193 protein-coding genes and 3 pseudogenes (2 of these 196 running past the window's edge) are annotated in these 230,686 nt (G+C 59.9%); 107 read left to right on the top strand and 89 right to left on the bottom strand.

Translation table 11 applies throughout. From position 1 onward, the window contains the following. The 4 genes from JWU58_RS23025 to JWU58_RS23010 form a co-directional block, all read left to right on the top strand. A protein-coding gene (locus JWU58_RS23025) for a flavodoxin (RefSeq protein WP_122881965.1) crosses the window boundary here: on the top strand, positions 1–212 show its end. 244 nt of this gene lie to the left of the window's left edge; 212 of the gene's 456 nt are visible here — the last part of the coding sequence; its start codon lies beyond the left edge, outside the window; the stop codon is at positions 210–212. Positions 213–387: 175 nt separating this feature from the next. Continuing rightward, positions 388–1,170 (top strand): class II aldolase/adducin family protein, encoded by a 783-nt coding sequence (locus JWU58_RS23020; RefSeq protein WP_024011642.1) that lies wholly within the window; start codon positions 388–390, stop codon positions 1,168–1,170. After that, a complete protein-coding gene (locus tag JWU58_RS23015) occupies positions 1,170–2,072 on the top strand; it encodes an alpha/beta fold hydrolase (RefSeq protein ID WP_206421044.1) in 903 nt (300 codons plus the stop codon). The genes JWU58_RS23020 and JWU58_RS23015 overlap by 1 nt, the downstream gene beginning before the upstream one ends. Before the next feature lie 152 nt (positions 2,073–2,224). Next, entirely contained in the window at positions 2,225–3,136 is a 912-nt protein-coding gene (locus JWU58_RS23010) for an SDR family oxidoreductase (protein WP_136491965.1), read from the top strand. 43 nt (positions 3,137–3,179) lie between these two features. Here the strand turns inward: JWU58_RS23010 and JWU58_RS23005 are convergent, their stop codons facing one another. Then, the gene (locus tag JWU58_RS23005; RefSeq protein WP_206421043.1) at positions 3,180–3,440 is read right to left on the bottom strand and encodes a hypothetical protein; all 261 of its coding nucleotides are present in this window, start codon (positions 3,438–3,440) and stop codon (positions 3,180–3,182) included. Continuing rightward, positions 3,440–3,628 (bottom strand): hypothetical protein, encoded by a 189-nt coding sequence (locus tag JWU58_RS23000; protein WP_136491966.1) that lies wholly within the window; start codon positions 3,626–3,628, stop codon positions 3,440–3,442. The genes JWU58_RS23005 and JWU58_RS23000 overlap by 1 nt, the downstream gene beginning before the upstream one ends. A gap of 710 nt (positions 3,629–4,338) precedes the next feature. On the opposite strand from JWU58_RS23000, the gene JWU58_RS22995 reads away from it, so the two are divergent. From JWU58_RS22995 to JWU58_RS22980, 4 genes are all read left to right on the top strand, one after another. Further along, positions 4,339–6,132 (top strand): DUF1302 domain-containing protein, encoded by a 1,794-nt coding sequence (locus JWU58_RS22995; protein WP_038860649.1) that lies wholly within the window; start codon positions 4,339–4,341, stop codon positions 6,130–6,132. 23 nt (positions 6,133–6,155) lie between these two features. Next, the gene (locus JWU58_RS22990; protein WP_039759308.1) at positions 6,156–7,523 is read left to right on the top strand and encodes a DUF1329 domain-containing protein; all 1,368 of its coding nucleotides are present in this window, start codon (positions 6,156–6,158) and stop codon (positions 7,521–7,523) included. A gap of 138 nt (positions 7,524–7,661) precedes the next feature. After that, positions 7,662–10,217 (top strand): LuxR C-terminal-related transcriptional regulator, encoded by a 2,556-nt coding sequence (locus JWU58_RS22985; RefSeq protein WP_206421042.1) that lies wholly within the window; start codon positions 7,662–7,664, stop codon positions 10,215–10,217. A 151-nt stretch (positions 10,218–10,368) separates the two neighbouring features. Further along, positions 10,369–13,833 (top strand): dermonecrotic toxin domain-containing protein, encoded by a 3,465-nt coding sequence (locus tag JWU58_RS22980; protein WP_206421041.1) that lies wholly within the window; start codon positions 10,369–10,371, stop codon positions 13,831–13,833. A 27-nt stretch (positions 13,834–13,860) separates the two neighbouring features. Here the strand turns inward: JWU58_RS22980 and JWU58_RS22975 are convergent, their stop codons facing one another. Beyond that, positions 13,861–14,640: an IclR family transcriptional regulator gene (locus JWU58_RS22975; protein ID WP_024011648.1), complete on the bottom strand. Its 780-nt coding sequence runs from the start codon at positions 14,638–14,640 to the stop codon at positions 13,861–13,863. Between the two features lie 163 nt (positions 14,641–14,803). On the opposite strand from JWU58_RS22975, the gene hmgA reads away from it, so the two are divergent. From hmgA to maiA, 3 genes are read left to right on the top strand one after another with little or no spacing between them, the layout of a single operon-like run. Next, positions 14,804–16,108 (top strand): homogentisate 1,2-dioxygenase, encoded by a 1,305-nt coding sequence (gene hmgA / locus JWU58_RS22970; protein ID WP_071174423.1) that lies wholly within the window; start codon positions 14,804–14,806, stop codon positions 16,106–16,108. A gap of 3 nt (positions 16,109–16,111) precedes the next feature. Beyond that, a complete protein-coding gene (gene fahA, locus JWU58_RS22965) occupies positions 16,112–17,416 on the top strand; it encodes a fumarylacetoacetase (RefSeq protein ID WP_123443451.1) in 1,305 nt (434 codons plus the stop codon). Positions 17,417–17,428: 12 nt separating this feature from the next. Further along, the gene (gene maiA / locus JWU58_RS22960) at positions 17,429–18,067 is read left to right on the top strand and encodes a maleylacetoacetate isomerase (protein WP_123443452.1); all 639 of its coding nucleotides are present in this window, start codon (positions 17,429–17,431) and stop codon (positions 18,065–18,067) included. Between the two features lie 152 nt (positions 18,068–18,219). On the opposite strand, the gene JWU58_RS22955 is transcribed toward maiA, so the two are convergent. Continuing rightward, positions 18,220–19,023, bottom strand: coding sequence for a transglutaminase family protein (locus JWU58_RS22955; protein ID WP_206421040.1), 804 nt, complete (start codon positions 19,021–19,023; stop codon positions 18,220–18,222). 184 nt (positions 19,024–19,207) lie between these two features. Here JWU58_RS22955 and JWU58_RS22950 point away from each other — a divergent pair, with 184 nt between their 5' ends. Continuing rightward, positions 19,208–20,227: a Glu/Leu/Phe/Val dehydrogenase family protein gene (locus JWU58_RS22950; RefSeq protein WP_016771635.1), complete on the top strand. Its 1,020-nt coding sequence runs from the start codon at positions 19,208–19,210 to the stop codon at positions 20,225–20,227. Between the two features lie 169 nt (positions 20,228–20,396). On the opposite strand, the pseudogene JWU58_RS22945 reads toward JWU58_RS22950, so the two are convergent. Next, a pseudogene (locus JWU58_RS22945) lies at positions 20,397–20,651 on the bottom strand (YebG family protein); the annotation flags it as partial. Positions 20,652–20,987: 336 nt separating this feature from the next. Here JWU58_RS22945 and JWU58_RS22940 point away from each other — a divergent pair. Further along, a complete protein-coding gene (locus tag JWU58_RS22940) occupies positions 20,988–21,488 on the top strand; it encodes a phosphate-starvation-inducible protein PsiE (RefSeq protein WP_016771633.1) in 501 nt (166 codons plus the stop codon). On the opposite strand, the gene JWU58_RS22935 is transcribed toward JWU58_RS22940, so the two are convergent. Then, positions 21,485–21,802: a DUF3509 domain-containing protein gene (locus JWU58_RS22935; protein ID WP_016771632.1), complete on the bottom strand. Its 318-nt coding sequence runs from the start codon at positions 21,800–21,802 to the stop codon at positions 21,485–21,487. The genes JWU58_RS22940 and JWU58_RS22935 overlap by 4 nt on opposite strands. Positions 21,803–22,065: 263 nt before the next feature. Then, positions 22,066–23,442 (bottom strand): L-serine ammonia-lyase, encoded by a 1,377-nt coding sequence (locus JWU58_RS22930; protein ID WP_122601868.1) that lies wholly within the window; start codon positions 23,440–23,442, stop codon positions 22,066–22,068. 135 nt (positions 23,443–23,577) lie between these two features. Between JWU58_RS22930 and JWU58_RS22925 the strand changes: the two genes are divergently transcribed. After that, entirely contained in the window at positions 23,578–24,525 is a 948-nt protein-coding gene (locus tag JWU58_RS22925; RefSeq protein WP_123443455.1) for a LysR substrate-binding domain-containing protein, read from the top strand. A 200-nt stretch (positions 24,526–24,725) separates the two neighbouring features. Then, on the top strand, positions 24,726–25,133 hold the full coding sequence (locus JWU58_RS22920; protein WP_016771629.1) for an HPF/RaiA family ribosome-associated protein: 408 nt from the start codon (positions 24,726–24,728) through the stop codon (positions 25,131–25,133). 89 nt (positions 25,134–25,222) lie between these two features. Here the strand turns inward: JWU58_RS22920 and fecA are convergent, their stop codons facing one another. The 3 genes from fecA to JWU58_RS22905 form a co-directional block, all read right to left on the bottom strand. Beyond that, a complete protein-coding gene (gene fecA, locus JWU58_RS22915; protein WP_206421038.1) occupies positions 25,223–27,556 on the bottom strand; it encodes a TonB-dependent Fe(3+) dicitrate receptor FecA in 2,334 nt (777 codons plus the stop codon). Between the two features lie 88 nt (positions 27,557–27,644). After that, positions 27,645–28,577, bottom strand: a complete 933-nt coding sequence (locus tag JWU58_RS22910; RefSeq protein WP_206421037.1) for a DUF4880 domain-containing protein — start codon at positions 28,575–28,577, stop codon at positions 27,645–27,647. Beyond that, on the bottom strand, positions 28,574–29,062 hold the full coding sequence (locus JWU58_RS22905) for a sigma-70 family RNA polymerase sigma factor (protein WP_206421036.1): 489 nt from the start codon (positions 29,060–29,062) through the stop codon (positions 28,574–28,576). Before JWU58_RS22905 ends, JWU58_RS22910 begins: the two co-directional genes overlap by 4 nt. Positions 29,063–29,250: 188 nt before the next feature. Between JWU58_RS22905 and JWU58_RS22900 the strand changes: the two genes are divergently transcribed. The 6 genes from JWU58_RS22900 (at position 29,251) to JWU58_RS22875 (ending at position 35,658) form a co-directional block, all read left to right on the top strand. Continuing rightward, the gene (locus tag JWU58_RS22900) at positions 29,251–29,556 is read left to right on the top strand and encodes a DUF3649 domain-containing protein (protein WP_041479671.1); all 306 of its coding nucleotides are present in this window, start codon (positions 29,251–29,253) and stop codon (positions 29,554–29,556) included. Further along, complete coding sequence (locus JWU58_RS22895; protein ID WP_206421035.1) at positions 29,553–31,136, top strand: PepSY-associated TM helix domain-containing protein; 1,584 nt, start codon at positions 29,553–29,555, stop codon at positions 31,134–31,136. Before JWU58_RS22900 ends, JWU58_RS22895 begins: the two co-directional genes overlap by 4 nt. Then, entirely contained in the window at positions 31,136–31,462 is a 327-nt protein-coding gene (locus tag JWU58_RS22890) for a DUF3325 domain-containing protein (RefSeq protein WP_206421034.1), read from the top strand. Before JWU58_RS22895 ends, JWU58_RS22890 begins: the two co-directional genes overlap by 1 nt. 1 nt (position 31,463) lies before the next feature. Next, positions 31,464–32,030: an RNA polymerase sigma factor gene (locus JWU58_RS22885; protein ID WP_016771621.1), complete on the top strand. Its 567-nt coding sequence runs from the start codon at positions 31,464–31,466 to the stop codon at positions 32,028–32,030. Further along, entirely contained in the window at positions 32,027–33,016 is a 990-nt protein-coding gene (locus tag JWU58_RS22880) for a FecR family protein (protein WP_206421033.1), read from the top strand. The genes JWU58_RS22885 and JWU58_RS22880 overlap by 4 nt, the downstream gene beginning before the upstream one ends. A gap of 212 nt (positions 33,017–33,228) precedes the next feature. Then, on the top strand, positions 33,229–35,658 hold the full coding sequence (locus JWU58_RS22875; protein WP_206421032.1) for a TonB-dependent siderophore receptor: 2,430 nt from the start codon (positions 33,229–33,231) through the stop codon (positions 35,656–35,658). Positions 35,659–35,751: 93 nt separating this feature from the next. Here JWU58_RS22875 and JWU58_RS22870 read toward each other — a convergent pair whose 3' ends face one another. Beyond that, positions 35,752–36,627 (bottom strand): helix-turn-helix domain-containing protein, encoded by an 876-nt coding sequence (locus JWU58_RS22870; RefSeq protein ID WP_123443462.1) that lies wholly within the window; start codon positions 36,625–36,627, stop codon positions 35,752–35,754. A 140-nt stretch (positions 36,628–36,767) separates the two neighbouring features. Between JWU58_RS22870 and JWU58_RS22865 the strand changes: the two genes are divergently transcribed. Continuing rightward, positions 36,768–37,670 (top strand): DMT family transporter, encoded by a 903-nt coding sequence (locus tag JWU58_RS22865; RefSeq protein WP_206421031.1) that lies wholly within the window; start codon positions 36,768–36,770, stop codon positions 37,668–37,670. 18 nt (positions 37,671–37,688) lie between these two features. On the opposite strand, the gene JWU58_RS22860 is transcribed toward JWU58_RS22865, so the two are convergent. The 4 genes from JWU58_RS22860 to JWU58_RS22845 form a co-directional block, all read right to left on the bottom strand. Continuing rightward, positions 37,689–38,198: a DUF2165 domain-containing protein gene (locus JWU58_RS22860; RefSeq protein ID WP_130901471.1), complete on the bottom strand. Its 510-nt coding sequence runs from the start codon at positions 38,196–38,198 to the stop codon at positions 37,689–37,691. Between the two features lie 140 nt (positions 38,199–38,338). Further along, a complete protein-coding gene (locus tag JWU58_RS22855; protein WP_122610794.1) occupies positions 38,339–39,313 on the bottom strand; it encodes a 2-hydroxyacid dehydrogenase in 975 nt (324 codons plus the stop codon). A 705-nt stretch (positions 39,314–40,018) separates the two neighbouring features. Further along, positions 40,019–40,393, bottom strand: coding sequence for a DUF6124 family protein (locus tag JWU58_RS22850; RefSeq protein ID WP_123443464.1), 375 nt, complete (start codon positions 40,391–40,393; stop codon positions 40,019–40,021). Between the two features lie 413 nt (positions 40,394–40,806). Next, on the bottom strand, positions 40,807–41,775 hold the full coding sequence (locus JWU58_RS22845) for a LysR family transcriptional regulator (RefSeq protein WP_024011667.1): 969 nt from the start codon (positions 41,773–41,775) through the stop codon (positions 40,807–40,809). Positions 41,776–42,050: 275 nt separating this feature from the next. Between JWU58_RS22845 and JWU58_RS22840 the strand changes: the two genes are divergently transcribed. The 5 genes from JWU58_RS22840 (at position 42,051) to JWU58_RS22820 (ending at position 47,924) form a co-directional block, all read left to right on the top strand. Further along, positions 42,051–43,550: an efflux transporter outer membrane subunit gene (locus JWU58_RS22840; protein WP_206421030.1), complete on the top strand. Its 1,500-nt coding sequence runs from the start codon at positions 42,051–42,053 to the stop codon at positions 43,548–43,550. Positions 43,551–43,689: 139 nt separating this feature from the next. Next, positions 43,690–45,882 (top strand): FUSC family protein, encoded by a 2,193-nt coding sequence (locus tag JWU58_RS22835; protein ID WP_206421029.1) that lies wholly within the window; start codon positions 43,690–43,692, stop codon positions 45,880–45,882. Continuing rightward, complete coding sequence (locus tag JWU58_RS22830) at positions 45,872–46,072, top strand: DUF1656 domain-containing protein (RefSeq protein WP_206421028.1); 201 nt, start codon at positions 45,872–45,874, stop codon at positions 46,070–46,072. Before JWU58_RS22835 ends, JWU58_RS22830 begins: the two co-directional genes overlap by 11 nt. A 10-nt stretch (positions 46,073–46,082) precedes the next feature. After that, positions 46,083–46,940, top strand: coding sequence for an efflux RND transporter periplasmic adaptor subunit (locus tag JWU58_RS22825; RefSeq protein ID WP_016771610.1), 858 nt, complete (start codon positions 46,083–46,085; stop codon positions 46,938–46,940). A 246-nt stretch (positions 46,941–47,186) separates the two neighbouring features. Continuing rightward, positions 47,187–47,924 carry a hypothetical protein gene (locus JWU58_RS22820; RefSeq protein ID WP_206421027.1) on the top strand — a complete coding sequence of 246 codons (738 nt, stop codon included), beginning with the start codon at positions 47,187–47,189 and terminating at the stop codon, positions 47,922–47,924. Positions 47,925–47,986: 62 nt separating this feature from the next. Here the strand turns inward: JWU58_RS22820 and JWU58_RS22815 are convergent, their stop codons facing one another. From JWU58_RS22815 to yaaA, 15 genes are all read right to left on the bottom strand, one after another. Next, a complete protein-coding gene (locus JWU58_RS22815) occupies positions 47,987–48,811 on the bottom strand; it encodes an SDR family oxidoreductase (protein ID WP_206421026.1) in 825 nt (274 codons plus the stop codon). Between the two features lie 36 nt (positions 48,812–48,847). Next, on the bottom strand, positions 48,848–49,312 hold the full coding sequence (locus JWU58_RS22810; protein WP_206421025.1) for a multidrug transporter: 465 nt from the start codon (positions 49,310–49,312) through the stop codon (positions 48,848–48,850). Positions 49,313–49,575: 263 nt separating this feature from the next. Then, positions 49,576–51,027 (bottom strand): mannose-1-phosphate guanylyltransferase/mannose-6-phosphate isomerase, encoded by a 1,452-nt coding sequence (locus JWU58_RS22805; protein WP_024011673.1) that lies wholly within the window; start codon positions 51,025–51,027, stop codon positions 49,576–49,578. A gap of 102 nt (positions 51,028–51,129) precedes the next feature. Then, the gene (locus JWU58_RS22800; RefSeq protein ID WP_016771605.1) at positions 51,130–51,786 is read right to left on the bottom strand and encodes an alginate O-acetyltransferase AlgF; all 657 of its coding nucleotides are present in this window, start codon (positions 51,784–51,786) and stop codon (positions 51,130–51,132) included. A 14-nt stretch (positions 51,787–51,800) separates the two neighbouring features. After that, positions 51,801–52,973, bottom strand: a complete 1,173-nt coding sequence (locus JWU58_RS22795; protein ID WP_016771604.1) for an alginate O-acetyltransferase — start codon at positions 52,971–52,973, stop codon at positions 51,801–51,803. A 10-nt stretch (positions 52,974–52,983) separates the two neighbouring features. Further along, complete coding sequence (locus JWU58_RS22790; protein ID WP_024011674.1) at positions 52,984–54,549, bottom strand: MBOAT family O-acyltransferase; 1,566 nt, start codon at positions 54,547–54,549, stop codon at positions 52,984–52,986. A gap of 214 nt (positions 54,550–54,763) precedes the next feature. Next, complete coding sequence (locus JWU58_RS22785; protein ID WP_016771602.1) at positions 54,764–55,888, bottom strand: mannuronate-specific alginate lyase; 1,125 nt, start codon at positions 55,886–55,888, stop codon at positions 54,764–54,766. A gap of 8 nt (positions 55,889–55,896) precedes the next feature. Then, positions 55,897–57,363 (bottom strand): alginate O-acetyltransferase, encoded by a 1,467-nt coding sequence (locus tag JWU58_RS22780; protein ID WP_122751910.1) that lies wholly within the window; start codon positions 57,361–57,363, stop codon positions 55,897–55,899. An 11-nt stretch (positions 57,364–57,374) separates the two neighbouring features. Further along, the gene (gene algG, locus JWU58_RS22775; protein WP_206421024.1) at positions 57,375–58,946 is read right to left on the bottom strand and encodes a mannuronan 5-epimerase AlgG; all 1,572 of its coding nucleotides are present in this window, start codon (positions 58,944–58,946) and stop codon (positions 57,375–57,377) included. A gap of 26 nt (positions 58,947–58,972) precedes the next feature. Then, the gene (locus JWU58_RS22770) at positions 58,973–60,454 is read right to left on the bottom strand and encodes an alginate export family protein (protein ID WP_076565962.1); all 1,482 of its coding nucleotides are present in this window, start codon (positions 60,452–60,454) and stop codon (positions 58,973–58,975) included. Continuing rightward, positions 60,451–61,974: an alginate biosynthesis TPR repeat lipoprotein AlgK gene (gene algK / locus JWU58_RS22765; RefSeq protein ID WP_206421023.1), complete on the bottom strand. Its 1,524-nt coding sequence runs from the start codon at positions 61,972–61,974 to the stop codon at positions 60,451–60,453. Before algK ends, JWU58_RS22770 begins: the two co-directional genes overlap by 4 nt. 9 nt (positions 61,975–61,983) lie before the next feature. Further along, a complete protein-coding gene (locus tag JWU58_RS22760) occupies positions 61,984–63,153 on the bottom strand; it encodes an alginate biosynthesis protein Alg44 (RefSeq protein WP_024011680.1) in 1,170 nt (389 codons plus the stop codon). 35 nt (positions 63,154–63,188) lie between these two features. Further along, a complete protein-coding gene (gene alg8, locus JWU58_RS22755) occupies positions 63,189–64,670 on the bottom strand; it encodes a mannuronan synthase (protein WP_161806094.1) in 1,482 nt (493 codons plus the stop codon). 99 nt (positions 64,671–64,769) lie between these two features. After that, complete coding sequence (locus tag JWU58_RS22750) at positions 64,770–66,086, bottom strand: nucleotide sugar dehydrogenase (protein WP_016771595.1); 1,317 nt, start codon at positions 66,084–66,086, stop codon at positions 64,770–64,772. Positions 66,087–66,894: 808 nt separating this feature from the next. Then, positions 66,895–67,674, bottom strand: coding sequence for a peroxide stress protein YaaA (gene yaaA / locus JWU58_RS22745; RefSeq protein WP_076565964.1), 780 nt, complete (start codon positions 67,672–67,674; stop codon positions 66,895–66,897). A 364-nt stretch (positions 67,675–68,038) separates the two neighbouring features. Here yaaA and JWU58_RS22740 point away from each other — a divergent pair, with 364 nt between their 5' ends. The 6 genes from JWU58_RS22740 (at position 68,039) to JWU58_RS22715 (ending at position 73,248) form a co-directional block, all read left to right on the top strand. Next, positions 68,039–69,115, top strand: coding sequence for a polysaccharide deacetylase family protein (locus JWU58_RS22740; RefSeq protein WP_370593496.1), 1,077 nt, complete (start codon positions 68,039–68,041; stop codon positions 69,113–69,115). A 338-nt stretch (positions 69,116–69,453) separates the two neighbouring features. Further along, positions 69,454–70,848, top strand: a complete 1,395-nt coding sequence (locus tag JWU58_RS22735; protein ID WP_024011685.1) for a PhoH family protein — start codon at positions 69,454–69,456, stop codon at positions 70,846–70,848. A gap of 175 nt (positions 70,849–71,023) precedes the next feature. Continuing rightward, on the top strand, positions 71,024–71,497 hold the full coding sequence (gene moaC, locus JWU58_RS22730) for a cyclic pyranopterin monophosphate synthase MoaC (protein WP_008080206.1): 474 nt from the start codon (positions 71,024–71,026) through the stop codon (positions 71,495–71,497). Then, positions 71,494–71,736, top strand: a complete 243-nt coding sequence (locus JWU58_RS22725) for a MoaD/ThiS family protein (RefSeq protein ID WP_206421021.1) — start codon at positions 71,494–71,496, stop codon at positions 71,734–71,736. The genes moaC and JWU58_RS22725 overlap by 4 nt, the downstream gene beginning before the upstream one ends. Before the next feature lie 2 nt (positions 71,737–71,738). After that, a complete protein-coding gene (moaE, locus tag JWU58_RS22720) occupies positions 71,739–72,191 on the top strand; it encodes a molybdopterin synthase catalytic subunit MoaE (protein ID WP_206421020.1) in 453 nt (150 codons plus the stop codon). Positions 72,192–72,471: 280 nt separating this feature from the next. After that, positions 72,472–73,248, top strand: a complete 777-nt coding sequence (locus tag JWU58_RS22715) for an ABC transporter substrate-binding protein (RefSeq protein WP_206421019.1) — start codon at positions 72,472–72,474, stop codon at positions 73,246–73,248. A 101-nt stretch (positions 73,249–73,349) separates the two neighbouring features. On the opposite strand, the gene JWU58_RS22710 is transcribed toward JWU58_RS22715, so the two are convergent. From JWU58_RS22710 to JWU58_RS22690, 5 genes are all read right to left on the bottom strand, one after another. After that, positions 73,350–73,976 carry a helix-turn-helix transcriptional regulator gene (locus JWU58_RS22710; RefSeq protein ID WP_122610760.1) on the bottom strand — a complete coding sequence of 209 codons (627 nt, stop codon included), beginning with the start codon at positions 73,974–73,976 and terminating at the stop codon, positions 73,350–73,352. A gap of 84 nt (positions 73,977–74,060) precedes the next feature. Continuing rightward, the gene (locus tag JWU58_RS22705; RefSeq protein WP_123443477.1) at positions 74,061–75,188 is read right to left on the bottom strand and encodes an NAD(P)/FAD-dependent oxidoreductase; all 1,128 of its coding nucleotides are present in this window, start codon (positions 75,186–75,188) and stop codon (positions 74,061–74,063) included. Positions 75,189–75,338: 150 nt separating this feature from the next. After that, positions 75,339–76,283: an ornithine cyclodeaminase family protein gene (locus tag JWU58_RS22700; protein WP_206421018.1), complete on the bottom strand. Its 945-nt coding sequence runs from the start codon at positions 76,281–76,283 to the stop codon at positions 75,339–75,341. A gap of 117 nt (positions 76,284–76,400) precedes the next feature. Further along, a complete protein-coding gene (rhlB, locus tag JWU58_RS22695; protein ID WP_016771585.1) occupies positions 76,401–77,879 on the bottom strand; it encodes an ATP-dependent RNA helicase RhlB in 1,479 nt (492 codons plus the stop codon). A gap of 96 nt (positions 77,880–77,975) precedes the next feature. After that, positions 77,976–78,632, bottom strand: coding sequence for an alpha/beta hydrolase (locus tag JWU58_RS22690; protein ID WP_071174461.1), 657 nt, complete (start codon positions 78,630–78,632; stop codon positions 77,976–77,978). 468 nt (positions 78,633–79,100) lie between these two features. On the opposite strand from JWU58_RS22690, the gene JWU58_RS22685 reads away from it, so the two are divergent. The 4 genes from JWU58_RS22685 to JWU58_RS22670 all read left to right on the top strand — a co-directional run bounded on the left by JWU58_RS22685 (position 79,101) and on the right by JWU58_RS22670 (position 83,263). After that, positions 79,101–80,132, top strand: a complete 1,032-nt coding sequence (locus JWU58_RS22685) for an amino acid ABC transporter substrate-binding protein (RefSeq protein WP_016771583.1) — start codon at positions 79,101–79,103, stop codon at positions 80,130–80,132. 66 nt (positions 80,133–80,198) lie between these two features. Next, positions 80,199–81,380 carry an amino acid ABC transporter permease gene (locus JWU58_RS22680; RefSeq protein ID WP_071174462.1) on the top strand — a complete coding sequence of 394 codons (1,182 nt, stop codon included), beginning with the start codon at positions 80,199–80,201 and terminating at the stop codon, positions 81,378–81,380. 10 nt (positions 81,381–81,390) lie between these two features. Then, entirely contained in the window at positions 81,391–82,485 is a 1,095-nt protein-coding gene (locus JWU58_RS22675; protein WP_024011693.1) for an amino acid ABC transporter permease, read from the top strand. A gap of 13 nt (positions 82,486–82,498) precedes the next feature. Then, the gene (locus JWU58_RS22670) at positions 82,499–83,263 is read left to right on the top strand and encodes an amino acid ABC transporter ATP-binding protein (protein ID WP_016771581.1); all 765 of its coding nucleotides are present in this window, start codon (positions 82,499–82,501) and stop codon (positions 83,261–83,263) included. 51 nt (positions 83,264–83,314) lie between these two features. Here JWU58_RS22670 and JWU58_RS22665 read toward each other — a convergent pair whose 3' ends face one another. Next, positions 83,315–83,803: a type II toxin-antitoxin system MqsA family antitoxin gene (locus JWU58_RS22665; protein ID WP_123443479.1), complete on the bottom strand. Its 489-nt coding sequence runs from the start codon at positions 83,801–83,803 to the stop codon at positions 83,315–83,317. Continuing rightward, positions 83,800–84,111 carry a type II toxin-antitoxin system MqsR family toxin gene (locus JWU58_RS22660; protein ID WP_206421017.1) on the bottom strand — a complete coding sequence of 104 codons (312 nt, stop codon included), beginning with the start codon at positions 84,109–84,111 and terminating at the stop codon, positions 83,800–83,802. Before JWU58_RS22660 ends, JWU58_RS22665 begins: the two co-directional genes overlap by 4 nt. Before the next feature lie 166 nt (positions 84,112–84,277). Here JWU58_RS22660 and JWU58_RS22655 point away from each other — a divergent pair, with 166 nt between their 5' ends. The 5 genes from JWU58_RS22655 (at position 84,278) to JWU58_RS22635 (ending at position 88,254) form a co-directional block, all read left to right on the top strand. After that, on the top strand, positions 84,278–84,937 hold the full coding sequence (locus tag JWU58_RS22655; RefSeq protein ID WP_016771578.1) for a FadR/GntR family transcriptional regulator: 660 nt from the start codon (positions 84,278–84,280) through the stop codon (positions 84,935–84,937). Then, a complete protein-coding gene (locus tag JWU58_RS22650) occupies positions 84,927–86,231 on the top strand; it encodes a CynX/NimT family MFS transporter (RefSeq protein WP_206421016.1) in 1,305 nt (434 codons plus the stop codon). The genes JWU58_RS22655 and JWU58_RS22650 overlap by 11 nt, the downstream gene beginning before the upstream one ends. 189 nt (positions 86,232–86,420) lie before the next feature. After that, positions 86,421–86,891: a nuclear transport factor 2 family protein gene (locus tag JWU58_RS22645; RefSeq protein WP_071174467.1), complete on the top strand. Its 471-nt coding sequence runs from the start codon at positions 86,421–86,423 to the stop codon at positions 86,889–86,891. Positions 86,892–86,931: 40 nt separating this feature from the next. Then, a complete protein-coding gene (locus JWU58_RS22640) occupies positions 86,932–87,234 on the top strand; it encodes a GIY-YIG nuclease family protein (protein WP_206421015.1) in 303 nt (100 codons plus the stop codon). Between the two features lie 84 nt (positions 87,235–87,318). Continuing rightward, positions 87,319–88,254, top strand: coding sequence for a glutathione S-transferase family protein (locus JWU58_RS22635; protein WP_206421014.1), 936 nt, complete (start codon positions 87,319–87,321; stop codon positions 88,252–88,254). 117 nt (positions 88,255–88,371) lie between these two features. Here JWU58_RS22635 and JWU58_RS22630 read toward each other — a convergent pair whose 3' ends face one another. Both JWU58_RS22630 and yejK read right to left on the bottom strand, forming a co-directional pair. Continuing rightward, positions 88,372–88,722, bottom strand: coding sequence for a glutaredoxin family protein (locus JWU58_RS22630; protein WP_122610751.1), 351 nt, complete (start codon positions 88,720–88,722; stop codon positions 88,372–88,374). Continuing rightward, positions 88,722–89,726, bottom strand: a complete 1,005-nt coding sequence (yejK, locus tag JWU58_RS22625; RefSeq protein WP_016771572.1) for a nucleoid-associated protein YejK — start codon at positions 89,724–89,726, stop codon at positions 88,722–88,724. Before yejK ends, JWU58_RS22630 begins: the two co-directional genes overlap by 1 nt. A gap of 395 nt (positions 89,727–90,121) precedes the next feature. Between yejK and JWU58_RS22620 the strand changes: the two genes are divergently transcribed. Next, positions 90,122–90,403: an HU family DNA-binding protein gene (locus JWU58_RS22620; protein WP_003221909.1), complete on the top strand. Its 282-nt coding sequence runs from the start codon at positions 90,122–90,124 to the stop codon at positions 90,401–90,403. Positions 90,404–90,537: 134 nt separating this feature from the next. On the opposite strand, the gene rlmF is transcribed toward JWU58_RS22620, so the two are convergent. The 5 genes from rlmF to JWU58_RS22595 form a co-directional block, all read right to left on the bottom strand. Then, on the bottom strand, positions 90,538–91,557 hold the full coding sequence (gene rlmF, locus JWU58_RS22615) for a 23S rRNA (adenine(1618)-N(6))-methyltransferase RlmF (RefSeq protein ID WP_016771571.1): 1,020 nt from the start codon (positions 91,555–91,557) through the stop codon (positions 90,538–90,540). Positions 91,558–91,790: 233 nt separating this feature from the next. Continuing rightward, a complete protein-coding gene (locus JWU58_RS22610) occupies positions 91,791–94,637 on the bottom strand; it encodes a valine--tRNA ligase (RefSeq protein ID WP_016771570.1) in 2,847 nt (948 codons plus the stop codon). Between the two features lie 128 nt (positions 94,638–94,765). Then, positions 94,766–95,164 carry a DNA polymerase III subunit chi gene (locus tag JWU58_RS22605; protein ID WP_110647046.1) on the bottom strand — a complete coding sequence of 133 codons (399 nt, stop codon included), beginning with the start codon at positions 95,162–95,164 and terminating at the stop codon, positions 94,766–94,768. Positions 95,165–95,172: 8 nt separating this feature from the next. Continuing rightward, positions 95,173–95,601 (bottom strand): DNA polymerase III subunit chi, encoded by a 429-nt coding sequence (locus JWU58_RS22600; RefSeq protein WP_016771568.1) that lies wholly within the window; start codon positions 95,599–95,601, stop codon positions 95,173–95,175. A gap of 57 nt (positions 95,602–95,658) precedes the next feature. Beyond that, the gene (locus JWU58_RS22595) at positions 95,659–97,149 is read right to left on the bottom strand and encodes a leucyl aminopeptidase (RefSeq protein ID WP_123443486.1); all 1,491 of its coding nucleotides are present in this window, start codon (positions 97,147–97,149) and stop codon (positions 95,659–95,661) included. A 296-nt stretch (positions 97,150–97,445) separates the two neighbouring features. On the opposite strand from JWU58_RS22595, the gene lptF (JWU58_RS22590) reads away from it, so the two are divergent. The 8 genes from lptF (JWU58_RS22590) to pdxJ all read left to right on the top strand — a co-directional run bounded on the left by lptF (JWU58_RS22590) (position 97,446) and on the right by pdxJ (position 105,848). Beyond that, positions 97,446–98,567: an LPS export ABC transporter permease LptF gene (gene lptF, locus JWU58_RS22590; RefSeq protein ID WP_016771566.1), complete on the top strand. Its 1,122-nt coding sequence runs from the start codon at positions 97,446–97,448 to the stop codon at positions 98,565–98,567. Continuing rightward, positions 98,560–99,621 (top strand): LPS export ABC transporter permease LptG, encoded by a 1,062-nt coding sequence (lptG, locus tag JWU58_RS22585; protein WP_016771565.1) that lies wholly within the window; start codon positions 98,560–98,562, stop codon positions 99,619–99,621. The genes lptF (JWU58_RS22590) and lptG overlap by 8 nt, the downstream gene beginning before the upstream one ends. A gap of 173 nt (positions 99,622–99,794) precedes the next feature. Continuing rightward, complete coding sequence (gene lepA, locus JWU58_RS22580) at positions 99,795–101,591, top strand: translation elongation factor 4 (protein ID WP_016771564.1); 1,797 nt, start codon at positions 99,795–99,797, stop codon at positions 101,589–101,591. 9 nt (positions 101,592–101,600) lie between these two features. Next, positions 101,601–102,455, top strand: a complete 855-nt coding sequence (gene lepB / locus JWU58_RS22575; protein WP_122508283.1) for a signal peptidase I — start codon at positions 101,601–101,603, stop codon at positions 102,453–102,455. 169 nt (positions 102,456–102,624) lie between these two features. Beyond that, on the top strand, positions 102,625–103,314 hold the full coding sequence (gene rnc / locus JWU58_RS22570; protein ID WP_024011703.1) for a ribonuclease III: 690 nt from the start codon (positions 102,625–102,627) through the stop codon (positions 103,312–103,314). Continuing rightward, a complete protein-coding gene (era, locus tag JWU58_RS22565; protein ID WP_016771562.1) occupies positions 103,307–104,209 on the top strand; it encodes a GTPase Era in 903 nt (300 codons plus the stop codon). Before rnc ends, era begins: the two co-directional genes overlap by 8 nt. A 166-nt stretch (positions 104,210–104,375) precedes the next feature. Next, the gene (gene recO / locus JWU58_RS22560; protein WP_016771561.1) at positions 104,376–105,065 is read left to right on the top strand and encodes a DNA repair protein RecO; all 690 of its coding nucleotides are present in this window, start codon (positions 104,376–104,378) and stop codon (positions 105,063–105,065) included. 39 nt (positions 105,066–105,104) lie between these two features. Continuing rightward, entirely contained in the window at positions 105,105–105,848 is a 744-nt protein-coding gene (gene pdxJ, locus JWU58_RS22555; RefSeq protein WP_206421013.1) for a pyridoxine 5'-phosphate synthase, read from the top strand. 127 nt (positions 105,849–105,975) lie between these two features. Here the strand turns inward: pdxJ and mltF are convergent, their stop codons facing one another. Then, positions 105,976–107,436 (bottom strand): membrane-bound lytic murein transglycosylase MltF, encoded by a 1,461-nt coding sequence (mltF, locus tag JWU58_RS22550; protein WP_024011704.1) that lies wholly within the window; start codon positions 107,434–107,436, stop codon positions 105,976–105,978. A 285-nt stretch (positions 107,437–107,721) separates the two neighbouring features. On the opposite strand from mltF, the gene purL reads away from it, so the two are divergent. The 3 genes from purL (at position 107,722) to JWU58_RS22535 (ending at position 113,396) form a co-directional block, all read left to right on the top strand. Further along, positions 107,722–111,618 (top strand): phosphoribosylformylglycinamidine synthase, encoded by a 3,897-nt coding sequence (purL, locus tag JWU58_RS22545; RefSeq protein ID WP_024011705.1) that lies wholly within the window; start codon positions 107,722–107,724, stop codon positions 111,616–111,618. A 5-nt stretch (positions 111,619–111,623) separates the two neighbouring features. After that, on the top strand, positions 111,624–111,935 hold the full coding sequence (locus JWU58_RS22540; protein WP_016771558.1) for a YqfO family protein: 312 nt from the start codon (positions 111,624–111,626) through the stop codon (positions 111,933–111,935). Between the two features lie 1,107 nt (positions 111,936–113,042). Beyond that, the gene (locus JWU58_RS22535) at positions 113,043–113,396 is read left to right on the top strand and encodes a DUF6124 family protein (RefSeq protein WP_016771557.1); all 354 of its coding nucleotides are present in this window, start codon (positions 113,043–113,045) and stop codon (positions 113,394–113,396) included. Between the two features lie 62 nt (positions 113,397–113,458). Here JWU58_RS22535 and JWU58_RS22530 read toward each other — a convergent pair whose 3' ends face one another. The 8 genes from JWU58_RS22530 to JWU58_RS22495 form a co-directional block, all read right to left on the bottom strand. Further along, on the bottom strand, positions 113,459–119,176 hold the full coding sequence (locus JWU58_RS22530) for a membrane-targeted effector domain-containing toxin (RefSeq protein WP_206421012.1): 5,718 nt from the start codon (positions 119,174–119,176) through the stop codon (positions 113,459–113,461). 129 nt (positions 119,177–119,305) lie between these two features. After that, positions 119,306–121,021 (bottom strand): N-acetylglucosamine-specific PTS transporter subunit IIBC, encoded by a 1,716-nt coding sequence (gene nagE / locus JWU58_RS22525; protein WP_206421011.1) that lies wholly within the window; start codon positions 121,019–121,021, stop codon positions 119,306–119,308. A 23-nt stretch (positions 121,022–121,044) separates the two neighbouring features. Continuing rightward, positions 121,045–123,558 carry a phosphoenolpyruvate--protein phosphotransferase gene (gene ptsP, locus JWU58_RS22520; RefSeq protein WP_206421010.1) on the bottom strand — a complete coding sequence of 838 codons (2,514 nt, stop codon included), beginning with the start codon at positions 123,556–123,558 and terminating at the stop codon, positions 121,045–121,047. A gap of 34 nt (positions 123,559–123,592) precedes the next feature. Next, complete coding sequence (locus JWU58_RS22515; protein WP_110600223.1) at positions 123,593–124,615, bottom strand: SIS domain-containing protein; 1,023 nt, start codon at positions 124,613–124,615, stop codon at positions 123,593–123,595. Next, a complete protein-coding gene (gene nagA, locus JWU58_RS22510; RefSeq protein ID WP_122610741.1) occupies positions 124,596–125,702 on the bottom strand; it encodes an N-acetylglucosamine-6-phosphate deacetylase in 1,107 nt (368 codons plus the stop codon). The genes JWU58_RS22515 and nagA overlap by 20 nt, the downstream gene beginning before the upstream one ends. A gap of 40 nt (positions 125,703–125,742) precedes the next feature. Then, the gene (locus JWU58_RS22505) at positions 125,743–126,474 is read right to left on the bottom strand and encodes a GntR family transcriptional regulator (RefSeq protein WP_016771550.1); all 732 of its coding nucleotides are present in this window, start codon (positions 126,472–126,474) and stop codon (positions 125,743–125,745) included. Between the two features lie 281 nt (positions 126,475–126,755). Continuing rightward, positions 126,756–127,271 (bottom strand): L,D-transpeptidase family protein, encoded by a 516-nt coding sequence (locus JWU58_RS22500; protein WP_024011712.1) that lies wholly within the window; start codon positions 127,269–127,271, stop codon positions 126,756–126,758. Positions 127,272–127,347: 76 nt separating this feature from the next. Further along, on the bottom strand, positions 127,348–127,899 hold the full coding sequence (locus JWU58_RS22495; protein WP_016771548.1) for an NUDIX hydrolase: 552 nt from the start codon (positions 127,897–127,899) through the stop codon (positions 127,348–127,350). Between the two features lie 147 nt (positions 127,900–128,046). On the opposite strand from JWU58_RS22495, the gene JWU58_RS22490 reads away from it, so the two are divergent. The 5 genes from JWU58_RS22490 to purT all read left to right on the top strand — a co-directional run bounded on the left by JWU58_RS22490 (position 128,047) and on the right by purT (position 131,326). Further along, on the top strand, positions 128,047–128,646 hold the full coding sequence (locus tag JWU58_RS22490; RefSeq protein WP_016771547.1) for a CoA pyrophosphatase: 600 nt from the start codon (positions 128,047–128,049) through the stop codon (positions 128,644–128,646). A gap of 39 nt (positions 128,647–128,685) precedes the next feature. Beyond that, positions 128,686–129,210 (top strand): gamma carbonic anhydrase family protein, encoded by a 525-nt coding sequence (locus tag JWU58_RS22485; protein WP_130888428.1) that lies wholly within the window; start codon positions 128,686–128,688, stop codon positions 129,208–129,210. Then, complete coding sequence (locus JWU58_RS22480; RefSeq protein ID WP_039759143.1) at positions 129,207–129,422, top strand: DUF1289 domain-containing protein; 216 nt, start codon at positions 129,207–129,209, stop codon at positions 129,420–129,422. The genes JWU58_RS22485 and JWU58_RS22480 overlap by 4 nt, the downstream gene beginning before the upstream one ends. Positions 129,423–129,576: 154 nt before the next feature. Continuing rightward, positions 129,577–130,044: a VUT family protein gene (locus JWU58_RS22475; protein WP_016771544.1), complete on the top strand. Its 468-nt coding sequence runs from the start codon at positions 129,577–129,579 to the stop codon at positions 130,042–130,044. Positions 130,045–130,144: 100 nt separating this feature from the next. Next, complete coding sequence (gene purT / locus JWU58_RS22470; protein ID WP_024011715.1) at positions 130,145–131,326, top strand: formate-dependent phosphoribosylglycinamide formyltransferase; 1,182 nt, start codon at positions 130,145–130,147, stop codon at positions 131,324–131,326. Between the two features lie 118 nt (positions 131,327–131,444). Here purT and JWU58_RS22465 read toward each other — a convergent pair whose 3' ends face one another. The 3 genes from JWU58_RS22465 to JWU58_RS22455 all read right to left on the bottom strand — a co-directional run bounded on the left by JWU58_RS22465 (position 131,445) and on the right by JWU58_RS22455 (position 135,060). Continuing rightward, positions 131,445–132,761, bottom strand: a complete 1,317-nt coding sequence (locus JWU58_RS22465) for an MFS transporter (protein WP_016771542.1) — start codon at positions 132,759–132,761, stop codon at positions 131,445–131,447. Between the two features lie 232 nt (positions 132,762–132,993). After that, positions 132,994–134,235, bottom strand: coding sequence for a CNNM domain-containing protein (locus tag JWU58_RS22460; RefSeq protein WP_016771540.1), 1,242 nt, complete (start codon positions 134,233–134,235; stop codon positions 132,994–132,996). 12 nt (positions 134,236–134,247) lie between these two features. After that, on the bottom strand, positions 134,248–135,060 hold the full coding sequence (locus JWU58_RS22455; RefSeq protein WP_016771539.1) for a cytochrome C assembly family protein: 813 nt from the start codon (positions 135,058–135,060) through the stop codon (positions 134,248–134,250). Positions 135,061–135,270: 210 nt separating this feature from the next. On the opposite strand from JWU58_RS22455, the gene ffh reads away from it, so the two are divergent. From ffh to rplS, 5 genes are all read left to right on the top strand, one after another. After that, the gene (ffh, locus tag JWU58_RS22450) at positions 135,271–136,647 is read left to right on the top strand and encodes a signal recognition particle protein (protein WP_007967791.1); all 1,377 of its coding nucleotides are present in this window, start codon (positions 135,271–135,273) and stop codon (positions 136,645–136,647) included. A gap of 249 nt (positions 136,648–136,896) precedes the next feature. Beyond that, the gene (gene rpsP, locus JWU58_RS22445; protein ID WP_003185073.1) at positions 136,897–137,148 is read left to right on the top strand and encodes a 30S ribosomal protein S16; all 252 of its coding nucleotides are present in this window, start codon (positions 136,897–136,899) and stop codon (positions 137,146–137,148) included. Positions 137,149–137,153: 5 nt separating this feature from the next. Then, positions 137,154–137,690, top strand: coding sequence for a ribosome maturation factor RimM (gene rimM / locus JWU58_RS22440; protein WP_206421009.1), 537 nt, complete (start codon positions 137,154–137,156; stop codon positions 137,688–137,690). A 2-nt stretch (positions 137,691–137,692) separates the two neighbouring features. Beyond that, positions 137,693–138,445, top strand: a complete 753-nt coding sequence (gene trmD / locus JWU58_RS22435) for a tRNA (guanosine(37)-N1)-methyltransferase TrmD (RefSeq protein WP_038860625.1) — start codon at positions 137,693–137,695, stop codon at positions 138,443–138,445. A 45-nt stretch (positions 138,446–138,490) separates the two neighbouring features. Continuing rightward, positions 138,491–138,841 carry a 50S ribosomal protein L19 gene (gene rplS, locus JWU58_RS22430; protein ID WP_003175895.1) on the top strand — a complete coding sequence of 117 codons (351 nt, stop codon included), beginning with the start codon at positions 138,491–138,493 and terminating at the stop codon, positions 138,839–138,841. 164 nt (positions 138,842–139,005) lie between these two features. Here the strand turns inward: rplS and JWU58_RS22425 are convergent, their stop codons facing one another. Further along, positions 139,006–140,814 carry a cation:proton antiporter gene (locus JWU58_RS22425; RefSeq protein WP_206421008.1) on the bottom strand — a complete coding sequence of 603 codons (1,809 nt, stop codon included), beginning with the start codon at positions 140,812–140,814 and terminating at the stop codon, positions 139,006–139,008. 108 nt (positions 140,815–140,922) lie between these two features. Between JWU58_RS22425 and xerD the strand changes: the two genes are divergently transcribed. From xerD to JWU58_RS22390, 7 genes are all read left to right on the top strand, one after another. After that, positions 140,923–141,819, top strand: a complete 897-nt coding sequence (xerD, locus tag JWU58_RS22420) for a site-specific tyrosine recombinase XerD (protein WP_024011721.1) — start codon at positions 140,923–140,925, stop codon at positions 141,817–141,819. Positions 141,820–142,185: 366 nt separating this feature from the next. Next, the gene (gene dsbC / locus JWU58_RS22415) at positions 142,186–142,917 is read left to right on the top strand and encodes a bifunctional protein-disulfide isomerase/oxidoreductase DsbC (RefSeq protein ID WP_206421007.1); all 732 of its coding nucleotides are present in this window, start codon (positions 142,186–142,188) and stop codon (positions 142,915–142,917) included. Between the two features lie 131 nt (positions 142,918–143,048). Further along, entirely contained in the window at positions 143,049–144,353 is a 1,305-nt protein-coding gene (locus tag JWU58_RS22410) for a homoserine dehydrogenase (protein WP_024011722.1), read from the top strand. Between the two features lie 107 nt (positions 144,354–144,460). Then, the gene (gene thrC, locus JWU58_RS22405) at positions 144,461–145,870 is read left to right on the top strand and encodes a threonine synthase (protein WP_024011723.1); all 1,410 of its coding nucleotides are present in this window, start codon (positions 144,461–144,463) and stop codon (positions 145,868–145,870) included. 120 nt (positions 145,871–145,990) lie between these two features. After that, entirely contained in the window at positions 145,991–147,364 is a 1,374-nt protein-coding gene (locus JWU58_RS22400; RefSeq protein ID WP_206421006.1) for a transporter substrate-binding domain-containing protein, read from the top strand. Positions 147,365–147,481: 117 nt separating this feature from the next. Continuing rightward, positions 147,482–147,889, top strand: a complete 408-nt coding sequence (locus JWU58_RS22395; RefSeq protein ID WP_122699920.1) for a response regulator — start codon at positions 147,482–147,484, stop codon at positions 147,887–147,889. A gap of 162 nt (positions 147,890–148,051) precedes the next feature. After that, positions 148,052–148,333 (top strand): DUF3509 domain-containing protein, encoded by a 282-nt coding sequence (locus JWU58_RS22390; protein ID WP_016771530.1) that lies wholly within the window; start codon positions 148,052–148,054, stop codon positions 148,331–148,333. A 221-nt stretch (positions 148,334–148,554) separates the two neighbouring features. Here JWU58_RS22390 and JWU58_RS22385 read toward each other — a convergent pair whose 3' ends face one another. Then, positions 148,555–149,754 carry a CaiB/BaiF CoA transferase family protein gene (locus tag JWU58_RS22385; protein WP_122699921.1) on the bottom strand — a complete coding sequence of 400 codons (1,200 nt, stop codon included), beginning with the start codon at positions 149,752–149,754 and terminating at the stop codon, positions 148,555–148,557. Between the two features lie 146 nt (positions 149,755–149,900). On the opposite strand from JWU58_RS22385, the gene JWU58_RS22380 reads away from it, so the two are divergent. The 3 genes from JWU58_RS22380 to JWU58_RS22370 all read left to right on the top strand — a co-directional run bounded on the left by JWU58_RS22380 (position 149,901) and on the right by JWU58_RS22370 (position 153,569). Continuing rightward, complete coding sequence (locus JWU58_RS22380) at positions 149,901–150,443, top strand: YaeQ family protein (protein WP_007908961.1); 543 nt, start codon at positions 149,901–149,903, stop codon at positions 150,441–150,443. 54 nt (positions 150,444–150,497) lie between these two features. Continuing rightward, positions 150,498–152,207, top strand: a complete 1,710-nt coding sequence (gene recJ / locus JWU58_RS22375; protein WP_206421005.1) for a single-stranded-DNA-specific exonuclease RecJ — start codon at positions 150,498–150,500, stop codon at positions 152,205–152,207. Between the two features lie 255 nt (positions 152,208–152,462). Further along, positions 152,463–153,569: an NADH:flavin oxidoreductase/NADH oxidase gene (locus JWU58_RS22370; RefSeq protein ID WP_206421004.1), complete on the top strand. Its 1,107-nt coding sequence runs from the start codon at positions 152,463–152,465 to the stop codon at positions 153,567–153,569. Between the two features lie 199 nt (positions 153,570–153,768). Here JWU58_RS22370 and JWU58_RS22365 read toward each other — a convergent pair whose 3' ends face one another. Continuing rightward, positions 153,769–155,397, bottom strand: a complete 1,629-nt coding sequence (locus tag JWU58_RS22365) for a glucan biosynthesis protein D (protein ID WP_071174494.1) — start codon at positions 155,395–155,397, stop codon at positions 153,769–153,771. A 403-nt stretch (positions 155,398–155,800) separates the two neighbouring features. Between JWU58_RS22365 and JWU58_RS22360 the strand changes: the two genes are divergently transcribed. Both JWU58_RS22360 and JWU58_RS22355 read left to right on the top strand, forming a co-directional pair. Continuing rightward, on the top strand, positions 155,801–155,986 hold the full coding sequence (locus JWU58_RS22360) for a hypothetical protein (protein WP_016771524.1): 186 nt from the start codon (positions 155,801–155,803) through the stop codon (positions 155,984–155,986). 177 nt (positions 155,987–156,163) lie between these two features. Further along, complete coding sequence (locus tag JWU58_RS22355; protein WP_206421003.1) at positions 156,164–156,895, top strand: tellurite resistance TerB family protein; 732 nt, start codon at positions 156,164–156,166, stop codon at positions 156,893–156,895. A 292-nt stretch (positions 156,896–157,187) separates the two neighbouring features. Here JWU58_RS22355 and JWU58_RS22350 read toward each other — a convergent pair whose 3' ends face one another. The 11 genes and pseudogenes from JWU58_RS22350 to JWU58_RS22300 all read right to left on the bottom strand — a co-directional run bounded on the left by JWU58_RS22350 (position 157,188) and on the right by JWU58_RS22300 (position 172,699). Further along, complete coding sequence (locus JWU58_RS22350) at positions 157,188–157,619, bottom strand: hypothetical protein (RefSeq protein WP_130899437.1); 432 nt, start codon at positions 157,617–157,619, stop codon at positions 157,188–157,190. 683 nt (positions 157,620–158,302) lie between these two features. After that, positions 158,303–158,923, bottom strand: a complete 621-nt coding sequence (locus JWU58_RS22345; protein ID WP_206421002.1) for a hypothetical protein — start codon at positions 158,921–158,923, stop codon at positions 158,303–158,305. Positions 158,924–159,066: 143 nt separating this feature from the next. Further along, entirely contained in the window at positions 159,067–159,498 is a 432-nt protein-coding gene (locus JWU58_RS22340) for a HEAT repeat domain-containing protein (protein WP_130899435.1), read from the bottom strand. Further along, positions 159,495–162,145, bottom strand: a pseudogene (locus JWU58_RS22335) (RHS repeat-associated core domain-containing protein); the annotation flags it as partial. The gene JWU58_RS22340 and the pseudogene JWU58_RS22335, both read right to left, overlap by 4 nt. Before the next feature lie 65 nt (positions 162,146–162,210). Then, on the bottom strand, positions 162,211–162,555 hold the full coding sequence (locus tag JWU58_RS22330; protein WP_167351290.1) for a hypothetical protein: 345 nt from the start codon (positions 162,553–162,555) through the stop codon (positions 162,211–162,213). After that, positions 162,552–163,628 (bottom strand): annotated as a pseudogene (locus JWU58_RS27360) (RHS repeat-associated core domain-containing protein); the annotation flags it as partial. The gene JWU58_RS22330 and the pseudogene JWU58_RS27360, both read right to left, overlap by 4 nt. A gap of 151 nt (positions 163,629–163,779) precedes the next feature. Next, positions 163,780–164,250, bottom strand: coding sequence for a hypothetical protein (locus JWU58_RS22320; protein WP_206421001.1), 471 nt, complete (start codon positions 164,248–164,250; stop codon positions 163,780–163,782). Then, on the bottom strand, positions 164,247–169,280 hold the full coding sequence (locus JWU58_RS22315; RefSeq protein WP_206421000.1) for an RHS repeat-associated core domain-containing protein: 5,034 nt from the start codon (positions 169,278–169,280) through the stop codon (positions 164,247–164,249). Before JWU58_RS22315 ends, JWU58_RS22320 begins: the two co-directional genes overlap by 4 nt. Further along, positions 169,277–170,017 (bottom strand): DUF4123 domain-containing protein, encoded by a 741-nt coding sequence (locus JWU58_RS22310; protein WP_206420999.1) that lies wholly within the window; start codon positions 170,015–170,017, stop codon positions 169,277–169,279. Before JWU58_RS22310 ends, JWU58_RS22315 begins: the two co-directional genes overlap by 4 nt. Beyond that, complete coding sequence (locus JWU58_RS22305) at positions 170,007–172,049, bottom strand: type VI secretion system Vgr family protein (protein WP_125918680.1); 2,043 nt, start codon at positions 172,047–172,049, stop codon at positions 170,007–170,009. The genes JWU58_RS22310 and JWU58_RS22305 overlap by 11 nt, the downstream gene beginning before the upstream one ends. 134 nt (positions 172,050–172,183) lie before the next feature. Further along, a complete protein-coding gene (locus tag JWU58_RS22300; RefSeq protein ID WP_007949952.1) occupies positions 172,184–172,699 on the bottom strand; it encodes an Hcp family type VI secretion system effector in 516 nt (171 codons plus the stop codon). A 438-nt stretch (positions 172,700–173,137) separates the two neighbouring features. Here JWU58_RS22300 and JWU58_RS22295 point away from each other — a divergent pair, with 438 nt between their 5' ends. The 13 genes from JWU58_RS22295 to JWU58_RS22235 all read left to right on the top strand — a co-directional run bounded on the left by JWU58_RS22295 (position 173,138) and on the right by JWU58_RS22235 (position 188,156). Beyond that, positions 173,138–174,760 (top strand): methyl-accepting chemotaxis protein, encoded by a 1,623-nt coding sequence (locus tag JWU58_RS22295; protein ID WP_076566055.1) that lies wholly within the window; start codon positions 173,138–173,140, stop codon positions 174,758–174,760. Further along, positions 174,760–175,296: a chemotaxis protein CheW gene (locus JWU58_RS22290; RefSeq protein ID WP_206420998.1), complete on the top strand. Its 537-nt coding sequence runs from the start codon at positions 174,760–174,762 to the stop codon at positions 175,294–175,296. The genes JWU58_RS22295 and JWU58_RS22290 overlap by 1 nt, the downstream gene beginning before the upstream one ends. Further along, positions 175,293–176,564, top strand: coding sequence for a CheR family methyltransferase (locus JWU58_RS22285; protein WP_206420997.1), 1,272 nt, complete (start codon positions 175,293–175,295; stop codon positions 176,562–176,564). Before JWU58_RS22290 ends, JWU58_RS22285 begins: the two co-directional genes overlap by 4 nt. After that, positions 176,561–177,244, top strand: a complete 684-nt coding sequence (locus tag JWU58_RS22280; RefSeq protein WP_110600173.1) for a chemotaxis protein CheW — start codon at positions 176,561–176,563, stop codon at positions 177,242–177,244. Before JWU58_RS22285 ends, JWU58_RS22280 begins: the two co-directional genes overlap by 4 nt. After that, positions 177,241–179,511, top strand: a complete 2,271-nt coding sequence (locus JWU58_RS22275; RefSeq protein ID WP_110600171.1) for a hybrid sensor histidine kinase/response regulator — start codon at positions 177,241–177,243, stop codon at positions 179,509–179,511. The genes JWU58_RS22280 and JWU58_RS22275 overlap by 4 nt, the downstream gene beginning before the upstream one ends. Further along, positions 179,508–180,518, top strand: a complete 1,011-nt coding sequence (cheB, locus tag JWU58_RS22270) for a chemotaxis response regulator protein-glutamate methylesterase (RefSeq protein WP_137215243.1) — start codon at positions 179,508–179,510, stop codon at positions 180,516–180,518. Before JWU58_RS22275 ends, cheB begins: the two co-directional genes overlap by 4 nt. Before the next feature lie 48 nt (positions 180,519–180,566). Beyond that, complete coding sequence (locus JWU58_RS22265; protein WP_041478162.1) at positions 180,567–181,568, top strand: response regulator; 1,002 nt, start codon at positions 180,567–180,569, stop codon at positions 181,566–181,568. A 235-nt stretch (positions 181,569–181,803) separates the two neighbouring features. Next, positions 181,804–182,899 (top strand): peptide chain release factor 2 gene (gene prfB / locus JWU58_RS22260; RefSeq protein ID WP_099758102.1). Its coding sequence is split into 2 segments (ribosomal slippage): positions 181,804–181,875 and positions 181,877–182,899, totalling 1,095 coding nucleotides; the frame shifts between segments, so codons are not numbered across the junction. 79 nt (positions 182,900–182,978) lie between these two features. Then, positions 182,979–184,481, top strand: a complete 1,503-nt coding sequence (gene lysS, locus JWU58_RS22255) for a lysine--tRNA ligase (RefSeq protein WP_122704887.1) — start codon at positions 182,979–182,981, stop codon at positions 184,479–184,481. A 105-nt stretch (positions 184,482–184,586) separates the two neighbouring features. Further along, on the top strand, positions 184,587–185,300 hold the full coding sequence (locus tag JWU58_RS22250) for a TetR/AcrR family transcriptional regulator (protein WP_016771505.1): 714 nt from the start codon (positions 184,587–184,589) through the stop codon (positions 185,298–185,300). Positions 185,301–185,521: 221 nt separating this feature from the next. Beyond that, positions 185,522–186,772, top strand: coding sequence for a flavohemoglobin expression-modulating QEGLA motif protein (locus JWU58_RS22245; RefSeq protein ID WP_166554750.1), 1,251 nt, complete (start codon positions 185,522–185,524; stop codon positions 186,770–186,772). Between the two features lie 152 nt (positions 186,773–186,924). Continuing rightward, positions 186,925–187,830, top strand: a complete 906-nt coding sequence (locus JWU58_RS22240; protein WP_122699370.1) for an alpha/beta hydrolase — start codon at positions 186,925–186,927, stop codon at positions 187,828–187,830. Continuing rightward, on the top strand, positions 187,827–188,156 hold the full coding sequence (locus tag JWU58_RS22235; RefSeq protein WP_206420996.1) for a PA3694 family proteiin: 330 nt from the start codon (positions 187,827–187,829) through the stop codon (positions 188,154–188,156). Before JWU58_RS22240 ends, JWU58_RS22235 begins: the two co-directional genes overlap by 4 nt. Positions 188,157–188,329: 173 nt before the next feature. Here the strand turns inward: JWU58_RS22235 and lptF (JWU58_RS22230) are convergent, their stop codons facing one another. The 3 genes from lptF (JWU58_RS22230) to JWU58_RS22220 all read right to left on the bottom strand — a co-directional run bounded on the left by lptF (JWU58_RS22230) (position 188,330) and on the right by JWU58_RS22220 (position 190,301). Then, positions 188,330–189,118, bottom strand: coding sequence for a lipotoxin F family OmpA-related lipoprotein LptF (lptF, locus tag JWU58_RS22230; RefSeq protein ID WP_024011746.1), 789 nt, complete (start codon positions 189,116–189,118; stop codon positions 188,330–188,332). Between the two features lie 55 nt (positions 189,119–189,173). Beyond that, entirely contained in the window at positions 189,174–189,578 is a 405-nt protein-coding gene (locus JWU58_RS22225; protein ID WP_024011747.1) for a DUF4398 domain-containing protein, read from the bottom strand. Positions 189,579–189,956: 378 nt separating this feature from the next. Beyond that, on the bottom strand, positions 189,957–190,301 hold the full coding sequence (locus tag JWU58_RS22220) for a hypothetical protein (protein ID WP_016771500.1): 345 nt from the start codon (positions 190,299–190,301) through the stop codon (positions 189,957–189,959). 213 nt (positions 190,302–190,514) lie between these two features. Here JWU58_RS22220 and ppc point away from each other — a divergent pair, with 213 nt between their 5' ends. From ppc to JWU58_RS22185, 7 genes are all read left to right on the top strand, one after another. Then, positions 190,515–193,145 carry a phosphoenolpyruvate carboxylase gene (gene ppc, locus JWU58_RS22215; RefSeq protein ID WP_110645880.1) on the top strand — a complete coding sequence of 877 codons (2,631 nt, stop codon included), beginning with the start codon at positions 190,515–190,517 and terminating at the stop codon, positions 193,143–193,145. A 300-nt stretch (positions 193,146–193,445) separates the two neighbouring features. Next, positions 193,446–194,096: an adenylate kinase gene (adk, locus tag JWU58_RS22210; protein WP_123443066.1), complete on the top strand. Its 651-nt coding sequence runs from the start codon at positions 193,446–193,448 to the stop codon at positions 194,094–194,096. Positions 194,097–194,191: 95 nt separating this feature from the next. Then, a complete protein-coding gene (gene tsaB, locus JWU58_RS22205) occupies positions 194,192–194,866 on the top strand; it encodes a tRNA (adenosine(37)-N6)-threonylcarbamoyltransferase complex dimerization subunit type 1 TsaB (RefSeq protein WP_125918686.1) in 675 nt (224 codons plus the stop codon). A 258-nt stretch (positions 194,867–195,124) separates the two neighbouring features. Next, complete coding sequence (locus JWU58_RS22200) at positions 195,125–195,433, top strand: hypothetical protein (protein ID WP_016771497.1); 309 nt, start codon at positions 195,125–195,127, stop codon at positions 195,431–195,433. Continuing rightward, positions 195,433–196,293, top strand: coding sequence for a DUF72 domain-containing protein (locus tag JWU58_RS22195; protein WP_024011753.1), 861 nt, complete (start codon positions 195,433–195,435; stop codon positions 196,291–196,293). Before JWU58_RS22200 ends, JWU58_RS22195 begins: the two co-directional genes overlap by 1 nt. 30 nt (positions 196,294–196,323) lie before the next feature. Next, complete coding sequence (locus JWU58_RS22190; protein WP_123443064.1) at positions 196,324–197,160, top strand: isocitrate lyase/PEP mutase family protein; 837 nt, start codon at positions 196,324–196,326, stop codon at positions 197,158–197,160. 2 nt (positions 197,161–197,162) lie between these two features. Then, positions 197,163–197,855, top strand: a complete 693-nt coding sequence (locus JWU58_RS22185; protein ID WP_123443063.1) for an extensin-like domain-containing protein — start codon at positions 197,163–197,165, stop codon at positions 197,853–197,855. A 3-nt stretch (positions 197,856–197,858) separates the two neighbouring features. Here JWU58_RS22185 and JWU58_RS22180 read toward each other — a convergent pair whose 3' ends face one another. Beyond that, complete coding sequence (locus tag JWU58_RS22180) at positions 197,859–198,479, bottom strand: hypothetical protein (RefSeq protein ID WP_056783179.1); 621 nt, start codon at positions 198,477–198,479, stop codon at positions 197,859–197,861. Between the two features lie 92 nt (positions 198,480–198,571). Between JWU58_RS22180 and JWU58_RS22175 the strand changes: the two genes are divergently transcribed. Beyond that, positions 198,572–199,354, top strand: coding sequence for a class I SAM-dependent methyltransferase (locus JWU58_RS22175; protein WP_123443106.1), 783 nt, complete (start codon positions 198,572–198,574; stop codon positions 199,352–199,354). 90 nt (positions 199,355–199,444) lie between these two features. Here the strand turns inward: JWU58_RS22175 and JWU58_RS22170 are convergent, their stop codons facing one another. Beyond that, positions 199,445–200,098: a TetR/AcrR family transcriptional regulator gene (locus tag JWU58_RS22170; RefSeq protein WP_110600151.1), complete on the bottom strand. Its 654-nt coding sequence runs from the start codon at positions 200,096–200,098 to the stop codon at positions 199,445–199,447. A gap of 94 nt (positions 200,099–200,192) precedes the next feature. Here JWU58_RS22170 and JWU58_RS22165 point away from each other — a divergent pair, with 94 nt between their 5' ends. The 3 genes from JWU58_RS22165 to JWU58_RS22155 all read left to right on the top strand — a co-directional run bounded on the left by JWU58_RS22165 (position 200,193) and on the right by JWU58_RS22155 (position 206,325). After that, a complete protein-coding gene (locus JWU58_RS22165; protein ID WP_024011758.1) occupies positions 200,193–201,293 on the top strand; it encodes an efflux RND transporter periplasmic adaptor subunit in 1,101 nt (366 codons plus the stop codon). Between the two features lie 6 nt (positions 201,294–201,299). Further along, positions 201,300–204,368, top strand: coding sequence for an efflux RND transporter permease subunit (locus JWU58_RS22160; protein ID WP_206420995.1), 3,069 nt, complete (start codon positions 201,300–201,302; stop codon positions 204,366–204,368). A gap of 565 nt (positions 204,369–204,933) precedes the next feature. Then, positions 204,934–206,325, top strand: coding sequence for a Fic family protein (locus JWU58_RS22155; protein WP_206420994.1), 1,392 nt, complete (start codon positions 204,934–204,936; stop codon positions 206,323–206,325). Here JWU58_RS22155 and JWU58_RS22150 read toward each other — a convergent pair. The 3 genes from JWU58_RS22150 to plsB form a co-directional block, all read right to left on the bottom strand. Further along, positions 206,322–207,011 carry a DUF4197 domain-containing protein gene (locus tag JWU58_RS22150; RefSeq protein WP_130887773.1) on the bottom strand — a complete coding sequence of 230 codons (690 nt, stop codon included), beginning with the start codon at positions 207,009–207,011 and terminating at the stop codon, positions 206,322–206,324. The genes JWU58_RS22155 and JWU58_RS22150 overlap by 4 nt on opposite strands. 27 nt (positions 207,012–207,038) lie before the next feature. Continuing rightward, positions 207,039–207,437, bottom strand: coding sequence for a YbaY family lipoprotein (locus JWU58_RS22145; protein ID WP_024011761.1), 399 nt, complete (start codon positions 207,435–207,437; stop codon positions 207,039–207,041). 119 nt (positions 207,438–207,556) lie between these two features. Next, the gene (gene plsB / locus JWU58_RS22140) at positions 207,557–210,058 is read right to left on the bottom strand and encodes a glycerol-3-phosphate 1-O-acyltransferase PlsB (protein WP_024011762.1); all 2,502 of its coding nucleotides are present in this window, start codon (positions 210,056–210,058) and stop codon (positions 207,557–207,559) included. 236 nt (positions 210,059–210,294) lie between these two features. Between plsB and JWU58_RS22135 the strand changes: the two genes are divergently transcribed. Then, the gene (locus tag JWU58_RS22135; protein ID WP_206420993.1) at positions 210,295–210,504 is read left to right on the top strand and encodes a cold-shock protein; all 210 of its coding nucleotides are present in this window, start codon (positions 210,295–210,297) and stop codon (positions 210,502–210,504) included. A gap of 76 nt (positions 210,505–210,580) precedes the next feature. On the opposite strand, the gene JWU58_RS22130 is transcribed toward JWU58_RS22135, so the two are convergent. The 4 genes from JWU58_RS22130 to JWU58_RS22115 all read right to left on the bottom strand — a co-directional run bounded on the left by JWU58_RS22130 (position 210,581) and on the right by JWU58_RS22115 (position 215,828). After that, positions 210,581–210,958 carry a hypothetical protein gene (locus JWU58_RS22130; RefSeq protein ID WP_016771488.1) on the bottom strand — a complete coding sequence of 126 codons (378 nt, stop codon included), beginning with the start codon at positions 210,956–210,958 and terminating at the stop codon, positions 210,581–210,583. A gap of 75 nt (positions 210,959–211,033) precedes the next feature. Further along, the gene (locus tag JWU58_RS22125) at positions 211,034–211,843 is read right to left on the bottom strand and encodes a putative RNA methyltransferase (RefSeq protein ID WP_206420992.1); all 810 of its coding nucleotides are present in this window, start codon (positions 211,841–211,843) and stop codon (positions 211,034–211,036) included. Continuing rightward, complete coding sequence (dapE, locus tag JWU58_RS22120) at positions 211,843–212,994, bottom strand: succinyl-diaminopimelate desuccinylase (RefSeq protein WP_024011765.1); 1,152 nt, start codon at positions 212,992–212,994, stop codon at positions 211,843–211,845. The genes JWU58_RS22125 and dapE overlap by 1 nt, the downstream gene beginning before the upstream one ends. Before the next feature lie 242 nt (positions 212,995–213,236). Further along, positions 213,237–215,828, bottom strand: a complete 2,592-nt coding sequence (locus tag JWU58_RS22115; RefSeq protein ID WP_056783195.1) for a glycosyltransferase — start codon at positions 215,826–215,828, stop codon at positions 213,237–213,239. Positions 215,829–216,042: 214 nt separating this feature from the next. On the opposite strand from JWU58_RS22115, the gene tcdA reads away from it, so the two are divergent. Further along, positions 216,043–216,861 (top strand): tRNA cyclic N6-threonylcarbamoyladenosine(37) synthase TcdA, encoded by an 819-nt coding sequence (gene tcdA / locus JWU58_RS22110; RefSeq protein ID WP_102900544.1) that lies wholly within the window; start codon positions 216,043–216,045, stop codon positions 216,859–216,861. Positions 216,862–216,986: 125 nt separating this feature from the next. On the opposite strand, the gene JWU58_RS22105 is transcribed toward tcdA, so the two are convergent. The 4 genes from JWU58_RS22105 to JWU58_RS22090 all read right to left on the bottom strand — a co-directional run bounded on the left by JWU58_RS22105 (position 216,987) and on the right by JWU58_RS22090 (position 220,148). Then, positions 216,987–217,391: a SufE family protein gene (locus JWU58_RS22105; RefSeq protein WP_206420991.1), complete on the bottom strand. Its 405-nt coding sequence runs from the start codon at positions 217,389–217,391 to the stop codon at positions 216,987–216,989. Next, positions 217,388–218,593, bottom strand: coding sequence for an aminotransferase class V-fold PLP-dependent enzyme (locus tag JWU58_RS22100; RefSeq protein WP_122610705.1), 1,206 nt, complete (start codon positions 218,591–218,593; stop codon positions 217,388–217,390). Before JWU58_RS22100 ends, JWU58_RS22105 begins: the two co-directional genes overlap by 4 nt. Before the next feature lie 126 nt (positions 218,594–218,719). Continuing rightward, positions 218,720–219,754 (bottom strand): 2,3,4,5-tetrahydropyridine-2,6-dicarboxylate N-succinyltransferase, encoded by a 1,035-nt coding sequence (gene dapD / locus JWU58_RS22095; RefSeq protein WP_123443055.1) that lies wholly within the window; start codon positions 219,752–219,754, stop codon positions 218,720–218,722. Positions 219,755–219,785: 31 nt separating this feature from the next. Beyond that, a complete protein-coding gene (locus JWU58_RS22090) occupies positions 219,786–220,148 on the bottom strand; it encodes an ArsC family reductase (RefSeq protein ID WP_038860603.1) in 363 nt (120 codons plus the stop codon). A 292-nt stretch (positions 220,149–220,440) separates the two neighbouring features. On the opposite strand from JWU58_RS22090, the gene JWU58_RS22085 reads away from it, so the two are divergent. Next, positions 220,441–222,072: a Na+/H+ antiporter gene (locus tag JWU58_RS22085; protein ID WP_206420990.1), complete on the top strand. Its 1,632-nt coding sequence runs from the start codon at positions 220,441–220,443 to the stop codon at positions 222,070–222,072. A 45-nt stretch (positions 222,073–222,117) separates the two neighbouring features. Here JWU58_RS22085 and dapC read toward each other — a convergent pair whose 3' ends face one another. The 3 genes from dapC to map all read right to left on the bottom strand — a co-directional run bounded on the left by dapC (position 222,118) and on the right by map (position 227,065). Then, positions 222,118–223,317, bottom strand: a complete 1,200-nt coding sequence (dapC, locus tag JWU58_RS22080) for a succinyldiaminopimelate transaminase (protein ID WP_206420989.1) — start codon at positions 223,315–223,317, stop codon at positions 222,118–222,120. A gap of 222 nt (positions 223,318–223,539) precedes the next feature. Next, positions 223,540–226,242: a [protein-PII] uridylyltransferase gene (locus tag JWU58_RS22075; RefSeq protein ID WP_122505690.1), complete on the bottom strand. Its 2,703-nt coding sequence runs from the start codon at positions 226,240–226,242 to the stop codon at positions 223,540–223,542. A 40-nt stretch (positions 226,243–226,282) separates the two neighbouring features. After that, positions 226,283–227,065: a type I methionyl aminopeptidase gene (gene map, locus JWU58_RS22070; protein ID WP_206420988.1), complete on the bottom strand. Its 783-nt coding sequence runs from the start codon at positions 227,063–227,065 to the stop codon at positions 226,283–226,285. A 374-nt stretch (positions 227,066–227,439) separates the two neighbouring features. Between map and rpsB the strand changes: the two genes are divergently transcribed. From rpsB to frr, 4 genes are all read left to right on the top strand, one after another. Next, on the top strand, positions 227,440–228,177 hold the full coding sequence (gene rpsB / locus JWU58_RS22065) for a 30S ribosomal protein S2 (protein WP_003222119.1): 738 nt from the start codon (positions 227,440–227,442) through the stop codon (positions 228,175–228,177). Between the two features lie 191 nt (positions 228,178–228,368). Beyond that, positions 228,369–229,232, top strand: a complete 864-nt coding sequence (tsf, locus tag JWU58_RS22060) for a translation elongation factor Ts (protein ID WP_016771476.1) — start codon at positions 228,369–228,371, stop codon at positions 229,230–229,232. A gap of 208 nt (positions 229,233–229,440) precedes the next feature. Then, entirely contained in the window at positions 229,441–230,184 is a 744-nt protein-coding gene (gene pyrH, locus JWU58_RS22055) for a UMP kinase (protein WP_003222124.1), read from the top strand. Continuing rightward, positions 230,181–230,686 carry the 5' portion of a ribosome recycling factor gene (gene frr / locus JWU58_RS22050; RefSeq protein ID WP_007954771.1) on the top strand. The gene runs 52 nt beyond the window's last position, so 506 of the gene's 558 nt are visible here — the first part of the coding sequence; the start codon lies at positions 230,181–230,183; its stop codon lies off the right edge, out of view. The genes pyrH and frr overlap by 4 nt, the downstream gene beginning before the upstream one ends.

The raw sequence follows: 230,686 nt of genomic DNA, 5'->3' as shown, positions 1-230,686 counted from the left end.
TGCGCGGCCTGCCCGGCGCGGTGATCGCCCTCGGTGATGCCAGCTATGGCGACACCTTCTGCGGCGGTGGCGAGCAGATGCGGGAATTGTTTACCGAACTGGGCGTAAACGAGGTGCAGGAAATGCTGCGCATCGACGCCAGCGAAAGCGTCACGCCGGAAACCGATGCCGAGCCGTGGCTGGCGCAGTTGATTGAAGCGCTCAAGGGCTGATCGCGGGCAATAATCGCTGCACCTTCTAAGCGTTGTTGCATTGCAACGGATCCAGGCTGTTTGCCCGGCTGACTCGTTCAGTCATCAAGCTGGCTGCCAATGCAACTACGCGATGCCCTGCGCCTGACTAGACTGCTGACACGAGCAGAACAAGAAGAACGCAGAGGTGCATACAGTGAGCGTAGCCCCCGTCCAATCGTCGCCGAACGTCAAAGATCAGGTCAGCGCTGCCGAGTGGCAGACCCGCGTCGATCTTGCCGCCTGTTATCGCTTGGTCGCGCTGCACGGCTGGGACGATCTGATCTTCACGCATATCTCGGCCAAGGTGCCCGGCACCGAAGATTTCCTGATCAATCCGTTTGGCCTGATGTTCCACGAGATCACCGCTTCGAGCCTGGTGAAAGTCGATCAGGCCGGCAACAAACTCATGGACAGTCCGTACGAAATCAACCCCGCCGGCTACACCATTCACAGCGCCGTCCACGAAGTGCGCCACGATGTGGTTTGCGTGCTGCATACGCACACTGCGTCAGGCGTTGCAGTGTCGGCGCAAAGGCAGGGGGTGCTGCCGATCAGTCAACAGTCACTGTTTGTGTTGTCGAGCCTGGCCTATCACGCCTACGAGGGCGTGGCCCTGAATCATGAAGAAAAGGCGCGCCTGCAAGCCGACCTCGGCGACAACAGTTTCCTCATGCTGCACAACCACGGTCTGCTCACCTGCGGCGGCACGATCGCCGATACCTTTCTGATGATGTTCACCTTCCAGCGAGCCTGCGACATTCAGGTCATGGCGCAGACGGGAGGGGCCGAACTGATCGCTATCGAACCGCAGATTCTCGCCGGCGCAAAGGCAATGATTGCCGGCGTCACCAAGAGCGCTCAAGGCATGGGCGGGGCGCTGGCGTGGCCGGCGCTGCTGCGCAAACTCGATCTTCAAGACCCGGGGTATAAATTCTAATGCCGCTCGCCGAGATTCCTCTGAGTGTCTGGCGCAAGCGCAGCCGGACATTCGTTTTTCATGGCCAGTCGATCCGCTACTGGACAGTCGGGCAGGGTGAACCGTTGCTGTTGATTCACGGTTTCCCCACTGCCAGTTGGGATTGGCATTACCTGTGGCAGCCACTGGCGCAGCGTTATCAGGTGATCGCCTGCGACATGCTCGGTTTCGGCGATTCGGCAAAACCGCGCAATCACACCTACAGCCTGCTGGAACAGGCCGATCTGCAACAGGCACTGCTCGCCCATCTGCAGGTTGAACAAGCCGTGCACATCCTCGCTCACGACTACGGCGACAGCGTCGCTCAGGAACTGCTCGCGCGGCATTACGAAAAACGCATCGAAGTGGCCAGTTGCGTATTCCTTAATGGCGGTCTGTTTCCGGAAACCCATCGTCCGCTGCTGATGCAGAAACTGCTGCTCAGCCCGATTGGCTGGCTGCTCGGCCGCGCCTTCAGCCGTGAGGCGCTGGTCAAAGGTTTCCGGCAGATCTTCGGCGCGCAGACCCAGCCCACTGAAAGCGAGCTGGATGACTACTGGAGTCTGGTCGACAGCAACCATGGCCCGCGCATCCTGCATAAATTGATCACTTACATCCCCGAGCGCCGGGTGCAACGTGAGCGCTGGGTGACGGCCATGCAGCAGGGTGACGTTCCCTTGCGGGTGATCGATGGCGCATTTGACCCGATCTCCGGCGTGCACATGGTCGAGCGTTATCGCGAATTGATCCCTGATCCGGACACTGTGCTGCTGCCGGGCGTCGGCCACTATCCGCAAACCGAGGCGCCGGCGCTGGTGCTCAAGCACTATCTGGCGTTTCGCGATCGTCTGGTATTGCCTCCGCGCAAAGTGGCGTACTCCTGATTCTCGCCGAGAGCACGGGCTCTCGGCGTCCTGACACTCGATCATCCCTCAGCCTTATCGCGCACCATTCAGCCGCAGCCGTGTTCGTTGTGACCCAAAGCGCCGTGCCTGACACTCGGGGCAATATCCCTTGGCCTGCTGGAGTTGCCGCGATGAATGAACCTGTGCGTTTCGAAGATAAAGTCGTGATTGTCACCGGCGCCGGTGGCGGCCTCGGGCGTGCCCATGCGCTGCTGTTCGCCAGGCACGGCGCCAAAGTGCTGGTCAACGATCTCGGTGGCTCGACGCAGGGCGAGGGCGCCAATGCTTCGGCTGCCGACCGCGTAGTGGCGGAAATCCGTGAGGCCGGCGGTATTGCCGAAGCCAACCACGACTCGGTGACTGACGGCGACAAACTGGTACAGAACGCCCTCGATGCCTTCGGCCGCGTCGACGTCGTGGTGAACAACGCCGGGATCCTGCGCGACAAGTCATTTCACAAGATGGACGACGCCGACTGGGATCTGGTCTATCGCGTCCACGTCGAAGGCGCCTACAAGGTTACCCGTGCCGCCTGGCCGCATCTGCGCGAGCAAAACTACGGTCGCGTGATTTTCACTGCGTCGACTTCTGGCATTTACGGTAATTTCGGTCAGTCCAACTACGGCATGGCCAAACTCGGGCTTTACGGGTTGACCCGAACGCTGGCGATCGAAGGGCGCAAGAACAACATTCTGGTCAACGCCATCGCCCCGACCGGCGGCACGCGCATGACCGAGGGCCTGATCCCGCCGCAAGTATTCGAGCAATTGAAGCCGGAACTGGTCAGCCCGCTGGTGGTGTATCTGGCCAGCGAGCAATGCGAGGAAACGTCCGGCCTGTTCGAAGTCGGCGGCGGCTGGATGGGCAAGGTGCGCTGGGAACGCAGCCTCGGTGCCGGCTTCGATCCGCGCGAAGGGTTCTCGCCAGAGGATGTGGCGGCGCACTGGCAGCAGATTTGTGATTTCGAAGGCGCGGCGCATCCGAAGGACAATATTGAAGCATTGAAGGAAATGATGGCGAATTTGCAGAAGTATTCGATTTGAAATTAACGGAGCCACCAACCCTCGCGGCGGGTGGCTCCAGTTTTCAAATGTATCTTTTTTCTGTCATGAACTTGGGCGGCTTCCAGTTAGGTCCCTTGATAGCTAGGCCCTTTTCTCCCTCCAGTAAAATCCCGGCAGCGAAGAGCCGAGCGTACGATGCTTCCAGGGTCCCATACTCGTCGATCAGGTCTCGATTGTGGCGTCTGATCGTCATGTCCAGATGTGGTGTTGCCTGAAGTAACGCGAACACCGTGACTATGTCATCCAGAGGTTCATTTTTAACAATCATCTCAACGGTGCTCATTACCACATCTCCTTCAGCAATTTCTGGTAATCACGTTCTTCCTGCTCCATTGCTGCAGCCAGTGCTTCGGGCGTGTAGAGAAGCTCGTCAGGGTTGAAACTACGCCCACTGTGCTTCCCCTCTTCGGTCGCCCCGCATAAGGATTGAATGTGTAATGCATCCAGTTCTAAAGGTGGAGGCTTTGGCATATTCATGTCCTTTTGAATGTGCGTTTTCACTCGCTCGAAAAGTGCGCACGGGTGGCGATGACGTCCGTGTCACCAGCGAATGGTTGAGGTGTTTCAAGTTACCTCAGAGTGGCGGTAATCAAATCCGAGAAGCCCGTCAGTAACAGGGCGTTATGTCGAAAGGGTTTTCACGGGTTTTTATCGATGCAGAGGGTATTCATCCGAGCTTCGAAGAAATGTCTGACGCGCTGATCGGAAGCTTTGCCGAACCGCTATCCAGCCTTTTTAAACGCCCATAAAAAAGGCCGCTGCAAACGCAGCGGCCAAGGTAAGACGTTGGATCAAGGAGCTACAAATCAACGTCAGTGAACAGCGGGGCGGCAAACCGAAAACATCGATTTATCCAGAATCTGTAGCCAGTCGCTCGCGATTCAGCGTAGCGGGCTTCGCGCTTTGCGGCGTGTGCCGGGAAAGCGCGCTCAGAATAAGGTCTCAAGCCTGTAGGAAAAATACCGATTCCAGACATGCACTGTTACGGGGCGCGCAACAGTGGGGTGCCCATGAATGGCGCTGATGATGCGCCATCCAGCCAGCCCATGAACCGCTCAAGGCCCCGCGCTACAAGGCCATTCATCCTTTCGAGCGACAACGCAAATACCTCCTTGGTGCGCTTATCGACCGCAGCGACCGGCAGTAGGGTGGGGCCTTCTGTCACTCACCGGGGAAGACGCATGACAAAAACAACAATGCGCGCCATCTTCACACCGCAGGCGCTTGCCGCTGCGGTGGCTCTGGGTTGCGGCGCCCAGGCGCACGCGGTCGCCTTCAACATCGGCGAAATCGAAGGCACCTTCGACTCGTCACTTTCGGTCGGCGCGAGCTGGGGCCTGCGCGATGCCGACAGTTCGCTGGTCGGCACGGTCAATGGCGGCAGCGGACAATCGTCCACCGGTGATGACGGGCGCCTGAATTTCAAGAAGGGCGAAACCTTCTCGAAAATCTTCAAGGGTATCCACGACCTCGAACTGAAGTACGGCGATACCGGCGTGTTCGTGCGGGGCAAATACTGGTACGACTTCGAACTCAAGGACGAAGACCGCGAGTTCAAACAGATCAGCGACAGCGGCCGCAAGGAAGGCGCCAAGTCTTCCGGCGCGCAGATCCTCGATGCCTTCGTCTATCACAACTACGCCATCGCTGATTTGCCCGGCACCGTGCGGGCCGGCAAGCAGGTGGTGAGCTGGGGCGAAAGTACCTTCATCGGCAACTCGATCAACAGCATCAACCCGGTCGACGTCTCAGCATTCCGCCGTCCCGGTGCGGAGATCAAGGAAGGCCTGATTCCGGTGAACATGCTGTTTGGTTCGCAGAGTCTGACCGACAAACTTTCGGTCGAAGGCTTCTACCAACTGGAGTGGGACCAGACCGTTCTCGACAACTGCGGCACGTTCTTTGGCGTCGACGTCGCGGCGGACGGTTGCAACAACGGCTACACCGTCGGCAGTCCGGCGGTGGCGCCACTGGTGCCGCTGACCACCGCGTTCGGCCAAGGCATTCAGGTCACCCGCGAGGGCGTGGTGATCCCCCGTGGCGGTGATCGCGATGCGCGCGATTCCGGGCAATGGGGCACGGCGCTGCGCTGGCTCGGCGAAGACACCGAGTACGGCCTCTACTTCATGAATTACCACAGCCGTACGCCGACGGTCGGCACCACCACGGCGGGGCTGTCGACACTGGCGGCATTGCCAGGCATGGTCGGCATTGCCAACGGCCTCGCGCCTGGCAGCGGTGCGGGGCTGGCGCAAAGCGTGATGCTCGGGCGCGGTCAGTACTACCTCGAATACCCGGAAGACATTCGCCTGTACGGCGCGAGTTTCTCCACCACTCTGCCCACCGGCACCGCATGGACCGGTGAGGTCAGCTACCGGCCGAACGCGCCGGTGCAGGTCAACACCAACGACCTGACCCTGGCGCTGGTCAACCCGATTGCCGGCGGCACCGCATCGCCACTCGCTACTTCGCCGGGTGCGGACAACAAAGGCTACCGGCGCAAGGAAGTCACGCAGATCCAGAGCACCCTCACACACTTCTTCGATCAGGTGCTCGGCGCCGAACGTTTGACTGTGGTCGGCGAGGCGGCGGTGGTGCATGTCGGTGGTCTGGAGTCACGCAGTGAGCTGCGTTATGGCCGTGATTCGGTGTACGGCCAGTACGGATTCGGCGGTGATACCGACGGCTTCGTCACCTCGACTTCGTGGGGCTATCGCGCCCGGGCGATTCTCGATTACGCCAACGTCATCGGCGGGATCAACCTCAAGCCCAACCTGTCGTGGTCCCATGACGTCGCCGGTTACGGCCCCAACGGTCTGTTCAACGAAGGTGCGAAAGCCATCAGCTTCGGCGTCGATGCCGACTACCGCAACACCTACACCGCAAGCCTGAGTTACACCGACTTTTTCGGTGGCGACTACAACGTCCTCGAAGACCGTGACTTCGTGGCCCTGAGCTTCGGCGTGAACTTCTGATCTGCCCGAGAAGGATGACTGCAATGCGCAAAACGATTCTGCAATGTGGCGTGCTGGCTTTGAGTCTGCTGGCCGCCAACGTGATGGCGGCGGTGTCGCCGGATGAGGCGAACAAACTCGGCACCAGCCTGACCCCGCTCGGCGCCGAGAAGGCCGGCAATGCGGACGGTTCGATCCCGGCCTGGACCGGCGGCATCCCGAAAAACGCCGGTGCGGTGGACAGCAAGGGCTTCCTCGCCGACCCGTTTGCCAACGAAAAACCGTTGTTCACCATCACCGCCGCGAACGTCGAGCAGTACAAAAGCAAGCTCTCCGATGGCCAGGTGGCGATGTTCAAACGCTACCCGGAAACCTACAAGATCCCGGTCTACCCGACCCACCGCACCGTGGGGGCGCCAGCGGAAATCTACGAGTCGGCCAAGCGCAGCGCGCTCAACGTCAACGCGATCAACGATGGCAACGGCCTGGCCAATTTCACCGGCAATCGCTACTACGCCTTCCCGATTCCGAAGAACGGCGTCGAGGTGTTGTGGAACCACATCACCCGCTACCACGGTGGCAATCTGCGGCGGATCATCACCCAGGTCACGCCGCAGACCAACGGCAGCTACACGCCGATCCGCTTCGAAGAAGAGATCGCCGTGCCGCAATTGATGAAAGACATCGACCCGGAAAAAGCCGCCAACGTGCTGACCTTCTTCAAGCAATCGGTGACCGCCCCGGCGCGGCTGGCCGGTAACGTGCTGCTGGTGCACGAAACCCTCGATCAGGTGAAGGAACCGCGTCTGGCGTGGATCTATAACGCCGGTCAACGCCGGGTCCGGCGCGCACCGCAAGTGGCCTATGACGGTCCGGGTACAGCGGCCGATGGCCTGAGGACTTCCGACAACTTCGACATGTTCTCCGGCGCGCCGGATCGCTATGACTGGAAACTGGTCGGCAAGAAGGAAATGTACATTCCCTACAACAGCTACAAGCTCGACTCGCCGAAGCTCAAGTACGACGACATCGTCAAGGCCGGGCACATCAATCAGGACCTGACCCGTTACGAACTGCACCGCGTCTGGGAAGTGATCGGCACGGTGAAACCGAACGAGCGGCACATCTACGCCAAGCGCCACATGTACATCGACGAGGACAGCTGGCAAGTGGCACTGGCCGATCACTACGACGGTCGCGGGCAACTGTGGCGCGTCGCCGAAGGTCACGCGCAGTACTACTACGATCATCAGGCCCAGGCTTACACGCTGGAAGCGCTCTACGACATCATTGCCGGCCGCTACATTGCGTTGGGCATGAAGAACGAAGAAAAGCACAGCTTCGAATTCGGCTTTGAAGCCAAGGCCGCCGATTACACACCATCGGCTCTGCGCGCCGAGGGCGTACGCTAACGGCTCTGCTGTACCGCTGGACAAAAGGCGACCGCACGGTCGCCTTTTTTATGGACATCAATCAGCGTGCTGAATACTTGTCAACAAGGGCGCGGGAGAGGGCTAGGGTGAGCGCACAACGATAAGAAGGCTCACCCGATGACCGCCATGACCCCGTGCCTGGATCGACCCGGATTTTTGCCCAGGCTTTCTTCGCATCATCAACCTCGCAGCCGTTTGAGCGCACCTTTGCTGGCATCCAGCGCGCGGGTGAAGCTGTTGTGCGCGCCCGCGGGCAGTGGCAAAACCGCACTGCTCACCGAATGTCTTCTTCAGGCGCGTGCAGAGTGCGAGGCCATCTGGCTGCCGCTGGCGGGAGCGGCGCTCAGCACTGAAGAATTCTGCCTGCGTCTGACGCGGGCGCTCGGGCTGGTCGAAGGCCTTGACGATACGCAACTGATGGCGGAGCTGGCCCATTGGTCGAGGCCGACTTCGCTGTTCATCGATGATTACAGTCGTCTGCCGGATCCGGCTGTGGATGCGCTGCTGGATCGCTTGCTGGCGGTCAGCAGTCCGGCGCTCACCTGGTGGGTCAGCACTCGGCGCCGGCCGCAGTGCAACTGGCCGCGGCTGTTGCTCGATGACGAACTCTACGAATTCGAAAGCGCCAGCCTGGCGCTGACTCACGATGAAGTGGTATCGGTGCTGCACCATTTGCCGCCAGACCAGGCGGAGCGTGTCGCTGCCCGTATCATCCAGCGTACCGGCGGCTGGTGCGCGGGGGCGCGCATGGCGCTCCTGCAAAAGTGCGACTGGTCGCAAAACCTGCAGCCGCAGCAGCGTGTCGACACTCTGCTCGATTATCTGCAGCACGAACTGTTCAGCAACCTGACCCCGGAGCAGGACGAGGCATGGCGTGCGCTGGCTCATCTGCCACGGTTCAACGCGCCGTTATGCGAGCATTTGTTCGGCCCTGGCGAAGGCGCTCAGTTGCTGCGTGATCTGCAAGTGCTGGGCTGCTTCATCGAGCCTTGGCAAGCGTCCGCTGACTGGCTCCAGGTGTTCCGCCCGCTGTCGCGAATCATCCAGGAGTCACATTGGCCGTGCGCGCGTTCCTGGCACCGGCGCGCCTGTCAGTGGTTCAGCGCGACGCAGGATTGGCGAGCGGCGTTCGAACAAGCGTTGTTGGCCGAGGAATACGAAACTGCCGTCAGCCTGTTGCAGCATTTCAGCTTCGAAGACTTGTTCGAAGACCAGACGGTCGTCCTGCTGTTGCGTTTGCACGAGGAGCAAAGCCAGCAGCTGACCCTGATGACACCCCAGCTGATCGTGCTGGTCACGGGCGCCTTATTGTTTGCCGGCCGGTTCGAACAGGCCGGGCAATGCCTGGCTCATCTCGGCCGCTTCATGCCACAACCGACAGCGCAGCTGGAGCAGCAACTGCTGGCCCGCTGGCAGGCGCAACAGGGATGGCTGTTTCACCTGCAAGGGCAAATGGAGCCGGCACGCGCCTGCTTTCAGGAGGCGTTGTCCGCACTGGCTGACGATGCCTGGCAGGCCCGTGTGATGTGCCTGTCGGGACTGACCCAGCAGGCGTTGCTGTGCGGTGAGCTCGATCAGGCCCATGCCCTCAACCGCGAGGCGCTGTGCCTGGCGCGGGCTCACGGCTCGTTGCTGTTCGAAGGCTTGCTTGAGCTTGATCATGCGCAATGGCTCGAGCAGCGAGGCGCGCCTTTGCGTGCGGAAAGCCTGCTGGTGGAGATCGAGCACTTGCTGCGTCAGCGCAGCATGGTGCCCACGCCGCTGCTCGGCCGTATCGCCTTGCGACGCGGACGACTGGCGCTGTGCATGGGCCTTGAAGAGCAGGCTGCGCAGTTGTTCAGCCAGGGTCTTGAAGATTGCCTGCGCAGTGCAGACAAACGAGTCTTGTACGGCTACCTCGGGCAGGCGCAACTGGCCGGCAATCGCGGCGATTATGCCTGCGCTTTCGAGCGCCTGCGCGAGGCCGAAAGGGTCATGCAGCAGCGGCAGATTCCCGATACGGTCTATCGCGGTGTTGTGTTGCAGGTCAGCAGCCAGTTCTGGTTGCAGCAGGGCCGACCGCATCTTGTCCAAGAAGCGTTGAGCCGACTGTTACGGCATTACCGGGGACCTTCTGCGTTGCAGGCGCCACCCGCGACGTTCGAACTGATTATTCGCATCGAATACCTGCTGGCCTGCGCGAATGCGCAATCGATCCCTGACGAAACCGCTCTGCCCACCATTGAACGATTGCTGAAACGCGCTCAGGCCAAAGGCATGTTGGCGGCGGAAACGGAGTTGCTGCTGGCCTTCGCCCAGTTGGCCGAATTGCACGGTGACACGGTGGCGGCGCAGCAAGCTTTCCAGCGAGCCGCAATGCTGGCGGAGCGCTGCCGGTTGCAGCAAGCCATGCGCGAGTGGGAACTACGCCGAGGCAGCGTCGGCACGGCGTGTGGCAAGCAGATTCCTGTCTGGCTGAGCGATAACGCTGATCATGCCCCGGGCCTCAGTCGACGCGAGCGCGAAGTGCTGACATTGATTGCTCAGGGTGCTTCGAATCAGCAGGTTGCCGAACAACTGTTTATTTCATTGCATACAGTAAAAACCCATGCGCGACGTATTAACGGAAAGTTGGGTGTGGAGCGCAGAACTCAAGCGGTGGCAAAAGCAAAGTTGATGGGGATACTGATTTAGGTTGAGAAGTTTTGCAGTACAAAAGATTGCATGTGTTTGTTGGCATGTTTTGTAAATTGTTCGCCCTTCAAGTTGCCTGGAAAAGAAACTACCTTGCAACTATCTACAGCGGCTGTGTTCGCAGCTCTGGATAGTCAAGTAAGGAAAAGATGTGGTCAAGTTATATAAAAGTCTGATGCGTGGTTCTTTGGGTGAGCAAGTTACCTGGCCTGAAGAGTGGGAAAAGGCAATCCAGGCAAAGGAAGATCTATTCAAGATCGTCGACGCCATGCCGAGCGTGCTGGATATTCTTCGCAGCATGCTTGACAGTGAATTGAAGCGTTTGGGCAAGACAATCGATATTGACAATGTTTACATCAATACGGACTCGGCTTTTCCCGATAATGGAAGTCGTCCTTCTGGCACTCTTTGGGAAGTGACTGTTCATTGTCTTGATAATAATGTCAGCCCCGCTTACATAATGGGCGGTGATGGGGTTTATTCTCTACCGGACACCCGGAATGAGCAGTTCAAGGTCAGTGCTCTCAATGTCCTTATTGTCGAGGATCTGATTGCTGCGGTGACCACCGGGTTGCAAAAGACATTGCAAACCGAGATCGCAAAGTTCTGGGTGGCGCCAGCCAGGTCCATGCGACCGGACACGGCACCGTTGTCCAATAAGCAGGCTTTCATCGAAGCCTGCGCCGTGGTCACCAGTGCAGAGCTTTCGCTGTCGGTCATGGCCAACAATTTTGACGCCTGGTTGGGCGAGCGATTCGCTCATCTGCTTGAAGCAGATGGCGGTCGCGCAGCGTTTGAAGTCAGGCTGCAACCTGAACAGGATTACCTGCTGTCGCTTCAGCCTTGTTTCGTTCTGGACAACGCCGAGCGTGCGGATGCAGAAATGCCGCTGGTGAATGAGTCAACCTCTTATCTCCTGCATACGCCGGAAAACGGCTTTGAATTTTTTGAAAAAAATATCGATCTGCATAGCAAACTTCAGCAGCGACTGTCCCTGGGTGGAGACCAGATCAGGTATCTGAAAGCTGCGCAAAGTCCTCATGCATTTTGTGCCGAGGCTCACCTCAAAGGTCAGCTTGAAAGTGTTTCACTCTTGATCGGTGGCCAGGAACAACTGGCAAAACCGCTGACTTCCATGCTGCAGGACAATCAAGGCCTGCATGTGCTGCGTTACGGCATCGAAACCCGCTTCTATCTGCTTTGGGCTGCATTGAAACGCACCGATTGGCCGCTATGGCTGCATGCCGCTGGTAGCGATATGCAACAGCGCTATAGCGAGCTTGAAGAGTCGCGGGATCAATACGAGGCTGTCTACTCAAACACCTTCGATGCCTGTTTTTCATTCAAGGATTACGTAGTGCGCACATTCGCCGAATGGGCGGACAGGGTACTTGGTGAACAACTGGATCCGGAATCGATAAGTGTCCATAGCTCGTACAGTCTGCAAATTGCCGGGCGTACTATCGAACAGGAAGAAACCCGAACGCTGACGGAGTTTATTGTTTTCGGGCTGCACGACACCGGTTATAAAGCGGCTCTGACTATCATCGGCGCTCCCGCCGGAAGTCGGCTGACGGCAGTAGCGCTTGAACAGTGGCTGGAAAATCGTAACCTGCGACTGGAATTTACCGGCAGTCTTGCATACTCGCCCTCGGTGGCTTACCAGGAGGCTTATCGCAACTATCTCTGCAGTCAGATGGAGTTCGCGGCTTTTGTTGCTCGTCACTCCGGGAAACTGGATTCCACTGATGCCAATATCATCGCGCGGGCCATGGCCAATGATCCTGCGGTGACTATTCAGGGGTTGAAAATCAGACTGCAAGCGCCAGCGCTGAAAGACATTCTGATGATTTCGGCCAAAGAATACGTGCCGTCGCTGATGCTGGTCAAAACAGCTGGAGGACAATTCGAACTGCAGAAATTTCCCGATATCTACGCCGCGAACCGCTGGCTGGAGTCGGCATTGTCGGCGGATCGTGAATACGCCGCATTGATGATCCATCCCGACTACCTGCAAGAGGCGGGTGAGTTGCTTGGCAGCGCTGGCACTCAACTGAGCTATCGCTACACGATTGATAGCCGGCCGGTCGATTTTTATCTGAACGCCAAAGCACCGTTGGCGGACTACGCGAATGTCGCCTACCGAGCCGAAGTTGCCCTGCACAAAGCCATTGCACCGGCCGGTTATCGCGCGCTTGGCTTCGAGGGCCGCAAGCGCTATTCGCGTCTGAGCACCGAATTCAAGGCACTGTCCATGGTTGAGGCGCGAGACAATGGTTTTCCGACATTCGAGCAATTCACTTACGACTCGGTGAAAGCTCAGATCGAAGACATTTTGCGTTCGCGTGGCAGTTACGTTTCGGTCAATCCCGACCAGATCATTGTGCAAACCGAAGACTTTCGTAAGAGCGTTACCGACGTTTTGCTTGAAGGACTCGCTTTTGAAGCGGCGCATCCAGCCTACGAAACGAAATTCAGCCCGAAATACTATTTGGTCAACGGCCATCCCATCGTTGAAAAACTGGATATCCGCGACCTTTCCTCGCTGTCGAAAACATTCCGACCCGGCGACAGATATACCGCGATGCTGAAAGAGCAATATCAGAACAAGGCGCATCCTGATTACTCATTCAAACGCGCTGTACACGCCCGGAAAATCCGCTGTGAGATGTACCGCAATGCATTTGCCGACTATACCAACGGCAGATTAACCACTGAATCTTTCTCTGCTGTCCAACGGATTATCGACAATCTGAAAGAAGGTGGCGGCTATCCATCAATCGTCAATAGCGTCTCCGAAGGCGACATCGGGCTGTATAAATTCAACATCGGCACGCTGGGTCTGACGGCTGCCGGTGACCGTACAGTTGGCGGCGTTTATATTTTTCGACTGAAGTTATCGTCAGGTTTCTTCGACTTGCTCTATACGCCTGACGCGCCGGATCAAGTCAGCTTCCGGCCGATCGCTGATTTCATTCCTTCGATTCGTTTTCGCAAAGGCCCGTTCAGGACCTACTACAGCGAGCGGATACTGCTGATTGACCAGAAAGTGATCAATGATTACTTCGATAATCTGGTCGCAACGGTTGATACCCGACCGGTCATTCGCACGCAGCAGCGTTCGTTACTGCCCGATCTGTTCACTTTCCACGACGAGCGAGTGCGCCGTGTATTGAGTGACATCGACGAACGGACCACCAGTCTCAATGAAATAATTGCCGCCCTGGTTTATGAAAACCTGTTGAAGGCCGCAAACATCGTCAGCCTGGTGGTGCCACCCGTAGGCACTGTGGTGGTGGCTGTGCAGGTGATGAAAAGCATCTACGACGCGTCGCAGTCGCACCGACGGGGTGATTATTCCGCCGCCCTGGGGCATGTGCAGGATGTATTGAGCGGACTGCTGACATTGGGTCAGGCTGCAGCGGCGGGGGCGCCGGTTAAAGAACTTACCCGTGCGCAACGCTCGTTTCTAAGTCTGTTTGAAGACGCCCGCACGGTCGCGGAACTCGTAACGTATTACACCGGCCATGAAGACCCCGCCGATGAGCTGATCGGTTTCTTCAAGTCACTGATGCAAGAGGGTGACAGCGCATTGAGCAAGACCACGGTGCGTTGAGTCGTTTAGAGCGCACATAAGCATTACTTAACTTTCGTAACCCATGCGCCAACTCACGGCCCGCGTCGCAGCCAACAACCGCTGCGCCGCCGGGCCGTTTTCGTCGGCGTGGAACAGCGAGGTCGGGCCGACGATGGTCAGTACCGCAGCGATCTGCCCGACCGCGTTGAACACTGGCGCAGAAAGCGCATCCACACCCGGCATCAACAAACCATGCACGTGATGCAGACCGCGTTCGCGGATCTGTTCACACAACGCTGCATAGGCTGTTTCATCCTTGAGCGGATGCTCCGCGACAGCGATCTCCTGCTCGCGCAATTCATCGGTTTCCCGGTGTGGCAGGTAAGCGCTGAACACCAGCCCGGTGGACGAGCTGAGCAGCGGCAGCACCGAACCCAATTGCGTCACCACCGTCACCGCGCGCACCGCCGGTTCGATATGCACCACGGTTGCGCCCTGATTGCCCCACACCGCGAGAAAGCAGGTTTCGTTGAGTTCGTCGCGCAACTCGGACAGCGGCAGGGCGGCGACTTTCAGCACGTCCATGCTGTTGAGTGCGGCCAGGCCCACCCGCAGCGCTTCGCGACCGAGGCCGTAATGGTTGGTGGCGGCGTTCTGTTCGGCAAATCCCGAAGCAATCAACGCCTGCAGATAGCGATGCACCTTGCTCGCCGGCATCTGCACGTGTTCGGCCAGACGCGACAGCGAAGTCGACGGTGACAATTCGGCCAAAGCCTTGAGGATGTCGGTGCCGACCTCGGCGGAGCGGACTTTCTGTTTGCCGTTGCTGTCGCTGGTTTTTTCCATGGGGCTGGCGGTTCCGGTTCGAATGGGCGTCTTTATAGCTTGACGCTGGATAGCGAGCAAATTACGTTATGCGTAATCAGATTACGATAATAACAACCCCGGCGTGCCGAGACCTCTGAGCCAGAGCGATGGGCCATTGCCGACTCCCTGTTCAGGAGGCTCCATGAACCTCGATTCAACCGCGCAGGACCTGGTTTACCAGTCCGGCTTCGGCAACGAATTCAGCACCGAAGCGTTGCCCGGCGCGCTGCCCGTTGGCCAGAATTCCCCGCAAAAAGCCCCGTACGGCCTGTATACCGAATTGTTCTCCGGCACCGCGTTCACCATGCCGCGCAGCGAAGCGCGCCGCACCTGGATGTACCGGATTCAGCCATCGGCCAACCACCCGGCGTTCGTCAAACTGGAACGGCAACTGGCCGGCGGACCGTTGGGTGAAGTGACGCCCAATCGCCTGCGCTGGAATCCACTGGAGCTGCCGACCGAACCGACGGATTTCATCGATGGCCTGGTCAGCATGGCGGCCAACGCCGGCGCCGAGAAACCGTCCGGCATCAGCATTTATAACTACACCGCCAACCGTTCGATGGAGCGGGTGTTCTTCAACGCTGACGGTGAAATGCTGCTGGTGCCGCAACTCGGTCGCCTGCGTATCGCCACCGAACTGGGCGTACTCGAAGTGGCGCCGCTGGAAATCGTCGTGCTGCCGCGTGGCCTGAAATTTCGCGTCGAACTGCTCGATCCACAGGCACGCGGCTACCTCGCCGAGAACCATGGCGCGCCGCTGCGCCTGCCGGATCTGGGGCCGATCGGCAGCAACGGTCTGGCCAATCCCCGGGATTTCCTCACCCCGGTCGCTGCCTACGAAAACCTCCAGCACCCGACTACTTTGGTGCAGAAATTTCTTGGCCAGTTGTGGGCCACTGAACTCAATCACTCACCGCTCAATGTGGTCGCTTGGCACGGTAACAACGTGCCGTACAAATACGACCTGCGCCGTTTCAACACCATTGGCACGGTGAGCTTCGATCATCCCGATCCTTCGATCTTCACCGTGTTGACCTCGCCGACCAGCGTGCACGGTCTGGCGAACCTCGATTTCGTGATCTTCCCGCCGCGCTGGATGGTCGCCGAAAACACCTTCCGGCCACCGTGGTTCCACCGCAACCTGATGAACGAATTCATGGGCCTGATCCAGGGCGAATACGACGCCAAGGCTGAAGGCTTCGTGCCCGGCGGCGCTTCGTTGCACAGCTGCATGAGCGCCCATGGCCCGGACGGCGAGACCTGCACCAGGGCGATCAACGCCGAGCTTGCACCTGCAAAAATCGATAACACCATGGCCTTCATGTTCGAGACCAGCCAGGTGCTGCGCCCAAGCCGTTTCGCCCTCGACTGCCCTCAATTGCAATCCAGTTATGACGCTTGCTGGGCCTCGCTGCCCGCCACGTTCGATCCGACCCGGAGATAACCCATGACACAGAATTCCATCACCCGCAGTTGGGTCGCTTCGGCCAACGGTCACAGCGATTTTCCGTTGCAGAACCTGCCGCTGGGCGTGTTCAGCCTCAAGGGTTCTGCGCCGCGTGCAGGCGTGGCGATCGGCGAGCACATCTTCGATTTGCAGGTGGCGCTTGAGGCCGGTCTGTTCGACGGTGTCGCACGCAGTGCGGTGGAAGCCATGCAGGGCGGGCAGTTGAACGCGTTCTTCGAACTTGGCCGTGAGGCGCGGGTGGCCCTGCGCGAACGCCTGATCGAACTGTTCAGTGAAGGCAGCACGCTGCGTGGCAGCATCGAAGCGCAAGGCGCGAAAGTCTTGCCACTGGCTGCCGATTGCCAGATGCACCTGCCGGCGCGAATCAGCGATTACACCGACTTCTACGTCGGCATCGAGCACGCGCAGAACGTCGGCAAACTGTTCCGTCCGGATAACCCGCTGTTGCCGAACTACAAGCACGTGCCGATCGGTTACCACGGTCGCGCTTCCACGGTGCGAGCGTCCGGCACCGACGTGCGCCGGCCGAAGGGCCAGACGCTGCCGGCCGGGCAGACCGAACCGGTATTCGGCCCATGCGCACGTCTGGATTACGAACTGGAGCTGGGCATCTGGATCGGCCAGGGCAATGAGATGGGCGAGCCGATTGCCATCGGTGACGCTGCCGAGCACATCGCCGGTTTCTGCCTGCTCAACGACTGGTCGGCGCGGGATATCCAGGCTTGGGAATACCAGCCACTCGGCCCATTTCTGTCGAAAAGCTTCATCACCAGTGTTTCGCCCTGGGTGGTGACGGCCGAAGCACTGGAACCGTTCCGCATGGCACAGCCGGCGCGCCCTGAAGGTGATCCGCAGCCGCTGCCGTATCTGCTCGACAAGCGTGATCAGGATGGCGGCGCCTTCGACATCGAGCTGGAAGTGCTGTTGCGTACCGAAACCATGCGCGAGCAGAACCTGCCCGCCCATCGCCTGACCCTGAGCAACACCCGCTACATGTACTGGACCGTCGCGCAAATGGTCGCGCACCACAGCGTCAACGGCTGCCAGTTGCAGGCCGGCGATCTGTTCGGTTCGGGCACTTTGTCCGGGCCGGAAAACGGCCAGTTTGGCAGCCTGCTGGAGATCACTGAGGGCGGTAAGAAACCGATCGAACTGGCTTCCGGCGAAGTGCGCAAGTTCCTTGAGGACGGTGACGAAATCATCCTGCGCGCTCGCTGTGCCCGCGAAGGTTTTGCCTCGATCGGCTTCGGCGAATGTCGCGGCACCGTGATCGCTGCACGCTGACAGGAGCGGCTTATGGATCTCTATGGCTATTACCGTTCCACTTCATCGTACCGGGTGCGAATCGCACTGGCGTTGAAGGGCCTCGATTACCAGGCGCTGCCGGTCAACCTGATCGCACCGTCGGGTGGTGAACATCGGCAGCCGGCGTATCTGGCGCTCAATCCCCAGGGCCGGGTGCCAACCTTGCGCACCGATGACGGTGCGCTGCTGATTCAATCGCCGGCGATCATCGAGTATCTGGAAGAGCGTTATCCACAGGTGCCGTTGCTGCCGGATGATCTGCTGACGCGCGCGCAGGTGCGCGGTGTCGCGGCGGTGATCGGCTGCGATGTGCATCCACTGCACAACGTCAGCGTGCTCAATCGCCTGCGCCAGGCGGGGCAGAATGAGGCGCAAGTGGTGGAGTGGATCAGCCATTGGATCAGCCAAGGGCTGGCAACGGTGGAGCAGTTGATCGGCGACAGCGGTTTCTGTTTTGGCGAATGGCCGTGCGTGGCGGATGTGTATTTGATTCCGCAGTTGTATGCGGCAGAACGCTTCAATGTTTCGCTGGAGGCTTACCCGAAAATCCGCCGCGTTGCTGCGCTCGCTTTGGAACATCCAGCGTTCATCAAGGCCCATCCCGCCAACCAACCAGATACCCCTAAATGATCGTTCCCACGCTTTGCGTGGGAATGCATCTTGTGACGCTCTGCGTCACATTGGACGCAGAGCGTCCGGGGCGGCATTCCCACGCGGAGCGTGGGAACGATCAACACAGGTTTGTGTGGGCCTCAAGGATGGGGCAAACCTGCAAAAAGCGGTCAATGTACGACGGAGTTGGGCGGCAGATGGCCGAGGCGTTCGGTCAGGCGCAGGCGCTGGATCGGGTCTTCGCTGAGCAATAACGCATGCTCCAGATCGAAGCGTTCAGCGTTCGGGCAATCCAGCCGTTGATACAGACTGGCCCGGGCCATGTAATCAGAGGCCTTCGCATCACCCAGTTCGAGCACTCGTTCTGCGTCGATCAGCGCGGCGATGTGATCGTCGTGGGTCAGGTGCAATTGGCGCAGGTTGCGTGACAGACGCTGCAGCATCTGCACTGGCGTGGCCGTCAGCAGATGCTCGGCGCTGAGCTGCATGTTCGGCCCATATTGGCGTTGCAACAGTTCGCGACAGTCGTTGGGATACAAGCGTCGACCGCCGCAAGGGTCGAGCAAGTGGTCGGCGCCGGGTACCCGCAACAGGAAATGCCCGGGGAAGTTGACCCCGACCAAAGGAATCTCGAGGCCATGCGCCAGTTCCAGGGCGATCAACGCCAATGCCAACGGCTGACCGCGCTGGGTGTGCAACACGCGGTGCAGCAGCGCCGCCTGCGGGCGCAGCGGCAGGAAATCATCCTGTGCGAAACCGATATCGACCATGCGCCGCAACAGCGGTTGCGCCAGTTCGCTGACCGGCAGCATCGGCAGGCCATAGCTGACCCGTAGTTGCAGATCCTTGAAGGTGCGCAACCATGCCTCGGGCTCGAGGGTTTTGTCGTGCTCGGCACTTATCCACAGCGCAGCTTCCAGCAGCGCTGGCGGTGAACGATGCAGGCATTCGAAAAAGCGTTGGCGCGCACTCATCTGAATCTCCCTCCAATGCCTCGTTTTAGCCCCGTCCGGGTTGTTCGTCCAGTGCCGGGCGCGTTGAGCGCGAGTTATAGCGGCGCAACATTGTCCGCTCGGCGGCTCATGCCGGTGCGCGCCAGCAATTTTCAGGGGCAAGCCTATACTGGCGTTCTACAAGAAGTGATTCGGGAGCCTGTCGATGTTCGCTCTCATGCAAAGCACTCGCCTGGAATCGCTGCACTTGAGCGTGGACCCGGTCACCGGGTTGAAGGCGGTCATTGCCATTCATGACAGTCGCCTGGGGCCAGCCCTGGGCGGCTGCCGTTACCTTGCCTATCCCAACGACGAATCTGCGGTCGAGGACGCCATTCGCCTGGCGCAAAACATGAGCTACAAAGCGGCGCTGGCCGGCCTTGCGCAGGGCGGCGGGGTGGCGGTGATCGTGCGCCCGGCCCATGTCGAGAATCGCGCCGCGTTGTTCGAGGCTTTCGGCCGTTGCATCGAGCAGCTCGACGGTCGCTACATCACCGCCATCGACAGCGGCACTTCAGTGGCGGACATGGACTGCATTGCCCAGCAGACCCGGCATGTCACCAGCACCACCTCGGCAGGCGATCCGGCACCGCACGCGGCCATGGGCGTGTTCACCGGCATTCGCGCCACGGCGATGGCGCGTCTGGGCAGCGACAACCTCGAAGGTTTGCGCATCGCGATTCAGGGGCTTGGCAACGTCGGTTATGCACTGGCCGAGCAACTGCACGCGGCCGGCGCCGAGTTGCTGGTCAGTGACATCGACCACGGCAAGGTGCAACTGGCGATGGAGCAGCTCAATGCTCACCCGATCGCCAACGACGCATTGCTCAGCACGCCGTGCGACATTCTCGCGCCTTGTGGGTTGGGCGGTGTGCTCAACAGTCATTCGGTGTCGCAACTGCGCTGTTCCGCTGTCGCCGGTTCGGCGAACAATCAACTTTCCCATCTGGATGTGGCGGATCAACTGGAACGGCGCGGAATTCTTTATGCGCCGGATTATGTGATCAATGCCGGCGGGCTTATTTACGTTTCGCTTAAACATCGTGGCGAGGAGTTGCCGACGATTACGGCGCATCTGTCGAAGATCAGTTCGCGGCTGACCGAAGTCTTTGCCCATGCTCAGGCGGAAAAACGTTCGCCGGCGCGGGTGGCGGATGAGTTGGCGGAAAAGGTTTTGTATCGCTGAAAGCAAAAGATCGCAGCCTTCGGCAGCTCCTACACTCGGAATGCAGGAGTTGCCGAAGGCTCGGGCCGCGATCGGACGATCTTTCTGATTACTTCGGCGCTTTCGCTGCTTTGGCGGGCTTCGCCGGCGCCTCGTCAGGTTCTGCCGCTTCAGCTTTTTCGACAGGCTCGGCCGGCGCATTGATCAGCTCCGACAGCGCATCGGGCTGGCTTTTGAATGCCCGGGCAAACACATCGCGATTCCTCGCCATGTAGATCCCGGCTTCTTCTACTTGCTGTTCGGTCAGGGACGGAACGGCTTTTTGCAGCACATCGGCCAGATATTCGGCCAGTTCGAGCATTTTGTCATGACGATCAGCTTCGGCTTTATCCATGAACAAGCGCTCCAGATCTCGGCTGCTGCGGTATACCACTTCGACGGCCATTCACCACCTCACATGCCTTCACGTTAAGTTGTCTTGACGACTACTGTATCCATATACAGCGAAAAGGATAAGCGAATCCCTGCGCCATGGGTAGTGGCTTTTCAATGTAGACCGGATTTGGCGTTTGTCAGGGGACGGTGTGGCTGCTATTCGCGAGCAGGCTCGCTCCCACAGAAACTCTAGCGGTGCGACCAAACGCCACGGCGCGGGATTTGCAGCGGATCGCCATGATGCGTGGCCCTGAACCTGCATGAAAACCGTTGCAACAAGACGCGCGCGCAAAACCGTCACGTGCGATACGCATCATCCGCCCGAAACGGGCTAAGGAAACTCATCGTGAAAATAAACTGGGCCGAGAAATTGCGGCGTAACGTGCATCAACTGGCCGAGTCCCTGGGCAACCTGTTCGTCGAAACCTTCCACTATCTGGCGCTGTTCGCCATCGGTGCGGTGACGGCGTGGGCGGCGGTGATGGAGTTTCTCGGGATGCTCGAAGTCGGGCACATCAAGATCGATGACATTCTGTTGCTGTTCATCTATCTGGAACTGGGCGCGATGGTCGGGATTTATTTCAAGACCAACCACATGCCGGTGCGCTTCCTGATCTACGTGGCGATCACTGCACTGACGCGCCTGCTGATCTCCAACGTCTCGCACCACAACCCGCCGGACATGGGCATCATCTACCTGTGCGGCGGCATTCTGCTGCTGGCGTTTGCGATCCTGGTGGTGCGTTACGCTTCGTCGCAATTCCCCTCAGTGAAGATCGAGAACCCGCAGCGCAAGATCGGTACGGGTTCCAGCGAACATCCTGAAGTGGAGAAGGGCGAGCTCTAAAGGCCCGCCGCCTGGCCGGGCTGGCCTTTGACCCGTGGCGGTGGCGGGGTCAGCCCGGCGCCGCTGGTCATGGCTTCGAGAATCGACATGGCGCTGTGACCCTGTTCGATGGCGATGCCGAACTGGATGCTTTGTACCAGCCGTTTCAAACGCTCGGGATCGTTGCGCTGTTCGGCGCTGATCATGCGCTTGGCCACGATGCGGCCGGCGTTGGACAGGGTCAGCATGATGCTGCCGTCCAGGCCCTGAATGCTCAGATTGATCTGATAGTCCGGCGCGAAGGCATCGGTAATGATTTGAAATGGGTTGTCCATGATGCGTCACCGCCTGATTGAACGTGCAGTTGTTGACCGGCCATGATCTGATTTGGTTCGCAACACCAGACCACTGGCATCTCGTTCGCTGAGGTTTGCAATGTCCGTTTGCCTCAAGGGTGATGTAGCAAGGGGCATGCCGGAAAAATTGTCGAACAATAAACACGGCGAAAAAAACGGCGAGCCTCGGGGCTCGCCGTTTTTTGTGGCGCGTTTTCAGGGCAGGAATGAGCCGATGATCGCTGACAGTGCAGTCAGGCCGATCAACACTCCACCCAGTTCACCGCCAGCCCGCCCCGCGAGGTTTCCTTGTATTTGTCGTGCATGTCGGCGCCGGTGTCGCGCATGGTGCGGATCACCCGGTCGAGGGAAATGAAGTGATTGCCGTCGCCGCGCAGGGCCATTTGCGTGGCGTTGATCGCCTTCACCGCCGCGATGGCATTGCGCTCGATGCACGGCACTTGCACCAGGCCGCCGACCGGATCGCAGGTCAGACCGAGGTTGTGTTCCAGGCCGATTTCGGCAGCGTTCTCCAGTTGCTCCGGTGTCGCGCCGAGGACATCGGCCAGGCCGGCGGCAGCCATTGCGCAAGCCGAGCCGACTTCGCCCTGACAGCCGACCTCGGCACCGGAGATGGAGGCGTTTTTCTTGCACAAAATCCCGACAGCGGCTGCGCCGAGAAAGAACGCGACGACATCATCGTCAGACGCATCCGGATTGAATTTCATGTAGTAGTGCAGAACCGCCGGAATGATCCCGGCGGCGCCATTGGTCGGCGCGGTGACCATGCGCCCGCCGGCTGCGTTTTCTTCGTTGACGGCGAGGGCGAACAGGTTGACCCATTCCATCGCCGACAGGGTCGAGCTGATCACATTCGGTTTGCCGATTTCCAACAGGCTGCGATGCAGTTTCGCCGCGCGGCGCGGTACTTTCAGGCCGCCGGGCAGGATGCCTTCGTGGCGCAAACCTTGTTCGACGCACTCGCGCATCACTGACCAGATGTGCAGCAGGCCTTGGCGAATCTCGGCATCGCTGCGCCAGGCGCGCTCGTTGGCCATCATCAGTTCGGACACGCGCAGATTGTGCTTTTTGCACAAAGCGAGCAGTTCGGCGGCGCTGGAAAAATCGTACGGCAACACCACGTCGCTGATTGGCGCCACGCCAGATTCGGCTTCAGCCGCTTCGACGATGAAACCGCCGCCGACCGAGTAATAGGTTTGCGTGAACAGCTCGGCGCTTTCGCCAAAGGCGCTCAGCGACATGGCGTTGGGGTGGTAGGGCAGGCTCTCGTCGAGCAGCAGCAGATCGCTCTGCCAGTCAAACGCAATCGAGCGTTGACCGGCGAGGGACAGTTGTCCGGTTTCGCGCAGTTGCTGGATGCGTGGATCGATGGTCGAAGGATCGATGCTGTCCGGCCACTCGCCCATCAGGCCCATGACCGTTGCGCGGTCAGTGGCGTGGCCAACGCCGGTCGCAGACAGCGAGCCGTACAGACGGATTTCCACCCGTCGCACGTCATTGAGCAGATGCTGGTCGATCAGGGCCTGGGCAAACGTCGCCGCTGCACGCATCGGACCGACGGTATGGGAGCTGGACGGGCCGATGCCCACTTTGAATAGATCGAAAACACTGATAGCCATGCTAAACCCTTACAAGCAATGGAGTAGGAATCGCTGCCATTTTTTGTCGGACAAGCGCAATGTCGGCGATACTGCCTGCCTCGGTTCGAGGTGACCAACGAAACCTCCTAAGACAGCCTTTAGCAGGACTAAACAATGAGTCGTCAATTGCATGCCCAGACCTATGTCTGGCTGCAGGTGTTTGCCTGTGCCGCGCGGCACCTGTCGTTCACCCGTTGTGCCGAAGAGCTGCACATCACCCCGGGCGCGGTCAGCCAGCAGATTCGTCAATTGGAAGAGCGCCTGGGCTTTCGCCTGTTTCATCGGCGCGCGCGCGGCGTTGAGTTGAGTGCACAGGGGCAGCGGCTGGCGATTACCGTCAATGAAGCCTATGGCAGCATCGATGCGGAATTGCGCCGGCTGGACGCCGGGATGATCAGCGGGACTCTGCGGTTGCGCTCGATCCCGTCGTTTCTCGGCAAGTGGCTGACCCCGCGCCTGCCGCGCTTGCAGCAACGCTTTCCAGATATCCAGTTGCGCCTGGTGGCCGAGGACAGCAGCGTGCCACTGCATGAGGGCGATTTCGATCTGGCCATCGACCTCAACGATGGCAGCTACCCCGGATTGTTATCCACAGCCTTGCTCGACGAGCAGATATTTCCGGTGTGCGCGCCGAGCCTGCTGCGCGGGCGACCGCCGTTGCACGGGCCGGCGGATCTGATGCATTTCCCGTTGCTGCACGACATCACCGCCTGGCGTGGCAGTTACGAATACGCAGAATGGGAGTTCTACCTGAACGCGATCGGCTTCGAAGGCGCCGATGTGCGACGCGGCCACACGTTCAACCGCAATCACCTGACCATCGAAGCGGCGATCGCTGGCATGGGCGTGGCGATTGCCCGGCGCACGTTGCTCAACGATGAGCTGGAGCGCGGCACTTTGATCGTGCCGTTCGGCTTGTCAGTACCCAACCATAAACGCTATGTGCTGCTGTATGCACCGGGGGCGTTGAGCCATCCGGGCGTGCGCGCTGTGCACGACTGGCTGGTGGAGGAGGCAGGGATTTTTCGCAGTTTGCACCCGCTGAACGAGCAGCAGATGTGAGCAGATTTTTCTGCGGAGCGGGTCGACCCAACTCCCGACATTAACAGCGCCTCGCTCGGTTGTCCGGCTTTTTTTGCGAATGAATATTTTTCTTTTTTCAGGGGTTGAAATGTTCGCCGCTCGGGCCGATTGTTGTAACCAGGAGGTCAGGAAATTCACTTCAAGGCCTCCAGCGAGCTAGCTGAAATAAGGGATGAACTATGCAAATCCAAGTCAACAGCGATAACCATATTCAAAGCAGTAAGCGACTGGAGGAGTGGGTACGTACAACTATTGAGAGCACGCTCGACCGTTATGAAGAAGACCTGACCCGTGTCGAAGTCCACCTGAGCGACGAGAACGGCGAAAAACCAGGTCCCCATGACTTGCGCTGCCAACTGGAAGCGCGGCCAAAAGGCCACCAACCGATTTCCGTGACCCATAAAGCCGATTCGCTGGAACAGGCGATCGACGGTGCCGCCGAGAAACTGGAGCACAAACTGGATCATCTGTTCGGCAAACTGCGAGGTAAACCACGCGCCGCTGTAGTGCCATTTACCGGCAAGGCCAACGACAAGCTGTTGGCGGAAGAATTTGACGAGAATGAACAGGCAGCGATCAACAGTTGATGCGCTGATTTCACAAGTCACACAAGGAGAACGGGCCTGCTGATGCAGGCCCGTTTTTTTTCGCATGGGGGGAAGGCTTCAGAGTCTGTTCAGAATGCCACCGACGTCTGCACATAAACCGTCCGCGGCTCACCCACGTACTTGCCCTTGTTGTTGTCATCGAACGAGCGTGTGAAGTACTGCGTGTTGAAGATGTTCTTCACGCCCACCGCCACATTCAAATCCGACAGTTGCGGTCCGAAGTCATACCCGGCGCGGCTGCTGAACAGCATGTAGCCGGGGATCTTGCCGGTGCTGCCATCGGCGCTTTCTTTCGAAGTGTTGGCGTTGTCGGCGAACTGGTCGCTCTGGAAGCTGCTGTCCAGATTCAGCTTCCATGGCCCTTCGGTATAACCGACGCCAATCGTGCCTTTGTGCTTGGAGGAAAACGGCACGCGGTTGCCTTTGTTCGGCCCGTCCTCGCGGATGGTGGCGTCGACATAGGCATAACTGGCGTAGACATCGAAACCGGCCAGCGCCGGGCTCAAGTCGTCGAGCGCGTAATTGACGCTGGTCTCGATGCCCTGATGGCGGGTTTCGCCGCGAGCGATCACCGAGTCGTTGGTCTGGTTGCTTTCGTACTGGTTGTCGAAGTTGATCAGGAATGCGCCGATCTCCGCGCGCAGGGCACCGTTGTCATAGCGCGTGCCGAGTTCCCAGGTGCGGGCCTTTTCCGGTTTCACCTCGCCGCTGCTCACGCGGTTGGGCATCTGGCTGTATTGCACGCTGCCGAACGAGCCTTCGGTGTTGGCGTACAGGTTCCAGCTGTCGGTGAGGTGATAAAGCACGTTCAGCGCCGGCAGCGCGGTGTTGTAGTCGCCCTTGTATTTGACGTTGGTCAGGTTGTTGGTCTGTTGCGACTCGATCATCTCGTAGCGCACGCCCGGAGTGATGGTCCATTTGCCGATGTCGATGCGGTCATCGACGAAGAATGCGTTGGCCTCGGTACCACCGCGAGTGTCGCGGTCGTTGCGGCTGCTGGTGGTCGGGTATTCGTTGGCGCTGATCGGCGTGCGATAACGCAGTTCGTGGCCGGCCTCATTGATGTAGCGGTAGCCGACGCCGACTTCATGGCTGCTCGGACCGAGATCGAAGCCTTGGGCGAAACGGGTTTCCAGACCACGTACCCAATACTCGCGCGGCGACAACGAAAGGAATGTGCCCTGATCCAGATAACCGCTGCGCAGGGTTTTGGTGAAGAAGGTGTTGGCGGTGAATTCGCGGCGATCTTCCTGATAGCGATAGCCGAAGTTGAACATCGTCCGGCGGCCCCAGAACTGGTCTTTCGGCCGCGTCGACTGGTACGGATCGGCATCGTAATCGGCGACGGTGAGACCGCCGGGCATGTCGGCCTTGCCTTCGTAATACTGGGCCATGGCGTTGAAGCTGTTGGCCTCGTCGAGCTGATATTTGCCCTTGAGGATCAGGTCGTCGATCTCGGTATCGCTGTGTTCGCGCCAGTCACCGCCACGGGTGCCGGAGTACAACAGCGCACCACCGAGGCCGTTGGCGTTGGTGCCGCCGGCCAGCAGATTGGCGCTGGTCTTGAAACCGTCGTGGCTCGACGATGGGCTGGTTTCAGTCTGGAAACCACCCTTGACCGTCGGCTCGTCAGGAATCGCCCGGGTCACGAAGTTGACCACGCCGCCGACGTTCTGCGGGCCATAACGCACCGCGCCGCCGCCGCGCACCACGTCCACCGCATCCATGTTGCCCATGCTGATCGGCGCGAACGACAACTGCGGCTGACCATACGGCGCGAACGGTACCGGGATGCCGTCCATCAATACTGTCGAGCGCGCGGCCAGGCGTGGATTCAAACCACGAATGCCGAAGTTCAGCGCCATGTCGTGGCTGCCGGTGCCGTTGTTCTCCGGCGCGTTCACACCGGGGATGCGGTTGAGCACATCGCGGGCCTGGGTCGCGCCCTGGCGTTCGAATTCTTCGCGGCGGATCACATCACGCGCCCCGGGGTGTTCGAAGACATTGATCTGCGCCGCATCGCCGAGCCAGTCGCCGACTACGGTCGAGGTGCCCAGCTCCAGCGCCGCGTCAGCCAGCGGTTGCAGGCTGAAGGCATTGTCGCCTTCGGCGCGGGCTTGCAGGCCTGTGCCTTCGAGCAGGGCATCGAGGCCTTGTTGCGTCGTGTAATTGCCCTCCAGACCCCGGCTCTGCACACCGCTGGTGACTTGCGAGCCAAAGGAAATCAGCACGCCGGCTTCACGGCCAAACTGGTTCAGCGCGGTTTCCAGCGACGTCGGGGCGATGTGATAAACCTTGGTCTCGGCGCCCAGCGCAGCGGGCAGGGCGGTGAAACTCAGGCTGGCGCCGAGCAGAAGATTGCGCAGGCTGCGGGCCAGTGGGGTAAGGCGGGTGGGCTGCATGTGGATGATCCTGAGAAGGTGGAATCAAGGGGGCTTTCCTTCTCTGTCACGCCAGATCTGAAAAACGGCTCATGGTTTTGGCGTTTTTTTACACCCGCGCTTCGATGCTCACCCAATAACGGGTAAAGCGCTTCACTCTGACCGGCAGACTGATCTGCAACAGGTCGAGAATCCGCTCGCTGTCATCCAGTGGATACGTCCCGGAAATCAGCAAATCGGCAACCTGGCTGTCGCACCGCAGCTGCCCGCGCCGGTAGCGGCCAAGCTCTTCGAGGAAATCGCCGAGGCGCATATGGGCGGCGACCAGCATGCCGTCAGTCCACGCACCGCTGTTGGCGTCCAGTGGTTTGGCCGCGCTGACGGAGCTGGCAGTAAAACTCAACTGCCGCGCGACCGGCAGCAGCAGGGGCGCGCGCTGGTTGGCGACGAGTTCGACTCGTCCTTCGAACAGGGCGATCTGCGTGCGCTCAACAAACTGCCGCACATTGAGGCGCGCACCTTGGCTTTTCAGCACGCCGTGTGCCGTGCGTATCTCGAACGGATTTGCAGCGCTCAACAGCATTTCGCCTTCGAGCAGACGAATCGTACGCTGCGTGTCATCGACATCGACGGAACTTGCGGTATTGAGCTGTAACGAATCGGCACCGCCCAAGCCGATCTTGCGCCGCTGGCCGACCGGCGTGCGGTAATCGGCGAGCAGCGACGGCAACGGCGTGTGCTCGCGCATGCCCCAGGTCGCCGCTGAGCCGGCACCGAGAATCAGCAACATTTTCAGCGCCTGACGGCGGCTGCCGGACTTCGGTCCGTTCAACGCCGCGTGGGCCAACGGCGACGAAACGCCGCGCAAACGCTGATTGACTCGTTGCATGTGTTCCCACGCCCGGCGGTGTTCGCTGTGTGCATCCAGCCATTGTTGCCAGGCCTGTTGCTGGCGCGGGGTCAGCGTGCCCTGCTGCATTTCCAGCAGCCAGTGCACCGCCTGTTCGGCGACTTGCGCGGAGAAATCCGGCACCCGATTCACAGGGCGAAATAGCAGCGCATGGCCGCTTTGTTCAAATGGCGTTTGACCGTGGCCACTGAGATGCCCAGTTCTGCGGCGATCTGTGGATAAGTCAGACCATCGACCTGCGCGAGCAGAAAGGCGCGTTTGACCTGGCGCGGCAAGCCGTCGAGCAGTTCATCGAGTTCGACCAGTGTCTGCAGGATGATCGCTTTGTGCTCTTCCGACGGCGCGACCATTTCCGGCATTTGCGCCAGCGTCTCGAGGTAGGCGCGTTCCACATCCTGGCGCCGGTAATGATTGAACAGCACGCGCTTGGCCAAAGTGGTGAGAAAGGCGCGCGGTTCGATGATCGTCGGTGGTTCGCGGGCGGTCAGCACCTTGATGAACGTGTCCTGAGCCAGATCCGCCGCGCTGTCCGGGCAGCCGAGCTTGCGCCGCAACCAGCCGGTGAGCCAGCTGTGATGAGCGTGGTATAGCGATTCGACGGGATGGGCGGGCGGCAACGAAATCACTCCGGACGCAAAAACTTGCGTAGAGAACGTGCATTAGAGAACAAGAACGGTTCGCATTGTAGAGGCTGGCGACAGTGTCCGGCAATCAGATGCTTTTGCGTATGAGAATATTTATCATTAATATTGCTCGCCTGTAGATTCGGCTTGTCGGCCGAACGTTTCCGTTTCAGGGTCGAAACATGAAAGGCAAACTCGCCACCCTTCCCATGTCCTATCGTCTGGCCGTCACTTCGCGAGTGCTGGCGGCGATTTTCGGCGGCTATCTGGTGGCGGCGCTGGCCAGCGTCACCCTGACGTTGTGGCTGCCGCTGAACCGCGCCGAAGCGGTGGTCACTGGCATGACCGTGTCCTTTCTGGTCTATCTGGTCGCAGTGCTCTGGTGCTTTGCCTGCCGCAGCGCGTGGTCGGCGTGGGTCGGCCTGTTGGTGCCGAGCGTGATTCTCGCCACCGTTTCCGGTGCCGCGCGCGGTCTGGGGCTGGCATGAAAGAGGGCTTCCGGCAGGCGATGGCATGGCTGCACACCTGGGCCGGGCTGGTGTTCGGCTGGTTGCTGTTCGCGATTTTTCTCACCGGCACGCTCGCTTATTTCAAAGATGAAATCAGCCACTGGATGCAGCCGGAAATCGCTGCACATTCGCTTGATAGCGAAGCGAGCCTGGCGCTGGCGCAAGATTATCTGCAGCAACACGCCGCCGGTGCCTCGCGCTGGCTGATCGATTTGCCCGATGCCCGCGACCCCGGTCTGAAGGTGCGCTGGCAGCAGGCGCCGGGCAAACCCGGCGAGCGCGGCCGCTTCGAATCCCGAACTCTCGACGCTCAGACCGGGGCCGAGGTGCAGGGCCGCGAAAGCATGGGCGGCGAGTTCTTTTACCGTTTCCACTTCCAGTTGCAGATGCCTTACCCGTGGGGGCGCTGGCTGGCGACCATCGCCGCAATGGTGATGTTCGTTGCGTTGATCAGCGGCATCATCACCCACAAGAAAATCTTCAAGGACTTCTTCACCTTCCGCCCGCGCAAGGGCCAGCGTTCCTGGCTTGACGGGCATAACGCCGTGGGTGTGCTGGTGCTGCCGTTTCACGTGATGATCACTTACAGCAGCCTGGTGATTTTCATGTCGATGGTTATGCCGGCGAGCATCGTTGCCTCTTACGGCAGCGACGTGCGCAAGTTCTACGACGAAGTCTTTCCCGCCTCGAAGACGCCCGAGCGCGCCGATGTCGCCGCACCGCTGAACGCCATGGCGCCGCTACTGGCCAAGGCCGGCCAGCAGTGGTCGGGTGGCCATACCGCGCGCCTGTCGGTGAGCAACCCGGGCGATGCCAGCGCCACGGTGGTGCTGTCCCGCGCGGGCGATCGGGTGGTGCATGATTTCGGCCGGGCGGTGACGTTCAACGGCGTCACCGGGCAGCTTCTGAGCAGTACACCCGATCAACCCATGGCGATGGCGGTGGGTGGCGCGTTTTACGGTTTGCACATGGGCCATTTCGCCGGGCCGCTGTTGCGCTGGCTGTATTTCATTTGCGGATTGGCTGGCACGGCGATGATTGGCACCGGGCTGGTGATCTGGCTCGGTAAGCGGCAGCTCAAGCACGTAAAAAGCGCGGCGTTGCCCTTCGAATTGCGCCTGGTTGAGGTGCTGAATATCGCCAGCATGGCCGGCCTGGTATCGGCGGTGGCGGTGTTCTTTTTGGCTAATCGACTGGTGCCGGTGAGTCTGGCGGGGCGGGCCGATTGGGAAGTGAATGCTTTCTTCATAGCCTGGGGCCTGAGCGTGGTGCACGCCGTGTTGCGTCCGGGGCGCAAGGCGTGGATCGAACAGCTGACGCTCGGCGCCGCGCTGTTTATCGCGGTGCCGCTGATCAATGCGCTGACCACACCGTGGAATCTTGGCACCAGCCTGATGCAGCGCGACTGGGCACTGGCCGGATTTGATCTGACGTGTCTGGCGACCGGGCTTTTCCTCGGCTGGGCTGCGCGCAAGATGCAGCGTACGGGCGACTCCGTCAGCGTTCGCAAAGCAAGTCCTTCGCCTCGCTCGATCACAGTCGAACAGGGGGCCAACTGATGCTGCTGGCCCTGTTGCTTACTTACGCCGGCTTCACCGCGTTGTGCCTGTCGATGCCACGTCATCACGCCGAATTGCTCGGCGCCAAACCGTCGACGCGCCGCCGTCAGGGTCTGGCGCTGGCGGGATGGCTGTTGCTGGCGCTTTCGCTGTGGGCGGCGGTCGCGGCCAGTGGCTGGAGTTTCGGTCTGGTCGACTGGTTCGCGGTGCTGATGCTCAGCGCTTTGGCATTGGTGCTGTTGCTGCCGTATCGCCCGCGTCTGGCCATGGCCCTGGCCGGGTTGAGCCTGTTGGCCAGCCCGGCCGCCGCCTGGGCGCAGTGCTGAAGTGCTGATCGGTCTGCCGCCGGAATCGCGTGACGATGAAGCGCGTGGCGCGCGTGCGCATTTTCTCCAGGTGTTTCTGTCCCAGCGTGCGCAAATGGAAGCGCTGGTGAATCGGCGCGTCGGTTGTCGGGCGACGGCGGCTGATCTGGTCCAGGATCTGTTTTTGCGCTTCTGGCGGCGGCCGCTGGTGCAGGTCGAAGAGCTCAGCACTTATCTGCTGCGCTGCGCCGGCAACATCGCCATCGATCATTTGCGCAGTGAAGGCACGCGCACGCGGGTCAACGAAGGCTGGCAGCCGGACGAACCCGACAGCCATGGCAGCGAACCCCAGGCCGCCCTCGAAGCCGGCAACGATCTGCGCCATGTCGAAGCCGCGTTGCGCGCCTTGCCCGAACGCACGCGGCAGATCTTTCTGCTCAATCGCATTCACGGGCGCAAGTACGCTGAGATCGCCAAGGCCATGGGCCTGTCCCAAAGTGCCGTGGAAAAACATATGATGCGCGCCCTCGAGGCCTGCAAGGCCAGCCTGCGCGACCCCGCGCCACGCCTGCCAGGGAAAGCACCGTGAAGCCATCCGATCCGATCACACCGACACCGGCCCAGGAACAGGCCGCGCTGGCCTGGCTGAGCCTGTTGCATGACCGCCCGAGCACTGGCGATCAGCTGACCTTCAGCCAATGGCTGCGCGCCGATCCGGCCCATGCCCAAGCGTATGCGCAGGCGCAGGTGATCTGGGAACTCAGCGAAAGCCCCGCGCGCACGCTGGCCGATGAAGATGCGTTCGCGCTGCAAGGTTATCTGCAGGCGATGGATGCCCCGCGTCGTTCGCCGATTTTGCGTTGGTCGGGCGCGCTGGCGCTGGCCGCGTGTCTGCTGTTGATGATCAGCCTCGGCACGGGGTGGCAGGCGCAACGCTGGCTCGACGATCTGCGCGCCGATCATGTCTCCACGCCTGGCGAAGTTCGCACGGTGACACTGGCCGATCAGTCGCAAGTGACGCTGGATGCCGACAGCGCGATTGCTGTGGATTTCAGTCATGGCCAGCGCCGCGTGAAATTGATCAGAGGCGCTGCTTTCTTCAACGTCACTCACACCGGCGATCCGTTTGTGGTGGCGGCGGAGCAGGGCGAGGCGCGGGTGCTCGGCACGCAGTTCGAAGTGCGCCGGCAACTTCATGGCGCGCAAGTGACGGTGTTGTCCGGACGTGTCGCGGTGACGGCGGACGAGCACGGTCAACAACAGATTCTCACGGCCGGCCAGCAAGTTGCTTATGCCGACGGCACTGCGGAAAAACTGCATGCCGTGGACAGTGAAGCGCAACTGGCGTGGCGTCAGGGTTGGCTGACTTACTACAAGACCACGCTGGCCGATGTGGTAGAGGATCTGCGCCGCTATTACCCGGGGCGGATTGTGCTGCTCAACGATGAGCTGGCGGCGCGCAAGGTCAGCGGCAGCTTTCCGAGCAAGGACCCGCAGGCGGTGCTCAATTCGTTGCAGGGAGTGTTGGGGTTTGAGCAGCATCGGGTGTTGGGGCAGCTGATTATTCTGCGCTGAGGCTGCCGGCCTCTTCGCGAGCAGGCTCGCTCCCACAGGGTACGCATTCCAAAGGTGGGAGCGAGCCTGCTCGCGAAGGCGTCAGCCCAGGCAACAAATTCCCCGAAAAATATTTTCAAATTAAAGGTGAGGTAACCCCGAGCCCCATCCGTGTAGTGACTGAAACTGCGAGCCATTCGCATCCGTTGCGGTTCTACACAGGTCATTGAGCAATGAAGTCCAGGGCAAAATCCGGTTCGGTCAAACAGTGGTTGGGCATGTCAGCGCTGAGTTTTTCCGCGTTGGCATTGCTGCCGATGAGTATCGCGCTGGCGACAGAAGCGGTGAGCAATCAGGCGCAACAGCAATTCAATTTTGCCCTCGCCGCCAAACCGTTGCCGCAAGCCCTGAGCGACTTCAGCCGTGTGACCGGGCAAAGCGTGGTCTACACCGACGAAGCGCCGTACGGCCTCAATGCTCCGGCAGTCAACGGCCAGATGAGCGCCGAACAGGCCCTGCAACGCCTGCTCGGCAATTCCGGCCTGAGCTTCCGCCGCACCGACAGTCATACCCTGGCGCTTGAGCCGATGCCGACCGCAGGCGCGCTCAATCTCGGCGCCACCACCATCACGTCCACGCGCGACGAATCGATGAGTTATCAGCCACCGGAAACCAGTTCGGTGATGCGCTCATCGGCGTCGCTGCAAGAAATCCCACAGACGGTCAATGTCATCCCGGCGCAGGTCATTCGCGATCAGGCGCCGCGCAATCTCGACGACGCGCTGGCCAATGTCAGCGGCATCACCCAGGGCAACACCTTGGGCAGTACCCAGGACTCGGTGATGACTCGCGGCTTCGGCGACAACCGCAACGGCTCGATCATGCGCGACGGCATGCCGCTGGTGCAGGGCCGTGGCATGAACGCGACCGTGGATCGCGTCGAAGTGCTCAAGGGCCCGGCCTCGTTGCTCTATGGGATTCAGGATCCGGGTGGTGTGGTCAACCTGGTCAGCAAGAAGCCGGAACTGACCCAGTACAACGCCGTGACCGTGCGCGGTTCGAGCTATGGTGACGGCAAGAATGGCAGCGGCGGCGCCTTCGACAGCACCGGGGCGCTGGGCGATTCCGGCTTCGCCTATCGCATGGTCGTCGATCATGAAGACGAAGATTACTGGCGCAACTTCGGCACCCATCGCGAGACGCTGATCGCACCGTCGCTGGCCTGGTACGGCGAGCGCACCAAGCTGTTGTTCGCCTACGAGCACCGCGAATTTCTCACCCCCTTCGACCGTGGCACCTTGATCGATCCGCGCACCAATCATCCGCTGGATATCTCGCGCAAGCAGCGTCTCGATGAGCCGTTCAACGACATGGAAGGGCGCTCGGACCTCTACCATTTCGAAGCCGACCACGAACTCAACGACGACTGGAAAGCCCACTTCGGCTACAGCTGGAACCGTGAAACCTACGACGCCAGTCAGGTGCGCGTGACGGCGATCGACACCAACAAAGGCACACTGACGCGCAGCATGGACGGCACCCAGAATGCGATCAGCACCGATCGTTTCACCACCGCCAGCCTCGAAGGCAAAGTGAATGTGCTGGGCATGCAGCATGATCTGGTGTTCGGTGTTGATGATGAATACCGCAAGATCTACCGCGAGGATCTGATCCGGCAGAAAAGCCTGACCACGTTCAGCTATCTCAACCCGGTCTATGGCCGCGAAGTGATGGGCACTACGGTGAGTGCGCCCGACAGTGCGCAGACCGATAAGCTGCGCAGCGATTCGCTGTTCCTGCAGGATTCGATTCACCTCAACGAGCAGTGGATTCTCGTCGCTGGCGGACGTTTTCAGGAGTACGACCAGTACGCCGGCAAAGGCGTGCCGTTCAAGGCCAATACCGACAGCAATGGGCAGAAGTGGGTGCCGCGCGCAGGGCTGGTGTATCGCTACACCGACGCGCTGTCGTTCTACGGCAGCTACACCGAATCGTTCAAACCCAACTCGACCATCGCCCCGCTGAGCGGCAGCAGTACCGTGCTCGACGGCAGCATCGCGCCGGAGGAAGCCAAGTCGTGGGAGCTGGGTGCGCGGCTGGATATGCCCGGCAGCATCACCGGCAATATCGCGTTGTTCGACATCAAGAAACGCAACGTACTGGTGGCCAATTCCGAAGGCCCGACAACGATTTACAGTGCGGCAGGCGAGGTGCGTTCACGCGGGTTGGAAGTTGACCTGAGCGGGCAGCTCAGCGAGCACTGGAACCTGATCGGCAGCTATGCCTACACCGATGCCGAAGTCACCGAAGACCCGGAATACAAAGGCAAGCGCCTGCAAAACGTAGCGAAGAATTCCGGCTCGCTGTCGGCGGTGTATGACTTCGGCAATGTGTTTGGTGGTGATCAGTTGCGTGTCGGGGCGGGCGCGCGCTATGTCGGCGAGCGTGCCGGCAACGCGGTGAATGATTTTGACCTGCCGAGCTACACCGTGGCGGATGCGTTTGCCACTTACGACACGACGGTTGAGGGGCAGAAGGTCAAGTTTCAGTTGAACGTGAAGAACCTGTTTGATCGCACCTATTACACCTCGTCGGCGAGCCGCTTCTTTGTGTCGATGGGGGATTCGCGGCAGGTTTCCTTGTCGAGCACCCTGGAGTTTTGAGTCAACGTCAAAAGATCGCAGCCTTCGGCAGCTCCTACATTTGGAATGCGTTTCCCCTGTAGGAGCTGCCGAAGGCTGCGATCTTTTGACCTTCTAACGCAAAAACGCCTGCCGATACTCGCCCGGCGTCCCACCCAAAACCTGCCTGAACCGATTAGTGAAATGGCTGGCACTGGCAAACCCGCACGCCAGCGCAATTTCGCCCAGCGGCAACGCCGTGCCGCGCAACAATTCCCGCGCCCGGCTCAAGCGCCGCGCCAGCACATATTGATGCGGCGGCAGGCCGAAGCTCAGGCGAAACATCCGCGCAAAGTGATATTCCGACAGCGCGCACAGCCCGGCCAGTTGCCCGAGGCTGATGGCTTCGCTCAACTGATCGTCGATGAACTCCACCAGTTGTCGGCGCTGATGCGGTGCCAGTCCGCCCTTCAAGCGCAAGCCCGGTCGCGCACCGACCTGGCTGAGCAAGGTGTGGCTGATCAATTCATGGGCGAGGCTGCTGGTCAGCAAGCGCTCGGCCGGCTCTTGCCAGTTCAGATTCAGCAATTGCCGGAAGCGCTGCGCCTGCTGCGGATCTTCGAGAAAGGTCTGCTCGCGCAACTGCATCTCGCGCGGTTCGCGATCGAGCAACGTGACGCAACCGAGGGCGAATTGTTCGGCGCTGAAATACAGGTGCGCCAGACGGATATCGCCATTGATCACCCAGCCCGATTCATGATCGGCCGGCAGGATGCACAGCTTGTCCGGCCCGCCCTTGCGGCCCGGCTGGCCACGACGGAATGTGCCGGTGCCGCCGGCAACGTAGCACGAAAGCGTGTGATGACTTGGCGCTTCGTATTCCTGGGCATCGTGGTGGTTGGTCCACAAGGCCGCAGACATGCCGTCACCGAGCTCGGCGCTGTGCACAAGGCGTGCATTCGGCGAGCGGTTGAGGGCTTGAAAGACTTGCAGGGTATCGATAGCGGCCATGTTCGGTTCTCTCCAACGCCTTGCATCCTACTCCGTAGACGCCGCCCTGCCAGCCTGCCGCCAGACAAAAGCGCAAGATTGTGCAAGCGTCGCAGGCTGCCCGAGGCAGACACTCAAGGCCTGTTTAAGGAGTGTTGGCCATGAACCTGTCGTTGTACCTGCTGACCGTGCTGATCTGGGGCACCACCTGGATTGCCTTGAAATGGCAATTGGGCGTGGTCGAAATCCCGGTGTCGATTGTCTATCGCTTCGGCCTCGCCGCGTTGGTGCTGTTTGCGGTGTTGCTGCTCAGCCGACGCCTGCAACCGATGAACCGCGGTGGGCATTTGATTTGTGTGGCTCAAGGGTTATGTCTGTTCTGTGTGAACTTCATGTGCTTTCTGACGGCCAGCCAGTGGATTCCCAGCGGGCTGGTGGCGGTGGTGTTTTCTACGGCAACGTTGTGGAACGCCTTGAATGCGCGGGTGTTCTTCGGCCAGCGCATTGCGCGCAATGTGTTGCTGGGCGGTGCGTTGGGGCTGTCGGGTCTGGGGCTGTTGTTCTGGCCGGAACTGGCCGGGCATCAAGCCAGCCCGCAAACCCTGCTCGGCCTTGGATTGGCGTTATGCGGCACCTTGTGTTTTTCCGCCGGCAATATGCTCTCGAGTCTGCAACAGAAAGCGGGATTGCGACCGCTGACCACCAACGCCTGGGGCATGGCCTACGGCGCGGCGATGCTGACGGTGTGGTGTCTGATCAAGGGCATACCCTTCGACATGGATTGGTCGCCGCGTTACGTCGGGGCACTGTTGTATCTAGTGATTCCCGGCTCGGTGATCGGCTTCACCGCGTACCTGACGCTGGTCGGGCGCATGGGCCCGGAGCGGGCGGCTTACTGCACGGTGCTGTTCCCGGTGGTGGCCCTGAACGTGTCGGCGTTTGCCGAAGGTTATCAATGGACCGCACCGGCGCTGGTCGGGCTGGTGCTGGTGATGCTGGGCAACGTGCTGGTGTTTCGTAAACCGAAAGTGCTGTTGTCTGCGGGTCAAGGGAAGTTGGCTTGATAAAGCGAGCGCTGATACTCAGCGCTCAACTTTCAAAGTGATGTAGATCATCACCGGGAAGATGAAGTCGACAATATGCCTTGCCCAGTCCTTGGCATTCCATGATAGCGAAGTGTCCATGTCGAACCACTCGACACCTACAGTTTGTAGACAAACGTAATAAATGAAAATGGCGACCAACATGCCCATGATCGAAAACTTCTTGGCTTCATGGAATGCCGCTGGCGATGCATCGATGTGGCGATACAACTGGTAAGTACCGATCAGGCAAAGCACGGTATAGGTGACTTCCATGGTGATGATGAACCAGTAGATCCGGTGATGGATCATCGGCGAATCGATCGCGCGGTACATGATGTTTTCACTGGCGTTGGTGGTGTCCATGCTCAGGATATGTGCAACGTAAGTGTAGTTGGACTCGTAGTCGGTGAAGTTATGAATCATCACCAGCAAGCCAAAGAAACTTATATAAGCCATCAAGATGACTTTGCTGTAACGAATGAGTTTGTCGGTGGTCAGGGTGTTCACGGGATCAGCTCTCCATAGCAAATAATCAATGAGTTGATAATTTGCGAGAGCTTATATGGCAGTTACTGGGTCCGGCGTTTTTGTTCGGTTGCAAGTTATGTAAGGTGAAGGCCGGCGCAATGTTGCGCCGGCCTTTTTTTTCAGCCGCGCCAGACCTGCGGGTTGACCAGATCCTGCGGCCGTTCGCCGAGGAGGGCGCTGCGCAGGTTGGCCAGGGCGCGGTTGGCCATGGCTTCACGGGTCTCGGTGGTGGCCGAGCCGATGTGCGGCAGGGTCACGGCGTTTTTCAACTGGAACAGCGGCGATTCGGCCAGCGGTTCTTTTTCATAGACGTCCAGCCCGGCGCCACGGATGCGGTTGTTTTGCAGGGCTTCGATCAGTGCCGGTTCGTCGACCACCGGGCCGCGCGAGATGTTGACCAGGATCGCGCTCGGCTTCATCAGCGCCAGTTCGCGATGGCTGATCAGGTGGCGGGTCTTGTCGCTCAGTGGCACCACTAGGCAAACGAAATCGGCTTCGGCCAGCAGCTCATCGAGGCTGCGGAACTGTGCGCCGAGCTCCTGTTCCAGTTCGGTCTTGCGGCTGTTGCCGCTGTAGATGATCGGCATGTTGAAGCCGAAGCGTCCGCGCCGGGCGACGGCGGCGCCAATGTTGCCCATGCCGACGATGCCGAGGGTCTTGCCGTGCACATCAGTGCCGAACAGCGGGGCGCCGACGCTGGCCTGCCATTGCCCGGCCTTGGTCCAGGCGTCGAGTTCGGCGACGCGGCGGGCGCTGCTCATGATCAGGGCGAAAGCGAGGTCGGCGGTGCTTTCGGTGAGCACGTCGGGGGTGTTGGTGAGCATGATCCCGCGTTCGTTGAAGTAGTCGAGGTCGTAGTTGTCGTAGCCGACCGAGACGCTCGAAACCACTTCGAGTTTTGTCGCGGTTTCCAGTTGTGCGCGGCCGAGTTTGCGGCCGACGCCGATGAGGCCGTGGGCGTGGGGCAGGGCTTCGTTGAACTGGGCGTTGATGTCACCGGTCTTGGGGTTGGGGACGATGACGTCGAATTCTTCTTGCAGGCGTTCGATCATGGGCGGGGTGATGCGGCTGAAGGCCAGGACTGTTTTTTTCATTGGGCTTGGGCTCGTCGGGGCTTGATTGCAAGCACGCTAACATTTTCTCGCTCGGGTTGTCTTGGCGGCCTCTGGGCCGACCAGGTTCTTGGGGTTTTGGGTGAATATCCGTTGCTTCGGGTGTTGCTGATTACGGTTCCGCCCTTACGGCGGGTCACCTTTTTCAAACGCCAAAAAGGTAACCCAAAAGGCTTGCTCCTACGTTCGGCCCTCGCAGGCTCGGGTCCCTTCGCTCCGGGACTGATCCGGGCGCAGCGGCTACGGTTTGCTTCGCTGCACCTCCTTCCGCTGTGTCTGGCTGCGCCAGACGGTCGCTGCGCTCCCACGCCCGGATCAATCCCTCCGCTCAGCCTTCCGACGTCGCCGGTGGATCAAGATCAAGAGCACTCGAGCTTGCGCTCATTGTTGAGTGAGGCGGCTTCGCCGCGGGCAGCTGCGCTGCTTTGCCTTTACTTTTGTTTTTGCTTTTGTGGGAGCGAGCCTGCTCGCAATGGCGGCCTGACAGTCGACCTGTTTCTCGCTGATGTACTCGATTCAAACTGTGGGAGCTGGCTTGCCAGCGAAGGCGGCCTGACAGCCGACCTGTTTCTCGCTGATGTACTCGATTCAAACTGTGGGAGCGAGCCTGCTCGCGAAAGCGGTTTATCTGACACCTCGAATGTTGAATGTGCCGAAGCCCTCGCGGTCGGGCTCGCTCCCGGGAGGTCAGCTGCGTGAGGGGGGCTGATGGATTTCATAGTTATCCAGCACCCGGTTCACCGCCAGTTCCGCCAGCATGATCACCTGCTGGATGGCCAGTATGGTGTGCCGCTGTGGGCTGTCGACGTGGGCGGCGATGTCGCTGCTCATGATGCTCGCCGAGGCGAGGGATTCGCAGGCGTGGGCCAGCAGGCTTTCGTTGTCCTGGTCCGGGGCGACCTGGAACATGGTGCTGGGTTTGTGGCTTTGCTGCGCGGTGGTGGCCGGTTTGAGGTAGTGATCCAGCGCACGCTCGGCGGCGTCGTGGAGTTTCGTTGAGTCGGGGGATTCGTAGGGTGAGGTGCTTGCGGATTCGGGGGGATTGGGTGTGGGTTTGAACATGGCAAAGATCCTTTTGGATTAATGGAGCTGCCATTTTTCGTTTTCCAGGCGAAAGGGGTGGCAGCTGTACGCGGACTGGAAAAACCGGCAAAGGATCAAACCCGGCAGACCCGAAGGTCTCCCACGTACAGCCGCCATAACTGAATACCGGCGCTGAAAGAGCGCGGCATTATGTCATGCGCTGTGATCCTGCGGGTTTTCCAGACCCGGTCGCTGATTCGTCAGCAACCGCCAGATCCTAGCCAGCGCACGTCCGACGGACAACCTGCAAACCCTGTCGGAAAGTTCCTTGAAAACACCGCGATGTAGGAGTTGCCGCAGGCTGCGATCCGTTGATTTTTAAACAGCAAAATCAAAAGATCGCAGCCTCGTTGCACTCGTCAACTCCTACACGAAGTCAGCGGTGTTTAAAGTCAGGTGGCGACGCGCGCGCCAGCCAGACTCCCGCTCAACTCATACGCAACCAGTTCCGCCTGATGCGCCGCCAATATCTCCGGCAACGATCCGCGCAAATATTCCACCCAGGTTTTGATCTTCGCATCCAGGTACTGCCGCGACGGATAGATCGCGTAGAGGTTGAGTTCCTGCGAGCGGTAGTTGGGCATCACGCGCACCAGGGTGCCGTTGCGCAGGCCTTCGATGGCGGCGTAGACCGGTAGCACGCCGACGCCCATGCCGCTGGTGATGGCGGTTTTCATGGCGTCGGCGGAGTTCACCAGGAATGGCGAGCTGTTGATGGTGACCGTTTCCTGGCCGTCCGGGCCGTCGAAGGCCCATTTTTCCAAGGGGATCACCGGGCTGACCAGGCGCAGGCAGGCATGGTTTAGCAGGTCGCTGGGTTTTTGTGCGGCGCCGTTGGCTTTTACGTAGGCCGGCGAGGCGCAGACGATGCTGTAGGTGATGCCCAGGCGTTGCGAGACGAAGCCGGAATCGGGCAGTTCGCTGGCCAGCACGATGGACACGTCGTAGCCCTCGTCGAGCAGGTCCGGCACGCGGTTGGCCAGGGTCAGGTCGAAGGTCACGTCGGGGTGGGTCTTGCGGTAGCGGGCGATGGCGTCGATGACGAAGTGCTGGCCGATGCCGGTCATGGTGTGCACTTTCAGCTGGCCGGCGGGGCGTGCGTGGGCGTCGCTGGCTTCCGCTTCGGCTTCTTCGACGTAGGCGAGGATCTGTTCGCAGCGCAGCAGGTAGCGTTTGCCGGCCTCGGTCAGGGCGATGCGCCGGGTCGTGCGATTGAGCAGGCGGGTTTGCAGGTGGGCCTCGAGGTTGGAGACCGCGCGCGAGACGTTGGCGGTGGTGGTGTCCAGTTGCACGGCGGCGGCGGTGAAGCTGCCCGCTTCGGCAACACAACTGAAGGCGCGCATGTTTTGCAAAGTGTCCATGGGGTGCTCTCAAGGGAGATGGCAAATTGTGACACGAAGTTTCAGGGGCTGAGACCCCCGACCAAGGGATTATCTCGTTAACCGTAACAAAGATTCACAGAAATCCCAGCTTATCGCCGCAGAGGCAGCTCCATAGAATTGCGCCGATCCTGTGCCGGCGCTGCCGAAGGCTGCGGTCTTTTGATTTTGTTTTAAGGGAAGCAAGATCAAAAATCGCAGCCTGCGGCAGCTCCTGCACGGTCCTCGATCTATCCCTCTCTCAGGAATTCGCAGCTGTGCCGCGTCGCATCAACAGAGCGCTTTTGCCGCTCAGTGTTCTGGCTTTAACCCTGGCTCTCGGCGGCTGCATCTCTACCCAAGGCATTGCCCCTCACGGCGAGGCGCTCGCGGCCGATTCACTGGCCACCGACGCGGCCATTGCCGAGGCCGCCAAAGACGCCCACTGGCCCAGCGCCCAATGGTGGCAGGCGTTTGGTGACGCGCAACTTGATCGCTGGATCGACCTCGCCGTGCAAGGCAGCCCGAGCATGGCCATGGCCGCTGCGCGGGTGCGTCAGGCCAAGGCCATGGCCGGTGTTGCCGAAGCGGCCGAGGCGTTGCAGATCAATGGCGAGTCGACCCTCAAGCGCCACAACTGGCCGACCGATCAGTTCTACGGCCCCGGCGAACTGGCCAATACCACCACATGGGACAACAACGCCGCGCTCGGCTTCAGTTACGCCTTCGACCTCTGGGGCCGCGAGCGCAATGCCAGTGAACGCGCGGTGGATCTGGCCCATGTGAGTGTGGCCGAGGCGCGCCTGGCGCAACTGGAACTGCAGAACAACATCGTCCGCGCCTACATCGAGCTGTCGCTGCATTACGCCCAGCGCGAAATCGTTGCCGCAATGCTCAAACAGCAACAGCAGATTCTCGATCTGGCGCAGAAGCGTTTGAGCGGTGGCATCGGCACGCATTTCGAAGTCAGCCAAGCCGAAACGCCGTTGCCGGAAACCCATCGCCAACTCGATGCGCTGGACGAGGAAATTGCCCTGAGCCGCAACCAGATTGCTGCGCTGGCCGGTAAAGGCCCGGGCGCCGCTGCGCAACTGCAACGGCCGACGCTGTCCCTCGCGGCACCGTTGAAGTTGCCCTCGGCATTGCCCGCCGAACTGCTCGGCCAGCGTCCGGACGTGGTCGCCAGTCGCTGGCAAGTGGCGGCGCAGGCGCGCGGCATCGATGTCGCCCACGGCGGTTTCTACCCCAACGTCGATCTGGTCGGCAGCCTCGGCTACATGGCCACGGGTGGCGGCGCGCTGGAGTTTCTGACCGGCAAGAAACTCAACTACAACCTTGGCCCGGCGATCTCGTTGCCGATCTTCGACGGCGGTCGACTGCGTGGCGAATTGGGCGAAGCGGCGGCCGGTTATGACATCGCCGTGGCGCACTACAACCAGACCCTGATCAACGCGCTGAAGAACATTTCCGATCAGTTGATCCGCCGCGAGTCGATGGACAAGCAGCAGGACTTCGCCGCCGAATCCGTGGCTGCCGCGCAGAAGACTTACGACATCGCGATGATCGCCTACCAACGCGGCCTCACCGATTACCTCAATGTGCTGAATGCGCAGACCTTGCTGTTCAAACAGCAGCAAGTGCAGCAGCAGGTCCAGGCGGCGCGGTTGAGTGCGCATGCCGAGCTGGTGACTGCCTTGGGGGGTGGCCTCGGTGCGGGTGATGACGTACCGACAGCCGAGCAGACCCAAGCCCCGAAAACCCCGGCGCTGCTGCGTTGAACACAGCATCCATTGTGGGAGCGAGCCTGCTCGCGAAGAGGGCGTATCAGTCAATGAACATGTTGCCTGAGACTGCGTTTTCGCGAGCAGGCTCGCTCCCACAGGTTTCGAGTCCGCATTGCATGCGTGAGTATTTTCAATGACCTCCTTGCCCGCCCCTCTACGCTGGCTCCACTCCCTGGAATGGCGCCGCGGTTTCTTCGACTGGGCCCGCAGCGATGGCGTGACCTGGGTGTATATCTTCAAGGTGTTGCTCGCCGCGTTTCTCACCCTGTGGCTGGCGATGCGGCTGGAACTACCGCAACCGCGTACGGCGATGATCACGGTGTTTATCGTCATGCAGCCGCAGAGCGGTCAGGTGGTCGCCAAGAGTTTCTATCGCTTGCTCGGCACACTGGCCGGATCGGCGATGATGGTCACGCTGATCGCTTTGTTTGCGCAGAACACCGAATTGTTTCTCGGCTCGCTGGCGATCTGGGTCGGCATCTGCTCGGCCGGTGCCGCACGTTGCCGCAACTTTCGCGCGTATGGTTTTGTTCTCGCCGGTTACACCGCAGCGATGGTCGGTCTGCCGGCGCTGGCGCACCCGGACGGCGCCTTTATGGCGGCGGTGTGGCGGGTGCTGGAGATCTCGCTGGGGATTCTCTGTTCGACGCTGATCAGCGCGGCGATTCTGCCGCAGACCGCCAGCGCGGCGATGCGCAATGCCTTGTATCAGCGCTTCGGTGTGTTCGCCCTGTTCGTCACCGACGGCTTGCGCGGGCGGAGCAAAGCCGAGGCGTTCGAAGCCAGCAACGTGCGCTTCATTGCCGAAGCCGTCGGCCTGGAAGGGCTGCGCAGTGTGACCGTGTTCGAAGACCCGCACATGCGCCGGCGCAACGGTCGTCTGAGTCGTTTGAACAGCGAGTTCATGGGCATCACCACGCGCTTCAACGCCTTGCATCAGTTGCTTGAACGCCTGCGCGGCAATGGCGAAGAGCATGTCGTGGCGGCGATCAAACCGGGCTTGCAGGACCTCGCCGAAGTGCTCGACGGCTTCAGCGGTCGCGCCCTGACCAGCCCCGATGCGGCACGTTTGACGACCGCATTGGCCAGCTACAAGGAAGGGCTGCCGGCACGTGTCCGAACCCTGCGCGGGATCTTTCAGGACACCGGTCCGAGCGAAGCCGAACAACTGGATTTCCACACCGCCTACGAATTGCTCTACCGCTTCGTCGATGACCTGCACAGCTATGCACAGACCCACGCGTCCTTGGCCGAGCACCGCCACGAACGTGAGCGCTGGGACGAGCCGTTCACCCCGCAAACCAACTGGTGGGCGGCGGCCGCGTCGGGGATTCGTGCCTCGTTCATCCTGGTTGTGCTGGGCAGTTACTGGGTTGCCACCGCGTGGCCGAGCGGGGCGACCATGACTCTGATCGCCGCCGCCACCGTCGGCCTTTCCGCCGCCACACCGAACCCCAAACGCATGGCCTTTCAAATGGCCTGCGGCACGTTTCTCGGCGCACTGATCGGCTTCGTCGAGATGTTTTTCATCTTCCCGCTGATCGACGGTTTCCCCTTGCTCTGCGTGATGCTCGCGCCGGTGATCGTGCTCGGTTCGTTCCTCGCTTCACGACCGCAATACGCCGGTGTCGGCCTCGGGTTGTTGATCTTTTTCAGCACCGGTTCAGTGCCGGACAATCTCACGATTTACAACCCCTACACCTTCATCAACGACTACATCGCCATGGTCATGGGCATGCTCGTCTGTGCCGCAGCGGGGGCGATCATTCTGCCGCCGAACAGTCGCTGGCTGTGGCAGCGCCTGGAGCAGGACTTGCGTGGCCAAGTGGTCTACGCGATCAGCGGCAAACTCAAGGGTCTGGCCTCGCGTTTCGAGAGCCGCACCCGCGATCTGCTGCATCAGGCCTATGGCCTCGCGGCAGGGCAACCGAAAGTGCAAAAAAGCCTGCTGCGCTGGATGTTCGTGGTGCTCGAAGTCGGCCACGCGATCATCGAATTGCGCAAGGAACAGGCGATCCTGCCCGTGCATCCGGCGTATGCCGAATCGCAGCCGTGGCGTCAGGCAATCCGCGTGATGGGGCGTGCGTTGGTGCGGCTGTTCTTGCAGCCGAACGCGAGCAATCTCGAACGCGCACTGGTGGCGGTCGATCACGCGATCAGCCGCGTCGCCGCCACCGACGAGCCGTTCGCGCCGCACTTCGATACCTCGGCGTTGCGCCGGGTGAAAAGCTACCTGCACTTCATCCGCACCTCGCTGCTCGACCCGCAATCACCCCTCGCCGAATTCGCTTCTGCCAGGCCCGAAGGATTCGCCCATGCCTCGTGAAATCGCCTTCCACGGCGTGTACATGCCGACCATGACCCTGATGTTTTTCATTGCTGCGGGACTGGCCTGGGCAGTTGACCGCATCCTCTCGGGGTTCGACCTGTACCGTTTTTTCTGGCACCCGGCGCTGCTGCGTCTGAGCCTGTTTACCTGTCTGTTCGGCGCCATGGCGCTGACTGTTTACCGTTGAGAACATCTTGATGAAAAAGTTTTTCAGCCTGCTCGCGACCCTGCTGGTGTTGGCCCTGGCGCTGTGGATCGGCCGCACGTTGTGGGAGCACTACATGAACACGCCGTGGACCCGCGATGGTCGCGTGCGTGCCGACATCATCAACGTCGCCGCCGACGTCACCGGCGAAGTGGTCGAAGTGCCGGTGCGTGACAACCAGTTGGTGAAGAAGGGCGATCTGCTGATGCGCATCGACCCCGAGCACTATCGCATCGCGGTCAAGCAGGCGCAGTCGTTGGTCGCCTCGCGCAAGTCGACCTGGGAAATGCGCAAGGTCAACGCCCATCGCCGCGCCGACCTCGACAATCTGGTGATCTCCAAAGAGAACCGCGACGACGCCAGCAACATCGCTGACGCCGCGCTGGCCGATTACCAACACGCCCAGGCGCAATTGGAAGCCGCCGAACTCAACCTGAAACGCACCGAAGTGCGCGCGGCGGTCGACGGTTACGTGACCAACCTCAATGTGCATCGCGGCGACTACGCGCGCATTGGCGAGGCGAAGATGGCCGTGGTCGACATGAACTCGTTCTGGGTTTACGGATTTTTCGAAGAGACCAAACTGCCGCACGTCAAAGTGGGTGACAAAGCCGATATGCAGTTGATGAGCGGCGAGGTGCTCAAGGGCCATGTCGAAAGCATTTCCCGCGGCATCTACGACCGCGACAACCCGGAAAGCCGCGAGCTGATTGCCGATGTGAACCCGACGTTCAACTGGGTGCGGTTGGCTCAGCGGGTGCCGGTAAGGATTCACATTGATGAGGTGCCGGCGGGCGTGTTGCTGGCGGCGGGGATTACTTGCACGGTCATAGTTGACGGCCTGAACTAACAGTATGTCGCGAGAAAGTCAGGGTTCTCGCGATTTTTACTCCTCGGCTATGTTTTGTTTGTTTGGTTTTTTCTTTTTTGAAGATTTGGTTAATTGTAAGTTGCTGTTGTGCTTCGATTTCTTAACTCATTATTGTGTTAGTGTTTTCCTGTCGCCATGAATATGGCACGACCCCATTGATATAAGTTTTTGCCGATTGCATTCAGGCCTCGGCATATTTTTGCTTTTAGAAAGGAATGTTAAATTATGGAACTGATTAGTATCAGAATGGACGATTACATCAGTCATATAGTCAGCGGTGAACCGGTGACTTTAAGTTTTACAATGTTGACCGATGGTACGCCACCTCCCGTTGGCTCACGTTTACAGTTTCGGGCCCGCGACGGTGCGGCTTTCCTGCACGCTTCGATGCCTTCCAGCGGAGCACAGATGAGCTATTCAGAAGATTTGAAGATCAGTACTTTGACCATTACCGAAGATCAACTTGAAGGGTGGAATCCGCGGCGCACGCTGACGTTTACAACACCTGTAAACATGGACTCTTCAAAGATTTCCGAGATATTCGGCATAGTTTATTATCAGCCCAGTTATGAGGAAGGATACTTTCCTGTACTCGTCCAGCCAGATGGAAAGCAGGCGATTTCAACCCGTCAGGTATTTGCTGCAAAATGGCAGGACACTGTGACCGGCGGCTGGATCTACAGTTATGACGTTATGGTTAAAGCCTGTGATCAATCGATTGCCCAATGGAAGTTTTCAAGTGCGGGTTTACCGACGGGAACGAGCATTTATGCCAATCCGTGGCTTGATGTAGTGCATGATGCAAAAGAAGGGATTGTCGAATTGGCTACGCCACCGGGTGACCGGTATGTGTTAATCCCGGGCAAGGAAGTCGCAGTCTCCATCCAGTTGTTATACCCCGCGGCAAAGGGACAATCTCCAGCGTTTGAATCCCTGCCCAATCTGACGGCCGTTCCGCGTTGATGCTCCGCAGTTACTAGGTCGTGATGGTTTGAGCTCGCCGCTGGCGAGCTCAAACCTCTGGATCAGAATTTCAGGTGCAACCCGAAACGCTTCATCAACGTCGATTCCAGCAACCCTTTAGGCAGTAGCGCAGCCAACAACGGCAAGGCCCGGCTGCCGTTGCCGATGCGCACCAGCCGAGGCGGCTTGCTCTGCCGCACCGCTTTCAACAGCTCAGCAGCAAACTCAGCCGCTGGCGTCGGTTTATCTTGGGACGCCTTGGCCCGTGCACGAATGCCTTCACGCAATGGAAACCACGGCGATTGCTCGCTGATCAATTGCTCGGCTTCATGTCCCGCATTCTTCGCAAAGCTCGATTCGATGGCGCCGGGCTGGACCTCCATCACACGAATGCCAAACGGTGCCAGTTCCATGCGCAAGGCATCGCTCAATGCGTGCACCGCCGCTTTCGAAGCGCAGTAGGCGCCGGCAAATGGCGTGACCAGCACACCTGACACGCTGCCGATATTCACCACCAGCCCCTTGGCCCGACGCAGCAGCGGAAACAACGCGCGGGTGACGCCGACAATCGAAAACACATTGGTTTCGAACTGGCGCTGCATCGCCTGCACGCCGCCATCGAGCAGCGGCCCCATCGCGCCGTAACCGGCGTTGTTGATCAACACATCGAGGCCGCCGTGTTCCTGGTTCAGACGCTCGGCGAGTTGCTCAAGCGCGGCGCCATCATTGACGTCCAACTGAATCGCGGTGAAACCGGCGGCGCTGAGCGCAGCGACGTCTTCAGTCTTGCGCGCACTGGCCCAGACTTCGTAGCCGGCCGCTTTGAACGCGTCGGCCAAGGCGCGGCCGATGCCGCTGGAACAACCGGTAATCAACGCAACGGGCATGGCGCATTCCTTGTGCAAAAAAGTCGGGGGAGGGGATCAGTCGGCAAAACTACCCTGCAAATGCTCGGCGCGAAACTCCAGGGTTTGCGGGCGATAGCCGGGACGCAGTGGCGGCAAGGGCAAGCAATCTTCCCAGGTGGCGCCGGCCTGCAGTTCGCCGGGGCCGCGATAGCGCGGGGCGGTGTATTGATTGTCGGCCAGATTGACCGTATCGCCCGGCGCGTACGCGGCGATGCGCCAACGCAGTTCGGTCAGCGGCACATCGTTACCGTTGTTGATTTTCAATTGCAGTGGACGGTCGGACGGACATTGTTCGGGAGCATAGGCAATGCGCAGTTCCAGGCGCGCCAGTTGCTTGATCTCGCGTTTGTCCAGCCACACCACCCACATAGCTACGAAGCCGAGGCCGATGGCAGCGGCCACCGACACCGGCAAGGCCTTGGCCGGATAGCGCAGCAGCAGGATCAGCCAGGTGATGACCAGCAGGATGCCGATGAACATGTCGGATAACCTCGCAGAGACAGAGAGGCATCCTACCTAAGCGTGGGGGAGGTTGGCGATGGGCATCGGGACTTGCAGCGTCTGACCGGCTCTTCGCGAGCAGGCTCGCTTCCACAGATATGCATTTGAATTGTGGGAGCGAGCCTGCTCGCGAAGAGGCCATTGCAGGCGACACAGAATCAGGACAAAAAAAGCCCCCGCCCAGCCCGCTGCGGATAGGGAACGCAACGGGCTGGACGAGGGCTTCTCGTTTTAGTGATCGATTACTGCGCGATGGTCTTCACCGACACGCCGCGTTCGATCGGGGTGGAGCGGCCGTAGATATCTTCGAAACGTTCGATATCGTCTTCACCCAAGTACGAACCCGACTGCACTTCGATGATTTCCAGCGGGATCTTGCCCGGGTTGCGCAGGCGATGCACCGAGGCGATCGGGATGTAGGTCGACTGGTTTTCGGTGAGCAGGAACACGTTCTCGTCGCAGGTCACTTCGGCGGTGCCGCTGACCACGATCCAGTGTTCGGCGCGGTGGTGGTGCATCTGCAGCGACAGGCACGCGCCCGGCTTGACCGAGATGTGCTTGACCTGGAAACGCCCGCCCATGTCCACCGAGTCGTACGAGCCCCACGGGCGATAGACTTCGCAGTGGTTCTGGGTTTCGCTGCGGCCCTGGGCATTGAGGGTGTTGACCATCTGCTTGACGCCCTGGACCTTGTCCTTGTGGGCAATCATCATCGCGTCCTTGGTTTCGACCACGACGATGTTTTCCAGACCGATCACCGAGACCAGTTTGCCGTTGCCGTGGATCATGCAGTTCTTGCTGTCCTGGATGACCACGTCGCCTTTGCTGACGTTGCCGTTGGCGTCTTTCTCGTTGACTTCCCACAGCGACGACCAGCAGCCGACATCGCTCCAGCCGGCGGTCAGCGGCACCACGCAGGCGCGCTGGGTTTTTTCCATCACCGAGTAGTCGATGGAGTTGTCCGGGCAGCAGGCGAAGGTGGCTTCGTCGAAGGTGATGGTGTCGGCGTCTTGCTGGCTGCGCTCAAGGGTCAGCAGGCAGGTGTCGTAGATGTCCGGATCGTGCTTTTTCAGTTCTTCGAGGAAGCGGCTGGCGCGGAACAGGAACATGCCGCTGTTCCAGTAGTAACCGCCGGATTCGACGTACTCGGTGGCGCGCTTGACGTCCGGTTTTTCGACGAAGTGCGAGACGCGGCTGACGCCTTCGGGCAGCAGCGAATCAGCGGTGGATTTGATGTAGCCGTAGCCGGTTTCCGGTTTGGTCGCCGGTACGCCGAACAGGACCATCTCGCCGTTCTCGGCTGCGACAGTCGCCAGGGCCAGCGCACGTTGCAGCGCTTTCTGGTCTTCCAGCACGTGGTCGGCCGGCAGCACCAGCATCAGTTCGTCGCGGCCTTCATTGACCAGCATCATCGCGGTCAATGCTACGGCCGGCGACGTGTTGCGGCCGAACGGTTCCATCAGGATGCGCTGGCATTCCAGATTGCGCGCGGCCAGTTGCTCGTTGACGATGAAACGGTGCTCTTTGTTGCAGACCACGATTGGCGTGTCCATGCCTTCGAACACCAGACGCTCGAGGGTTTGCTGGAACAGTGTGTGTTCGCCGGTCAGGGCGAGGAATTGCTTGGGGAACTGCTTACGCGAAAGAGGCCACAGACGCGAACCGCTACCACCTGACAAGATCACCGGAATCATAATGTTTACTCCATAAAATGCAGTTGAGAGCTGCAAGCTGCAAGTGGTGAGTTAGAAGCACTTCACTTGCAGCTTGAAGCTAGTAGCTGATAGCTCGAGCGATTAGCGAGTCGACACCGGGCGTTTCACCCAGACTGGCGACAGGTTGCTGCCGTTGCCGGTGACGTACAGTACGGCTGCCTCACCACGCTCCAGAGCGACCGGTTTCACGTCGCCGACTTTCTTGTCGCCTTCGTACAGCGCCAGGCTGACTTTCACCGGGTTGATTTCACGTTCGCCACGACCCTTGGCTGCCACGTTCGGCACCACTTCGGTCTTGCCGTCGGCGGTCTTCAGGGTCAGCGGTTTGTCGCTGAGGTTCTGTACACGAACCAGGGATTTCTGCTTGTTCTTGAACGGCGGCTCTTCGATCAGTTGTGGCGCGCCGGAAGCGTTGTTGACCAGGGTGTAGTAGTGGTCACCAGCGAGTTTGACCGGCAGGGTCTGGCTACCAACCTTGGCGCTGTAATCGCCGCCCGGCATGAAGCTGAAGTCGCTGCTGGCCAGTGGCGCGATGTCGCTCAGGTTGGTGCTGCCGACAGTGGCGCTGACTTCAGCGTTGCTGGCGTTGTAGACACGCACGAAGGTCGAGCCTTTCGGAGCGGTCGGGCCGTACAGCGCGGCGTCGCCACCGGCGAAGGCTGGGACGGAAAGTACGCTGAGGCCAGCAACCAGTGCGAAGCTTTTAGCGAGACGACGAGGAGTAGTAGTGAAAGTCATGGTGTACCTCTCTTTCAGTTTTGCGCCCGATCGGGCGTCTCGGATTTAGTGTTGATGGCTACGTTTTGTTGGCGGGCGCCGGCTTGTTTGAGCTCTGCGACCCACTGCGGGTCGGCGTCGCCGATTTCGTTGTTCACAGGCAGATATCGTTCAGGAAACTCCCAGATCAGCACTTGTGGCGGGCTGTTCTTGAAGTCATCGCTTTTCAGGTAGCTGAGCATCGGCAGAATCGGGCCATGGCCGTCTTCGGCGTAGTTGACGACGTCGCTGTGCAGCGCTTGTTTGAGCGCACCGACGAAGTTCCAGTTGGGGTTGGCGCTGTAGCTGGTGCCGATCAGCGCGACCGGTACTTCGCTGTTGGCGAACAGGGCGTCGTCACCGGCAGGCTGCTCGGCGGCAACGGTGTTGCGTTTGAGCAGTGGCTCAGGCGCCGGCATCATGTTTTCGAACAGCGGATCGAGCGGCAGGAACAGACGCAGATCGCCCTTGTGCGTGACCTTCTCTGCTGGCGTGGTGACAAAGCGCTGTGGCTCGCCGCTCAGCGGGAATTTCTCGGCAATGGTTTTCGCCAACGTGTTGGCGGCGATCTCGGCGCCTTCCGGCGTCCAGTGGGTGTCGGTGCGCAGGAACACTTGCTGACCGTTCTGCTTGGCCTGTTGCAGCGGGCCGAGCAGGTCAGGGGCGAGGATCTTGTCGGCCGCGACACGGGCGTGGAAATCCTGATACAGGTTCTGGTGAATGCTCGAAGGCTTCACTTCATCCAGATGCTCCGGATACAGACGCACCTTGGCCGGCACGATCGCCATCACCAGTTTCACGCCTTTCTCTTTCAGGGTCTGGCGCACGCCTTCGACCAGCGCGTAGTTGCCTTGCAGGTTCTGCTGTTCGTTGACGATCGGGTTGAATTCCTCATCGCTGTACAACCACTGGTCGCGGCCGAGCACGACGCCCGGACGACCTTCGTTGAACAGTTTGAAATCCAGCGCGGCCCAGAGGTTGGTGCCCAGACGCTTGATCGGGAATTCATCGTCGTAGTGGGTTTCCACCGCCTTGGTCCAGCGGCCATTGAGCACCGTCGCGTCGGCGTTGGTGCTGAAGCCGAAGAAGCTGCGAATCGACCACAGACCGAGGACCAACAACGTCACCAGGAACAGGGCGATGTAGAAGATGCGTAATGAGCGGGTCATGTCAGATCCCTCAGAACTGGAAGTAAAGGAACGGCGAGAAGCTTTGCGCCGAGAGTTTGAGAATCGAGGCGATGAACAGCAGCAGGATCAGCCCGCGCATCACGTAGCGCGACCAATCGGCGGTCCAGTAAGCTGGTTGCACCTGGGCTTCGACGCCGACGGTGTAGCCAGGTTCGTGGATGCTCGCCGGATTTTCCCCAGGTGCTGCCTTGATCATTCCCGGCGTCGCCGTGGCAGGACCATCGGCCTCGACGTTGACTTCCGGTTTGGTCTTGGCTGGCGGCTGATTGGTGTACAGATCACGCAGGCCGAAGAACGCCAGGGTCACGTAAGCCACCACCAGAGTCGCCACTTGCAGACCGGTGAGGCTGGCCTGATTGAGTTCCGACAGCGACCAGTCACCGAAGCTGAACATCGCGCCGTACATGCGCCCGGCAACGTGCAGGTTCTCGGCACGGAAGATCACCCAGCCCATCACTACCAGCAGGAAAGTCAGTGCCCAGCGGATCGGGTTGAGGCTGCGCGGCGAAGTGTTCAGGCCGAGCATTTTTTCGATCGCCAGCCACATGCCGTGCCAGGCGCCCCAGATGATGTAAGTGATGTTCGCGCCGTGCCACAGACCACCGAGCAGCATGGTCAGGAACAGGTTGCGATAGGTCATCAGCGTGCCTTTACGGTTACCGCCGAGGGTGATGTACAGATAGTCACGCAGCCAGGTGGAGAGGCTGATGTGCCAGCGGCGCCAGAACTCGGTGATCGACTGGCTGATGTACGGCTGTTTGAAGTTTTCCATGAAGCGGAAACCCATCATCAAGCCCAGACCGATGGCCATGTCGCTGTAACCGGAGAAATCGAAATACAGCTGTGCGGTGTACGCCAGTGCGCCGAGCCAGGCGTCACCCGTGGTCGGGTTCTGCAGGGCGAAGCAATGGTCGGCGACCACGGCGAGGGTGTCGGCGATGAAGACCTTCTTGATGAAACCCTGCATGAACCGCGTGCAGCCCTCGGAGAACTTGTCGAGGGTGTGCGTGCGGTTGTTGAACTGATCGGCGAGGTCGCGGAAACGCAGGACCGGGCCGGCAATCAGGTGCGGGAAGATCGCCACGAATGCCGCGAAGTCGATCAGGTTGCGCGTGGCCGGAGTGTCGCCACGGTACACGTCGATGATGTAGCTGATCGATTCGAAGATGTAGAACGAAATACCGATCGGCAGCAGCACGTGGGTGAGGATGAACGGTTCGAGACCGAACGAAGTCATGATCTCGTTGATGCTGTCGACGCCGAAGTTGGCGTACTTGAAGTAGCCGAGGATGCACAGGTCGACGGCCACGCCGAGCAGCAGCCAGCGCTGCGCCGGTTTGGTTCGCACGCCGGCAGCACCGACCTTGAGGCCGATCCAGTAGTTCCACAGCGTGACCGCTGCGAACAGCGCGAGGAAGTCCACCCGCCACCAGGCGTAGAACACGTAGCTGGCGATCAGCAGCAGCAGGTTGCGATAGCGTTGCCCGCTCAGGTAGTACAAGCCGAGAAAGATCGGCAAGAACAGAAACAGGAACACGTTGGATGAAAATACCATCCCGATCTCTCCATGTTTGAACCAACAGTCAAGGGCCAAAGCCCCCCCAAACCCCCCACGTAAAACCGGAGGGTCAACTCAAAAATCTCAAACCTGACACCGGCACCCGTGGGAGCGAGCCTGCTCGCGAAAGCGTCGTGTCAGTCGACATCACATTCTGAATGTCAGACCGCATTCGCGAGCAGGCTCGCTCCCACAGGTTTTGCGTCTGGCCTTACGAACCCTTGTTGCCCTTTTCATGCGACGGGTCGTAGACCTTGGTCAGGTCGCCGCCAAGACGGAAGGTCTTGAACGGTTGCATGTCGCGCTTCTTCTCGATCACATCCGGCGCACAGGTGTAGAGCGTGCAGAAGGGTTCGAGCCAGGCGAATTTCATGTCCTCTTTCAGGTCGGTCATGTCCTGCTTTTTGCCGTTCTTTTCTTCGAACTCGTCAGGGTCCTTCACGCCGGCCAACACCCGATCACCGAGACGCTTGAGCGCGCCGTTGTTTTCCTGACGCAGATCGACACCGTTGACCTGAGCGAAACTGGCGATCATCGCCAGCGGCGGCAGGGCGTAGTTGTGATAGGCGAGGGCGCGTTGCTGGCGCTTGAGCTCGTTGGGCAGGAAGCCATCGGCATCGACTTGATTGACTCCGACCTTGTATTCCTTGACGGCCCAGTCGAACAGGTCGCGGCGGTTGGTGGCGACGGCGGTGGCCATCACCGACCAGGCGGCCCAGTACGAGTGGTTGTTGGTTTTTTCCAGCGGCAGGTTGTCCCAATCGCTGACCACCTGATCAGCCATTTTGCTGAACCAGGCTTCGATCAACTGCGCTTCCTGCTGATGCTGGGCCAGCGGATGCGAGTCGGAAAACTTCAGGCGAATGTACGACGAGGCCATGCTGCCCAGCGCCCATTTGCGCATCGACTTGCCGGTGTGGTTGAAGTCTTTGGACATCAACGCGTCAGCCTTGGCCCACGCGGTCAGCCAGTCGAGCGTGCATTCGAGCTGTTCCGGGCGACCGTCGCGCATGAACTGCATGACGCGCTTGGCGGTGCCGCGTTCCAGCGTGGTGATGTCTTTGGTGGTGTCGCGAAAGGCTTTTTCCGACTGCACGTTCAGCGTCGCGCGGGCCTTGTCCGAACCTTCGTATTTGCTGCGAAATTGCAGCGGACCGGTGTACGGCGCCGGCATCGCGTCGCAGCCATCGCTCTTGTCGCCGGTCTTGAATTTATCCACCGGGGCGAAGTAGCCCTGCGGTGGACGCAATGGCGCGGCAGCCTGAGTTGCCCCGGCGAACATCGCCAGGCTCAGAAGTGTCGGTGCCAACAGGTTTTTCAGTTTCGGATTTCGCATAGCAGACCTCATTGCCCGAGCTGCGCGGTCTGTTGACCGACGCCCGGGAATACGTTGCGTTTGCAGATTTTCGCTTCGACTTTTTGTGGCGCGGCGTCAGGTCCGGCTTCAGGACCCTGGACTTCGACCGCCAGCAGGTTTTGCGAGGCCCAGTCTTCGTCCGTGCGCAGCTCAAAGGCGAAACGACCGTCGGTGTCGGAGGTTTCCGGTTTCTCGATCTTGATGTCCTCGTGGCGACCGTTCATGTACCAGAGGGTGGCTTGCAGGGTTTTCACCGACGTGTCGGCGAAGCGGATGTCGACCTGATGGTTGGCGTTCTGCAGGTTCAGGTTCTTGCTGTTGACCAGCAGTTCTTGCTTGCTGCCCGGCTTCAGCGTGGCACTGGCGGACATCTGCGCGTCCTTGCCTTCGCAACCGTTGTCGAGCAGCGCCATCATCTGGCGATAGATGGTTTCCTGGTCGAGGCGATACAGCGGCGAGAATTCCCAGATGAGAATCTTCGGCGGGGTCTTCTGGAATTCCTCGCTGCCCAGGTATTGCAGCATCGAACCTTCGAAACCGCCGCCGGGGAAGGCCACGTTAAGGATGTCGGCGCCGATGGCTTCTTCAAGGAAACCGGCGAAGTTGTAGTTCTTGCCGCTGTGCGACGTACCGACCAGGGTGATCTGCGGATTGCCGGAATCGCCGAACAGATCGCCGTCACCGGCCTCGCCTTTCGGCTCGGTGGTGAACTGGTCCATGTACTGGATCGCGTAGCTGGTGCCGCACAGTTGCCCGGCCATGTTGTGCAGAGTGCCGGTCTTGCCCATGCGTCCAGAGCGCTTGGTCTCGAATTCACGCTTGGGAATGTCGGCGAAGGCCGGGATCTGCTTGACCTTTTCGGCGACGATTTTTGCCGTGCGCTGGGCACCGTAAGGTGTCCAGTGCTGGTCGCCACGGAAGTAGAAATCGTGGGCGGGCAGGGTGTCCGGCAGCGATTCGTTGGTCAGTGGCGACAGGTCCGGCACCACATAGCCCATCTTGGCGAAACGGCCGAGCATGGTCTTGTAGTTGCCCAGCGCTTTCTCGTAATCGAACGCGGCTTTTTCCTGCGGGTTGAGCTTGTTGCGGTTCACCAGGCCACGGGTCGGCTGGTAGACGATCACCAGCTCAACGCCTTTGCTCTTGAATGCATCGTGCAACTGTTGCAGGCGCTTGTAGCCGGCCGGCGTGGTGTTGAACTCGGTGCGCAGGTCTTCCTGGGTTCGGAACAGCCAGTCGCCCTGGGCCTGTACCAGGGTGGTGAAGTTCTGCTGATAACGCGTGGTGTAGTTCTTCGCGTCATGGGCCGCCGGGCACAGGTTGCAGCACGGTTCGGCGGTGAACTTCGGTGGCGTGACGCTTGCGCCGTCAGCGTCGGCGCGGGCGTTGCCGGCAGCGAGAATGCCGAGGGTCAGGGCCGAGAGGCTGAGCAGTTTGATCATGTGTGGGTGCATAAAAATTATCCTCAGTCCTGCAATTCGGTCTGGCGTTCGACAGGGTCGATCAGCACGGCTTTCTGCTGGCGCACCAACAGATCGAGAATTTCATCCTGGCGCTCGCCGAGGATGCCGTTGAAGCTGATCCCGCTGGACTTGGTCGGCGCCAGCATCGACACGCGATACAGCTCGACACTCAGCGGCGAGTCGATCGACAGCGGGCCGCTGCCGTTGGCTGCCAGCTCGCCGCCGACGACGATCAGCGAGACCTGCGCGTCGAACGGGTCGAGCTTGATGTCACGGTCGGTGTCGGTCAGGTCCTTGATGTGGCCGTAGATACCGGTCAGGCCGTTGGTCATGGCAACGTTTTCGTAGAGGCGGATGTTCACGCTGTTACGGATACGAATGCCGTGACGGGTATTGCTGATGACCTTGTTGCCCCACAGCAGGTTGTCGGCAGACTCGTAGAGCGTGATGCCGTCGGTGTGGTTCTTGTAGATCTCGTTGTAGGCAATGATGTTGTTGACGCTGTTACGGTCGATCACCAGGCCCGACAACTTGTTGTCGAAACTCTTGTTGTTGAAGATGAAGCTGTCGTTGACCTCACGGGAAATAATGATCCCGTGCTTCTTCTTCGTGCCGTGAACGGTGTTCTCGGCAATGATCAGACGGTGCGAGCGGTCATGCGGGTCGATGCCGTAGACGATGTTGTCTTTGTAGGTGTTGCCCTTGACCACAAAGTCGCTGGTTTCGTAGCAGTAGAAGCCGTACCACATGTCCGAGAACTCGGAGCCGACGATCCAGCCGGTCGGTTCCGGGCGCTTGAGGACCTTGGCCATGTTCGGCGTGTACTGGGAAATACTCACCCCGTACGACTTACTGTTGGCGTAACCGAAACTGGCCATCTTGCTGTTGACGATGTAGGTCTCGGTGCCGCCCCAGGAGAGCAGGAACGGACGGAATTCCTTCGGCGAACGGAAGGTCGCCGGGCCGTTTTCCTTCTCGCGCCAGCCGGTGACTTTGGTGTCACGCACGAACAGTTTGCCGTCATTGATCAGGAACGAACCGGCCTCTTGGGACAGGCGCAGTTCCTGGGTCTGACCGTCGATTTCGAGGATGCCTTTCTCGCCGACCACGATCGGCAATTTGGCCACGTACACGCCCGGAGCGGTCTCGCTGAAATACTGCTTGGGCAGTTTTTTCGCCAGATCCTTGAGGTTCATGTAGCCGTCGTCGATGAAGATCGCCTGCGGGATGCCGTGCTGACGCACCACCCATTCGGCCATCTTGTTATCGCCGCCGATGAAGTCCTTAAGAGCGTTTTCCTGCATCATCCGGCGCACGCTGATCTTGCCCGGCTTGCTGCGCACGATCTTCGCCGCAGCGGCTTCGGCGGTGAAGCCGGACAGGTCGGGCAGTGTCGGCTTGGCCAGTTTCAGTGCGTCGGTCGGCGCGCTGCTGACGGTGTAGGTCTTGGCCTGTTGCAGTTCTTTGGCCACGGTCGCAGGTTTCGCCGGTTCAACATTGGCGAAGGCGCCGGCGCTGGCCAGCAGCATCGCGCCGGCCAGCAGGCTGAGTGAGCCTGTTCTGGTGCTGATCATGTCGGGCACTCCCTTGGCGGTTTGCATCAGAAGCGCCAGATCACGTCAATGAATGCGCGGTGCATGTAGGAATCAACCTGGCTGCCATAGGCATCGCCCGGTTTGAACACACCGCCACGGAAACGCACCAGTGCCGAAGGCTCGTCGATCGACTGGCTCAACGCCGCCGGCAACAGGCCCTGCTTGAAGTACTTGGTGACGACCAGGTCCATTTCCTGACCCAGGTCCTTGTTGCCATCTTCAAGCGGCAAGGATGTGCTGGAGAGGATTGCGCCGGTGACGTCGTCGGTGTTGTTTTCCACCGCGTTGATGCCGTTGCTGCCGACCGGCTTGTTGCCGTCGACACGCCAGAACTTGTGGTAGATCAGGCTGGCGTCGTACTCGTCGTTGACCATCCACGAACCGAACAGGGTGGCGGTCTGCATGTTGTTCATTTCGCCACGGAACGCTTCGCCGAAACGGTGCACGCGCGAGCGGGTACCGGTGTAGTTGGAGCGGTTGCTCTCCAGACCGTTCTGTTCGTAATCGGCACTGGCGCGGGCGTAGGCACCGCCGACTTGCCACTGCGGATCGAGGCGCAGACGCACGCCGACGTCGGCTGCCCAGCCGCTGATGTCATCGCTGCGCTTGGCTTGTGTCGGGCGCGTGCCATCGGCGTTCAGCGCGTTGACCGTGTCGCGGTCGCCGCTCATGCCGGTGATGCTGCCCCAGTAGTTGACGGTGTTGGTGTTGCGCCAGTTGTAGGCGTCGCTGTCGGCAGTCAGGCCGATCCAGCTGATGTCGCCGTTCTCGGTCTTGTCCAGCGAGTCGCGCGGTACGCCCGGCTCGGCGTAATCGAGTTTGCCGTCATCGTGAGTGTGGTGGCCGCGAATGCCGACCCACTGCCCTGGCGTCCACTGGTAAGCGGCGTCGGCGTAGGCGTGCAGGCGATCCTTGTCTTTCGGTGCCAGCTCTTTCAAGTCGGTGCGGTATTCGCTGAAACGCTCGGCAACACCGGCATTGGCGCGCAGCAGTGTGGTATCGAAGGTCCAGTTCAGCGCTTCGATGTTGGTGTCGCGCCATTGGCCGTCGTCATTGCGCAGACGCTGACGACCGAACTTCAGAATCTCGCCAGGGTAGGGCGTGAAGCCGCTGTAGCCGACCCAGAATTCGCGCATCGCCAGGTAGTTTTTCTTGGTTTCGCGATCACCGCTGTCGGTGGCCTGTTCGCCGTCCGATTGTTGCAGGGTGTCGGTCTCGATGATGTCGGTCGAGGTCACCGCCTGACCCATCGCATAGGCGCTCCACGCGCCGCTTTCGCCGTAGATCCACGGACGCAGGTCGAGGCCCACGCCGTTGACATCGCCGCCGCCGGCAGTGCCGAGGTCACGGTCGTCTTCGGACTGGCCGGTGAGTTTCACTTCCAGACCGAAGTTCTTGGTTTCAGTCATCGCAGCCAGTGTCGGGCAAGACCAGAGCAGCGCGAAGGTGAGGCCAATACCGGCCTTCACGAATGGGTTCAGCTTCATAGTTTTTCCTCGCCGTCTTCTTCTTGCAGGGCGTGCAGTTGCAGCGTGTTCGAGTTCAGGGCGCCACGGCTGGCCTGTTCCTGTTGCAACAGGCGGCGGGCTTCGGGCAGGCGCTCGGGCGGCAGTTGCGCCTCGAGGGTCGCTGCCAGTTCATCGGCTTGCGGGGTGTTCTGGGCCTTGGCCAACTGGCTGAATACGTAGGCGTTCAGCGGGTCGGGCTTGGTGCCCTTGCCTTGCGAGAACAGCTGGGCGATGGCGAAGTCGGCACTGTTCTGGCCGTTGCGCGCAGCGGTCAGCAGGTGGTCGAGAGCCTTCTGCGGGTAGACCTTGCCCAGGTAGCCACGACGGTAGATCTGGCCGAGGTAGTAATCGGCAGCGACTTCGCGGCCGACGGCTTTCTGGAAATGTTCCTCGGCGACTTTCGCGTCAGCCGGGACCATTTTGCCTTCGTAGTAGACCTTGCCCAGCAGCAGTTCGGCGCGCGGCTGGTCGGCGGCGCGACCGTTGTCCAGGTACTTCATCATCTGGTCGACGTCGCCCAGTTCGGGGAAGTCGTAAAGCAGTTGGGCGAGGGTGACCCACGATGCCGGGTAGCCCGGAGCGATCGGCTCGAGCAGCGCCTGCGCGGTTTTTTCGTCAGTCTCGCCCAGGGTCGAATCGGCCAGCACGCGGGCCACGGAGTCGACACGCTGCGCGGTGACGGTGCCACGGCTGTAACCGGCCTGCATCTGCTTGATCAGCTCGGCCTGTTGCTCCGCCTGGCCACGTTTCTGGTAGACGGTGGCCAGTTCGACGTAGCAGATGTCGGTGGTATTGAGCGCGGCCTTGCAGATTTTTTCCACGTCATCCAGATGCTGGTCGTAGGTGCCTTGGGTGCGATACAGCAGCACCTGCGCCAGACCCGCTTCCGGGTAACCGGATTTGCGCCACTGATCGATCTGCTGCTGGGCGTTGATGTTCGGGAAGCTGTGCGGGTATTGCAGGTACAGCATCGCCAGCGGGATCAACGTGTTGCCTTCGCCATTGGCGGCGGCTTTTTTCAGCAGGGTTTCGGCTTCGTGGTGCTCGGCTTCGGTGGAGCCCGGCTTGGCCACCAGCAGACGACCGAGACGTGCCTGGGCACGCGGCGACACGCTGGCCGCTGCGCGGTAAGTCGCCTCGGCCTGTTTCATCTGCGCCGGGTCGCGGCTGTCGACCTGGATATCGGCCAGGCCGACTTGCGCCTCGCTGTAACCCAGATCGGCCAGTTGCTGGTAGTTCTGCGCAGCGGTGGCGGTGTCGCCACGCTTGAGCGCTTCGTTGGCCAGACGCTGATCGGGCAGCCCGGCGCAACCGGCTAGAGAAACTGCTAGTGCCAGCGAGCACACCATCAATCCCATGTGGGAGCGACGGTGCGGCGATCCGACCTGCTCGCGAAGCAGTCGACTCGGTACTTCAGACAAACCGCGCTGGCCCTTTCGCGAGCAGGCTCGCTCCCACAGGGTCGGCGGTGTGTTCAAGTTATGCGTAGTCACAGGCATGTCCTCGACTTAAAGACCGGCAGCCATGGCTTTGTCGATCAGCCAGTTCAGGTTCGGGCCACGGTCGCTGTTCACTTCCACCGGGCGGCCGGCCAGGCTGCTGTCGAGCGGCTCGTCAGGCTGGATCTGTACGCGGATGTCGGAGGACAGGTCGGCGCTCTTCAGGCTGGTGCTGCTGACGATCTTGCCGGTGCGGGTCTTGTCTTCGCCGGCGATCTGGAAGCTCACCGGAGTGCCTGGACGCACGTCACCGAACTGGCGATAGGAGAAGCGTGCTTCAACGTTGGCCTGGGTGTTGCGCGGCACCAGTTGGAAGATCACGTCGCCCTTGCTCGCGTACTGACCGTCAGCCACCAGTTGCTGGGCCACGGTGCAATCGCACGGCGAGGTCAGGGTGCCGGTCATTTGCTTGCCGAACAGTTCTTCAACCTTGGCCGGGGCCAGTTGGTCTTCGGCCAGATGGCCCTTGAGTACGTCGAGCATGCTGGTGCTGAAGGTCGCCAGCGGTGCGCCTTTGGCGGCAACGCCGTCGGACTTGACCAGGCTTTGTACGGTGCCGTCGCGCGGCATGGTGATGTTCATCCCCGGCACGCTGACCAGACCGGCCTGGGCGTGGCTGACGAAGTACATGCCGTACACCGACTTGAAGATGAAACCGGCAGCGACCAGGCCAACGGCGAAAATACCGGCGCTGAAGGTCACGGCTTTCAGGCGGCCGAACGGGGTCATGCCGGTGTCGTTGGTCTTGTTCTTGCGCGCCTTGGTGAAGTTGTCGCGCTGCAGCGTCGCCAGCACTTCGCCGATGCTGACGATGTCGCCGGCCAGGTGCGAAGTGATCAGGTGGCGCAGGGTGGAAATGTCCTGCGGCTCGAGGTTCTGGAACTGGCAGCCAGCGCGGCCGGTGGCGCGATCGAAGGAACGCACCTGCAGTTCAACGTCCATGGCCAGGCCGAGGTTGTCGATGACAAATTGCAGACGCGCCTTGTACACCTCGCCGATGGTCAGCGGCATCTGCCCGGCGTTGAACGCCAGACCGCCAGCCGACAGATCGAGGACCCGCGCTTCGAGCGGCGTCCGGTCAGGGCCGAAGAAACGCAGCTTGGCCGGGATTTTCACGCGAGCGTGCTGGCGCTGGGCTTCGGATTCATGCACTACGTTGACGTTGACGGCGGTATTCATAGGGGCGATTTCCTTGTTAATTCAATAGGAGCGGGTCAGACCATCATCAGCAGCACGGCGACAAAAATGCTGCCGGCGGAGAAGGTCATGGTCCGAGACGACCAGGTGTTGAACCAACGTTGAAAGCTGGCGAGATCACGGGTCAGGGATGTGGGCTGGCGAGTCCAGGATTGTTGGTCGAGGCGGAAGAACACGTAGATCTTCACCAGGGCGCCAACGATCTGGTTGTAATACAGAATCGCCGGGTAAGCAGGGCCGATGCGGTGACCGGAACACGACAGCAACAGCGTCAGGATCAGGCGGGTGATGCCGATCCACAGCAGGTACACGAGGATGAACGCGGTGCCGTACTTGAAGCTGGCGATCAGTGCGACGGTCAGGCCGAGCAGCGAGGTCCACATCGACACGCGCTGGTCGAACAGCACCACCGAGGTGAATACGCCGAGGCGGCGGATACCCAGACCCAGTGCACGGGAGTTCTGGCGCAGGTTGTTGCCGTACCAGCGGAACATCAGCTTGCGGCTGGCCTTGATGAAGCTCTTTTCCGGCGGATGCTCAACGGTGTTGATCGCGGCGTCCGGCACGTAGAAGGTGTCGTAACCCAGGCGCATCAGGCTGAACCAGCTCGACTTGTCGTCACCGGTCAGGAACTTGAAGCGTCCCAGACGCCAGTGTTGCAGCGAGTCGCTTTCAACGTCGGCGATGAATTCCGGATTGGTCACCACGGAGGCTTTGAATACCGACATCCGACCGGTCATGGTCAGTACGCGCTTGGACAGGGCCATCGAGCACATGTTGATGTGGCGCTGGGCGAAACGCAGCTTGTGCCATTCGCTCATGATGTAGCCGCCGCGCACTTCGCAGAACTCGTTGGTGGTCAGGCCGCCGACATTGCCGAACAGCTGGAACCACGGCACGGTCTTGCGCACGACGCCTTCGCCGAGCACGGTGTCGCCGTCGATCACGGCCACCACGGCACGGTCGTCCGGCAGGTGACGGGAGATCGCGCGGAAACCGAAGGCCAGACCATCGCGCTTGCCGGTCCCGGGAATACGCACGAAGTCGAGCTTGACCCGCTCCGGCGGATTCATCCGCGCCCACAACGCCTTGACCAGCAGCTCGTCGGACATTTCCACGATTGAGCAGACAATGGTGGTCGGCAGTTCGCAGTCGATGGCTTCGCGGATCACCGAGCTGTAGACCTGCGCGGTGGTCAGCGCGTCAATACGAAAGCTGGTGACCATCAGAAACACATGCGACGGATCGGCCGCTTTACCCAGCTTGCGTACTTTGCGACGCAAGTGCGGGTAAACGATGTAGAGAAAAATCATGCCGCGCACAAAGTGCGTTGCACCCATCGAGTAGCGCCAGATACCCACGGCGCCAATCAGGAAAATGAAGTCCTTCGACTCGGAGTCGAATGTGGACGTGGGCAGCATCAAGGCCAGGCCCATCAGCAGACTGAGATAAAAAAGCCAGCCGGCTGATTGCAGAAAAAAATGTTTGAGCTTGGTCATAACCGTCATCCGAAGGTAAGGGAAGCTGCAAGTTGCAAGCTTCAAGCTGCAAGCCAATCGCGTTGACTTGCAGCTCGACGCTTGTCGCTTGGGGCTGCGTTACCAGCAAATGCCTTCGGTGCGGCTACCGGCGCTGGTGGCCTTGGACATGAAGCCCACCAGGTCGATGACTTGCTTGCCCTGCGGCGCTTCCTGGGCCAGCGAACGGAATTTCTCGTCGCGGTTGCCGAGGATGATCACGTCGGAGTTATCGATCACCGAGTCGAAGTCGGAGTTGAGCAGGGACGATACGTGCGGAATCTTCGATTCGATGTAGTCCTTGTTCGCACCGTGGACACGGGCGTATTCGACGTTGCTGTCGTAGATGCTCAGGTCGTAACCCTTGCCGATCAGCATTTCCGCCAGTTCGACCAGCGGGCTTTCGCGCAGGTCGTCGGTGCCGGCCTTGAAGCTCAGACCGAGCAGGGCGACTTTGCGTTTTTCATGGCTTTCAACGATGTCGAAAGCGTTCTGCACTTGCGATTCGTTACTGCGCATCAGCGAGTTGAGCAGCGGCGCTTCGACGTCCAGGGAACCGGCGCGGTAGGTCAGGGCACGCACGTCTTTGGGCAGGCACGAACCGCCGAAGGCGAAGCCCGGGCGCATGTAGTACTGGGACAGGTTGAGGGTCTTGTCCTGGCAAACCACTTCCATCACTTCACGGCCATCGACGCCGACCGCTTTGGCGATGTTGCCGATCTCGTTGGCGAAGGTCACTTTGGTCGCGTGCCAAACGTTGCAGGTGTACTTGATCATCTCGGCAACGGCGATGTCCTTGCGGATGATCGGTGCGTCGAGTTCTTCGTACAGCGATTGCAGAACGTCGCCCGAGGCGGTATCGAACTCGCCGATAACGGTCATTGGTGGCTGATCGTAGTCAGCGATGGCGGTGGATTCGCGGAGGAATTCCGGGTTGACCGCAACGCCGAAATCGACGCCGGCTTTCTTGCCGGAGCAGTCTTCCAGAATCGGGATGACCACGTTGGCCACGGTGCCTGGCAACACGGTGCTGCGCACGACGATGGTGTGACGGGTGGTTTTTTCACGCAGGACAAAACCGATCTCGCGGCACACGGCCTCGATGTAGTTCAGTTCCAGGTCGCCGTTCTTCTTGCTTGGCGTGCCGACGCAGATCATCGACAGGTCGGTATCACGAATCGCCTCGGCGAAGTTGGTCGTGCCGCGCAGACGACCGGTCTGGATACCCTGCTGCAGCAGTTCGCCCAGGCCTGGTTCTACAATCGGCGATTTGCCGGCGTTAATCATGTCGATCTTGTCTTTGGCAACATCGACGCCAACTACGTCATGGCCCCGTGCAGACAGGCAACCGGCACATACTGCGCCAACGTAACCCAAACCAAATATGCTGATGCGCATCGCAATTACCTCTGTATATATCAGGCCTTAGAAGGCCGGAGTTAATGGTGTTCAGCGGTCACTAGTGCACTCGGAAGTGCGGCTTACAAGCGCCACAATGCCGTGTGCAGGCATACAAAGTTCCGAGTGTCTAATAAGTGCACTCAAGATGTGCGCAACTAGGCCTTGTTGTTATGACTTGCCCTGTTATGCAGCCGATCTTCCGTGCGGGAAGACTCTAGTGCAGTCGTGTAGCCTGCTCGACGTCCGGTAGGGAGCCGGTAAATCAAGCAGTTAGGTGCTCAGGCGAGCACGTTTATAGGGGCGCGGCCTTGGCCTTTGTAGGGGATATTAATGGTGCGTATCTCCTGTCCTTCGATTGTTTTGAGACTCTTAGTCACTCAGGCAAGTTGCTGTGACAACTTGGTTACATGGCTATCAGCTCTTCGTAAGTTATCTCGTACAAACTCGGCGAGAATCGTTACCGGTGGTATGAGCAATGCATTTGGACATAGTTCCAGCCCGCTCATCGTGCCAGCCGAAATTTTTTGAAATATTGATGAAGATGGCACTGGGTGCAAATTGATAGCACTAACGATTTCGCCCTTTAGTTATCGGGGCGAAACAGGGGGCGATAGTTTTGTGCCACTACGGGTAAAAAATTTAGGTGCCACTACTGAAAAAAAACTTCAGTGTCGAGTGAAACTAAAATTAGAAAATAGAGTGTGGTTTTATTGGCGCCATGAATTTGGCGATATGTCGCGAGGGGATTTTGACTTCGGGCGGACTGCACGACTCCTGACGAAAAGAGTCGTGCAAAGGGCATGCTTTATTCCGGGGCGTGGTCGCGCAAAAACACCAGATTGTCGGGTTTCGACTGCTCGGCGCTGTAGCGATAACCTTGTACATCGAATTGCTTGAGCTGAGCCGGGTCGTTGATGCGTTCCTGGATAACAAAACGGCTCATCAGACCGCGCGCTTTCTTCGCGTAGAAACTGATGATCTTGTACTGGCCGTTCTTCTGATCCTTGAACTCGGTGTTGATGATCCGCGCCTTCAACGCGCTGCGCTTGACCGCGGAAAAGTATTCGTTGGATGCAAGGTTGAGCAGTACGTCATCGCCTTGCTCGGCCAGCGCTTCGTTCAGCCACTCGCTGATGCGCGTGCCCCAGAACGCATACAGATCCTTGCCACGGCCGTTGGCCAGTTTGGTGCCCATTTCCAGGCGATAGGGTTGCATCAGGTCCAGCGGCCGCAGCAGGCCATATAGGCCGGAGAGCATGCGCAGGTGTTTTTGCGCGTAATCGAATTGCGCTTCGCTGAAGGACTGCGCGTCGAGGCCGGTGTACACATCGCCCTTGAAGGCGAGCAGCGCCTGTTTGGCGTTCTCTGGGGTGAAGGCGGGTGTCCAACTGCCGAAACGCGCGGCGTTGAGGCCACCGATCTTGTCGGACACGTGCATCAACTCGCTGATCTGCGCCGGACTCAGCTCGCGCAGCTGCTGGATCAGTTCCTGGGAATGGTCGAGGTACTGCGGCTGGGTAAAGCGCTGGGTCGCCGGCGGTGTTTCGTAGTCGAGGGTCTTGGCGGGGGAAATCACCATCAGCATGAAGTCGTCTCCTTTAATCGTGGGGGCGATTCTAGGGGGTTGTCCGGGTTGACTCCAGCTATCAAGCCCATAGGTGATCGACGGCTTAACTCAAACCCCTTGTGGGAGCGAGCCTGCTCGCGAAAGCGGATTTACATGATCGTTCCCACGCTCCGCGTGGGAATGCAGCCCGTGACGCTCTGCGTCACAGTCGGCGGACGCGGAGCGTCCGGGGAGGCGTTACCACGCAGAGCGTGGGAACGATCATCCGTGGCTGAGGGGGAACAGGACAGGATCAGCTATAGTGCCGCGCGGGTTTTGTTATGGAGACATCCCTTTGCGCATTGTTCTTTTATTCACCGCGTGGCTGCTGAGCTTCGCGGCCATGGCGGCGCCCGGTGATGCGGCGACGTTGGATCGCACGACCTGGCCGGAGCAGCTCAGCAATCCGACCCTGTTCGACGTCGCGTCGCGGGCGGAAATCCTCATGTTCGCTCGCGGCCTGCTCGGCACCGAGTCCATCGACGAGGCGGCACTGGCCCAGCGCCTGGGCCTGCGCACGGTCAACATCGATGCGGTCAATCAGCTGCGCCAGCGCCTCTGGCAGCGCTTGCTCGCCAACTACAACCACGCCCAGCAAAGCTGCGATCAGGACGCCTCGTTCTGCTTCCTCGTCGAAGACCTGCCGACGCTGCGCGAGCAGGCAGCCAAGTTCGTCGTCAGCGACGACAGCTATTACACCAAGTGGGCCGAGCCGAGCCGGATCTTCCATTTACAGTACCTCGACGAGCTGATGCGCAAGGCGGCGCTGTCGCCGCAAACCAGTAACGAATTCGATCGTTTCGGCGACTACGAGCGCAACGGCGACGACATGCACGACCGGCTGTTTCTGCTGACGTTCGACAGCGCCGCCAACGTGCAACCGGACAACACCGACTGGCTGACCGAATACCTGCGCAAGTCCAATCTGAGCGGGACATTCTTTGTCCTGGGCAAGGATATTCAGGCGCGACTCACCGGCCGTTCGGTCAGCAGTCTGCAGGCGAGTTTCTCCCGGCAGTGCGTGGGCGTGCAGGGCTGGGAGTTCCGCTCCCACAGCCATTGGCAGGACTGGCAGGATTCGGTGCGACGCAGCGCCGATCTGGTGAAGAACAAACTGCCGGAAAACTACGTGCCGCTATTCCGTCCGCCGGATGGCCAGCGCCGCAGTGACGCGCAGGGTTTTTTCAATAGCCAGGGCCTGCAAGTGGCGCTGTGGGACATCGATGCCCAGGACGGTGCCGGCAAGCTCAAGGGGCCGGCGAGCGCGCAGCGAGTGTTGACCCTGATGCTGCTGTGGCGGCACGGGGTGATCAATTTCAACATGAAACAGGATGCGGTGAAGACGTCGCTGCCGTGGCTGATCACACAGACTGCGCAGAGCGGCATTGGCTGGGAAGACTGTCAGGACGCGTTTCGTTGAGAAACGACAAAAAGCCCGGAAACATTGGGCTTGGGGTAATTTTCAGGAGGAATTCGATGCAGGCGGACTTCCGACTTTAGCGGGGTACGGGGAGTCCGCCAAGGGCTTTTCGTCACTCTGCAAAATAAACTTAAAAAAACCGTCAAAGTGCTTTTTTATGTCATCGGTTTTGGAGTATTACGAAGACAGACCGCCGAAACCTGCAACACAGGTGGCGTCTTCCCAGACTCCTATTGTGTGCAGTTCATCCAGGCCCTCGTGGATGAATTCGGCAGTCACCTCGAGGCGCAGCACTGTCACGGTATTGCGTCGAATGGCTCCCACAAAGGTGACCGAGTATGGATGATCACGGACGCAGCCCTTCCTCCAACCAGCCAATCCTGTATGTACTCGATACCAACGTATTGATTCACGATCCAAATGCCCTGCTGAATTTCGAAGAACACCACGTCGCCATCCCGATGACCGTGCTGGAAGAGCTGGACAAGCTCAAGAGCGGCCATCACAGCGTGGCCGCCGAATGCCGTCAGGCGATCCGCCTGATCGACAAGACCCTGGGCGATGCGTCCCCCGAGGACGTCGAACTCGGTGTGCCGATCCAGCGCGGCAAGGGCGGGCCGAAGGGCTTGCTGTCAATTCTGATGAGCAAGCAGGCCGAGTCGAACCTGATTCTGCCCGAGCACCTGAACGACAACAAAATCATCAACCAACTGATTGATCTGCACACCCGCGATCCGCAGAAACCGGTGGTGCTGGTCACCAAAGACATCAACATGCGCCTCAAGGCGCGCGCCTGTGGCATCGACGCCGAGGACTACAGCACCGACCAGTTGGTCGATGACGTGTCCCTGCTGCCCAACGGCTACCACAACATGACCGGCTCCTTCTGGGACCGCGTGAGCAAGGTCGAAACCCGTCAGGACCACGGCCGCACCTGGCATCAGGTGCAACTGATCGATAACCTGCCGGCCGTGCACATCAACGAGTTCATCATCGACGAGCAGGGCTTTGTCGGCTGGATCAAGGAAATCCAGGAAGACCGCCTGCTGATCCTCGACCTGCACCAGGAACCGCTGCTGCATCAGGAGGCCTGGGGCCTGAAGCCGCGCGACATCTATCAGAGTCTGGCCCTGTATGCGTTGCTTGACCCGGACATTCATCTGGTCAACCTGTCCGGCGCCGCCGGTTCCGGTAAAACCATTCTGGCGCTGGCCGCTGCGATCGAGCAGACCATGGTCAGCAAACGTTATCGCCGCATCATCGCCACCCGCAGCGTGCAGGGCCTGGACCAGGAAATCGGCTTCCTGCCCGGCACCGAAGCGGAGAAAATGGAGCCTTGGCTGGGCGCCATCACCGACAACCTCGAAGCCTTGCACATGGATGACGAAAACACCCATGGCAGCGTCGACTACATCCTCAGCAAAGTGCCGTTGCAGTTCAAATCGCTCAACTACATTCGCGGTCGCAGCTTCCAGCAAAGCCTGATCCTGATCGACGAATGCCAGAACCTCACGCCGCACCAGATGAAAACCATCATCACCCGTGCCGGCGCCGGTTCCAAAGTGGTGTGCCTGGGCAACCTGGCGCAGATCGACACCCCTTACCTGTCCGCGACCAGCTCCGGGCTGACCTACCTGACCGAACGCTTCAAGGATTTCCCCAACGGTGTGCACATCACCCTGCAAGGGGTGCCTCGCTCGATCCTGGCCGAATACGCCGAATCGCATCTCTAAGAGGAGCAGCTACAAGCTTCAAGCCGCAAGCTACAAGTGGTCCGAGTGAAATTCACTTGCCGCTTGAAGCTTGCGGCTCTCGGCTGTTTAAATGCGAGCTTTCCTGACGCCTGCCTACCGCGCTTTAACTTGCCGCTTGTAGCTTGCCGCTCGCAGCTGCCTCAAGGAGGCCCTCGTGCTGACTCATCTCGATTCCCAAGGTCGCGCCAACATGGTCGACGTCACTGAAAAAGCCGTGACGTTCCGTGAAGCGACGGCTCAAGCGCTGGTGCGCATGCTCCCTGAAACCCTGCAGATGATCGTCAGCGGCGGCCACCCCAAGGGCGATGTGTTCGCCGTGGCGCGCATTGCCGGGATTCAGGCGGCGAAGAAAACCAGCGATCTGATTCCCCTGTGCCATCCGCTGATGCTGACTGGCGTCAAAGTCGAACTCAGCGCCGAGGGTGAGGACAGCGTGCGTATCGTCGCCCGCTGCAAGTTGTCCGGGCAGACCGGTGTCGAGATGGAAGCGCTGACCGCCGCCAGCGTCGCCGCCCTGACCATTTACGACATGTGCAAAGCTGTCGACCGTGGCATGACCATCGAAAGCGTGCGGCTGCTGGAGAAAGTCGGCGGCAAGAGCGGCCACTTCCAGGCGGAGCAGCCATGAAACTGACCGTGAAATTTTTTGCCCGCTACCGTGAAGCGCTGGGCATGGATTCGGTTGCGGTTGAAGGCGATTTCGCCACCGTCGATGACGTTCGGGCACTGTTGGCAGAACGTGATGGCGCCGAAGTGCTGAGCGAGCAGAACCTGATGTGCGCACGCAACGAAGACCTCTGCCAGCTCGACGAGCCAGTTGTCGATGGTGATGAAGTGGCGTTTTTCCCCACCGTGACCGGAGGCTGAACATGGCGATTCGCGTGCAGGCCACGCCGTTCGATCCGGGCGCTGAAGTCAATGCGATGCACGCGGCCAATGTCGGTGTGGGCGCGGTGGTGAGCTTTGTCGGTTATGTGCGCGACTTCAACGACGGGCTCGACGTGGCCGGGATGTTCCTCGAACACTATCCGGGCATGACCGAAAAGGCCCTCGGCAAGATCGCTGTCGAAGCCGAGCAGCGCTGGCCGCTGTTGAAACTGGAAGTGCTGCATCGCATTGGCGCGCTGGAAACGGGCGAACCGATCGTCTTCGTCGGCGCCGCCAGCGCCCATCGCCAGGCCGCGTTCGATGCCTGCGCCTTCGTCATGGACTACCTGAAAACCCGCGCGCCGTTCTGGAAGAAAGAAAATACCAGCGATGGACCACGTTGGGTCGAAGGGCGGGACAGTGATCATGCCGCCGCCGATCGCTGGAAAAAGTAATTCCTGTAGTGCCCCTCAGTACGCCTTCGCGAGCAAGCTCGCTCCCACATTGGATCTGTGTCGTTCACAAATCCAATGTGGGAGCGAGCTTGCTCGCGAAGGGGCCATCTGTAACGGCAAAAACCTCGCAGACACTCTCTTCTCGCGGATTGACGGTTTGTACCTATAAGTCCAATATGGATTTCCAAGTACAAAAAAAGCTTCTGTCTTGCAGCTATCAGCTTGCCGCTTGTAGCTGCTCTTCTTCGCCAAACCAACAACAACCCGCGAGAGAACGAACATGAAGAAATTCCCCCTCATTACCGGCCTTGCCTTCAGCCTGCTGGCCTGTGCCAGCACCTTTGCCGCCGAGAAAACCTTGCGCATCGGCATCGAAGCGGCCTACCCGCCATTCGCGTCGAAAACCGATAAAGGTGAAATCGTCGGTTTCGACTACGACATCGGCAACGCCCTGTGTGCGCAGATGAAGGTCAAGTGCGTGTGGGTTGAAGGTGAGTTCGACGGGCTGATTCCTTCGCTGAAAGTGAAGAAGATCGACATGGCGCTGTCGTCGATGACCATCAATGAAGATCGCAAGAAGTCCGTGGATTTCAGCCACAAGTATTACTTCACTTCTTCGCGTCTGGTTATGAAGGAAGGCGCGACGGTGGATGATCAGTACGCCAGCCTCAAAGGCAAGAACGTCGGCGTGCAGCGCGCGACCACCACTGATCGTTATGCCACCGAGGTGTTCGAACCCAAGGGCATCAACGTCAAGCGCTACAGCAACAACGAAGAAATCTACATGGACCTGGCGGCGGGGCGCCTTGATGCGATTTTTGCCGACACCATTCCGCTTAACGACTTTCTGTCGATGCCGCGTGGCGAGGGTTACGCGTTTGTCGGGCCGGAGCTGAAGGATCCGAAGTACGTCGGCGAGGGCGCGGGGATTGCCGTACGCAAGGGCAACGGTGAACTGGTCAGCCAGTTGAACAGCGCCATCGACGGGATTCGCGCGAATGGCGAGTACCAGAAGATTTCCGAGAAGTATTTCAAGACCGATATCTACGGCGATTGATCAAGCGCTTTCGCGAGCAGGCTCGCTCCCACAGGGGTAACGCATTCCAAATGTGGGAGCGAGCCTGCTCGCGAAGAGGCCAGTGCTAGCGATGCAAATCCTCAGCCCTTCAATTCCTTCAAATGCTTGTACACCGTCGCCCGCCCCATGTTCAGCACATTGGCCACGTAGTTCGAGGCGCTCTTGCCCTTGAACGCGCCCTCGGCGTGCAGCGCCAGCACCAGCTCGCGTTTGTGATCGCGGGTCAGCAGGTTCAGGCTCAACTGCCGCTCGCGCAACCAGGCGTGGAGGAAGGTGTTGATGCGCTCCTGCCAGTCATCACGGAACAGCGAGTCCGGCTGCGGAATCAGTTTGCTCGGCGAGAGAAACAGGTCCAGCGCCGCCTTGGCGTTCTCGAACAGGGAAATATTCAGATTGATGCACAGCACCGCCAGCGGACGACCTTCGCTGTCACGCAGCACGGTGCTCAGGCTGCGAATTTTCTGACCGTCCCAGTTGAGCTTTTCGTACGGGCCGATGTTCCTGTCGCTGACATCCTCGCTGAGCATGTCTTCCAGCGACGAGTCGTCGCCGATTTCGCGCTTGGAAAGGTTGTTGGCGATGTAGTCGACCTTCTGCGTGCGCAGGTCGTGCAGCACCACCTCGGCATGGGGAAAGAACAGCGTGGCGATGGCGTCGGCGATGGCGCGGAAGTTATCCAGCGCCGGGTCGAATTCGGGGGCAGTCATGACAGTGAAACTCCAGGCAGCGTCAGCGCCCCTTGTGCCGGGGCGCTGCGAGTGTGCCGCAATCTTTTCGACGAGTCGATGCGATCAAGCCAGTCGGGCCGGGGAGAGCATGGCGCTGTCCAGACCGAATTTATGCAGGTGCTCGGGAAGCGGCTCGCCGCGCACCAGCGCCGCACTGGCTTGGCCCATCGCCGGCGACGTCTGGATGCCGTAACCGCCCTGCGCGGCGACCCAGAACAGCCCCGGAACTTGCGGATCGAAGCCGCTGAGCAGATCACCGTCGGCAACGAAACTGCGCAGGCCTGCCCACGTGCGGGTCGGGCGGCGGATGGTCAGCGTGGTGGCCTCTTCGATCTGATAAATGCCCATGGCGATGTCGAGTTCTTCCGGCTGCACATCGTGTGGTTCGACCGGATCGGCGTTGGCCGGCGAGCCGAGAAACATGCCGGCGTCGGGCTTCATGTAGAAGGATTCGTCGAGGCTGACCAGCATCGGCCAGTGATGAGTGTCCACGCCTTCCGGGCCGGCAAAGATAAATGCGGCGCGGCGTTTCGGTTGCAGACCCAGCGGCGGCGCGCCGGCCAGGGCAGCGATCTTGTCGGCCCAGGCACCGGCGGCGTTGATGAGCACCGGTGCGCTGAATGTCTCGCCGTTGGTCTGCACGATCCACAGGCCATCGGCATCGCGGCTCAAGCCGAGCACCTCGCAATCGGTGCGGACTTCGCCATGATTGCGCCGAATGCCGCGCAGGTAGCCTTGATGCAGCGCGTCGGTGTCGATGTCGCAGGCCGATGGATCGTAGATCGCGCCGTGGACTTTGTCCCGGCGCAGGATCGGCAGACGCGCGCAGGCTTCGTCGGCGCTGAGCAGTTGCATCTGCGGCACCGTGGCTTTGGCGCTGAGGTATTGGTTGTTCAGTTCGGCGGGATCACCGATGAAGTCGACGGTCATTTCGCCGCGCGGGGTCAGCAGTGGGTGCTCGCAGAAGCCGCTTGGAGGGCTGTCGAAAAACGCGCGGCTGGCCTGAGTCAGTGCGCGGACCTGTGCGGTGCCGTAGGCGGCGGTGTACAGCGCGGCGGAGCGGCCGGTGGAGTGATAGCCGGGATGGGTTTCACGCTCGAGCACGATCACTTTGCCGTGCGGCGCCAGCCAGAACCCTGTAGAAGCGCCGGCAATCCCGCCGCCGATGATGATGAAATCTGCGTGGCTCATGTAGGTCTCCAGTGGGTACGCAATATCAAGGCGTTCGCTAGTCCCTCGTGGGAGCGAGCCTGCTCGCGAAAGCGGTGTATCAGTCGACATCTTCGGTGAATGTCAGACCGCATTCGCGAGCAGGCTCGCTCCCACAGGGGATTTTTGGCGTTAGTGGGTTAAGTGATAAACCGCATTGGCGAGGGCGATGTCTTCCAGGCCCAAGCCGATTGAACGGAAGAACACGTGACGGACGTAATCCGGGCGCTGCACTTTTTCGCTGAGCAAGTCGGCGAGGTCGCCGACAATCGAATCCTTGCTCCAGCCATGCTGTTCGGCGGCAATCAGCATCTCACCTGCCGAACCCGGCGTGGTCAGACGATAGTCGCAGAACACCTGCATGTCGTTGAGGCTTTGCGGCGTTACTTCATGGGCGCGCGGGGCGTTGGTGCTGATCGAGGTGATCAGCGCCGGTTTGTGCAGTTGCGCCGGATCGATCACCGGCCCGGCAGACGAGGTGCAGAGCATGATCACGTCAGCATCGGAGATGGCGGTCTCGCGGCTGTCGGCAATCTTCAGTGACGGCGCGATGGACTTCAACACAGTCTGTGTTTCCGCATCTTCCAGCAGCGATGGCGAATACAGGCTGATGCTCTGCCAGTCGCGCAGCGCCTTGGCGTAATGCAGATGCGCCTGAGCGACCTTGCCGCTGCCGATGATTGCCAGTCGCTGGGCGTCCAACGGGGCGAGGGCGTCGACCGCCACTGCCGTGGTCGCGGCGGTGCGCGCGGTGGTCAGTTCGCCGGCATCACAGAGCAGCAGCGGTTGGCCGGTTTTCATCGACATCAACAATGTCCATGCCGTCACCAGCGCACCCTGCTCACGGACGATGTACGGCGAAGTCTTCACTCCGTACACGCCGTCCTCGGCCAGCACGCCCAGATAATTGATGAAGTCGCCGGCGCCCTGCGGGAACTCGACCAATTGCTGCGTCGGCTGCACGGCGTTACCGGCCGCCAGATCGCAGAACAGCTTGCGCAGGATTTGCGGCACATCGATACGCGCCAATAGCTCATGGGCCTGGGCTTGATCGATCACATAGGGCGTACTGGACATTTCGCGCTCCAAAACTAAACTTATTTTTCCATTATGGACTTTTAGTTCTGGCGAGCAACCATCGGGCATAAAAAAAGCGCAGTCCGTTTCCGGCTGCGCTTTCTCATATAGCGGGGCTTACTGCGGACGCTTGCGCTCAACCGCACGCAGCAGATGCGTCGGCGGGGTTTCGCAGCTGATCTTGCGACCAAGTTTTTCTTCGATCGACGGCAACTGGTAGGAGTCGTCCTCGCCGGCAAAGCTGATCGACACACCGTCAGCGCCTGCGCGACCGGTACGGCCAATGCGGTGCACGTAGTCGTCCGGCACTTCCGGCAAAGTGAAGTTGATCACGTGGCTGATACCGTCGATGTGGATGCCGCGACCGGCGACATCGGTGGCGACCAGCACGCGAATCTTGCCTTCACGGAAACCTTCCAGGGTTTTGATGCGCTTGTGCTGCGGCACATCACCGGAGAGTTGCGCGGCGTTGATGCCGTCACGCACCAGACGCTCTTCGATGCGGCGTACTTCGTCCTTGCGGTTGGCAAACACGATGACCCGCTCCCAACCGTTGTCGTTGACCAGGTTGTAGAGCAGCTTGTATTTGTCGGCAGCGGCCACGGCGTAGATGTGCTGCTCGACGTTCTCGTTGGCGACGTTGGTGATTTCGATTTCGACGATGGCCGGGTCGGTGGTCCATTGCTTGGCCAGATTCATCACGTCTTCGGTGAAGGTCGCGGAGAACAGCAGGGTCTGGCGCTCGGATTTCGGCGGGGTCTGGCGAATGATCTGCCGTACCTGTGGGATGAAACCCATGTCGAGCATGCGGTCGGCTTCGTCCAGCACCATCACTTCAACCATGTCCAGATGCACGTCGCCGCGCTGGTTGAAGTCGAGCAAGCGGCCCGGCGTGGCGACGAGGATGTCGCAATGACGTGCTTCGAGGTGCTTGAGCTGTTTGTCGAAGTCCATGCCGCCGACGAAGGTCATGACGTTGAGGCCGGTGTACTTGGTCAGGTCAGCGGCGTCCTTGGCGATCTGCACCACCAGCTCACGGGTCGGCGCGATGATCAGCGCGCGCGGTTCGCCCATGTAGCGCTCTTTCGGCGGCGGCGTCTGCAGCAACTGAGTGATGATCGAGATCAGGAATGCGGCGGTCTTGCCGGTGCCGGTCTGCGCGCGGCCAATGGCGTCTTTGCCGGCGAGGGTGAAACCCAGCACCTGCGCCTGGATCGGCGTGCAGTACGGAAAGCCCAGATCCTGGATGGCGTGCATCAGTTCCGGAGCAAGCTTGAAATCGTGAAAGCGGGTTTTGCCTTCCTGCGGCTCGACGACGAAGTCTTCGAGTTTCCATGGAATGACCGGTGCCTTGGGCTTCGGTTCGCGACGTGGCCTGGCCGGTTTCGGCGCTTCGCTGGGTGCAGGCTCTACGGCAATTGGCGCTGGCGCAGCGGGTATTTCTTCTGGCTTCGGTGCGGCTGCGGGAGCGGGGCGGTCGGCCTGCGGGGCATCGGTGCGATGACCGGGGGCGTGCGACGGCGCACTGGGAACTGGCGCGAGCTGCTCAGCCTCGCTTTTACCGAACATCTTCTTGAGTGCTTTGAGCACGGTCATCTCATCAGTTGGTTAAGGAATGTACGCCGGCCAGTGTAATGCAAGAATCGGGCGCGGCGTAGTAGGAGGGATCAATGGGCGGACATTGCTCGCAAATCAGCGCAGGCGTTCGCTCAGCCAGACGCCGACGTCGCGGATCTCTTCAGGTAACACTTCGTGCTCCATTGGGTATTCCTGCCATGTCACGGTGACACCATGCTTCACCAAATGCTCATAGGCAGTGCGCCCCATCGAGTTCTGCACCACGCCATCGAACTGCCCGTGCAGACACAGCACCGGAATACGCTGCTGACTGGCGGATAACTCCAGTTCTTCGCTGAATGTCGGTGCGTACGTCGACAACGCCAGCACCCCACCCAGCGGTCCCTGCCATTTAAGGAACGCGGTATGCAATACCACCGCGCCGCCTTGCGAAAACCCGGCAAGGAAAATCCGCGAGGCGTCTATTCCGCTGGCGCGCTGGTTTTCGATCAGCTCGATGATGCGCTCTGCCGACGCCTCCAGTTCGTCGCGATCGATCGCCCGGGCCGGGCTCATGGCCTTGATGTCATACCAGCTGGGCATGGCATATCCGCCATTTATCGTCACTGGACGGGTCGGTGCCTGCGGCAGCACAAAGCGCGTGCTCAACAGACTTTCCTGCAACGCCTCGGCTACCGGCAGGAAGTCGTAGCGGTCGGCGCCGAGGCCGTGCAGCCAGATCACGCAGGCGTCTGCGGGCTTAACAGGCTGAAGAATCAAGGGCTCGGTCATGTCTGCTCCAAAAATGTGCGGGCGCTCACAATGAGTGCGTGATTGAAGTGCGCGCCCGGTTGATCCGTTAACAAGATGTCGCAAGGTTACAAGTTTAGCTATTGACGTGTCGCACAATCACTTTCGCAAGCGGTGTGGTACGGCGTTTGCTATGGAGCTTTGCGTACGAAGCATCCGTTGCGCGGCGGTAACACTATCAGTGTCAGTCGCGCGATGGGATAGCAACGAATCCGGTGATGGATGTTCGCCAATGGCCGCTACGGGCTTAGCGAACGTGAAAGGGCTACAGCCCGTTCGGCCGATTGGTGAGAAGTGAGTGATCCATGATGTGGATTTTCTCCTACTAGACTCATAGCGAAGGTCTTACGTCGGTTGACCCCAAAAAAAGCCAACACGGGTCAACAACGCCTCAAAAGGGTGCGACAGGACTCAAGCTCCGACACAACAAGAGCAAAACTGGAGGTTTGAATGAAGATGTTGAAATCCACTCTGGCGGTCGTGACTGCTGCAGCAGTACTCGGCGTCAGCGGGTTCGCTCAGGCGGGTGCAACCCTGGATGCGGTACAGAAAAAAGGTTTCGTGCAGTGTGGCGTGAGCGACGGTCTGCCGGGCTTCTCGGTACCGGATGCGACCGGCAAGATCCTCGGCATCGATGCTGACGTCTGCCGCGCTGTGGCGGCAGCCGTTTTCGGCGACGCCAACAAGGTCAAGTTCAGCCAGTTGAACGCCAAGGAGCGCTTCACCGCGCTGCAATCCGGCGAGATCGACATCCTGTCGCGCAACACCACCATGACCAGTTCCCGTGACGCGGGCATGGGCCTGAAATTCCCGGGCTTCATCACCTACTACGACGGCATCGGCTTCCTGGTGAACAACAAGCTGGGCGTGAAAAGTGCCAAAGAGCTCGACGGCGCGACCATCTGCATCCAGGCCGGTACCACCACCGAACTGAACGTTTCCGACTACTTCCGTGGCAACGGTCTGAAATACACCCCGATCACCTTCGATACCTCCGATGAAAGCGCCAAGTCGCTGGAATCCGGTCGTTGCGACGTGCTGACCTCCGACAAGTCCCAGCTGTTCGCCCAGCGCAGCAAGCTGGCCTCGCCGAAGGACTACGTGGTGTTGCCGGAAACCATTTCCAAAGAACCACTGGGCCCGGTCGTACGTAACGGCGACGACGAGTGGCTGGCCATCGTGCGTTGGGTCGGCTATGCGCTGCTCAATGCCGAAGAAGCCGGCATCACTTCGAAGAACGTCGAAGCTGAAGCCAAGTCCACCAAGAACCCGGACGTGGCCCGTATGCTCGGCGCTGACGGCGAGTACGGCAAAGACCTGAAACTGCCGAAAGACTGGGTTGTGCAGATCGTCAAGCAAGTCGGCAACTACGGCGAAATCTTCGAGAAAAACCTCGGCAAGAGCACTCCGCTGGAAATCGACCGTGGCCTGAACGCCCTGTGGAACAACGGCGGCATTCAGTACGCACCACCAGTGCGCTAATGGTTCTATCGCCCGGCGGGCCAACCGCCGGGTGATGTTCTTGTTCCATTTCTTCCGGGGCACTTCATGCAAAATTCAATCGGCGCACCAAAGCAGAGGCTCAGCCTCAGCGATCCACGAGTGCGTGCGTGGCTATTCCAGATCATCACCGTTGTGGCGGTGGTCTCGCTTGGCTGGTACCTGTTCGACAATACGCAAACCAACCTTCAGCACCGGGGCATCACCTCCGGCTTCAGCTTTCTGGAGCGCAGTGCCGGATTCGGCATCGCTCAAACCCTGATCGACTACACCGAAGCGGACAGTTACGCGCGGGTGTTTGTCATCGGCCTGCTCAACACCCTGTTGGTGACCTTTATCGGCGTGATCCTGGCGACGATTCTCGGTTTCATCGTTGGCGTGGCGCGGCTGTCGCAGAACTGGATCATCGCCAAACTGGCGACGGTGTATGTGGAAGTATTCCGCAACATTCCGCCGCTGCTGCAGATCCTGTTCTGGTACTTCGCGGTGTTCCTGACCATGCCGGGGCCGCGCAACAGCCACAACTTCGGCGACACCTTCTTCGTCAGCAGCCGTGGCCTGAACATGCCGGCCGCACTCGCTGCCGACGGCTTCTGGGCGTTCGTGATCAGCATCGTCCTGGCCATTGTCGGCATCGTGCTGATGTGCCGCTGGGCCAACAAGCGTTTCGAAGAAACCGGCGTACCGTTCCACAAGTTCTGGACCGGCCTGGCAATTGCGCTGGTGATCCCGACCCTGTGCGCGCTGATCTTCGGCGCTCCGCTGCACTGGGAAATGCCCGAGCTCAAGGGCTTCAACTTCGTCGGCGGCTGGGTGTTGATCCCGGAACTGCTGGCATTGACCCTGGCGCTCACCGTGTACACCGCAGCGTTCATCGCCGAGATCGTGCGTTCCGGGATCAAGTCGGTCAGCCACGGCCAGACCGAAGCCGCGCGTTCCCTCGGCCTGCGCAACGGCCCGACCCTGCGCAAGGTGATCATCCCGCAAGCCCTGCGCGTGATCATTCCGCCGCTGACCAGCCAATACCTGAACCTGGCGAAGAACTCTTCGCTGGCCGCCGGTATCGGTTACCCGGAAATGGTTTCGCTGTTCGCCGGCACCGTGCTCAACCAGACCGGGCAGGCCATCGAAGTGATTGCCATCACCATGAGCGTGTACCTGGCGATCAGTATCAGCATTTCCCTGCTGATGAACTGGTACAACAAGCGCATTGCGCTGATCGAGCGGTAAGGAAAAGCGCATGAGTACTCATACTTTCAAACCCGACATGCCTCCACCGAACAGCAGCATCGGCGTGGTGGCGTGGATGCGCGCGAACATGTTCTCCAGCTGGCTCAACACCCTGCTGACGCTGTTTGCGTTCTACCTGATCTACCTGGTCGTGCCACCGATCCTCAGCTGGGCGATCGTCGATGCCAACTGGGTCGGCACCACTCGCGCCGACTGCACCAAGGAAGGCGCCTGCTGGGTGTTCATTCAGCAGCGTTTCGGCCAATTCATGTACGGCTACTACCCGACCGAGCTGCGCTGGCGCGTCGACCTGACCGTGTGGCTGGCGGTCATTGGCGCAGCACCGCTGTTCATCTCGCGCGTGCCGCGTAAAGCGGTGTACGGCCTGAGCTTCCTGGTGCTGTACCCGATCATCGCCTTCATCTTGTTGCACGGCGGTTTCGGTCTGACCACCGTGCCGACCAGCCAGTGGGGTGGCCTGATGCTGACCCTGGTGATCGCCACCGTCGGCATCGCCGGAGCATTGCCGCTGGGCATCGTGCTGGCGCTGGGACGGCGTTCCAATATGCCGGCGATTCGTGTGGTCTGCGTGACTTTCATCGAGTTCTGGCGCGGCGTGCCGTTGATCACGGTGTTGTTCATGTCCTCGGTGATGCTGCCGCTGTTCCTGCCCGAAGGCATGAACTTCGACAAGCTGCTGCGGGCGCTGATCGGCGTGATCCTGTTCCAGTCGGCGTACGTCGCCGAAGTGGTGCGCGGTGGTCTGCAAGCGATTCCCAAAGGGCAGTACGAAGCGGCTGCAGCGATGGGCCTCGGTTACTGGCGTTCGATGGGCCTGGTGATTCTGCCGCAAGCGCTGAAGCTGGTGATCCCGGGCATCGTCAACACGTTCATTGCGCTGTTCAAGGACACCAGCCTGGTGATCATCATCGGCCTCTTTGACCTGCTCAACAGCGTCAAGCAAGCCGCTGCCGACCCGAAATGGCTGGGCATGGCCACCGAAGGCTACGTGTTCGCCGCCCTGGTGTTCTGGATTTTCTGTTTTGGTATGTCGCGCTATTCCATGCATCTGGAACGCAAGCTCGACACTGGCCACAAGCGTTAGGAGTTCTCTGTAAATGAGCGAAGCAATCAAAAAGCCTGTGGGTCCGGAAGGCATCATCCAGATGCAGGGCGTGAACAAGTGGTACGGCCAGTTTCACGTACTCAAGGACATCAACCTCAACGTCAAACAGGGCGAGCGCATCGTCCTGTGCGGCCCGTCGGGTTCCGGTAAATCGACCACGATCCGTTGCCTCAATCGTCTGGAAGAACACCAGCAGGGGCGCATCGTCGTCGATGGCGTGGAACTGACCAATGACCTCAAGCAGATCGAAGCGATCCGTCGCGAAGTCGGCATGGTGTTCCAGCACTTCAACCTGTTCCCGCACCTGACCATCCTGCAGAACTGCACCCTGGCGCCGATGTGGGTGCGCAAAATGCCCAAGCGCAAGGCCGAAGAAATCGCCATGCATTACCTGGAGCGCGTACGCATTCCGGAGCAGGCGCACAAGTACCCGGGGCAACTGTCCGGTGGTCAGCAGCAGCGTGTGGCGATCGCCCGCGCCTTGTGCATGAAGCCGAAAATCATGCTGTTTGACGAGCCGACTTCAGCGCTCGATCCGGAAATGGTGAAAGAGGTTCTCGACACCATGATCGGTCTGGCCGAAGACGGTATGACCATGCTCTGCGTGACCCACGAAATGGGCTTCGCCCGCACCGTGGCCAACCGCGTTATCTTCATGGACAAGGGCGAAATCGTTGAACAGGCCGCGCCGAACGATTTCTTCGACAATCCGCAGAATGATCGGACCAAGTTGTTCTTGAGTCAGATTTTGCATTGATGGTTGATAAGTGAAACCAACCCGGCCATGTGCCGGGTTGTTTTTTCGGGGTCAGGAAACCGAAAGGGATTCATGTTCTTTGTGGACGATGTGCTCGAAACCTCTCAAATCTGCACCTTCGCCGAGAGTCTTTGCATCGGTTAGCAAATATGGGTAACGATCCAATAAACGCATCAGCAGTATGAGTGCCTTGGGCGGCAAGATTTCGCCGCGCTCGTAGCGAGAGAATGCGTTATGCCCACCCCCAGATAGCAGTTGCACCGTCTCTTTTTGCGTCAGATGCAATTTGCGGCGAATCCGCTTCATCTCGTCGCCGATCATTTTCCTGGCAGCGATGACCAACTCATCACCTGCGTTGCAATACCGCTCCGCACTATCGGTCTCGGCGTCCCATTCAATCTCACCGCAGTTCTGGCATTCCCAGCCAGAAAGATTATCGACACGACGCTCCATGCCTTTGACTTTGAGGGTTTCGCCACGCCCCTGAAAATGCCTCATTCCCTCACGTGCACCGCAGCTGACACATTGCTGGGTTTTCATGGGTTGTTCTCATTGAAGGAGATCACCGGTGGGCCGCCGCCGGGGCGGTATGTCACCTTGATGTAAATCTCCTGATCTCGTGAATTGATGTGATACACGTCTTGCCAGATTCGATGATCCTCATAAGTAGTCATCGATTTGTACAACATCCTGGTTTGTAGCTCGAAAACAATCTCCTGCATTTCGCTGACATTGAAGCCGAGCTTCTCAGCTGACCTTACTGAAGTTTTGGTGAAAGCGTTTTGACCCAGTCGCCTCACTTCAGACTTGATCACCGCCAAGTCGTAATGGGGTGTGTTCTTTTCCATAAGAAGCCAAAACCCTGTCCCTGAAATTACCCTTAAAGGGTAATTTTGACCAATCGGAAATGCCGCTTCATGTGTCTCCGATTGACCCTAGGTGGTTGCCGTCCTACATGGGTCTGACTAACATGTCGGAAAATTCATCCTATGATTGGATGAAAAGGTGAGGTTCATGTCCGACATTTCCCCTTTGATCAAGCGATCCCTGGTCGATCAGGCTTTGGATCAACTGCGTCAGCGCATCAACAGCGGTGCGTGGCAGGTCGGCGAGCGTCTGCCGACCGAGCCTGAGCTGTGCGCCGAGCTGGGCATCAGCCGCAACACGGTGCGTGAGGCGATGCGTGTTCTGGCGTTCTCGGGATTGATCGAAATTCGCCAGGGCGACGGCAGTTATCTTCGTGCGCTGGTCGACCCGCTCGACACACTTAAAGCGCTATCGCGTTGTTCGCTGGAGCAGGCCCGGGAGACCCGGCACATCCTTGAAGTCGAGGCCATCGGCCTGGCGGCGTTGCGTCGTACCGATGAGGATCTGGCGGCGCTGCGTGAAGCGCTCGGCACCAGCGGCAGCCATTACCACGGCGATCTCGACACCTATATCGCCTGCGATCTGGTGTTCCATCGCCGACTGGTCGACGCCGCGCACAACCCGACCCTCAGCGAGTTGTATCGCTACTTTTCCAGCATCGTCGGCGCGCAATTGCGCCAGACCCTGAATATCTCCCCGCGCCGTCAGGAAGTGTTCGATCTGCACATCGACTTGCTCGATGCGGTCGAGCAACGCGACCCGGAACGGGCCAAAGCCTTGTCGAGGCAGTTGATCAATGAACCTTGAAACCGAGAAGACCATGTCCCGCAGTGAGTTATCCACAGCATCGAAACGCACCCCCGAACTTGAAGAGCTGCTGATCGATGCCGAGGCCGACGACGAGCAGGTGCAGCAAAGCCATCCGTTGGTAAAACGTCCGTGGCTGTTGCTGCTCGGGCTGATTCTAGTGGCGCTGAACCTGCGCCCGGCGTTGTCGAGCATGGCGCCATTGCTCAGCGAGGTCTCCAGAAGCCTCGGGCTGTCTGCGGCGCAGGCGGGATTGCTGACCACGTTGCCGGTGCTGTGCTTGGGCTTGTTCGCACCGCTGGCGCCGATCCTTGCGCGGCGGTTTGGTGCTGAGCGCGTGGTGTTGGGGATTCTGCTGACACTGGCCGGCGGCATCATCCTGCGCAGCAATTTCGGCGAGATCGGGCTGTTCGCCGGCAGCGTGCTTGGCGGCGCCAGCATCGGCATCGTCGGCGTGCTGCTGCCAGGCATCGTCAAGCGCGACTTCGCCAAACACGCCGGGACCATGACCGGCGTCTACACCATGGCGCTGTGCCTGGGCGCGGCGATGGCGGCGGGTTCGACCGTGCCGCTGAGTGAGCACTTCGGCAACAGCTGGGCGATGGGCCTGGGGTTCTGGGTGATTCCGGCATTGGTGGCGGCGGTTTTCTGGCTGCCACAAGTCGGCTCCAAACATGGCGCACACAACGTCGCCTATCGCGTGCGCGGGTTGCTGCGTGATCCGCTGGCCTGGCAGGTGACCTTGTACATGGGCCTGCAATCGTCGCTGGCCTACATCGTGTTTGGCTGGTTGCCGTCGATCCTCATCGGGCGCGGGCTGACACCGACTCAGGCCGGATTGGTGCTGTCCGGTTCGGTGATCATTCAACTGGTCAGTTCGCTGGCCGCGCCGTGGCTGGCGACCCGTGGCAAGGATCAGCGTCTGGCGATCGTCGTGGTCATGGCGCTGACCCTGGCCGGCCTGTTCGGCTGCCTCTACGCACCTATCGAAGGTCTGTGGGGCTGGGCGATTCTGCTCGGGCTGGGGCAGGGCGGTACGTTCAGTCTGGCCCTGACCCTGATCGTGCTGCGCTCGCGCGATTCCCATGTCGCGGCGAACCTGTCGAGCATGTCCCAGGGTTTTGGCTACACCCTGGCGTCCATGGGGCCGTTTGCCGTGGGCGTGGTGCATGACTGGACCGGCGGCTGGAATGCGCTGGGCTGGATTTTCGGCATTATCGGCGCTGGTGCGATCCTGGCCGGGCTGGGTGCTGGGCGGGCGTTGTATGTGCAGGTGCAAAGCGAAAAGATCTGAATGCACTGGGTGCAAATGTGGGAGCGAGCCTGCTCCCGAAAGCGGTGTTTCAGTCAACATGGATGTTGAATGTTGAATTGCCTTCGCGAGCAGGCTCGCTCCCACAAGGGTTTTGCGTATTGCCGATAGTGTTTCTGCGCGCGGCAGATTATGGTGCTGGCAATCTGTACCTATTTTTTGGAGACTGCCTTGAGCGAAGCCCACAGCGCCCTGATCACCCGCTTCTACCAAGCCTTTCAGCGCCTTGACGCAGAAGCCATGGCCGCCTGCTACACCGATGACGTGGTCTTCAGTGATCCGGCCTTTGGTGAACTGCGCGGGCGCGATGCCGGCGACATGTGGCGCATGCTGACTACCCGCGCCAAGGATTTCTCCCTGACCTTCGACAACGTACGCGCCGACGAACGCAGCGGCGGAGCACACTGGGTCGCGACCTACCTGTTCAGCCAGACCGGCAACATCGTCATCAACGATATCCAGGCGCGATTCGTGTTCCGTGACGGCAAGATCTGCGAGCATCACGACCACTTCGATCTGTGGCGCTGGTCGCGCCAGGCGTTGGGTTTCAAAGGCCTGCTGCTGGGCTGGACGCCGCTCGTGCGCAACGCCGTCCGCGCCCAGGCGCGCAAGGGACTGAAGGCATTTCAGGCTGGGCGCTGATAAGATCGCCGCCTGTTTTCCTACACGTTCAGATCCCGAAGTGACCAGTCTTAGCGAACAATCCGTCGATGCTGCCGAACCAGTGACTAAATCCTGGTTCGTCTACCTCGTGCGTGCCGCCAATGGCTCGTTGTACTGCGGAATCAGCGACGACCCGGTGCGGCGTTTTGCCAAGCACCAGAGCGGCAAGGGCGCGCGGTTCTTTCTCTCCAGCCCGGCGATGGCGCTGGTCTACACCGAACTGTGCCGCGACAAAAGCGATGCTCTGCGCCAGGAACGGCTGATCAAGAAGCTGCGCAAAAGCGCCAAGGAATGCCTCGTCGCGTCTTATCAATCTGACTGATTGGTTTCCATCAGGCAGATCTGTAGGCCTGTCAGGTAATGCACGCTAAGCTGCGGATTCACTTTTCCAGCGGCGGAGCCGAGCATGCCCGAGTTGATTCTGCACCATTACCCGACCTCTCCATTCGCCGAGAAGGCCCGCCTGCTGCTGGGTTTCAAAGGCCTGTCCTGGCGTTCGGTGCATATTTCCCCGGTGATGCCAAAGCCGGATCTGACGGCATTGACCGGTGGCTACCGCAAGACTCCGGTGTTGCAGATCGGTGCTGACATCTATTGCGACACCGCACTGATCGCTCGACGCCTGGAACAGGAAAAAGCCCTGCCGGCGTTCTTCCCCGAGGGCCAGGAAATGACCAGCGCCAGTTTTGCGGCGTGGGCCGATTCGGTGGTGTTCCAGCACGCCGTGAGCCTGGTGTTCCAGCCGGAATCGGTGGCGGTGCGTTTCGGCAAATTGCCTCCGGAAGCGATCAAGGCATTCCTCGCCGACCGCGCCGGCTTGTTCAGCGGCGGCAGTGCCACGCGTTTGTCCGCCGAGCAGGCCAAACATCAGTGGCCGACGATCATGGCGCGTCTGGAGCAGCAGTTGCAGCGCGAGCAGGGCGACTTCCTCTTCGGCGAGCCATCGATTGCCGACTTCGCCCTGGCGCATCCGCTGTGGTTCCTCAAGGCGACGCACGTCACGGCGCCGCTGGTGGATGAATATCCGGCGGTGGCGGCGTGGCTGGGTCGAGTGTTGGGGTTCGGCCATGGCGCAGCGAGCGAGATGTCTTCCGCCGAGGCACTGGAGGTCGCGCGTAACGCGACGCCAGCGGCATTGCCGGATGAGCGGTTCGTTGATCCGAACGGCTTCAAGGCGGGCCAGCAAGTGGCAATTGCCGCTATCGATTACGGCGTTGATCCGGTGGTGGGCGAGCTGCTGTTTGCTGGCCGTGAAGAGCTGATCATTCGGCGTGAAGACGAACGTGGCGGCGTGGTGCATGTGCACTTTCCGCGCTTTGGGTTCCGTATCGAGGCGCGCTGATTTATCAAGTCAGCGGCAAAACCTGTGGGAGCGAGCCTGCTCGCGAAGACGATGGATCATTCAACATGTCGTTGGCTGATGCAGCGCTTTCGCGAGCAGGCTCGCTCCCACAATGGATTATTTGAGGGCAGCGAGGATTTCTTCCGGATCAAACCCGCGAATCAACGTACCGTTCACATCAATCAGCGGAATCCCGCGTCCACCCAATGCCTCATACGCCTTGCGCGCATCGGCATCCTTCTCGATGTCGAACTCCTTGAACGGTATGCCCTTGCTGTCGAGAAAGCGTTTGGTCTGTTTGCAGTAGCCGCACCAGTCGGTGGCATAGAGCACGACATTGGCTTGCGCCCGCGTCTGCTCAGAAACCATTTGCGCGGGGTTGAACACCCGCTCGATCTTGCCCCAGTTCTGATAGACCACGACCACCAGCAGTACCAGGGCGACTTTTTTCAGCACGTTGCCGAGCATCAGTTACGCCGCTTCAGCTGGTCGGTCAGCGAAGTCGGCAGGCCTTTGATGATCAAAGTGCCGTTCTCTTCGTCGTACTCGATCTTCGACCCCAGCAGATGCGCTTCGAAGCTGATCGACAGGCCTTCGGCGCGGCCGGTGAAGCGGCGGAATTGATTGAGGGTGCGCTTGTCTGCCGGAATCTCTGGCGAGAGGCCGTAGTCCTTGTTGCGAATGTGATCGTAGAAGGCCTTCGGGCGTTCTTCGTCGATCAGCTCCGACAGCTCCTCAAGGCCCATCGGTTCGCCGAGCTTGGCCTGGCTGCTGGCGTAGTCGACCAGAGTCTTGGTTTTCTCGCGGGCCGAGTCTTCCGGCAGGTCTTCGCTCTCGACAAAGTCGCTGAAGGCTTTGAGCAGGGTGCGGGTCTCGCCGGGGCCGTCGACGCCTTCCTGGCAGCCGATGAAGTCGCGGAAATATTCCGAGACCTTCTTGCCATTCTTGCCCTTGATGAACGAAATGTACTGTTTGGACTGCTTGTTGTTCTGCCACTCGGAAACGTTGATCCGCGCTGCCAGATGCAACTGGCCAAGGTCGAGATGGCGCGAAGGCGTCACGTCGAGCTCATCGGTCACCGCCACACCTTCGCTGTGGTGCAGCAGGGCGATCGCCAGATAGTCAGTCATACCTTGCTGATAGTGGGCGAACAGCACGTGGCCGCCCACCGACAGGTTGGATTCTTCCATCAGCTTCTGCAGATGCTCGACCGCCACTTTACTGAACGCGGTGAAGTCACGGCCGCCGTCCATGTACTCCTTCAGCCAGCCGCTGAACGGGAACGCGCCGGATTCCGGATGGAACAGGCCCCAGGCTTTGCCCTGTTTGGCGTTGTAGCTTTCGTTGAGGTCGGCGAGCATGTTTTCGATGGCGGCGGACTCGGCCAGTTCAGAGTCACGGGCGTGCAGAACTGCGGGCGTGCCGTCGGGTTTTTTGTCGATCAGGTGGACGATGCAATGACGGATCGGCATGGGCTTCTCGGCTGTTGGAAGGGAGGAGGGCAGGCTCCCCCGAAAAAGCGCTCAGTGTACCGCAACCACTGGTTTTGGCGCGGGTTGCAGGGCAAAACCGGGGCGCGCGCCCAGCCTTAAGCGGTTTTTTACCGATTTAGCGCAATAAAGCTGACCAAATGGGTAGCTAGAGGCGGATATTTCCTTGTCGCTGTGCTAGTTTTGCCCGGTCTTACGCGAAGTCACTGCGTTAAGCGTGCATTCAGCATTTGTCAGGTCGAACCAAACCCTGATTTCGGCATCTATAACCCGACTCGTCGTGGTTATCGCCGAGGGTGCCAGATCCAGAAGATCGGGCTCGATGGCTGACACTGCACTCTGCAATCCATATGAATTTGATAGGGAAGGAACACTACATGGCTCTTACTAAAGACCAACTGATCGCCGACATCGCTGAAGCTATCGACGCGCCGAAAACCACCGCGCGTAACGCTCTGGACCAACTGGGCCAAATCGTTGCCGATCAGCTGGAAAACGGCGGCGAAATCACCTTGCCAGGTATCGGCAAGCTGAAAGTGACCGAGCGTCCTGCCCGCACCGGCCGTAACCCTTCGACTGGCGCTGCCATCGAAATCCCTGCAAAGAAAGTGATCAAGCTGGTTGTGGCCAAAGGCCTGACCGACGCTGTGAACAAGTAAGACGCAGCGATAAAAAAAACCGTGCTTCGGAGTGATCCGGGGCACGGTTTTTTTGTGTCTGTGATTTGGCGACTGAATCGCAGGGCCAATGTGGGAGCGAGCAGGCTCGCTCCCACAGGTCGATCTACAGCGCCTTAGCGCACCCAGCGCTCACGCCGCCAGATCTGCTGCTCGGACTTGGTCTGGAAGGTCCAGGCGACAAAGCGGCTCTGCTTCTGCCCCTGCGACATCTCCACGACCTGGCTTTCCAGCACGCCGGCCTTCTTCAGTGCCGTCTCGATGGCCGGCAGGTTCGAGGCCTTCGACACCAGGGTGCTGAACCACAACACCTTGTGCTGGAAGTTCGCGCTCTCGGCAATCAACTGCGTCACGAAGCGCGCTTCACCGCCTTCACACCACAGCTCCGCCGATTGCCCGCCGAAGTTCAGCACCGGCAGCTTGCGTTTCGGGTCGGCCTTGCCCAAGGCGCGCCACTTGCGCTCGCTGCCCTTGGTCGCTTCTTCCATCGAGGCGTGGAACGGCGGGTTGCACATGGTCAGGTCAAAACGCTCGCCCGGCTCCAGCAAGCCGATAAGGATGTGCTTGCGGTTTTCCTGCTGGCGCAGCTGGATCACTTTGCTCAGATCATTGGACTGCACGATGGCTCGCGCCGCCGCCACGGCTGTCGGATCGATCTCCGAGCCGAGGAAGTGCCAGCGATATTCGCTGTTGCCGATCAGCGGATAAACGCAGTTGGCGCCCATGCCGATATCCAGCACATTGACGATCGCGCCGCGCGGGACCTTGCCGTCGTTCATGCTCGCCAGCAGGTCGGCGAGAAAGTGCACATAGTCGGCACGCCCCGGAACCGGAGGGCAGAGGTAGTCCGCCGGGATGTCCCAATGCTGAATGCCATAGAACGCCTTGAGCAGCGCCCGATTGAACACCCGCACCGCGTCGGGGCTGGCGAAGTCGATGCTTTCCTTGCCGTACGGGTTGGTGATCACGTACTTGGCCAGTTCCGGCGTGGTCTTGATCAGTGCCGGAAAGTCGTAACGACCCTGATGGCGATTGCGCGGATGCAGGCTGGCCTTCTCGCGCGGCTCGACGGCTTTGCTCGGGGACGCGGCGTCAGGCTTCTTGCGCGCAGGTTTGGGTGTGCGGGGGGCGGTCATGGGCGTGGTCAATTCGGGTATGGCTGAAAGTGGCGGGCATTGTCCCACATCTGAAGGCAACACCGTTCAAACTGTGGGAGCGAGCCTGCTCGCGAACGCGGTTTTACATCTGACAGATTTGTCGGCTGACACGCCGCTTTCGCGAGCAGGCTCGCTCCCACAGGGGATTCGAGATTTTGCAGGAATAAAAAAGGGAGGCCACCTGGGCCTCCCTTCTTCAGTGCGATTTGCCGTTACAGACTGGCAATCCGCGCGTGCTGCTCGGCCAGTTTGCCCAGGGCCTGCTCGGCCTCGGCCAGTTTGGCGCGTTCCTTCTCGATGACTTCGGCCGGGGCCTTGTCGACGAATCCTGCGTTGGAGAGCTTGCCGCCAACCCGCTGGACTTCGCCCTGCAGACGCAGGATTTCCTTGTCCAGACGCGCCAGTTCCGCGCCCTTGTCGATCAGACCGGCCATTGGTACCAGCACTTCCATCTCGCCCACCAGTGCGGTAGCGGACAGCGGTGCTTCTTCGCCAGCGGCGAGCACGGTGATCGATTCCAGACGCGCCAGCTTCTTCAGCAGCGCTTCGTTCTCGCTCAGGCGGCGCTGGTCTTCAGCGCTGACGTTCTTCAGGAAGATCGGCAGTGGCTTGCCCGGGCCGATGTTCATCTCGCCACGAATGTTGCGCGTGCCGAGCATCAGTTCCTTGAGCCATTCGATGTCGTTTTCCGCCGCCGGATCGATGCGTTCTTCGTTGGCCACCGGCCAAGGCTGCAGCATGATCGTTTTGCCCTGAATACCGGCCAGCGGCGCGATACGCTGCCAGATTTCTTCAGTGATGAACGGCATGAACGGATGCGCAAGACGCAGCGCCACTTCCAGCACGCGCACCAGCGTCCGGCGAGTACCGCGCTGACGTTCGACCGGCGCGTTCTCGTCCCACAGCACAGGCTTGGACAGTTCCAGATACCAGTCGCAGTACTGGTTCCAGATGAACTCGTACAACGCTTGCGCGGCGAGGTCGAAACGGAACTGATCCAGTTGGCGGGTCACTTCGGCTTCGGTGCGTTGCAGCTGCGAGATGATCCAGCGATCTGCCAGCGACAGCTCGTAGGCTTCGCCGTTCTGGCCGCAATCTTCGCCCTTGTCCAGAACGTAACGCGCGGCGTTCCAGATCTTGTTGCAGAAGTTGCGATAGCCTTCGACGCGACCCATGTCGAACTTGATGTCGCGACCGGTCGAGGCCAGCGAGCAGAAGGTGAAGCGCAGGGCGTCGGTGCCGTAGCTTTCGATGCCGTTGGCGAATTCTTCGCGGGTGGCTTTCTCGATCTTCTTCGCCAGTTTCGGTTGCATCAGGCCCGAGGTGCGCTTCTGCACCAGGGTTTCCAGGTCGATGCCGTCGATGATGTCCAGCGGGTCAAGGACGTTGCCCTTGGACTTGGACATCTTCTGGCCCTGGCCGTCGCGTACCAGACCGTGTACGTACACGGTCTTGAACGGAACCTGCGGCGTGCCGTCTTCGTTCTTCATCAGGTGCATGGTCATCATGATCATCCGGGCAACCCAGAAGAAAATGATGTCGAAACCGGTGACCAGCACGTCGGTGGAGTGGAATTTCTTCAGAAACTCGGTCTGCTCAGGCCAGCCCAGGGTCGAGAAGGTCCACAGGCCGGAACTGAACCAGGTGTCGAGTACGTCGTTGTCCTGTTGCAGCGCAACGTCCGGGCCGAGGTTGTGCTTGGCACGCACTTCGGCTTCGTCGCGACCGACGTAGACCTTGCCCGACTCGTCGTACCAGGCCGGAATCCGGTGGCCCCACCACAGCTGACGGCTGATGCACCAGTCCTGGATGTCGCGCATCCACGAGAAGTACATGTTTTCGTACTGCTTGGGCACGAACTGGATGCGACCGTCTTCAACGGCAGCAATCGCCGGCTCGGCCAGAGGCTTGGTCGATACGTACCACTGGTCGGTCAGCCACGGCTCGATGACCGTGCCGGAGCGATCGCCTTTCGGCGTTTTCAGGTTGTGATCGTTGACGCTCACCAGCAGACCGGCAGCGTCGAACGCGGCGACGATCTGCTTGCGCGCCTCGAAACGCTCCAGCCCGGCGAACTCCGCCGGAATCTTGCCGTCGATGCTCTCGTTCAGCGTGCCGTCAAGGTTGAACACCTGCGCGGCAGGCAGCACGTTGGCGTTCTTGTCGAAGATGTTCAGCAGCGGCAGGTTGTGGCGCTTGCCGACTTCGTAGTCGTTGAAATCGTGGGCCGGGGTGATTTTCACGCAGCCGGTGCCGAATTCAGGGTCGCAATAATCGTCGGCGATGATCGGGATGCGCCGGCCAACCAGTGGCAGCTCGACGAATTTGCCGATCAGGGCTTTGTAGCGCTCGTCGTTCGGATTAACCGCGACGGCGGAGTCGCCGAGCATGGTTTCCGGACGGGTGGTGGCGACGATCAGGAAGTCATTGCCCTCGGCGGTTTTCACACCATCGGCCAATGGGTATTTCAGGTTCCACAGGAAGCCTTTCTCTTCGTGGTTTTCCACTTCGAGGTCGGAAATCGCCGTGTGCAGTTTGGTGTCCCAGTTGACCAGACGCTTGCCGCGGTAGATCAGGCCGTCCTCATGCAGACGCACGAAGGCTTCCTTGACCGCTTCCGAGAGGCCGTCGTCCATGGTGAAGCGCTCGCGGCTCCAGTCGACGGACGAGCCGAGACGACGGATCTGCCGGCTGATGTTGCCACCGGACTGATCTTTCCACTCCCAGACTTTCTCGAGAAATTTTTCCCGGCCCAGATCGTGACGATTCTGGCCCTGGGCTTCGAGTTGGCGCTCAACCAGCATCTGCGTGGCGATACCGGCGTGGTCGGTGCCCGGCTGCCACAGGGTATCGCGACCCTGCATGCGGCGGAAACGGATCAACGCGTCCATGATCGCGTTGTTGAAACCGTGACCCATGTGCAGGCTGCCGGTGACGTTCGGCGGCGGGATCATGATGGTGTAGGACTCGCCCGCGCCTTGCGGGGCGAAGTAGTTCTCGGACTCCCAGGTCTTGTACCAGGAAGTTTCAATGGCGTGCGGCTGGTAGGTCTTATCCATGCGCGGCGGGACCCTATTGGCATTTATTCAGGAAAAGCCGGGAAGTATAGCCGTGGGGACAGCCACAAGCCACAAGCTGCAAGCTTCAAGAGGAGCACGGCGGATTTGCTTTGGCTTTGGCTTGCAGCTTAAAGCTTGCCGCTTGCAGCTGCGGCGAGCAGCCGCTCCATCCGCGCATCGAGGCGGCGTTTGATTTCGGTCTCGATGTGCGGGGCGAAGTCGTCGATCACGTCTTGCATGATCAATTGCGCGGCGGCGCGCAGTTCGCTGTCCAGGTGCAGCAAGGCGTCCGGGCCTTTATCGACCGGTGCGGCAGCCGGGGCAGCCGGCGGCGCTGGTGGCGGCTCGACGGCCGCCGGCTGGTTGCCGACGGAGTCGAACAGCATTGGAATCTGTTCCTGTTCGCTGTCATCGACCGTATCGGTCAACAGCGGCGGTTGCAGGTTGTCATCGCCGAGCAACTGGCGGATCGATTCGAGATCGTCCAGCAGGTGTGCGGACTTCTGTTGCGGTTTCGGAGTGTCCATTGGAGTGCTCAGAGTCGCTGTAAACGGTGGTCTTGCAGAGAATAGCCCTGTTCGCGGTAGAAACGGAAACTCTCCCGCGCCGCCGCTCGGATGGTCGGATCTTCCACCACCACTTCCGCCACGCGGGCGAATTTGCTGGCGAAGGCCGGGACTTTCAGGTCGAGATTGACCAGCAGATCCTGATGCTCACCGCAGTCTTGCCCGAGTCCCAGCACGATCAAACCGTCCGGTTCGCTGTCGGCCGGGCCGTGGGGCACGAAGCTTTCACCCTTGAATGCCCACAGACGCGCATCGAGATCGTCGCGCTGGGCCGCATCGCTGCAATGCAGGTAGATGCGGTGGCCCATGCGCCAGGCTTTCTCGGTGAGCTTGCAGGCGAAATCCAGGCGCGCTGAAGGATCGGCGCTGGGCAGGATATAGAAGTCGACTTTGGTCATTGCGGTTCCAGAGCGGCAAGTGGCGTCACCCGAGAGTGACGCCACCTTTCAGCGGTTTCAGGCCTTGGCGCGATCGAGCAGGTACTGGGTCAGCAGTGGAACCGGACGGCCGGTGGCGCCTTTGTCCTTGCCGCCGCTGGTCCATGCCGTGCCGGCGATGTCCAGGTGCGCCCAGTTGAGGTTCTTGGTGAAGCGCGACAGGAAGCAGGCGGCAGTGATGGTGCCTGCCTTCGGCCCGCCAATGTTGGCGATGTCGGCGAACGGGCTGTCCAGTTGCTCTTGATACTCATCGAACAGCGGCAGTTGCCAGGCGCGGTCGTCGGCAGCCTTGCCGGCGCTGAGCAGTTGGTCGATCAGCTCGTCGTTGTTGCCCAGCAGGCCGGACGTGTGCGCGCCCAAGGCAACTACGCAAGCACCGGTCAGGGTGGCGATGTCGATCACCGCTTGTGGCTTGAAGCGCTCGGCGTAGGTCAGTGCATCGCACAGCACCAGACGGCCTTCGGCGTCGGTGTTGAGGATTTCCACGGTCTGGCCGCTCATGGTGGTGACGATATCGCCCGGCCGCGAAGCATTGCCGCTCGGCATGTTTTCGGCGCAGGCGAGGATGCACACCAGATTGATCGGCAGTTTCAGCTCAAGCACTGCGCGCAAGGTCCCGAACACGGAGGCAGCGCCGCCCATGTCGTATTTCATCTCGTCCATGCCGGCGCCCGGCTTCAGGCTGATGCCGCCGGTGTCGAAGGTGATGCCTTTGCCGACCAGCGCGTATGGCTTCTCGGATTTCTTGCCGCCGTTGTATTGCATGACGATCAGGCGCGGCGGCTGGGCGCTGCCCTGGCCCACGGCGTAGAACGAGCCCATGCCGAGGGATTTGATCTTCTTCTCGTCGAGTACTTCGACTTTCAGATCCTTGAACTCTTTGCCCAGGTTCTTCGCCTGTTCGCCCATGAAGGTCGGGTGGCAGATGTTCGGTGGCAGGTTGCCCAGATCGCGGGTGAGGGCCATGCCGTTGGCGATGGCGGTGGCGTGGTTCACGGCACGCTGCACTTCGGCTTGCGCAGCCTTGATGGTCAGCAGGGTGATTTTCTTCAGGGCGCGCGGTTCGGCTTTCTGGCTCTTGAACTGGTCGAAGGTGTAGCCGCCGTCGACCAGGGTTTCTGCCAGCAGGCGAGTCTTGCCGTAGCTGTCGCGACCTTTGACGATGACTTCATCCAGCGCCAGCACGGCGTCACCGCCGCCCAAGCCTTTGAGGGTGTTGAGGATGCCGGCAACGATTTTGCGGAACGGACGGTCGCCCAGTTCTTCGTCCTTGCCCACACCGACCAGCAACACGCGCTCGGCTTTCAGGTTCGGCAGGCTGTGCAGCAGCAGGCTCTGACCGACCTTGCCGGCCAGGTCGCCACGCTTGAGCACGGCGCTGATCGCGCCACCGCTCGACTCGTCGACCAGTCTGGCGGCGACACCGAGTTTGCGGCCTTCGCCGACGGCAACCACCAGGGTGGCGGTTTTCAACGTTTCTGGGCTAACGCTTTTTACAACCAGTTCCATGTCCGGATCCCTGAATGAATGGTCAACACGCAGGCGTTCGACGTTGTCCGCAGTCGCCTGCTTATAGATAGAAGAGGCGCAGGCCAAAGCCTGCGACAAGGGCCGCAGTTTGAACCTCGCTCCCTGCGCCTGACAACCCTCAGCAAAGGATTACAGAGATGGATGAGTGTGCGCAGTGACAGGCGCACCCAATCACAGGATAATGCCGCATCTTTTTTCGACCGCTCTGCATGGCGGGCCGGTCGATGTGTTTGCTTGTTTGGCCGCCTTAGCCTGACAACCCTGGAGTGTCTGGTTTGATCGTCTTCCGTTATCTGTCCCGCGAAGTCCTGTTGACCCTCAGCGCCGTAAGTGCCGTGCTGCTGGTCATCATCATGAGCGGTCGCTTCATCAAATACCTGGCGCAGGCTGCGGCCGGTCAGCTCGATCCGGGCTCGCTGTTCCTGATCATGGGCTTTCGTCTGCCGGGTTTCCTGCAACTGATTCTGCCGCTGGGCCTGTTCCTCGGGATCCTGCTGGCCTACGGTCGCCTGTACCTCGAAAGCGAAATGACCGTGCTCTCGGCCACCGGCATGAGCCAGCAGAAGCTGTTTCGCATGACCCTTTTTCCGGCAACGCTGGTGGCACTGGTGGTGGCGTGGCTGAGCCTCGGCCTGGCTCCGCAGGGAGCCAACCAGTTTCAGTTGCTGCTGAACAAGCAGGACGCGCTGACCGAGTTCGATACCCTCGAACCGGGCCGCTTCCAGGCCTTGCGTGACGGTACTCGAGTGACTTACACCGAAACCCTGAGCGACGACCGCGTCAATCTCGGTAGCGTGTTCATTTCGCAGAAGAACCTCGGCGCCGATAAGAAGGATCGCGGGATTTCCGTGCTGGTGGCCGAGTCTGGCCGTCAGGAAATCCGCCCCGATGGCAATCGCTACCTGATCCTCGATAACGGTTACCGCTATGACGGCAGCCCCGGGCAGGCCGATTACCGCGCCATTCATTACGAAACCTACGGCGTGCTGCTGCCCAAGCCGGACGTCAGCGAAGAAGTCACCGATCGCGATGCAATGCCGACCTCGTCCCTGTGGGGCAGTGATGACATCCGTTCAAAAACCGAGCTGCAATGGCGCATGTCCCTGCCTCTGCTGGTATTCATCGTGACCCTGATGGCGGTGCCGCTGTCGCGGGTGAATCCGCGTCAGGGGCGTTTCCTCAAGCTGCTGCCGGCGATTCTTCTTTATATGGCTTACCTGACCATCCTGATTGCCGCTCGCGGCGCCCTTGAAAAAGGCAAGATTCCGCCAGCCCTCGGCCTGTGGTGGGTACACGCGATCTTCCTGGTGATCGGCCTCGGCCTGCTTTATTGGGAGCCGCTGCGCCTGAAGCTGGCCAGCCGTCGCAGTGCTGCGCTGGAGGTGGCCCGTGGTTAAACTCGACCGCTATATCGGCAGCAGCGTGTTCATGGCGATCATCGCCGTGCTGGCGATCATCCTCGGCCTGGCGACGCTGTTTGCCTTCATCGATGAAATGGGCGACGTCAGCGACACATACACCTTGGTCGACGTGCTCGGTTTTGTATTGCTCACCGCACCGCGCCGGCTCTATGAAATGCTGCCGATGGCCGCATTGATCGGGTGCCTGATCGGCCTCGGCAGTCTGGCCAGCAGCAGTGAGCTGACGGTCATGCGCGCTGCTGGCGTGTCGATCGGCCGTATCGTCTGGGCTGTCATGAAACCGATGCTGGTGCTGATGCTCGCCGGCGTGCTGATTGGCGAATACGTCGCCCCGGCCACCGAAAGCATGGCCCAGGCCAATCGCTCGCTGGCCCAGGGCAGCGGCGATGCGCAAAGCGCCAAACACGGTATGTGGCACCGTCAGGGTGAGGAATTCATCCACATCAACGCCGTTCAACCGAACGGTCTGTTGTACGGCGTGACGCGCTATCACTTCGACAAGGAACGCCATCTGCTCAGCTCCAGCTTCGCCAAAAAGGCTGAGTTTGACGGCAGCAAGTGGCAACTCACCGACGTTGCCACCACGCTGTTCCACGAGCGCAGCACCGAGGTCGTCAACGCCCCGAGCGAGGAGTGGGACGTGGCGTTGAGCCCGCAACTGCTCAGCACCGTAGTCATGGCGCCGGAATCGCTGTCGATCAGCGGTCTGTGGGGCTACATCCACTATTTGGCCGAGCAAGGCCTGAGCAACGGCCGTTACTGGCTGGCATTTTGGGTCAAGGTGTTGCAGCCGCTGGTGACCGCCGCGCTGGTGCTGATGGCGATCTCGTTCATCTTTGGCCCGCTGCGTTCGGTGACCCTTGGTCAGCGGGTCTTCACCGGTGTGCTGGTGGGCTTCACCTTCCGCATCGTCCAGGATCTGCTGGGGCCATCGAGTCTGGTGTTCGGTTTCTCGCCGCTGTTTGCGGTGCTGGTGCCGGCCGGCGTGTGTGCGCTGGCGGGCGTCTGGCTGCTCAGACGCGCGGGCTGATGAACAAGCTTTCATTCAGCGCTTGAACCCTGAAAACGCCTCGGTCGCCAGACCGGGGCGTTTTTGCATGCGATCCGGGTGACAGGCGAACGTGACGCTTGCGCCGTGTATCAGGTACAATTCCCGGCTATTTTTCGGCGGGCCAAGCCTGCAGCCTTTTTGAGTGTTGATCCGTGAGTGATTTGAGTCATATCCGCAATTTCTCCATCATCGCCCACATTGACCATGGCAAGTCGACGCTGGCTGACCGTTTCATCCAGATGTGCGGCGGCCTGGCCGAGCGTGAAATGGAAGCCCAGGTACTGGATTCCATGGATCTTGAGCGTGAACGCGGGATCACCATCAAGGCCCACAGCGTTACCCTCTATTACAAAGCCAAAGACGGCATCACCTACCAGCTGAACTTCATTGACACCCCGGGCCACGTCGACTTCACCTATGAAGTCAGCCGTTCCCTGGCCGCGTGCGAAGGTGCCTTGCTGGTGGTCGATGCGGGGCAGGGCGTCGAAGCCCAGTCCGTGGCCAACTGCTACACCGCCATCGAGCAGGGCCTGGAGGTCATGCCGGTCCTGAACAAGATCGACCTGCCACAGGCCGAGCCGGATCGCGTCAAGGACGAGATCGAGAAGATCATCGGCATCGACGCTACCGACGCCGTCACCTGCAGCGCCAAGACCGGCCTGGGTGTCGACGAAGTGCTCGAGCGTCTGGTGCACACCATCCCTGCGCCGACCGGCAATATCGAAGATCCGCTGCAAGCGTTGATCATCGACTCCTGGTTCGACAACTACCTGGGCGTTGTTTCCCTGGTACGCGTGCGCCACGGCCGTGTGAAGAAGGGCGACAAGATTCTGGTCAAGTCCACCGGCAAGGTGCACCTGGTCGACAGCGTCGGCGTGTTCAACCCTAAACACACCGCCACCGTTGATCTGAAGGCCGGCGAAGTGGGCTTCATCATCGCCAGCATCAAGGACATTCACGGTGCGCCGGTCGGTGACACCCTGACCCTGAGCTCCACGCCGGACGTTCCGGTGCTGCCGGGCTTCAAACGCATTCAGCCACAGGTTTACGCCGGTCTGTTCCCGGTCAGTTCCGACGACTTCGAGGATTTCCGCGAAGCGCTGCAGAAGCTGACCCTGAACGACTCGTCGCTGCAGTACACCCCGGAAAGCTCCGACGCCCTGGGCTTCGGCTTCCGTTGCGGCTTCCTCGGCATGCTGCACATGGAGATCATCCAGGAGCGCCTCGAGCGCGAGTACGACCTGGACCTGATCACCACCGCGCCGACGGTAATTTTCGAGCTGGTGCTGAAAACCGGTGAAACGATTTACGTCGACAACCCGTCGAAGCTTCCGGACGTGTCGGCGATCGAGGACATGCGCGAGCCAATCGTGCGCGCCAATATCCTCGTACCGCAGGAACACTTGGGTAACGTGATCACCCTGTGCATCGAGAAACGCGGTGTTCAGGTCGACATGCTGTTCCTCGGCAATCAGGTGCAAGTGACCTACGACCTGCCGATGAACGAAGTGGTCCTGGACTTCTTCGACCGTCTCAAATCCACCAGCCGCGGCTATGCTTCGCTGGACTACCATTTCGATCGTTACCAATCGGCTAATCTGGTGAAACTGGACGTGCTGATCAACGGCGACAAGGTCGATGCCCTGGCATTGATCGTGCACCGTGACAATTCGCACTTCAAAGGTCGCCAGTTGACCGAGAAGATGAAAGAACTGATTCCTCGTCAGATGTTCGACGTGGCGATTCAGGCTGCCATTGGTGGTCAGATCGTGGCCCGGACAACCGTCAAGGCGCTCAGAAAGAACGTATTGGCCAAATGCTACGGCGGTGACGTCAGTCGTAAGAAGAAACTGCTCGAGAAGCAGAAGGCCGGTAAGAAACGCATGAAACAGGTCGGCAACGTGGAAATTCCACAGGAAGCCTTCCTCGCCGTGCTCAGGTTGGAATAATCAGGTCCTATGTCGCTAAATTTCCCGCTGTTGCTGGTCATCGCCGTGTTCGTCTGCGGCCTGTTGGCGTTGCTTGATCTGCTGTTCCTGGCACCGCGTCGGCGTGCTGCCATTGCCTCTTATCAAGGCAGTGTCAGCCAGCCCGAGCCTGTGGTGGTCGAGAAGCTGAACAAAGAGCCGCTGCTGGTTGAATACGGCAAGTCGTTCTTTCCGGTGCTGTTCATCGTGCTGGTGCTGCGTTCGTTCCTGGTGGAGCCGTTCCAGATCCCGTCCGGCTCGATGAAACCGACCCTGGATGTCGGCGACTTCATTCTGGTGAACAAGTTTTCCTACGGCATCCGTCTGCCGGTGATCGACAAGAAGATCATCGAAGTCGGTGACCCGCAGCGCGGCGATGTGATGGTGTTCCGCTACCCGAGCGACCCGAACGTCAACTACATCAAGCGTGTGGTCGGCCTGCCCGGTGACACGGTGCGTTACACCGCCGACAAGCGTCTGTTGGTCAACGGCGAGTCGATTGCCGAGAAGATGGTCGGCGCCGAAGCGGGTTCGCTGGGCAGCGCGGAGCTCTATCAGGAAAAACTCGGCGCAGCCGAGCACCTGATCCGCAAGGAAATGAGCCGTTACCGCGCCACCCCGGACCGTTCGTGGACAGTGCCTGCCGGGCACTACTTCATGATGGGCGACAACCGCGACAATTCGAATGACAGCCGCTACTGGGATGATCCGAACATTCCCAAGGATCTGCTGGGTATGGTTCCCGACAAGAATATTGTCGGCAAGGCCTTCGCGGTCTGGATGAGCTGGCCAGAGCCGAAACTCAGCCACCTGCCGAATTTCTCGCGGGTTGGCCTGATCAAGTAATCAAACACGGCGCTGTTGACCACAGCGCCGAATGCATTTCTGGAGCCGGCACAATCGGCTTCGCAATCGCCAGGATTTATTTTTTGAACACAGCGTTAATTGTCCCAGGCCTGCGCCGTACCCCGGCGATGGCAGTGGAAACCAGCCACGAACTCAGCGTGGGTAAACCGTGAGCGTTTCTCTAAGCCGTCTCGAGCGCCAGCTCGGTTACACCTTCAAGGATCAGGAGCTGATGCTGCTGGCCCTCACGCACCGCAGTTTTGCCGGGCGCAACAACGAGCGTCTGGAGTTCCTCGGTGATGCCATCCTCAACTTCGTCGCTGGCGAGGCGCTGTTCGATCGCTTCCCGCTGGCCCGCGAAGGCCAGTTGTCGCGTTTGCGCGCACGGCTGGTAAAAGGTGAGACCCTGGCCGTACTCGCTCGCGGTTTCGACCTCGGTGATTATTTGCGTCTGGGTTCGGGTGAACTGAAGAGCGGTGGTTTCCGCCGTGAATCCATTCTGGCCGATGCCCTCGAAGCTCTGATCGGTGCGATCTACCTCGATGCCGGCATGGACGTCGCCCGCGAGCGCGTGCTGGCCTGGCTGGCCGGCGAATTCGAAGGGCTGACGCTGGTCGACACCAACAAGGATCCGAAAACCCGCTTGCAGGAACACCTGCAATCGCGCGGTTGCGAACTGCCACGCTACGAAGTGGTGGATATCCAGGGCGAACCGCACTGCCGAACCTTCTTCGTCGAATGCGAAGTGGTCTTACTGAATGAAAAAAGCCGAGGTCAGGGTGTGAGCCGTCGTATTGCCGAACAGGTAGCGGCCGCCGCAGCACTGATTGCCCTGGGCGTGGAGAATGGCAATGACTGATACAAACGCAACTCGCTGTGGCTACGTTGCCATCGTCGGCCGTCCCAACGTCGGCAAGTCGACGCTGCTCAACCACATCCTTGGGCAGAAGCTCGCGATCACTTCGCGCAAACCGCAGACCACTCGCCACAACATGCTCGGGATCAAGACCGAGGGCGACGTGCAGGCGATCTACGTCGACACCCCGGGCATGCACAAGGGTGGCGAAAAGGCCCTGAATCGTTACATGAACAAAACCGCTTCGGCGGCGTTGAAAGATGTCGACGTGGTGATCTTCGTCGTCGACCGTACCAAGTGGACCGACGAAGACCAGATGGTGCTCGAGCGTGTGCAATACGTGACCGGCCCGCTGATCGTCGCGCTGAACAAGACCGATCGCATCGAAGACAAAGCCGAGCTGATGCCACACCTGAGCTGGTTGCAGGAACAGCTGCCAAACGCGCAGATCATCCCGATTTCCGCGCAGCACGGGCACAACCTCGAAGCGCTGGAAAAGGTCATCGCCGATCACTTGCCGGAGAATGATCACTTCTTCCCGGAAGACCAGATCACCGACCGCAGCAGCCGTTTCCTTGCCGCCGAACTGGTGCGCGAGAAAATCATGCGCCAGATGGGCGCCGAGCTGCCGTACCAGATCACCGTCGAAATCGAAGAATTCAAGCAGCAGGGCAAGACCTTGCACATCCACGCGCTGATTCTCGTCGAGCGTGACGGCCAGAAGAAAATCATCATTGGCGACAAGGGCGAGCGCATCAAGCGCATCGGCACCGAAGCGCGCAAGGACATGGAGCTGCTGTTCGACTCCAAGATCATGCTCAACCTGTGGGTCAAGGTGAAGGGCGGCTGGTCCGATGACGAGCGCGCGCTGCGTTCGCTGGGTTATGGCGATCTGTAAGTAGCGATCTCGAAAACACCGCTACTCACTGTGGGAGCGAGCCTGCTCGCGAAGGGGATGTAACATTCAGCATTGATGTTGACTGTCACTCCGCTTTCGCGAGCAGGCTCGCTCCCACAGTGGTTTTGGGTTGTATGTAAAACCGCGTTTCTTCATCGAGAACTCAATGTCGCAAAACCCGCCTCCCGCCCAACCCGCCTACGTCCTGCATTCGCGCGCCTATCGCGAAACCAGCGCATTGGTCGATTTCCTCACGCCGCAAGGTCGGCTGCGGGCGGTGTTGCGCAGTGCGCGGGGCAAGGCCGGGACTCTGGCACGGCCGTTCGTGGCGCTGGAGGTCGAGTTCCGTGGCAAGGGTGAGTTGAAGAATGTCGGGCGCATGGAGAGCTCCGGCACCTCGGCATGGCTCAACGGCGAGGCGCTGTTCAGCGGTCTCTACCTCAACGAATTGTTGATCCGCCTGTTGCCTGCCGAGGATCCGCATCCTGCAGTATTTGATCATTACGCCGCGACCTTGCTGGCGCTGGCCGAAGGTCGACCGCTGGAGCCATTGTTGCGCTCCTTCGAATGGCGATTGCTGGATGATCTCGGCTACGGCTTCTCGATGAACACCGATATGCACGGTGAGCCTGTGGCACCTGACGGTCTCTATCGCCTGCAAGTCGATGCCGGTCTCGAAAGGGTGTATCTGCTGCAACCAGGCTTGTTCAACGGTACCGAACTGCTGGCCATGGCCGAAGCCGACTGGTCGGCGCCCGGTGCGCTGTCGGCGGCCAAGCGTCTGATGCGCCAGGCCCTGGCGGTGCATTTGGGCGGGCGTCCGCTTGTCAGTCGCGAGCTGTTTCGCAAGCCCTGATATGCTGTGCGCCGAACCTCTCAATTCAGGAGCGCATCCGTGACCAGCAGCAATCGCATTCTTCTCGGCGTGAACATCGACCACGTCGCCACCCTGCGTCAGGCCCGTGGCACGCGCTACCCGGATCCGGTCAAAGCGGCGCTGGATGCAGAAGAGGCGGGCGCTGATGGCATCACCGTGCACCTGCGCGAAGACCGCCGACACATCCAGGAGCGTGACGTGCTGCTGCTCAAAGATGTGCTGCAAACCCGCATGAACTTCGAAATGGGCGTCACCGAAGAAATGATGGCGTTCGCTGAGCGCATTCGCCCGGCGCACATCTGCCTGGTCCCGGAAACCCGTCAGGAGCTGACAACCGAAGGCGGTCTGGATGTAGCGGGGCAGGAGGAGCGCATCAGGGCTGCGGTCGAGCGCTTGTCGAAGATCGGCAGCGAAGTGTCGCTGTTTATCGATGCTGACGAGCGGCAGATTGCGGCTTCCAAGCGCGTCGGTGCGCCGGCAGTCGAGCTGCACACCGGTCGTTATGCCGATGCTGAAACCCCGACTGAAGTGGCCGAGGAATTGAAGCGTGTGGCGGATGGCGTTGCGTTTGGTCTGGCCCAAGGCTTGATCGTTAACGCCGGTCACGGCTTGCATTACCACAACGTTGAAGCCGTGGCTGCGATCAAAGGCATCAACGAGCTGAACATCGGCCACGCGCTGGTGGCGCATGCGTTGTTCGTTGGCTTCAAGTCTGCCGTATCGGAAATGAAAGCGCTGATTCTGGCTGCTGCCAAATCCTGAGCAGCTACACAAAACCCCTGTGGGAGCGAGCCTGCTCGCGAAAACGATGTATCAGTCAAAGATTATGTCGACTGACACGACGCTTTCGCGAGCAGGCTCGCTCCCACAGTTGGATTTGAGGTGTGGGTTAAAGCGGGGCAGGTTCTTGCGCCGGTTTCGACTTGTCGATCGCCGGCACATGCAGGTTGCCCTCGGCCACCTGATCGCCTTCAAGCTGCGGCTGGGTCACCCAGGTCAGGATGTCGTAGTAGCGACGGATGTTCGCTACGAAGTGCACTGGCTCGCCGCCACGGGCGTAACCGTAGCGGGTCTTGCTGTACCACTGCTTCTGCGAGAGGCGCGGCAGGATCTTTTTCACGTCCAGCCACTTGTCCGGATTCAAGCCTTCCTTCGCCGCCAGTTTGCGCGCGTCATCCAGATGGCCACTGCCGACGTTGTACGCCGCCAGGGCGAACCAAGTGCGATCCGGTTCCTGGATCGAATCGTCCAGCTGATCTTTCATATAAGCCAGGTACTTGGCGCCGCCCATGATGCTCTGCTTGGGATCGAGGCGGTTGGACACGCCCATCGCCTGCGCGGTGTTCTGGGTCAGCATCATCAAGCCGCGTACGCCGGTTTTCGAGGTCACAGTCGGCTGCCACAGAGATTCCTGATAACCGATGGCGGCCAGCAGGCGCCAGTCGACTTTCTCTTTCTTCGCGTAATTCTTGAAGTGCTGTTCGTATTTCGGCAGACGCTGCTGCAAGTGCTGGGCGAAGGTGGTGGCGCCCATGTAACCGAGGACATCGACGTGGCCGTAGTAGCGATCTTTCAGGCGCTGCAGGGTGCCGTTTTTCTGCACCTTGTCCAGATAGGCGTTGATTTCGTTGAGCAGGCTGTTGTCTTCGCCCGGGCCGACCGCCCAGCTCTGACTGCGCGCGTCGCCGAGGTCGAAGGCCACGCGGATGTTGGTGAAGTACACCTGATTCATCGCCACTTCGTTGGAGTCGACCAGTGTCAGGTCGATCTGGCCCTCATCGACCATGCGCAGCAGATCGACCACTTCAACCGCGTCGGATTCTTCGTATTCGATGCCGGGATATTTCTGTTTCAGCGCGGCCAGTTGTTCGGCGTGGGTGCTGCCCTTGAGCACGGTGATCTTCTTGCCGACCAGATCCGCCGGATCGGTGGGGCGCGACTGGCCGTTGCGGTAGATGATCTGCGGGGTGACTTCGAGGTAGGAGTGGGAGAACCGCACCTGCTTCTTGCGTTCATCGCTGCTGACCAGACCGGCGGCCGCGAGTACCGGGCCGTTCGGCTTGCCGACCTGGTTGAACAGGTCATCGAGGTTGTCGGCGGTCTCGATCTTCAATTCGACGCCCAAATCGTCGGCGAAGCGCTTCACCAGCTCGTATTCAAAGCCGGTTTCACCGCTGCGATCCTGAAAGTAGGTGGCGGGGCTGTTGCGGGTAACCACGCGCAGCACACCGTCCTCCTTTACGCGCTCGAGTGTGTTGGGTTTATCAACACAGCCACCGAGCACCAGGAAGAGTCCGGTTGCGATCAACCATTTGGCGTATCGCGGACGCAAAGCCGTTGGGAAAAACATCTGCGCAGTATACGCAAACGGCCACGGGCGCCATATCTCGACAGCGTAGGACTAGTCTGCTAGCGATCACAAAATCGAACGAAATCCCTTGAATACGGGCCTTCAGGGCATTTTGTTACAGTAAAAATAAGCCGCGCTGAAAGGCTTGATTTACCTGACCCCGAAGGCAGAAACACAGATTGCTACCCGAGTGCAACCGTGCGTAGCGTTTCGGGTGATGTTGAGGTCGGTTTAGGCTAGAATGCACGGCCTCAAAGCACACCCCTTCCCGAGGCTGTCCCGAAGATGTTGATCCTGCGCGGCGCTCCTGCCCTTTCTGCCTTTCGCCACAGCAAACTCCTTGAGCAACTGAGCCAGAAGGTTCCAGCTGTCAGTGGCCTGTATGCTGAATTCGCTCACTTCGCCGAAGTCACCGGCGTCCTGACCGGCGACGAACAGCAGGTGCTAGCGCGCCTTCTGAAGTACGGCCCAAGTGTTCCGGTTCAAGAGCCGACCGGTCGTCTGTTTCTGGTGTTGCCGCGTTTCGGCACCATCTCGCCGTGGTCGAGCAAGGCCAGCGACATCGCCCGCAACTGCGGCCTGAGCAAGATCCAGCGTCTGGAACGCGGTATCGCCTTCTATGTTGCAGGGCAGTTCAGCGAAGCCGAAGCCCAGCTGATTTCGGACGCGCTGCATGACCGCATGACCCAGATCGTGCTGGCCAACCTCGAGCAGGCCGCCGGTCTGTTCAGCCATGCCGAGCCGAAGCCGCTGACCGCCATCGACATCCTCGGTGGCGGCCGCGCCGCGCTGGAAAAGGCCAACACCGAGCTGGGCCTGGCCCTGGCCGAAGACGAGATCGACTATCTGGTCAACGCCTTCAATGGTCTGAAGCGCAACCCGCACGACATCGAACTGATGATGTTCGCCCAGGCCAACTCCGAGCACTGCCGCCACAAGATCTTCAACGCCAGTTGGGACATTGACGGCCAGAGCCAGGAAAAAAGCCTGTTCGGCATGATCAAGAACACCTATCAGATGCACAGCGAAGGCGTGTTGTCCGCTTACAAGGACAACGCTTCGGTGATCGTCGGCAACGTCGCCGGCCGCTTCTTCCCGAATCCTGAAACCCGCCAGTACGGCGCGGTGCAGGAGCCGGTGCACATTCTGATGAAGGTTGAAACCCACAACCACCCGACCGCGATTGCGCCGTTCCCGGGCGCATCCACCGGTTCCGGTGGCGAGATCCGTGACGAAGGTGCAACCGGTCGCGGCGCCAAGCCAAAGGCCGGCCTGACCGGTTTCACCGTATCGAACCTGCAGATCCCTGGCTTCGAACAGCCGTGGGAAGTGCCGTACGGCAAGCCTGAGCGCATCGTCACCGCGCTGGACATCATGATCGAAGGCCCGCTCGGCGGCGCTGCGTTCAACAACGAATTCGGTCGTCCGGCGCTGACCGGCTATTTCCGTACCTTCGAACAGTCGATCACCACTCCGCACGGTGACGAAGTGCGTGGTTACCACAAGCCGATCATGCTCGCTGGCGGCATGGGCAACATCCGCGAAGAACACGTCAAGAAAGGCGAGATCGTCGTCGGCTCCAAGCTGATCGTGCTCGGCGGCCCGGCGATGTTGATCGGTCTCGGTGGCGGCGCGGCTTCGTCGATGGCCACCGGCACCAGCTCGGCGGATCTGGATTTTGCTTCCGTGCAGCGTGAAAACCCTGAAATGGAGCGCCGCTGCCAGGAAGTCATCGACCGTTGCTGGCAACTGGGCGACAAGAACCCGATCAGCTTCATCCACGACGTCGGCGCGGGCGGTCTGTCCAACGCCTTCCCGGAACTGGTCAACGACGGCGACCGCGGTGGCCGTTTCGAACTGCGCAACATTCCAAACGACGAGCCGGGCATGGCCCCGCACGAAATCTGGTCGAACGAATCCCAGGAACGTTACGTGCTGGCAGTCGGCCCGGAAGACTTCGAGCGCTTCCAGGCGATCTGCGAACGCGAGCGTTGCCCGTTTGCCGTAGTCGGGGAAGCGACTGCCGAACCGCAACTGACCGTGACCGACAGCCACTTCGGCAACAACCCGGTGGACATGCCGCTGGAAGTGTTGCTGGGCAAGGCGCCGCGCATGCACCGTTCGGTGGTTCGCGAAGCCGAGCTGGGCGATGACTTCGATCCGTCGAACCTCGACATCAGCGAGTCCATCGAACGCGTTCTGCATCATCCGGCCGTGGCCAGCAAAAGCTTCCTGATCACCATCGGCGACCGCACCATTACCGGCCTCGTTGCCCGTGACCAGATGGTTGGCCCGTGGCAAGTGCCGGTGGCCGACGTTGCCGTCACCGCCACCAGTTTCGACGTCTACACCGGTGAAGCCATGGCGATGGGCGAGCGTACTCCGCTGGCTCTGCTGGACGCGCCGGCCTCGGGCCGCATGGCCATCGGCGAAACCATCACCAACATTGCTGCCTCGCGCATCAACAAGCTCTCCGACATCAAACTGTCGGCGAACTGGATGTCGGCGGCCGGCCACCCGGGCGAAGACGCGCGTCTGTATGACACCGTAAAAGCGGTCGGCATGGAGCTCTGCCCTGAGCTGGGCATCACCATTCCTGTGGGCAAGGACTCGATGTCCATGGCCACGCGCTGGAACGACAACGGCGAAGACAAGACCGTCACCTCGCCAATGTCGCTGATCGTCACCGGTTTCGCGCCAGTGGCTGACATCCGTCAGACCCTGACCCCGGAACTGCGCATGGACAAGGGTACCACTGACCTGATCCTGATCGACCTCGGTCGCGGGCAGAACCGCATGGGGGCATCGATCCTCGCGCAAGTCCACGGCAAACTCGGCAAGCATGCGCCGGACGTCGATGACGCCGAAGACCTGAAAGCCTTCTTCGCGGTGATCCAGGGCCTCAACGCCGACGGTCACCTGCTGGCTTACCACGACCGTTCCGATGGTGGTCTGCTGACCTCCGTGGTGGAAATGGCCTTCGCCGGCCACTGCGGTCTGAGCCTGAACCTGGACAGCGTTGCCGAATCCGCTTCGGAAATCGCCGCGATCCTGTTCAACGAAGAACTCGGTGCGGTGATCCAGGTTCGCCAGGACGCCACCCCGGACATCCTCGCGCAATTCAGCGCCGCCGGTCTGGGCGACTGCGTGTCGGTGATCGGTCAGCCGATCAACAATGGCCAGATCAACATCACCTTCAACGGTGACACCGTGTTCGAAGGCCAGCGTCGTCTGCTGCAACGTCAGTGGGCCGAGACCAGCTACCAGATCCAGCGTCTGCGCGACAACGCCGACTGCGCCGAGCAGGAATTCGACGCGCTGCTGGAAGAAGACAACCCGGGCCTGAGCGTCAAGCTCAGCTACGACGTCAATCAGGACATCGCCGCGCCTTACATCAAGAAAGGCATCCGCCCACAGGTTGCCGTGCTGCGTGAGCAGGGCGTCAACGGTCAGGTGGAAATGGCCGCCGCGTTCGACCGCGCCGGTTTCAGCGCGATCGACGTGCACATGAGCGATATCCTCGCCGGTCGTGTCGACCTCAACGAGTTCAAAGGCCTGGTGGCCTGCGGTGGTTTCTCCTACGGCGACGTGCTCGGCGCCGGTGAAGGCTGGGCCAAGTCGGCGCTGTTCAACAGCCGCGCCCGCGATGCGTTCCAAGGCTTCTTCGAACGTAACGACAGCTTCACGCTGGGCGTGTGCAACGGTTGCCAGATGATGTCCAACCTGCACGAGCTGATCCCGGGCAGCGAGTTCTGGCCGCACTTCGTGCGCAACCGCTCCGAGCAGTTCGAAGCGCGGGTGGCGATGGTGCAGATCCAGGAATCGAATTCGATCTTCCTGCAGGGCATGGCCGGTTCGCGCATGCCGATCGCCATCGCCCACGGTGAAGGGCATGCCGAGTTCGCCAGCGAAGAAGCACTGCTGGAAGCCGATCTGTCCGGTTGCGTGGCGATGCGTTTTGTCGACAACCACGGCAAAGTCACCGAAGCCTATCCGGCCAACCCGAACGGCTCGCCGCGCGGGATCACCGGCCTCACCAGCCGTGACGGCCGTGTGACGATCATGATGCCGCACCCGGAGCGTGTGTTCCGTGCGGTGCAGAACTCGTGGCGTTCGGAAGACTGGAACGAAGACGCGCCGTGGATGCGCATGTTCCGTAATGCTCGCGTGTGGGTTAACTGATCGTCGTGTACAAGTTGGCGTTTTTTGTTCCTGACAGTCATGTCGAGGTGGTCAAAGGGGCTGTGTTCGCTGCCGGTGGTGGGCGGATCGGTGACTATGACCACTGTGCGTGGCAGGTGCTTGGCCTGGGCCAGTTTCGACCGTTGGACGGCAGTCAGCCGTTTATCGGTCAGGCGGGGCAGGTCGAGCGGGTTGAGGAATGGAAGGTTGAGCTTGTCGTTGCGGATGAGTTGATTGTGGCTGTTGTGGCGGCGTTGAAGCTCAGTCATCCGTATGAGACGCCGGCTTATGAGGTGTGGCGGCTGGAGGATTTCTGATCTTCTTGGCTGCTTGAACGGGAAACCCGCAGATGAGTGATTGTCTGCGGGTTTTTTGTTGCCGCTGATTTTTGGGCGGGCGCATTTTCACTGTGGGAGCGAGCCTGCTCGCGAAGGCGCCCCTACAGGCGAGCATGCTGGCTGATTGGGTGAATATCCGTTGCTTCGGGTGCTGCGGCTGGCGGTTTCGCCCTTACGGCGACTCACTTTTTTACAAACGCCTAAAAAAAGTAAGCAAAAAAACGCTTGCTCCTACGTTCGGCCCTCGCAGGCTCGGGTTCCTTCGCTCCGGGACTGATCCGGGCGCAGCGGCTCCGGTTTGCTTCGCTGCACCTCCTTCCGCTGTGTCTGGCTGCGCCAGACGGTCGCTGCGCTCCCACGCCCGGATCAATCCCTCCACTCAGCCTTCCGACGTCGCCGGTGGATCAAGATCAAAAGCACTCGAGCTTGCGCTCATTGTTGAGTGGGGCGGCTTCGCCGCGGGCAGCTGCGCTGCTTTGCTGGTGCTTTTGTGGGAGCGAGCTTGCTCGCGAAGGCGGCCTGTCAGCCGACCTGTTTCGCACTGAATGCACCCGATCAACCTGTGGGAGCGAGCCTGCTCGCGAAGGCGGCCTATCAGCCGACCTGTTTTGCACTGAATGCACCCGATCAACCTGTGGGAGCGAGCCTGCTCGCGAAGGCGGCCTGTCAGCCGCCCCGTTTCTCACTGAATGCACCCGATCACAACTGTAGGAGTGAGCCCGCTCGCGATGAGGCCCATCCATGCTCTCGAGAACTTGAGATTGTTTAAATCCGGTACCCGATGACCTGAACCTTCCCACAAGGTTTTCAGGTTGTCCGTCGGACGTGCGATCTCTAGTCTTTTCCCGTCGCTGCGAATCAGCGATCGGGAGTGAGATCCCCGGATAGCTTGCAACTGGCGCCAGCACCACGATAATTGGCGCCAGCTCAATCTGCTGCCTGCTTTATGGCGGCTGTGTGCGGGCAGACTTCGGTCTGGCCGGTTGCCTGCTCCGGTGGATCTCACCTCGCACATAGCTGCCACCTATTCGCCGCGTGAGATCCGGCGATCGATGGCTGCCCATCAGCATCAGCAGGAGAAGCATTGTGGATAAAATCGTTCCCGATCCACCATACGAACCCACCCCCCTCGAACAAACCATCCGCGCCGACGACCTCGCGAAAAACCGCGAAGCGATCAAGCGCGCTCTGGATTTTTACCTGTGCCCACAGCCGAGCAAGGCGCGCCCGCCCGGCACCCTGTTTCTGATCCAGCCCGACGTCGACACCGAAACCCTGCTCGCCCACGCCTGTGAATCCCTCGCTTCAGCCAACACCCTGGCCAGTGATTTCGCCGATCAGTTGGGGCGACCGCAGCGCAATACGGCGCTGGCGATTCAGCAGATCATCATGCTCGCTGAGCTGGCGGTGAACCGTGCGCTGGATCGGGTTGATCCGTAGGCGTAAAAAATCACCGGGCCGTTAAGCCCGGTGGTTTTCCACGACGTGCAATCGCGTGGATGTCACGTCACCTGTGTCAGCTTGACGTCCGTTACAAGCATGTCGACCAAGGTTCGCAGGTATTTGAAGCTCTGATCTTTTTTCTCCCAGCGATCAATGAAGAACAGACCTTTGTCATTGATCTGAATCGGCGTCTCAACGATCTCGCCGGACCTGGATCTATGCACCACACTGGCTTTGCGGGTATCTGCATTTTCGATCAGGAATTGGCCCTGTCGAGTCAGTCTGCTGCGACTGACGGAAGGCGGCGCAGCTGGCTTTTTCGTGCCGGGGACGGCCACCTCCATCACAAAGTCGCTGCTCAAGGCCCTCACGTTGGTCTCGTGCTGGCCGCTGACAAATTCCCATGTACCGCGATGAATATCCTTGGCCAGCTCGGGGGCGGTGTCGCGCACGTGCAGGCTGACGGCTGAAAGTGTATCGGCCAGACCTGGCACGCCGAGGTTGTAATTGGTGTGCGCACTGCCGATGAGGGCCACCCATTTATGCGGGCCGTTGGCCAGTTGATCAGCCTCGATCACTTGGGTTGCAAAATAGCTGAACATCTCGTTTCGCGAGACTGCTTTGTCATGCAGGCCCTTGAGGTGGTAGGACGCTGTGCAATCGATCGCTCTGATGCGGATGTTGTATTTGGCTGCTGCCTGGTAGAGCTCCGTGTAGGTATCGCTCCCACCGTAAGCCATCATGTGCCCCCGGTCCTGACGATGCAGGTACGCCTTCAGCCTGTGCGGCATACGTTGGGTTCGCAAAAAAATGTCGAGATCGGCCTGGTGCAGATCGGTGAACAGGTGCTCGACATACAACGTGTCATAGCCTGCTTTCTTGAGCGCTTTCATGTGCTTTTTCAGCAGCGCTTTGCTCGCCACATCGGCATGGGCTTCGCCGATCAGCAGATTCAAGCGTCCGTCGGCCAGCTGCCGCAGAAAAGCCTCGAATGTGCAGTCGGAGGTGAGCACCGGCAGGATCGGCGCATCGGGAGGGACGTAGTCGGTGAAAGCGTCTCTGGCGGTTTTTTCCAGGCGCTTGCGCTGGGCGATGAAAGCCTCGTAGGCCGTTCTTTCACTGGAGATCGTCGGGGTGTAATTCGAGTCCATGGAGTAGGGCTTATGCAACATTTCAGCGATATCGTCGCGCAGCGGCAAAGCCACATCGAAATCGCTGAAGTGATCAACGGCGCTAGCTGCGGCGGGCGGCCTGGAGACGGGTAGAGGTGCCTTGTAGGTGCTCGGCATCTGTACCAGGAAATCACCTTGCGCAGTCGCATCGCCGGCGATAGCTCCGGGTGTATCCCTGCTTATGCGTGCGGGTTGGTACAGGTCGATGTCTTCAACACGTATGGCTACGGCCTCGTGCAGGTCGGCCAAGCCCGGCGTGTTGTCGAACGTGGTCATGCGCGACTGTTCGGTCAGGGCAATCCAGCGCTCTTCGCCGACGTCGGCCACATCACTGGCAAGCGCCTTGTGCGAATAGAAGTTTCTGATGGAGTTGTTGCGCGGGGTCAGCGGCGAGACCTCGGACATCACCATGATCCCTTCGAGTTTATAGCTGGCCGAGCCGTCTAGCGCATGGATGCTCATGCCTTTTTCCCGGGCCCTGCGCACCAGCGCCAGGTAAGAAAAAGCTGCGTCCGGCGCATACCCCATGGCTTTGTCGAGCGCCTTCAGGTGTTTGTTGATATGAAACCAGGAGCCGTTCCTGTTGAGCTTTTCCAGTTTGAGATGAAACACGTCACCCGGCAGGTATTCGAGAAAGAGATGCTTGTAGCCGTTCGCCACGAGGACGTCGAGATGCTCGATCAATAACTGTTTGCTGGCGATCGAACCAGGTTGTGCACCGATCACCAGGTTTTTTGCGGCGAATGCATCGCTGCCGATCAACTGTGCGAATGAGGTATTGGCGGCAACCGCCGGCACTTCGGCACGGGCGGGCAGCGGTGCGAGCCGGGCAAAATGGCGCGTGGCGTCTTTGGTGAGTTTTTCGACCTGTTCCAGATAGGCTGTGCGTACATCGCTCAACTGATCGACCACCCGGGCCATGATGGTCTGCCGCGGGATACCCATGTCGCTCAGTTGCAGCAATGCCTCGCGCGATTGCGGCACCAGCAACGTTTCGACGCGCTCGCGGTAGTCGATCGCGACTCCATAATCTTTGTGCGGACCGGGTGTATCGGGTACAGCTTCGTATTTCGGTGCCCCGCCGGACAGGCCGCTGCGCACCATCACCCCGTCGGAATTGCGTACGGTCAGAATGCCGGTCGAAAGCAGTCCGGAGCCATTCGGATCCGGGCGATAGAGCAAGTAACGGCCCAGCGCGTCCGGGTTGTTACTGGCGTAATACGACTGTCCTCTGAAAGCGACCGCCTGCATATCGTCCCAGACGGGTTCAGTGGCCATTTGATCGACCAATGCCAGAGCACTCTGTTGCTCATCGCCGGCAGTTGCGACAGCCTGACGCAACGGGCGCCGGACGGGCTTGAGTGACCGTAGCGCCGGACGCAGATCCGTCAGCACCGCGCCGGCACTGTTGAACAGATAACCGAGCAAGTGCCGGAACGCTTCGTTGTTGTTGCCCTGACGATAGGCATGCAGGGCGAGCATCGCGTCCTTGAAGGCCAGCAACAGGCCGGTGCTCAGGCTCAACAGCGGGAAGGGCGCGGTGGCGATGGCCGCGACCCACTCAACGCTCGTCCAGATCAGGCCAGCGATCATTTCGATACGACTGGTGGTGGTCGCGTGGACGTTGTCGATCCGCCGTTGCAGCTTCATGTCATAGAGCGCGGTCAGCAGGTCGCTGACGGCGTCAGCCGGTCGCATCGAGTCGTAGCGGGCGGGGCTGGGGGTGGTTTTGTTGAGGTCTTTGGGCAGCTTCTTGCGGATGTTGTCCAGGTGCGTGCGGACCCGGGTCTGGGCGCTGATACCCACGCGCGAGGTGAAGTACTCGACCATGCCCGATTGCAGCAGCAGATAATTGAACAGGCGCGCTTCACGAAAACGCACGCCGTCCGGCGCGTCCGGCGTATACAGCAGAACCGGATTACTGCCATGGCTGAACAGCCAGGTATCGATCACCCATTCGCCGTCGATCATCAACCGGTGGATCGGGTACTTCGTCCGCGTCTGCCCCGACGTTTGATCCATGCTGGTGATGCTTTGCTGGAGCCATTGCAGGTCGCTGCTGGCGATATGTCCTTGCAGCTGGCATTCCAGCGCGGCGCTTTGCATCTGGCGCTGAGTGATCGCCAGCGTCGCGTTGCGGCGGAACGCGTAGCCTTCGCTCTGGGAATTCTGCAGCTCCTTTTTGACTTTGTCGGTATAGCGTTGGCCGATCCACACCCCTGTGACCGAGCGCGCGACATTCTGCGCGGTCAGGCTGCTGATATCGATGCCTTGCGGACCTCTGAAGCGCGCCGAGCGTGAGAATTTCTGCTCGAGAAAACCCACGCCGTCGGCATAGCCGTCGCGATACAGCCGGGTATAGGTCAACGGCTTTGGTGTCCATGAGGGCACGATCGATTTTGGCGAGTAGGCCCAGACGGTGTCAGGATCGACGTCATTGGCCGCACGTTTGAGCAAGCGGTTCAGGCTGAGCTTCGCTTGCTCGTGCACGTAGGCGTCAAATGTCTGGAAACGCCCGCCCGACAGCGGATGTTGATTGAATGCGAGCAGTGCGCCCTCGGCGTCGTCGCTCAGCGTCGTCAGTTGTCGGCGATTGGCCGCAGTGGTCGAGCGATACCATACCGGGGTGCTGAAATCGTAATCATCGATGCGTGTGGCAAGCATGTGTTCAGCCATCGCTTTGAGGCAATCGAGATGGTTGCCGAGGTGATCGAAAGTCACCTTCTGGTGCTCCGCTGCTTCTGGTTTGAAGCTCAGCCCCGACAAGACTTTGCGCAGAGCAGGACGAAAGCGCATCGGTGCGCGGCTGACCAGGTAACCGGCCATGGTTTGGGCGGCGTCACTCTGCTTGGCCCACGACAACACATGGGCCTGACATTCGCGCTCACTGTCAAAGGCCTCGAACTGTCGATCGCGTGGGGCTTGTGGCGTGCATAGCAGAACGCGTTTGAGCGCACCGGTCTGATCGTTCTGACGCAGCACCCAAAGGTCTTGGAGTTGCGCACCGTGCAAGCACAGCGTGGCGGCGCGCAACTGTGAATCGCTGCCGCTGCGCAGGCGCTGGATCATTTGCAGGTCGCTGTCGAGCAGGTGCCCTTGCAGCGCTGCGGTATGGGCGAGCGCGACGATGCGCTGATCGAGCATTTGCTCAATGGCAGGTTTGATTGCGGAGCTTGCCTGCATCTGCGTTTGCAAACGTGCGAAGTCGACGCGCGGTTCCAGCTCCAGTGCCTGCTTGATCACCCAGGCGGGCGTCACGTCCGCATACTCGTCGGCTAGCGGCAGGTCGTTGTAAGTCAGGCGGGTGTGGCTGAGAAACTCCGAGCCTGGCAACTCATCGCCGGTGTGCGGGCCGCGCAGGGTCAGCTCAAGCAGGTTGCGCTTGTGCACATATACGCCGTATCCCGGTACCCGCCGGTCGGTGGTGATTTGCAGGTTGTCCGGTTGCAGATCGTCGATTTGCAGATCATCACTCAGACGCTCCAGCCATTGCTGGCGGGCCACGGCCATCAGACTGACCGCGGGGCCCATCAGGTCAAGCAGGTTTTGCCGGGCCTGATTGTAGTTGCCCAGGTGCAAGGCCAGTTCGGCCCGCTTGGCGGCGTCGGCGCTGCGGTACCAGTCCGGGGCGCTGTTGCGCAGGTGCCGTTCGAACAGCGTTTGTGCCTGAAGGGCCAGACGCGGAGTGAGATCCGGCAGCGCAGCGCCGATGGCGCGCTCCAGCTCGGCGATCAAGCGAGCGGGATCCTGCTGCGGGTTAGCGGCGAAACTCAGTGCATATTCGATATCCAGGGTGCGTTTTTCGATCAAGGCATCGTAGATGTGTTCGAACAGCGGTTGGCTGTCGATGGGCGTCAGCTGCAATGGCCAGATTCCTGCTGTACCGATCTCGTGGTAGCGGCTGGGCAGCAGCTGCATCAACTCGTCACGGCTGATGCTGTGCTTCATGGTCTCGAGCAGATGGGCGTCGAGATCAGCCAGGGAATTGAACAGCTCCAGGCCCCTGGCGGGCGTGAACAACACGACGAAACCCGCGCTCTGGTCGGTCAGCAGATCGCTGACTTTCGGGGTGTCGTTTTGCGTAACGACAAAGGCCCCGGCGAGCTCGACAGTGGTTTGCTGATAAGTGAACTGCAACGCATACATGGCCGGACGCAACAGCGGGCCCAGCGCCAGTTTCTTCATCAGCTCACCAGCCTGCGGGTGCAACAGGCGATCCTTGACGGCTTGTTGCGCCTCGTCCTCGAGCGCGGTGAAACCGGCGTCGTATTTAAGGAAGGTTTTCGCCGGTTTGCCGTCGATCTGGTCACGCAGATCCATGTTGATCAGTTGCGTGCTGAGGCGCACCTTCAGCGTGGCGATCAGTTGCTTGCCAGCCTCGCTTTGCAGGTCGCTGGTTGCCAGCGCCTGATAGAGCGCGCGACTGCGTTGCAGGTAGCCGTCGCGATAGGTTTTCAGCTGCTCTTCGAGGCGTTTGAGATGAGCCTGCTCGGTGCTCGGTTTGTGCTCGGGCAGCAGCGGGGTTTCGGTGTTGAAGAGCAGGCGGCCGATCTGGTTGAGATCGTTTTTGATCTCATCGGGTGTGGGTGCGTTGGGGGTGCTCATGGGCACGATTTCCATGCTGGGGATGAAGGGCCAGCATGGCGAGCGGGGCGTGGAGGAGGGTGGTATCCATGTATCGTGCGCGGGCCGGATTTTCCCCGCCCGCTCCAGCCCTCCCGCCACCGGCGCAGATCAAACCTGCGCGCTGACCTCCCCGCGACTCAGCAATGTCTCGATCGCCCCGCTCAAACTCGCGGCCTTGTCCCCCACCAGCAAATGCCAGACGCCGCCGTCCAACTGGCTGACACCCAAGCAGCCGAGCGCTTTGAGCTGCGCATCGGACAATGCCTTGGCATCGGCCAGTTGCAGGCGAATGCGGGTCATGGCGATGCAATCGAGTTGCAGCACATTGTCGCGACCGCCCAGTGCATCCAGCCATTGCTGCGCCTCGTTGCGGGTAAGCGCAACGTTCTTCGGCTCATCGGCAACCACTGCGGTTTCCACCAATGCTGTTCGGCCCAGCGCAGGCATGGCCAAGCGAATCTCATCGGCAATGCTGTCAGCAAGCGGCCCGACCACGACCTGCAAACTGCCGCCCTTGCCCGGGCGCACCACCGCCATCGCGCCCAACGCTTTCAGCTCAGCGTCCGAAGCCTTGTTGCGGTCGACCATCTCCAGGCGCAGTCGGGTCGTGCAGGCGCCGACGGTGAGCAGATTCTCTGCGCCGCCCAGGGCTTTGATATACGCACTGGCGCGTTCGGTTTCCGAGAGCACGGCTTTTTCGGCGCTGGCGACGTCTTCGCGCCCCGGTGTCTTCAGATTGAAGCGGCGGATACAGAAGTCGAAGACCAGGTAATAGATGACCGCATAAGCCAGCCCGACCGGCACCACCAGCCAGCCATTGGTCGACTTGCCCCAGCCGAGAATCATGTCGATGAAGCCACCGGAAAAGGTGAAGCCCAGATGAATGTTCAAGCCGTTGGTGATCGCCATCGACAGCCCGGTCAGCAGCGCGTGCAGGAGGAACAGCAACGGCGCGAGAAACATGAAGGCGAATTCGATCGGCTCGGTCACACCAGTGAGAAACGAGGTCAGCGCCATCGACAGGAAGATCCCGCCCATCACCTTGCGCCGCTCTGGCAAAGCGTTGCGGTACATCGCCAGGCACGCGGCGGGCAGGCCGAAGACCATCATCGGGAACATGCCGGTCATGAACTGGCCGCCCTTCGGATCGCCGGCAAAATACCGCGACAGATCGCCGGTCACCAAGGCGCCCGTGGTCGGGTCGGTGAAGTTGCCGAAGACGAACCACGCCATGTTGTTGAGGATGTGGTGCAGGCCGGTGACGATCAGCAGGCGGTTGAACACGCCGAACACGAAGGCGCCGATGCTGCCGCTTTCCATCATCAGCGCGCCGAACGCGTTGATGCCCTGCTGGATCGGCGGCCAGATATAGCCGAACAGCACGCCCAGACCCACCGCCGCGAACCCGGTGACAATCGGCACAAAACGCCGGCCACCGAAGAACGCCAGATACTCCGGCAACTTGATGTCCTTGAAGCGGTTGTACAGCGCACCGGCCATCAGGCCGCTGACGATCCCGGCGAGCATGCCCATGTTGATGGTCGAGTCGAGCACCTTGAGCGTGGAGATCATCACCAGATAACCGATCACCCCGGCGAGGCCGGCGGTGCCGTTGTTGTCTTTGGCGAAACCGACGGCGATGCCGATGGCAAAAATCATCGCCAGGTTGGCGAAGATCACTTGCCCGGCATCGTGAATGATCGCGATGTTCAACAGGTCCGTGTCGCCCAGGCGCAGCAGCAGGCCGGCAATCGGCAGGATCGCAATCGGCAGCATCAGCGCGCGGCCCAGGCGTTGCAGGCCTTCGATGAAGAGTTGGTACATGGCGTTTGTCCTTTTTGTTTTTGTTAGCGCAGAGGCCAATGTTGATGACAGGCGTGGCGAACGGCGGCGGCGCTGGACAGCTTGAGCAAGTCACGGCTCAGGCGCTGACATTCGGCTTCATGCAACTGGCGTACGCGGTCCTTGATTTCACCGATCTGCACCGGGCTCACCGACAGTTCGGTGACGCCGAGGCCGATCAGCACCGGCGTGGCCAGCGGGTCGGAGGCGAGGGCGCCGCAGACACCGACCCAGCGCTTGTGCACCGCCGCGCCTTCGCAGGTCATGGCGATCAGACGCAGCAACGCCGGATGCAGGGCATCGACCCGCGCCGCCAGCCCGGCGTGGTCGCGGTCCATGGCCAGGGTGTATTGCGACAGATCGTTGGTGCCGATCGAGAGAAAGTCGGCGTGTTCGGCCAGTTGTTCGGCTTGCAGCGCGGCGGCGGGGACTTCGATCATCACGCCGATCTCCGGGCGCTCGGTAATGCCCAGCTCAAGGCGCAAGGCATCGACGCGCTGGCGGATGTGCAGCAGTTCGTCGACCTCGGTGACCATCGGCAACAGAATCCGGCAACGCGACAACGGCTTGACCTGCAACAGCGCGCGCAGTTGCTGATCGAGAATTTCCGGCCGCGCCTGGGCCAGCCGAATGCCGCGCAGACCGAGCACCGGGTTGGCCTCGGCGGGCAGCGGCAGGTAGTCGAGTTGCTTGTCGCCGCCGACGTCGATGGTGCGGATGATCACCGACTTGTCGCCCATGGCATCGATCACCGCTTGATAGGCGCTGCGCTGTTCTTCGACGTCGGGTGCCGTCTGGCGATCGACGAAGAGAAACTCGGTGCGCAGCAGGCCGACGCCATCGGCACCATTGGCAAAAGCGTCTGCCGCTTCGTTGCTTGAGGCGACATTGGCGACCACTTCGATGTGCACGCCATTGCGCGTTTCAGCGGGCAAATGGGCTTTGGCCTGTTGGCTGTCGCGACGCTGCCGGCGCTCGATTTGTGCCTGTTGCACTTCGCTCAGGCGCTCGGCGTTTGGCGTCAATTCGAGGCGCCCGCCGTCAGCGTCGAGCACCACGGCCTGATCTTGCGGCTGCTCGAGCAATTGCGCGCCCAAAGCGACGAGGCACGGCAGACCTTTGCCGCGTGCCAGTATCGCTACGTGCGAGGTCGCGCCGCCCTCGGCCATGCACAACCCGGCGACACCTTGCGCGCTGAGTTGCAGCAGATCCGACGGCGTCAGTTCGTGGGCGGCAACGATGGCGCCGGCCGGAACCTGATATTGCCAGGCCTCGCCAAGCAGGGCGCGCAGCACGCGTTGCTTGAGGTCGCGCAAATCGTTGGCACGTTCGGCCAGCAGCGGACTGCCGGTGCCTTGGAGCATGTCGCACTGGGTGTCGATCGACTGACTCCAGGCGTGCGTCGCAGCGGTGCCTTGTGCGATGAATTGCTGCGCGGCGTCGAGCAGGGCCGGGTCTTCGAGCAGCGCCATGTGTGCAGCGAAGATCGCTTCTTCGTCGGCGTTCTTGTGCTTTTTCGCCTGGGCGAGGGTGGCGGCGATTTCGCTGCGCACCGCGTTCAATGCCGTTTCAAGCGTCTGCTGCTGTTGCACTGGATCGTGATGGCCCGTATCCGCCGGCAAGGTGATCGCGTTCAAGCGAAACAACGGCCCGGCGACCAGCCCTGGCGCGGCGCAAACACCATGCAACACCCCAGCCTCGGCCGGACGTTTCAGCGCGGCGGTGGTGGTCGGCGCTTGCCCGTGATGATCGTCCGGCAGCGCCGTGGCCAATGCGCTGAGCAGAGCTTGCAATGCGGCATCGGCGTCCGGCCCCTGACAACTGACCTGCACTTCATCCTGCTCACCAATGGCCAGCCCCATCAAACCGATCAGACTGTTGCACGGCGCCGATTTGCCGTTGAAGTGCAGCTGTGAGTGGCTGCTGAAACCCTGGGCGGTCTGGCGGATCAGCGCAGCGGGGCGCGCATGCAAGCCTCCGCGATGAGCGACCCGCACTTGGCCACGAACCTCAGGCCCAGCGCTTATATCGGTATTCGCCGCCAACACATTGCGCGCGATGATGTGCAGCAACGGCTCGCCGACTTTCACCGCTTTGAGGGTGATCGGCCGCACCTGAAAATCCGTGCTGTTGGTCAGGATCAACAGGCTGACCAGGCTTTTGCAGTGCTGACCGACCTTGTCCAGGTCATAGCGCAGCAGCGGCTGACCGAGGCTGACGCGATCGCTTTCCTTGACCAGCATGGCGAAACCTTCGCCGTTCAGCTCAACGGTATCGAGGCCCAGATGCAGGAGGATTTCCGCACCGTTGTCGGCGCGCACGGTCACCGCGTGGCTGCTGCGCGCAACGTGGATGACCACGCCGGCGCAGGGCGAATACAGCGTGTCGTTGAGCGGGTCGATGGCGATGCCGTCGCCCATCGCGCCACTGGCGAACACCGCGTCCGGGACGTTGGCGAGCGTCAGCACCGGGCCGCTGAGCGGGGCGCTGAGGGTCAGCTCTTTATTGTTGTCGGGCATGGCTGGGTCTCATCAGGTGTGCAGTCAGTCGGACTTAATGCGTGCGGGTCACTTTGCTCAAATGGCGCGGCTGATCCGGGTCCATGCCCCGCGCCACGGCCAAGCCTGCGGCCATCACGTAAAAGCTCTGGATCGCCAGAATCGGATCGAGGGCCGGGTGTTCGGCGCGAGTCAGGGTCAGGTCGCGTTCGCTGACGTCATCCGGCGCGGCGAGCAAGACCCGGGCGCCGCGCTGGCGCATTTCCGCTGCCAGACTCAGCAGGCCGGCCTGCTCGGCGCCGCGTGGGGCGAAAACCAGCAGCGGATAGTGTTCGTCGATCAGCGCCATCGGGCCGTGACGGACTTCGGCACTGCTGAACGCTTCGGCCTGAATCGCCGAGGTTTCCTTGAACTTCAGCGCGGCTTCCTGAGCAATCGCGAAACCGGCGCCACGGCCGATCACCATCAGGCGCTCGCAATCGCGCAGGGCTTCGATGGCCACGCTCCAGTCCTGTTTCGCCGCTTCGCGCAGGCCTGCTGGCAGCGCGTCGTGGGCTTGCAGCAATTCGCTGTCCTCTTTCCAGTGCGCGATCAAACGCGCGCTGGCGCTGAGGGTGGCGATAAAACTCTTGGTCGCGGCGACGCTGCTTTCCGTGCCGGCGAGCAGCGGCAGGCTGAATTCACACGCTGCCTCCAGTGGCGAGTCGGCAGCGTTAACCATCGACACGCTCAGCGCGCCACGCTTGCGCAACAGGCGCAGGCTGTTGACCAGATCCGGGCTCTGTCCCGACTGCGAAAACGCAAAGGCGACCTGACCGCTGACTTTCAGCGGCGCCTGCTGCATGGTCACCACCGACATCGGCAACGAGGCCACCGGCACGCCCAGTTGCTGCATGGTCAGGTAGGCGAAGTAGCTCGCCGCGTGGTCGGAGCTGCCACGGGCGACGGTCATCGCCACTTGCGGCGGCTGACGGCGCAGGCGCCCGGCGATCTCGATCATCGGCGCGTCGAGCTGTTGCAGTTGGGCTTGCACGGCCTCGAACGAGGACAGCGCCTCCTCAAGCATTTTTGAAGTCAATGTCTTCTCCTTCGACCATGACGGCGGTCAGTGTGAGTGAGCGATCGAGCCGCACGCTGTCGGCCCAGGCGCCGGGGGCAAGGCGCCCGCGTTCGGTAATGCCGAGGTAGTCGGCGGGAAATTGCGACAGACGCTGCGAGGCTTCGGCGATCGGCAGACCGATCTTGACCAGATTGCGCAGGGCCTGATCCATGGTCAGGGTGCTGCCGGCCAGCGTGCCGTCGGGCAGGCGCACGCCGCCCAGGCATTTGGTCACGGTGTGGCTGCCAAGCTTGTATTCACCGTCGGGCATGCCGGCGGCGGCGGTCGAATCGGTGACGCAATACAGGCACGGGATCGAACGCAGGGCCACGCGAATGGCGCCGGGGTGTACGTGCAGCAGATCGGGAATCAGCTCGGCGTATTTGGCGTGGGCCAGTGCTGCGCCGACGATGCCCGGCTCGCGGTGATGCAGCGGGCTCATGGCGTTGTAGAGGTGGGTGAAACTGCTGGCACCGGCAGCCAGCGCGGCGACGCCTTCCTCGTAGCTGCCGAGGGTGTGGCCGATCTGCATGCGGATGCCACGGCTGCTCAGCTCGCGAATCAACGCATCGTGGCCAGCGATTTCCGGGGCGATGGTGATGACGCGGATCGGCGCCAGCGCCAGATACTCTTCGACTTCGGCCATCAACGCGGTGTGGGCGAAGTTCGGTTGAGCGCCGAGTTTTCCCGGGTTGATGTAAGGGCCTTCAAGGTGTACGCCAAGCACTCGCGCGGCGCCTTTCGGACGCTGTTCGCAGAATTGTCCTACCTCTTTCAGGACATTTGAGATCTCCGCACTCGGCGCAGTCATTGTCGTGGCCAACAGCGAAGTGGTGCCGAAACGCACATGGGTTTTGCTGATGGTTTCGAAGGCTTCGGCGCCCTCCATGATGTCTTTGCCGCCGCCGCCATGCACATGCAGGTCGATGAAACCCGGCAGCAGATAGGGCAGATCGTTAGCCGCCGGATCGCAGGGCACGCCCTCGATCGACACGACCTTGCCGTGTTCGTGAATCAGCCGGCCGCGAACCCAGCCGCTGGCGGTGAGGATGTTGTCTTCGGACATTTTCGTTCTCGCTTGGGGCCGCTCTCAGCGACGCGGCTCGTTATCTACGAAGCTCTGCAACAAAGTCGTAGTAGTCGTTGCGGCAATAGGTGTCGGTGACTTCGATCGGCGTGTTGTCTTCCAGATAGCCGACCCGGGTCATCAGCAGCATGGCGGTGCCGGGGGCGATGCCGACCAGCGCGGCGAATTCGTCCGAGGCGTTGATTGCCTGGATGTGCTGAAGGGCGCGGACGATCGGTTTGCCGATGCCGTCGAGGTATTCGTAAAGCGAATCGCCCACCGCTTGCGGCCTGGGCATGATTGAGGCGGGCAGGGTGCTCATCTCGATCGCCATGACCGTGTCATCGGCTTTGCGCAGGCGCTTCATGCGCGCCACCTTGTCATTCGGCGACAGGCCGAGGCGGATCAGTTCTTCGTGGGTCGGCAGGGTGATTTCCCGCTCCAGCCATTTCGAACTCGGTACGAAACCTTTCAGGCGCAGCATTTCGCTGAAGCCGGACAGACGCGACAGCGGTTGTTCCAGCCGTGGGGTGATGAACGTGCCCGAGCCTTGCAGGCGGCGGATCAGGCCTTGCTCGAGCAAGACTTCCAGCGCCTTGCGTGCGGTGACTCGGGAGATGCCGAGCTGGTCGCTGAGGTTGCGCTCGGACGGCATCGCCTGTTCGGCCTTCCACTGCCCGGCATGAATCGCCGCTTCCAGATTGCGCGCCAGTTGCAAGTACAGCGGCGTCGGCTGGGAGTCATCGGGACGTAGGGTTTGAAGGTCGTTCATGTAGGTCGTTTCCGTCGCGAGTATAGGATTGTTGTGGCTCGCTTGTGCGACGGAAGCTAATACCACTTGAATACCATGTCAACGCGATGAACTGGCGTCTGGCCCAATGGATTGGCGGTTGTCAGGGGTCACTGTTTAAAGTGGTATTAGTGGTGGCCCATAAAAAGCAAAAGATCGCAGCCTGCGACAGCTTCTACAGTTGAGAGTGGTATCACCCCTGTAGGCGCCGTCGCAGGCTGCGATCTTTTGATTTATTTTTTTGCGGTGACCAGCGGTCGAGGTTACGGACGAATCTCGATCATCGTGCCGTCCGGTACCAGATTCCACACTTCACGCATGTCGACGTTGCGCATGGCGATGCAGCCGTCGGTCCAGTCGAGGGTGTGGAATAACTGCTCCGGATTGTCTGCTGAATCCGGGGTGCCGTGGATCATGATCATCCCGCCGGGCTCGACACCTTCACGGCGTGCGCGGGCGGCATCGCTGATGTTCGGGTAGGAGATGTGCATCGACAGGTTGAATTTGTCGCTGGTCTTGCGCCAGTCGATCCAATAGAAACCTTCGGGTGTGCGTTTGTCGCCCTCGATCAGTTTCGGGCCTTTCTTTGCACCCTTGCCCAAGGAGATGCGATAGGTCTTCAGCGGCTTGCCGTCGGCAATCAACTGCAGTTGGTGGGCCGATTTCAGTACCAGGACTTTTTCGATCAGCGGAGTGTTCGAGGGCGTCACGGTGGTCACGAATGACGCTTGCGAAACGCTGACGAACGACAGGCACAACAGGGCAAGCAACCAACGCATTGAAACGATTCCCCAAGAATGACGCAGACACATAGTGATAGATGCAGGTGTGGTTATCGGCAGGGTGCCGCGAAGCTCAAGTGATCGCCGGCTGCACCAGTGGCGGAATCGACTCCGAACGCACCGGGTAAACCTCGCTGCGCCGATCGGCAAAGAAACATTCCAGCGTGCGCCCGACCGTGCGGAAAGCCAGCTCGTCCCAGGGAATGTCGGCTTCTTCGAACAGCTGCACTTCAAGGCTTTCCGGCCCGGCCGCGTATTGCAGATCGGCCAGTTCGGCGCGGAAGAACACATGCACCTGGCTGATATGCGGCACGTCGATCAGCGTGTAGATGCTCAGGTTGCGCACCCGGGCGCAGGCTTCTTCGGCGGTTTCGCGGATGGCGGCCTGCTCGATGGTCTCGCCGTTTTCCATGAAGCCGGCAGGTAGCGTCCAGTAACCGAGACGCGGCTCGATGGCGCGGCGGCAGAGCAGCACTTTCGTCCCCCAGGTCGGCACGCAACCGGCGACGATATTGGGGTTCTGGTAGTGAATGGTCTGACAGCTGTCGCAGACAAATCGCAGCCGCGAGTCGCCTTCGGGAATGCGCTGGGTGACCGGGTTACCGCAGTGGCTGCAAAATTTCATGCTCGGGTTCCTGAATGCTGCGCCTATCTTGGCGTGCAGCGGGGCCGGTCGGCAAGTTGTCGTTTCGCGACACGACGGGTTTCGGGGGCTTGGGCGCTCGCTTTGATTGGTGCATGATGCGGAGCAAGGCACCGATCGAGAACACTCATGCTGGACGAGCTACTGCATAGGGTAAGCAACCACACACCGCGTACGCTGGAGACCGACGCACGTTTCCCCGAAGCCGCCGTGCTGGTGCCGATCACCCGCAGTGACGAACCGGAACTGGTCCTGACCCTGCGCGCCAGCGGGCTTTCGACCCATGGCGGCGAGGTCGCTTTCCCCGGAGGGCGCCGCGACCCGGAAGATCCGGACCTCATATTCACCGCGCTGCGCGAAGCCGAAGAAGAGATCGGCCTGCCGCCGGGCCTGGTCGAAGTCATCGGCCCGCTAAGCCCGCTGATTTCCCTGCACGGCATCAAGGTAACGCCGTATGTCGGCGTGATTCCCGACTTTGTCGAATACCAGCCCAATGATGCCGAGATCGCCGCCGTCTTCAGCGTGCCGCTGGAATTCTTCCGCAAGGACCCGCGTGAGCATACCCATCGCATCGATTATCAGGGCCGCAGTTGGTACGTGCCGAGCTATCGCTTCGGCGAGTACAAGATCTGGGGCCTGACGGCGATCATGATCGTCGAGTTGATCAACCTGCTCTATGACGCCAAAATCAGCCTGCACCGACCGCCGAAAAGCTTTATCGATACCTGAGCCGTCGTTCGAACGGCCGTGAGCCCTGAGGGAAAAAAGATGAAATACCGCCTGGGCGACGCCCGTGTCGAAACCCATCCACAGAGCTGGGTCGCGCCCAATGCCGTGCTGGTGGGCAAGGTTCGCCTGGAAGAGGGCGCCAACGTCTGGTTCAACGCTGTGTTGCGCGGCGACAACGAACTGATCCTCGTCGGCAAGAACAGCAATGTGCAGGACGGTACGGTGATGCACACCGACATGGGCTATCCACTGACCATCGGTACCGGCGTGACCATCGGCCACAACGCGATGCTTCACGGTTGCACGGTCGGCGATTACAGCCTGATCGGTATCAACGCAGTGATTCTCAACGGCGCGAAGATCGGCAAAAACTGCATCATCGGCGCCAATTCGCTGATCGGCGAAGGCAAGGAAATTCCCGACGGTTCGCTGGTGATGGGCTCGCCGGGCAAGGTCGTGCGTGAACTGACCGAGGCGCAAAAGAATATGCTCGAAGCCAGCGCCGCGCACTATGTGCATAACTCGCAGCGTTACGCCCGCGATCTGGTCGAGCAGGAACAATGACGACTGTTGAACGACCAGTCGCCTCGCCCTGCGTGAATATCTGCGCGCTGGACGAAGATGATGTTTGCACCGGGTGCCAGCGCACGGTCGCGGAGATCACCCGCTGGGGCCGCATGAACAATGACGAGCGCCGCGTCGTGCTGGGGTTGTGTCATGAACGGGCGAAGGCGAGTGGATTGGTCTGGATGATTCCCGCGAAGTCAGGCGTCTGAACCACCGCTTTCGCGAGCAGGCTCGCTCCCACCTTGAAAATGCGTTCCACTGTGGGAGCGAGCCTGCTCGCGAAGACGTCGGTCCTGTCACCGCACCTATTGGCGCAATACCAGCGCTCAAGTAACCTGTGCGCCACATTTACAGGCCACCTCCATGATCTTCCTCATCGCCTACATCAGCAGCGTCGTGCTGATCAACTTCGCCTTTTCCACCGCACCGCACCTGGACATCATCTGGTCGGCCTGGGGCGGGCTGGTGTTTGTGCTGCGCGACATGGTGCAAACGCGCTTCGGTCATGGCGCGATCGTGGCGATGCTGGCGGCGCTGGTGCTCTCCTACATCACGTCCGACCCATCCATCGCGCTGGCCAGCGCCACGGCGTTCGCGGTCTCCGAGTGCATCGACTGGCTGGTGTTCAGCATCACCAAGCGGCCGTTGCGTGATCGTCTGTGGATCAGTTCGGCGCTGAGCATTCCGCTGGATACCTTCATCTTTTTCGGCATGATCGACGCCTTGACGCCGCCGGTGATCATCACCGCGCTGGCCTCCAAGTTCGCCGGCGTTACCGCGGTCTGGCTGATCATGGCCTGGCGTGATCGCAAACAGGCTGTCGCCAGCTGAAGCCAAACCCTCGGGTTCATGTAAAATGCCGCGCTTTCTCCCCATGGAAAGCGCACTTGCGTGGCTTTCCTCGATGATCCGCTTCCTTTGAGGACCTGAGATGACCCGTATCGGAACTCCATTGTCGCCAACCGCGACCCGCGTATTGCTGTGTGGCTGTGGTGAGTTGGGCAAGGAAGTGGTAATCGAACTGCAGCGCCTGGGCGTTGAAGTGATTGCCGTCGACCGCTACGCCAACGCGCCGGCCATGCAAGTCGCCCATCGCAGCCACGTGATCAACATGCTCGACGGCGCTGCTTTGCGTGCAGTGATCGAAGCCGAGAAGCCGCACTTCATCGTGCCGGAAATCGAAGCCATCGCCACCGCCACGCTGGTCGAGCTGGAAGCCGAAGGCTTCACCGTGATCCCGACCGCGCGTGCGGCGCAGCTGACCATGAACCGCGAAGGCATCCGTCGTCTGGCTGCCGAAGAGCTGGATCTGCCGACCTCGCCGTACCACTTCGCCGACACCTTCGAGGACTACAGCAAAGCCGTTCAGGATCTGGGTTTCCCTTGCGTGGTCAAGCCGGTGATGAGTTCGTCGGGCAAGGGCCAGAGCCTGCTGCGCAGCGCCGATGACGTACAGAAAGCCTGGGATTACGCGCAAGAGGGCGGTCGCGCCGGCAAAGGTCGGGTGATCATCGAAGGCTTCATCGACTTTGACTACGAAATCACCCTGCTGACCGTGCGCCACATTGGCGGCACCACGTTCTGCGCACCGGTCGGCCACCGTCAGGAGAAGGGCGACTATCAGGAATCCTGGCAGCCGCAGGCCATGAGCCCGATTGCTCTGGCTGAATCCGAGCGCGTTGCCAAAGCAGTCACTGAAGCACTGGGTGGCCGTGGTCTGTTCGGCGTCGAGCTGTTCATCAAAGGTGATCAGGTGTGGTTCAGCGAAGTGTCGCCACGGCCGCATGACACCGGTCTGGTCACGCTGATTTCCCAGGACCTGTCGCAGTTTGCCCTGCATGCCCGCGCCATTCTCGGCCTGCCGGTACCACTGATCCGTCAGTTCGGCCCATCGGCGTCGGCAGTGATTCTGGTGGAAGGCCAGTCGACCCAGACTGCATTCGCCAATCTGGGCGCTGCGCTGAGCGAGCCGGATACCGCGCTGCGCCTGTTCGGCAAGCCGGAAGTGAACGGTCAGCGCCGCATGGGCGTGGCGCTGGCACGGGATGAGTCGATCGAGGCTGCTCGCGCCAAGGCGACCCGTGCGTCGCAGGCGGTTGTTGTCGAGCTGTAAACCGGGTCGCGACAGCTATTCGCGAGCAGGCTCGCTCCCACATGGGACTGGGTGAACACAGAATCTGTGACCAATCCCAAAACCCTGTGGGAGCGGGCTTGCCCGCGATAGCGATCTCTCAGGCGACCTGATTCAGATCGTTATTGCGCGTCTCCTTCAAACACAACACCGCAATCAGACTCAACACCGCCGCCGCCGACACATACCCGCCGACATAGCTCAACCCACCCATCGCCACCAGTTTCTGCGCAAAGAACGGCGCCGCCGAGGCTCCGACGATCCCGCCCAGGTTGTACGCCGCGGAAGCGCCGGTATAACGCACGTGGGTCGGAAACAGCTCAGGCAACAGCGCGCCCATCGGTGCGAATGTCACGCCCATCAAAAACAACTCGATGCACAGAAACAGCGCTACGCCCCAGGTCGAGCCCTGCGTCAGCAACGGTTCCATCAGGAATCCGGACAGAATCGCCAGCACGCCACCGATGATCAGCACCGGTTTGCGCCCGTAACGGTCGCTGGCCCAAGCGGATAATGGCGTCGCTGCGGCCATGAACAACACGGCAAAGCACAACAGGCCGAGGAACGTTTCGCGGCTGTAACCCAGCGTCGATACGCCGTAGCTCAGGGAAAACACCGTCGAGATATAGAACAGTGCATAGCAGACCACCATCGCCGCCGCCCCGAGCAGGGTCGGCGCCCAGTATTGGCTGAACAGCTCGACCAGCGGCACCTTGACTCGCTCCTGACGGGCGATCGCATTGGCGAACACTGGCGTTTCATGCAATTTCAGGCGCACATACAGGCCGACCATCACCAGCGCCGCACTGAGCAGAAACGGAATACGCCAGCCCCAACTGCGGAACTGTTCGTCATCCAAGGTCATTGCCAAGGTCAGGAACAGGCCGTTGGCTGCAAGAAAACCAATCGATGGCCCGAGCTGCGGGAACATGCCGAACCACGCGCGTTTGCCCTTCGGCGCGTTTTCCGTGGCCAGCAGCGCCGCACCGCCCCATTCGCCGCCAAGGCCCAGGCCCTGACCGAAGCGCAGCACGCACAGCAGAATCGGCGCCCAGGCCCCAATGCTGTCGTAGCCCGGCAACACGCCAATCAAGGTGGTGCACACCCCCATCAACAGCAGCGAGGCGACCAGCGTCGATTTACGACCGATACGGTCGCCGAAGTGGCCAAACAGTGCCGAACCCAGTGGTCGGGCGAGGAAGGCAATGCCGAAAGTGAGAAAAGCGGAAAGCATCTGCGCCGTGCCGGAGGTCTGCGGAAAGAACACCGGCCCGATCACCAGCGCCGCAGCAGTGGCGTAAACGTAGAAGTCGTAGAACTCGATGGCGGTGCCGATGAAGCTTGCCGTGGCCACGCGGGTGGCGGAATTGGTCGGCTGGGCAGGCGCGGTTTCGCTGTAAGCGGTATGGGTCGTCATGCGGTGATCCCTGACAGTCATGAGCTCCAGTGGAGCGAATTATTATGGTCGAACACCCAGGGATGTGGGGTAGGGCGCGAGCGCTGTTTCGAGTAGGAACAGTCGTCGGTTTGCAGCGGAAACAGTCAGGATCCGGGCAGTGCCGGGTAGGCACAGGGATCGACGGCGCTTGGGTAAGCGCCTCGATTATAGGAAGGGGGCTAACGATCAAACAAGCGCAAACAATGCAGCTTTATCGAGCAGGCACCAGAGCAGGCACCGATGAGGTCAGCCAGATCAACACCTTGCTCACCCGGTTCTCCTCGGTCTCGAGGATTTCCAGTCGATAACGCCCGATCTTCAGGCACACCGCGCTTTCCGGAATGGTTTCCAGCGCTTCGGTGACCAGGCCGTTGAGCGTCTTCGGCCCGTCGCTCGGCAGGTGCCAGCCCAGGCACTTGTTCAGGTCGCGGATCGATGCGGCGCCATCGATCACCATACGCCCGTCGGCTTGGGGATGGATGTGCGGGTTGTCGAGGCTGTGCTCGCTTTCGAATTCGCCGACGATCTCTTCGAGAATGTCTTCAAGGGTGACGATGCCCAGCACTTCACCGTACTCGTCCACGACCATGCCGAGACGGCGTTGCTGCTTGTGGAAGTTCAGCAGTTGCAGTTGCAGCGGCGTGCTTTCCGGGACGAAGTAGGGTTCGTAGCTGGCGGCCAGCAGTGCCTCGCGGGTCAATCCACCATTGCTCAGCAAATGGCCGATCTGACGGGTGTTGAGCACCGCTTCGACCTGATTGATGTCACTGTGAAACACCGGCAGACGCGTGCGTTTGTTCTCGCGCAGTTGCTCGATGATCTCTTCGATCGAATCGTCGAGGTTGATGCCGTCGACGTCACTGCGCGGCACCAGAATGTCGTTGACCGTGATGTTGTCCAGCGCATGAATGCCCGATACCGGGTGGGTGCGGACCGGATGGTCGTGATCCTCATCGTGATCGGCCGGCAACTCGTCCTCGCTCTGTTGCACCACCTGAGCCTTGCGCGTGAACGGGGTCATCAACAAAGCGCTGACCCGGCAGAACAGCCACGCGAACGGGTAGACGATTTTCATCGGCACGGTCAGCAGGGCATTGCCGAACGCCAGCACAGCGTCGGGATAGCGCCGAGCCACTGTGCGCGGGAAATAATCAGCGAACACCAACAGGATGCCACCGGCGCCCAGGCACGCCGCCCACGGGCCGTTTTCTTCGCAGAGGAAAATCGCCAGCAACGTCGCGATGATCACTGCGAGGGCGCGGCACAGGGTGTTGCAGAGGATCAGGCTGTCGAGCGGGAAGCTCAGCTTCGCCAGCGGTTTATCGCTGGCGCGCGAGGCGATACGTTGCGCCTGCAGGTGCTGCTGCGCGATTTCGACGGCGGTAAACAGCCCTGACCATAAAATCAGCAGGACAAATACCGCGAGCATCGGCCCTATGGGCAAACCGTCCATTTATGCCGCCCGTCAGATGTGCAGAATGTATTCACGAACCAGTTTGCTGCCGAAGTACGCCAGCATCAGCAGGCAGAAACCGGCGAGGGTCCAGCGAATCGCCTTGTGGCCGCGCCAGCCCAGACGGTTGCGGCCCCACAACAGCACGCTGAAGACGATCCATGCCAGGCAGGCCAGCAGGGTCTTGTGCACCAGATGCTGAGCGAACAGGTTCTCGACGAACAGCCAGCCGGAAATCAGCGATAGCGACAGCAGCGTCCAGCCGGCCCAGAGAAAGCCGAACAGCAGGCTTTCCATGGTTTGCAGGGGCGGGAAGTTCTTGATCAGCCCGGACGGGTGCTTGTGCTTGAGCTGATGGTCCTGAACCAGCAGCAGCAACGCCTGGAACACGGCGATGGTGAACATGCCGTAGGCGAGGATCGACAATAGAATGTGCGCGAGGATGCCCGGCTCTTCATCGATGATCTGCACCGTGCCGGTCGGCGCGAACTGCGCCAGCAATACCGTGATCGCGCCCAGCGGGAACAGCAGCACCAGCAGGTTTTCCACCGGGATCCGCGAACAGGCGAGCAGGGTCAGGGCGATTACCGCCGCAGCGATCAGACTGGACGCACTGAAAAAGTCCAGGCCAAGGCCGATCGGGGTCAATAGATGTGTAAGCAGGCTGGCGCCGTGGGCGAGCACGGCGAATACGCCGAGGCTGACCAGCAGGCGCTTGTTCGCCTTGGCGCCGGTGGCCAGGCGGGTGCTTTGATAGACGGTCGCAGCGGCATAGAGCAGGGCGGCGGCGAGGGTGGTCAGCAAACTGGGTGACAAGGGGAGCATAAATCCTGTTAGGCGAGCCCGAAAGGCGCTGAGTTTGGCATAGAACCGCCACGGCACGAAAGACTCCGCAAGCTGACGGCGAGGTGTCCGCCGGCCGCAGTCTTCGCTATAATCCGCGACCTGCCCACGCCGCAGGCTCGCCGAGCACATGTTGATTCCGGTCTGGGCCGCCATTATCCCGGTTCGTACAGGGCCTGAAAGGATCGCGCAATGTTTGAAAACTTAACCGACCGTCTCTCGCAGACGCTGCGCCATGTCACCGGCAAGGCCAAGCTGACCGAGGACAATATCAAAGACACCCTGCGTGAAGTGCGCATGGCGTTGCTCGAAGCTGACGTCGCATTGCCGGTGGTCAAGGACTTCGTCAATTCGGTCAAGGAGCGCGCTGTCGGCACCGAGGTGTCGCGCAGCCTGACGCCGGGCCAGGCATTCGTGAAGATCGTCCAGGCCGAACTCGAAAGCCTGATGGGCGCGGCAAACGAAGACCTCAACCTGAGTGCCGTTCCGCCAGCCGTGATTCTGATGGCCGGTCTGCAGGGCGCGGGTAAAACCACCACTGCCGGCAAGCTGGCGCGCTTTCTTAAAGAGCGCAAGAAGAAGTCGGTCATGGTTGTTTCGGCGGACATCTATCGTCCGGCGGCGATCAAGCAGCTGGAAACCCTGGCCAACGACATCGGCGTGACGTTCTTCCCGTCCGACCTGAGCCAGAAGCCGGTCGACATCGCCAATGCGGCTATTAAAGAAGCAAAACTGAAATTCATCGACGTGGTCATCGTCGATACTGCCGGTCGTCTGCACATCGACGAAGAGATGATGGGCGAGATCAAGGCGCTGCACGCCGCGATCAACCCGGTCGAAACCCTGTTCGTGGTCGACGCCATGACCGGTCAGGACGCCGCCAACACGGCCAAGGCGTTCGGCGATGCGCTGCCGCTGACCGGTGTGATCCTGACCAAGGTCGACGGCGACGCCCGTGGCGGTGCCGCGCTGTCGGTGCGCGCCATCACCGGCAAGCCGATCAAGTTCATCGGTATGGGCGAGAAGAGCGAAGCGCTCGATCCGTTCCACCCTGAGCGTATCGCCTCGCGGATCCTCGGCATGGGCGACGTGCTCAGCCTGATCGAGCAGGCCGAAGCGACGCTGGACAAGGACAAGGCCGACAAACTGGCCAAGAAGCTGAAGAAGGGCAAGGGCTTCGACCTCGAAGACTTCCGCGATCAGCTGCAACAGATGAAGAACATGGGCGGCCTCGGCGGGCTCATGGACAAACTGCCGAGCATCGGCGGCGTCAACCTGTCGCAGATGGGCAATGCCCAGAACGCCGCAGAGAAGCAGTTCAAGCAGATGGAAGCCATCATCAATTCCATGACCCCGGCCGAGCGCCGCGACCCTGAGCTGATCAGCGGTTCGCGCAAGCGCCGGATCGCCATGGGTTCCGGCACGCAGGTGCAGGACATCGGCCGCTTGATCAAGCAGCACAAGCAGATGCAGAAGATGATGAAGAAATTCACCGCCAAGGGCGGTATGGCAAAAATGATGCGCGGCATGGGCGGTATGTTGCCCGGCGGCGGTATGCCGAAAATGTAAAGACTTCGCCGGTCGTCGCACCGGCGCAGACCCTGCAAGGACGCAGGATCAACAGCAAACCCGCACTCGGCGGGAGCTGACTGGCCGTTTTTATCGACGGCTCTCTATGCAAATCTGCACGGCATGCCATGGGCGCCGGAAAAAGTCATTTGCAAAAGTCCGGATATTCCTTAGAATATGCGGCCTTTCGGGCACCCATGCCCGCTGTGCATTTAGATTTGCAGCACCGACTACAGGAACGATGTTCACATGCTAACAATCCGTCTTGCCCTTGGCGGCTCCAAAAAGCGCCCGTTTTACCACCTGACCGTAACCGACTCGCGTAACCCGCGTGACGGCTCCCACAAAGAACAGGTTGGTTTCTTCAACCCTGTTGCCCGTGGTCAGGAAATCCGTCTGTCCGTGAACCAAGAGCGCGTTGCCTACTGGCTGAGCGTTGGTGCACAACCTTCTGAGCGCGTTGCTCAGTTGTTGAAGGAATCTGCCAAGGCTGCGGCCTGAGCAATATGAACGCGACGCCAGCCCCTGCCGATGATTTGATCGTTATTGGCAAAATTTATTCTGTTCATGGCGTTCGCGGCGAAGTGAAGGTTTATTCCTTTACTGATCCGACTGAAAACCTGTTGCAGTACAAAACCTGGACGCTCAAGCGCGAAGGCAATGTCAAACAGGTCGAGCTGGTCAGTGGACGCGGGAGCGACAAGTTCCTGGTCGCCAAGCTCAAGGGTCTCGATGATCGTGAAGAAGCTCGTCTTCTGGCCGGTTATGAGATCTGCGTGCCGCGCAACCTGTTCGCTGAATTGACCGAAGGCGAGTACTACTGGTACCAGCTGGAAGGTCTGAAGGTCATCGACACCCTTGGGCAACTGCTCGGGAAAATCGATCATCTTCTGGAAACCGGCGCCAATGATGTAATGGTCGTCAAGCCTTGCGCTGGCAGCCTGGATGATCGCGAACGCCTGTTGCCCTATACGGAGCAATGCGTGTTGGCCGTCGACCTGGACGCGGGCGAGATGAAGGTGGATTGGGACGCGGACTTCTGAACGTGGCTAACTTGCGCGTAGAAGTGATCAGTTTGTTTCCCGAGATGTTTTCCGCCATTGGCGATTACGGCATCACCAGTCGTGCGGTCAAACAGGGGCTCTTGCAGCTGACCTGTTGGAATCCGCGAGATTACACGACGGATCGGCATCACACTGTGGACGATCGCCCGTTTGGCGGTGGTCCGGGCATGGTGATGAAGATCAAGCCCCTGGAAGATGCGCTGGCTCAGGCCAAGGCAGCAGCCGGGGAGGCGGCGAAGGTGATTTACCTGTCCCCCCAAGGCCGTCAACTGACTCAGTCGGCGGTACGCGAGCTGGCACAATCGGATGCATTGATCCTGATTGCCGGCCGCTACGAAGGCATTGACGAGCGCTTTATTGAGGCTCATGTCGATGAAGAGTGGTCGATTGGCGACTATGTACTGTCTGGCGGCGAGCTGCCAGCCATGGTCCTGATCGATGCGGTTACACGACTGCTGCCTGGAGCTTTAGGGCATGCGGATTCCGCTGAGGAAGATTCCTTTACGGATGGTCTGCTGGATTGCCCGCACTACACCCGACCGGAGGTGTATGCGGATCAGCGTGTTCCCGACGTGTTGCTGAGTGGCAATCACGCGCATATCCGGCGTTGGCGTTTACAGCAGTCCCTTGGTCGGACCTATGAACGACGCGCCGATCTTCTGGAAAGCCGCTCGCTTTCTGGAGAAGAGAAGAAGCTGCTCGAGGAATACATCCGCGAGCGGGACGATAGTTAACAACGTATCGATGGTAGATCGAACGATTTACCTTAGGAGCACAGCATGACCAACAAAATCATCCTTGCACTCGAAGCAGAGCAGATGACCAAAGAAATCCCTACCTTCGCCCCAGGCGACACTATTGTCGTTCAGGTGAAAGTGAAGGAAGGCGATCGTTCCCGTCTGCAAGCGTTCGAAGGCGTTGTAATCGCCAAGCGTAACCGCGGCGTGAACAGTGCGTTCACCGTTCGTAAAATCTCCAACGGTGTTGGCGTAGAACGTACTTTCCAGACCTACTCCCCGCAGATCGACAGCATGGCTGTTAAACGTCGCGGTGACGTACGTAAAGCCAAGCTGTACTACCTGCGCGACCTGTCGGGTAAAGCAGCACGCATCAAGGAAAAACTGGCTTAAGCCCAGCTTCCGATGCAGAAAAAAGCAGCCTACGGGCTGCTTTTTTGTTGCCCGGGATTTGTGCTGCAAGGATCTTCAGTCTATCTGTGACCGAGTCGCGGCCTTCGCGAGCAGGCTCGCTCCCACAGAAGTCCGAATGTGGGGCCTGCTCGCGAATCGATCCATCAGGCGCTGGAACCTTGCGGTTGAATCAACGCCAGCAACGTCCACCCAGCCCCCGGTTTCAACGCCGTTTCCGGTGTCACCACATGCACCCAGCCGCTGTCATCACGCATGAACAGCAGCGTCGCGCGATTGCCGTGCAGCGCTTGGTAATCCTCCCAGCCGAAGCCGTCCGTCAATGTCGTGCTGTAAAGCTCCGCTCCCTGGCCCATCTGGCCGGCCAGTTTCGAATAGGTCAGTGCCTCACTGCCTAATTGATTGCCCCGGTGTTCCAGGCTCGCCCGATGTTTATCGCTGCGGCGGCTTTCGTGGCCGCTTGCCAGACCGAACAGGCGCTGATGACCGAAGTCATGACGAAAGCGCATCGCCGCCAATGTGTTCAGCTCGCCCGACGGTGACAGCGCCAGCAAATGCCCCAACCCCACCAGGTCCAGATGCGCGTCGGCATGCTGCGACGCCGGGTTGCCGAAATAGGTCGGCAAGCCTTCCATGCGTGCCGCGCGGATATTCTCCCAGCTCGAATCGGTCAGCAGCACGCGGCTGCCCAGCTGTTGCAGCGACTTGCCCAATTCACGGGCCGGGCCATTGGCACCAACGATCAGAAAACCGCTTGGCGCCGGTTCAGCGACCTTTAACAGCCGTGCCAGCGGTCGCGCCGTTGCGCTTTGCAAAACCACGGTGCCGATGATCACCGCAAAGGTCGGCGGCACCAGGAGCAGGGCGCCTTCATGTCCGGATTCATCCAGGCGAATCGCGAAAATCGCCGAGACAGCCGCAGCGACGATCCCGCGCGGCGCGATCCAGCACAGCAACGCCCGTTCGCGCCAGCTCAGACTGGAGCCGGCGGTGCTGAGCAAAACATTCAACGGACGGGCGATCAGCTGGATCACCAGCAGCAGAATCAACACCAGCGGTCCCAGACCGATCAACGCGTTCAGGTCCAGGCGCGCCGCGAGCAGGATGAACAGTCCGGAAATCAGCAACACGCTGAGGTTTTCCTTGAAGTGCAGGATGTGCCGCACGTCCACGCCTTTCATGTTGGCCAGCCACATGCCCATCAGCGTCACCGCCAGCAGGCCGGACTCATGCATCACCTGGTTGGCACCGATGAAGATCGCCAGCACGGCTGCCAGCGAGGCCAGGTTATGCAAGTATTCCGGCAGCCACTGACGTCGGATCACCGTCCCCAGCAGCCAACCACCGACGACACCAAACACGGCGCCGCAGAGAATCACCCCGCCGAAGGTGAAGAGGCTTTGCTTGAGGCCATGGCCTTCAGCGCTGGCGATGATGAAGCTGTACACCACTACCGCGAGCAGAGCGCCGATCGGATCGATGACGATGCCTTCCCAGCGCAGGATGTTGGCAATCGAAGCTTTTGGCCGCACCACCCGCAGCATCGGCACGATTACGGTCGGACCGGTGACCAGCGTCAGGCTGCCAAACAGAATCGCCAGCATCCAGTCGAAGCCCAGCAGAAAATGTGTTGCCACCGCGATGACGATCCAGGTCGAGATCGCACCGAGGGTCACCAGTCGATGAACGACGCTGCCAATCTCTTTCCATTCCGACAGGTGCAGGGTCAGGCTGCCTTCGAACAGAATCAGCGCCACTGCCAGCGACACCAGTGGCATCAGCAGCGGGCCGAACATTTCCTGCGGGTCGAGCCAACCCAACACCGGGCCTGCAAGAATGCCGGTCAGCAGCAAAAAAAGAATGGCTGGCAGCTTCAGGCGCCATGCCAGCCACTGACAACCCAGCGCCGCCGCGCCGATCCCGCCAAATGCCAAGAGAATTTGCTGCTCGTTCATTGATGCTCCCTGTTCCTTGATCTGGCTGGCTATGAAAGACTAGCGGCCATTCCCGTCGTTCACTGTCTATTTGCGCGCAGTGTGAAAAACTGCCTGCCCCGAGCACCCATGCCTGCCATCGACCATCCGCTGATTGATCAATTCCTCGACGCTTTATGGCTGGAGAAAGGCCTGTCCGACAACACCCGCGACGCCTATCGCAGTGACCTCGCGCTGTTCAACGGCTGGTTGCAGGAGAAAAAACTCGAACTGATCAATGCCGGCCGCGAATTGATCCTCGATCACCTGGCGTGGCGGCTGGAGCAAAACTACAAGCCGCGCTCCACCGCGAGATTTCTCTCCGGGGTGCGTGGCTTTTATCGCTATCTGTTGCGGGAAAAACTGATCAGCGTCGACCCAACGTTGCGCGTCGACATGCCGCAACTGGGGCGGCCGTTGCCCAAGTCGCTGTCGGAAGCCGATGTCGAAGCACTGCTCAAGGCGCCGGATCTGAGCGAAGCCATCGGCCAGCGCGACCGCGCGATGCTGGAAGTGCTGTATGCCTGTGGCCTGCGCGTGACCGAACTGATCAGCCTGACGCTGGAGCAGGTCAACCTGCGCCAAGGCGTATTGCGGGTGATGGGCAAGGGCAGCAAGGAGCGTCTGGTGCCGATGGGCGAGGAGGCGATTGTCTGGGTCGAGCGTTATATGCGTGATGGTCGTGGCGAGTTGCTCGGTGGCCGCCCCAGCGATGTGCTGTTCCCCAGCCAGCGCGGCGAGCAGATGACCCGGCAGACGTTCTGGCATCGCATCAAGCATCAGGCCAAGGTCGCCGGGATCAGCAAGTCGCTGTCGCCGCACACCTTGCGCCACGCGTTCGCCACACACCTGCTCAACCATGGCGCGGACTTGCGCGTGGTGCAGATGCTGCTCGGCCACAGCGACCTGTCTACGACGCAGATCTATACCCATGTCGCCCGCGCCCGCTTGCAGGACTTGCACGCCAAGCACCACCCACGCGGCTGACACATCCCATATTGTTGAAATACTGACCTGTGGCGAGGGGATTTATCCCCGTTTGGCTGCGCAGCAGTCGCAAACCCGGCTGGCTCGATTTTGACTGAAAGATCGCGGTGGATGGTTCAGGGCTGCTTCGCAAACCATCGGGGATAAATTCCCTCGCCACAATAATGTGTGTCAGCCACATGTGGTTGTGGGTCAGTTGTACAAGCATGAAGATGTGTCAGTTGCTCATGAGTGTGTGGCGACAGGCGCATTCGGCCCTCGTGACCTTATGTGTTAGGCTTTGCCGGTTTGCACGATGGACGGTTATGACCCGGTGTTTCGCACGGGCGTTCTGACCGTTTCATTGGCCCGCCCTCAGGAGTACTCATGCGTCTGACCCAGATTTTCGCCGCCGCCGCCATTGCGTTGGTGAGCACCTTTGCCGTCGCCGACGACGCGGCTGACAAAGCCATTCGTCAAAGCCTGGAAAAACTCGAACTCGAGTTTCCGGTCGAGAGCATCAGTGCCAGCCCGTTGCCTGGCATGTACGAAGTCAAACTCAAAGGCAGCCGCGTGCTGTATGCCAGCGCCGATGGCCAGTACATCGTCCAGGGCAACCTGTATCAGCTGGCGAATGGCAAACCGGTCAACCTGACCGAGAAGACCGAACGCCTGGGCATTTCCAAACTGATCAATGCCATCCCTGTGGCCGAAACCGTGGTCTACCCGGCTGTGGGCGAGACCAAATCGCATATCACCGTGTTTACCGACACCACCTGTCCGTACTGCCACAAACTGCATGCCGAAGTGCCGGAGCTGAACAAGCGCGGCATTGAAGTGCGCTACGTGGCGTTCCCGCGCCAGGGTCTGAATTCGCCGGGTGACGAGCAGCTGCAAGCAGTGTGGTGCTCGAAAGACAAGAAAGCCGCCATGGACAAAATGGTCGATGGCAAGGAAATCAAGGCCGCCAAGTGCGATAACCCGGTTTCCAAGCAATTCGCCCTCGGTCAGTCGATCGGCGTGAACGGTACACCGGCCATCGTTTTGGCCGACGGCCAGGTCATTCCGGGCTACCAGCCGGCGCCACAAGTCGCCAAACTGGCGCTGGGCGCGAAGTAATTCGCATCGTCACGGGCAACCGTTGACGATCGTGGTCCGGCGGCAACAGCGCCGGGCCATCAACAGAGAGCCGCGAGCACGCGGTTGTTTTCCGGCCGACCCTGTGTCGGCCGTTTCATGGGGAGTTCACAGTGAATCCGGTCAAAGTAGGCATCTGTGGGTTAGGGACCGTCGGTGGCGGTACCTTCAACGTACTTCAGCGCAACGCCGAGGAAATTGCTCGTCGTGCCGGGCGTGGAATCGAAGTGGCACAAATTGCCACGCGCACGCCAAAGCCTCAGTTCCAGACGACCGGTATTGCGATTACCAACGATGTCTTCGAAGTGGCCACGAACCCTGAGATCGACATCGTCATAGAGCTGATGGGCGGCTACACCGTTGCCCGCGAGCTGGTACTCAAGGCCATCGAGAATGGCAAGCATGTGGTCACCGCGAACAAGGCGCTGATAGCCGTTCACGGTAATGAGATTTTCGCCAAGGCACGCGAGAAAGGCGTGATCGTGGCATTCGAAGCAGCGGTGGCCGGTGGCATTCCGGTGATCAAGGCGATCCGCGAAGGCCTGTCCGCCAACCGCATCAACTGGGTTGCCGGGATCATCAACGGCACCGGCAACTTCATCCTCACCGAAATGCGCGAGAAGGGCCGTACGTTCGAAGACGTACTCGCCGAGGCGCAAGCGCTAGGTTACGCCGAAGCCGACCCGACCTTCGACGTCGAAGGCATCGATGCCGCGCACAAGCTGACCATTCTGGCGTCGATTGCCTTCGGCATTCCGCTGCAATTCGACAAGGCGTACACCGAAGGCATCACCAAACTGACCACCGCCGACGTCAACTACGCCGAAGCGCTGGGCTATCGCATCAAGCACCTCGGCGTGGCGCGCAGCACTGACGCCGGCATCGAGTTGCGCGTGCACCCGACGCTGATTCCGGCCGATCGCCTGATCGCCAACGTCAACGGCGTGATGAACGCAGTGATGGTCAACGGCGACGCCGCCGGTTCGACGCTGTTCTACGGTGCCGGCGCTGGCATGGAGCCGACCGCTTCCTCGGTGATCGCCGACCTGGTCGACGTGGTTCGCGCGATGACTTCCGACCCGGAAAACCGTGTGCCGCACCTGGCCTTCCAGCCGGACTCGCTGTCGGCCCATCCGATCCTGCCGATCGAAGCCTGCGAAAGCGCTTACTACCTGCGCATTCACGCCAAGGATCATCCGGGCGTTCTGGCGCAGGTGGCGAGCATCCTGTCGGAGCGCGGCATCAATATCGAATCGATCATGCAGAAGGAAGTCGAAGAGCATGACGGCCTGGTGCCGATGATCCTGCTGACCCACCGCGTGGTCGAGCAGCGCATCAACGATGCGATCACCGCGCTGGAAGCACTGGCTGGCGTCGACGGCCCGGTTGTACGGATCCGTGTCGAACATTTGAACTAAAAGCAGCGGCAAGCTTCGAGCTGCAAGCGGCAAGAGAGAAGCAGTCTGGCTTTTACTTGCGACTTGCGGCTTGCAGCTTGCAGCTCAAACCGAAGGTTTGAAAAAAAATGCGATATATCAGTACTCGCGGCCAGGCCCCGGCCCTGAATTTCGAAGAGGTCCTGCTGGCCGGTCTGGCGACCGATGGCGGTCTGTACGTCCCGGAAAACCTGCCACGTTTCACTCAGGAAGAAATCGCTTCCTGGGCCGGCCTGCCGTATCACGAACTGGCCTTCCGGGTGATGCGCCCGTTTGTCACCGGCAGCATTCCGGACGCCGATTTCAAGAAGATTCTCGAAGAAACCTACGGCGTGTTCGCCCACAGCGCCGTGGCGCCACTGCGTCAGTTGAACGGTAATGAATGGGTGCTTGAGCTGTTCCACGGCCCGACCCTGGCGTTCAAGGACTTCGCCCTGCAACTGCTCGGTCGTCTGCTCGATTACGTGCTGGAAAAGCGCGGCGAGCGCGTGGTGATTGTCGGTGCCACCTCTGGTGACACCGGTTCTGCGGCCATCGAAGGCTGCAAGCACTGCGAAAACGTCGACATTTTCATCCTGCACCCGCATCAGCGCGTATCGGAAGTGCAGCGTCGGCAGATGACAACGATCTTCGGCGAAAACATCCACAACATCGCCATCGAAGGCAACTTCGATGACTGCCAGGAAATGGTCAAGAACAGCTTCGCCGACCAGAGCTTCCTCAAAGGCACGCGTCTGGTGGCGGTGAACTCGATCAACTGGGCGCGGATCATGGCCCAGATCGTTTACTACTTCCATGCGTCCCTGCAGTTGGGCGGTCCGGCGCGTTCGGTGTCGTTCTCGGTACCGACCGGTAACTTCGGCGACATCTTCGCCGGTTACCTGGCGCGCAACATGGGCCTGCCGATCAACCAGTTGATCGTCGCGACCAACCGCAACGACATCCTGCACCGCTTCATGAGCGGCAACCAGTACGTCAAGGAAACCCTGCACGCAACGCTGTCGCCGTCGATGGACATCATGGTGTCGTCGAACTTCGAGCGCCTGCTGTTCGACCTGCACGGGCGTAACGGTGCGGCGATTGCCGGCCTGATGGACTCGTTCAAAAAGGACGGCAGTTTCAGCGTCGAGCAAGAGCGCTGGACCGAAGCACGCAAGCTGTTCGATTCGCTGGCGGTGGACGATGCGCAGACCTGCGAAACCATCGCCGACGTCTACGAGCAAACCGGTGAGGTGCTCGACCCGCACACTGCCATCGGTGTGAAAGCCGCGCGCGAATGCCGTCGCAGCCTGGATATCCCGATGGTCATTCTGGGTACTGCCCATCCGGTCAAGTTTCCTGAGGCAGTGGAGAAAGCGGGTGTAGGAAAAGCGCTCGAACTACCTGCACATCTTTCTGATTTGTTTGAGCGAAACGAGCGCTGCACGGTTCTGCCAAACGACCTGAAAGCCGTGCAAGCCTTTGTCAGCCAGCATGGCAACCGCGGCAAGCCGCTCTAAGCCAGTAAAAGCTGTCACATTTTGAAGCCCGTCTCCTGACGGGCTTTTTTGTTTCTGCTGCCACACTGCTCGGGTTTTCACCCACGAAGGACGGGTGAGTCGATCACGAAGGAAATGGCAATGCTGTTTTACAGAGGTTTGAAACCGGCACTGGGCTGGTTGTTTTTGTTGGCGGTGCTGGGGTGGACACACAGCGGCGTGGCAGCGCAAATGGCACTCGATCAGGCCAATGCGTCAGCCAGTGTCCAGGCTATCGAGCTGGATGCGCACGAGCAGCAATGGATACGTGACAACCCCAGAGTGACGGTGGCATCGGTGCAATATCCGTTGTACCTGTTTCAGGACGAACATGGCCAGTGGAGCGGTCTGAACAACGATGTGCTCAAGCGCGTCAGCGCAATGACCGGCCTGCAATTCGAGCACCAGGAATCGTTCTCTACCGACCATATGCTCGATCGCCTGCAAAGCGGGGTCGCGGACATCAGTACGACCTTGGCCATGAGTGATGATCGCAAGGCGTTTCTCGATTTCAGTCATGCTTTTGGAGGGGCAGGCTGGGTTTTTGTCGGACATGCCAATACCCCGCGGGTGGAGTCCTTCGAGCAACTGGCCAAGCGCGTTCTGGTGCTGCCCGCCCGTCATGCCCTGGAGGATGCGATTCGGCGCGATTATCCGTCGATTGAAATACGCTCGGTGAAAACCTACGCCGAAGCGCGGGCGCTGGTCGAGAGCGGTGAAGCCTACGCAACCATCGAAAACGAAATCGGCGCGCAGCTCTATCCGTTGGGCATGCTCAAGGTCGGTGCCTTGGTAGAGGGCAAGTGGGAAGCCGATCATCTGGCTGTACGAAAAGGCATGCCGCAACTACTGAGTATTCTCAACAAGGCGCTGGAAGCGTTCCCTGCGGCGGAGTTGCGGGCGATGCGTCTCAAGTGGCTGGCGGGCGTTTCGCCGCCGCCCGTGCCCTCCGTCTGGGAACGGCTGGTCGAGTGGGCATGTTGGGCGATGGGGGTAATCGGCGTTTTCGGAATGCTGTCGCTGGTGTGGAACAGGCGTCTGGCAGCCGTAATCAAGCTGCGCTGCGCAGCGGAAAAGGAGCTGGGCGATCAACTGGCCTTTCAGCACGCCCTGATCGATTCGATGCCGGATCCGGTGTTTGTCCGTGATCTGCACGGGCGCTTGATCATCTGCAATCGCAGTTACGAGGAAGCACTGTCGGTGCGCCTGGACCAGATGCAGGGGCGCCTGCTGATCGAAGTCGATGCGTTTCCGGAAACCACTGCGCGGATGCTGCACGATGAATTCATCGCCCAGTTGCAGACCCGCAAGTCGCGCTTCACCAAACGACAGCTGCTGTTCAAGGGCGGGTCTCGCGAGGTTTATCAGTGGACCGTGCCGTTTTACAGCGGTGACGGTAAATTGCGCGGCCTGTTGGGTGGCTGGACCGATATCACTCAGCGCAGGACCGAGAGCGGGTGTCGCTGTCTACAGTAAAGAAGGGAAATGTCCTGCAAGACGCGGCTACTTTTCTGATGGGAGGCTTAAGACGCCTGCCCTAGAGTGAACGACAACTGCGGTGAGAGTCCGCGATGATCGCTCCAGAGGTCGCCCATGCGCTCGCTTAAAGTCCTGATTCTTGAACCCAACCCGTTCCAGCTGATGGCATTGCATCAAATGCTCAATGCCATCGGCATCTACGATGTATTGACCGCGCCTTCGCTGGCGTCAGCCTTGAGTTCACTGGGGCATCGCGGCGCGGTCGATATCGCCATTTGCGATCCGCAGCTCAAAGGTGGCGATGGGCTGGCTTTGATTCATCACCTGGCGGCGCACCATGAGGCGCGTGCCCTGATTCTGCTGGGCTCGGTCGCGCAGAGTTTGATGAATGATCTGGAGCCGCTGCTCCGCCAGCAGCGCCTGCGCCTGCTGGGACGGCTGCAAACGCCGGTTTCGGCGGTGTTGATGAGAGGTCTGTTGGACAGTTATCTGATCACCCCGCAGGAGCTCATCGAGGCCTGAAACCGGCAGTTATTTTTCTGTCATCTTCGCCGTGCATGCTCTGTCAGACGCGGACCCGCAAGGTCGGGACGCGACAGGCAGAACTTTCTTCTCGGGCCGGTGGTCATTTAATGTGAACACGCCCCAGGCACTGTGTTTTCGGACTATTGAGTGGAGATCGAGATGGAAAGTATCAGTCTATTGCTCGGTGAGGCTCTGAGCCCGTATCAGGTGACGCTGACCCCTCGCGGCAGCCATGGTGAATGTCTGGTGACGCTGAAGAACAGCAGCGGCGCCATTGTGGTGGAACGCGAATTCAATCAGGCCCAGTTGAGCGACAAGCGCTTGCTGACCGACGTGGTGGACGGCCTGCACCGTGACGTGATGATCGCCGAAGGGCGGTTGGAACCCTGCGTGATTGCGGCGTTGCGCAATGCAGCTCTGGACAAGCGTCCGGCCCTGTAAAGATGAAATATTTTTTGTGGGAACCTTCCTGCATCCCTGTCAGTCAGACCCCATAACAGCGAGATCAAGCATTGTGCTCCGGTGCTTGTCGCTTGCTGCTACGGGTCTCGAAGCAGACCCCGTTTAACCCCGAGTCGTCTCCCCACTTCTCGGGGTTTCTTTTGCCCGGCGTTTGCTCAATGCGCGGCTATTGCTCGAAAAAGCCAAGCGCCCAGCGCTGCTCAGATGGCCCCGTCTTCACGCAACCGAGCGATTTGCGCCGCGTCGTAGCCCAGATCGCCGAGCACCTGCGCATTGTGTTCGCCCAACTGCGGCCCGACCCATTCGGATGAACCTGGGGTTTCGGAAAGTTTCGGCACGATGCCGGGCATCTTGAAGTCCTTGCCGTCCGGCAGCTTGGCATGCAGGAACATCTCTCGCGCCAGATATTGCGGATCGTTGAACATGTCCTCGGCGCTGAAGATCCGGCTGACCGGTACGTCGGCCTGATTGAGCAAGTCGAGAACAGTCTGCAGTGGTAAGGAATTGACCCAGCGATCAATCACGCCATACAACTCGTCCCGGCGACTGTCGCGCCCGTCGTTACTGGCCAGCAGTGGGTCGTTGGCAAGATCTTCGCGGCCAATCACGAGCATGAAGCGTTTGAAGATCGCATCACCATTGGCACCGATCTGCACATGCTTGCCGTCGGCGCTGGTGTGGATCGAAGACGGCGTGATGCCCGGCATGATGTTGCCGCTGCGCTCGCGGATGAAACCGAACACGTCGAACTCCGGCACCATGCTTTCCATCATCGCGAAGATAGCTTCATACAGCGCAACGTCGACCACTTGGCCCAGTCCGCCATTGACCTCGCGATGACGCAGCGCCATCAGCGCACCGATCACGCCCCACAGCGCGGCAATCGAATCACCGATGGAAATGCCGGTACGCACCGGTGGCCGATCTTCGAAACCGGTGATGTACCGCAGGCCGCCCATGGATTCGCCGACCGCGCCGAAACCCGGCTGGTCCTTCATCGGCCCGGTCTGACCGAAACCGGACAGGCGCACCATCACCAGTTTCGGGTTCAGTGCGTGCAGGGTTTCCCAGCTCAGACCGAGTTTTTCCAGGACGCCGGGGCGGAAATTCTCGATGAGGATGTCGGCTTCGCCCAGCAGCTTTTTCAGGATCGCCAAACCGTCGGGGTGTTTCAGATTGAGGGTCAGCGACTTCTTGTTGCGCGCCTGGACGAACCACCACAACGAGGTGCCTTCGTACAATTTGCGCCACTTGCGCAGGGGATCGCCGCCGTCCGGCGATTCGATCTTGATCACCTCGGCGCCGAATTCGCCGCAAATGCGCGAGGCAAACGGCCCGGCGATCAGCGTACCCAATTCAATGACTTTCAGACCCGAGAGCGGTTTGCTGGTGAACGGCATGCGAAATCCTGTAGGACAAGGCTGAACGGATACAGGGTTTTAACATAGCCGGCTGTCAGACGCCGCAGCTGGATCGCCATCAATTCGTTGATTGCCTGTGGCATCGGTTAGACTTGCCGACTTTCCTCGTATCAAGAAGCCCGTTCATGGCCCAGCCGTCCACTACCTACAAATTCGAACTGAACCTCACCGACCTCGACCGCAGCGTCTACGAAAGCGTCAAGCAGACCATCGCCCGTCATCCTTCGGAAACCGAAGAACGCATGACTGTGCGGCTGCTGGCCTACGCGCTCTGGTACAACGAGCAGCTGTCGTTCGGCCGTGGTCTGTCAGACGTGGATGAACCGGCCTTGTGGGAAAAGAGCCTGGACGACCGTGTCCTGCACTGGATCGAAGTCGGCCAGCCGGATGCCGATCGCCTGACCTGGTGCTCGCGCCGCACCGAACGCACCAGCCTGCTGGCCTACGGCAGCCTGCGTGTGTGGGAAACCAAGGTGATCCCGGCGATCAAGAACCTGAAAAACGTCAACATCGCCGCCGTCCCGCAGGAAGTGCTGGAGACCTTGGCCAAGGACATGCCGCGTGTCATCAAGTGGGACGTGATGATCAGCGAAGGCACGATCTTCGTCACCGACGATCGCGGTCAGCACGAAGTCCAGTTGCAATGGCTGCAAGGTGAGCGCGGCTGAGGTCGCGACATCGCTGATATTTCCCACGAATCAAAGAGAAGCCTCCTTCGCCCCATGCGTATCGAACCTCGTCAACTGCCTGCCACGCTGCCTTTCCTTGGTGATCTGCCGCCACTGCTGACCCGCCTGTACGCGGCGCGGGGCGTGCAATCGGAAGCGGAGCTGGACAAAAGTCTGGCGCGCTTGATCCCGTTCCAGCAGCTCAAAGGCATTGATGCGGCGGTCGACCTGCTGGTGACGGCATTGGAGCAACGCCAGCGCATTTTGATCGTCGGCGACTTCGATGCGGACGGCGCCACCGCCAGCACCGTCGGTGTCCTCGGCCTGCGCCTGCTGGGCGCGGCGCATGTCGATTATCTGGTGCCGAACCGTTTTGAATACGGCTATGGCCTGACACCGGAAATCGTCGAAGTCGCGCTGACCCGTGAACCGCAACTATTGATCACCGTCGATAACGGCATCTCCAGTGTCGAAGGCGTCGCGGCGGCCAAGCGCGCCGGACTGAAGGTATTGATCACCGACCACCACTTGCCCGGCGATGAACTGCCGAAGGCCGATGCGCTGGTCAATCCGAACCAGCCGGGCTGCGAGTTTCCGAGCAAAGCGCTGGCCGGCGTCGGGGTGATTTTTTATGTGTTGATGGCCTTGCGCGCACGCCTGCGCAGCCTTGGCTGGTACGAGAGCAAACCGCAACCGAACATCGGCGAACTGCTCGATCTCGTGGCGCTGGGCAGCGTCGCCGACGTGGTGCCGCTGGATGCCAACAACCGCATTCTTGTGCATCAAGGGCTGGAGCGGATTCGTGCCGGCCGGGCGCGGCCGGGGATCAAGGCGATCCTCGAAGTCGCCAAGCGAGAGGCTGCGCGGATCACTTCCACCGACCTGGGTTTTATTGTCGGCCCTCGCCTGAACGCCGCCGGGCGTCTGGACGACATGAGCCTGGGCATCGAATGCCTGCTCACCGCCGACGCCAATCTGGCGCGGGAAATGGCTGCGCAACTGGACGGCATGAACCAGGATCGCAAATCCATCGAGCAGGGCATGCAGCGAGAAGCGCTGGCGCAGCTCAAGGATCTGCCGGTCGAGTCGATGCCGTTCGGTCTGTGCCTGTTCGATCCGGAGTGGCACCAGGGTGTGATCGGCATTCTCGCTTCGCGGATGAAAGAGCGCTATTTCCGCCCGACCATTGCTTTTGCCGATGCCGGTGATGGTCTGCTCAAGGGCTCCGGTCGCTCGGTGCAGGGCTTCCATATTCGCGATGCGCTGAGCGTGGTCGCGGCGCAGCATCCGAACCTGATCGCCAAGTACGGTGGCCACGCGATGGCCGCTGGTCTGACCTTGCCGCAGGAGAATTTTCCGCTGTTCGCCGAGGCATTCGACGCTGAAGTACGTAGGCAACTTCGTGAAGAAGACCTCACTGGGCGCATGTTGTCGGACGGCACGCTGGCCGTCGAAGAGTTCCACCTCGAACTGGCGCGCGCCTTGCGCCACGCCGGGCCATGGGGTCAGCACTTTCCGGAGCCGCTGTTTCATGGCGTGTTCCAGTTGGTCGAGCAGCGCGTGGTTGGCGAACGGCATTTGAAAGTAGTGCTGAAAAGCGAATGCGGTTCGGTGAAGCTCGATGGCATCGCGTTTGGCATTGATCGCGATGTGTGGCCGAACCCGACGATTCAATGGGTTGAACTGGCTTACAAACTCGACGTCAACGAGTTTCGTGGCAACGAGACTGTGCAGTTGATGATCGCCCACATCGAACCGCGCTGAAGATCAAAAGATCGCAGCCTTCGGCAGCTCCCACAGGGGATCGCATTCCTCTGTTGGAGCTGCCGAAGGCTGCGATCTTTTCTGGAACCCCCCAAGATCCCCCGTTGTCGACTAGGCTCTAAGCACTGCTTGATTGGCCTTGTGACGTCTTGTCGAATTTTTGCCCGCGGGGGCGGGTGCTGCACCCTTTTTCTGTCACTCGTCGACTTTTCAAACAGAACCCTGGAGCCTGCCCACTGATTCGAGAGGTGCCCCATGAGTCTGCTGCTTGAACCCTTTACCCTGCGCCAACTGACCCTGCCCAACCGCATCGCCGTGTCGCCGATGTGCCAGTACTCCAGCGTCGATGGCCTGGCCAACGACTGGCACCTGGTGCACCTGGGCAGCCGCGCGGTGGGCGGTGCCGGTCTGGTTTTCACCGAAGCCACGGCGGTTACCGCCGACGGGCGTATCACCGCCGAAGACCTTGGCCTGTGGAACGACGAACAGATCGAACCGCTGCAACGCATCACTCGCTTCATCACCGCCCAGGGCGCGGTCGCCGGTATTCAACTGGCCCACGCCGGGCGCAAGGCCAGCACCCACCGGCCGTGGATCGGCAAGCATGGCAGCGTCAAACCCGAGGATGGCGGCTGGACCCCGGTCGGGCCATCGCCGATTGCTTTCGATCCGCAGCACACCCAGCCAAAACAGCTCGATGAAGGGCAGATCGCCGAAGTGATTCAAGCCTTTGTCGACGCGGCCAAGCGCGCGCTGACGGCGGGGTTCAGCGTGGTCGAGGTGCATGCCGCGCACGGCTATCTGCTGCATCAGTTTCTTTCGCCGCTGAGCAACCAGCGTCGCGATCAGTACGGTGGTTCGTTCGAGAATCGTATCCGTCTGGTGCTGCAAATAACTGAAGCGGTGAGGGCGGTATGGCCGGAGGAATTGCCAGTGTTTGTCCGCGTGTCGGCGACCGACTGGGTCGAAGACGGCTGGAATCCGGACGAAACCGTGGAACTGGCGCGTCGCCTTCACACGCTGGGCGCCGATCTCATTGACGTGTCTTCAGGAGGGACAGCTGCAAACGCGGAGATTCCGGTCGGACCCGGTTATCAGACGCGCTTTGCCGAGCGGGTACGCAAAGAGTCAGGCATTGCCACCGGCACTGTCGGCATGATTACCGAGCCTGCCCAGGCCGAGCACATTCTGCGCACCTGTCAGGCTGATATCATTTTCCTCGCCCGAGAGTTGCTGCGCGATCCGTACTGGCCGCTGCACGCCGACGATGATCTGGGCGGGCGCAAAGCAGTGTGGCCGGCGCAGTATCAGCGCGCGACCCATCGGGATCAGCCCATTCATGAGTCGGATTTGCGTGATTGATTGAAGGCTGGAAAGCAAAAGCCCCGAGCCAGTGATGGCCGGGGCTTTGGTTTGTCTGGTCCGGCCTCGCTGTCTGCGCTGCCGTCATCGCGGGCAAGCCCGCTCCCACAGGTTCGAGTCGACTACAGGTCTTGTGATCAACTCACCACTGTGGGAGCTGGCTTGCCAGCGATGAGGCACTGGCAGGCGCTACAAAACCTCAAGGGTATTTACGCTTGTCCGGCGCCGGCGGGAAATACTGGTACAACCAGGTCTCGCTCAACGTGCGGTCATTGGTGCGAATGAACAGGCGCAGTTCCACCGGCTCGACACTGTCATTGGTCGGGTACCAGTCGAACAGAATCCGATAACCCTTGATGTCATCCAGCACCAGCACGCTGAAGTCCTGCACCTTGCCGTTGGAACAGGTAATCACCGGCTCGATCCCGGTGCCCTGTGGCAGGCGCTCGAGGCCGCCACCGGTGAAGTCGACGGCAAAACGCCGCGCCCAGACTGGCGGGTAGTGCTCACCCGGCGCCCAACCCTCGGTGAAGCCGCCCATGCCCGAACGCGTAGCGTGCACCCGTGCCAGTGGCGTGCCGACCGGTGGCAGGGCGCTCCAGTACAGCTTGTACCCGTAGTTCAGCGAATCACCGGCAGCCACGGGTTTCTTCGGCGTCCAGAAGGCGACGATGTTATCCAGCGTCTCGCCGGTCGTAGGAATTTCCAGCAGATCAATAGAGCCTTCGCCCCATGCGGTTGTCGGTTCTACCCACAGGCTCGGGCGCTTGCTGTACCAGTCGACAGTGTCCTGATAGTTGGCGAATTCGTGGTCGGTCTGCACCAGGCCAAAACCTTTCGGGTCCTTGTCGGCAAATGCGTTGAATTGCAGCGTCGCCGGGTTGTTCAACGGACGGCAGATCCACTCGCCATTGCCGCGCCACATGGCCAGACGGTCGGAGTCGTGAATCTGCGGGTGAATGGTGTCGCACATGCGCCGTTCGTGGGTGCCGCAGCTGAACATGCTCGTCATTGGCGCCACGCCCAACTGTTCGATAGTGGTGCGTGCGTTGATGTGCGCGTCGATTTCCATGACCACGCGCTCGGCCTGGCAATCGATGTCGAAGCGATAGGCGCCGGTCGCGCTCGGCGAGTCGAGCAGGGCGTAGACCACAAAACGCGTGGCGTTCTTGTCAGGCGTCTCGAACCAGAACTTGGTGAAGTCGGGAAACTCTTCGCGCTTCTTCGCGTAGGTATCAATGGCCAGGCCGCGCGCGGAGAGGCCATATTGGCCAGTAGCATCGACCGCACGGAAATAGCTGGCGCCGAGAAACGACACCACGTCATGCCGATCCAGCTCCGGTGCCTTGAACAGTTTGAAGCCGGCAAAACCCAGATCGCCCTTGAGCTGCTGGGTGTCGACCGAAGTGTTCTCGTAATTGAACAGCGCCGGGCGGAAATGCACCTCGCGCGCCATGCGCGTCTTCGGATCAACGCTGTACATGCGCACCGGCTGACGGAAACCCATGCCGACGTGGAAAAACTGCACGTCCAGCTGACCTTTGTTTTCCTTCCACAGGGAATGCTCGCCGTCGTAGCGGATCGCGTTGAAATTCTGCGGAGTCATGGTCGCCAGGGTTGGCGGCAACACCTGTTTCGTATCCTGATAGGCATTGCCGGCGAGCTGCTTGGCCTGGCGCTTCAACGCCTCGAAATCGAAGGCCTGGGCCTCGCCATCGGCGGCGCCGCCATTGGCCGCCCAGGCGCGAGCAGCCAACAGGCCCGACGCGGAAAGACCGGTATAGGCCGCAATGGCCATGGACGCTTTGAGCAAATTCCTGCGGTGCATAAATACAACCTGTCGTGTGCAATCCCGCGCCGTTCCTGGCACGTATCGGATCGGAAATTACGGTTCGGTCATGCCTTCGGCCAAACGCAACGGACTATAAACAGATGCCCGCTAGCTTAATCGGTTCGATTGTCGGGCAAAAAGGCTTGTTTGCGTTGCGTCATCTGGCAATGAAACAAGACATGTCTGTAATTTTTCTGACAGGGCTCTCTGATTTAGAGGGCATATCTGCTTTTTTCGATTAATTACTCTAAAAACCACTTTTCAACGCCGATTTAATTCCTATTCTATGGGCAAGACCGGATACAAGCCTTCGTGCCGGCGGGGCACACGACGCTGCTCGAAGAGGCAGGGCGATGTGAGGTTCAGCAGTTTCTTGACTCAATAGAGAAGGACATCGTCCATGGCAAAAATACAGGGCATCACCGAAATGTTGGGCATCTTTCCTTGCTTGGGCGGCGGGCGCAGAAGACGCCGTCTCAATTCCGAGGAATTGAAACTGGTGGAACGTTATCGAGAGCTATCGGAAAGCGACCGGATCGCCATGCGCTATCTGGTGGATGCGATGCGGAGTGTTTCGCGGTTTTAAGGAGGAGGGGAGAAGGGGGCAGGTCGAAAGGCCTGCCCCTTTTCATTGGGTAACGCTCGGAACGAGCCCTTGTGAGTGGCGAGCAACATCTCGAAGCACACTCACGGGGTGGATTGGGGCACTTTCGAACTAGGCTGAGGGCCTTAGATCCGGATAACCCTTGTTTGGAGACGGAACATGAACACCCGTGGATTGCTCGATCAACTGCTCAAGTCCGGGCAGGAAATGCTGCAGAACAAGGCCGGCGGCGCTTCCAGCAAATCGGCTGCCAGCGGGCTTGGCGGCTTGCTCGGTGGCTCGTCTGGCTTCAGCGGCCTCGGCGGTCTGCTCTCCGGCGCGGGTGGCGGCGCATTGGCCGCAGGCGCGATGGGCCTGCTGCTCGGCAATAAAAAGGTCCGCAAGGTCGGCGGCAAAGTCGCGATCTACGGCGGCCTCGCTGCGCTGGGCGTACTGGCTTACAAGGCGTACGGCAACTACAACGCCCAAAAAGGCAGCGCACCCCAACGCGAACCGCAAACCCTCGACCGCCTGCCACCCGCGCAAGTCGAGGAGCACAGCCAGGCCATCCTCAAAGCCCTGGTCGCCGCCGCCAAAGCCGACGGCCACATCGACGAGCGCGAGCGCGAACTGATCGAGGGCGAATTCACAAAGCTCGACAACGATCAGGAACTGCAACACTGGCTCCACGCCGAACTCAACAAACCCCTCGACCCCACCGACGTCGCCCGCGCGGCGAGCACGCCGGAAATGGCGGCGGAGATGTACATCGCCAGTGTGATGCTGGTGGATGAGGAGAATTTTATGGAGAAGAGCTATCTGGATGAACTGGCGCGGCAGTTGAAGCTGGAGCCGGGGTTGAAGGTGGAGTTGGAGAGGCAGGTGCGGTTGGTGGGGGCGGATAGCGTGTAATCGTAGTGGCGATCGCCCGGCATCAGCGGGCGGTTACCCTTTTACGTTAGCTAGACTTCCTGCGTTTCAGTCGTTTCCGTAACGGCGTTGAATCGACCTTTGTCCCGATGGCGGACATTGCTCTTGCGGCTGGCTCTGCATATTTTTGGTACTAGCCGCGTAATAGAGCTGGCAAATAGATCACTAGCAATCGGTGATTAGCGCACTGACTTCGTCGCCAGATCGGTGTTATTCAACAGTCGACCGTTGAGGTATGAGTCGGCGGGCCTGCCGTCGAGCAAGTTTCCTTCTGCTAGAAGTATTTGAATGGATATGTGTCTCCCGTGATTATTATTGAATCTTTTTCTGTATATACGTTGTTGATGTTGTTGATAACCAGCTGTAGGTTGGTTGGGTTTTGAAAAAGATGATAGAAGAGTTCGAAGTAAAGATAATCTTCGATCAAACTTGCTGCTAGGTTTGGATGGATGTTCAGAAGTTCATTGAAAGTCGGGTAATCAACTGTTGCAAGCTCGGGGATGTCCGCATAGCCTTGCACGGTATCGTCAATCCTGCATTCCGAAATAAACGTATCTGCAATAATTTCAAACTTTCTTGGAAAGTCTCCGGGTTTGATTTGCAGTATGTAGGGCTGAGTCTTGATCGTGACCGCCTCTCCGAATCCCAAGCTTCTATAAGATACGGTACTTGGATTGACTGCGTTGCCCGAGCACTTAAATATCATGGTTTTGCTTTCGCTGTTATAGGTTTGGTTGTCGAGATTTTTTAACCGAAAGAAAACTCCCTTGTACTACAGGTCTGAGGCTTTTCCCAAATTAATTGCATCGGCATCGGCATCGGCATCGGCATCGGCATCGAACGCGGACTGCTTTAGCTTAGGGTGTTGCTTAAACAATTTTTTTGCTGAGAGAGTAGCGCCGCCACACCCTATGTATTAGCCAATGTCAGGTCCACTGCTTTCCCCGTATACTCCAGATTTGTAAAGGCTGCATCAGATTTGTTTAACTTTATGTAGTGTGTGATCTAAAATTTTTTCTAGGTCGCTCCAGGTTTTGGCGGTGTCGGTGAATATTGGAAATTCTCCAAGCTTGATTTGCAATTAATGAAGTTCTAAAAGTGCCTTTTTTGCTAAATAATTGATGCCGTCCGATGTCTATTATTTATTCGAGGCCAGTAGCTGTGCTCGTCGTGATTTTTGCTGTTCACGTCCAGGTTGTCGGTGTATTCGTAGCGGGTAGTACTGCCGAGTTCGTTCTATTCGGCAGTGACGCGATCGTCAGTATTGTTGGTATACGCGCGCGTGGTACGCTGAGCAGGTTAGATGTGCCAGGTGACTCGCGGCGTTCCATTTGTAAAAAAGCCGCATTGAGAAGGGGCAAGCATCGTAGATCTTGTGTCGACACTTTCCTATTTTTTAAAAACTCGATAGCCGGCATCAAAGTCGCTTATGGTATGCATGTTGCTGTAATTTACTTCGAATATTCCTTCAATTGGCGATTGCGTGCGTTTCGCCTGTAAATTTAGAGTTTCTGCCACGTTTCGAAGTTCATGGTATGTTGCTATGTAGGCATGATCGGAAGCGGAGAAGTCAAGAGTCACCTTTTGAGGTGAGATAATCGCAAGATTGATTAGTAGCTGAGGTGATGTGAATGATCTACCGCCAATGTCATAGATCTTGTCTTTATTTTCCAGTTTGGGTCTGTAAATTTCATTTAATAAGTAGTCTTCCTCTTGATCTAAGAATCTTACCAGTTTTTCGTGGCCTTTTATTTTTTCAAATGTAACGGTTGCTTTTTTGATTATTAGGAAGCCATCCTCGTCCATGTTTTCGAGAAAGTTTAAGTCTTGGCTTTCTATTGAAGACGTTATTGACTCATCTAATAGGTTGAGAACAAAATTGAAAATTTCTACTTGGAGTTTATCCTGTATGTTTTCAGTAGGAGGAATATTTATGTAGGATATAATTCCGCCTGCATTGTCGTAATCGATTGCGCCAAAAGATTCTGTAATGTCAATGTAGATATTCATTTTGCTCTTTTGATTGCCGATTGATTAGAGGCTGTCTTAATTGATTGTTGGTTCTTTATTGGCGCCTTTTTGGTAAGTGGCGTTGGGCGTTTGTCGGCAATATTGTAAAAGTTCGCTTGTACAAGATTTGGTGGGCTTTGCTATTATATTTCTGATGATTCTGCTTTCGCAAGTAAACTATATATTTCTGGTTCTATTTCACTTTTTGGTGTGGTATCTATTATCTGTTTTACATGGTGAGCGTATTTTTTTTCAATCGCTACTTCGGCCCAGTCGAGCTCGTAAATAGAAATAACTTTAACGTCTTTATATTCCGATTTTGAAAGTAGAATCTTTAAAATTTCTATGGCTTGGGTGGTACGATTTTCTCCAAGTGAAACGGCGCATCTTTGTTGCCAAAATTCCGGCATTTTGAGTATTGCTTTTTTTAGGACTTCCCAGTCCTTATCACTGAAGTCTATGAGTACCGTTTTAGCAACTAGCTCGGTGCTGTATTCAGTCCATGGTGAATCTTCAGATTCACCTATCCATGAGCAGAGCTTTTTATATAGATTTTCTTCATTGCCAGTCGTCATGGTGTTGCTCCCGTAGGGTATGAAGAAGTGATGACATCGTTTTCTTTAATAACCTGCCATTGAACTCCGTCCACGATTTTGGTGTGTTCGGTTACTACCGCGCCTGGATCGTTCCGTAACACTCTGCCTGGCTCTGCTGCTACCTCATCAGTAACTCTCAAGATCTTCGCGTCACTCCAAGATTTCGGCGCAAATGTATGTCTATTTGGAGACTTTGCTGCAGACCAGCCGATGGTTCCATCCTTACGCTCTAAAATCATTTTAAAATTTTTAACGCTGGTAGTTCCGTCCTTGTTAGTGCTGACAATATCGTACTGATATTTTGGAGAGTTCATAACCTGGGCCGAATGACCGCCTACTGGTTTGTTATGGCCGGGGCTCCGTGTGCCATACAGTATTTTGTTCTGCATTGCCTTGGGAATCGGTCCGGTATAGGGCGCTTCGGGGCTGCCGTCATCAACTTTCGATTTTTTTTCTTCTTGGTCAGTTCGGTTACCTGATGAATCTTTATCTCCGGCTCCGGGACATGTATTCAATCCTAGAGGATCCACCCACCCCGTAGGATTGGTCACGTACTGATAGCTATTCAACCCACCCGCAAGCTTGATCGGGTCCGGCGTCAAGAACCGTCCAGTCCCCGGATTGTAGTAGCGGTGGCGGTTGTAATGTAACCCTGTCTCGGTGTCGAAATACTGCCCTTGAAAACGCAGCGGATTATCGATTTCGCTGACATCCAGCGCTGCGAGGTTGCCGTACGCGCGATACTTCGCCGACCACATGATTTCGCCGCTGTAGTCGGTGAGCTCTTGCGGAGTGCCGAGGTGGTCGAGTTGATAGTAGAACGGGGCAGCCTTTAGTGGGCCTTCGCCGTCGAGCATTGCCAATGGGCGGAAGCTGCCCGGTTCGTAGATGTAGCTGCGATAACGACTTTCTGCGCTTTCGGCGATCAATCGTTCGCCTTGCCAGAGGAATTCAGTGGTGTGGCCGTCGACGGTTTTTTCGAAGCGGCGACCGAAGGCGTCGTATTTGTAGGTTGCAGTGCTGCCGCCTGGCAGACTCACGCCGATCAGGCGATGCTGGCAGTCGTAGCGGTATTCGGTGACGAGCTTTTGGCCGTTGCCGCGACGCTCGCGGATCAAATTTCCGTACGCGTCGTAGTCGTAGTGGCGGTCGCCTTGCATCAGCAGGCGATTACCTTTGACGTTGGCGAGGTTGGCTGCGGGCAGGTCATTCTGGCCGAGGAGGTTGCCTGCCGGGTCATGGGCGAAGCTCTCCGGCATAGCGCCGCGTACGCTGATCAGGCGATCCAGTGGATCGTAGTGATAGCTGCGGTTGCCTTTGCGGCTGTCGTTAATACCGGCGAGGTTGCCGTTGGCATCGTAGTTGTAGCGACGCTGGAACAGGTGTTTGTCCCGCTGGCTGACGCTGTGTGCTTGAAGTCGGCCCTGTTCGTCGTATTGGTACTGGCTGAGCAGCAAGCCTTGTTGGCGCTGTTGTTCGCGGCCTGCATTGAATTGGTGGCTGGTCAGGCGTGAACCGTTCAGGTCGATGCTGCTCAGGCGTCCACCGGACAAATGACGGTAATCGAGCGTGCAGCCATCCGGCAGACGGCAGTGGCTGAGCTGACCGACTTTGTCGTAAGCGTAACGCGTGGTACCCCAGCCCTGATGTTCGGTGATCAAGCGATCTTGCACATCGTATTCATAAGCGAGCGGCCAATGGCCGTCGTCGACGTTTACCAGGCGACCGAGTGCGTCGTAGCTGTAATGAATCTCTTCGCCATCGGGCAGCGTCTTGACCAGCAAACGGCCTGCGGCATCGCGCTGGTATTCGGTAACCAGTTCGCTACCGTCGTCGCCGAACTCGGTTTTCTTCAGCAGTTGGCCGTTCAGGTCGTACTCGTACGCGGTGCGGCGGCCGTCGAAGCCGGTTTCCTGCTGGATCAGGCCGTTCGGGTAATAATCGAGTTGATAACGTTCGCCGCGCTCGTTTTCGATCTCGGTGAGGTTGAATTGCGAGTTGTCGTAGCGATAGCGCAGTTGGCTGCCGTCGGGATTGATCCGGCGGCTGACGAGGTGCAGGTTGTCGGCGTATTCGTAGCGGGTGATCCGCCCGAGCTCGTCGCGTTCGGCGGTGACGCGGCCATACGGGTTGTAGGTAAACGCACGTGTGGCGCCGCCGGGCAGGGTGACCTGAGTGAGGCGGTCGACGGCATCCCATTGGTATTGGGTGATCGCTCCAAATTCATCCTGGCGAGTGATTTGCCGGCCGAGCGCATCGTAGCGATACTTGCGTTGACCTCCATCCGGCAGGCGTTCTTCCAGCAATTGGCCGAGGTTGTTCCAGCCCAGTTGATGACGACTGCCGTCGGGGTGGCGGATCTCAAGCAAGCGTCCCTGACGGTCATAGCTGTAGAAGGTCTCGTTGCCGTCAGGATCGGTTTGTTGGGTAATATCGCCCTGGCGGTTGCGTTCGTATTTCCAGCGGGCCTTGCCGCGCTGGACATCAATAAGTTGACCGTTGAAGTAGTTGTAACGCGTCGGAACACCCTCAGGAGGGATCCATCCGGATCGACCTTAGCGACGAGTCGAGCCTTGTCATCGTGGGTGTAGACTTCTTCGCTGCCATCGGCATTGTTTACTGGGACGACAAATGGGGACAGACTTATTTCAGTGCTTAAAAAATAAATCTGCCTCCATTTTTCTAAGTTTTTTACACTTCCAACATAAAGGATTCGATTTTCTCGATAAATTCAAGTTTGCTCTTGGTTCTGAATTCTCCAAGGAAAATTTCTGAGTTTTTTATCGGTTTCCCTTTATGGTCATATTCAATTGTTAGAAAGTCAATTACAAAATACCCTTCGGGATCACCTTCCGGCTCCACTCTAGAATCAAAACAGTGCCCAGTGCTTCGGCGGACTCCACCAATCAAAACCGAGCTGGAGAACCATTCACTTGTATCAGGTGTAAGCTCGACTTCAAATAGGTTGTTGATTGTTATCGTCCAACCGCTTGGAACGCGTATAGGGTGAAGCTTGTGCTCTAGTTTTGGTCTCATTTCACATTGCCCATATATTTTTTTACCTGTTCAGGGGCGGCTGGAAAATTATGGATGACAGGCTCGCCGGCTTTGGATAGCTCTATCCTGACCCAGTTTGTCAGTTCTCCATTGTTGTAGCCGACTGGAGTTTCTGATCTATAGAACATATATCTTGAGCCGCCGTGATCAAACACATTTCCATCGCGCACTGCTGCGTACGCTGCTTGTTTCTCAAATCCGCTGACATTATTAGCGATATCGGGAAGATAGGAGGCCTCAGGTTTTCCGTCTCTGGTGCCTTGGCCTAGACTTAGCGATTTCGCTTGTTCTGCCGATTGTGCAGTTGTGTGCTTTGTCGCATGCCTACCTTCTGGACGTTTCGCATCATAAATATCTGTTCGTAGATCTTTACGCGTTTGGTACTCGCTTGTATCAATCTTTTTCGGGCAATTAGTGCTGTTCAGCCCCAACGGATCTACCCACCCAGTAGGGTTAGGCACGTACTGGTAGCTATTCAATCCGCCCGCAAGCTTGATCGGATCGGGGGTCAAGAACCGTCCAGTTCCCGGATTGTAGTAGCGGTGGCGGTTGTAATGTAAGCCTGTCTCGGCGTCAAAATACTGACCCTGAAAACGCAGCGGATTATCGATTTCGCTGACATCCAGCGCTGCGAGGTGGTAGTGCTCGCCACGCTCGTTTTCATTTTCAGTGAGCAGCAGGCGCGAGTTGTCGTAGCGATAGCGCAGTTGGCTGCCGTCGGGATTGATGCGGCGGCTGACGAGGTGAAGATTGTCGGCATATTCATAGCGGGTGATACGGCCAAGTTCGTCACGTTCAGCAGTGACATTGCCGTAGGCGTTGTAGCTGAATGCGCGAGTGGCGCCGCCGGGCAGCGTAACTTGGGCAAGGCGATTGGCAGCAGCCCATTGGTAATGAGTGATCGCGCCTGACTCTTCCTGGCGAGTGATCTGCCTGCCTAGTGCATCGTAACGGTACTTGCGCTGACCGCCGTCGGGCAGGCGTTCTTCAAGCAATTGACCGAGATTGTTCCAACTGAGTTGATGACGGCTGCCGTCCGGGTGACGGATTTCAGACGACCCTACGGGTTGCGTTGATACTCCCAACTGGCTTTGCCGCGACGAAACGAAAAGGGGACAGATTTATATTCAGTTTGTAGACAACAAATCTGTCCCCTTTTGCTTCTTCTGCTTTTGTACGTGTATTTGTGGCGTACATGTATCGTTAAAGGCGTTCGAGATCAATTAGACAGCCCTTGAGTTTTAATCGCTTGATCTCGTCATCAAATTTGTATTTTGGCAAATCTTTGTTTTTGACGTCGTATTGCTGTCTAAGGAGGCGAAATAATTTCCCTATATTTTTCTTGCTTTTTTCATCAATGCTTTCAATTAAATCGTAATTGTTGGCGGACAGAAACGCGATTTTGCTTTTAAGTGTGTAGTACGCGCTTATGTTTGAAAGCAATCCTTCTGCATCTGAATAATCTTCTTTTAAGTATTTTGCGTAATCTTCAAATATGGTCGTTAGCAGGCTTTGTGCAGCTTTTTGATGTTTTAAAACTCCGCACATTTCCTGCCAGTTGCTGATGAATAGATGGTCTCCCCAATCGGAGCCGCGGGCGAAATATTGTCCCTTACCTTTAAAAAAGTCAGATATTTCATGAAGTTCTAAAGCCGTTTCAAAAGTCGTCTTCATTGAAGCTTTTCCCAGTCTTCAAAATTTTTCAACAACGTTCCAATGTCACTGTTGTGAGTAACATTTTCTGAGCCGATCAATGCTGCCTCTTTTGTTCCGCTTTTGGTAGCTCCGCCTGGGACCCATTGGTTAGGATAAGCGCCGTTTTCACGCCCGTTTGGCATTTCGTAGCTGAATCTCGGATCATCCGGTTTTATTTTGACGATGTATATGCTCTCACCTTCTAGGGTTTTTGCACCGAGATTTAGTTCCTTGTTGAGAACATTCCAGTCATTTCCCGCTGCTCTATATTTCTTGACAACTTCGTCCATTTCAGAGGTAAGTCCGACAAATTTTCTTTGTGGAAAACTTGGATATCTTGAGTCGGTGATCCAGCTCTCGATCACTACGAAAGATCCCCCTTCTTTTGCAAAAAGCTCGCGGTGCGCACTAACGTAACTATCCGGCAGATACTCATTGGGGCTTGGCGGCCTATCCGCCTTGTTCATATCGATAATTTCATCGAATTTTTCCTGACTCATAGGAAGGTGGTCAGGTTTTGTAGCATTCGCAGAATTTGTTGGTAATTTGCAATCGGGTTCAGGGCACGTTGAATTTAAGCCCAACGGATCAACCCACCCCGTAGGGTTGGGCACATACTGGTAGTTGTTCAACCCACCCGCAAGTTTGATCGGATCCGGTGTCAAAAACCGTCCAGTCCCAGGATTGTAGTAGCGGTGCCGGTTGTAATGTAACCCCGTCTCGGCATCGAAATACTGACCCTGGAAACGCAAAGGGTTGTCGATTTCGGCGACGTCCAACGCTGCCAGGTTGCCGTAGGCACGGTATTTCGCAGACCACATGATCTCGCCACTGAAGTCGGTGAGTTCTTGCGGCGTGCCGAGATGGTCGAGTTGGTAATAGAACGGCGTGGCCTTCAGTGGGCCTTCGCCATCGAGCATTGCCAGCGGGCGGAAGCTACCAGGCTCGTAGATGTAGGTGCGGTAGCGACTCTCAGCACTTTCGGCGATCAGGCGCTCGCCTTGCCAGAGGAATTCAGTCGTTTGTCCGTCAACGGTTTTTTCAATGCGACGGCCAAAAGCGTCGTATTTATAGGTTGCGGTACTGCCTCCGGGTAGGCTAACGCCGATCAAACGGTGCTGGCAGTCATAGTGGTATTCGGTGACCAGACGCTGGCCGGTTCCACGCCGTTCGCGGGTCAGGTTGCCATAGGCATCGTAGTCGTAGTGGCGGTCACCTTGCATAAGCAGGCGATTACCTTTGACGTCGGCAAGGTTTGCCGTTGGCAGATCGTTTTGACCGAGCAAGTTGCCGGCTGGGTCGTGAGCGAAGGTTTCGGGTATGGCACCGCGAACACTGACCAGACGATCCAGTGGGTCGTAGTGGTAGCTGCGGTTTCCCTTGCGGCTGTCATCGATGCCGGCCAAATTGCCATTTTCATCGTAGGCGTAGCGGCGCTGGAACAGGTTGCGGTCTTGCTGACCCACGGTGTGCGCTTGAAGCCTGCCCTGTTCGTCGTATTGGTATTGGCTCAGCAGTACGCCTTGTTGGCGCTGCCGTTCGCGGCCAGCGTCGAATTGGTGCGTAGTCAGGCGCGAGCCATTGAGGTCGATACTGCTCAGTCGGCCGCCGGACAGGTGACGATAATCAAGCGTGCTGCCATCAGGGAGTCGGCAGTGACTCAATTGGCCGACGCTGTCGTACTCGTAACGCGTGGTGCCCCAGCCTTGGTGCTCAGTAATGAGACGATCTTGTACGTCGTACTCATAGGCGAGGGGCCAGTGGCCGTCGTCAACGTTTACCAAGCGACCCAAGGCATCGTAGCTGTAATGGATTTCCTCGCCATCTGCGAGGGTTTTGACCAGCAAGCGGCCAGAGGCGTCGCGCTGGTACTCGGTCACTAGTTCACTGCCGTCGTCGCCGTATTCGGTTTTCTTCAGCAGTTTGCCGTTGAGGTCGTACTCATACGCAGTGCGACGCCCGTCGAAGCCGGTTTCCTGCTGGATCAGGCCGTTGCTGTAGTAATCGAGTCGGTAATGCTCACCGCGTTCGTTTTCGATTTCAGTGAGCAAAAGACGCGCATTATCGTAGCGATAGTGCAGTTGGCTGCCGTCCGGATTGATTCGACGGCTGACCAGATGGAGATTGTCGGCGTATTCATAGCGCGTGATCCGACCCAGTTCGTCGCGCTCTGCGGTGACGCGACCGTATGGGTTGTAACTGAACGCCCGAGTAGCGCCGCCGGGCAGGGTAATTTGTGCCAGCCGATTCGCAGCGTCCCATTCATAGTGAGTAATCGCTCCGGTTTCAGCCTGACGTGTGATCTGCCGACCGAGTGCGTCGTAGCGGTATTTGCGCTGGCCTCCGTCCGGCAGGCGCTCCTCCAGCAATTGGCCGAGATTGTTCCACCCCAGTTGGTGACGGCTACCGTCAGGATGGCGGATCTCCAGCAGCCGTCCTTGGCGATCATAGGTGTAATGCGTCGAGTTGCCGTCCGGATCGACTTGTTCAGTGATGTCCCCCTGGTCGTTACGCCAGTAGACCCATTTGGCGGTACCGCGATTCACCACACGGACAAAGCCCTTGTAGTACTCGTAGGTGGTCGGCGCGTCTTCTGGCGGTATCACCGCGATCAAACGGCCGGCCTCGTTGTACTGATAATCCGTGACCGCACCCATTGGGTCTTTTTCGGCGATCAGTCGGCCTTTATCGTCATAGGCTTTTAAGTGCTCGGCACCATCCGGATCAACCTTGGCGACAAGTCGCGCCTTGTCATCGTGGGTATAGACTTCTTCACTGCCATCGGCGTTGGTAACGGTGACGCTGCCTTTGTCATCCCACGCATAGTGCGCATCCATCTGAGAGAAACTGGCCCAGTGATGGATGCAGCGTGCGGACTTGCCTTCCTTTTCCCACTCCCAGTAGAAGCTCGCGCCACCTGCAAGTTGCCGCTCGAGAATGACGTTCTGTTCGTTGTAGGTGTAACGCTCAGACTCACCGGCAGCGTTCGTCGCGTTGGTCAGGCGCTGCTGAGCATCGTACGTGTAAGTGACCAGGGTCTGCACGGTGCTCCACGCATCTTCCAGTGTGTCTGCCGGGACAAATTGCTGATAGTCGATAGCGATGATGTGTTTGCGGTCATACCGAACCAGAAGTGCTCGACCGGCCCCGTTGTCCACACGCTTGATGCGACCATGGATATCTCGGGTGATATGTACACGGTTGTCGTAATTATCGCTGATGGCAATCAGCGTCGCGCCTTTGCTGTTGAAGCGGAAGTGATAGAACTGCTTACGTTCACCTGCCTGTGTGAGTACAAGCTCGGAAGCATCACCGCCAATGAAGATGGCCGCTTCCGAAAGGCTATTGGTGATTGCCGGACGCTGTTCGCTCGGCATCGGAAACGTCGTGACACGGTTTTCGTGGTCAGTCCAAACGACTTCATCGCCATTGATGTCCACTCGCTGGGCGAGGGCGTGACTCCAACCATAACCGAGGCCGCAGTCGATTTCCGCCGCACTGGTGCGATAGAGGCGTGTCCATGTAAAGGGCAACAAACCGCCGAGTTCACCGTCGGTAATCGTCAACAGCTCTTCACCCGTCACCATCGAAACCGGGCAGCCATTGGTGCAGGTTTTCTTGGCGCAGGTGGCGCTTTTGTCGTCGGGCGTCTTGGATTGATCGGGAGCGTCGTCGACCTTTTCCTTTGGCTGGAGCGAGGTTTGATTCTGTTTTTTGTCTCGTGGAAACGAAGAAGCGTCTTTGACTTCCTGTTTTGGAGTATCTGTAGTTTTCGGCAGCTGGCTTTTGGGCGGCAGCCCCGCTACATGACTTTTGGGTTCAGCGTTACGCGAGCCAGCCTTTGGCGCCTCGGTGGTAGCTTCATCGATTTTCAGCACTGCGGTTTTGGCAGGCTTCATCGGCACATTCTTGGCGCTGGCGATGATTGGTTTCGACGCTTGCGCATGGGCGGGCAAGGCGTGTTTGCTACTGAGTGTCATCAGGGTAGATGCAAGATCGTCCAGATACTTAATCGCTTCGCCCGATTTGACCGTGGTAATGACTTTTGTCCCGGCTCTTACAGCAAGTCCAGCGCCACCTGTCAGGCAGATACCCAGTAGTACGTTGATCAGAAACTCCGAAGCGATCGCCGTCATAACGTCGACGATTACCTGCGGCGGGAGCATGCCGACCCAAGCCACGATCGCCGAGACATAGATGAACATCAGCGGTTCGTCGCTGAGGATCAGCAACCCTGAAGCAATGGACTCTTTCGAAGCAGCGTATAGCTTGTCGATTTCGACGTCCGACAAATATTCTTTGAGTTTTGCGTAGTTTTTTTGAGGATGAGCGAGCAGGTCGAACAGGCTTTTGATGTCATCCCACAGACGGAGGAGAGCTTGCTCAAAACCGTCCAGCGCTCGTTTGAGCAAAATGACCGAGCGCCCCGCACGATCTGCCGCCGAGTAGCTCGCCCACTGCGGCTGAAACTTGCTCGACCATTCGCTTTGCAGCCAGCCTTCAAGCTTGCCGATAACGCCTTGATAGGAGCCATAGAGGGCTTTGACGTCACTCTGGGATACGTTGGGGAAGAACGTGATGCGATAGGTCTGGCCCTTTTTGGCCCCATCTATCACTTTGATGCCGCTTGGGCCGATCATGGTTTCGATGACCGGACCGGTAACGTCGTCGTAAAAGGTGCCTTTGGTGACTGGCTCCAGTTTCACTGGAGTATTTCCGATAGGTACAAATCGCGCTGACTCAAACATGTGGATCAGCGTGAAATCACCCACCAGTGGGCAGGTTGCGTATGTTTCCACGGCACCCGTTTTGGTCTTTCGTTCAGTCACTCGGACTTCATTGCCGACCTTGAAGGTCTGGTCGACGTCCAGCGCCCAACCAGTCCAGAAACCGTCTGCCCATTCCTTGTAATCACTCAGGCAGTTTTTGAAGTCTTTGAGTATCAGATTCACGTCAGGCGCTTTGGCGTCCAGCACACGCAGGACCAGGGTACCAATCGGGGTATTCATGACGTGACTTCCTTTGTCAGCTGTGCGGCGAGACGTTCTGCCATATCTTCTGTGTTTGGGTTCTGGCGCACGAAGCGCTCAACCTTTCTGCGCAGGTTGGCTTCGGGTAATTCGAAGTACAACTCAGGGCAATCTTCTGATAGCCACTGCATCAGGTTCTCGACGACGGTGGTGTGATTTTTTTTAGCGAGGGCATCCAATAGTGCTTGGGGAATTTCCCACCAGGGCCAATCTTTTGCGGGAGGTACCGCTCTTCTGCCGACTTCGAGACACTGTCCGTTAATCAGATAGCGTTGGAACACGGGCAGCAATTCACCTGCCGTAGCACCTAACCCCTCGATGATCGGATGAAAATGCCGACCATCCCAGAATCTGAAAAACACTTCAGTAGCGTCGGGCATTTTTACTTGAGTCAGGCTGCGCAAATGCTCCAGCACCGTTTCCGGCGCGCTGGTGGATACCGCAAGCCAACCCCAATCCAATGCAGCGGTTTCAGTAATCCATTGCAGAAAACTGGCATTGGTACTGATCTCGGCGAGATACGGCATTACGGGTAGCCAATCGGCGTAGGGCGTTCCACTCCAGATAGGCAGTAGTTGTGGTGCGGCATCTTGTTGATAGAAGGGCTTAAGCGGTTCGGCATCACTCGCCGCGCTGATCACCAAATACAAACGCTCGCCGCTTTGCAGCGGCTGTTGCGCCAGCCAGTCCTTGGGGGTGATTGGTTCAGATGGCACAGGCACCTGCCTTGCATTTTTCGCATTCTTCGCAGAACGGCGCGTTACGTTTTAGGGTATTGATTTGCGCCGGGGTCAGGACTTGGCCGGCCTTGTCGGCATCCGCTTGTTTCAACACGCCGGGCATCAAGGGCGCAGCACCAGTCCCACTGCCAGGGCTGCCACCGGAATTCATGTTGATCACCGGCCCGCTCATGGTCACGCCGCCGGCGTCGATCTTGATGAAGCTGCCGCCGCCGACCAGCGTGAGTTCGGCGCCAGCTTCCATCACCACTTTCATGCCGCTGCTCAGGTGGATTTCCTGGCCTGCGTCGATGAACTGGCCCGTGCCGATCTTGATGTGCTGATTCACACCGACGGTGAGGTGGTCGTTGGCGCGGGTTTCGACTTTGCGGTCGGCGTAGACGGTGTGGTGTTCTTCGGCTTTGAACTCCGTATAGCTGTTTTGCTCGACGGTGTCGTGGCGTTCGTTGCCGACGCGGATTTTCTGATCGTGCTCGATGTTTTCGTCCCAGTCGCGCTGGGCGTGCAGGTAGATCTGTTCCTGGCCTTTCTTGTCTTCGATGCGCAGTTCGTTGTAGCCGCCACCGCCCATGGAGCTCAGGGTCTTGAAGGTGCTGCGGGTCTTGTTCGCCGGCAGGGGATAGGGGACGGTGTTTTCCTTGTGGTACAGGCAGCCGCTGATCAGTGGTTGGTCGGGGTCGCCCTCAAGGAAGGTGACCAGCACTTCCATGCCGATGCGCGGGATGGCGATGCCGCCGTACTGGGCGCCGGCCCAGGCGCTGGAGACGCGCAGCCAGCAACTGGTCTTGTCGTCGGCCTGTCCTTCGCGGTCCCAATGGAACTGGACTTTGACCCGGCCGTATTCGTCGCAGTGGATTTCTTCGCCTTTCGGGCCGGTGACCACCGCGCTCTGGCTGCCGAGGATTCGCGGTTTCGGGTGGCGCAGCGGCGGGCGGTTGGGTACGTCCCATGGCGTGGCCTGGAAGCGGTTGCGGTAGCCCTGGTGGAAATCGTCTTTCAGCGCGGTGGTGTCACTGGTCACCGACTCCTCGAGCACTTGCGGCTGCTTGCCTTCATGCAGGACTTCGGTGAGCAGCCAGAGGTCGTTCCACTTGGCTTTCGGGTGTTCGGTCAGGGCGAGGAAATGGCCGCTGACCAGCAGTGGCTGATCACTCTTGCCTTCGGCCAATTGGAAGTCGCTGCGATGGCGTTCGAGGGCGCGTTTGGCCAGGTGCTTGCCGCGCTCGCGGTCGATGAAGCGGCCCGGGTAATCGTAGTCTTCGAGGTCGGGCAGGGCGTCGCCACGGTTTTCGCTTTCCAGGGTCAGGCGCGGTTTTTCGAAGTCGTAGTCGCGGCGGGTGGTGCGGCTGGTGCGGGTTTCCAGGCGCAGGTCGAAGCGCTTGATCACCGGGTTGCTGGCGACCATGCCGGAGTCTTGCTGATAGGGCACAGGGGCCAGTTTCGGGAACACCGTCTGGTCGTCGCCGAACACCAACTTGTGCGCGGTGGCGCTGTGCTGGAAGTGGAAATGAATGCCTTCTTCTTCACACAGGCGCTGGATGAAATGCAGATCCGACTCGTCGTATTGCACGCAGTAGATGCGTTCGGGATAGATCGAACCGGTCTTGAATTCGTAGGCGTTGCCTTGAATGCCGTGCTCTTCCAGCACCATGCCGATGATTTTCGGCACGCTGAGGTTCTGGAAGATGCGCTGGTTGATGCGGTGCGCGAGATACGCCAGTTGCGGACGCAAGGTCACCGAATAACGGGTCAAGCGCTTGCCGGAATCGCCTTGCGCGGCGCGGTAGATCTGGCCATGGATGCCGCTGCCGTCAGGCGACAGCTGCAGAAAGGCCGGTTTGTGCAGCAGGGTTTCGAGGTCCAGCGACGGCTGCTCACTGACCAGTTCCACCTCAAAGACAAAAGGCTGGCTGATGGCTTCCCGACCGGTGAGGGTAAATACCTGAAAGTCGGCGGAAAGCCCTTCGATGGTCAGGGCAAAGTGGGTTTCATTGGCCGGCGCGAACATCCCTTGTTCCTCGTGCTGTACAGCGGCGCTCGTCGACGACCGCAAAAAAGCGGCTCAACGTACGCGAAATTCTGGAGGGGCGTAAACAACATCGACCAGCAGAGCTGGCCGATGCGTGTAACGGTCAGCCGTAATTAAACGACTGGAGCACGCCAGTCATCGGAACCCGAAGTACCGGATACTTCGTGGGTCCAGGTGATTTTGCGGTAGGTGAACTGCACTTCTTCCAGGTGGGTGAAGTGCGCGTTGCCTGGATCCTGGCAGTTGTGCATTTTGTTGTTGATGGCGACGATGATCGCGTCTTCCAGTTTGGTGGTGTAGTAGTGCTCTTGGGTGCCTTGAGCCGAAGTGCGGTACCACTGGATAACGATTTCGCTCATGCGCTCGCCGGAAGTCAGAGCTGCTTGCAGCAGTGGCGAAGCCTTGTCGTAGACCTTGGTGATCACAACTGGCTTGTGAACGCGCTGACCGGTTGGCTGACCGGATTGCGGGTCACGCGGGATGATCACGTCGTGGGTGAAAGCCTGAACCATGACCTGGTCTTCGTGGCCTTCCTGGTAGGTGTTGCCAACGGAGTCGGCGGTGAAAGCGCCGGCAGTGATCAGGCCTTGTTTTTCGCCGGTAACCGACATGTACGCTGGTGTTGCCATGGGGTGCTCTCCTTGCGGATAAAGTTAGGGTGCCCGGAGGCGAAATCGCCCGGTGGGTGGCTGAGAGTTATCAAGGAGCGTGCCAGGTTTTGCGAGGTGCCCGGATGGCGGGGGCGCCACGGTAGTTGGTGATCATTCGGGGCGATTCTCAGCGGGAAAATCGGGAGAAAGTGCGCAATAAGTTGCGCAGTACTGCGCAACTTCTTGCGCACTTGGCTGCAGGCCTTGCGCCGCTTGAGCTGCAGAGGATTTAGGCCCTGAAATATTACGACCTACTGCGCAACTTCTTGCGCAGTTGGGTATTTGCTGGGACTGCGGTGTTGCCTTCGCGAGCAGGCTCGCTCCCACAGGGACAGTGCTGCCAGCGAAAGCGTCTTATAAATGAAACACCGCGCTCGGCTATACTCCCCGCATTTCGATCAGGCACGAGGATTCACTGTGAAGAACTGGACGTTGCGCCAACGCATTTTGGCGAGCTTTGCGGTGATTATCGCCATCATGCTGTTGATGGTGGTGCTGTCCTACTCGCGGTTGTTGAAGATCGAGGCCAGTGAAAACAGCGTGCGCGACGATGCCATCCCCGGCGTCTATTACAGCTCGATGATTCGCGGCGCTTGGGTCGACAGTTATTTGCAGACCCAAAAACTGCTCGGCCTCAAGGAAGGCCAGGGCGTTTCCAGTGAAGACGCTGCCGACTACAAGGCGTTCGAGGCGCGTCTGCAAGAACATATGGCCAGCTATCGCAAGACCATGGCCACCGATGAAGACCGTTCCGAATTCGCCCTGTTCGAGAAGTACCACGATACCTACATGCAGATTCAGGATGCCGTGCTGGACCTGCACAAGCGCAATCTGGAAGCCGATGCCATCAAGCTGTTCAACGAGAAGCTGACCCCGGCGTGGTACACCGGACGCATGAAGCTCAACGACATCATTGGCGAGAACAAAGTCGTCGCTGATAACGCCATGGCCAATATCGACGACGCGGTGGCAACGGCCAAAGTCAGCATGGTCATTTCCCTGCTGGTTGCGGTGCTGGCCGCCGGCCTCTGCGGTCTGCTGTTGATGCGCGCGATCATGGCGCCGATGAATCGCATCGTGACCATCCTCGACATCATGCGCACCGGCGATCTGAGTTCGCGCCTGAACCTTGATCGCAAGGACGAGTTCGGCGCGGTCGAAACCGGCTTCAACGACATGATGACCGAGCTGACGTCGCTGGTATCCCAGGCCCAGCGCTCTTCGGTGCAGGTGACCACTTCGGTGACCGAGATCGCCGCCACTTCCAAGCAGCAACAAGCCACCGCCACCGAAACCGCAGCGACTACCACCGAAATCGGCGCAACCTCCCGTGAGATCGCCGCGACCTCGCGGGATCTGGTGCGCACCATGACCGAAGTGTCCACCGCTGCCGATCAGGCCTCGGTGCTCGCCGGCTCCGGCCAGCAAGGCCTGGCGCGCATGGAAGACACCATGCACTCGGTCATGGGCGCGGCGGATCTGGTCAACGCCAAACTGGCGATCCTCAATGAGAAGGCCGGCAACATCAATCAGGTGGTGGTGACCATCGTCAAAGTGGCTGACCAGACCAACCTGCTGTCGCTCAACGCGGCGATCGAAGCCGAGAAGGCCGGCGAGTACGGTCGCGGTTTTGCCGTGGTCGCCACCGAAGTCCGGCGTCTGGCCGATCAGACTGCCGTGGCCACCTACGACATTGAACAGATGGTCCGCGAGATCCAGTCGGCGGTGTCGGCCGGGGTGATGGGCATGGACAAGTTTTCCGAAGAAGTACGCCGGGGCATGTCGGAAGTGCAGCAGGTCGGCGAGCAGCTGTCGCAGATCATCCATCAGGTGCAGGCACTGGCGCCGCGCGTGCTGATGGTCAACGAAGGCATGCAGGCCCAGGCCACTGGCGCCGAGCAGATCAACCATGCGCTGGTGCAGTTGGGCGATGCCAGCAGCCAGACCGTCGAATCGCTGCGTCAGGCCAGTTTCGCCATCGACGAACTGAGCCAGGTGGCCGTCGGCCTGCGCAGCGGCGTTTCGCGATTCAAAGTCTGATGAGCGAAATCATCGCCAAGCGTGGCGCCGCGCCAGTGGCGAAGCAGGCGCTGTTTCTGCTGTTTCGCATCGGCAGCGAACGCTACGCCCTGCGTGCCACCGAAGTGGCCGAAGTGCTGCCGCGCCTGCCGTTGAAGCCGGTTGCCCGGGCGCCGCATTGGGTGGCCGGGGTGTTCGCCTATCGCGGGGCGGTGGTGCCGGTGATCGATCTCAGCGCGCTGACTTTCGGCCGACCCGCCGAGGCGCGCACCAGCACGCGGCTGGTGCTGGTCAATTATCAGCCGGATCAAGCGCAAGCAGCGCAATGGCTCGGGCTGATTCTTGAGCAGGCCACCGACACGCTGCGCTGTCATCCGCAAGATTTCCAGCCCTACGGCCTCGATAACCGCGAGGCGCCGTACCTCGGCCCGGTGCGCGAAGATGCGCAGGGATTGCTGCAATGGGTGCGGGTCAATGACTTGCTCGATGACGCCGTGCGCAGCTTGCTGTTCCCCGATCCGCCGCGTGATCCGGCGCAGCTTGAGGCGCAGCCATGAGCAGTGAGCAGCGCTTTTTCGATTTCCTCAAGGAACGCATCGGCCTCGATGTCGCGTCGGTGGGCGCGGCGATCATCGAGCGTGCCGTGCGCCAGCGCACCACGTTGTCCCAAGCCGCCCACGCCGACGAATACTGGCAGCTGTTGCAAGGCTCGCGGGATGAACAGCAGGCGCTGATCGAAGCGGTGATCGTTCCGGAAACATGGTTTTTCCGTTACCCGGAATCCTTCGCCACCTTGGGCAAACTGGCCCGTCAGCGTCTCGCCGAGCTGAACAACATGCGCGCGTTGCGCATCCTCAGCCTGCCGTGCTCGACCGGCGAAGAACCCTATTCGATCGCCATGGCCCTGCTTGATGCCGGGCTCAAGCCGCATCAGTTCAAGGTCGACGGCATGGACATCAGCCCGTTGTCGGTGGACAAGGCGCGCCGTGCTGTTTACGGCAAGAATTCGTTTCGCGGGCAGGATCTGCAATTTCGCGATCGGCATTTCATGCCTGAGCAGGACGGCCACCGGGTCAACGAATACGTTCGCGAACAGGTGCGCTGGCAGGTCGGCAATGTCCTCGATCCGACGCTGTTGGCGAGCGAGCCAGCCTTCGATTTCGTGTTCTGCCGCAACCTGCTGATCTACTTCGACCAGTCGACGCAAAAGCAGGTGTTCGAAGTGCTCAAACGCCTGACTCATGTCGACGGCGTGCTGTTTATCGGCCCGGCGGAGGGCAGTCTGCTCGGGCGCTTGGGCATGCGCTCGATCGGCATTCCGCAGTCGTTCGCTTTCAGCCGTCATAACGAGCCGCACCCCGAACCGCTGCCGACGCCCAAACCGGTCGCCGTGCCGGTCAGCCAGCCATTGCGCAGCGCGCCGCCAGCGCCAGTGCGCAATCGGCCGTTCGCTGCCGTGACGGCTTTGCCGGTGACGAAAAAAACTGCCAACCCCGACGCCGCGACGCTGCTGGCGCAAATCGCTGCACTGGCCAACGAAGGCAAAAGCGCCGAGGCCCGTGCCGCGTGCGAAGACTATCTGCGCAGCCATGAGCCGGTGGCGCAGGTGTTCTACTGGCTCGGGCTGCTCAGCGATGTCGCCGGCCTGAGCCTCGAGGCCCAGGGTTTTTATCGCAAGGCCTTGTACCTCGAACCGCAACATCCCGAAGCGCTGATGCACCTGGCCGCGTTGCTACAGGCTCAGGGCGACACGGCGGGTGCCCGACGATTGCAGGAGCGCGCCGCCCGCAGCGGGCGCACCGCCGACAGTGAGCGTAAACGATGAGCGCGTCCGACACCTTGAACGTTACCCACGAAGACGCCCGCGCCATCGACGATTGCTGGAACCGCATCGGCATTCATGGCGACAAGTCCTGCCCGTTGCTGGAAGAGCACATTCATTGCCGCAACTGCTCGGTGTATTCCGCCGCCGCCACGCGCCTGCTCGACCGCTATTCGTTGCAGCAGGACCAGCGCGAAGCAGTGGTCAGCAAAGTCGAAATCGACGTCAAGACCCGCTCGCTGCTGATGTTTCGCCTCGGCGAGGAATGGCTCGGACTGGCCACGCGCACGCTTGTCGAAGTTGCGCCGTTGCAGGCGATACATTCGCTGCCGCACCAGCGCTCGCGGGCCTTGCTCGGCGTGGCCAATGTCCGTGGCGCGCTGGTCGCGTGCCTGTCGCTGGTGGAACTGCTCGACCTCGGCGCCAGCGTTGCGCCGGCCAGCGGCGGGCGAGTCATGCCGCGCATGCTGATCATCGCTGCCCATGGCGGGCCGGTGGTGGTGCCGGTGGACGAGGTCGACGGCATTCATGCCATCGACGAACGCATCCTCGATGCTGCTTCACAGTCCGGTGCGCAGGCCAGTGCCAAGTACACCCGTGGCGTTCTGCAATATCGCGGTCGCAGCCTGCGCTGGCTGGACGAAGAACAGCTGTTGTCCGCCGTGACCCGGAGCCTGACATGACCCCCGAGCAAATGCGCGACGCCTCTCTGCTCGAGCTGTTCAGCCTCGAAGCCGAAGCCCAGACCCATGTGCTCAGCGCCGGGCTGCTGGCGCTGGAGCGCAATCCGACCCAGGCCGATCAACTGGAGTCGTGCATGCGCGCGGCGCACTCGCTCAAAGGTGCGGCGCGGATCGTTGGTATCGACAGCGGCGTCAGCGTCGCCCACGTCATGGAAGATTGCCTGGTCAGCGCCCAGGAAGGCCGTTTGTTGCTGCGTCCCGAGCACATCGACGCGTTGTTGCAGGGCACCGACCTGCTGATGCGCATCGCCACGCCGGCCAATGCGCCGCAACCTGCTGACATTGAAGCCTACGTGACGCTGATGGGACGTTTGCTCGATCCGTCGGCGCCAGCCGCTGTGGTTGCCACGCCGCCGATGGCCGAGTTGTCGATCGAGCCAGCGCCAACAGCGACAGCGCCGATCATGGACGAGCCCGCCGAGCCGACTCCGCACAAAAACAAACGCACCACCGAGGGCGGCGAGCGCGTCTTGCGCGTTACCGCCGAGCGCCTGAACAGCCTGCTCGATCTGTCGAGCAAATCGCTGGTGGAAACCCAGCGTCTCAAGCCGCACCTGGCGACCATGCAGCGCCTCAAACGCATGCAGAACAACGGCCTGCGCGCACTGGAAAATCTCAATGTGCACCTGAAGGAGCATGCGCTGAGCCTGGAAGCGCTCGAGTCGCTGGAAGATGCGCGACGTTTGCTCGCCGAGTCGCAGCAACTGCTCAGCGAGAAAAACGCCGAACTCGACGAATTCGCCTGGCAGGCCAGTCAGCGCGCGCAAGTGCTCTATGACACCGCGCTGGCCTGTCGCATGCGCCCGTTCGCCGACGTGTTGAGCGGGCAGGCGCGCATGGTTCGCGACCTCGGTCGCAGCCTCGGCAAGCAGGTGCGCCTGGAGATCGAAGGCGAGAAAACCCAGGTCGATCGCGATGTGCTGGAAAAGCTCGAAGCGCCGCTGACTCATTTGCTGCGCAACGCCGTCGATCACGGCATCGAATCCCCGGAACAACGCCTGCTCAAGGGCAAGCCGGAAGAGGGCCTTATTCGCCTGCGCGCTTCCCATCAGGCCGGTTTGCTGGTGCTGGAATTGAGCGATGACGGCGGTGGCGTCGATCTGGAGAAAGTCCGCCGCAGCATCGTCGAACGGCAGTTATCCCCAGCCGAAACCGCAGCGCAATTGAGCGAAGAAGAACTGCTGACCTTCCTGTTTCTGCCGGGATTCAGCCTGCGCGACAAGGTTACCGAAGTGTCCGGGCGTGGCGTCGGCCTGGACGCTGTTCAGCATATGGTCCGCCAATTGCGCGGGGCCGTGGTGCTGGAGCAGACGGCGGGCGAGGGCAGCCGTTTCCATCTGGAGGTGCCGTTGACGCTTTCGGTGGTGCGCAGTCTGGTGGTGGAAGTCGGTGAAGAGGCTTACGCGTTCCCGCTGGCGCACATCGAACGCATGTGCGATCTGGCGCCGGAAGACATTGTGCAGGTCGAGGGGCGTCAGCATTTCTGGCACGAAGGCCAGCATGTCGGGCTGGTCGCGGCCAGCCAGTTGCTCAATCGCCCGGCCAGTCAGAACGATGGCGCTACCCTGAAAGTCGTGGTGATACGCGAGCGCGAGGCGATTTACGGGGTGGCGGTCGAGCGTTTCGTGGGTGAGCGCACGCTGGTGGTGTTGCCGCTGGACGAGCGTCTGGGCAAGGTTCAGGACATCTCCGCCGGGGCCTTGCTCGATGATGGTTCGGTGGTGCTGATCGTCGATGTCGAAGACATGCTGCGTTCGGTGGACAAACTGCTCAATACCGGGCGCCTGGAGCGCATTGCCCGCCACGGCAATCAAGCTGCCGAAGCGGCGCGCAAGCGAGTCTTGGTGGTCGACGATTCGCTGACCGTGCGCGAGCTGCAACGCAAACTGCTGCTCAATCGTGGCTACGACGTCGCGGTGGCGGTGGACGGCATGGACGGCTGGAATGCGCTGCGTTCGGAGAACTTCGATCTGCTGATCACCGACATCGACATGCCGCGCATGGACGGCATCGAGCTGGTCACGCTGCTGCGCCGCGACAACCGTCTGCAATCGCTGCCGGTGATGGTCGTGTCGTACAAGGATCGCGAAGAAGACCGCCGCCGTGGACTGGATGCCGGCGCCGACTATTATCTGGCCAAAGCCAGTTTTCATGACGACGCCCTGCTCGATGCAGTGGTCGAGCTCATCGGAGGAGCGCGGACATGAGGATCGCAATCGTCAACGACATGCCCCTGGCGGTGGAGGCTCTGCGCCGAGCGTTGGCCTTCGAGCCGGCGCATCAGGTGATCTGGGTCGCCAGCAACGGCGCCGAGGCGGTGCAACGCTGCGCCGAATACACCCCGGATCTGATTCTGATGGACCTGATCATGCCGATCATGGACGGCGTCGAAGCCACGCGGCGGATCATGGCCGAGACGCCGTGCGCGATTGTCATCGTTACCGTAGATCGTCAACAGAACGTGCACCGCGTGTTCGAGGCCATGGGCCACGGCGCGCTGGACGTGGTCGACACGCCGGCCATTGGCGCCGGCAATGCCCAGGAAGCGGCGGCGCCGTTGTTGCGCAAGATCCTCAACATCGGCTGGCTGATCGGCGACAAGGCGCCACGTGCGCGCCCGGCACCGAGTTCGCCGCGCAGTTCGCCGTCACGTCAGCGGCTGGTGGCGATCGGTTCGTCTGCCGGTGGGCCGGCGGCGCTGGAAGTGTTGCTCAAAGGCCTGCCGAGAGATTTTTCCGCCGCGATCGTGCTGGTGCAGCATGTCGATCAGGTGTTCGCCGCCGGCATGGCCGAATGGCTGGCCAGTGCCAGCGGCCTCGATGTGCGTCTGGCCCGTGAAGGCGAGCCGCCGCAAAGTGGCGCGGTGCTGCTGGCCGGGACCAATCACCATATTCGCCTGTTGAAAAACGGCACGCTGGCCTACACCGCCGAACCGGTCAACGAGATCTATCGCCCCTCGATCGACGTGTTTTTCGAGAGCGTCGCCAGTTACTGGAACGGTGACGCGGTCGGGGTTTTATTGACCGGGATGGGGCGCGATGGCGCGCAAGGGCTTAAGCTCATGCGCCAGCAGGGTTATTTGACCATTGCGCAGGATCAGCACAGCAGTGCGGTGTACGGCATGCCCAAGGCTGCCGCGGCGATCGATGCCGCGGTGGAAATCCGCCCGCTGGAAAAGATAGCGCCACGATTGCTGGAGATTTTCCCCAAATGAACAGGTTGATCGGCAATCCAGGCCCCCGCAGTACTCAGGTGACCGCTCATGAATGATTTACAGATCGACGACATTAAAACCGACGAAAACGCCGCCATGGTGTTGTTGGTGGATGATCAGGCGATGATCGGCGAAGCGGTGCGCCGTGGGCTGTCGAATCAGGAAAACATCGACTTCCACTTCTGCTCCGACCCGCAGCAGGCCATCGCCCAGGCGGTGCGGATCAAGCCGACGGTGATCCTCCAGGACCTGGTGATGCCCGGCCTCGATGGCCTGAGCCTGGTGCGCGAATACCGCAATCACCCGGCGACCAAGGACATCCCGATCATCGTCCTCTCGACCAAGGAAGACCCGCTGATCAAAAGCGCGGCGTTCTCCGCTGGCGCCAACGACTATCTGGTGAAGCTGCCGGACACCATCGAACTGGTCGCGCGGATCCGCTACCACTCGCGGTCCTACATGACATTGCTGCAGCGCGACGCCGCTTACCGAGCGTTGCGGGTCAGCCAGCAGCAGTTGCTCGACACCAACCTGGTGCTGCAAAGGCTGATGAACTCCGACGGCCTGACGGGGCTGTCCAATCGCCGCCACTTCGACGAGTACCTGGAACTGGAGTGGCGCCGTTCGCTGCGCGATCAGACGCAGCTGTCATTGCTGATGATCGACGTCGATTACTTCAAGTCGTACAACGACAGTTTTGGCCACGTTGAAGGCGATGAAGCGTTGCGCAAGGTTGCCACGGCGATCCGCGAGGCCAGCGCGCGACCATCGGATCTGCCAGCGCGTTATGGCGGCGAGGAGTTTGTACTGGTCCTGCCGAACACTTCGCCGGGAGGCGCGCGGCTGTTGGCCGAGAAACTGCGCCAGACCGTGGCGGCGTTGAAAATTCCGCACAACACGCCGGCCGAGGGCTCCAGTCTGACCATCAGCATCGGTCTGGCGACCATGGTGCCCCAGGCAGGGAGTGATTGCCGGCTGCTGATTTCGGCAGCGGATCGCGGGTTGTATCTGGCCAAGAACAATGGGCGTAATCAGGTCGGGATCGAGTAACTTTCCTGACAAAGCAGTCCCCCTGTGGGAGCGAGCCTGCTCGCGAAAGCGGTTGTGCACTCGACATTGCCGGCGGCTGGCAGGTCGCCTTCGCGAGCAGGCTCGCTCCCACAGGAGATCGCGTCAGGTCAGTGTCAAGTGAATCACCCTTACACCCGCCAGACGGGCTGCCGCGACAGCCTGTTTACGTTATACTCGCCGGCTTTCAAAAGTTCGCCAACGAGTGCTGCCCGTCATGGAAATCAACCCGATCCTGAACACCATCAAGGACCTGTCCGAGCGCTCCGAAACTATTCGGGGGTATCTTTGACTACGATCAAAAGCATGAGCGTCTGACCGAGGTCAATCGCGAGCTTGAAGATCCGAGTGTCTGGAACAAACCTGAATACGCCCAGGAGCTGGGCCGCGAGCGTGCCGCGCTGGCGCAGATCGTCGACACCCTCGACGAACTGAACGGCGGTCTGGCCGATTGCCGCGACCTGCTGGACATGGCCGTCGAAGAGAACGACGAAGGCGCAGTGGGCGATGTCGTCGCCGAGCTGGCCCGTCTCGAGGAAAATCTGGCCAAGCTGGAATTCCGCCGCATGTTCAGCCATGAAATGGACCCGAACAACGCCTACCTGGACATCCAGGCCGGTTCCGGCGGTACCGAAGCGCAGGACTGGGCCAACATCCTGTTGCGCATGTACCTGCGCTGGGCCGACAAACGCGGTTTCGACGCGACCATCATGGAACTGTCCGCCGGTGAAGTCGCCGGGATCAAGGGCGCGACCGTGCACATCAAGGGCGAATACGCCTTTGGCTGGCTGCGTACCGAGATCGGCGTGCACCGTCTGGTGCGCAAGAGCCCGTTCGACTCCGGCAACCGTCGCCATACTTCGTTCTCCGCTGTTTTCGTCTCGCCAGAGATCGATGACAAGGTGGAAATCGAAATCAACCCGGCAGACCTGCGGATCGACACCTATCGTTCCTCCGGTGCCGGTGGTCAGCACGTAAACACCACCGACTCGGCCGTACGTATCACCCACGTACCGACCAACACCGTGGTCAGCTGCCAGAACGAACGTTCCCAGCACGCCAACAAGGACACCGCGATGAAAATGCTGCGGGCCAAGTTGTACGAGCAGGAAATGCAGAAGCGCAATGCGGCCTCGCAGGCGCTGGAAGACACCAAGTCGGACATCGGCTGGGGTCACCAGATCCGCTCTTACGTGCTCGATGCCTCGCGGATCAAGGATCTGCGTACCAACATCGAACGCAGCGATTGCGACAAGGTGCTCGACGGCGACATCGACGAGTATCTGGAAGCCAGCCTGAAATCCGGCCTGTAACACCCTCTGTGGGAGCGGGCTCGCCCGCGATCCCCAGCCGAAGGCTGGGGGCAACGAACCTGATGGAATACTTAAAGACATGAGCGACCTACAACTCGACCCGCAAGCCCTGCAACAGGAAGAAAACTCCCTGATCGCCCTGCGCAAGGAAAAGCTTGCTGCCGAGCGCGCCAAGGGCAATGCCTTCCCGAACGACTTCCGCCGCGACAACTACTGCGATGCCTTGCAGAAACAGTACGCGGACAAGACCAAGGAAGAGCTGGCAGAGGCTGCAATCCCGGTCAAGGTTGCCGGTCGCATCATGCTCAACCGTGGCTCGTTCATGGTGATCCAGGACATGACCGGACGCATTCAGGTCTACGTCAACCGCAAGACGCTGTCCGAAGATACCCTGGCCGCGGTAAAAACCTGGGACATGGGCGACATCATTGCCGCCGAAGGCACCCTGGCGCGTTCCGGCAAAGGCGACCTGTACGTTGAAATGACCAACGTGCGCCTGCTGACCAAGTCGCTGCGTCCGCTGCCGGACAAGCACCACGGCCTGACCGACACCGAGCAGCGCTACCGCCAGCGTTACGTCGACCTGATCGTCAACGAAGACGTGCGCCAGACCTTCCGCGTGCGTTCGCAAGTGATCGCGCACATCCGCAGCTTCCTGATGAAGCGCGACTTCCTCGAAGTCGAAACGCCGATGCTGCAGACCATTCCCGGCGGCGCCGCAGCCAAGCCGTTCGAAACTCACCACAACGCGCTGGACATGGAAATGTTCCTGCGTATCGCACCAGAGCTGTATCTGAAGCGTCTGGTGGTTGGCGGTTTTGAAAAGGTCTTCGAGATCAACCGCAACTTCCGTAACGAAGGCGTTTCGACTCGTCACAACCCTGAGTTCACCATGTTGGAGTTCTATCAGGCGTACGCCGATTACGAAGACAACATGGACCTGACCGAAGAACTGTTCCGCGAGCTGGCGCAGCTGGTACTGGGCAGCACCGACGTGCCGTACGGCGACAAGGTGTTCCACTTCGGCGAGCCGTTCGTGCGTCTGTCAGTGTTCGACTCGATCCTCAAGTACAACCCTGAGCTGACTGCCGATGATCTGAACGACATCGACAAGGCTCGCGCCATCGCCAAGAAGGCCGGCGCCAAGGTGCTGGGCTTCGAGGGGCTGGGCAAATTGCAGGTGATGATTTTCGAAGAACTGGTCGAGCACAAGCTGGAGCAGCCGCACTTCATCACTCAGTACCCGTTCGAAGTGTCGCCGCTGGCCCGTCGTAACGACGAGAACCCGAACGTCACCGACCGCTTCGAGCTGTTCATCGGTGGTCGTGAAATCGCCAATGCCTACTCCGAGTTGAACGACGCCGAAGATCAGGCCGAGCGTTTCATGGCGCAGGTGGCCGACAAGGACGCCGGCGACGACGAAGCCATGCACTACGACGCCGACTTCGTCCGTGCGCTGGAGTACGGCATGCCGCCAACCGCCGGCGAAGGTATCGGCATCGATCGTCTGGTGATGTTGCTCACCAACTCGCCGTCGATCCGCGATGTGATCCTGTTCCCGCACATGCGACCGCAAGCGTAAACGTTTCAGTTAAAAAGCCGCCTAAAACAGGCGGCTTTTTATTGCCTGTCTGGTACAAATGTATCAATTGGTTAATTTGGCATTAGTAGAGGAAGTGCTGTCGTGATGGGTGCATTAGCTCAAGAAGGTGCAGCGGGTATCGCCACTGCGGTCGCTGAAAGTGTTCAGTACCAGGGCCGCAAGGCCAGCCGACAGGGCAGTGAGCAGCGTCGCCAGGACATTCTCGACGCCGCGATGCGCATTGTCGTGCGCGACGGCGTGCGTGCCGTGCGCCATCGTGCGGTCGCGGCGGAGGCCGGCGTGCCGCTGTCGGCGACCACGTATTACTTCAAGGACATCGATGACCTGCTCACCGATACCTTCGCCCAATACGTTGAACGCAGCGCGGCGTACATGGCCAAGTTGTGGATCAATAACGAGGGTCTGTTGCGCGAAATGGTGGTCAGCGCCGACGGCAGCCCGGAGTCGCGCTCGCAACTGGCCGATGACATCGCGCGGCTGATGGCCGATTACGTGCACCGGCAATTGATCAATCGGCGCGAGCATCTGATGGCCGAGCAGGCGTTCCGCCAGGAAGCGCTGCTCAACCCGCGTCTGGCCATTCTGGTGCGCTCGCACCAGCAGATTCTGCTGCAGGGCACCTGCCAGTTGTTCCAGGTACTGGGCTCGCGTGAACCGCAGCAGGATGCCAAGGTGTTGACGGCGATTATCGGCCGGATGGAATATCAGGGCCTGCTCAACGACGCCGAGCCGTTGGCCGAAGAGGACATGCTCGGGATCCTGACGCGGTATATGCACCTGGTGCTGGCGTCGGTCTAGCGTTTCACGCTACACCTCGTGGGAGCGAGCCGTTGATGATCGCTCCCTCGCTCCGCGTGGGAATGCATCCTGTGACGCTCTGCGTCACGCAGCAAAAAGGGACGCGGAGCGTCCCGGGCGACATTCCCACGCAGAGCGTGGGAACGATCAAAAGACTGAGTTTCAGCACGTCACGTTTTCTACAGGAGTTTCGGGTGGACGATTACCAGCAGACGATACGCATGTTGTCCGATCGCATTGTGCTGGCGCAGACGCCGATCCGCGTGCTCGATGCGGTCAAGTGGGACGACAACGTGCGCAAGGGCTTCCTCAAGGCCAAAGGCAAGGAAATGCCGGCGGTGGATCGCGACTACTACCTCAACCGCCCGCTGTCGTTCGATTCGAGCCAGGTCAAACTGGAATTCCAGAACATCGAGCGTGACATCACCCGCCAGCTCGGCCAGTTCAACCCGGTCGGGCAGATCATGCGGCGCATGTGCAAGGAATACCGCATGGTGGTGCGCATGCTCGAAGCGCGCGGCACCGAGGACTTCGGCCTGATCTCGCAGGAGCTGTACGGCGCGGCGTCCGATGCCTTCCACGCCGGTGACCCGACCCTCGCCGACCTCGGCCTGATGATGTCCGACTACCTGAACAACATCGACGGGCGCGGCGATCTGAAGGACGAGCCGAAAATCCTCACCGCCAAAGACGCGGTGCATCTGCTGCAAACCCGACTGAACAAGGTATTCGGTGAGGCCGAAGAAACCATTCGCGTGTTCGAATCCGACGGCATCGTCGCGGATGCCGCCGCAGGCGCTGACTACATCAAGATCCGCACCGACGCGCTGTTCAACGACCGCGACGTCCGTGCATTGGAAGTCCACGAAGGCCTGGTGCACGTCGGCACCACACTCAATGGCTTGAATCAGCCGATCTGCACCTTCCTGTCGAAAGGCCCGCCTTCGTCGACGGTGACCCAGGAAGGCCTGGCGATCCTGATGGAAATCATCACCTTCGCCTCTTACCCGAGTCGCCTGCGCAAACTGACTAACCGCACCCGTGCGATTCATATGGTCGAGGAGGGCGCGGACTTTTTGCAGATCTACGAATTTTTCCGCGAGCAGGGTTTCGAGATGGCCGAAAGCTACGGCAATGCCAGCCGGGTGTTCCGTGGCTCGACGCCGACCGGTCTGCCATTCACCAAAGACTTGTCCTACCTCAAGGGCTTCATCATGGTTTACAACTACATTCAGTTGGCCGTGCGCAAGGGCAAGCTCGAGCAGATTCCGCTGTTGTTCTGTGGCAAGACCACACTGGAAGACATGCGGACCTTGCGCCAACTGGTGGACGAAGGACTGGTGGTGCCGCCGAAATATCTGCCGGACCAGTTCCGGGACTTGAATGCGTTGTCGGCGTGGATGTGTTTCTCCAACTTCCTCAACCATTTGAGCCTGGACCGGATTGAGGCGGATTACTCCAATATCCTCTAGACCCACCACCGAACCCCTTGTGGGAGCGAGCCTGCTCGCGAATGCGATTTCACCTTCAACATTGATGTCGGCTGATACACCGCTTTCGCGAGCAGGCTCGCTCCCACAGGTTTGATTTGTGTTCAGTTCTCTTCTTTGCGAGGTTTCACCGGATGAGAATCCTCGGCATCCTTTGCCTGCTCTTGACCCTCGGTGGTTGCAGTTCGCTGCTGTTCTACCCGGAACCGGGCCAGATCTTCACCCCGGACAAGGCCAAACTCGAATACCGCACCGTCACCCTGATCACCGCCGATGGCTTGAAGCTCAACGCCTGGTGGCTGCCGGCCAAACCTGGCGTCGAGGTCAAAGGCACGGTCCTGCATCTGCACGGCAACGGCGGCAATCTGCCGATGCATCTGGGCGGCAGCTGGTGGTTGCCGAAGAACGGCTATCAGGTCTTGTTGGTCGACTATCGCGGCTACGGTTTGTCCGAGGGCAAGCCGAGCCTGCCGGCGATCTACCAGGACATCGACGCCGCGTTCGCCTGGCTCGACAACGCGCCCGAGGTCAAAGGCAAACCGCTGGTGCTGCTCGGGCAGAGTCTGGGCGGCGCGATGTCGGTGCATTGGCTGGCGCAGCACCCGGAGCGGCAAAAACAACTCAAGGCCCTGGTACTGGATGGCGTGCCGGCCAGTTATCGCAGTGTCGGCCAATTCGCCCTGAGCACTTCGTGGCTGACCTGGCCGCTGCAGGTGCCGCTGTCGTGGCTGGTGCCGGACGGCGACAGCGCAATCAACTCGATGGCGCAGCTGACCGGCGTGCCCAAGCTGATCTTCCACAGCATCGACGATCCGCTGGTGCCGATGGCCAACGGCATTCGCCTGTATCAGGCAGCGCCGCCGCCGCGCGTGTTGCAGCTGACCCGTGGTGGTCATGTGCAGACCTTCGGCGACCCGGTGTGGCGTCAGGTCATGCTGCGCTATCTCGACGACCCCGAACACTTCGACGGCCTGCGCCGCCTCGGCGAAATCCCCAACTATCCGCCGCCCCCGAATTCCGAAGATGAGACCCCGCAATGACTGAAGAACGTAATGCCATCCCGCTGATCATCACCGGTATCTGCAGCATCCTCGGCACCGTCGGGGCGCTGTGGTACTACGGCTACCTGCACTTTGCCAAGCCGGAGGATGCGTTGCTGCTCAGCGAATTCACCATGCTCAAGACCGTGCCGGGCGAGGACTACAAAGTCTCGCTGACGCCTGCGCCGCAAGTGGCGCAGTGCATTGATGGCGTGCTGGTGCTGTTCGATACCGAACAGAATGGCCTGACCGGGGTGCTGGTTAATGCGCAGAAGAAAGCTGTGCGTTGCATGGGTGAGGAAACTCCGCAGAAGCTTGAGCAGTAACCCCATCAAATGTGGGAGCGAGCCTGCTCGCGAATACGGTTTCACCTTCAACATTGATGTGAATGACACTCCGCTTTCGCGAGCAGGCTCGCTCCCACACGGAATCTCTGGTCGTGCATGAAAAAGCCCCGCCTGATCAACTCAGGCGGGGCTTTTGCGTTACCGGGTGAAGCTTAGTTCGAGCTCACCGAAGAACGCGGTGCTACTGGCTGGTTATCGTTGGAGATGGTCACTTCCACACGACGGTTCATCGCACGGCCCGAGACGCTGCCGTTATCCGCTACCGGGTATTCCTTGCCATAACCCTGGGCAACGATGCGCGAAGGGTCGACGCCCATCTTGATCAGGGCCATCTGCACGGAAGTCGCGCGGCGCTCGGACAGCGACTGGTTGTAGCTCGCGGTGCCGGTGCTATCGGTGTAACCCTCGACGATTACTTTGCGATCCGGGTTTTCCTGAAGGAATTGCGCCAGTTTGTTGATGTTCACCAGGCCGCTGGATTTCAGATCAGCCTTGTTGGTGGCGAACAGCACGTCACCGAAAGTCACCAGCGTACCGCGATCGGTCTGCTTGGCGTTGAGGCTGTCCTGCAGCTGTTTGATCTGCTGGTCACGGGCATCCAGACGGGCCTGGGCACGTTGGGCTGCGGCGTTTTTCAGGTTGTTTTCAGCGGTGCGCAGAGCGATGGTCTGCTTGGCCACTTCGACGCGCTGGTTGGTCAGGTAAGCCAGTTGGTCAACCTTGGCTGCGTCTTCTTTGTCCAGATAAGCCTTGTCGGCCTTGTCCAGGTAATCGCTGGCGTCTTTGGTTTCCAGGGCCGCGACTTTGCTCGCCTGTGGGTTGGCCTGCAGGCCGGCGTAGTTGGTGCGCGCCTGTTCCAGGTTCGGGTTAGGCGGGGTGGAGCAGGCAGCCAGTGCAACGCTTGCGGCCAGAAGAGCGGGAATCATCAGTTGCTTACGCATAATTTGTCGTCCTTTCTATCGGTAAGAGTTTCAGCTTTGCGGTCGAGATGCGCGCTTACTGCACAGTGCGCTGGCTTTCCTGACGCAGTTCCTGAACACCTTTCTGGGAATCCTTCACAGCCTGTTCGGCCTTGGCGGCCTGAGCCTTGCGTTCAGCGACGCGAGCGTCCCATTCAGCCTGTTCGGACAGGCGACGGGCCTCGTCATACTTCTTGTCGTGCATGGCGATTTCAGCTTGTTTCAGTTTGTCCTGAGCCTGCTTCATTTCCACCGCAGCGAACTCGGTACCGCCAGCGCTGACGGCGCTGTTGACGGCCGATTGAGTGACGGCGTACTGCTCGGTCGGAGGATTACCGGCGCAACCGGCCAGTACGAAGCTGGTGCCGATGGCCAGAGCGGCCAGTTTCAGACCGCGCAGGTGGGAAAACGAGGTTTGGGTTTTCATGGTCTTCAACTCCATTAGGCATCTCCTGAAAATACAACTAAATCCATCCTGGCAGAGGAGGCGAAAGCATCGCTTGTAGACGCGAATTGAAACGCTCGTTCCAGGCGTGGTTACCTGTTCCGACCGGCGGCATTTTTGAAAAGTTCAGAAAAGATGGCCTATCGCCAAAAATTAAATTGACCGTTTGGACAAGGCTCTGGGACGGGAACTTTGGGGCTTTGGAGCGGTACGCGCGGGTGTAATTTGTCCGTTGATAAACCAATTTTCGAACTGGAATACAGCCTATGTGGGAGCGAGCTTGCTCGCGAATGCGATGTGTCAGCCAGCGCAAATGCTGAATGAAAATCCGCATTCGCGAGCAGGCTCGCTCCCACATTTGTGATGTGTGTCGGATCAGTGCTTCTGCTTGTTCTCAGCCGAGGACAAATCATGCAGATGCCGTCGTGACAACGCCAGAAAACGCGGCGTCGGGCCAACATCTTCATACAACGGATCACCTTCCTCGTCCGTCGCTACTACCGTCGAACCCTTCACATACGGCAGGCTCGCTTCGAATTCTTCAAGCGCGGCGCCGATCAGTTCACCGAGCAGTTCCTCGGGGTGACGCTTGGGGTACATTTCGGCAATCGCCGCCAGCCTTGCGGCTGCTTCGACGTCCAGATGAATCGTGTAGCCGGTGTCGGTCAGGCGACCTTTGGCGTTTTCTTCCCAATGCTGGGCGAGTTCACGAATTTTCATGATGACCTCATTTAGCGCCTGCTGATGGCAGGCCTGGGTGAGTGTCCGGCAGCGCCGGCGGCGGGCCGTCGTACGGCTTACTGTTGAGACTAGCTTTCGCCGGCAAGGTTTAAAGTCAATTCGTCGCCTGCTTGTAAGAAGCGGCGCAGAGCGGCACTCTCTGGCAAAGCATTCGTTTCTGCGCTGTCCCCGATTACCGCTGGAGAACTGCTGATGACCGATATTGATGCACGCTTGCGCGAAGATGTTCACCTGCTCGGAGAGCTGTTGGGCAACACCATTCGAGACCAGTACGGCGAGGCGTTCCTCGACAAGATCGAGCAGATTCGCAAAGGCGCCAAGGCCGACCGGCGCGGCTCGATGGACGCTGAACTGAGCGCCAGCCTCAATCAATTGAGTGAAGACGAATTGCTTCCGGTCGCGCGGGCCTTCAACCAGTTTCTCAACCTGGCCAACATCGCCGAGCAATATCAGCTGATCCATCGCCGCGAGGAGTCGCAACCGGCGCCGTTCGAGTCGCGGGTGTTGCCGGAACTGCTCGCGCGCCTGCGCAGCGAAGGCCACAGCGCCGAGTCCCTGGCCCGGCAACTGGCGCGGCTGGAAATCGAACTGGTGCTGACCGCGCACCCGACCGAAGTGGCGCGACGCACGTTGATTCAGAAGTACGATGCAATCGCCGCGCAACTGGCCGCTCAGGATCATCGCGACCTGACCAGCGCCGAGCGCGAGCAGATCCAGAGCAAACTGCAGCGGCTGATCGCCGAAGCCTGGCACACCGAAGAAATCCGTCGCACCCGACCAACCCCGGTCGATGAAGCCAAGTGGGGCTTCGCGGTGATCGAGCATTCGTTGTGGCAGGCGATCCCCAACCATATGCGCAAAGCCGATCAGGCGCTGTTCGCCGCGACGGGTCTGCGCTTGCCGCTGGAAGCCGCACCGATCCGCTTCGCCTCATGGATGGGCGGCGACCGTGACGGCAACCCCAATGTCACCGCCGCCGTCACTCGCGAAGTGTTGTTGCTGGCGCGCTGGATGGCCGCTGATTTGTATCTGCGTGATGTCGATCATCTCGCTGCCGAACTGTCGATGCAGCAGGCCAGCGACGCGCTGAAGGCCAAGGCCGGCGACAGCGCCGAACCCTATCGCGCGGTGCTCAAGCAATTGCGCGAACGCCTGCGCGCTACACGCAATTGGGCGCACGCTGCATTGACCGCGCCGACCCCGGCCACCGCCGATGTGCTGCACGACAATCGCGATCTGCTTGAGCCTTTGCAGTTGTGTTTCAACTCGCTGCACGAGTGCGGCATGGGCGTCATCGCCGACGGGCCGTTGCTCGACTGCCTGCGTCGGGCGGTGACGTTCGGCCTGTTTCTGGTGCGCCTCGATGTGCGTCAGGATTCAACGCGGCACAGCTCGGCAATGACGGAAATCACCGATTACCTCGGCCTCGGCCGCTACGAAGATTGGGATGAAGAACAGCGCATCAACTTCCTCACCGAGGAGCTGAGCAACCGTCGACCGTTGCTGCCCGCGCATTTCAAACCGTCGGCCGACACTGCTGAAGTGCTCAACACCTGCAAGGAAATCGCTGCCGCGCCTGCTGCTTCGCTGGGCTCCTACGTGATCTCCATGGCTGGCGCGGCTTCCGATGTGCTCGCGGTGCAACTGCTGCTCAAGGAATCCGGCGTATTGCGGCCGATGCGCGTGGTGCCGCTGTTCGAAACCCTCGCCGACCTCGACAACGCCGGGCCGGTGATGGAACGTCTGCTGCTGTTGCCGGGCTATCGCGCGCGTTTGCACGGCCCGCAGGAAGTGATGATCGGCTATTCCGACTCGGCCAAGGACGCCGGCACCACCGCTGCGGCGTGGGCGCAATATCGCGCGCAGGAACGACTGGTGGAAATCTGCCGTGAGCAGCAAGTCGAGCTGCTGCTGTTCCACGGTCGCGGCGGCACCGTTGGCCGTGGTGGCGGTCCGGCGCACGCGGCGATTCTGTCGCAACCACCGGGTTCGGTGGCCGGGCGTTTCCGTACTACCGAACAGGGCGAAATGATTCGTTTCAAATTCGGCCTGCCGGACATCGCCGAGCAAAACCTCAATCTGTATCTGGCCGCCGTGCTCGAAGCGACCTTGCTGCCACCGCCGCCGCCGACTCCGGAATGGCGCCATCTGATGGACGAATTGGCGGCGGACGGTGTCAGCGCTTACCGCCAGGTGGTGCGGGAAAATCCGCAATTCGTTGAGTACTTCCGTCAGTCGACCCCAGAGCAGGAGCTGGGACGTTTGCCGCTCGGCAGTCGCCCGGCCAAACGCCGTGCCGGCGGTATCGAAAGCCTGCGGGCAATTCCGTGGATCTTCGGTTGGACCCAGACGCGACTGATGCTGCCGGCCTGGCTGGGTTGGGAGACGGCGCTGAGCAAGGCGCTGGAGCGCGGCGAAGGTGAGCTGCTGGGGCAGATGCGCGAACAGTGGCCGTTCTTCCGCACTCGTATCGACATGCTGGAAATGGTTCTGGCCAAGGCCGACGCGGATATTGCGCAGTCCTACGACGAACGTTTGGTCGAGGCTGATCTGCTGCCGTTGGGCGCGCAGTTACGCGACCTATTGTCGCAGGCATGCACCGTCGTGCTTGGCCTGACCGGGCAGTCGCAGCTGCTGGCGCACAGCCCCGACACCCTCGAATTCATCCGCTTGCGCAACACCTACCTCGACCCGCTGCATCTATTGCAGGCCGAGCTGTTGGCGCGTTCGCGGCAGCAGGATGTCGAGCAGGGCAGCCCGGTGGAACAGGCGCTGCTGGTGTCTGTAGCAGGGATTGCCGCCGGATTGCGCAATACCGGCTAAGGTTGCTGAGCACCTCTGGCGGCGTTCGCGACAAGGGTCGGATGCCGCTTCTCCTGGCGTAGGAAAGTGCCGCGAAGCGACAGTTATTGATGGGGTTGCGACTTGGGTTACCGCGTCGCGAGGTCACGGCGGGCGTCGGTTTCTCCGACTTTTGGCGTCTTGTGTGGGCGCAGCCTGCTGTGTATCTTGATCAGCCTTTGGCCGTTTGTGCGGCCACGACCCGTATTTTCAGGATCCGCCTGTTACGAGCGAATCCTTTGTTTTGTAAAGCTTTTATATAAAAAATTGAGGAGCACATCGATGCGCGTCATTCTGCTGGGAGCTCCCGGGGCCGGTAAAGGTACTCAGGCAAAGTTCATCACCGAGAAATTCGGCATTCCGCAAATCTCCACCGGCGACATGCTGCGCGCTGCGGTCAAGGCTGGCACTCCACTGGGCGTGCAAGCCAAGAGCATCATGGATGCCGGCGGCCTGGTGTCGGATGACCTGATCATCGCGCTGGTCAAGGACCGCATCGCTCAACCTGATTGCGCCAAAGGTTTCCTGTTCGACGGCTTCCCGCGCACCATTCCGCAGGCTGAAGCGCTGGTCACTGCCGGCGTCGAGCTGGACGCTGTGGTTGAAATCGCTGTTGAAGACGAAGAAATCGTCCAGCGCATCGCCGGTCGCCGTGTTCACGAAGCCAGCGGCCGCGTTTACCACATCGTCTACAACCCGCCGAAACTGGCTGGCAAGGACGACATCACCGGCGAAGAGCTGGTGCAGCGCAAGGACGACACCGAAGAAACCGTGCGTCATCGCCTGTCGGTCTACCATTCGCAGACCAAACCGCTGGTGGATTTCTATAAGAACCTTTCCGCCAGCAACGGCGGCAAGCCAAAGTACAGCCACATCGAAGGCGTGGGTTCGGTCGATGCAATCACCGCCAAGGTGTTGGCCGCGCTGAGCTGAAAAGTCTGATCGGCTGCATCATCCACGGCCCGCTTGCGGGCCGTAGTTGTTTATACTGACGCACTTTTTTCCCCACCCCTGTTTTGGAAACATCGATGAGCACCTTGCTGGCCCTGGACACCGCGACTGAAGCTTGCTCCGTTGCCTTGCTGCATGACGGCAAGGTCACGAGCCATTACGAGGTGATCCCGCGCCTGCACGCGCAGAAGCTGCTGCCGATGATCCAGCAATTGCTTGCCGATGCGGGCACCACGTTGCAAGCGGTCGACGCGATTGCCTTCGGCCGTGGCCCGGGCGCGTTCACGGGTGTGCGCATTGCCATCGGTGTGGTGCAGGGTTTGGCCTTTGCTCTGGATCGTCCGGTATTGCCGGTATCCAACCTTGCCGTGCTCGCCCAGCGTGCCTTTCGTGAACATGGCGTAAGCCAAGTGGCAGCCGCCATCGATGCGCGGATGGATGAGGTGTATTGGGGCTGCTACCGCGAGACGGCGGGGGAGATGCGTCTGGTTGGTGCCGAAGCCGTTCTACCACCGGAAGTCGCCGCGCTGCCGGCTGACGCCAATGGCGATTGGTTCGGTGCCGGTACCGGTTGGAGTTATGGTGAGCGCATCGCGGTCAATCTGAGCGGCTCTGACGCTGGCATGCTGCCCCACGCCGAAGACCTGTTGACCCTGGCGCGTTTCGCCTGGGAGCGCGGTGAGGCGATCCCGGCAGATGACGCCCAGCCGGTCTACCTGCGCGATAAAGTAGCCACCCCGAAAGCCCGATGATTCGACACTTTCTCCTGTAGGAGCGAGCCTGCTCGCGAAGGCTTCTGGTCAGTCAATGCATGTGTTGAATGTGCTGGACCCTTCGCGAGCAGGCTCGCTCCCACAGGTTCGCTGGTCACATACAAATATCGCCAATCGTCAGTTTCTGCCCCCTCGCTTAAAACCTTTTGCGCTTTATGTGTTCTAGTTATCACTCGGCAGTTTGCTAAGTCGGTCAAGTGCCGCTAAATTGCCATCATCGATACCGAGCATGACATTATGCGTATAGACGGCGTTTCCACTCAGTCCTACCCCATCAAGCGCAAGCCGCGTAAAGGCAATGCGGCGCTGGATGAGTCCGTCGAGATTATCGATGGCGAGCTGGAATTTCCGAGCGAGGAGCAACTGGCTGCTCGCGCCGCGCAAGCCACCGCGCAACGCCTGAGCAACCTGCCTGCCCGTCAACAAGACATGATCTACCACCGCGCGATGAAGAAGAGCGTAGCCATGGCTCTGGCCAGCTACCTGAGCACCGCCGGTTTTGTCGATTGGGACGCAGACGTGCTGGGCCTCGATCTGTATATCTGATGGATCTGCCTTACTACCTCGGTTGCCCGTCCTGGAGCGAAAATGCCTGGCGCGAGTATCTGTATCCGGTAGACGCAAAAACCTCCGACTTTCTCGCTCTCTACTGCCAGGTGTTCAACGCCGTCGAAGGCAACACCACCTTCTACGCCAGTCCATCGCCGGCTACCGTCCAGCGCTGGGCCGAGATCATGCCGGCACACTTTCGCTTCACTGCCAAATTCCCCGGCGACATCAGCCACAGCGGCGACTTGCGTGAGCAACTGACCGCTGCCGAAACCTTCCTGCAATTACTCAAGCCGTTAGGCGAACGTGTTTCGCCGCTGTGGCTGCAACTGTCGAAAAGCTTCACGCCGCAGCGTCTGCCGGAGCTCGCGGCGTTTATCGATGCACTGGATTGCCCGCTTGCGGTCGAGGTGCGCAATGAACAGTTCTTCGCCAAGGGCGAGAGCGAGCGTCTGCTCAATCGTCTGTTGCTGGATCGCGGTGTCGAGCGCATCTGTCTCGACCCGCGCGCGCTGTTCAGCTGCTTGTCGACCGAGTCCTCGGTGATCCACGCGCAGTCAAAAAAACCGCGTGTACCGACGCGTCCGGCGGCGTTCACGCAGTTTCCACAGGTGCGTTTCATCGGCCATCCCGAGCTTGAGGCCAACGATGCGTTTCTTGTGCCGTGGGTGGCGAAAGTCGCTGAATGGATCGAAGAGGGCCGCACGCCCTACGTCTTTCTGCATACCGCCGACAACCTGTTGGCAGCGAAACTGGCGCAACGTTTTCACGCACAACTGATGCAACGTTTGCCTGGCTTGCCCGCGCTGCCTGAGCTATACAGAGAACCCGCCGCCGAGCAGCTTGGCTTGCTCTGAGGCGGGTTTTTTCTGCCCGGGAGCCCGTCGATGAACGTCCAAGTCAGTCAGCAGCAACTCCTCAAAGCCCAAGCCTTCAAGGCCCTGCATGATCGCCAGAGGATCTTCGTCATCCCCAATCCGTGGGATGCCGGCTCGGCGAAGATGCTCGCCAGTCTTGGTTATCAGGCCTTGGCCACCACCAGCGCCGGTTACGCGTTTTCCCAGGGCAAGGCTGATGGCGCACTGAGTCTCGACGAGACCTTGGCCAATGTCCGCGCGATTGTCGCGGCGACGGATCTGCCGGTGGCGGTGGATCTGGAAAACGGCTTTGCCGATGATCCGCTGGAGTCTGCGCAGAGTCTTCTCCGTGCCGCCGAGGCGGGCGCGGTGGGCGGGTCGATCGAGGACGCTACGGGACGTCCGGACGCGCCGATCTATTGCTTCGAACACGCCGTCGCACGGATTGAAGCCGCCGTCGCGGCGGTGCGCACCCTGCCGTTTCCCTTCATCCTCACGGCTCGCGCGGAAAATTACCTGCACGGTAATCCCGATCTCGACGACACCATTCGCCGTTTGCAGGCATTTGCCGCGGCGGGTGCCGACGTGCTCTATGCGCCGGGTTTGCGCAGCGCCGAAGAAGTGCTGGCAGTGGTGCGAGCCGTGGCGCCGAAGCCGATCAACGTTTTGATGTCTGGCGGTTTGAAACTGACCGTGCAACAGCTCGAGGAACTGGGCGTACGCCGCATCAGCACCGGCTCGGCACTGGCGCTGGCGGCGTTCGGCGAGCTCTTCCGCGCTGCTGAAGAAATCCAGCAATCCGGCACCTTTGGTTTCACGTCACAGTCGATGCCGTACGCCAAGGCCAATCAATTCTTCAAGGACTGAGCATGGGACGTTGGCTGTTCTGGGGGGTGTTGCTCGCGATGGGTGGCGCAGCGGTGAGTGTCTGGCGCGGCTGGCTGGAGGTGCCGCCGCAGTGGAACCCGTGGGCGCCATTGGACATAAAAGCCGCGCCCAACTGGCTGACCGGTTACAAACTCATGCGCCTGCGCAGTGATCCCGAGCTTTGCGCACAGGCGCTGAGCAGCTCGGATCTGCGCGTCAGCCCCCAGGCCGACAGCCCGGGCGCCAAGTGTCCGCTGATCGCTGCTCTGCGGGTGCAGGGCGGTGAAGTGGCGCTGAGCAGCAGTTTCATCGCCAGTTGCCCGCTGGCGGTGGCCTACGCAATGTTTGAACACCACACCCTGCAACCGGCGGCGCAATCGCTTTATGGACAGAAAGTGGCGCGGGTCGATCACCTCGGCAGCTTCGCCTGTCGCAATGTCTACAACCGTGAGAGCGGCGCTCTCAGCCGACATGCGAGTGCCGACGCGCTGGACATCGCTGGTTTCCGCCTGGCTGACGGACGCACGATCAGCGTGCTCAAGGATTGGCCCAAGCAGAATCAGGACGCAGAGTTTCTGCGCCAGCTGCGTGACGGCGCCTGCGAGTCATTCAGTGTGGTGTTGAGCCCGGATTACAACGCCGCTCATCGCAATCACTTTCATGTCGATGTCGGGCGCTGGAGCGTGTGTCGCTGAGGATCAGGCGGCGAGGCGCAGGTTCTGCAGAACGATCGGGCGCGCCCAGCCATTATCGAAGTCCAGGGCTTTCTGTTGCTCGACGATTTCTTCCGGCGGGAACGGCGGGTAAGGCTTCTGCAGCAAGTCCAGGTCGAACTCGGCGATCGGCAGGTACAACGGACGTTTCTGCGGAGCAGGGCCTGGCTCCGGCACTGGCTGGCCATTGTTGATCACAATCGGGCGTACCCAGCTGCTGTCGAAATCCTGTTGCTCTTGCTGGGCTTTGAGTTCTTCTGGCGGGAACGGTGGGAACGGCTTGTCCAGCAGCTCCATTTCGAACTCGGCGATCGGCAGGAACAGTGGCTCTGGCGGGCGAACCTGGGTTTCGACCACATCGCACTCACGCTGGCTGACGATGTGCGCGTGCAGCTCGCTGCCAACGGTTGGTTCTTCCGGGCTGTTCAGGTCAACCGGTGGAAACGTGCCACAGGCAGGCACCACTTCACTCGTCTGTTCGGCCAGGGCCTGGGCAAAGAAATCCTGCCACAGGTGACTGACGCCGCTCAGTGCTTGAGTGTTATGACGGCTGAAGTCGCCATGGGGCGAAACGTAGCCAATCGATGTGGGAAGAATGCCTGACATTTTTTTCGGTTGACGCTCAGCTCTGGCAAAATGCGCGTTGAATGGTTTATCGGCGGTTTTTGTCGATCCTTAACTTTTTTGAGCGTTTTTTCATGATCGAGTCACCCGCGGCCTGCCGCATCCATGTCCAGGCCCTCGCCCCAGCGTTTCAAACGCAAGCCGCACACTGGGCCGAACGTCTCGGCCTGCCGCTCGGCGAGGCCGACGGTGAGTTCGCCTTGCAGGTCGGCGAGCAGGGTTTGCAGTTGCAGCAGCTTGGCCCGGACGCCCCGGGGCCGGTGCGGGTCGACTTTGTCGAGGGCGGTGCGGCTCATCGTCGTTTGTATGGCGGCGGCAGCGGGCAGATGATCGCTAAAGCGGTCGGCATCGCCCAAGGCGTGCGCCCGCGCGTCCTCGATGCCACGGCGGGGCTGGGCAAGGACGCGTTTGTGTTGGCCAGTCTCGGTTGTGAAATGAGCCTGATCGAGCGCCAGCCGCTGATCGGCGCACTGCTTGAGGACGGCTTGGCCCGGGCGGCAGAAGATTTCGATGTAGCGCCGATCGTGGCGCGGATGAAATTGCTCAAGGGCAACTCCATCGAAGTGATGCGCAGTTGGGAAGGGGAGGCGCCGCAGGTGATCTACCTCGATCCGATGTTCCCGCATCGCGAGAAAACCGCGCTGGTGAAAAAGGAAATGCGCCTGTTCCGCCCGCTGGTTGGCGATGACCCGGATGCCCCGGCCTTGCTTGAAGCCGCGCTGGCGCTGGCCACGCACCGGGTGGTGGTCAAGCGCCCGCGCAAGGCACCGTGCATCGAAGGGCCGAAACCGAGCCATGCGCTGGATGGCAAATCGAGCCGGTATGACATTTATCCGAAGAAAGCGCTGAAGCCCTAGAAGCAGCTGCAAGCTGCAAGCTGCAAGCTGCAAGCTGCAAGCCAGAGCCAGAGCCAAGTCACTGCTTTTGCTTTTTCTTGCAGCTTGTAGCTAGAAGCTCGCAGCTGCTCCTCCCCCATAGGCCCTCATAAACAACCCCACCACCTCCCGCACATGCCGTTCCGCTGCTTCTCCAGTCAGCGGCTCGCCGCAGCCGTACAACAAACGAAAATTTCCCGCCCCTTTGATCAGGCAGAAGAAGTGCTCGGCGGCGTTGCGTGGCTGGTCGATGCTCAGCGCGCCGGTTGCATGGATTTTCGCCAGGAGACCTTCCATGCCGTTGACCACGCGCTCTGGGCCGGCCTCGAAGAAGATCAGCGACAGCTTCGGGTCCTGACTGCCCAGCGCCATGATCAGACGATGCAGGTTTACCGATTCATCGCTGTTGATCAGGTGGTGGAAGCCTCGGGCAATGTTCAGCAATACATTTTCCACCGGGATGCCGTCCGGCAATTCGAAGAACAGCGGTGGCAATTGTTCCTCGCATTTGGCGACGACGGCGGCGGAGAACAGCGTCTCCTTGTCATTGAAATGGCTGTAGACCGTCAGCTTCGACACGCCGGCCTCGCTGGCCACCGCGTCCATGCTGGTGTTGGCGTAGCCATGGCAGAGAAACAGGGTTTTCGCCGCATCCAGGATCGCCTGGCGTTTGGCCAGATCCTTGGGGCGGCCCGGGCCGTTTGGAGCTGAAAGATTGTTCGACATTCTTCGCTTTTAATACTGGACTGGTGAGTTTGCTATTAATACCATACCCGCCAGTATAAATATTCCAAGCCTCATTCGCGAAAGGTCCGTCACCATGTTCCGCCATGCGTTGTCCTTTGCCGTGCCAGTCAGTCTGGCGTTCCTGTTATCGGCGTGCGGTCAGGAAGAGGTGACCAAAGTCACCGTACGCCCGGCCATGGTGGTACAGCCCGAGCCTTCGGCGCAGGCGATGGAAAGTTATCCGGGCGAGGTGCGTGCCCGTTATGAGCCTGATCTGGCGTTCCGCATCGGCGGCAAAGTCAGCCGACGACTGGTCGACGAAGGCCAGCGCGTCAAGGCCGATCAGCCCTTGGCCGAACTCGATCCGCAGGATGTGCGCCTGCAACTGGAAGCCACCCGCGCGCAGGTTGCCGCCGCCGAGGCCAATCTGAACCTGGTCCGCGCCGAACGGGATCGCTATAAAACCCTGATGGATCGGCAGATGGTCAGCCGCTCGGCCTACGACAACGCCGAAAATCTATATCGCTCTGGCGAAGCCCGCCTTAAACAAATCAAAGCCGAATTCAACGTTTCGACCAACCAGGCCAGTTACGCGGTGCTGCGTGCGCCACAGGATGGCGTGGTGGCCAAGCGTTCGGTGGAAGTCGGTCAGGTGGTCGCTGCCGGGCAAACCGTGTTCACACTCGCCACCGATGGTGAGCGCGAAGTGTTGATCAGCCTGCCGGAGCAAAGCTTCGGCCGCTTCAAGGTCGGTCAGCCAGTGACCGTGGAATTGTGGGCGCAGCAGAATCAGCGGTTTGCCGGGCAGATCCGAGAGTTGTCGCCATCCGCCGATCCGCGCTCGCGCACTTTTGCCGCGCGTATCTCGTTCACCAGCGGCAAAGTCCCGGCCGAGCTGGGGCAGAGCGCCCGGGTGTTCGTGCAAGCGGCTGACAGTGTCTCGTTGTCGATACCGCTTTCCGCGCTGACCGCTGAAAACGGCGCGACTTACGTCTGGGTGGTCAACGGCAACAACACGTTGAAGAAAACCCCGGTGCGGGTCGGTCCGTTCGGCGAGAAAAGCGTGGCGGTGCTCGAGGGCCTGAATGCCAGCGACTGGGTGGTGGCTGCCGGCGTTCACGTATTGCTCGACGGCCAGCAGGTGCGACCAGTGGATCGCTCCAATCGTGTGGTCAATCTGGCGAACAAGGAGTAAGCCCCGATGCGCTTCAACCTCTCCGAATGGGCGTTGCGTAATCGCCAGATCGTACTGTTCCTGATGCTTTTGCTCGCCGTTGTCGGCGCGTTGTCCTACACCAAACTCGGCCAGAGTGAAGACCCGCCGTTCACTTTCAAGGCGATGGTCATTCAGACCCGCTGGCCCGGTGCGACCGCGCAGGAGGTCTCGCGCCAGGTCACTGAACGTATCGAAAAGAAGCTGATGGAAACCGGCGAGTACGAACGCATCATGTCGTTCTCCCGCCCCGGTGAATCCCAGGTCACCTTCATCGCCCGCGACTCGATGCACTCCAAGCAGATCCCTGATCTCTGGTACCAGTTGCGCAAGAAGGTCGGCGACATTCGCCAGACTTTGCCGCCGGGAATTCAGGGGCCGTTCTTCAACGATGAGTTCGGCACCACCTTCGGCAATATCTATGCGTTGACCGGCGACGGTTTCGACTACGCCGTGCTCAAGGATTACGCCGACCGCATCCAGATTCAGCTGCAGCGGGTCAAGGACGTCGGCAAGGTCGAACTGCTTGGGTTGCAGGACGAGAAAATCTGGGTCGAGCTGTCCAACGTCAAACTCGCCACTCTTGGCTTGCCGCTGGCGGCGGTGCAGCAGGCGCTGGAGGAACAGAACGCGGTATCCACGGCGGGGTTCTTCGAAACCGGCAGCGAGCGCTTGCAGCTACGCGTCTCGGGGAATTTTCAGACAGTCGATGAGATAAAGAACTTTCCGATCCGCGTCGCCGATCGTACGTTCCGCATCTCCGATATCGCCGATGTGCGTCGCGGTTTCAGCGACCCACCGGCGCCGCGCATGCGTTTCATGGGCGACGACGCGATCGGTCTGGCCGTGGCGATGAAGGACGGCGGCGACATTCTGGTGCTGGGCAAGGCACTGGAGGGCGAGTTTTCGCGCATTCAGAAAAACCTTCCGGCCGGCATGCAGCTGCGCAAGGTGTCCGATCAGCCGGCAGCGGTAAAAACCGGCGTCGGCGAGTTCGTTCAGGTGTTGGTCGAAGCGCTGGCGATCGTCTTGCTGGTGAGCTTCTTTTCCCTCGGTGTGCGCACCGGCATGGTCGTCGCGCTGACCATTCCGCTGGTGCTGGCGATGACCTTCGCTTGCATGTATTACCTCGGCATCGGCCTGCACAAGATTTCCCTCGGTGCGCTGGTGCTGGCGCTGGGCTTGTTGGTGGATGACGCGATCATTGCCGTGGAAATGATGGCGATCAAAATGGAGCAGGGCTTCGACCGCATTCGCGCGGCGAGTTACGCCTGGACCAGCACCGCATTCCCGATGCTCACCGGCACGCTGATCACCGCCGCCGGCTTCCTGCCGATTGCCACTGCGCAGTCCGGCACCGGCGAATACACCCGTTCGATTTTCCAGGTAGTGACCATTGCCTTGCTCGCCTCATGGGTCGCGGCGGTGATGTTCGTGCCGTATCTGGGGGAAAAACTCCTGCCGGATCTGGCGAAAATTCACGCGGCAAAACACGGCACTGGCGATGGTCAACCGGATCCGTATGCCACGCCGTTTTATCAGCGCGTCCGGCGTCTGGTGGAGTGGTGCGTGGCCCATCGCAAGACTGTGATCGTGCTGACTGTGGGCCTGTTCATTGCCTCGGTGATGCTGTTCCGTTTCGTCCCGCAGCAGTTCTTCCCGGCTTCGAACCGGCTGGAGTTGATGGTCGACCTGAAACTGGCCGAAGGCGTTTCGCTGGCCAACACCACCAGTGAAGTCAAACGCCTCGAAGCGCTGCTCAAGGAGCACGCGGGCATCGACAATTATGTGGCCTATGTCGGCACCGGTTCGCCACGCTTTTATCTGCCGCTGGATCAGCAACTGCCGGCGGCGAGTTTTGCCCAGTTCGTGGTGTTGGCAAAAACCATCGAAGAGCGTGAAGCGCTGCGCAGTTGGTTGATCGAAACCCTCAACGAACAGTTTCCGGCTCTGCGTTCGCGGGTCACCCGTTTGGAAAACGGCCCGCCGGTTGGCTATCCGGTGCAGTTCCGCGTCACGGGCGAGCACATCGAAGAAGTCCGTGCGTTGGCGCGCAAGGTGGCAGCAAAGGTTCGCGAGAATCCGCATGTGGTCAACGTGCACCTGGATTGGGAAGAACCGAGCAAAGTTGTTTATCTGAACATCGATCAGGATCGCGCCCGCGCCCTCGGTGTGAGCACCGCCAATCTGGCGAAATTCCTGCAGAGTTCGCTGGTCGGCTCGACGGTCAGCCAGTACCGCGAAGACAACGAATTGATCGAGATTCTGCTGCGCGGCACCGTGCACGAGCGCACTGAATTGTCGTTGTTGCCGAGCCTGGCGGTGCCGACCGATAACGGTCGCAGTGTGGCGTTGTCGCAGATTGCCACGCTGGAATACGGGTTTGAGGAAGGCATCATCTGGCACCGCAATCGGCTGCCGAACGTGACCGTGCGCGCGGACATTTATGGCAAGGAACAACCGGCGACGCTGGTCAAGCAGATCATGCCGACGCTGGACCCGATTCGCGCTGAGTTGCCCGATGGTTATCTGCTGGATGTCGGCGGCACGGTGGAGGATTCCGAGCGCGGGCAGAAGTCGGTGAATGCCGGGGTGCCGATGTTCATTGTCGTGGTGCTGACCTTGCTGATGGTGCAGTTGCGCAGTTTCTCGCGTACGGCGATGGTGTTTCTGACGGCGCCGTTGGGCTTGATCGGGGTGACCCTGTTTCTGATGGTGTTCCGGCAGCCGTTCGGGTTTGTGGCGATGCTCGGGACTATCGCGTTGTCCGGGATGATCATGCGCAATTCGGTGATTCTGGTCGATCAGATCGAGCAGGATATTGCTTCGGGGCTCAGGCCCTGGCAGGCGATTATCGAGGCTACGGTGCGGCGCTTCAGGCCGATTGTATTGACGGCGCTGGCGGCGGTGCTGGCGATGATTCCGCTGTCGCGCAGTGTGTTTTTCGGGCCGATGGCGGTGGCGATCATGGGCGGGCTGATTGTTGCGACTGCGCTGACGCTGTTGTTTTTGCCGGCGTTGTATGCGGCCTGGTTTCGGGTGCGTAAGGAGGCTTGAGGTTTTTGTGTCGTGGCGGCCTTCGGGCCGACCATGACGTGGGGTTTTGGGTGTATATCCGTTGCTGTGGGTGTTGCTGATTACGGTTCCGCCCTTACGGCGGGTCACCTTTTTCAAACGCCAAAAAGGTAACCCAAAACGCTTGCTCCTACGTTCGGCCCTCGCAGGCTCGGGTTCCTTCGCTGCGGGATCGATCCGGGCGCAGCGGCTCCGGTTTGCTTCGCTGCACCTCCTTCCGCTGTGTCTGGCTGCGCCAGACGGTCGCTGCGCTCCCACGCCCGGATCAATCCCTCCACTCAGCCTTCCGACGTCGCCGGTGGATCAAGATCAAGAGCACTCGAGCTTGCGCTCATTGTTGAGTGGGGCGGCTTTGCCGCGGGCAGCTGCGCTGCTTTGCTTTTGTGGGAGCGAGCCTGCTCGCGAAGGCGGTCTGACAGCCAATTCATTTCGAATCGCCAATTCACGCTGCCTTCCTACAGCTTTTTCAGAGTCCTCCGATCTTGAGGCGCTGGCCGTCCAATGCTGTACTCCGGGTTCTGCTTTTCCGAGTCCTTGAGTCTGTCTGATGAAGAAACCACCGACATTAGCTGGCAGAACGGATCCTGTTTTCGACCTGTTGGCCCGCTCGCCCCACAAGCAACGACTTGCGGATTATCTGGCGCTGCTCAAGCCGCTCGATGATCAGGGGCGCTATCTGCCATTCGAGGCGTTGCGCTATCGCTGGGCGGCTGGGTTGGACGCGAATCTTTGTTGGGCGTTGGTGAAGAAGGCGCGGGCGGCCCAGTACATTCATTTGTTGCCGTTGGGCGAGCCGGTGCAGTGGGTCAAATACGTGCCAACGCCGTCGGCGCAGAAAACCTTGGCTGTGGTGGATCGTTACGCCAGTACGGCTGCGCTGGATTACATGACCAGTCAGATCGGCGAGCGGGCGCATTTCTCCTGTCTGCTCAATGACCTGATCGAAGACGAAGCCATCGCCAGTAGCCAGTTGGAGGGCGCGGCGACTACCACGCGCGTAGCCAAGGACATGCTCAAGCATCAGCGCCAGCCGCGGACGCCAGATGAGCGCATGGTCATGGGTAATTATCGAATGATGAATTTCGCTTGGGAAAAGCGTTATGAACCTCTGAGCATTGAGCTGATTGCAGAGATCCATCGAGTGGGTGTGGAGGGGATCGATGACGAGCAGTATTCCCCAGGATTGTTCCGGACCAATGATGAGGTGGTTGTTCAGGATGGTTCAGGCAACACCGTGCACCGACCACCTCCTGCTGCAGGATTGGTTGCGCGGTTGGCGAGGCTTTCCGCCTGGATCAACCGGCCCGCTGCCTCGATTCTGGACAAAAATTATCTGCATCCACTGATCAAGGCCGTGACGCTGCATTTCGCCATGGGTTATGAACATCCATTTCGCGACGGTAACGGGCGGGTCGCGAGAGCCTTGTTTTACTGGTTCATGTTCAAACATGAGTTCGCGGCGTTTCGCTACATTGCGATCAGTCTGCTGCTGCGCAATGCACCGGTGAAATACGGACGCTCCTACCTGCACACCGAGGCAGACGAGCTGGATCTGACTTATTTCATCGAGTTTCAATGCGCGGTGATTTTGCGAGCCGTGGTCGGTTTTATAACTGTGTACCGCAAGAGTCTGGCAGACACTCAGGACTTTGAGCGCTGGCTGACGAGCTCTGGCGTAATTGCTCAACTGACGGAACGGCAGCGCGCGGTTTATCAGGTGGCTAAAAGCGGGGAGGCGAAGGAGTTTACGGCGAGCAATGTCGCGGAAAATTTTTCCTGCTCGGGTAGCGAGGCGGCGTCGATGCTGGAAGAGCTGGACCAATTGCAGCTTTTTGAGAGAAGGAAGATGGGGCGGGAGTGGGTGTTTTTTTTACGTAGTTCTTTACGTGGAGGCAAGCATGGGAGCGAATTGAATCGCCCCCATGTTGTAACGACTTAAAGCGTACCAAACACCTTCTTCGCCAGACTCGTCGCCGCAGCGGCCGGGTTCTGACGAATTGTTTCTTCCTGCTTGCCGATCATCTCGAACAAACCATTGAGTGCCTGTTCGGTGACGTAGCTTTCAACGTTGGCGCTCTTGGCGTCGACGACACCGAAAGCCGCAGCTTGACCTGCAAAGGTGTTGTACTTCTGCGCGACGCCGACCTTGTCGGTGGCTTGTTTGACGATGGGCAGGAATTTCGCGCGGATCTGTTCGCGGCTGGATTTGTTCAGGTATTGGGTCGCCGAATCGTTGCCGCCGCTGAGGATGCCTTTGGCGTCGGCCACGCTCATTTTCTTCACTGCATCGACGAGGATTGGCTGGGCCTGGGTCACGGCGGATTCGGCGGCTTTGTTCATCGCGGTTTCCAGTTCTTCGACCTGGGCGCCCATGCCGAAGGCTTTCATCTTGCTCGCGGCTTTGCCGAGTTTGCCCGGCAGTTCGATTTTCACTTCGGGGTTGTTGCTGAAGCCGCCCGGGGTGCCGAGTTGCTTCACGGCGATCTGGGCGCCTTGGGTCAGGGCGTCCTTGAGGCCGCCGGTGGCGTCTTGTTGCGACAGGTCGTTGAGCGACAAGGCCAAGGCGTTGGCGGAGATCAGCAGGCCGGCGCAGGCGGCGGCGAAGCGAAGGGTAGGGCGGCGCATGGCGGCTTCCTTGTGGCGAAAAATGGATTAACGAACGGCGTCGACGCGGATTTTCAGCGGCTGCGGGTCGTTGCCGTCGAGTTGCACGGCGTGGTTTTCGGTGGTGATGAACATCAGCTCGCCGTTGACTTCAATGCGCGCGCTGACCGAGTAACGGTGGCCGGATTTGACCTGCGCCGGATCGTAGCTCAAATGGAATGGCAGTGGCACCTGGCCTTTGATCGGGCCTTTCTGTTCGGCGAGGACGATGGCCGGTGCATCGGCCAGCGACACATCTTGCAGGCTCACGCTCAGGGTCGCGCTCGGGGGCAGGGCGATGCGTTGCAGGTAGAAGACTTCGCCGTCGAGGCTGGCCTTGCCGGCGGGTGTGGTTGATTGGCAGGCGCTGAGCAGGGTGGCGGCAGCGAAGGTCAGCAGTTTTTTCATGGGTGGAACTCCTTTCAATGTGGGAGCGAGCCTGCTCGCGAAAGCGCTGGGTCAGTCAAACTAAATGTCGACTGACATTCCGTCTTCGCGAGCAGGCTCGCTCCCACAGGTCTAAGGCTTCAAGCCTCAGGCTGTGGCGTGATCTGATCCGCCGCATCTTCACTGCGATGCAGCGCGACCTGGCGGATCGACAGGCGAATCTCCGCCGGCAGCACGCGCTTGGCTGCGCCTTCGGCCAGCTCGCCGAGCAGTTCGTGGTAGCTGAGCTTGCCGGCTTCGTCGCGGCGCAGGACGTCGAGGTCGAGCAGGGTCTGGATGAAGTGGCGGAACAGACTCTTGTCGAAAAACTCTGGGGCGTTCAGGCCATGGAGGATCGACAGACGCTGGGCCATGACCGTGCAGAGGTCTTCCAGCTCTTCGGCGCTAATGCTGTTCTGGCCGCTGTTGAGCAGCAGGGACACGGTCATGTAGAAACGCTGCAAGGTCTGCGCGATGCTTTTCGACAGCAGCGTCAGCAGCACGAAATGCCGCGAACTCGGCGCCGGGCGCAGGTAAACGTCCTTCTCGAAACGTAGCAGGCCCTGCTCGACGAACGCTTCCAGCCACTGGTCGATCACTGCATCAAGTTCGTCCAGGTTCCAGCGGATGAACAGCTCCGATTGCAGGTACGGATACAGCGCGCGGGTGTAGCGCAGGATCTGCTCGCGGCTCATGCGCGAGGTGCTCTGGAAGAAACTCGCCAGCAACGACGGCAGAGCGAAAATGTGCAGGACGTTGTTGCGGTAGTAAGTCATCAGGACCGCGTTCTGCTCGTCCAGATAGAGAATCTTGCCCAGCGCATCGTTCTGCTCGGCGAGCAGATCCATGTCTTTCACATGCTCGATCAGCGCCCGACCATCGCCTTCCGGCAAGGTGGTGTGTGGCGAATACGGAACTTTACGGAGCAGCGCCAGATACAGATCCAGCACCCGCGCCATGGCCCGATCGTCCAGCGCCAGGCGCGTGGTCGACAGCAGGGCCAGCGCTACCAGATTCACCGGATTGATCGCCGCCGCTTCGTTGAGGTGCCGGGCGACTTTCTCGCCGAGGCGGTTGGTGGTTTCGTTGAGCCACGCCGGTTTGAACTGCGGGCCGAGCTCCTGCTGGCGCCAGTCCGGTTGCTCGGCGTCGAGGAATTCGGCCAGTTTGATCGGCTCACCGAAGTTGACCGCGACCTGACCGAAACGCTGCTTGAGCGCGCCGATGACTTTGAAAATATCGAAGATCGATTCTTTTTTCTTGCTCGCCCCGCGCAGTTCGCCGAGGTAGGTGCGACCTTCGAGCACGCGCTCGTAACCGATGTACACCGGCACGAAAACGATCGGCATCCGCGACGAACGCAGGAAGCTGCGCAGGGTGATTGCGAGCATGCCGGTTTTCGGTTGCAGCATGCGCCCGGTGCGCGAGCGCCCGCCCTCGACGAAATACTCGACCGGGAAACCTTTGGTGAACAGCGTGTGCAGATATTCGTTGAACACCGAGGTATACAGCGGATTGCCCTTGAATGTGCGGCGCATGAAGAACGCACCGCCGCGACGCAGCAGGCTGCCGATCACTGGCATGTTGAGGTTGATCCCGGCAGCAATGTGCGGCGGGGTCAGGCCGTTGCGGAACAGCAGATAGGAAAGCAGCAGGTAATCGATGTGGCTGCGATGGCACGGCACGTAGATCACTTCGTGACCCTGCGCAACGTTCTGCACGCCCTCGATGTGGTTGACCTTGATGCCGTCGTAGATCTTGTTCCAGAACCAGCTCAGCACCACTTCGAGAAAACGGATCGCGGTGTAGGTGTAGTCCGAGGCGATCTCGTTGCCGTAGCGCAGGGCCTGGGCCTTGGCTTTCTCCGGGGAGATTTTTTCGCGCTCGGCTTCGTCGAGGATCGCCTGTTTGACCAGCGGCTGGTTGAGCAGGCCTTTGACCAGATTGCGCCGGTGGGAAATGTCCGGGCCGATCACCGCTGCTTTCAGATTGCGGAAGTGCACGCGCAGGATGCGCTGGGCCATGCGCACGGTGCGCTCGTGGCCCTTGTTGTGATCGATCAGTTCGCGCAGATGGATCGGCGCGGAAAACTGCACGCGGGTTTTACGCCCGAGGACGATGATGCTCAGCAGCCGGCGCAGGCGTCCGGTGACTGCCCAGCTGTCGGCGAACAACAGTTTCCACGGACTGTTTTCGCTGTCCGGCGACTGGCCCCAGAACACGCTGACCGGAATGATCTGCGCGTCTTCGGCAGCATTCTGAGTCAGCGCGCTGACCAGACGGGTGAGAGTCGGCGGCGCGCCGCGTTTGTCCTGGCGACCGAGCCAGTCCGGGTCCGGCGTCAAATAGAAAAACGCCGCTGGTTCGATGAGTGAACCCACCGACACCGCCAGCACCGGGCGTGGCAAACCGGCCTTGGTGCACTCTGTGTCAACCACCGCCAGATCGGTCAGCGAAGGGTTTTGCAGGACGTAGAACACCGGACGACTGCGGTCGAGGTTAAGAGTGAACGACGACTGATTGATGGTCTCGGAGCGAACCCAGAGATACAACAGGCGGCGCAGGGTGCCAAACACAAGACGGCGGAACGGGGAACGGGTCATACGGCTTCTGCGTGAGTGAATAAAACCGAGCAGGCGCTCGGGGCGGACAGTTTGCCGTATTAGGCGAAAATCGGCAAAAAAGCACCGAAGTAATCTCCTGTTGAGAGTTTTCGCACCTGTCATATACTCGGCGCTCTGTTGCCGGTGCCCTGTCATGGACGTCGGACGCAGGCTGACGTTCCTCGAAGGCTTTCCTGCGAAAAGCCCGTTCAATAATAAAAAAGGAGTATGAACAGATGGCAATACGCGAAACCGGCAACGTGAAGTGGTTCAACGACGCCAAAGGCTATGGCTTTATCCAGCGCGACGACGGCGTGGACGTGTTCGTGCACTACCGCGCGATACGCGGCGAAGGGCACCGCTCGCTGACCGAAGGTCAACAGGTCGAGTACGCGGTGATCACCGGCGAGAAGGGGTTGCAGGCTGAGGATGTTGTAGGTCTGTAACAGCAGCTGCAAGCCTCAAGCCTCAAGCTGCAAGCAGTTCAGCTTGAAGCTTGAAGCTTGAAGCTTGTAGCTGCCGCTAAGCGGTCTTCCAGGTGATTTCTTCTTCTCCGTCTTCGCTGATGCGAATCCAGCGATCAGCGGTTTCTTCACCTTCTTCTTCGACCCACGTTCCCGGTGCGCAGCGCACCTCGACGTTCAGTGCCGCGAAGGCTGCGCGGGCGCAGGCGATGTCGTCGTCCCAGGGGGTCTGGTCGCTTTCCAGGAACAGGCTGTTCCACTTGCCCACGGCTTTCGGCAGCCAGGTCACCGGCACGTTGCCGGCCTTGCACTTGTACGTCTGGCCTTTCTGCACCCAGTCGCTGCACGGGCCCAGCGCTTGGCCGAGCCAGGCGGCGATGGCCTTGTGGTCGACGTCGGCGTCTTTCAGGTAAATCTCGATATCCGGTTGGCGCATGGATGTCCTCACTGCGGGTCTGAAAAATCCATTCGCGGATTTAGCCGGCCCCGGGCCTGTGCCCGAGACCAAAAGTTATTGAAGAACGAAATAATCGTAGCGCATCGACACGGTGGTCTCGAACGGCTCGGCCTGTTCGATCACCGCCGCGCGACGCTCGGCACTGGCACGCCAGCCGTGAGGCGTCATCGCCAACAGGTTGGCGCGGTCCTCGGGCTTGTCCAGAGTCAGCTTGAATTCCAGGGTTTCGCTGTGCGCCAAGGCCATGCCTGCCGGCACCAGGGCCAGGTGCTTGTCGTCGGTGTACTCGCGCACTTCGTCGTACAGGCGTTCGCGCAATTCCATCAGATGGCCACGGGTCGGGCCGACTTTCATCAGGCCGCCGCCGACGCTGAGCAGACGCTTGGCTTCCTCCCAATCCAACGGACTGAAGACGCTGGCGAGAAATTGGCAACTGCCTGAGGCCAATGGCACACGGGCCATGCTGGCGATCAACCAGGTAATCGCCGGGTTGCGCTTGCAGGCGCGTTTGACGGCTTCGCGGGAAATGTCCAGCGCGTAGCAGTCAGCATTGGGCAAAGCCTCGGCGATTTGCGCGGTGTAGTAACCCTCGCCACAACCGATGTCGACCCAGCGCTCCGGCGCATAACTCGCCGCCAATTCAGCCAGACGCTTGGCCACTGGCGCGTAATGCCCGGCGTTGAGGAAATCACGCCGCGCCTCGACCATCGCTTGATTGTCGCCCGGGTCGCGGCTGTTCTTGTGCTGCACCGGCAACAGGTTCAGATAACCCTGACGCGCACGGTCAAACCGATGCCCGGCGGGGCAGACCACGCCGTTGTCGACCGCGTTGAGCGGCTCACTGCAGATCGGGCACGCGAGCATCAGGCGAGCAACTTGATCAGGGTCTGGTAATAGATTTCGGTCAGCACGTCGAGATCGGCTGCCAGCACGCGCTCGTTGACCTGGTGGATGGTCGCGTTGACCGGGCCCAGTTCAACCACTTGCGTGCCCATGGTCGCGATGAAACGGCCATCGGAGGTGCCGCCGCTGGTCGACGCCTTGGTCTCGCGACCGGTGATGTCCTTGATGCTCGACGACACCGCATCAAGCAGCGCGCCCGGTTCGGTGAGGAATGGCAGGCCGGACAGCGCCCAGTCGATGTGCCAGTCCAGACCATGCTTGTCGAGGATGTCGGCCACACGCTTCTGCAGGCCTTCGACGGTCGATTCGGTGGAGAAACGGAAGTTGAACACCGCCACCAGATCACCCGGGATCACGTTGGTCGCGCCGGTGCCGGAATTGAGGTTGGAAATCTGGAAACTGGTTGGCGGGAAGAAATCGTTGCCGTGGTCCCAGTGCTCGGCGGCCAGCTCTGCCAGCGCCGGAGCGGCGAGGTGGATCGGGTTCTTCGCCAGATGCGGGTAGGCCACGTGGCCCTGCACGCCTTTGACCGTGAGCTTGGCGCCGAGGGAGCCGCGACGGCCGTTCTTCACCACATCGCCGACCAAGGTGGTGCTCGACGGTTCGCCAACGATGCACCAGTCCAGACGCTCGTTGCGCGCGACCAGACGTTCGACGACAGCCTTGGTGCCGTGATGCGCCGGGCCTTCTTCGTCGCTGGTGATCAGGAAAGCGACCTTGCCTTTATGGTTCGGATAGTCGGCGACGAAACGTTCAGCGGCGACGGTCATCGATGCCAGGCTGCCTTTCATGTCTGCCGCGCCACGGCCGCAGAGCATGCCATGTTCGTCGATCACGGCATTGAACGGATCGATCTGCCATGCGGTAACCGGACCGGTCGGCACCACGTCGGTGTGACCGGCGAAGCACAGCACCGGGCCGTCGTTGTTGCCGTGAGTGGCCCAGAAGTTATCCACATCTTCGATGCGCATCGGCTCCAGGGTGAAACCGGCATCGCCCAGGCGCTGCATCATCTGCTTCTGGCAGTCGGCATCGATTGGGGTCACGGAAGGACGGCGGATCAGGTCGATGGCCAGTTGAAGGGTCGGCGATAGGTCGGCGTGGGCCGTCATGGAAAACTCCGGGATCATGGGGTATGAGCTTGGGCTTCTAATGTGGGAGCGAGCCTGCTCGCGAAAGCGGTCTACCAGGCACCTTAAAGGTTGAATGTTACAACGCCTTCGCGAGCAGGCTCGCTCCCACAAGGGACAGGGGTGGTCAGTCAGACCGGTTATCACGCCAAGGCCCGCAAAATGGCGGTTATCTTAAAGCAAAACGGCGACCATTGGCCGCCGTTTAGTGCTGCGTTGCGGATTTAGACGACCGGTGCCGGCTCAGCCTTGGCCACAGGTTTGGGCAGCGACGACAGGAACGCCATGATCAGCGCCGCCAGATACGGCAGCGACTGCACCAGCAGCATGGTTACCCAGAAGCGCATGTCATTGCTCGGAATGCCCTGCACGAGGAAGATCCCCAGCGCCGCGCCCCACAGCAACAGCATGATGAACAGCTCCTCGCGAGCCTCGCTGATCGCCACCCAGAAACCGTGGTTGTCAGCGTTTTTCGGCGTGCGGAAGAACGGAATGCTGCTGGTGAAGAAACCGTACAGCACCGCTTTGGCGATGGTGTGCGATAACGCCAGGCCGGCCAGCGCCGCGCAGAACGCATCTTTCAGATTCACGCCGACGGCGCGGCGGTAGAGGAAGATGATCTTGCCGACCTTGAACACGAACAGCGCCAGCGGCGGGATTGCGAAAATCAGCAGCGGCGGATCGACCCGTTGCGGCACGATGATCATCGCCGCCGACCACAGCAACGCGCCGACGGTGAAGAAGATGTTCATGCCATCGGCGACCCACGGCAGCCAGCCAGCGAGGAAGTGATAACGCTGACCGCGAGTCAGTTCGGTGTCCTTGCCGCGCAGCAGGCTGCGGGTGTGGCGCTTGATGATCTGGATCGCGCCATAGGCCCAGCGGAAACGCTGTTTCTTGAAGTCGATGAAGGTATCCGGCATCAGGCCCTTGCCGTAGCTGTCGTGGTAATACGCCGCCGACAGGCCTTTCTCGAATACGCGCAGGCCGAGTTCGGCGTCTTCACAGATGCACCAGTCAGCCCAGCCCAACTCTTCCAGCACGGAACGACGGGTCATGGTCATGGTGCCGTGCTGAATGATCGCGTCACGGTCGTTGCGGGTGACCATGCCGATGTGGAAGAAGCCCTTGTATTCGGCGTAGCACAGCTTCTTGAAGGTGCTTTCGTTCTGGTCGCGATAATCCTGCGGCGACTGCACCACGGCGATTTTCGGGTCGGCGAAGTGCGGCACCATGTGCTTGAGCCAGTTCGGGTGCACGCAGTAATCGGAGTCGATCACCGCAATGACTTCGGCGTCCTTGGCGGTATGCGGAATCAGGTAATTCAGCGCGCCGCCCTTGAAACCGGCCAGCGGCGAAACGTGGAAGAACTTGAAGCGCGGGCCGAGGGTTGCGCAGTAATCGCGCACCGGTTCCCACACCGCCGGGTCCTTGGTGTTGTTGTCGATGATCAGGACTTCGAAGTCTGGATAATCGAGCGCGGCCAGTGCGTCGAGGGTCTGTTTGACCATCTCTGGCGGCTCGTTGTAGCACGGCACATGGATCGACACTTTCGGTCGGTAATCGGAATCGCCCAGCACCGGCAGGAATTCCCGCCGGCGCTTGTGAATCCACACCGCTTCGGCCAGTTCATGGGCCTCTGTGAGCAGGACGATGAATACCCCGAGCGCACCGAGCGCCAAGAGGAATCCGACCGTGAGGCTGAACCACGTGCTGTATTGCTGGCTGTAGTCGTAACCGATGTACACCAGCACCGAACCGCAGAGGAACGCGATAAACGTCAGGAACGTGCGACCGCGCTGGCGCAGCGCCGAGCCGTCGATCATCAGCAGCGTCAGCGACAGCAGCGCAAGCACCACCGAGCCGATGGCCAGCACGCGCCATTGCGGAATCGCCACCACCGGGCCTTCGAAATTGAATTTCTGCTGGCGCGCGGCGTTGAACACGCCCCAGTAGGCGCCGACCGAACCTTCATCGCTGGCCTTCCACGGCTGATCGAACGCTTCGATCACGAAGTAGTTGAAGCCTTGGCGATTGAGCTTGTTGACCAGTGTGCGCAGGTAAATCGCCTGATCTGCCGGCGAGGCATCGGCGCCACCGCGCATGCGACCATTGCTCGGCCAGCCGACCTCGGAGAGCAGCAGCGGTTTTTTCGGAAAGAGTTTTTTCAGATCGCGGGCACGGTCGAAGACGAACTGGCCGGCCTTGTCCACCGGAATGAATTCCCAGTAGGGCAAGACGTGGGCGGCGATCAGGTCAACGTGCTTGGCCAGTTGCGGGTATTTCTCCCAGATGTGCCATTGCTCGGAAGTGGTCACCGGTACTTTTACCGCAGCGCGCACCCGATCCAGCAGAACGATCAGCGCTTCCGGGGTGATTTCCTCGCGAAACAGCGCCTCGTTGCCGACCACCACGCGCACGACGCTTCTGGAGGTGTTGGCCAGCTCGATGGCTTTGGTGATTTCCCGTTCGTTGCGTTCCTGGTCCGGGCTGATCCAGATGCCGAGGGTGACGCGCAGGCCGAATTCCTCCGCCAGTTTCGGGATGTCTCCAAGCGAGCCGTCGACCGAATAGATACGAATGTTGTCGGTCAGCTTGCTCATGATTTCCAGGTCACGGCGCATTTCGTCGTCAGACGGATACTGATCCTTCTGTGGGAATTGCCCCTGCTGGAATGGCGAATACGAGAAGCCGGAGATTTGCTGCGGCCAGTTCGGCGCCGTGACCGGGCGATTGACCAGCGCCCAGAAACCGGTGAACAAGGCAGCGATGGCCAGCACCACCACCAGGTTGAGTCCAAATTTACGCGATGACATAGCTGTTTCGGGTTCCAAAGGCTGTGGAACGAAGGATCGGTCGGATAGACGCCCGAGGGGCGCGCATCCTACACCGGCGGTTAACCAGTCGTACAACTGACGGGAAAATGCCTGACGTTGGGCAGCCGTCTCTGACTTAAGTTCTTACACTTGTCGCTTGCAGCTTAAAACTTGTCGCTGCGTAGCCCTATAATGCGCGCCGGTTTTTGGGGTAATGGTCATGAGTACAGAAGATCCGCGGTTTGCAGGCATCGCCCGTTTGTATGGCATCGAGGGCCTGGAACGCTTGCGCGCCGCCCATGTGGCGATCGTCGGCGTTGGTGGCGTCGGTTCCTGGGCGGCGGAAGCCATGGCCCGTTGCGGGGTGGGCGAGATATCGCTGTTCGACCTCGACGACGTCTGCGTCAGCAATGCCAACCGCCAGTTGCATGCGCTGGACAGCACCGTCGGCAAACCCAAGGTCGAGGTGATGGCCGAGCGTCTGCGCGGGATCAACCCCGATTGCACGGTGCACGCCGTGGCCGATTTCGTTACCCGCGACACCATGGCCGAATACATCACGCCGAACATCGACTGCGTGATCGACTGCATCGATGCGGTCAATGCCAAAGCGGCGCTGATCGCCTGGTGCAAACGCCGCAAGATCCAGATCATCACCACCGGCGGCGCGGGCGGGCAGATCGATCCGACGCTGATTCAGGTCTGCGATCTGAACCGCACCTTCAACGATCCGCTGGCCTCGAAAGTCCGTTCGACGTTGCGCCGGGACTACGGCTTTTCCCGCACCGTGACCCGCCACTACAGCGTGCCGTGTGTGTTTTCCACCGAACAGCTGCGCTACCCGAAACCGGATGGCAGCATTTGTCTGCAGAAGAGTTTTGTCGGCGACGGCGTGAAGCTCGACTGCGCCGGCGGGTTTGGCGCGGTGATGATGGTTACCGCGACGTTTGGTATGGTCGCGGCGACCAAGGCTGTGGACAAGATTGTCGCTGGTGTACGGCGCCCGGCGGACCGGGTCAAGCCTCAGATTTGATGCTGGGGCTTTGATCGTTCCCACGCTCCGCGTGGTAATGCAGCCCGGGACGCTCCGCGTCCCATCCAGAGCCGAACGCGGAGCGTCCGTTGAGGCATTCCCACGCAGAGCGTGGGAACGATCAGTCAGCGAGCCAACTCATTCATCCGCTGGAGCACCGCATTCAGGCCATTGCTGCGCGAAGGCGACAACTGCCGCGACAACCCCAGCCGATTGAACCACTCCGGCAGATCCAGCTGCTGCAACTCCGCCGCCGACAAGCCGTTGACCCGCAACAGCAGCAACGCCACCAACCCGCGAATCATCCGCGCATCGCTGCTCGCCTTGAACTGCCAGTGACCGTCGCGCAACTCACCGACCAGCCACACCTGACTTTCACAGCCATGCACCCGGTTGGCCTCGCACTTTTGCGCGTCATCCAGCGCCGGCGAGCGATCGCCAAACTGCATCAGCAACCGCGCCCGCTGTTCCCAGCCCGCCGCAGTCTGAAACGTCTGCAGCGCTTCGGCCGCTTCCACCGGCAGGCTCATCGCAACATCTCCAGCGCCTGATCCAGCGCCTCGAAAAAGCGCTCCAGATCTTCCGAATCGTTATACAGCGCCAACGACACACGAATCGCGCCAGCCAGTTCGAAGCTTTTCATCAGCGGCATGGCGCAGTGATGCCCCGCGCGTACGGCAATGCCTTGTTCGGTGAGCAGATGCGCCAGATCGGCGTTGTGCACGCCTTCGACGACAAAACTGGCCAGCGCCAGTTGCGGCTTGCCGAGCAGGCGAATGCCATTGCGTGCGGCGAGGCCGCGCAGCAGATAGTCGTGCAGTGCCGCTTCATGGGCAGATACGGCGTCCTGATCCAAGCCGGCCAAGTAGTCGAGGGTCGCTCCGAGGCCGATGACACTGGCGATCGGCGGTGTGCCTGCCTCGAACCCCAACGGCGCCGGGCGGAAGCGCGAATCCTGATAGTTGGCGTCGAGCACCATCTCGCCGCCGAACTGCCAATGCTGCAATTGCTCCAGCGCAGCGTTGCGCCCGAACAGCACGCCGAGGCCATCGGGGCCGTAGAGTTTGTGGCTGGAAAACACATAGAAGTCGCAACCCAGCGCCTGTACATCATGCCGTCCGTGCACCACACCTTGCGCACCATCGACCACGGTCAGCGCGTTCTGCGCCTTGGCCATGCCCAGCAAAGCGGTCAGTGGCTGCCAGGCGCCGAGCACATTGGACAACTGGCTGACCGCCAACAAACGCGTGCGCGGGCCGATCAGATGCACGGCAGCGCCGAGGTCGATCAGGCCGTCGGCATCCAGCGGCAGGATCACCAGTTTCAGCTGACGGCGTTGCGCCAGTTGCTGCCACGGCAGCAGGTTGGCGTGATGCTCCAGAGCGCTGATGACGATCTCATCGCCCGGCTGAAACAGAGGCTCCAGACCATAAGCCAGTAGATTCAGCGCGCTGGTGGCGCCGTGGGTGAAGATGATTTGCCCGCTGTCACCGGCATTCAGCCATTGGCCAACCTTGCGCCGACTGTCTTCGAACGCTTGCGTCGCGTGGGCACCGGGCAGGTGTTGCGCACGATGCACATTGGCCGCGCCGTTGGCGTAGTAATGCGTCAGTGCGTCGAGCAGGGCTTGTGGTTTTTGCGTGGTGGCGGCGCTGTCCAGATAGGTCTGGTCTTGCCGTTGCAGGGCGGCGATGGCCGGGAAATCGGCGCGCCAAGGGGAGGGGATCATCATGAGTTCAGCCCTGTGAAATTGGGCGGGGTGTACGCCAAACCTTGTGGGAACGAGCTTGCTCGCGAAGGCGTTCTTGAATACGCCAAAAGCTTCGCGAGCAGACTCGCTCCCACAGGCCTACAGCGCTTAGTTGTGAGCGTGCAGCGCTTCGTTCAGTTCGATCGCCGATTTGTGGGTCTTGCATTCCACAGCACCGGTTTCCGAATTGCGACGGAACAGCAGATCAGTCTGACCAGCCAGCTCACGCGCCTTCACAACCTTGACCAGATTGTTGTGCTCGTCCAGCAGCGCAACCTTGGTGCCAGCGGTCACGTACAGGCCCGACTCCACAGTGTTGCGGTCGCCCAACGGAATGCCGATACCGGCGTTGGCGCCGATCAGGCAGCCTTCGCCGACCTTGATCACGATGTTGCCGCCGCCCGACAGGGTGCCCATGGTCGAGCAACCGCCGCCCAGGTCCGAACCCTTCCCGACGAAGACGCCAGCGGAAACGCGGCCTTCGATCATGCCCGGGCCTTCGGTGCCGGCATTGAAGTTGATGAAACCTTCATGCATGACGGTGGTGCCTTCGCCGACGTAAGCGCCCAGACGCAGACGCGCGGCATCAGCGATACGCACGCCGGCCGGTACCACGTAGTCGGTCATTTTCGGGAACTTGTCCACCGAGAACACTTCCAGCAGCTCGCCGCGCAGGCGTGCTTCGAGTTGCATTTCCGCCAGTTCGCTCAGGTCGATCGCGCCCTGGCTGGTCCACGCCACGTTCGGCAGCAGCGGGAAGATACCGGCGAGGCTCACGCCGTGCGGCTTGACCAGACGGTGCGAGAGCAGATGCAGCTTGAGGTAGGCCTCAGGCGTGGAGGTCAGTTGCGCGTCTTCGGCCAGCAGCGTGGCGACCAGCGGCTTGTGGCTTTCAGCCAGGCGGGTCAGCAGCTTGCCTTGCACGGCGTCGACGCCTTTCACGGCTTCAGCCAGTTGCGCGGCCTGGGCGGTGGTGAAGGTGATGGCCTGGTTGCCTTCGGTGTAACCGAGGATCGGCGCAACAGCCGCGACCAGTTCGGCCGAAGGGTTGAGCAGTGGCTGAGCGTAGAACACTTCCAGCCATGCGCCTTGACGGTTCTGGGTGCCGACACCAAAAGCGATGCTGAACAGGGAATTGGACATGTGAATACCTCTACAAAGAGTGACGGGCTGCTTACTTCAGAGCGGCCGCGTAGATATCTGGCTTGAAGCCAATCAGGGTTCGGTCACCGAGATCGAGCACCGGGCGCTTGATCATCGAGGGTTGTGCGAGCATCAGTTCGATAGCTTTCGCCTGGTCGAGATCGGCTTTGCGTTCGTCGTCGAGTTTGCGAAAGGTCGTGCCGGCGCGGTTCAGCACGGTTTGCCAGCCGTGCTCGTCGCACCATTGGGTCAGGTGCTCACGGTCAATGCCGGCGGTCTTGTAATCGTGAAAGTCGTAGCTGACAGCGTGTTCATCGAGCCAGGTGCGCGCCTTTTTCATGGTGTCGCAGGCTTTGATGCCGAAAAGGTGCAACGTTTTACTTGAAACGGCCAAGGAATCGCCCCCTTTACAGGTGCTGGAAAAAAATGGTGACGGATTATGCCATGACCGGACGGTTTCGTCGGCCACGGTTGTCGTAACGCTGTAAAACCTGTGGGAGCGAGCTTGCTCGCGAAGGGGGCCTGTCAGTCAATTTCTGTGCTGAATGACACACCGCATTCGCGAGCAAGCTCGCTCCCACATTTAGTCCGGCGTCCAGGCGTGCGACGTATGTGCAACGGTCAGCCACAGCCTAAGGCGCTAATATGGCAGTTCAACGCTGTCGATCGCCTGAGATTCTGGTTTTATGCAAACTGCTTACACCGTCCTCATCCTGCTGATGCTGGTCAGCGTCTCGCGACTGGTCGGGCGGGTCATCCCGCTGCCGTTGCCGCTGGTGCAAATTGCTGCCGGTGCCTTGCTCGCCTGGCCGACGCTTGGCCTGCACGTCGCCCTCGATCCCGAATTGTTCCTGTTTCTGTTCCTGCCGCCGCTGCTGTTTTCCGATGGCTGGCGCATGCCCAAACGCGCCTTCTGGCAATTGCGTGGACCGATCCTGACCCTGGCCGTCGGCCTTGTTCTGTTCACCGTAGTCGGTGCCGGTTATTTCATTCATTGGCTGTTGCCGACGATTCCGCTGCCGGTGGCCTTCGCCCTTGCAGCGGTTTTGTCACCGACGGACGCCGTGGCGGTTTCAGCGATTTCGCAGAACCGTCTCCCCACGCCGCTGATGCATATCCTCCAGGGCGAGGCCCTGATGAACGATGCCTCAGGCCTGGTGACCTTCAAGTTCGCCCTCGCTGCAGCGGTCACGGGCGTGTTTTCGTTGACCAATGCCAGTCTGACCTTCGTCGCGGTCGCGCTCGGTGGTCTGGCGGTCGGTGTGGCGTTGAGCTGGCTGGTCGGACGCCTGCGCGCGTGGATGATCGCCCGTGGCTGGGACGATCCGGCCACGCATGTGGTGTTCATGTTGCTGCTGCCGTTCGCCGCTTATGTACTGGCTGAACGTCTGGGCGCTTCGGGCATTCTTTCGGCGGTGGCGGCGGGGATGATGCAAAGCTGGCTCGACCTGCTGCCGCGCCAGACCAGCACGCGATTGCTTAATCGCAGCGTTTGGGCGCTGCTCGAATTTGCGTTCAATGGCTTGATCTTCCTGCTGCTTGGCCTGCAATTGCCAGACATCATCAAGGCGGTGGTCAGCCATGAGCCGACGCTGTGGCCGACGCTGTTCTATCGCTGCCTCGATGTGTTGGCGATCTTCGTCGCGCTGGTGCTGCTGCGCTTCATCTGGGTGCAAAGCATCTGGCGCTTGTCGGTGTTGCTGCGCCGACTGCGCGGCAAGGGCGAGCTGACCCAAGTGCCGACGGCGCGTTCATGCTGGTTGCTGACGGTGGGCGGTGTGCGCGGGGCAGTGACGCTGGCAGGCGTGATGTCGGTGCCGATGCTGATCGGCGCCGAGGCTTTTCCTGAGCGCGACTTGCTGATCTTCATTGCTGCCGGGGTGATTCTGCTGTCGCTGGTCTCGGCCTGTATCGCGCTGCCCTTGCTGCTGCGCGGCATCGACAAAAGTCCCGACGACAAGCGTCGTCAGGAAGTGCGCGACGCCTGGCGCAAGACGGCCGAAGCGGCGATTCACTCGCTGGAAAGCGAAGAAGTGGTCCCGCAGGATGCCGCTCAAGCGGCGCTGGCGGCGGAGCTCAAGGCGCGGATCATGTCCGAATATCGGTATCAACTTGATGTGTTCAATGATTCCGCCGAGGCTCAGGCGCTGGCATTCCAGATGGATCTGCTTGAGCGTCGCCTGCGTTTGAAAGCACTGCGTGCGCAGCGTCTTGAGCTTTACAGTCTGAGCCGTCATCACCAGATCGGTGATGACGTGTTGCGAGAAGTGCTCGGGGAACTGGATTTGAGCGAGGCCAATCTGGGCCAGGTCAAATAACCGCTTGAGCGCTTGCAGCAGGGGACTGCCGCAAGCGCTCCGCAATCACTTCTGGCGGGTGATGAAGTCACGAATCCGTTCGGCGGCTTCGACGCATTCAGCCAACGGCGCAACCAGCGCCATGCGCACGCGGCCCGCCCCCGGATTGACGCCATCGACATCGCGAGACAGGTACGAGCCCGGCACCACGGTCACATGCTCCTGCTCGAACAGATCACGGCAGAACGCCGCATCATCGCCCTGCACATTCGGCCACAGATAGAAGCTGCCATCCGGGCGCTGTACGTCCATGACCGGGCTGAGGATGTTCAGCACCGCATCGAACTTCTCGCGGTACAGCGCACGGTTGGCGCGCACATGCACTTCGTCATTCCACGCGGCAACGCTGGCCAGTTGAGTCTGTACCGGCATCGCGCAGCCATGGTAAGTGCGATAGAGCAGGAAGCCCTTGAGGATGTCGGCATCGCCGGCAACAAAGCCTGAGCGCAAGCCCGGAAGGTTGGAGCGCTTGGACAGGCTGTGAAAGACCACGCAGCGCTTGAAGTCATTGCGGCCCAGTTCGACGCAGGCGCTGAGCAGGCCTGGCGGCGGAGTCTGTTCGTCGAAGTACAGTTCGCTGTAGCACTCGTCGGCGGCAATGACGAAGTCGTACTGATCAGCCAGGGCGATCAGCTTCTTCAGGGTCTCAACCGGAATCAGCGCGCCGGTCGGGTTGCCCGGCGAGCACAGGAACAGGATCTGGCAGCGCTGCCAGATATCTGGCGCTACTGCGTTGAAGTCCGGGTTGAAGCCGTTTTCATCCAGGCATGGCAGGTAATGCGGCTTGGCCCCGGCGAGGAACGCCGCGCCTTCGTAGATCTGATAGAACGGGTTGGGGCTGACCACCAGCGCATCGTCGCCCCGATTGACCACGGTCTGGGTGAAGGCGAACAGCGCTTCACGGGTGCCGTTGACCGGCAGCACGTTGCGCGCCGGATCGATCCAGCCGCTCGGCACGCCAAAACGACGCTCGCACCAGCCGGCGATGGCTTCGCGCAGGGCCGGGATGCCGAGGGTGGTCGGGTACACCGCCATCTGATCCAGACTGTTCGCCAGCGCTTCGGCGACAAAACTCGGCGAACGGTGTTTCGGCTCGCCGATCGACAGGGCGATCGGGCGTTTGTCCGGGTTCGGCGTAACGCTGCCGAGCAGGGCGCGGAGCTTTTCGAACGGGTACGGCTGGAGCTGGTTCAGAGCGTTGTTCATGGGGGCCTCTTTTAGATGCTCAAAAGCTTTCTGTGGCGAGGGGATTTATCCCCGTTGGGCTGAGCAGCGGCCGCAAAACCATTCACTGCGGTTCAACTGAATGTCCGCATACACAGGTTTTACGACTGCTTCGCAGCCGAACGGGGATAAATCCCCTCGCCACAGGGGATTGTATGTACCGGAGGAAAGCATGGGCTGCATTCACAGGGATAAACGGGTGATTCAGATACTGATCCGCGAAAGTTTGATATCCGGTTCCTGATTGACGCTCAGCTGTTCGACGATCGCATCCTGCAAACGGCTGCACAGCAGCGGATCGGACAACGGCTGGTTGTGCGCGTCGGTGATGAAGAACACGTCTTCCACGCGCTCGCCCAGGGTCGCAATCTTGGCGTTCTGCAGCGACAGGTCGAACTCGAGGAAAATCCCCCCGACCCGCGCCAGCAGGCCCGGCCGGTCGGGCGCCGTCAGTTCCAGCACGGTCACCGGACGCTGGGCGTCGTTGTGGATCGTCACTTGCGGGGCAAAGGCAAAATGCTTGAGCTGACGCGGCACCCGGCGCTGGATGATCGTCGGGTAGTCGTCCGGGTTGCGCAGCGCTTCGGTCAGGCCTTCGCGGATCTGCTTGATCCGCGTCGGGTTGTCGCCGATCGACTCGCCTTCGTTGTCGAGCACGATGTAGGTGTCGAGAGTGAACTGGCTGCTCGAGGTGATGACCCGGGCGTCGTGAATGTTCAGGTTGAGCTGGTCCATCGCCGCCACGGTCACGGCGAAGAAGTCGTGCTGGTCCGGTGCATAAATGAAGATCTGCGTGCCGCCCTCGAACTCGCGCTGGGTGGTTTCCTTGATCAGCACCAGCGGCCCGCCATCAACCGGTTGCTGCAGGATCGCGTCGCTGTGCCAGGCTACATCGCCGGCGGTGTGACGCAGGAAATAGTCATCGCCCAATTGCGCCCACAGCTGCTCGACGTCGTCCGGATCGGTGCCGCCGCGCACCAGAATGTCCAGCGCCGCGCTTTGCGTCTGGCGGATCTGTTCTTCGCGATCCACCGGGTTTTCCAGACCCCGGCGCAGGGCGCGCTTGGTCTCGGTATAAAGCTGGCGCAGCAGGCTGGCGCGCCATGAGTTCCACAGCGTCGGGTTGGTCGCATTGATGTCGGCCACGGTCAGCACATAGAGGTAGTCGAGGCGGGTTTCGTCGCCGACCGCCTGGGCGAAATCGTGGATCACCTGCGGGTCCGACAGATCCTTGCGCTGCGCAGTGGTGGACATCACCAAATGGTTCTGCACCAGCCAGACGATCAGGCGGCTGTCCCACACCGGCAACTGGTGACGCTGGCAGAACGCCTCGGCATCGACCGCGCCGATCTCCGAGTGATCGCCATGCCGGCCCTTGCCGATGTCGTGATACAGACCGGCCATGTAGATCAGCTCAGGTTTGGGCAGCTTGGCCATGAGCTTGGCGGCCAGCGGAAATTTCTCCGAGACCTGGGTGTACTGCAGTTTGCGCAGGTGCTTGATCAGATTCAGCGTGTGCGCATCGACCGTATAGATGTGGAACAGGTCGTGCTGCATCTGCCCGACGATAAAGCCGAACTCTGGCAGATAACGGCCGAGAATGCCGTAACGGTTCATTCGCCGCAGATTGCGATGGATGCCGATCTTGCACTTGAACAGCTCGATGAACAGGCTGGTGTTGCGGATATCGTTACGGAAGTTGTCATCGATCAGATGACGATGTTCGCGCAGCAGACGAATGGTGTCGGCGCGCACGCCTTTGATTTCCGGCTGCTGGGCCATCAGCACGAAAATCTCCAGCATGGCGAACGGCGTGCGGCGGAACACGTTGTCATTGCGCGCTTCGATGTAACCGTCATGCAACTGGAAGCGCGAATTGATCGGTTGCGGCGGCGCCTCGTCTTCGGGAGCGAGGATGACTTCCTCGAAGTGCTGGATGATCAGATCGCTCAGTTGGGCGATGCTCATCACAGTGCGGAAATACTGCTGCATGAAGTTTTCGACCGCCTGTTTGGCGTCGTCTCCTTCAAAGCCGAGCAGGCCGGCAATGGTGCGCTGATGATCGAACAGCAAGCGGTCTTCGGAACGGCCGGCGAGCATGTGCAGCGCGTAGCGCACTTTCCAGAGGAATTCCTGGGACGAGGCAAGCAGGGCGTTTTCGCTTTCGACCAGAAAGCCTTCGCCGGCGAGGGCGCGCAGGTTCAGGGTGCCGTACTGACGGCGGGCGACCCAGAGGATCGTCTGAATATCGCGCAGGCCGCCGGGCGAACCTTTGACGTTCGGTTCGAGGTTGTATTCGGTGTCGTTGTATTTGTGGTGGCGAGCTTTCTGCTCGGCCCGCTTGGCCAGGAAGAACTCCTTGGCCGGCCACATGTGCGCGGTGCTGGTGACGTCGAGCATGCGCTGGCGCAGACGCTCGGGGCCGCAGATGGTGCGGCTTTCCATCAGGTTGGTGACCACAGTCAGGTCGGCGCGGGCCTCTTCTGCGCATTCGTCGACCGAGCGCACGCTCTGGCCGACCTCCAGACCGATGTCCCACAACAGCGTCAGAAAACGCTCGATGGAATCGCGGAAAACTTCGTGGTCGGCACTGTCGAGCAGAATCAGCAGATCGATATCGGAGTAGGGGTGCAGTTCGCCGCGACCGTAGCCGCCCACCGCCACCAGAGCGATGTCGGCGTCTTCGCTCCAGTTGAACTGCTCCCAGGCCTTTTGCAGGATATTGTCGACAAACCAGGCGCGGTCCTCGATCAGTCGGCGGATGTCCCGGCCATTGCGAAAACGCGTGTCGAGGACCTCGCGGGCCTGGCGGATCGCCTTCTTGAACGCCGCGATAGGACTCGCTTTGAGGGCCAGTTCAGCCTGGAACTGGCCGCGGTCGAAGAGTTCGGGATCCACCTGCGGCATCGATTGGCTTTCCTTCTATAGGCTGGGAGCGTTCTGGGTGTCAGGCCGAGACACGCGGGATGGTGTCATCGCTGCGCAAAGTGAAAATCTCGTAGCCGGTGTCGGTGACCAGCAGGGTGTGTTCCCACTGTGCCGAGAGCTTGCGGTCCTTGGTAATCGCGGTCCAGCCGTCGCCGAGAACCTTGGTGTCGGCCTTGCCCTGGTTGATCATCGGCTCGATGGTGAAGGTCATGCCAGCCTTCAGTTCCATGCCGGTGCCGGCGCGACCGTAGTGCAGAATCTGCGGTTCTTCGTGGAAGACCTTGCCGATGCCGTGACCGCAGAACTCGCGCACCACTGAGAAACCGTTCTTTTCCGCGTGCTTCTGGATGACTTCGCCGATGTCGCCGAGGCGGCAGCCAGGTTTGACAATCTCGATGGCCTTGTACATGCATTCCTGGGTGACCTGCGACAGGCGCTCGGCCCAGACCGGCACTTCGCCGACGTGGAACATGCGGCTGGTATCACCGTGGTAGCCGTCCTTGATTACCGTGACGTCGATGTTCAGGGTGTCGCCGTTTTTCAGCGGCTTGTCGTTAGGGATGCCGTGGCAGACCACATGGTTGATCGAAGTGCAGATCGACTTCGGGTAGCCCTTGTAGTTGAGCGGGGCAGGGATGGCCTGCTGCACATTGACGATGTAGTCGTGGCAAATCTGGTTGAGCTGATCGGTGGTCACGCCCGGTTTGACATGTTCGGCAATCATTTCCAGCACACCGGCGGCCAGTTTGCCGGCGACACGCATGCCAGCGATGTCCTCGGGGGTTTTGAGGTTGACGGTCATACAGGCTCTCTCTGCGCTCGGCGGCGCTTACGGATACGAATTGGGTGGCAAGCGTACATTTTGCGACCCTGAAAAACGCGATTCTACCAGACGGGAGGCGCAAATCCGCGCCTGCATGTCCAGCTTCTATCTATACAATGGTGCCCATCGAGCCGATTCCAAGGGGGCTGCGCCCGTGTCCCTGGTGCGAATACAGATTCCGGGTTCCGTTTCTGCGCACCCTGTGGTATAAAATGCGCCGCTTTCCGGGGATGCCCCGAAAAGCTTTAAATCCACACACGTGTCGACACGATGACCTGGGTGCCTTGGGCTTTATGCCTCTGGTTGGTCATTGGGATACGTGGAGGCCAAACCCGACTTATCAAGGAACTATCATGTCCCAAGTCAACATGCGCGATATGCTGAAGGCCGGTGTGCACTTCGGTCACCAAACCCGTTACTGGAATCCGAAAATGGGCAAGTACATTTTCGGCGCGCGTAACAAGATTCACATCATCAACCTTGAAAAAACCCTGCCAATGTTCAACGAAGCCCTGACTTTCGTAGAGCGTCTGGCCCAGGGCAAAAACAAGATTCTGTTCGTCGGCACCAAGCGTTCCGCTGGCAAGATCGTTGCTGAAGAAGCAGCACGTTGCGGTTCGCCGTACGTCGATCACCGCTGGTTGGGCGGCATGCTGACCAACTTCAAGACCATTCGTGCTTCCATCAAGCGTCTGCGTGACCTTGAAGTTCAAGCCGAAGACGGTACTTTCGCCAAGCTGACCAAGAAAGAAGCGCTGATGCGCTCCCGTGATCTTGAGAAGCTGGATCGTTCGCTGGGCGGCATCAAGGACATGGGCGGTCTGCCAGACGCACTGTTCGTGATCGACGTTGACCACGAGCGCATCGCGATCACCGAAGCCAACAAGCTGGGCATCCCGGTCATCGGCGTTGTCGATACCAACAGCAGCCCGGAAGGCGTTGACTACATCATCCCAGGCAACGATGACGCCATCCGCGCTATCCAGCTGTACATGGGTTCGATGGCTGACGCAGTTATCCGCGGCCGCAACAACGTTGCTGGCGGTACTGTAGAATTCGCAGCTGAAGAAACTCAGGCTGCAGCTGAGTAATCGACGCCCCTGGCGTTGACTCAGTAAGCAAAAAGGGGGCTTGGCCCCCTTTTTGCCACCTCGAAAACCATTTGTCGGCGCCCACGTCTGTATTTGTCATGTGCGGCAGCCAACATGGGTGGTTCGGGAAGAATTGAACGCCCGTTCGATCGGGTGGAATGGTTGAAAACCTATCCAAGAGGAATTTGAAAATGGCAGCAATTACTGCAGCGTTGGTCAAAGAACTGCGCGAGCGTACCGGCGAAGGCATGATGGATTGCAAGAAAGCCCTGGAAAAGGCTGACGGCGACATCGAAAAAGCCATTGATGACATGCGTGCTTCGGGCGCCATCAAGGCTGCGAAAAAAGCTGGCAACGTTGCCGCTGAAGGCGCAATCGCCATCAAATCGAATGACAAGGCAGCCGTGCTGCTGGAAGTCAACTCGCAGACCGACTTCCTGGCCCTGCAAGACGATTTCAAGAACTTCGTTGCTGCCAGCGTAGAAAAAGCTTTTGACGAAAAACTGACCGACGCAGCTCCGCTGATCGCCGCTCAGGAATCGGCTCGTGAAGCGCTGGTTGCCAAAGTTGGCGAGAACGTAAACATCCGTCGTCTGGTACGCGTAGAAGGTGACGTTGTCGGCACCTACCTGCACGGTAACAAGATCGGTGTTGCTGTTGTCCTGAAAGGCGGTGACGTCGAGCTGGCCAAAGACATCGCTATGCACGTTGCTGCAAGCAACCCTGAGTTCCTGCTGCCTTCGCAAGTCTCCGACGAAGCGATCGAGCGTGAGAAGGCTGTGTTCCTGCAGCTGAACGAAGAAAAGATCAAAGGCAAGCCAGAAAACATTGTTGAGAACATGGTCAAGGGCCGTATCAGCAAGTTCCTGGCGGAAGCGAGCCTGGTCGAGCAGGCGTTCGTCAAGAACCCTGAAGTCAAGGTCGGCGAGCTGGCCAAGAAAGCCGGTGCTGAAATCGTTTCCTTCACTTACTTCAAAGTAGGCGAAGGCATCGAGAAGCCGGTCGACAACTTCGCTGAAGAAGTTGCTGCCCAGCTGGCTGCCGCCAAGCAATAAGACGGTTTTCAACTGTCGCCCGAAAGAGGCTGCCCGCTAACGCGCGCAGCCTCTTTTCAGATGGGGTACCAATTTTTTATTTGGTTTCCACCCGGAACTGACTTACAAAGCCATGTTCCGATGGCGCTGCAGCATCGCCAAGCTAGAGTGAACGCCAGCTGTAAACAGCTCGCAAAGAATTTTAAATACGCCGCAGGAGAGATTCGCAATGGCTCAGCAGGGCAGTGGTTATCAGGCTCGCTATAAACGCATTCTACTCAAGCTTAGCGGCGAGGCCCTGATGGGCTCGGAAGAGTTCGGGATCGATCCGAAGGTGCTGGATCGCATGGCGCTGGAAGTCGGTCAACTGGTCGGCATCGGCGTGCAGGTCGGTCTGGTGATCGGCGGTGGCAACCTGTTCCGTGGCGAAGCCCTGAGCAAGGCCGGTATGGATCGGGTCACGGGCGACCACATGGGCATGCTGGCCACTGTGATGAACGCCCTGGCCATGCGCGATGCGCTGGAACGTGCCAATATCTCGGCCATCGTCATGTCGGCCATTTCGATGGTCGGTGTGACCGATCACTACGATCGCCGCAAAGCCATGCGTCACCTGAACTCCAAGGACGTCGTGATCTTCGCGGCCGGTACCGGCAATCCGTTCTTCACCACGGATTCGGCAGCCTGCCTGCGTGCAATCGAAATCGACGCCGACGTTGTGCTCAAGGCCACCAAGGTTGATGGCGTGTACACCGCAGACCCGTTCAAAGACCCGCATGCCGAGAAGTTCGATCATCTGACTTATGATGAAGTACTGGATCGCAAGCTGGGTGTAATGGATCTGACTGCCATCTGCCTGTGCCGCGATCACAAGATGCCGCTGCGCGTATTCAACATGAACAAGCCCGGCGCCCTGCTGAACATTGTGCACGGCGGCGCTGAAGGGACTTTGATCGAGGAAGGCCAACAATGATCAACGAAATCAAGAAAGACGCCCAAGCGCGTATGCAGAAATCCCTGGAATCTCTGAACCACGCGTTCGGCCAGATTCGTACCGGCAAGGCTCACCCGAGCATCCTCGGCAGCGTCATGGTGCCTTACTACGGCACTGACACTCCGCTGAGCGGCGTTGCCAACGTCACCGTGAAAGATTCGCGCACCCTGCAGGTCGTGGCCTTCGAGCGCAACATGCTCGCTGCCGTCGACAAGGCAATCCAGAGCGCCGGTCTGAACCTCAACCCGACCAACCTGGGCGAGTTGCTGTTGATCCCGATGCCTGCCCTTACCGAGGAAACGCGCAAAGGCTTCACCAAGCAGGCACGCAGCGCAGCCGAAGACGCGCGCGTAGCCGTGCGCAACATCCGTCGCGATGCCTTGGGCGAGCTGAAAAAACTGGTCAAGGACAAGGAAATCAGCGAAGACGAAGAGCGTCGTGCCATCGCCGATATCGACAAACTGACCAAAGAATCCGAGGC

Origin of the sequence: Pseudomonas atacamensis (assembly GCF_017167965.1) — a bacterium.
GTDB classification, from domain to species: Bacteria; Pseudomonadota; Gammaproteobacteria; order Pseudomonadales; family Pseudomonadaceae; genus Aquipseudomonas; species Aquipseudomonas atacamensis.
The sequence above is the reverse complement of the archived record's forward strand: the minus strand, read 5'-3'. Positions and strand labels throughout refer to the sequence as shown.

Coding starts and splice junctions, on each gene's coding strand:
- JWU58_RS23015 (WP_206421044.1), top strand. CDS start 1,170: ATGCCGCTCGCCGAGATTCCTCTGAGTGTCTGGCGCAAGCGCAGCCGG.
- JWU58_RS23010 (WP_136491965.1), top strand. CDS start 2,225: ATGAATGAACCTGTGCGTTTCGAAGATAAAGTCGTGATTGTCACCGGC.
- JWU58_RS23005 (WP_206421043.1), bottom strand. CDS start 3,440: ATGAGCACCGTTGAGATGATTGTTAAAAATGAACCTCTGGATGACATA.
- JWU58_RS23000 (WP_136491966.1), bottom strand. CDS start 3,628: ATGCCAAAGCCTCCACCTTTAGAACTGGATGCATTACACATTCAATCC.
- JWU58_RS22995 (WP_038860649.1), top strand. CDS start 4,339: ATGACAAAAACAACAATGCGCGCCATCTTCACACCGCAGGCGCTTGCC.
- JWU58_RS22990 (WP_039759308.1), top strand. CDS start 6,156: ATGCGCAAAACGATTCTGCAATGTGGCGTGCTGGCTTTGAGTCTGCTG.
- JWU58_RS22985 (WP_206421042.1), top strand. CDS start 7,662: ATGACCGCCATGACCCCGTGCCTGGATCGACCCGGATTTTTGCCCAGG.
- JWU58_RS22975 (WP_024011648.1), bottom strand. CDS start 14,640: ATGGAAAAAACCAGCGACAGCAACGGCAAACAGAAAGTCCGCTCCGCC.
- hmgA (WP_071174423.1), top strand. CDS start 14,804: ATGAACCTCGATTCAACCGCGCAGGACCTGGTTTACCAGTCCGGCTTC.
- fahA (WP_123443451.1), top strand. CDS start 16,112: ATGACACAGAATTCCATCACCCGCAGTTGGGTCGCTTCGGCCAACGGT.
- maiA (WP_123443452.1), top strand. CDS start 17,429: ATGGATCTCTATGGCTATTACCGTTCCACTTCATCGTACCGGGTGCGA.
- JWU58_RS22955 (WP_206421040.1), bottom strand. CDS start 19,023: ATGAGTGCGCGCCAACGCTTTTTCGAATGCCTGCATCGTTCACCGCCA.
- JWU58_RS22950 (WP_016771635.1), top strand. CDS start 19,208: ATGTTCGCTCTCATGCAAAGCACTCGCCTGGAATCGCTGCACTTGAGC.
- JWU58_RS22935 (WP_016771632.1), bottom strand. CDS start 21,802: ATGGACAACCCATTTCAAATCATTACCGATGCCTTCGCGCCGGACTAT.
- JWU58_RS22930 (WP_122601868.1), bottom strand. CDS start 23,442: ATGGCTATCAGTGTTTTCGATCTATTCAAAGTGGGCATCGGCCCGTCC.
- JWU58_RS22925 (WP_123443455.1), top strand. CDS start 23,578: ATGAGTCGTCAATTGCATGCCCAGACCTATGTCTGGCTGCAGGTGTTT.
- JWU58_RS22920 (WP_016771629.1), top strand. CDS start 24,726: ATGCAAATCCAAGTCAACAGCGATAACCATATTCAAAGCAGTAAGCGA.
- fecA (WP_206421038.1), bottom strand. CDS start 27,556: ATGCAGCCCACCCGCCTTACCCCACTGGCCCGCAGCCTGCGCAATCTT.
- JWU58_RS22900 (WP_041479671.1), top strand. CDS start 29,251: ATGAAAGGCAAACTCGCCACCCTTCCCATGTCCTATCGTCTGGCCGTC.
- JWU58_RS22895 (WP_206421035.1), top strand. CDS start 29,553: ATGAAAGAGGGCTTCCGGCAGGCGATGGCATGGCTGCACACCTGGGCC.
- JWU58_RS22890 (WP_206421034.1), top strand. CDS start 31,136: ATGCTGCTGGCCCTGTTGCTTACTTACGCCGGCTTCACCGCGTTGTGC.
- JWU58_RS22875 (WP_206421032.1), top strand. CDS start 33,229: ATGAAGTCCAGGGCAAAATCCGGTTCGGTCAAACAGTGGTTGGGCATG.
- JWU58_RS22870 (WP_123443462.1), bottom strand. CDS start 36,627: ATGGCCGCTATCGATACCCTGCAAGTCTTTCAAGCCCTCAACCGCTCG.
- JWU58_RS22865 (WP_206421031.1), top strand. CDS start 36,768: ATGAACCTGTCGTTGTACCTGCTGACCGTGCTGATCTGGGGCACCACC.
- JWU58_RS22855 (WP_122610794.1), bottom strand. CDS start 39,313: ATGAAAAAAACAGTCCTGGCCTTCAGCCGCATCACCCCGCCCATGATC.
- JWU58_RS22850 (WP_123443464.1), bottom strand. CDS start 40,393: ATGTTCAAACCCACACCCAATCCCCCCGAATCCGCAAGCACCTCACCC.
- JWU58_RS22845 (WP_024011667.1), bottom strand. CDS start 41,775: ATGGACACTTTGCAAAACATGCGCGCCTTCAGTTGTGTTGCCGAAGCG.
- JWU58_RS22835 (WP_206421029.1), top strand. CDS start 43,690: ATGACCTCCTTGCCCGCCCCTCTACGCTGGCTCCACTCCCTGGAATGG.
- JWU58_RS22830 (WP_206421028.1), top strand. CDS start 45,872: ATGCCTCGTGAAATCGCCTTCCACGGCGTGTACATGCCGACCATGACC.
- JWU58_RS22825 (WP_016771610.1), top strand. CDS start 46,083: ATGAAAAAGTTTTTCAGCCTGCTCGCGACCCTGCTGGTGTTGGCCCTG.
- JWU58_RS22820 (WP_206421027.1), top strand. CDS start 47,187: ATGGAACTGATTAGTATCAGAATGGACGATTACATCAGTCATATAGTC.
- JWU58_RS22815 (WP_206421026.1), bottom strand. CDS start 48,811: ATGCCCGTTGCGTTGATTACCGGTTGTTCCAGCGGCATCGGCCGCGCC.
- JWU58_RS22810 (WP_206421025.1), bottom strand. CDS start 49,312: ATGTTCATCGGCATCCTGCTGGTCATCACCTGGCTGATCCTGCTGCTG.
- JWU58_RS22805 (WP_024011673.1), bottom strand. CDS start 51,027: ATGATTCCGGTGATCTTGTCAGGTGGTAGCGGTTCGCGTCTGTGGCCT.
- JWU58_RS22800 (WP_016771605.1), bottom strand. CDS start 51,786: ATGACTTTCACTACTACTCCTCGTCGTCTCGCTAAAAGCTTCGCACTG.
- JWU58_RS22795 (WP_016771604.1), bottom strand. CDS start 52,973: ATGACCCGCTCATTACGCATCTTCTACATCGCCCTGTTCCTGGTGACG.
- JWU58_RS22790 (WP_024011674.1), bottom strand. CDS start 54,549: ATGGTATTTTCATCCAACGTGTTCCTGTTTCTGTTCTTGCCGATCTTT.
- JWU58_RS22785 (WP_016771602.1), bottom strand. CDS start 55,888: ATGCGAAATCCGAAACTGAAAAACCTGTTGGCACCGACACTTCTGAGC.
- JWU58_RS22780 (WP_122751910.1), bottom strand. CDS start 57,363: ATGCACCCACACATGATCAAACTGCTCAGCCTCTCGGCCCTGACCCTC.
- algG (WP_206421024.1), bottom strand. CDS start 58,946: ATGATCAGCACCAGAACAGGCTCACTCAGCCTGCTGGCCGGCGCGATG.
- JWU58_RS22770 (WP_076565962.1), bottom strand. CDS start 60,454: ATGAAGCTGAACCCATTCGTGAAGGCCGGTATTGGCCTCACCTTCGCG.
- algK (WP_206421023.1), bottom strand. CDS start 61,974: ATGCCTGTGACTACGCATAACTTGAACACACCGCCGACCCTGTGGGAG.
- JWU58_RS22760 (WP_024011680.1), bottom strand. CDS start 63,153: ATGAATACCGCCGTCAACGTCAACGTAGTGCATGAATCCGAAGCCCAG.
- alg8 (WP_161806094.1), bottom strand. CDS start 64,670: ATGACCAAGCTCAAACATTTTTTTCTGCAATCAGCCGGCTGGCTTTTT.
- JWU58_RS22750 (WP_016771595.1), bottom strand. CDS start 66,086: ATGCGCATCAGCATATTTGGTTTGGGTTACGTTGGCGCAGTATGTGCC.
- yaaA (WP_076565964.1), bottom strand. CDS start 67,674: ATGCTGATGGTGATTTCCCCCGCCAAGACCCTCGACTACGAAACACCG.
- JWU58_RS22740 (WP_370593496.1), top strand. CDS start 68,039: ATGGCGGCGCCCGGTGATGCGGCGACGTTGGATCGCACGACCTGGCCG.
- JWU58_RS22735 (WP_024011685.1), top strand. CDS start 69,454: ATGGATGATCACGGACGCAGCCCTTCCTCCAACCAGCCAATCCTGTAT.
- JWU58_RS22725 (WP_206421021.1), top strand. CDS start 71,494: ATGAAACTGACCGTGAAATTTTTTGCCCGCTACCGTGAAGCGCTGGGC.
- moaE (WP_206421020.1), top strand. CDS start 71,739: ATGGCGATTCGCGTGCAGGCCACGCCGTTCGATCCGGGCGCTGAAGTC.
- JWU58_RS22715 (WP_206421019.1), top strand. CDS start 72,472: ATGAAGAAATTCCCCCTCATTACCGGCCTTGCCTTCAGCCTGCTGGCC.
- JWU58_RS22710 (WP_122610760.1), bottom strand. CDS start 73,976: ATGACTGCCCCCGAATTCGACCCGGCGCTGGATAACTTCCGCGCCATC.
- JWU58_RS22705 (WP_123443477.1), bottom strand. CDS start 75,188: ATGAGCCACGCAGATTTCATCATCATCGGCGGCGGGATTGCCGGCGCT.
- JWU58_RS22700 (WP_206421018.1), bottom strand. CDS start 76,283: ATGTCCAGTACGCCCTATGTGATCGATCAAGCCCAGGCCCATGAGCTA.
- rhlB (WP_016771585.1), bottom strand. CDS start 77,879: ATGACCGTGCTCAAAGCACTCAAGAAGATGTTCGGTAAAAGCGAGGCT.
- JWU58_RS22690 (WP_071174461.1), bottom strand. CDS start 78,632: ATGACCGAGCCCTTGATTCTTCAGCCTGTTAAGCCCGCAGACGCCTGC.
- JWU58_RS22685 (WP_016771583.1), top strand. CDS start 79,101: ATGAAGATGTTGAAATCCACTCTGGCGGTCGTGACTGCTGCAGCAGTA.
- JWU58_RS22680 (WP_071174462.1), top strand. CDS start 80,199: ATGCAAAATTCAATCGGCGCACCAAAGCAGAGGCTCAGCCTCAGCGAT.
- JWU58_RS22675 (WP_024011693.1), top strand. CDS start 81,391: ATGAGTACTCATACTTTCAAACCCGACATGCCTCCACCGAACAGCAGC.
- JWU58_RS22670 (WP_016771581.1), top strand. CDS start 82,499: ATGAGCGAAGCAATCAAAAAGCCTGTGGGTCCGGAAGGCATCATCCAG.
- JWU58_RS22665 (WP_123443479.1), bottom strand. CDS start 83,803: ATGAAAACCCAGCAATGTGTCAGCTGCGGTGCACGTGAGGGAATGAGG.
- JWU58_RS22660 (WP_206421017.1), bottom strand. CDS start 84,111: ATGGAAAAGAACACACCCCATTACGACTTGGCGGTGATCAAGTCTGAA.
- JWU58_RS22655 (WP_016771578.1), top strand. CDS start 84,278: ATGTCCGACATTTCCCCTTTGATCAAGCGATCCCTGGTCGATCAGGCT.
- JWU58_RS22650 (WP_206421016.1), top strand. CDS start 84,927: ATGAACCTTGAAACCGAGAAGACCATGTCCCGCAGTGAGTTATCCACA.
- JWU58_RS22635 (WP_206421014.1), top strand. CDS start 87,319: ATGCCCGAGTTGATTCTGCACCATTACCCGACCTCTCCATTCGCCGAG.
- JWU58_RS22630 (WP_122610751.1), bottom strand. CDS start 88,722: ATGCTCGGCAACGTGCTGAAAAAAGTCGCCCTGGTACTGCTGGTGGTC.
- yejK (WP_016771572.1), bottom strand. CDS start 89,726: ATGCCGATCCGTCATTGCATCGTCCACCTGATCGACAAAAAACCCGAC.
- JWU58_RS22620 (WP_003221909.1), top strand. CDS start 90,122: ATGGCTCTTACTAAAGACCAACTGATCGCCGACATCGCTGAAGCTATC.
- rlmF (WP_016771571.1), bottom strand. CDS start 91,557: ATGACCGCCCCCCGCACACCCAAACCTGCGCGCAAGAAGCCTGACGCC.
- JWU58_RS22610 (WP_016771570.1), bottom strand. CDS start 94,637: ATGGATAAGACCTACCAGCCGCACGCCATTGAAACTTCCTGGTACAAG.
- JWU58_RS22605 (WP_110647046.1), bottom strand. CDS start 95,164: ATGGACACTCCGAAACCGCAACAGAAGTCCGCACACCTGCTGGACGAT.
- JWU58_RS22600 (WP_016771568.1), bottom strand. CDS start 95,601: ATGACCAAAGTCGACTTCTATATCCTGCCCAGCGCCGATCCTTCAGCG.
- JWU58_RS22595 (WP_123443486.1), bottom strand. CDS start 97,149: ATGGAACTGGTTGTAAAAAGCGTTAGCCCAGAAACGTTGAAAACCGCC.
- lepB (WP_122508283.1), top strand. CDS start 101,601: ATGTCGCTAAATTTCCCGCTGTTGCTGGTCATCGCCGTGTTCGTCTGC.
- era (WP_016771562.1), top strand. CDS start 103,307: ATGACTGATACAAACGCAACTCGCTGTGGCTACGTTGCCATCGTCGGC.
- recO (WP_016771561.1), top strand. CDS start 104,376: ATGTCGCAAAACCCGCCTCCCGCCCAACCCGCCTACGTCCTGCATTCG.
- mltF (WP_024011704.1), bottom strand. CDS start 107,436: ATGTTTTTCCCAACGGCTTTGCGTCCGCGATACGCCAAATGGTTGATC.
- purL (WP_024011705.1), top strand. CDS start 107,722: ATGTTGATCCTGCGCGGCGCTCCTGCCCTTTCTGCCTTTCGCCACAGC.
- JWU58_RS22530 (WP_206421012.1), bottom strand. CDS start 119,176: ATGAGCACCCCCAACGCACCCACACCCGATGAGATCAAAAACGATCTC.
- nagE (WP_206421011.1), bottom strand. CDS start 121,021: ATGTACCAACTCTTCATCGAAGGCCTGCAACGCCTGGGCCGCGCGCTG.
- ptsP (WP_206421010.1), bottom strand. CDS start 123,558: ATGCCCGACAACAATAAAGAGCTGACCCTCAGCGCCCCGCTCAGCGGC.
- nagA (WP_122610741.1), bottom strand. CDS start 125,702: ATGTCCGAAGACAACATCCTCACCGCCAGCGGCTGGGTTCGCGGCCGG.
- JWU58_RS22505 (WP_016771550.1), bottom strand. CDS start 126,474: ATGAACGACCTTCAAACCCTACGTCCCGATGACTCCCAGCCGACGCCG.
- JWU58_RS22500 (WP_024011712.1), bottom strand. CDS start 127,271: ATGCGTTGGTTGCTTGCCCTGTTGTGCCTGTCGTTCGTCAGCGTTTCG.
- JWU58_RS22495 (WP_016771548.1), bottom strand. CDS start 127,899: ATGAAATTTTGCAGCCACTGCGGTAACCCGGTCACCCAGCGCATTCCC.
- JWU58_RS22490 (WP_016771547.1), top strand. CDS start 128,047: ATGCTGGACGAGCTACTGCATAGGGTAAGCAACCACACACCGCGTACG.
- JWU58_RS22485 (WP_130888428.1), top strand. CDS start 128,686: ATGAAATACCGCCTGGGCGACGCCCGTGTCGAAACCCATCCACAGAGC.
- JWU58_RS22480 (WP_039759143.1), top strand. CDS start 129,207: ATGACGACTGTTGAACGACCAGTCGCCTCGCCCTGCGTGAATATCTGC.
- JWU58_RS22475 (WP_016771544.1), top strand. CDS start 129,577: ATGATCTTCCTCATCGCCTACATCAGCAGCGTCGTGCTGATCAACTTC.
- purT (WP_024011715.1), top strand. CDS start 130,145: ATGACCCGTATCGGAACTCCATTGTCGCCAACCGCGACCCGCGTATTG.
- JWU58_RS22465 (WP_016771542.1), bottom strand. CDS start 132,761: ATGACGACCCATACCGCTTACAGCGAAACCGCGCCTGCCCAGCCGACC.
- JWU58_RS22460 (WP_016771540.1), bottom strand. CDS start 134,235: ATGGACGGTTTGCCCATAGGGCCGATGCTCGCGGTATTTGTCCTGCTG.
- JWU58_RS22455 (WP_016771539.1), bottom strand. CDS start 135,060: ATGCTCCCCTTGTCACCCAGTTTGCTGACCACCCTCGCCGCCGCCCTG.
- ffh (WP_007967791.1), top strand. CDS start 135,271: ATGTTTGAAAACTTAACCGACCGTCTCTCGCAGACGCTGCGCCATGTC.
- rpsP (WP_003185073.1), top strand. CDS start 136,897: ATGCTAACAATCCGTCTTGCCCTTGGCGGCTCCAAAAAGCGCCCGTTT.
- rimM (WP_206421009.1), top strand. CDS start 137,154: ATGAACGCGACGCCAGCCCCTGCCGATGATTTGATCGTTATTGGCAAA.
- rplS (WP_003175895.1), top strand. CDS start 138,491: ATGACCAACAAAATCATCCTTGCACTCGAAGCAGAGCAGATGACCAAA.
- JWU58_RS22425 (WP_206421008.1), bottom strand. CDS start 140,814: ATGAACGAGCAGCAAATTCTCTTGGCATTTGGCGGGATCGGCGCGGCG.
- xerD (WP_024011721.1), top strand. CDS start 140,923: ATGCCTGCCATCGACCATCCGCTGATTGATCAATTCCTCGACGCTTTA.
- dsbC (WP_206421007.1), top strand. CDS start 142,186: ATGCGTCTGACCCAGATTTTCGCCGCCGCCGCCATTGCGTTGGTGAGC.
- thrC (WP_024011723.1), top strand. CDS start 144,461: ATGCGATATATCAGTACTCGCGGCCAGGCCCCGGCCCTGAATTTCGAA.
- JWU58_RS22400 (WP_206421006.1), top strand. CDS start 145,991: ATGCTGTTTTACAGAGGTTTGAAACCGGCACTGGGCTGGTTGTTTTTG.
- JWU58_RS22395 (WP_122699920.1), top strand. CDS start 147,482: ATGCGCTCGCTTAAAGTCCTGATTCTTGAACCCAACCCGTTCCAGCTG.
- JWU58_RS22390 (WP_016771530.1), top strand. CDS start 148,052: ATGGAAAGTATCAGTCTATTGCTCGGTGAGGCTCTGAGCCCGTATCAG.
- JWU58_RS22385 (WP_122699921.1), bottom strand. CDS start 149,754: ATGCCGTTCACCAGCAAACCGCTCTCGGGTCTGAAAGTCATTGAATTG.
- JWU58_RS22380 (WP_007908961.1), top strand. CDS start 149,901: ATGGCCCAGCCGTCCACTACCTACAAATTCGAACTGAACCTCACCGAC.
- recJ (WP_206421005.1), top strand. CDS start 150,498: ATGCGTATCGAACCTCGTCAACTGCCTGCCACGCTGCCTTTCCTTGGT.
- JWU58_RS22370 (WP_206421004.1), top strand. CDS start 152,463: ATGAGTCTGCTGCTTGAACCCTTTACCCTGCGCCAACTGACCCTGCCC.
- JWU58_RS22365 (WP_071174494.1), bottom strand. CDS start 155,397: ATGCACCGCAGGAATTTGCTCAAAGCGTCCATGGCCATTGCGGCCTAT.
- JWU58_RS22360 (WP_016771524.1), top strand. CDS start 155,801: ATGGCAAAAATACAGGGCATCACCGAAATGTTGGGCATCTTTCCTTGC.
- JWU58_RS22355 (WP_206421003.1), top strand. CDS start 156,164: ATGAACACCCGTGGATTGCTCGATCAACTGCTCAAGTCCGGGCAGGAA.
- JWU58_RS22350 (WP_130899437.1), bottom strand. CDS start 157,619: ATGATATTTAAGTGCTCGGGCAACGCAGTCAATCCAAGTACCGTATCT.
- JWU58_RS22345 (WP_206421002.1), bottom strand. CDS start 158,923: ATGAATATCTACATTGACATTACAGAATCTTTTGGCGCAATCGATTAC.
- JWU58_RS22340 (WP_130899435.1), bottom strand. CDS start 159,498: ATGACGACTGGCAATGAAGAAAATCTATATAAAAAGCTCTGCTCATGG.
- JWU58_RS22330 (WP_167351290.1), bottom strand. CDS start 162,555: ATGAGACCAAAACTAGAGCACAAGCTTCACCCTATACGCGTTCCAAGC.
- JWU58_RS22320 (WP_206421001.1), bottom strand. CDS start 164,250: ATGAAGACGACTTTTGAAACGGCTTTAGAACTTCATGAAATATCTGAC.
- JWU58_RS22315 (WP_206421000.1), bottom strand. CDS start 169,280: ATGAATACCCCGATTGGTACCCTGGTCCTGCGTGTGCTGGACGCCAAA.
- JWU58_RS22305 (WP_125918680.1), bottom strand. CDS start 172,049: ATGTTCGCGCCGGCCAATGAAACCCACTTTGCCCTGACCATCGAAGGG.
- JWU58_RS22300 (WP_007949952.1), bottom strand. CDS start 172,699: ATGGCAACACCAGCGTACATGTCGGTTACCGGCGAAAAACAAGGCCTG.
- JWU58_RS22290 (WP_206420998.1), top strand. CDS start 174,760: ATGAGCGAAATCATCGCCAAGCGTGGCGCCGCGCCAGTGGCGAAGCAG.
- JWU58_RS22285 (WP_206420997.1), top strand. CDS start 175,293: ATGAGCAGTGAGCAGCGCTTTTTCGATTTCCTCAAGGAACGCATCGGC.
- JWU58_RS22280 (WP_110600173.1), top strand. CDS start 176,561: ATGAGCGCGTCCGACACCTTGAACGTTACCCACGAAGACGCCCGCGCC.
- JWU58_RS22275 (WP_110600171.1), top strand. CDS start 177,241: ATGACCCCCGAGCAAATGCGCGACGCCTCTCTGCTCGAGCTGTTCAGC.
- cheB (WP_137215243.1), top strand. CDS start 179,508: ATGAGGATCGCAATCGTCAACGACATGCCCCTGGCGGTGGAGGCTCTG.
- JWU58_RS22265 (WP_041478162.1), top strand. CDS start 180,567: ATGAATGATTTACAGATCGACGACATTAAAACCGACGAAAACGCCGCC.
- lysS (WP_122704887.1), top strand. CDS start 182,979: ATGAGCGACCTACAACTCGACCCGCAAGCCCTGCAACAGGAAGAAAAC.
- JWU58_RS22250 (WP_016771505.1), top strand. CDS start 184,587: ATGGGTGCATTAGCTCAAGAAGGTGCAGCGGGTATCGCCACTGCGGTC.
- JWU58_RS22245 (WP_166554750.1), top strand. CDS start 185,522: ATGTTGTCCGATCGCATTGTGCTGGCGCAGACGCCGATCCGCGTGCTC.
- JWU58_RS22240 (WP_122699370.1), top strand. CDS start 186,925: ATGAGAATCCTCGGCATCCTTTGCCTGCTCTTGACCCTCGGTGGTTGC.
- JWU58_RS22235 (WP_206420996.1), top strand. CDS start 187,827: ATGACTGAAGAACGTAATGCCATCCCGCTGATCATCACCGGTATCTGC.
- lptF (WP_024011746.1), bottom strand. CDS start 189,118: ATGCGTAAGCAACTGATGATTCCCGCTCTTCTGGCCGCAAGCGTTGCA.
- JWU58_RS22225 (WP_024011747.1), bottom strand. CDS start 189,578: ATGGAGTTGAAGACCATGAAAACCCAAACCTCGTTTTCCCACCTGCGC.
- JWU58_RS22220 (WP_016771500.1), bottom strand. CDS start 190,301: ATGAAAATTCGTGAACTCGCCCAGCATTGGGAAGAAAACGCCAAAGGT.
- ppc (WP_110645880.1), top strand. CDS start 190,515: ATGACCGATATTGATGCACGCTTGCGCGAAGATGTTCACCTGCTCGGA.
- adk (WP_123443066.1), top strand. CDS start 193,446: ATGCGCGTCATTCTGCTGGGAGCTCCCGGGGCCGGTAAAGGTACTCAG.
- tsaB (WP_125918686.1), top strand. CDS start 194,192: ATGAGCACCTTGCTGGCCCTGGACACCGCGACTGAAGCTTGCTCCGTT.
- JWU58_RS22200 (WP_016771497.1), top strand. CDS start 195,125: ATGCGTATAGACGGCGTTTCCACTCAGTCCTACCCCATCAAGCGCAAG.
- JWU58_RS22195 (WP_024011753.1), top strand. CDS start 195,433: ATGGATCTGCCTTACTACCTCGGTTGCCCGTCCTGGAGCGAAAATGCC.
- JWU58_RS22190 (WP_123443064.1), top strand. CDS start 196,324: ATGAACGTCCAAGTCAGTCAGCAGCAACTCCTCAAAGCCCAAGCCTTC.
- JWU58_RS22185 (WP_123443063.1), top strand. CDS start 197,163: ATGGGACGTTGGCTGTTCTGGGGGGTGTTGCTCGCGATGGGTGGCGCA.
- JWU58_RS22180 (WP_056783179.1), bottom strand. CDS start 198,479: ATGTCAGGCATTCTTCCCACATCGATTGGCTACGTTTCGCCCCATGGC.
- JWU58_RS22175 (WP_123443106.1), top strand. CDS start 198,572: ATGATCGAGTCACCCGCGGCCTGCCGCATCCATGTCCAGGCCCTCGCC.
- JWU58_RS22170 (WP_110600151.1), bottom strand. CDS start 200,098: ATGTCGAACAATCTTTCAGCTCCAAACGGCCCGGGCCGCCCCAAGGAT.
- JWU58_RS22165 (WP_024011758.1), top strand. CDS start 200,193: ATGTTCCGCCATGCGTTGTCCTTTGCCGTGCCAGTCAGTCTGGCGTTC.
- JWU58_RS22160 (WP_206420995.1), top strand. CDS start 201,300: ATGCGCTTCAACCTCTCCGAATGGGCGTTGCGTAATCGCCAGATCGTA.
- JWU58_RS22155 (WP_206420994.1), top strand. CDS start 204,934: ATGAAGAAACCACCGACATTAGCTGGCAGAACGGATCCTGTTTTCGAC.
- JWU58_RS22150 (WP_130887773.1), bottom strand. CDS start 207,011: ATGCGCCGCCCTACCCTTCGCTTCGCCGCCGCCTGCGCCGGCCTGCTG.
- JWU58_RS22145 (WP_024011761.1), bottom strand. CDS start 207,437: ATGAAAAAACTGCTGACCTTCGCTGCCGCCACCCTGCTCAGCGCCTGC.
- plsB (WP_024011762.1), bottom strand. CDS start 210,058: ATGACCCGTTCCCCGTTCCGCCGTCTTGTGTTTGGCACCCTGCGCCGC.
- JWU58_RS22135 (WP_206420993.1), top strand. CDS start 210,295: ATGGCAATACGCGAAACCGGCAACGTGAAGTGGTTCAACGACGCCAAA.
- JWU58_RS22130 (WP_016771488.1), bottom strand. CDS start 210,958: ATGCGCCAACCGGATATCGAGATTTACCTGAAAGACGCCGACGTCGAC.
- JWU58_RS22125 (WP_206420992.1), bottom strand. CDS start 211,843: ATGCTCGCGTGCCCGATCTGCAGTGAGCCGCTCAACGCGGTCGACAAC.
- dapE (WP_024011765.1), bottom strand. CDS start 212,994: ATGACGGCCCACGCCGACCTATCGCCGACCCTTCAACTGGCCATCGAC.
- JWU58_RS22115 (WP_056783195.1), bottom strand. CDS start 215,828: ATGTCATCGCGTAAATTTGGACTCAACCTGGTGGTGGTGCTGGCCATC.
- tcdA (WP_102900544.1), top strand. CDS start 216,043: ATGGTCATGAGTACAGAAGATCCGCGGTTTGCAGGCATCGCCCGTTTG.
- JWU58_RS22105 (WP_206420991.1), bottom strand. CDS start 217,391: ATGAGCCTGCCGGTGGAAGCGGCCGAAGCGCTGCAGACGTTTCAGACT.
- JWU58_RS22100 (WP_122610705.1), bottom strand. CDS start 218,593: ATGATGATCCCCTCCCCTTGGCGCGCCGATTTCCCGGCCATCGCCGCC.
- dapD (WP_123443055.1), bottom strand. CDS start 219,754: ATGTCCAATTCCCTGTTCAGCATCGCTTTTGGTGTCGGCACCCAGAAC.
- JWU58_RS22085 (WP_206420990.1), top strand. CDS start 220,441: ATGCAAACTGCTTACACCGTCCTCATCCTGCTGATGCTGGTCAGCGTC.
- dapC (WP_206420989.1), bottom strand. CDS start 223,317: ATGAACAACGCTCTGAACCAGCTCCAGCCGTACCCGTTCGAAAAGCTC.
- JWU58_RS22075 (WP_122505690.1), bottom strand. CDS start 226,242: ATGCCGCAGGTGGATCCCGAACTCTTCGACCGCGGCCAGTTCCAGGCT.
- map (WP_206420988.1), bottom strand. CDS start 227,065: ATGACCGTCAACCTCAAAACCCCCGAGGACATCGCTGGCATGCGTGTC.
- rpsB (WP_003222119.1), top strand. CDS start 227,440: ATGTCCCAAGTCAACATGCGCGATATGCTGAAGGCCGGTGTGCACTTC.
- tsf (WP_016771476.1), top strand. CDS start 228,369: ATGGCAGCAATTACTGCAGCGTTGGTCAAAGAACTGCGCGAGCGTACC.
- pyrH (WP_003222124.1), top strand. CDS start 229,441: ATGGCTCAGCAGGGCAGTGGTTATCAGGCTCGCTATAAACGCATTCTA.